The following is a 230015-nucleotide window of genomic DNA, read 5'->3' on the forward strand; positions in this document are numbered from 1 at the left end:
CGCGCCGCGCGCCCGCGTCACCGCCCGCGCCTCGATCAGCTCGGCCAAGGCGTACAGCGCCATTACCATCGCCGCCTCCGGCCACTGGCCGATCAGGAACGCGCCGCTCACCGCCACCGTCATCAGCGCATTGATGTTCAGGTGGCCGTGACGCAAGGCCGCCAGCCCCTTGCGATAGGTTTCCTCCCCCGCCAGGGCGATTGCCAGCACCGCCAGCGACATGCCCAGCAGCCGTAATGGCAGGACATCGGCCGCCAGCAGATGCAGCAGCTCGGCCAGCACGGCAAAGCCGAGCGCGGCCAGCGGGCGCAATGGCAGCCGCGTCTGCCGCGCTGACTGCTCTGCCGCTGGCGCTGCCGGCGCTTCAGGCGCTGGAGTCTCTTCAGTCCAGGGTTCGACACTGTAACCACACCGGCGAATGGCCTGCACCGCCGCTTCGCTCGCCGCCTGCGCCGCCGCACCGGGCCGCTCGAACTCGATGCTCAACAGCCGCCGTGGCAGGTCGAAGCGCAGTCCGCGCACGTCCGCCATGCCTTCCAGCGCCGCACGAATCTCCGCTTCCTCGGCCGGACAATCCATGGCCGGGATGCGGAAGCGATGCACCGCCCGCGGCGCGTTATCGTGAGAATCCGTCATCGCCATGCCGACCCATACCCAACCCGGACGCGCGCAGACACAGGTGTGAAGCCCGCCCCGGCGGCTTCGCGCTCACTTGCGCTTGCGGCCACGGTGTTCACGCCAGGAAAGCAGCGCACCGATAAAAAAGATGACGAGCGTCAGCAAACCGGCCAGCAGCACCTGCCGCGACGGGCCTCTGGATTTTTTTGCGGCCTCCGCAGCCTCTGCGGCATCCTCATCCAGGTTCAGACTGGCCGTCACCGTCTCGTTCAAGCCGCCCTGGCTGATGCGAACCTGCAGCGCCACTTGCCCGCTCAAGCCGACAGGCAGTATCAAGGAATAGTTGCCCCCGCCATTCGCCCTCGCCTGCAATGCCAGATCGTCCAGCACCACTTCGAGCCTGGCCGCATCGGCATCGAGCGAACCAGCGCCGTTGCGGGGCTGCAGATGGAGCTGCAATTCCCGCGTCCGCCGGCCGGGCTCTGCCGGCTGCAGCACGCCACTCAACTCGAAATCTCCGGCCATGGCGGAAAACCGGGGCAGCGCGTGAGCCTGAGCATCCGCCGGCACCGACGCAGCACTTTTCTCCTGCCCGCCGTGCGCATGGGCCGGAAAAACGAACAGCATGGCCGGGCCGAAGAACAAGAGCGACAAGAACGCAATCCATTGCCTGAACGGGCAAGCAAGAATCAAACGAACCCGATGAACCCAATCGAATGCGCCGGGTTCTGGATATCCGGGATGGCGGCTGATGGAATATACGGTCATGTCAGTGCGAGTCGAAGCGGAGGCAACGATGGATTATGCCTTGCAACCGGCCCCTTGATCACCCGGCAGGCTTGCCGAACGGGATGCGGCGGCAGGCGTCGATGAGTCCTCGCAATGATTGATGCGCGTCAATACCTGCGCAGGGGTTTTGAATAGAATCGAAGAATCGAAGGATTGAAGAGTTGAAAGATTGCATCATTCATTTACCGTAAAGGAGCATTACATGATTCGTGAAATTGAAGGCGACATTCTGTTCAGCCAGACAGAGCTCATCGCGCATGGCATCGCCACGCACGATCCGTTCGACTCGGGCCTGGCGCTGGCGTTGCGCGAGCGCTTTCCGTCGATGGTCAAGGACTATCGCCATGCCATGCATGCCAAGGCGCCGGAAACCGGGCAGATCTGGGCCTGGCGCGGCGTGGACGAGGGCGGCTCGACGCGCGGCATCGTCAACCTGCTGACCCAGGGCATGCAGGGCCAGGGCAAATCGGCACGGCCGCTGAAGGCGCGTCTGGAAGACGTGAATCACTGCCTGCGCGCGCTGGCCCGGCATGTGCAGGACGAAGGCGTCAAAAGCCTGGCCTTGCCGCGCCTGGCGACCGGCGTGGGCGCACTGCCCTGGAGCGATGTCAAGCCGTTGATCCAGCAGCATCTGGGTGGACTGGGTATCCCGGTGCTGGTGTACGAGGTCTATCACCAGGGTCAGCAAGCCGACGAAAAACTGGCGTAACGGGTAATCGGGACAGCCGGAACCGATCCGCCTGCCATCCCTGCCCAGTCGTGCGCTGCGACCATTGCAGCGCACGACTGGGCATTATTCTGGCCGATCGGGCAGCGACAACAGCGCGGCGACCATTTCACGGATCGCCGCGGCGGCTTCGAGCGGACGCTCGAAGGGAAACAGATGCCCGCCTTCGATCGGCCGCAAGCGCATGCGGCCGCGCATTTCGCGAATGCCGAAAACGCGCAGCTCGGTGGATTGCCTGCCGCCGATGAAACCCGCCGGCACCTTGAGCCTGGGCAGCAAGGTGTGCATGCGGTGCGGAATGGTGCAATAGATACGGTATTCGATGGCCGGATCGAACCACAACTTGAGTCCTTCGGCAGTGGCCACCGTGCCGTAGCGCACATAGTCGGCGAGGCAATCGGGATCGAAACGGTGAAACAACCTGCGCGTTCTGAAATGCGCCACCGCCTCCTCCGCCGTGGCCCAGTGCTGGCGGCGGTCGCGCGTGGCGCGCGCCGGCGTGACGCGGTCGATGAAGCCGAAGCGCTTGCTCATCTGCATGGCCTGCGCGCGATAGCGGTCGATGACGGGCGAATCAAGCAGCACCAGCGCCGAGAAAAGATCCGGGCGCGCAACCGCCGCCAGATAGCTGAGAAAACCACCCAGCGAATGGCCGACGGCGACGACGGGATGCGGCCCCCGTTCGACGAAGGCGATCAGCTCCTGCGTCAGCTCGGGCCAGCCATCAGTGACGGGATAGGCCGGATCGTGCGCCAGGCGCGGCAGATAGCGGATGTCGAAATCATCTTGCAATGCGCCGAACATCTTGGCGTAGCACGGCGCCGGAAAACCGTTGGCGTGCGAGAAGACCATGGGCAGCCGCCGGGCCTGCGCGCCGCCGATGGTCTCGGAATTTTGCCGTATACTCATGGGCTTTCGACTATATCGAATGAACCTTGCCGCGTGCAAGCGGGCACGCGCGGTCACTTCCATCTCTCTCCGCGCCTCTTTTTACGCTTCCGTTCCGAAAATGACAAACGCGCAACACGACAGCGACAGCAACAAGGCCTGGTCAGGCCGCTTTTCCGAGCCGGTCTCCGATCTGGTGAAACGCTATACCGCTTCGGTGGATTTCGACCGGCGCATGGCCGCCCAGGACATCCGCGGCTCGCTGGCGCACGCGCGCATGCTGGCGCGACAGGCCATCATCAGCGCGGCGGATCTGGCCGCGATCGAAAGCGGCATGGAACGGATTGCCGGCGAAATCGCGCGCGGCGAGTTCAACTGGAACCTGGATGACGAGGACGTGCATCTCAACATCGAGAAGCGCCTGACCGCGCTGATCGGCGATGCCGGCAAGCGCTTGCATACCGGGCGCTCGCGCAACGACCAGGTCGCCACCGACATCCGCCTGTGGCTGCGCGATGCCATCGACACCATTCTGGAACTGATCGGCGACTTCCAGCACGCCCTGCTCGATCTCGCCGAGCATCATGCCGAAACACCGCTGCCCGGCTTCACGCATCTGCAAGTCGCCCAGCCGGTCACCTTCGGCCACCACCTGCTGGCTTACTTTGAAATGACGCGGCGCGATGCCGAGCGCTTCAGTGATTGCAGGAAGCGCGTCAACCGCCTGCCGCTGGGCGCGGCGGCGCTGGCCGGCACCACCTTCCCCATCGACCGCGAGTTCGTTGCCCGCGAACTGGGCTTCGACGAGGTCTGTTTCAATTCGCTCGATGCCGTCTCGGATCGCGATTTCGCCATCGAATTCTGCGCCGCCGCCGCACTCCTGATGACCCATCTGTCGCGCCTGTCCGAAGAACTGATCCTGTGGATGAGTCCGCGCGTGGGTTTCATCGACCTGGCCGACCGCTTCTGCACCGGCTCGTCGATCATGCCGCAGAAGAAGAATCCCGACGTGCCGGAACTGGTGCGCGGCAAGACCGGGCGCGTGAACGGCAGCCTGATCGGCCTGCTCACGCTGATGAAGGGCCAGCCGCTGGCCTACAACAAGGACAACCAGGAAGACAAGGAGCCGCTGTTCGACACGGCCGACACGATCATCGACACGCTGCGCATCTATGCCGACATGCTGGGCAGCCGCGAGGAAAATGGCGAGCGCGTCTTCAACGTGCGCGTCAAGCCGGAAGCCATGGCCGCCGCCCTGCGCCAGGGCTATGCCACGGCCACCGACCTGGCCGATTATCTGGTGAAGAAGGGCCTGCCCTTCCGCGATGCCCACGAAGCCGTGGCGCGCGCGGTGCGCGAGGCAGAGCGGCAGGGCGTGGATCTGCCCGAGTTGCCGCTGGCCACCTTGCAGGAATTTTCGCCACTGATCGCCGAGGATGTGTTTGCCGTGCTGACCGTCGCAGGCTCGCTGGCGGCACGCAATCATGTCGGCGGCACTGCGCCCGCACAGGTGCGCGCCGCCATTGCGCGCGCGCGCCTCTGCCTGGCGCCTGGCCGCTAGCCTCCGGCAACCCCGCGATCCGGCGACCCTGTGGAGCGCATCGGCAAATACGAAATCCGCGCCAGGATAGGCGAAGGAACGACGGCAACGGTTTATCTCGGCTTCGATTCCTTCAACCAGCGCGAAGTGGCGATCAAGCTGCTGCGCGGCGAAATTCTCCAGGACGCCGAGCGCAGCGCCCAGTACCGCCGCATGCTGCTGAACGAAGCCTCGCTGGCCGGACGCCTGCAGCATCCGCACATCGTGCAGATTTTCGACGCCGTGGTCGATGAGGAACAAAGCTACATCGTCATGGAATACGTGCCGGGCTGCACGCTGGAACAGTACATCCATCCCTCGCGCCTGCTGCCGCTGGAGCGGCTGGTGGAAATCATCTTCAAATGCACGCGGGCGCTCGACTACGCCTACACCCATGGCGTCACGCACCGCGACATCAAGCCGGCCAACATCCTGCTGGTGCAAACCAGCGACGGCGCACCCGGCGGCGACATCCGGATTTCCGACTTCGGCGCGGCGCTGCAGGCCGATGCCGAAGGCACCCAGGTCAGCGGCGTCGGCTCGCCGGCCTACATGTCGCCGCAGCAGATCCGCGATCTGCCGCTCGATCATCGGACCGACATCTATTCGTTGGGCGTGGTGATGTACCAGTTGCTGACCGGCCAGTTGCCGTTCAAGGCAGCCAATCACTACGCGATGCTGCACCAGATCCTCAACGCCGAAGTGCTGCCGCCCTCGTCCTATCGCAGCGAAATTCCGCCCAGCCTGGATGCCATCGTCGCCCGCGCCATGCAGAAGGAAACCTCGGCGCGCTACGCCGACTGGAGTGAATTCGCCCGCGATCTGACACAGGCCTTTCGCAACCGGCAGCAGCAGGCGCGGCGTCAGGAATTTCCCGATAGCGAGAAATTCGAATCGCTGCGCGCGCTGCCGTTCTTCCACGAATTTTCCGACGTCGAAATCTGGGAAGTCCTGCGCTTCTCGACATGGCGCGAGGTCGCGCCAGACACCGTCATCATGAAGGATGGCGAAGCGGGCGATTTCTTCTGCTTCCTGCTGGCCGGCGAGCTGGACGTCGCCAAGCACGGCCACAGCCTGAATCGCCTGCAGGCCGGCGCCTGCTTCGGGGAGATGGCGATCATCGACAAGCACAGCAACAGCACCCTGCGCGGCGCGGACGTGGTGGCGAAAACCACCGCCACCCTCGTCACCATCCAGGCCAGCGCCCTGCACCACGCCACGGCGGCCTGCCGCATGCACTTCTATCAGGCCTTCCTCGAAGTCCTTGCCGACCGCCTCAACGAGGCCAACATAAAATTGACTTCGGTGTAGTGGAAGAAGGCGGGAGCGGAGAGTTGCGCGTTGAATGACCAGCGGGAGCGACGCGACTTCTCGCTCCTCGCTCCACACCTGTCAACCGCTCATCGCAAGCCAGGCATCAGGCTGCCTTGGCCGCGTCCAGTTCCTTCTGCAGCTCGCCGGACTGGTACATCTCTTTCATGATGTCGCAACCGCCGACGAATTCGCCCTTGATGTAGAGCTGCGGAATGGTCGGCCAGTTGGCATAGTCCTTGATGCCCTGGCGGATTTCCGGCGAACGCAGGACGTCGACGGCGGCGAATTCCTCGACGCCGCAGTTCTTCAAAATCTGCACGGCGGTCGCCGAAAAACCGCACTGCGGCATGTCCGGAACGCCCTTCATGAACAGCACCACGGAATGGCTGGTGACGATTTCCTGTATCTGTTTTTGCGCGTCGCTCATGGGGAGCCTCGATCCTTCAAATAGTTGAGAAACAAAGTCAGGTATTGTGCCGGGGCGAGGCTTGGGCGTCAACTGACTTGCCCGTTTCAGCGCCCGCTGCGGCACCGACCTGCTACCATGCGCGGCGCTTCCTTCGCCAGCCGCAGCGTCCGCACAGAGACCACTCACATGCCTGCCATCAACGCTACCGAACCCAGCCACGTCACCGCCAACGGCATCCGCTTCGCCTATCATCAGGCCGGCCCCCGGGATGCGCCGCTGGTGCTCTGCCTGCACGGCTTTCCCGACACGGCGCTGAGCTACGCGCAACTGCTGCCGCAACTGGCGGCAGCGGGTTATCGCGCCGTCGCGCCTTACATGCGCGGCTACGCCCCGACCGGCCTGGCGCCCGATGGCGATTATTCGACCACCGCCCTGGGCCGCGACGTGCTGGCGCTGATCGATGCGCTCGGCGCCAGGGATGCGGCGGTGATCGGCCATGACTGGGGCGCTTATGCCGCTTACTGCGCGGCCAATCTCGACGCCAGCCGCATCCGCAGGCTGGTGCTGATGAGCGTGCCGCACATCGGCGGCGCCGTGCAATCGCTGCGGCAATTGCGCCGCTCCTGGTACATCTGGTTCTTCCAGCTCTCCGGCCTGCCCGAGCGGCGCGTGGCGCGCGACGATTACGCCTTCATCGACAGGCTCTATCGCGCCTGGTCGCCGACCTGGCAGGTTGCGGAAAGCGACTTGCGCCCGGTGAAGCAGGCGCTGGCCGCGCCGGGCGGACTGGCTGCCGCCATCGGCTATTACCGCGCCATGTTCCGCGGCTCCAGCCGTGCCGGCTGGGCGCTGCTTTCCGCCAGGACGTCCCCGCCCACGCTGATGCTCTCGGGCGCCATCGACGGCGCCGTCGGTCCTGAAGTATTTGGCCGCAGCCGGGAAGCCTTCACCGGCCCCTTTGAATTTCACCTGCTGCCGGACGTGGGACATTTCCCGCAACGCGAGGCGCCGGATGAACTGGGACAGCGCATCCTGGAATTTCTCGCGCGGGACACGGACGGCCAGTAATCGATCCTAGCGCGCTTCAGCCCGGCCGGCAGCCGCCGCTAACCCGCACGATCCCCGCCAGATCGCGCTGCTGCTCGATCCGGCCATAGCCCGCGGCAAGCAGAAGTTCGCGCGCGGCGCCGACCTGGTCGAAGCCGTGTTCGAAGAGCAGCCAGCCGGCGGGATGCAGATGGGCCGGCGCTTCGGCCGCGATGCGGCGCAGAGCGTCGAGTCCATCCGCGCCGCTGGCCAACGCGCACAGCGGCTCGAAACGCAGGTCGCCCTGACGCAGATGCGGATCGGCCTCGGCGATATAGGGCGGATTGCTGACGATCAGATGGTAGCGCTCACTGCCGCACCGGGACGCCAGCGCGGCGAACCAATCGCTCTCCAGCAGTTCGACGCGGGCGCCGAGAGCCTGCGCGTTCCGGCGGGCAATGGCCAGCGCTTCACCCGACGCATCGAGGGCGGTGACGCGGGCATCCGGCCGTTCCAGCGCCAGGCTGATGCCGATGCAGCCGCTGCCGCAGCCCAGATCGAGGATGCGCGGCGCGGCGATGCCGGCAACCTTGGCGAGCGCCAGTTCGACCAGCAGTTCGGTTTCCGGACGCGGGATCAGCACGCCGGGCGCAACGAAGAAATCGCGGCCATAGAATTCGCGCCGGCCGGTCAGGTAGGCCATCGGCTCGCCGGCGGCGCGACGGGCGACGAGCGCCGCGTAGGCCGCTGCCACAGCGGCATCGAGCGGATACTCTGGATGCGCGACCAGCGCGCTGGCGCTCAGGCCGCTGAGGTGCTGCAGCAGCAAACGCGCTTCCAGCCGGCCGATACGCTGCGCCGCCGCCTGCATGGCCGCGCCCATATCCACGCCAGTTTCCACCGGCGCGCAGGCCGGTGCGTCCGCTCGCTCAGTCGCCATCGGACAACGCGGCGAGCAACTCGGCCTGGTGCTCGGCGATGAGGCCGTCGATCAGTTCATCGAGATCGCCGTTCATGATGGCGTCGATCTTGTAGAGCGTCAGATTGATGCGGTGATCCGTCACCCGGCCCTGCGGGAAGTTATAGGTGCGGATGCGCTCGGAACGGTCGCCGCTGCCGATCAGGCTCTTGCGCTCGGAGGCGATCTTCGCGGCCTGCGCGCGCTCCTGCCGGTCCTTCAGGCGGGCGGCGAGCACGGCCATGGCCTGGGCCTTGTTACGATGCTGCGAGCGGTCGTCCTGGCATTCGACGACCAGGCCCGTGGGCAGGTGGGTGATGCGCACGGCCGAGTCGGTCTTGTTGATGTGCTGTCCGCCCGCGCCCGAGGCGCGAAAGGTGTCGATGCGCAGCTCGCTCGGGTTGAGGTCGATTTCACCCAGCGCGTCGGCTTCCGGCAGCACGGCGACGGTGCACGCCGAAGTGTGGATGCGGCCCTGGGTTTCGGTGACCGGCACGCGCTGCACGCGGTGGCCGCCGGATTCGAACTTGAGTCTTGAATACGCCCCGCTGCCATTGATGCGGACGATGACTTCGCGGTAGCCGCCGAGTTCGGATTCATTCGCCGAAATGATCTCGACCTGCCAGCGATTCCGCTCGGCATAGCGCGTGTACATGCGCAGCAGATCGCCGGCAAACAGCGCCGACTCGTCGCCGCCGGTGCCGGCGCGGATTTCCAGGAAGAGATTGCGCTCATCGTTGGGATCGACGGGCAGCAAGGCCTGCTGCAATTCGTTCTCGACGCGCGCGAGCGCTTCCTCGCAGCGCAGGATTTCCTCCTCGGCAAGCGCTTTCATCTCCGCATCGGCCAGCATCTGCCCGGCGGCGCGCAGATCGTCTTCCAGCTTTCGGTATTCGACATGGAGCGCGACGACCTCGCTGACTTCGGCATGTTCGCGCGACAGCTTGCGATAGTGGTCGATGTCGCGCGTGGCGGTTTCCTCGCCGAGCAGCAGGTCGAGCTCGCCGAGACGTTCGCTGAGACTGTCGAGTTTGTGGCGGATGCTCGGTTTCATTTGGATTTGTCAGGAATGTACGGGATCGCGCCGACCGTGCGCGCCAGTGCAGGTCGCGCGGATGGCCGGACGGCGCTAGTCTCCGGAATGCAGACGGTAAATGCGTGACAGCGCTTGCGCCAGTTGCCTGCGCTCTTCGCCTTCGGCCTGGTTGAGCGCATGCGTCGGCGGATGCAGCAGCTTGTTGGTCAGGCCATGCGAGAGCGCTTCGAGCACCTTTTGCGGATCGTCGCCGCGCGCCAGCAGCTTCTGCGCGTGGTCCAGCTCATGGCGGCGGGTGCGCTCGGCCGTATCGCGCAGGGCGCGGATGGTCGGCACGGCCTCGCGGGCCTCCATCCAGTGAAGGAAATTGGCGACGCGCGAGTCGATGATGCCTTCGGCCTCCACCACCGCCGCCTGACGCGATTCGAGGCCGCCTTCGACGATCTTGCCCAGATCGTCCAGGGTATACAGGAAGACGTCGGCAAGCTCGCCGATTTCGCGCTCGATGTCGCGCGGCACGGCCAGATCGACCATCACCATCGGCCGATGGCGCCGCGCCTTCAACGCGCGTTCCGCGGTACCCAGACCGATCACCGGCAACGGGCTGGCGGTGCATGAAACGATGATGTCGTACTCGGCCAGACGCAGCGGAACCTCGTCCAGACGCATGGCGTCGGCATCGAAGCGCCTGACCAGTTGGGCCGCCCGCTCGGTGGTGCGGTTGGCAATGGTGATGCGCTTGGGCTGGCAGCCGGCAAAGTGCGCCACGCAAAGCTCGATCATCTCGCCCGCGCCGATGAACAGCACCTGCTGCCCGGCGATGTCCTCGAAGATGCGCTCCGACAAATGCACGGCCGCGGCCGCCATCGAAACGATGTTTGCGCCGATCGCCGTGGTCGAACGCACCTCCTTGGCGACGGCAAAGGAACGCTGGAACAGCTTGCCCAGCAGCGTCCCCAGCGTGCCGGCTTCTTCGGCGGTACGCGCGGCCTGCTTCATCTGGCCGAGGATCTGCGGCTCGCCGAGCACCATGGAATCCAGCCCGCTGGCCACGCGGAACATGTGACGCACGGCATCCGGCTGCGGCAGGCTGTAGAGGTAGGGTCGCAGCTTCTCGACCGGCAGGGCGTGATAGCGCGCCAGCCAGTCCGCCGTCAGGGCGACATCGCCGGCCTGGGCAGCCGAACAATACAGTTCGGTGCGATTGCAGGTCGACAGAATCGCCGCCTCGCGCAATTGCCGGTCGCGCACCAGCGCATTCAGCGCCTGCGGCAGGCTGTCCGGCTGGAACGCCACCTGTTCCCGCACGTCGAGCGGCGCGGTATGGTGATTGATGCCGAGGGCAAACAACTGCATGAAGGGAAGCGGAATGACCCGCTGGAAGCCTTGAAAAATCAAGGGAAATTATAGCATCGGCCCTCACCCGCCCGGCTCTGCCCAACGCCTCCCGGCCAGCCGGACCGGCATGACAGGCGATGGCGGATTGGCTATGCTTGCGCTTGGCCAGCCTCCACCTTTCTCCGCCTTTCCCCATTTTTCCAATCCATGCAACTCATATTGATCAGCGGCCTTTCCGGCTCCGGCAAGAGCATCGCCCTGAACGTGCTGGAGGATGCCGGCTATTTCTGCGTCGACAACCTGCCTTCGCCGCTGCTGCTGCAGCTCATCGAACAATTGCGCAGCGAAGCCTATCGTCATGTGGCCGTCGCCATGGACATGCGCAGCGGTTCGAGCATCGCCCAACTGCCGCAGCAGATCGATGAACTGCGCCAGCAGGCCGTCGATGTCCGCTTCATCTTCCTCGATGCGCGCGAGGACGTGCTGATCCAGCGCTTCTCCGAAACCCGCCGGCGTCATCCGCTCGGCGATGCCATCACGACGCTGGCCGAGGCGATTGCGCAGGAACGCAAGGGGCTGGAACATCTGGCCGAACTGGGGCATCGCATCGACACCAGCAATCTGCGGCCCAACGTATTGCGCGCCTTCATCCGCGATTTTGCGGCACTCGACCGGCGCGCCGCACACACCGAAGCCGCCCAGGCCAGCCGTGCGGCGCACTTTCCACAACTGATGCTGCTGTTCGAATCCTTCGGCTTCAAGCACGGCCTGCCACTGGATGCGGACCTGGTCTTCGACGTGCGCTGCCTGCCGAATCCGCATTACGATCCGCAGTTGCGGCCGCTCGATGGCCGCGACCAGCCCGTCATCGACTTCCTCGAAGCCCAGCCGGAAGTCATGCGCATGCTTGCCGACATCCAGCGCTTCGTCGAAAGCTGGCTGCCATGTTACGTGCGCGATTCGCGCTCCTATCTGACCGTGGCCATCGGCTGTACCGGCGGCCAGCATCGTTCGGTCTTCCTCGCCGAACGCCTTGCCCTGGAATTCAGGGATGCCGCCCAGGTACTGGTACGGCACCGCGCCATGACGCCGAAATGAAGCAGTGAACGCCACGGGATGAGGAATCGACTGCACCTGCTGAAGCCGGGCGACTGGCTGGTACTGCTGCTCGCGGCCGCCTGCTGCGCGGCCTTGCTGCCGCTATTGTGGCGTGGCGGCGCGGTGCAGAAAGCAGTCGTGCGCAGCAATGGGCAGATCGTCGCCGAACTGGGAATCGATGCGGCACGGCATTACGAAGTCAGCGGCCCGCTCGGCATCACGGTGATCGAGATTCAGCCCGGCCGCGCCCGCGTGCTGTCCGACCCCGGACCGCGCCAGTATTGCGTGCGCCAGGGCTGGCTGACGCGCGCCAACGCCATCGCCATCTGCGCGCCCAATCAGGTCAGCCTGACGCTGGTCGGACGCGAGCAGGCTTACGACAGCCTGAGTTACTGAACTTGCCGCATGAAACACGGCGGCACGGCAGTCCGGACTTTCCGAACTTCCGTGCCGCCGAGAAGAAGGTCCCCCGCCTGTGCCGCTAGGCCGGCATCCTGAACCTGCGGTTCAGAGCGGCCAGCTTCCTGTCGCTTCAGGTGCCTCCGTGAAGGAGGCTCACAACGGCGACGTTGCGGTTACCAGCCAGATGCAAAGAATATTGGTTCAAGGATTCCATGACCTTGGCGAACACCGCAGGGGATGACTGCGCGCGCGCCAGGAGCAGTTGTTACAGCAGACTTTCCTGCTGATTCAGCACGGCATCCAGACGCGCGACCATGGCGTCGATTCTACGCACAATTCCGGGGCTGTCAAAACTGACGCTGCCATTCTCCGCAAGGCCGGCGGACATCTCCGGGGAACCAACGCCAGAGTCGACCTTGGCCGCCGCGAGCGCCTTGTCCCTGCTCAGCAGTTCGTGCGCCAGGTTCAGCGCCGTCATCACCGCCAGACGCTCGCCGCCGCCCTTGGTACGGGTGGCGATGTCGTTCATTTTCGCCTCGACATGAGCGACCGCGGCCAGCAGCGAGTCGCGCTCCTCGGGCGCGCAGGCAACGCGATATTCGCGGCCCAGCAGGGAGATGTCGATGGTGGAATGGCTGCTCATGATGCGAATCACTCGGCGTCGGCGGGGATTTTTTCCATCAGGGTTTCGAGACGGCTGCGCGTCGATTCGATTTTGGCAATCAAGGTCTGGCGCTCTTCTTCCATTTTGGCCACGCGCGAACGCAGCGCGCGATTCTCCGCGCGCAGGCTCTCGCAGTAGGCGAGAAACTGCTCGAGCTTCTTTTCCAGCAGGGCAAGGCCATTACTCATGGGGTGGAAGTGTGTTGTAAAACACTTTTTCAGTCAAGCAGTAAGCGAAGGCAGTTAAGGTAATTTGGAGCTTGCCGTGGGGCAAGTTAGCCCATCGCCATTTCCTCGCGCAAGCTCTTCGCCGCCTGCCAGAACAGCAGGCTGGCGAAACCACCGAGCAGGCCCATCACCAGCATCGAATAGCGAATGGCCTCGGCGCCATAAATGGGGCCGAAGACATGATCGTTGAGCAGGCCGATCGACAGCGGCCCGAGGCCGGAACCGATCATGTTCACGACGAACAGCAGGATGGCCGCCGCCGTTGCCCGCATGTGCGGCGGCGTGACCCCCTGCACCACCGAGAACATCGGCCCGACGTACATGGCCCCCAGCGTGTAGAACGGAATGAAGCACAGCAGTGCCTGCTGCTTGTCCTGCAAGAGGACGAAGCCGACCAGGAAAGGCACGGCCGTGATCGATTGCATGGCCGGCAGGCGCATGTACCAGCGCGTATCGCGCGCGCCGAAGCGATCGGCCAGATGACCGCCGAGCCAGGCGCCAAGACAGCCGGCAATGCCGATGGTCCAGCCCAGGTGCAGGCCGATCTCGACAAAGGACATGTGATGCACGCGGCCAAGAAAGGCCGGGCCCCAGGTCAGGATCGCATAGCCGGCCAGCGATTGCACCGACGAGGCGAAAGCAACGAACACGAAAGCGCGGCGCGAGCGGAGAAAAGCCAGCACTTCGGCCAGCGTCGCCTGCGGCGCAGGTGACGTGGCCGGAACAGACGGGGGGGTTTCCGAAGGGTGTTCGCCGCATTCGCGACGTTCGGAATAGCCGCGCGGCACTTCCTTCACCGTCAGGCCAACCAGCACCGCCAGTATCAGGCCGGGCAGACCGACAATGAAAAAAGCCATGCGCCAATCATAGTTCTTCAGCAGGTAGCCGCCGGCGAGGAACGCCAGCGCGGAGCCGATATAGACGCCGGCGGCATACATCGACAGCGCCGTGGCGCGCTTTTTTGGCGGGAAATAATCCGAGATCAGGGAATGCGACGGCGGGCTGCCGCCCGCTTCTCCCACGCCCACCAGCACCCGCAGCAGTGCCAGCTCGGCAAAATTGCGCGCCAGGCCGCAGGCGGCGGTCATCCCGCTCCAGATGGTCACCGCCAGGGTGATGATCACCTTGCGCGAACCGCGATCGGCCCAGCGTGCAATGGGTATGCCGACGATGGTGTAGAAGAAGACGAAAGCGAATCCGGAAAGGAAGCCCATCGCCGTGTCGGAAACGCCGAACTCCTGCTTGATCGGCTCGATCAGCATCGCCAGGATCTGCCGATCGATGAAGTTGAAGATATAGGTGATCGACAGCAGCGAGAGAACGTACCAGGCATAGGCGCCGGGCTGCCGGGCTTGGGTTGAGGAGATGGACATCCGGCCTCCGGTTGGGGTTACTTGCTTCGGACGGGTTCAGCCCTGCGCCTTCTTCGCCCGGCGCGCCTCGCGCAACCGCAGCAATTCGGCGTAATCGGCGGCGAGGCCCTTGCTGATCAGATGGTCGATCTCGTCCTTGCCATAGCCGAGTTCGGCCAGCAGCTCGCGGGTATGCTCACCCTGCAGCGGCGGATGCTTCTTCACGCTGACCGGCGTGCCATGGAAATGCACCGGCACGCCCGTGACCTTGAGCTCGCCCAGGGTCGGATGCCGGGTGCTGACGATCATCTTGTTGTGCAGGATCTGCGGATCCTTGACGACATCCTCGACTTCGTTGATCGGCGCGGTGAGCACATCGGCGGCGATCAGTTTCTCGACGAGTTCCTCGCGCGTGAACTTGCGCGTGCCTTCGGAGATCACGCGGTCGAGTTCGTCCTCGTTCTTCAGGCGCTGGTCGATGTTGCAGAAACGCGGATCCTGATCCCAGTCGGTGCCCAGCGCGCGGCAGATGTTGCCGAAGAATTTCTCGCCCGGCGTGGTAATGACCACGTATTTGCCATCCTTGGTCGGATAGACGCCCGACGGCGCGAAGTAGAGGCTGCGATTGCCGGTACGTACGGGAACTTCGCCGGTCGCCAGATAACCGCCGATGGAGCTGGCCTGGGCGTGCATCAGGGTATCGAGCAACGACACGTCGATGCGCTGGCCTTCGCCGGTGGCATCGCGTACGCGCAGGGCCGCCAGCGCGGCATTCGCCACCAAGAGCGAAGTCATCACATCCACCGCCGGGAAGCCGGTGCGCACCGGCGCACCCTTGGGCTCACCGTTGAGGCTCAACACGCCGGTATAGCCCTGGGCGAGGAAGTCGATGCCCGGCCGGCCGGCATAGGGGCCGTCGGCGCCGAAGGAGGTCACCCAGATCCAGATGATGTCCGGTTTGTGCTTCTTGATCTGCTCGTAGTTGATGCCCAGCTTGCTCATCGCCGGTTCGCGCACATTCACCACGACGATGTCGGCAGTGGCGGCCATTTTGGCGAAGACTTCCTGCGCTTCCGGCTGCTGCAGGTCGAGCACCATGGCGCGCTTGCTGCGGTTCAGGCTCAGATACGGCCCGCGCTGGTCGCCGCGCTTCGGACCCAGGTGGCGGCTCTCGTCGCCGTAGTGCGATTCGATCTTGATGACGTCCGCCCCCATGTCGCCGAGCAGGGTGGCGCCATAGGGGCCGGCCAGCATGGTGGACAGGTCGAGGACGCGCAGGCCGGCCAACGGGCCTAGTGAGAAGTCAGGTTGGCTCATGATGAAGAGTCTTTCGTTCAGTCGTGGTTCGATTTACGTGGGTTTGCTGCGTGACACGTTCTCTAGGATTTTTCGATGCGCTCGATCCAGTAATCCGGCCGCCTGTGCTGATGGGATACGGCCACGATCCAGACTTCGCTCCCACGCAGCACATGACGCAGTGCATAGGGAAACCGGGCCATCACATAGCGTCGTACATCGTCGAGTTCGATAGGAAACAAGGTTGGATTTCGGGCGATGCGGGCCACGGCATCCCTCATGTCGCGCTTGAATCGCAAACCCAGTCCGGGCTGCTGGTGCTCGTACCAATCGCACGCATCGCTCAGTTCATGCGCAGCGAACTCGGCGAAGCGAATTCGCAGTACGCGGTTAGTCGTCGCCAAGAATATCCTCAGCGGGTAGCAATTTCATTAGGCCGTCATCGCAGGCGCAAGCGCGCCGGTGTGCTTCCTCCGCCCATGCCTGTTCGATTTCCGGGTCGGATTTGTCCAGGCTTTGCATGATCGATTCAGCAATCTCGTAGCGATCTTCTGCCTTGAGCTGCAATGCCATGTCGATGATTTCACGCTTGCCCATGATTGCTCCTTTCGTTCAACAAACAGCCACTTGGGCACTATCGTAACGATACCTTAATCCTGATGCAGTTTCGCCACGATTTCCCGCTGCATGTCGAGGTCGTCGCGCGTCTCGCCCAGCAACACGAAGGTCACAGTGTCGAAGGCGCCGGCGCACTTGGCGCGGATGGTGTCGACCAGCTTGTCGTAAGTGCTGATAACCGCCCATTCTTCCAGCATGTCGTCGGTGATCAGGGCGGGCATTTCCGCCCACTTGTTGGCAACCGACAGGCCGTGCAGCTTCATGCCCAGGCCATCCCAGCCGTGATGATCGAGAACGGTGTGGTAGGAGCGGGTGGATGCGTAGAAAGCGATCTGCTTGCGCAAGGCGTTCTTGGCTTTTTCGACTTCTTCCTCGTTCTTGCCGACGGCCATGAACGGCGCGCCGATCAGGTCGAAGGCGGCGGCATCGCGGCCGCCGCGCTGGGCGCCTTCGGCCACCGCCGGCAGGATCACCTCGCGCGTGTAGCGGAAGGTGGCGATGGGATGCAGGCGCAGACCGGCGCACAACTCGCCGGACAGACGCGCCATATAGGGATTGGCGGCGGCGGCGTAGAGCGGCACGTCGGGGAATTCGATCGGGCCGGGATTGAAGAAAGGCGGCAGCATGGTGAAGCGGTAATGCTCACCTTCGAAATAGGTCGGGCTGTCCGGGTTCTGGAAGCTCTTGAATATCGCCTGCAGGCAGAGGAAATATTCGCGCATGCGCGGCCCCGGCGGGCTGGGCCAGGCGGTGCTGTAGCGGCGCTCGTTGTGGCCCTTGACCTGGCTGCCCAGACCCAGCGTGAACCGGCCGCCGGTGTAGTTGGCCAGATCCCAGGCGAGCTGGGCGGTGACCATCGGACTGCGCGGAAAGGCCACGGCGATGTTGGTGCCCAAACGCACCCGCTGCGTATGTTCGGCGGCGATCATCAGCGGCAGGAAGGGATCGTGGCCGGACTCCGGCGTGGTCAGGCCATCGTAGCCGATGTCTTCCATCTGTCGCGCCAGTTCGGCGATGCGCGCCAGCGTCGGGCGATTCTGGCCTTGACCGGCGTATTGATCGGTATCGGGCCCCATCAGGGCGGTTTCGACGCGCAATGCCATGGAGTACCTCGGGATCAGGAGCTAGGGGCTGGACACGCCATTCCCGCGAAGGCCGGAATCCACACGTTCATGGATTCCCGCCTTCGCGGGAATGACGGGCGTTACATGACTGCAACCTTACTTCGCCTGCTGCAGCAGCTTCCACAGGCGATGCGGCGAAGCCGGCGTCTCGTGAATCTTCAAATCCAGCGGCGAAAGCGCATCGTTGATGGCGCACATCAACGCGGCCGGCGTGGTGTGGATCGCGCCCTCGCCGCAGCCCTTGGCACCCAGCGGCGCGACCGGCGAAGGGGTGCACACTTCCCCCTTTTCGGTCATCGGCACTTCGTGGATGGTGGGCATCAGGTAGTCGACGAAGGTCGACACCAGCGGCTGCGCCTCGTCGTTGTAGACGTATTCCTCGAACAGCGCAGCGCCAACGCCCTGAGCCACCCCGCCCTGGATCTGGCCTTCGACGTTGGCCGGGTTGAGGCGCGTGCCGCAGTCGTCGACGATGAAGTACTTGAGGATACTGGTGCGGCCGGTCTGGCGGTCGATCTCGATCATCGCCACATGGGCGGCATTGGCGGCCGTCAGGTAACTGCGGCAGCGCGCCTGATCGTCCGGCATGTTGCGGTTGGGCGCGGTCCACACCGAGGTCGCCTCGGGGCAGGGCTCGATGCCCGGCGGCAGCAGGTCGCTCCTGAACAGCATGGTGCCGGCGACTTCGGCCAGCGTCATGCCGGCTTCGGGCATCGCCTTGAGACGCAGGCGGCCGTCCATCAGCTCGACCTGATCGGGCGTGGTCTGCATCAGGCCGGCGACGACCTGGGAGAAGATGCCGCGCAGCTTTTCGCAGGCGCCGAGGATGGCGCCGGTGATCGCCACGCCCAGACGGCTGCCGCCCGGGCCGAAGTGCGGCGGCGCGACATCGGTCGAGGCCATGGTCACCTTGACCATGCTCATGTCGACGCCGAAGTAATCGGCGACGACCTGTGCCGCCACGGTGTATTGGCCCTGGCCCTGCAGATTGAAGCCGACGATGACGGTGATGCCGCCGAACACATCGACGGCCACGCGCGCGCCTTCCGGCACGCCTACACCCGGCACGCCGACGGCGGAATACACGTTCCAGTCGAACACGCCCGGCTCGACGGTGCTGACCACGCCGATGCCGACCAGCCTCCCGGCGGCGCGTGCAGCGGCCTGCTCCTCACGCATCTTCCGGTAGTCGGCCATGTCGAGCAGCTTGTCGAGGACGGCCTCGTAGTTGCCGCTGTCGTACTCGTTGCCGCTGGGGATGGTGTAGGGAAACTGCTCGGGGCGGATGTAGTTCCTGCGGCGCAGTTCGGCCGGATCCATGCCCAGCTTGCGGGCAGCCATGTCCATCAGCGATTCAAGCACGAAGAAGTGCGGCGGCGGGCCGTAACCGCGATAAGGATAGGTCGGCGCGCGATTGGTGGCGACGATGGTGGTGTCGTAGGACGCCGCCTGGATGCGATAGGGGCCGGTGAACGCGGCGATCGGCTTGGCCACCGAAATGGTGCCGTAGCCTTCGCAGCCCGCGCCCTGATCGTCGATCAGCTTGACGCGGAAACCGGTGACGGTGCCATCGGCCTTCACCGCCAGTTCGGCGTCGTAATAGCGATCCCAGGACTGGCTGCCGCCGGCCAGCAGGTACTCCATGCGGTCTTCGGTGTATTTGACCGGCCGACCGTTGGCCTTGCGCGACAGCAGGGCGGTGATGTCGGTGGCGCGCGGCCCGCCCTTGCCGCCGAAGCCGCCGCCTTGCGGGTGGCTGATCAGCTTGACCTTGTTGGGCAGCAGGTTGAGCACGGCCGAGCGGCCGAGGGCGAAGAAGCGCGGCGCCTGGTAGGCACCGCGGCAGGTGAGCTCGTGATTCACCACATCCCAGGTCGAGATGCAGCCGAAGGTCTCGGTCGGATTGGCGCCGCAGCGGTTCCAGCGGAAGCTGTCGCGGATGACATGATCGGCTTCGGCGAACAGAGGGTCGACCTCGCCCCAGACGAAGTTCTTGTGCTGGATGACGTTGGTGCCGTGCTGCTCGAAAATCACCGGCGCATCCGGCGCCATCGCTGCGCTGGGCGTCGGCAGCGCTGGCAGAAGTTCGTATTCGACCTCGATCAGCTCCAGCGCATCCTCGGCCAGGTAACGGCTATCGGCGGCCACGGCAGCGACGGGTTCGCCGACGAAACGCACCTTGTCCACCGCCATGCAGTAGTTGCCCCAGCCTTCCGGCGCGGTGGTGCAGGGATTCGACCAGGCCTTGACGTCGACGCCGGTGAGCACGACATGCACGCCGGGCAGCGCTTCGGCCGCAGCGGTGTTGATGGAGACGATGCGCGCATGCGGATGCGGGCTGCGCAGGATCGCCGCATGCAGCATGCCGGGCAACGTGACGTTGTCGATGAACTCGGCGGTGCCGGTGACCAGCGAGGGATCCTCGACGCGCTTGACTTCCTTGCCGACGTAGCGGACGTTGCTGGTCGGCAGTTGTTCGGGCAGGGTGGGGATGGCATGGCTCATGTCTGCTCCCCCTCAGGCGCTCTGCGCGGCGTTGCCGGCTTCACGCAGCTTGCTGGCGGCCAGCTTCACCGACTCGACGATCTGCTGATAGCCGGTGCAGCGACACAGGTTGCCGCCCAGCGCGTCCTTGATTTCCTCCTCGGAAGGGTTCGGATTCTCGCGCAGCAGTTCCAGCGTGGTCATCATGAAGCCGGGCGTACAGAAGCCGCATTGCAGGCCATGGGCCTCGATGAAGGCATTCTGGATCGGATGCAGCTCGCCGGTCCGGGCATTGCGCAGGCCTTCCACGGTAGTGATTTCGGTGCCGTCGGCCTGCACCGCGAAAGTCAGGCAGGCGCGCGCCGAAGCGCCGTTGATCAGGATGGTGCACACGCCGCAAATACCGTGTTCGCAGCCGACGTGGGTACCGCCCAGGTTGAGTTCGTGGCGCAGGAAATCGGCCAGCGTCAGACGCGGCTCGACTTCACGTTCGTAGCGCACGCCATTCACCGACAGGCTGATCTTGTGTTGGGTGGTCATCGGGTTACCTTTCTCTATCTCGCAATCTTGCGGCTCAGACAGCACGCGCGGCGGCTTCGGCCAGGCAGCGCTCGGTCAGCGCACGAACCAGCGCGCGACGGTATTCGCTCGAGGCATGAATGCAACTCATCGGCTCTTCCAGCGCCGCAGCGCCGGCCGCCGCAGCGCGGGCAAAGTTTTCCGCCGTCGGCGCCTGGCCCTGCAGCGCCGCTTCGGCCGCTTCCAGACGCACGGCCGTCGGATTGACGCCGAAGGCGGCGATTTTCGCCTCGCTGATCACGGCGCCCGATTTCTGCAGGGTCAGGCAGACGCCGGCCAGGGCCAGGTCGCCGTGGCGCCGCGCTTCCTCGCGGATCGCCCAACCGGCGCCGACGGGCAGGGTCGGCATGCGCACTTCGGTCAGGATTTCGTTGGTCTCCAGGCTGGTGGTCATGTAGGTGACGAAGAATTCCTCCGCCGGAATCAGACGCTCGCCCTCCGGACCGACGGCCTTGAATTCCATATCGAGCACCAGGGCCACGGCCGGATATTCAGAGGCCGGATCGGCATGGGCGAAGGAGCCGCCGACCGAACCGCGATTGCGGATCTGGCGGTGACCGACCAGTTGCGTGGCATCGTGGAACAACCGCTGTCTGGCCTTGATCAGTTCGGAGACGCCGGCCGCATGCTTGCTGGTCATCGCGCCGATGGCAATCACCTTGCCTTCTTCGCGAATGTAGTCGAGTGCCTTGATGCGGCCGAGATCGATGAGGGCTTCGGGGCGGGCGACGCGCAATGCCAGCATGGGCGTCAGGCTCTGGCCGCCAGCCAGGATCTTGACGTCGACACCTTCGTCTTCCAGGGTGCCGAGGAGACTCACGGCAGCCTCCAGCGTCTGCGGTGAGTGATATGCGAAAGCAGCCGATTTCATGGTGATTTCCAGTGAGGTTGGTCGATCCAGCCTGAGGCCTGGCAACATGCAGGCGATACTGGCGACATTCGGACGAGCATGGCCAGATATCAGCGCACGAGCGCCGGCCACGAACGGCCGGCGCGGGACTCGGCAGTGTAAAACCGCATCGAGACTAAGGCAAGCGCGCCCCATTCTGATCCGGCCTACAGAGTCTCATTTCGGGCCAACTTATCGCCGGCGCGACCGCAGGGGGTTTATTTTAAAGTGGGGAAAAGTTAGATTAAGCCGTTTGATATGCGGTCGTTCGAGTCCGGCCCGCCAGGGTTGGCACGGGAGCGTCCGGAGCACGCAGCCAGAGTAACCCGTTATTCCCAAGGAGTTGTATATGAGCGGTCCCCTGCATACCCAGTTGTGCGAAAAACTCGGCATCGAGTATCCCGTCGTCGCCTTCACCCACTGCAAGGACGTCGCCGTGGCGGTCATCAACGCCGGCGGTTTCGCCGTGCTCGGCGAGGCGATGCACACCCCCGATGAAATCGCTGCCGACATCAAGTGGATCCGCGACCGCATCGACGGCAAGCCTTTCGGCATCGACCTGGTATTGCCGGCTTCCGTACCCGAAGAAAAGACCGTCGAGGAACTGCTGGCGATGATCCCGCAGTCCCACCGCGATTTCGAGCAGTACATCAAGCAGAAGTACAACGTGCCCGATCCCAAGGTCGCGCCGAACCTGCACCAGTGGGGCGGCCTCGACCAGAAGCGCGCCCTGGCCCAACTGGAAGTGATTTTCGACGAGCGCGTGCCCGTCTTCGCCTCCGGCCTCGGCTCGCCCGCCTTCATCCTCAAGCGCGCCCATGAACTCGGCATGCAGGTCTGGGGCCTCGTCGGCAAGCCGCGCCAGGCCAAGAAGCAGATCGAGGCCGGCACCGACGTGATCATCGCCCAGGGCTATGACGCCGCCGGCCACACCGGCAACATCGGCACCTTCTCGATCGTCCCGCAGGTCGTCGACGCCGCGCGCGCCGCCGGCATCCCCGTGCTCGCCGCCGGTGGCGTGACCACCGGCCGTCACCTCGCTGCCGCCCTGGCGCTCGGCGCCGCGGGCGTGTGGACCGGCTCGCTGTGGCTGGCCTCGCGCGAATCCGACGTCAATCTGCCGCTCAAGGAGCGCCTGATCGAAGCCGAGACCGACGACACCATGTACTCCAACTGCATTTCCGGCTACACCATGCGCACCACGCGCTGCCCGTGGCACGACGAGTGGCTGGCGCCGGGCGCGCCCGAGCCGCTGAAGCCGCCATTGCAGATGATGCTGTCGTCGAACTACATCCAGGGTTCGCTCGACTACCAGCGCAAGGATCTGATGACCGAGGCCGCCGGCCAGGGCATCCATTACGTCAAGGAAATGAAGCCGGCGCGGCAGATCCTTTCCGACATCGTCGAGGAAGCGCTCGATGTCTTCGATCGTTTCGCCAGTGCCTGAGTCCGGCACGGCCCTGCCCTACGAGAGCGGCTTCGCTCCCGAAATGCAGGGTCGGCGCGCCGAATGCGACGGCGGCGCGCCCATCGTCGGCACCAGGTACGCCGGCCGCCAGGATTTTGCCGGCACGCTGACCGGCCATTACCGCGACTATGGCAAATACGCCTGGCGCTGGTATCTGCTGGCCGAGCTGACGAAGAAGCCGGAAGGCTATGTGCATGAGGCCGTCTGGTGCGATGCCGACAGCCTGTTCATGGCCGATTAGCGAGACTGGCGACTCAAGACACCGTCATTCCCGCGAAGGTGGGAATCCATGAGTCGGCACCTTCTGGATTCCCGCCTTCGCGGGAATGACGGATCGATTAACAAGTGATTTGCGGCCCCCCTCTTGTTATGGGCCAGGGAGTGAAAACATGCGTATCGTGGTTTGCGTCAAGGAAGTGCTCGATCCGAGCGCCGTCAACAACTATGCGCTGGCCGGCAAGCTGAAGATGGCCGCCGACGGCAAGACGCCCGACGTCGCCGCCGTGCCGCGCCTGATCAACGGCTTCGACGAGCAGGCGATGGAAGCCGCGCTGCGCCTGCGCGATGCCGGCATCGATTGCAGGATCACCGCCGTCTCGATCGGCACCGACCTCAAGGATCTGCTCAAGCATTGCGCCGCCCTCGGCGCCGATGAAATCGTCGCCATCGACCCGGAAGGCAAGGAGCTCGATGGCCAGGTCATCGCCAACATCCTCGCCACCTACGTCAACAGCAGCGGCGGCGCCGACCTGATCCTCTGCGGCCGCCAGGCTTCCGACGACGACCAGGGCGTGGTGCCGATCCTGCTCGGCGAAAAGCTGAACCTGGCGATTGCGCCGCTGGCGCGTGAGGTCGCGCTCAACGGCACGACGCTGAAAGTCACCCGCGCCACGCCGGACGGCGATGAGATCGTCGAAGGCGCCCTGCCGGCCGTCGTCACCGTCAGCAACGAACTCGGCACGCCGCGCTTTCCCAGCGCCAAGGCCAAGATGGCCGCGCGCAAGATGACGCCGACCGAAATCAGCCTGGCTTCACTGAACCTGTCTGCCGGCGAACTGCAGCCCAATGTCGTTCTGACCCGCCAGTTCGTCCCCGAAGTCCAGGGCAACTGCGAATTCCTCAGCGGCTCGCCGGCCGAGGTGGCGCAGCAGCTCTTCGACAAGCTGCGTGCCGATCGCGTGATCTGACGCCGCTGGGTCGCCGAGTTTTTCTCGCGGCCGGAAACGAAGCAACGAAAAACCGCCGCGCCGGATCATTCTGGCGCGGCGATTTTCGTTGTGCTGCCCTTTTTCTATTCCTGGACAGCCTGATCGAGCGCCTTGATGGCGCCATCCAGCGCCCGCTCGAACAACGGCGTTTCATGCTCGACCAGACGTGCCGTCGCATTCTGCAAACGATGCGCCAGGGCTTCGGGCGTGATCGAAATGGCGCAATTCGTGGCGTGATTGCTGAAGATGTACACCGTGCGCTGCGGACTCAGCCAGGTCAGGCGCTCGCGCCGCGCCGCGCCTGAAGTTCCCTCGCATCCATCACTTTCCTCGCTCCCGTCGCGCCCGCTCGCATCGGCGTCGATGAACTCGACCCAATCGCCGCGCACCATCTGTCTCACGCGGCGCAACCAGGGATTGCCCGGCAGGCTGCTGTCGAGCGCCGATGCGGGCTCGACGAGCGCAACGTCCTCGATCTGGATGCCGTTCTCGACCAGATGCGTCACCTGCAGCGTAACGCTTGCCGCATCCGTCGACGCCTCGTCGGCCACCGCCTCCGCTTCCAGCGCCGGCGCTTTTCTCAGCGCCCGCCGATCGGCATGCAGCGCCGCCGCATGCAGCGTGATCAGCGCATCGAACAACGGCTTGCGCGCATCGGCGCCGATGCCGATGCGATCCAGCCCCTGATGCAGGGCCGGCAGGAGTTTCGGCAGCAAGGCCGTGAAGCGCTGCCTGTCTTCCGTCGAGCGTTTCGGCGTGACGCTCCAGGCCAGTTCCTCGGCAACGCGTTCCGCTGCCTGGAACGACGGGCTGTCGATGCCGCCATCGGCACCATCCGCCGTACCGATATGTTCCAGCACGGCGCGCCACTGCCCGCGCAGAAACTGCTCGATCGGCAGGGGCGTTTTCTTCGTGATTACCTGCGCCAGCACGCGCTCGGCCGCCTGGCTGGCCGCCGCCTCACGGGCGAGCCGGCGCTGCTGCGCCGCCTCCCGCCGTTGCACGGCTTCGACCACGCTGTTGCTGGTCTCCTCCTCCAGCGCCTCGCATTCATTGACGAAGGCGGACAGCTCGGCAACCGCCGTGCCGAACACGGCGACATCCTGATCAAAATTGTTCTGGATGCGCCCGATGAGTTCCGACAGCTTGCCGTAGAACGGATCGCCCATATCGATCGTCCCGCCCCAGCGGATGGCGATGCCGGAAATGCTGTCGAGGAAACGCCGCGCCGGATGCCCGCGATCGGCGAAGAACTTCTGGTCGAGCAACGCCACCTTGAGCACCGGAATCTGCAAGCGGCTGACCAGTCCCTTGACGGCTTCGGGCACCTTGTCGTCATCGAAGATCAGGTCGAACAACGTCGCGACGATGTCCATGGTGATGCTATCGAGCGGTGCGGCCTGCTGCGCGGCGGCGCTGGCGCGCGCCAGACGCACGACATTGGTCAGCGGTTCCGTTCCTGTTCCCGTTCCCGCTCCGTCCTCCGGCGTTGCCATCTGCAGCGCCTGCAGCGATGCCAGGAAATCGGCGCTGACGGCGATCGTTCCCGGCGGCAGCAGGGGCGCGGCGGTTCCTGCTCCGACACCGGGACTACCGGCCGACAGCGGCATGGCAGCGCCCAGAGTGCCGGCCACATCGGCGCCCATGCCGCCGGCCAGGGCGGCCGATCCGCTCCCGACGCCGGCCACCAGCCCCGGCAGACGCGCCCGGGCAAGGCGCTGCAGGGTATCGAGAATATTGCCGGCATCCGCTGCAGCGCTGCTGCCGACCGTGGCATGGCGATAGCTGCGTTTGAATTCCGGCAGGATGCCCGCGCCGATCAGGACTTCATTGAGCGCGCGATAGAGCAACGGCAGTTCGCCGTGCAGCGCCCGCTCCAGTTGACGCAACAGCAAGGTGCGCGCCGCCGGATCCGCCAGCATGGCCTCGCAACCGGCCTGCGCCGCAGCGCAAATCGCCTGCGGCCCGAAACGGTTGCCGCAGCGCTCCATTTCCTCCTGGCCGACCAACAGGGCGACACGCCGGTCGAGCGCATACATTTCTTCGCTGCAGGATTCGCTCAGACGGGCAATGAATTCGCGGGTGACGATGCGCTCCGTCAGTTCCTGGTCGTCAACCAGGGCCAGTGGCTGCGCATCATCGCCAGCCGCGGCAGCGGCCGCTGCGGGCGGCGCGACGTGTTCCAGCGCCCAGGCCAGCCGGCCGCGAAATGCCGTGGTCAGTTTGTCCCAGAACAACTGCACCTCGTCACGCAGACGCAGATACTCGGTGCGCTTGTCGAGTTCGCGCGTATTGTCGGCAAGCTCCTGCAGTTTTTCCGCCACCTGCGGACCGAGTTCATCCAGCCACTCGCCAAGATCGCGCTCGAGCAACTCGCGACAGTCGCGCAGCAGGCGTTGGGCCAGGGATGAGGTGATTTCGGTCACGGCGGGAGCGGCTCTCTTGCAGACAAATGAAACGGGGAAAACGAGTGAGCTTGGTGATTCCGGATTCTCCACGAAAAGCGCACAGACGCATAGCCGCAGGGCGGCCGAACGAACCCGGCATGTCGAACGGGCCGGCTGCCGCTGCCGGAAATACCCGATTCGATCGCTGTTGGTGCGAGCTTTCTTTAGAATCGGACTTCCATCATCCGGAGTCTTCCACCATGACCGATTCTGCCGCCCCTGCCGCCCCCGCCGGCAACACGCAAGCCGCGCTCTACGACATCCCCCTGCAACTGCTGGACGGCAGCCCGCTGACCCTGGCAAGCTTCAAGGGACAAGTCCTGCTGATCGTCAATGTCGCCTCACGCTGTGGTCTGACGCCGCAGTACGAGGGGCTGGAAGCGCTGTACCGGCAGTACCATGGGCGCGGCCTGCAGGTGCTGGGCTTTCCCTGCAACGATTTTCTCGGCCAGGAGCCGGGCAGTGCCGAGGAAATCCAGTCCTTCTGCTCGACCAACTATGGCGTGAGCTTTCCGCTGTTCGCCAAGCTGAACGCCAACAGCGCACCGCGCCATCCGCTGTATGCCGCGCTGATTGCCGCCCAGCCGCAAGCCACGGGCGGCGGCGATCTGCGCGAACGGCTGGCGCAGAAGAATCTGCTGCCGCCGCATGAAAGCGACATCACCTGGAATTTCGAAAAATTTCTCGTCGGCCGCGACGGGCGCGTGCTGGCGCGCTTCGCGCCGGATGTCGCCCCCGGCGATGCGCAATTGATTGCCGCCATCGAAGCCGCGCTGTAGCGCGGCGGCAAGCGATCTTTCCGGTCGTGCCCGATACGGCATAAAGCGATGGGACACCAACGCCCCGTCCCGGCCGGCGACGCGCTGGCCTTTGCCCTGCTGCGCGCGGCCGAGGTCGTCCGTCAGGTCATCGCCGGCCGCAACCTCGATACCGCGCTGGCCGCCTGCTGGCAGTTGCATGCGCCCCTGCCGGCACAGCGCGGCGCCATCCAGGATCTGGCCTATGGCGCGCTGCGCCAGTATGGACGCGGCGATTTTCTGCTCGACCGGCTGTTGCGCACCCCGCTCGATGACTCGGGCGACAAGCCCCTGCTGCGCGCCCTGCTGCTGGCGGCCCTGTATCGCATCGAGGCGCGGCCGGCGGATGTGCATACCACGGTCGATCAGGCAGTCGACGCCGTGGCACAAATCGGCCGCGGTCAATTCAAGGCGCTCGCCAATGCCGTGCTGCGCAACCGGCTGCGCCAGGACGCCGCGCTGCTCGCCGCTGCCGCCGCCGATCCGGTGGCACGACATCAACATCCGCCGTGGTGGATCGACAAACTGCGTCTGGCCTATCCCGCCCACTGGCAGGAAATCCTCGCCAGCGGCAATACGCATCCGCCGATGACATTGCGCGTCAATCGCCGGCACGGCAAGGCCGCCGACTATCGCGAGGAACTGGCCGCCAACGGCATCGGCGCGACCCTGCTGGATGACGCCGCCCTGCTGCTCGCGCGGCCGGTTGCCGTGGAACGACTGCCGGGCTTCTTCGACGGCCGCGTCTCGGTGCAGGACTGGGGCGCCCAGCAGGCCGCCCGGCTGCTCGACGTACATGACGGCCAACGCGTGCTGGATGCCTGTGCTGCGCCCGGCGGCAAGACCACGCATATCCTGGAACTCGCCGATGTCGAACTGCTCGCCCTGGATGCCGAAACGTCGCGTGCCGCGCGCATCGAAGAAAATCTGCGGCGCCTGGGACTGCAGGCCCGGGTGCAGGTCGCCGATTGCCGCCAGATTGCCCGCATCGACGACGGCCAAAATGTCCGGCCGTTCGACCGCATACTTGCCGACGTTCCCTGTTCGGCCTCCGGCGTGGTGCGCCGCCACCCCGACATCAAATGGCTGCGCCGCGAAAAGGACATTGCGGGCTTCGCGCGCACGCAGCGCGAGATCCTCGATGCCTTGTGGCATGTACTCGCACCCGGTGGCAAAATGCTCTACTGCACCTGTTCGCTGTTCCCGCAGGAGAATGGCGCGCAGATCGACGCTTTTCTGCACCGCCATGCCGATGCACGGTGTTTGCCGCTGGCGCAGAAGATCGTCGATGCAGCATCCGTACCATGTCACGCCGGCAGCGCTGCCAGCCTTTGCCTGCAATTGACGCCCCAGGCAGAACACGACGGTTTCTTCTATGCCCTTTTGCAAAAACAACCTTGACCGCATGTCCCGGCGCTGGCGCACATGGGTCGTGGCGTTTTTGCTCTGTCTGCCGGGGCTCTGCAGCCCAGCCTGGGCAGGCAGCATCGAGGCCACCTCGGCGCGGCTGACGCTCAACGAAGAAGCCTACGTGCTCAGCGCGGAATTCAACGTCGATCTCGGCCCGCATCTCGAAGAAATCGTCACTCGCGGCGTGCCGCTGTATTTCCAGCTCGAACTCGAAATCACCCGCAACCGCTGGTTCTGGCCGGGTGAACACATTGCCGGACGCACGCTGACCTATCGCCTGGCCTATGTGCCGCTATCGCGCCAATACCGTCTGTCGAGCGCCAGCGGCCTGAGCCAGGACTTTGCCAAGCTGGCCGACGCGCTGCGCGTCATGGGCCGCACTGCCGCGTTGCCGGTGGCCGAGCGCAGCGCGCTCAAACCCGGTGAGCCGTATCAGGCGGCCTTGCGTCTGTCGCTCGATCGCCAGCAGTTGCCCAAACCCCTGCAGCTCGACGCCATCGCCAACAAGGACTGGACCGTCGATGCAAAAATCCTGCGCTGGCAGTTTGTCGCAGGCAGCGCCGGCGACCGGGAGAACCGCTGATGATGACGAAGCTGAACAAGCCCGCCATCATCGCCGCCATGCTGATTTCCATCGTCAGCACGATACTGCTGTTTCTGCTGACTTCGGCCAGCTCGAATACCGCGCTGTTCGCCCACAACTATCCGCTGCTGCTGGGCCTCAATGTCGTGCTGGTGGTTGCGCTGGTGGTCGCCGTGCTGATCCAGTTGCTCGGCCTGCGCCGCGAATATCGCCAGGGCGTGTTCGGCTCGCGCCTCAAGTCGCGGCTGCTGCTGATGCTCGCGCTGATGGCCGTGCTGCCCGGCGCACTGGTGTATGGCGTCTCGATGCAGTTCGTCGTCAGCAGCATCGACTCGTGGTTCGACGTGCGCGTCGACCGCGCGCTCGAAGGCGGCCTGTCGCTGGCGCGCAATGTCCTCGACAGCCAGCTCGCCGAACTGAACGAGCAAGCGCATGGCATGGCGCTGCAGCTCGCCGACATCCAGGATCCGCGCGCCGTGGGCGTGCGCCTCAACCGTTTGCGCGAACAGGCCGGCATGCAGACGGCCACGCTGTTCTCGGCAACCGGCCAGGTGCAGTCCCACAGCGCACTGGATCCCGACAGGCTGCTGCCCAGTCTGCCGAATGCCGCGCAGTTGCGCGAAGCGCGGCAAATCGACGGTCTCTCCCTGCTTGAAGGCGATGCCGGCAACGGCATGGTGCTGCGCATTCTGGTGCCGGTCACCAGCAGCGCCAATGCGCTCGAACCGCGCATTCTCCAGGTGACGCGCGAAGTCCCGCCATCGGTTGCCCAGAGCGCGAGCAGCGTGGAAGCCGCCTATCGCGACTATCAGGAACTGTCCCTCGGCCGGCAGGGACTCAGCCGCATCTACATGCTGACGCTGACCCTGACGCTGCTGCTGGCCTTGTTCGCCGCGATTGCCCTGGCCATCTTCCTGGCACGGCGCATCGCCGCGCCGCTGCTGATTCTTGCCGAAGGCACGCAGGCGGTCGCCGCCGGCGACTTCACTCCGCGTGCCGAACTGGCGACCCATGACGAACTCGGCGTGCTGACGCAATCCTTCAACCGCATGACCCGCCAGCTTTCCGAAGCCCGCCAGGAAACCGAACGCCACCGCAACAAGGTGGAAGCGGCCAGCGCCTACCTGGAAAGCGTGCTGGCCAACCTCTCCTCGGGCGTCATGGCCTTCGACCGCAACTTCGTCCTGCGCGCCAACAACCGCGGCGCCTGCACCATTCTCGGCGATGCCCTCGACGTCGATGATCTGCCCTTGGCCGCATGGTCCGGCCACACGGAACTCAAGGAAGCCATCCTGAACGGTTTTGCGGCTGCGGAAAATCACGAGCCATCGGCCCCCCGCGAGTGGCAGCAGCAGCTCGAAATCGGCAACACCGAAGCCGGCGGCATGATGGTGACCCAGGTGCTGCTGATTCGCGGCTCGACCCTGCCGGAAGCCGGCGGCGGCGGCTACGTGGTGGTCTTCGATGACATCACGCGGCTGATCGCCGCGCAGCGTTCGCTCGCCTGGGGCGAGGTGGCGCGGCGCCTGGCGCACGAAATCAAGAATCCGCTGACCCCGATCCAGCTCTCCGCCGAGCGCCTGCAACACAAGCTGGCCGACCGGCTCGACGCCGACGGGCGGCAGATGCTCCAGCGCGCGACGCAGACCATCGTCACCCAGGTCGAGGCGATGAAGACCATGGTCAACGAATTCCGCGATTACGCGCGCATGCCGCCGGCCCAGTTGCAGGCGCTCGATCTCAATGCGCTGGTCACCGACGTGCTGGAGCTCTACGGCAATGCCGGCGTGCGCATCGACACGCGGCTCGGCGCCAATCTGCCCAATGTGGCCGGCGATCCGTCGCAACTGCGCCAGGTGATCCACAACCTGCTGAAGAATGCCCAGGAAGCCGGAGAGGAAGCGCACAAGACCGCGCCGGAAACGCCACTGGCCATCCGCATCGCGACGCATGGCGATGCCGGCAGCGGCGTGACGCTGTCCGTGAGCGACAACGGCAGCGGCTTTCCGCCACAGGTGCTGGCGCATGCCTTCGAGCCTTACGTGACCACCAAGTCCAGAGGAACCGGGCTGGGCCTGGCGATCGTCAAGAAAATCGTCGACGAGCATCACGGCGAAATCCGCATCGCCAATCGCTCGCCCAGCGGTGCCGAGGTGACGATACGCCTGCCGCTGGCGGCATGACCGCAGATGTCGCGGCAAACCGGAAACACGGGAAACATGAGGAAGTGATATGGCACAGATACTGGTAGTCGATGACGAGATTGGCATCCGCGAGCTACTCTCCGAGATTCTCGCCGACGAAGGCCATGACGTACGCCTGGCGGAGAATGCGGCGGCAGCGCGCGCCGCACGCGAAGCGGCGCGGCCGGATCTGGTGCTGCTCGACATCTGGATGCCCGATACCGACGGCATCACCCTGCTCAAGGAATGGGCGGCCAGCGGACAATTGACCATGCCGGTGATCATGATGTCGGGACACGGCACCATCGACACCGCCGTCGAAGCCACGCGCATCGGCGCGCTGGACTTTCTGGAAAAGCCGATCGCCCTGCAGAAACTGCTCGCCGCCGTCAGGAAAGGACTGACCCGAACCACGCCGCAGGCGGCAGGCGGCCTCTCGCTGGCGGCCTTCACCCGCTCGGCGCCCCTGCGCGATCTGCGCAAACGGCTGGAACAGGTGATGGCCAGCAGCCACACCGTGATGCTGCGTTCGGCACCCGGCGGAATCGCCGAGCTGGCCGCGCGCACCCTGCTCTCCCCCGGCAAGCCCTGGTTCGATCTGGCCCATGACAGCGCCCCGCTGACGCTGGACATGCTCGAACGGACGCGCGGCGGCGTGCTGTTTGCCGATGAACTCGGCGGCCTCAGCCGCCTCCAGCAGAAGAACCTGATCTTTGCCGCGGAACGTCTGGCCAAGTACGACTTGCGCCTGATCGCCGCCACCGCGCTGGATGCCGCAGCGCTATCCCTGCAGGGCTGGGAAGATGTCCAGCTCAAACAGATTTTCGGCGTCTGGCTGGGCGTGCCGACGCTTGCCGAACTGCGCGATGAAGTTCCCGAAATCGCCGCGCACCTGCTGACCCAATCCATAGAAGCCGGTGAAGTGCCGGTCCGGCGCCTCTCCACGGCGGCGCTGAATGCCCTGCGCCAGCACAGTTGGCCCCAGGGTTACGAAGAGCTGAAAAGCACGGTGAAGTCCCTGGCGCTTTCCGCGCTCGAAGAAGAAATCTCCGGGGAAGACGTCGTGCGTCTGCTCGACGCCCAGGGTTACGGCAACCTCGCGCCAGCCACCGGCATCGCCGCCGAACTCATGGATCTGCCCCTGCGCGAGGCCCGCGAATCGTTCGAGCGGCTCTACTTCGAACACCATCTGCGCAACGACGGCAACAACATGACCCGGCTGGCCGAAAGAACCGGCCTGGAACGCACCCACCTCTACCGCAAACTCAAGGATCTCGGCCTGCGCAGCGGACGCCGCGACGATGAACGGCTGCCGGTGGAGGAATGAACGAATACCGCAAGCCGGCAGCCTGCGCCCCCCGCCCCCCGACCCGCAACCCGATCTCCTGCCGGATTCCGGTACAAGTGAGATAATTGTCGCTTTGTCACCTTGCTTCCGGATGTCGCCATGGCCCGCCCCAAGAACGATACTTTCCTGCGAGCGCTGCTGCGCGAACCCGTCGACTACACCCCGCTCTGGATGATGCGCCAGGCCGGGCGCTACCTGCCGGAATACTGCGAGACGCGCAAACGCGCCGGCAACTTCCTGAATCTCTGCAAGTCGCCGGGCATGGCCTGCGAAGTCACGCTGCAGCCGCTGGCGCGCTACGATCTGGATGCGGCCATCCTCTTCTCCGACATCCTCACCGTGCCCGACGCCATGGGCCTGGGACTGTACTTCATCGAGGGTGAGGGACCGAAATTCGAACGGCCGCTGCGCGAGGAATGGGAAATCCGCAACCTGATCACTCCCGACCCCTACGACCATCTGCGCTACGTGATGGACGCGGTGGCCGAAATCCGCCGCGCGCTGGACGGCTCGGTACCGCTGATCGGCTTCTCGGGCAGCCCGTTCACGCTGGCCTGCTACATGATCGAAGGCGGCGCCTCGGACGACTTCCGCCGCATCAAGACCATGCTGTTCGATCGCCCCGACCTGCTGCATCACGTGCTCGAAGTGACGACGCAGACGGTGATCAACTACCTCAACGCGCAGATCGCCAGCGGCGCGCAGGCGGTGATGGTCTTCGACACCTGGGGCGGCATCCTGCCCCATCGCGCCTATCGCGAATTCTCGCTGGCCTATCTGCAGCGCATCATTGCCGGGCTGACCAAGGAACGCGACGGGCAGCGCGTGCCCAGCATCGTGTTCACCAAGGGCGGCGCGCTGTGGGCCGAAGACATTGCCGCCATCGGCTGCGATGCCATCGGCCTGGACTGGACCGCCAGCCTGGCCGAGGTACGCCGCCGCGTGCAGGATCGCGTCGCCCTGCAGGGCAACCTCGACCCGATGACGCTGTTCGCCACGCCCGAAGCCGTGGCGCGCGAGGCCCGCAAGGTGCTGGACGACTTCCATGCCGGCGGCCCAGGCGGCGGCCACGTCTTCAATCTGGGACACGGCATTTCCCAGTTCACCCCACCTGAAAACGTCACGGTACTGGTCGATACCGTGCACGAATACAGCCGCGAATTGCGCCGCGCGAACAGCTAAGGCGCGCGGGCGCAGCGTGCAGCGCGTAATACGTGGCGCAGGCGGTGCGTAGTGCACAACACACGACGCGCCGTTGGCAAGCGGCGCGGCCTTCCATCTACCCACGACTTATGCACAGTGGCCGAGCGCTCGGGAATTGCGCCATTATTTCAGACTATGCTTCCAATAGTCGGCCATCATCCTGATAATAAAAGAAATTTTCTGATAGCCGGCTTTTCTCTATATCCTAAGTCATAAGATCAAGAATTTGCTTATGAACTTGCCCACAAAATAATCCACAGAAAATCATGAAAATTTTTCTCTTTTGTGGCAATACATTAGGCTCCATAGACAAAGTGAACTCTGGAAGTCGCCGCAAACTCCCTGATTCTTGATTCGACCATGAGCATCCTGCGTGTCGCGCTGGATATTCCGCTGCCCCGGCTGTTCGACTATCGCGTCGAGGGCGACGTCACGGCGACGGCCGACGATATCGGCCGTTGCGTGCGGGTGCCCTTCGGCCGGGGCGAGAAAACCGGCATCATCGTCGACGTCGTCGCGCATAGCGACCAGCCTGCGGAAAAGCTCAAGCCTGCCGGCGAAATTTTTCGCCAGTTGCCGCCGCTGCCGCCTGATTGGCTGGCGCTGAGCGAATTCTGCAGTCGCTACTATCAGCATCCGCTCGGCGAAGTGATGGCGCTGGCGCTGCCGCCTTATCTGCGGCGCGGGAAATTGCCGGCGCCGCGCAAGGAAAAACCACCAGCCGAAATACCGGCGCCCGTACTGCCCGAACTACTGGCCGAACAGGCGCAGGCCGTGGCGGCAATTGCAGCCAGCTTCGGCCGCTATGGCGCATTCCTGCTGCATGGCATCACCGGCAGCGGCAAGACCGAAGTCTATCTGCGCCTGATCGCCGAAACGCTGGCGCAGGGCAAGCAGGCGCTGATGCTGGTGCCGGAGATCGCCCTCACGCCGCAACTGGAAGGCCGCGTTGCGGCACGCTTTCCGCACGCGCGCATCGTCTCCGCCCACAGTGGCCTGGCCGAAGCCGCGCGCGCGCGCGGTTTCATTGCCGCGCTCGAAGGACGCGTCGACATCCTGCTCGGCACGCGCCTGGCGGTATTCGCGCCGCTGCCCCGCCTGGGCCTGATCGTCGTCGACGAGGAACACGACGCCTCCTTCAAGCAGCAGGAAGGCCTGCGCTACTCGGCGCGCGACGTGGCCGTGTGGCGCGCGCATCAGCGCCAACTGCCCATCGTGCTCGGCTCGGCCACCCCGTCACTGGAAAGCTTCCACCATGCGCGCGCCGACGGCGGCCGCTATCGCTACATCGAGCTGACCCGCCGCGCCGTAGCCGAGGCGCCGCCGGACGTGCGCTGCATCGACACCCGCCGCGAAAAATTGCAGGACGGGATGAGTGCCGCCCTGCTCGCCGCCATTGCCGAACGCCTCGAACGCGGCGAGCAAAGCCTGGTTTTCCTCAACCGGCGCGGCTATGCGCCGGTACTGGCCTGCCCAGCCTGCGGCTGGGTAAGCCGCTGCCGGCGCTGCGCGGCAAATCTGGTCGTGCATCTGGCCGACAAACGCCTGCGCTGCCATCACTGCGGCCTGGAAACCACGATACCGCGCAACTGCCCGACCTGCGGCAATCTCGACATCCACGCCTTCGGCCGGGGCACCCAGCGTCTCGAAGAACACCTCGCCACGCGCTTTTCCGCAGCCCGCATCCTGCGCGTCGACCGCGATTCGGCAAACACGCCGGCGAAATGGCGGAGCGTGCTGGAAACCATCCACGACGGCCGTGCCGACATCCTGATCGGCACCCAGATGCTGGCCAAGGGCCACGACTTTCCGCGCCTGACCCTGGTCGGCGCGGTAGGTGCCGATGCGGCGCTGTTCGCCGCCGACTTTCGCGCGCCGGAGCGCCTGTTCAGCCAACTGATGCAGGTCGGCGGGCGCAGCGGGCGCGCCAGCCTGCCCGGCGAAGTGCTGATCCAGACGGAATACCCGCAGCATCCGCTCTACCAGGCGCTGGTCGCCCACGATTACGCCAGCTTCGCGCACGGCCAACTCGAAGAACGGCGTCAGGCGGGCTTTCCGCCTTTCACTTTCCAGGCCATGCTGCGCGCCGAAGCGCACCGGCTCGATGATGCGCTGGGCTTCCTGAAGGAGGCGGCCAGCCTGGCCAATGCGCAGCTACCCGGCGGCGTCAGTCTCTACGATCCGGTACCGATGCGCATGTATCGCGTGATGGCGCTGGAACGCGCCCAGTTGCTGGTCGAATCGGCGAGCCGCCCGGCCTTGCAGGCTTTTCTGCCGAACTGGATCGCGCAGTTGCAGGCACTCAAGACCCCGCGCCAACTGCGCTGGCATCTCGACGTCGATCCGCTGGAATTCTGAGGCCCGGCCTAGCCGCCCGTGAACACGGGATACAGCAGCTTGTACACCAGCGCCAGCAGAACGATCATGATGATCCAGGTCAATGCCCCCGATTTTTTCTTCTTCGGCGGCGGCACGACCTTGTAGTTCAGAAAATCACGCGGCGTGGACTGAGGCCGCGCATGGGCAAAGGTTTCCGTCGCGCTGCGCGGATCGCCCCAGCCGTTTCCCCCACTGGCCAGGCTCTCCTGATCTCCCTTGTCGATCAGGCGATACGCCTCTTCGAGCGACACGTTCAGTTCCGCGGCAAGCGGCAGTGCGCGCACGTTCTTGTTGAATCTCACGAGGAAAAGCAACTCCTCGCCAACCTCCATCGGAAAGCCGCGCCGCGTGCCGCCGCGCGTATCCATGAAGAGTCCCTGGAAATACGTGTCGCAGCCCCTGGTCGCCCACAACCCCTGGATTTTCTTCAGCACATTCGGAAAGGCTTCCAGGGCAGCCTGTACCTGCGTTGCATCCTGTCCGGAGTTCGGTGCGCCGCTCATTTCTTGCTGCCGGCCGAAGGCGACAGGACAAAGCGGAAGTTCACCTGCACTTCATCGGCAACGACCGAGACATCGGACCACATCCCTTCGCCGATGCCGTATTGCAGGCGGCGAATCGGAATGCTGCCATCGAGCACCATGTTCGCTCCCTCCTGCTTCGCCGTGAAGGGCGCGACGATTTCCTGCGTGCGGCCCTTGATGCTCATCCTGCCAACGGCTTCGTAGCGGCCGCTGCCCAGCGCCCTGAGCTGGCTGGAAACGAAAGTGGCCGCAGGAGTCTCCTTGATGTTGAACCAGGACTTGCTTTTCACTTCCTCATTGGCCTCGGCCCCGCCGACATCGATGCTGGCCAGATCGACCTCGATCCGCGCGCGGCCGCTCTCGGGCTTTGCCGGATCGAAAGCAAGCTGCGCACCGAAGCGTGAAAAATGCCCATCCGTCGGCACGCCCATCTGCCTGGCCACGAAGCGGATGCTGCTTTTGCCGAGTTGTACCGTGCCGTACTCCAGCGCCACCGCGGGCGCCGCCACCAATGCCGACAGCGCAAACCCGCCGCACAGCACGAGCCTCCCGATGGCAAGCGACTTCATCAGCGATTCCTGGCAAGGAAAGGCAACATGCGCGCCAGCACGTCGTCCTTGTCCTTGAAATGATGCTTGAGCGAGGCGAGGATGTGCAAGGTGATCATGGTTGCCAACGTGAAGTTGCTGAGCATGTGCAAGGTGGCGAACAGCTTGCCCATGTCCTCGCTGGGCGCAACCAGATCCGGCACCTGGAACAGGCCGAAGACCACCACCGGCTTGCCGAAGAAGGAGCTCATCAGCCAACCGGTGAGCGGCGAGGTGATCAACAGCAGATACATGCCGTGCGACATGGCATGGGCAATCATCTGCTCCTTGGCCGACATGCTTGCCGGCAGCGCCGGTGGCTTGTGCCCATAGCGCCAGAGCAGGCGGATGATGACCAGCAGCAGGATGCAGATGCCCAGCGACTTGTGATACGAATACAGTTGCAGCTTGGTCGGACTCAGCGGCAGATCGTGCATGTAGGCGCCCAGCGGCACGATGCAGAAAATTGCCAGCGCCACCAGCCAATGCATGAAGATGGCAAAACCGGTGTAACGGGTCGATGGGGTTGCCGGACGGGTCATGAGTGATTCCTCCTGGAATTCTGGTAAATACTTTCTACTTTCCGGACATGCCTTGCGGATATCCGCAGCCGAAATCCGCTGACAAGTATAGCCCCGACGACATCTTTGTCGAGTCGCCTGCGGCGGGATCCCGGCGATTGCCTGGCTGGACGCGGATGCCGAAGCTGGTTCAATCGACCGGCTTCGACGCGCCGGCTTCGAGTTGCGCAACGCGCGCTTCGAGGCTGGCCAGTCTTTCCTGGCAGGCCGACAACAAGGCCGCCTGAACCTCGAATTCCTCGCGCGTCACCAGATCGAGGCGCGCAAAGGCACTGGAAATCATCGCCCGCAGATTCTTTTCAATATCCTTGGCCGGGCTATTGGCCAGCAATTCGGCAATGCGGCTGGAAACGTCATCGAACAGTTTCTGGTTGAGCATGAAAGTTCCTTTGCGTCCTGGAATCGGGTGAGTATCAGCGGAAAACCACGGTCTTGTTGCCGTGCAGCAGCACGCGGTCTTCGAGGAAATAGCGCAGGCCGCGCGCCAGCACGGCTTTTTCGATGTCCTTGCCGTAGCGCACCATGTCTTCGACCGAATCGGAATGATCGATGCGGATCACGTCCTGCTCGATGATCGGCCCCTGGTCGAGCTCGGGCGTGACGAAATGGCAGGTCGCGCCGATCAGCTTGACGCCGCGCTGGTAGGCCTGGTGGTAAGGCTTGGCGCCGACGAAGCTGGGCAGGAAGGAGTGGTGGATGTTGAGGATGCGGCCCGGATAGGCGGCGCACAGCTCGGGCGGAATGATCTGCATGTAGCGCGCCAGCACCATGCAGTCGCCGCGCGCTTCCTGGAACAGGCGGGCGACTTCGGCATAGGCCGCCGGTTTGTTGTCGAGCGTGACCGGCACGTGGTGGAAGGGAATGCCATGCCACTCGACGAAGCCGCGAAAGGTTTCGTGGTTCGAGATCACGCAGGGAATTTCGATATTCAGCTCCTTCGCCTGCCAGCGCGCGAGCAGATCGTAGAGGCAGTGTTCCTGTTTCGAGACCAGAACGACGACGCGTTTCTTCACCGCGCTGTCGGTGACCTGCCAGTCCATCTCCAGCCTGGCGGCGAGTGGCGCGAACTTGCGGCAGAATTCCTCGATGCCGCAGGACAGTGACGCGGCCCGGATTTCCATGCGCATGAAATAGCGGTTTGCGTTGCTGTCCGAATCATTGTCCGAGTGATAGCTCGACTCGAGTATCCAGCCGCCATGCTCGGCAATGAATCCGGAGACATGGGCAATGATGCCGACCTGATCGGGACAGGAAGCCGTCAGCGTATAGAAATGTTCGTTGTGCATGATCTCGCTGATCAGATCTTCCCGCCGGCCTTGTCGATCTCGGCGCCGAGTTCGGCATAGTTCATGGTCACCGGAAACTGCGGGAATTCGCGGATGACGTTTTCCGGCGGATGGAACAGGATGCCGGCATGCGCCTCGCCGAGCATGGCCGTATCGTTGTAGGAATCGCCGGCGGCGATCACCTTGAAGTTGAGTTCCTTGAAGCGCTTCACCGCTTCGCGTTTCTGGTCGGGCATGCGCAGGTGGTAATTGACCAGGGTGCCGTTGGCGTCGGCTTCCAGCTTGTGGCAGAACAGCGTCGGCATGCCGAGCTGGGCCATCAGCGGCATGGCGAATTCATAGAAGGTGTCGGAAAGGATGATGACCTGGTAGCGGCGGCGCAATTCGTCGAGAAAAGCCTTGGCGCCGGCCATCGGCCCCATGTCGGAAATCACCTTCTGGATGTCGGGCAGCCCCAGCCTGTGCTGCGCCAGCAGGTCCAGGCGGTATTTCATCAGCTTGTCGTAGTCGGGTTCGTCGCGCGTGGTGCGGCGCAGTTCCGGAATATTGGTGCGCTGGGCGAATTCGATCCAGATTTCCGGGACCAGCACGCCTTCGAGGTCGAGACAGACGAGTTGCACAAGCGGCTCCAAATTCCTGAAAAGCCTGGATTGTACCCGAGCCGGCGGTAGCGGTTCCCGGCGCGGGGGATTAGAATTCCGCCATGTCCGAGCCGCATGCAACCGTCTGCCTGACCCACAACTTTCTGATCGCCATGCCCGCCATGACCGATCCGAATTTCGCGCGCACGCTCACCTATATCTGCGAGCACAATGAACAGGGCGCGCTGGGCATCATCATCAACCGGCCGATGGATCTGGATCTGGCCACCCTCTTCGAGCGCGTCAACATTCCTTTCGACGTCACCGGCCGGCATCGCGAGATGGGGGCGATGCCGATCTATTACGGCGGCCCGGTGCAAACCGATCGCGGCTTCGTGCTGCACCGCCCGCTCGGCGAATGGCAATCGACGCTGGCCGTGCGGGAGGGTGCCACGGACATCGGCCTGACCAGCACGCGCGACATCCTCGTCGGCATCGGCGCCAACGGCCAGCCGGCCGACATCCTGGTCTCCCTGGGCTATGCCGGCTGGTCGGCCGGCCAGTTGGAATGGGAACTCGCTCAGAACGCCTGGCTGAACGTCGCCGCCGATCCGCGCATCATCTTCGAGCTACCGCCGGAAGAGCGGCTGTCGGCGGCGATGCAGTTGCTGGGCGTCGACTTCGCCAACCTGTCGGACGTCGCCGGTCATGCCTGAGCGCACCGCCGGTACGGTGCTGGCCTTCGACTTCGGCTTGCGGCGTATCGGCATCGCCCTGGGCGAAACCCTGCTTGGCCAGGCGCGGCCGCTGACGGTCATCGACGCCGAAAGCAATGCAGCCCGCTTCAAGACCATTGGCGAACTGATCCGCGACTGGCAGCCGGCGCTGCTGGTGGTCGGCCTGCCGCGTGCCGTCGATGGCGGCGAGCATGAGATGACCGCGCGCTGCCGGCGCTTTGCCGAACAGCTCGAAGATCGCTACCGGTTGCCCGTGCAACTGGTCGACGAGCGCTTTTCCTCCAGCGAGGCCGATGCCCGCCTCGCCGCCGACGGCCTCGACTGGCGCGCGCGCAAGCAACAGGTCGACGCCGTCGCCGCACAAATCATCCTGCAGGACTATTTCGATGCCGCCGACTCCCCTCTCCCTTCCTGACGCCGAACGCCTGTTCGCCATCCTCGTCGAGAAACTGCGCACCGATGCCACGCCGGACATGGCGCTGGTCGGCATCCACACCAGCGGCGTCTGGCTGGCCGAACGCCTGCATGCCGCCCTGGGACTCGCCATGCCACTGGGCAGCATCGACGTTTCCTACCATCGCGACGATTACGCCAGCCGCGGCAATCGCAATCTGCCGCGCGGCAACAAGGCTTCCTCGATACCCTTTGAAGTCGAAGGCGCGCACATCGTCATCGTCGACGACGTGCTCTACACCGGCCGCACCATCCGCGCGGCGATGAACGAGCTGTTCGACCACGGCCGGCCGGGCCGCCTCGACCTCGCCGTGCTGGTCGACCGCGGCGGTCGCGAATTGCCGATCTTCGCGCGTTACTGCGCGCATACGCTGGAACGACCGCTGCCGGCGACCCAGAAACTGGTCCTGGCGCGCCGCGGCGATGCGGCCGATGCGCCCCTCGGTCTGACGCTCCAGGAACAGGGGGAACAAGGCGATGCCTAACCATAACCATAATCCGCAACTCAACCCGCATGGCGAGCTGCAACACCTGCTGACCATCGAAGGCCTGCCGCGCGAAATCCTCAGCGCCATCCTCGACACCGCCGCGCCCTTCACCGAAGTCGCCGAACGCGAAGTGAAGAAATTGCCGCTGCTGCGCGGCAAGAGCGTGTTCAACCTGTTCTTCGAAAACTCCACGCGCACCCGCACCACCTTCGAAATCGCCGCCAAGCGCCTGTCCGCCGACGTCATCAATCTCAACATCAACACTTCGAGCGCCTCGAAGGGCGAATCCCTGCTCGACACCGTCGATAACCTGGCGGCGATGCAGGCCGACATGTTCGTCGTCCGCCATGCCTCCTCCGGCGCGCCTTTCCTGATCGCCGAGCACCTCGCCGCGACGCAGCGCGACCACATCCACGTGGTGAATGCCGGCGACGGCCGCCATGCGCATCCGACGCAGGGCCTGCTCGACATGTACACCATCCGCCACTACAAACGGGATTTCACCCGACTGACCGTGGCCATCGTCGGCGACATCCTGCATTCGCGCGTGGCCCGCTCGCAGATTCACGCGCTCATCACCCTGGGTGTGCCGGAAGTCCGCGTGATCGCGCCGAAGACCCTGCTGCCGAGCGACGTCGAGCGCCTCGGCGTGCGCGTGTTCCACGACATGAACGAAGGCCTGCGCGGCGTCGACGTGGTGATGATGCTGCGCCTGCAGAACGAGCGCATGAACGGCGCCCTGCTGCCCAGCCCGCAGGAGTACTTCAAGTCCTACGGCCTCACTGCCGAAAAGCTGGCGCTCGCCAAGCCCGACGCGATCGTCATGCATCCGGGGCCGATGAACCGCGGCGTCGAAATCGACTCGGCGGTTGCCGACGGCTCGCATTCGGTGATCCTGCCGCAGGTCACCTTCGGCATCGCCGTGCGCATGGCGGTGATGAGCATGCTGGCGGGGAGTTAAACACATGAAGATTCATATCCAGAACGGCCGCGTCATCGACCCCGCCAACCAGATCGACCGGCAGGCCGACCTGTTCATCGCCGACGGCTGCATCGCCGCCATCGACAAGGCGCCCGCCGGCTTCGAGGCCGAGGGCATCGTCGATGCGCGCGGCTGCATCGTCTGTCCCGGCCTCGTCGATCTTTCGGCGCGCCTGCGCGAGCCCGGCAACGAGTACCGCGCCACGCTGGAGTCGGAAATGGCGGCGGCGGCGGCCGGCGGCGTCACCAGCCTGGCCTGTCCGCCCGATACCGATCCGCCGCTGGACGAGCCGGGACTGGTTGAAATGCTCAAGCACCGGACGCGTCTGCCCGAATTTGCCCGCGTCTATCCGATCGGCGCGCTGACGCTGCAGCTCGCCGGCGAACGCCTCACCGAAATGGCCGAGCTGGCCGAAGCCGGCTGCCGCGCCTTTGGCCAGGCCAACGTCGCCATCGTCAATACCCAGGTGCTGCTGCGCGCCATGCAGTACACGGCGACCTTCGATTTCCCGGTCTGGCTGCAGGCGCAGGATCCATTTCTCGCCAGAGGTGGCGTGGCCCATGACGGCGAAGTGGCGACGCGGCTCGGCCTGGTCGGCATTCCCGTCTCGGCGGAGACCATCGCGCTGGCGACCATCCTCCAGCTGGCGCGCGAAACCGGCGCCCGCGTGCATCTGACGCGCATCTCCAGCGCCGCCGGTCTGGCGATGATCGTTGCCGCCCGCCGCAACGGCATTGCCGCAAGCTGCGATGTATCCGTGCATCATCTGCATCTTTGCGAGCACGACATCGGTCATTTCAACGGCCATGCCCGCCTCGATCCGCCCCTGCGCGCCCGGAGCGATCGCGAAGCGCTGCGCCGCGGTCTGGCCGATGGCAGCATCAACGCCGTGTGCTCCGATCATGCGCCGGTCGATGACGACGCCAAGCTGCGGCCCTTCGACGAAGTCGAAGCCGGCGCCACCGGCCTCGAACTGCTGCTGCCGCTGACGCTGAAATGGGCAGAGGAAATGCAATTGCCGCTGACCACCGCGCTGGCGCGCCTCACCTGCGATCCGGCGCGCATCCTCGGCATCGAAGCCGGCACGCTGGCGCCTGGCGCGGCAGCCGACATCTGCATCTTCGATCCAAACGAAGCCACCCCCATCACGCGCGAGACGCTGCGCAGCCAGGGCAAGAACACCTTGTTCCTCGGCCAGGCGCTACCCGGTCGCGTGCGCTACACCCTGATCGACGGCCAACTGGCGTATTCGACGGCGTTTGCCTGAGCCGTCTCAGGCACAGGCTGCAGCCCGGGTCAGTCCGGCTGCAGCCGGGCGGCGGCCTGCGCCACGCTCATCCCGTCAACGCGCACCCGCTTGCTCCGGCTGCTGGCGCCGCTGACCAGCTCGATGCGGCTTTTCGCCACCGCCAGGGTCGCCGCGAGAAAATCGATCAGGCACTCGTTGGCCCTGCCATCCACCGGCGGCGCGGCCAGACGGATTTTCAGCGCATCGCCGTGCAGGCCGGCCACCGCGGTTTTCCTTGCGCCGGGCTGGATGTGCAGACTGAGCAGCACGGCCTCCCCGCTCCGCTCCGCGCACAGCCAGCTCATCGCCACGGGATCATGGGCAGCAGCGCTTGCTGCATGCCCGCCAGCAACGTCAACATGACTTGCAGGATCAGGAGCAGCACCAGCGGCGAGAGGTCAAGACCGCCCAGCAAGGGAACGAAACGCCGCAAGGGCGCAAGGAAGGGCCGCGACAGGATATTGAACAGCGGCGCCAGCGGGGCGGAAGGATTGATCCAGGAAAACAGCGCGCCGATGATCACCACACCGATGATCAAGTAAATGCCCAACCGCAGCAGGGCAAGCAAGGCCAGCAGAATCACGCCGAGCAACCCCGTCGCCGCCAACGCGCCGGATGAACCCGCCACCACGCCCAGCAGCAGGCCCTGGTACATCGCCTGCGCCAGCCAGGCCAGGGCAAGGCTGGCCAGATCGAGGCCGAACGCGCTGGGGATCAGCCGCCGCGCCGGAATCACCGCCCAGTCGGTGACGGCGATGACGAACTGGCCGAGCGGATTGCGGAACGGCGCGCGCGCCCATTGCATGAGTACCCGCCCCAGCAGGGCCACCGTGAAAAAACCAAATACCCAGTCGAGTATCTGCAACAACAGTTGCGTCAGCATGGCGCTCTCTCCGCTTGCTTCAATCCCTGCCCATTTCCTCGCCCAGCGCCCGGCCGCGCGCAGCCGCTGCCCGGGCGCCACGCGCGATGGCCGCAGCAATGCCGTCGGCTTCGAACGAGTTCAGTGCCGCCTCGGTCGTCCCGCCCTTGGATGTGACGCGCTGGCGCAGCTCGGCGACACTCTCTTCGCTCTGCCCGGCCAGACGCGCCGCGCCGACGAAGGTTTCGACGGCCAGCCGGCGCGCCGCAGCCGCATCGAGACCCAGCGCCGCACCGGACTGCTGCAAAGCCTCGATGAAATAGAAGACATACGCCGGCCCACTGCCGGAGATGGCGGTGACCGCATCCATCTGCGCTTCATCCGTCAGCCACAGCGTGCTGCCGACGGCGCGCAGGATCCTGTCCGCCATCTCGCGGCCCTCACGATTGACCGCCGGATCGGCATACAGGCCGGTGATGCCGGCGCCGATCAGCGCCGGCGTGTTCGGCATGCAGCGCACCAACTGACGATAGCCGCCGAGCCAGCGCGAAATGTCGGCCAGATTCAGGCCGGCGGCGATACTGATGACCAGTTGGTTCTGCAACTGCCCGGCCAGCGGCGCCAGGGCAGCGTGCATCTGCTGGGGCTTGACGGCCAGCACCAGCACCTCGCAGTGCAGCGCGGCGGCATCGAGCGCCGGACAACAGCGCACGCCAAAGGCGGTGGTGAGTTTCTCGCGGTTGTCGGCCAGCGGCTCGACCACCTGGATGCCGGCAGCCGAATAGCCCTGCTTGCGCAATCCGCCGATCAGGGCATTGGCCATGTTGCCGCCGCCGAGGAAAGTGATTTTCATGGTGAGGGGTGAGGAGTGAGGAATGAAAAAAGCGTGGGGAAGTTTAGTCGACGCGGGTGCGCGTACCGAAAATCGCCGTGCCGACGCGGACGATGGTCGCGCCTTCGGCGATGGCCAGCTCGAAATCATGGCTCATGCCCATCGACAACGCATCCAGCGCCAGACCTTCGGCATTGAGCTGGTCGCGCAATTCGCGCAGCAGGCGGAAGCGGCCGCGCAGCAAGGACTCGTCTTCGCTCGGCTCGGGGATGGCCATCAGGCCGCGCAACCGCAGCCGGGGCAGCCGCGCCACGGCACGGGCCAGGGCGCGCACCTCGGCGGGCGCAACACCATGCTTGCTGGCTTCGCCGCTGACATTCACCTGGATGCAGACCTGCAGCGGCGGCAGTGCGGCGGGACGCTGTGCCGACAGGCGTTCGGCGATCTTCAGGCGGTCGACTCCATGCACCCAGGCGAAGTGCTCGGCAACCTCGCGCGTCTTGTTGCTCTGCAGGGGACCGATGAAATGCCATTCGATGCCGGGATCGGCCAGCGCGATGATTTTCTCCACGCCCTCCTGCACATAATTTTCGCCGAAAGATCGCTGCCCGGCCGCGCGTGCCTGGCGTACCGCCTCCGCCGGCCAGGTCTTCGAAACCGCCAGCAGATGCACGCTGCCATCATCCCTTGCAGACACGCGCAATGCGCGGCGGATGCGCTCTTCCACGGCTTGCAAGTTGTCGGAAATTGTTGTCATAATGCCGCGGTAGTATACAGTGTCACCTGGCGGCAAATCGCGCACCAACCTCGCTCACCCACGGGAAATCATCCTCATGGATATTACTGAACTGCTTGCCTTCGCCGTCAAGAACAAGGCCTCCGACCTGCACCTTTCCTCCGGTCTGCCGCCGATGATCCGCGTGCATGGCGACATCCGCCGCATCAATCTGCCGCCGATGGAGCACAAGGATGTGCACGCCATGATCTACGACATCATGAACGACAGCCAGCGCAAGCACTATGAGGAAAATCTCGAAGCCGACTTTTCCTTCGCCGTTCCCGATCTGGCGCGTTTCCGGGTAAATGCCTATATCCAGCAACGCGGCGCGGCCGCCGTGCTACGGACGATTCCATCGAAAATCCTCTCGCTCGAGGAACTCAACTGTCCGAAGATCTTCGCCGAGATCGCCAAGTTTCCGCGCGGCCTGGTGCTGGTGACCGGCCCGACCGGCTCGGGCAAATCGACCACCCTGGCAGCGATGGTGAATGACATCAACGAAAACGATTACGGCCACATCCTCACCGTCGAGGATCCGATCGAATTCGTGCACGATTCGAAGAAATCGCTGATCAACCAGCGTGAAGTCGGCGCGCACACCCTGTCCTTCTCCAACGCGCTGCGTTCGGCATTGCGCGAGGATCCGGACGTGATCCTGGTCGGCGAAATGCGCGACCTGGAAACCATCCGCCTGGCAATGTCGGCCGCCGAAACCGGTCACCTGGTATTCGGCACCCTGCATACTTCCTCGGCGGCCAAGACCGTCGACCGCATCATCGACGTCTTCCCCGGCGACGAGAAGGAAATGGTCCGCGCCATGCTTTCCGAATCGTTGCGTGCGGTGATTTCACAGACGCTGCTGAAGACCAAGGACGGCAACGGCCGGGTGGCCGCGCACGAAATCATGATCGGTACCCCGGCCATCCGCAACCTGATCCGCGAAGCCAAGGTGCCGCAGATGTATTCGGCCATCCAGACCGGTCAGGCCCTCGGCATGCAGACGCTCGACCAGAGCCTGGCCGATCTGGTACGGCGCAACGTCGTCAGCTCCAACGAAGCACGCATGCGGGCGGCGAACAAGGACTCCATCCCCCTCTGACGGCGTGCGCTCCAAGGAACGCACGAACGCCGCAAGCAATCGCCTCATTTGCCTCACCCTCACTCCCGCAAGGATAGCGCCGGATCATGGAACGTGACGAAGGTCTGAAGTTCATGTGTCAGTTGCTGAGCATGATGCTCGGCAAGAATGGTTCGGATCTCTTCATCACGGCCGGTTTCCCGCCGGCGATGAAGATCGACGGCAAGCTCACGCCGGTGACGTCGCAGTTGCTGACGCCGCAGCACACCCAGGAACTGGCGCGTTCGATCATGAACGACAAGCAGGCGGCCGAGTTCGAGGCGACCAAGGAGTGCAACTTCGCCATCAACCCGGCCGGCATCGGGCGTTTCCGCGTCAACGCCTTCATCCAGCAGGGGCGCGTCGGGCTGATCCTGCGCACCATCACCACCAATATTCCGAAATTCGACGATCTCAAGCTGCCGCCGGTGCTCAAGGACGTCGCCCTGGCCAAGCGCGGCCTGGTGCTCTTCGTCGGCGGCACCGGCTCGGGCAAGTCGACTTCGCTGGCGGCGATGATCGGCCATCGCAACGAGCACAGCCATGGCCACATCATCACCATCGAGGATCCGGTCGAATATGTGCATCCACACATCAACTGCATCGTCACCCAGCGCGAAGTCGGCGTCGATACCGACTCCTGGGAAGCCGCGCTGAAGAACACCCTGCGCCAGGCGCCGGACGTGATCCTGATCGGCGAAATCCGCGATCGCGAAGTCATGGAACATGCCATCGCCTTTGCCGAAACCGGCCATCTGGCGCTCGGCACGCTGCATGCCAACAGCGCCAACCAGGCGCTCGACCGCATCATCAACTTCTTCCCCGAAGACCGCCGTCAACAGTTGCTGATGGATCTCTCGCTGAACCTGCGCGCCATCGTCGCCCAGCGCCTGATCCCGCTCAGGGAAGGCGAAGGACGGGCAGCCGCCGTCGAGATCATGCTGAATTCACCGCTGATTTCCGACCTGATCTTCAAGGGCGAAGTGTCGGGCATCAAGGAAATCATGAAAAAGTCCCGCGAGCTGGGCATGCAGACTTTCGACGCCTCGCTCTTCGATCTCTTCGAAGAAGGCCGCATCAGCTACGAGGACGCGCTGCGCAACGCCGATTCGCTGAACGACCTGCGCCTCAACATCAAGCTGAACAGCAAGACCGCCAAGGACATGGACCTGTCCTCGGGCATCCAGCATCTCGATATCGTCTGAGCATCCGGGCGGTCGTCTAAGCACCTGCTGCAGGCGGCATCGAGCCCGATCAGCTTGCGGCGCCTATTTCTTGCCCTTGCCGGCAATTGCCTTGTTGTACGTCCGCCAGGTGTTGTGTTCCTTCTTGGCCTCGTACATCGCCTCGTCGGCATATTGCTTCAGCGCCTCGATCCCGTAGGCATCCAGCGGGAACATGGCGAAGCCCAGGCTGCCGGTCACACCGACTTCACCCGCACTGGTCTTGATCGGTTTGGCGATCGCCGTCAACAGGCGGTTCGCCATTTTCTCCATGGCCTCGGGCTCGCCGCCGGCCACATCGAGCATCAGCATGAACTCATCGCCGCCGTGGCGGCCGACGAAGTCCGAGCCGCGCAGCACCGCGCGCAACCGTTCGGAAACGATGCGCAGCACTTCGTCGCCGACGGCATGGCCGAATTGGTCATTGATCGGCTTGAAGCCATCGAGATCGAGATAACCGAGGGCAAAGCGGCGCGGCGGCGCCTGCATGCCGTACAGATCGATGCGCTCCTGCAGCATGGCATCGAAATTGCGGCGATTGGCCAGGCCGGTGAGTGGGTCGGTCTTGGCCAGGCGGACGTATTTTTCACGCTCCAGGTCGCGCTCGCGCTTGAGCGCGGCGGCAGTGAATTCATAGATGAAACCCATGCCGGAGATCGCCGCCAGATTGACGAAACTGACCAGGAAGTGGGTGATGATCAGTTGTTCGGGCGTATTGACCGTTTGTATGAAGTCAATCCCGAAATAATGCAGGATGACCATACTGATGAGGATCAGGAAGACCGCGGCAACGACATGGCCGCCCCAGCGCACCCCACCGAAGAAATAGGCCGTCAGCGGCGGCACGACGAGCAACGGGGTAACCGGCGAATGTGCGACGCCGCCGGAAACGCAGATTCCGCCGACGACCAGCAGCAACAGCACGCATACGGTCGCTACGGCAGAAAACATGTAGCTGCCGCGACGATGCAGGAGAGCCAGCAAGCCGATGAAGCAGCCTGTCGTCGGCAGCAGCAGTCCGCCAGCGATCAGTATCGAGGTTTGCGTGAAATTGATCAGCGGAACGGCCAGGAAGGCCGACAGCGACACTACCGGGAAAATCAGTATCGTCGCAATCAATATGCGGGCGCGATGGAACATGTCCGAATCGACACGCAGGCTCGGGTGAATGAAGTAATCCACCAGCGCGATCAGAAAACGCTGCTTATCGGTAGTGCTTTTCATGGGCGAAATCCCGGAAATTGGATCGGATGTGCCAACGGAGTGACCGGACGACAGCTACCGGGGAAACATTCTAGGATTTCGACCTGAGGGTCATTCGCAGAGGATAGGGGTAATCCCCAGCCAATATTTTTTCTGGCCCGCCCTGCGGAAGGCGGGTTTCCTTGCCTGCAAGCGATTGAAATGGCGGGAGAGTCTCACCGGTCCGCCATGACAGGCGATACCGGTCAGAGGCCGAGTTCCAGCCAGATTTCATCGACACGGCGCCTGACGGCTTCATCCATGACGATGGGCCGGCCCCACTCGCGCGTGGTTTCCTCCGGCCACTTGTTGGTCGCATCGATGCCCATCTTGCTGCCCAGACTGGCCACGGGCGAGGCGAAGTCGAGATAGTCGATCGGTGTGTTCTCGGCGATCAGCGTATCGCGCGCCGCATCGACGCGCGTGGTCAACGCCCAGATCACGTCTTTCCAGTCACGGATGTTCACATCCTCGTCGGTGACGATGATGAACTTGGTGTACATGAACTGGCGCAGGAAACTCCAGATGCCGAACATCACCCGCTTGGCGTGGCCGGGATACTGCTTTTTGATGCCGACCACGGCCAGCCGGTAGGAGCAGCCCTCCGGCGGCAGGTAGAAGTCGACAATTTCGGGAAACTGTTTCTGCAGCAGCGGCACGAACACTTCGTTCAAAGCCACCCCCAGCATCGCCGGCTCGTCGGGCGGCTTGCCGGTGTAGGTGCTGTGGTAAATCGGCTCGCGGCGCATGGTGATGCGCTCGATGGTGAATACGGGAAATGCTGCCTGCTCGTTGTAGTAGCCGGTATGGTCGCCATAGGGGCCTTCCAGCGCCGTCTCGTCCGGATGAATGACGCCTTCGAGGACGATCTCGCTGGAGGCCGGCACTTGCAGGTCGCTACCCAGACACTGCACCAGCTCGGTCTTCGCGCCGCGCAGCAGACCGGCAAACTGATATTCGGACAGCGTATCCGGCACCGGCGTCACCGCCCCCAGCACGGTGGCCGGATCAGCGCCGATGACCACGGCGACGGGAAAGGGCTGGCCGGGATTTTTCTCGCAGTGCTCGCGGAAATCCAGCGCGCCGCCGCGATGCGCCAGCCAGCGCATGATCACCTTGTTCGGCCCCAGCACCTGCTGGCGGTAGATGCCCAGATTTTGCCGCGTCTTGTTCGGCCCGCGCGTCACCACCAGCCCCCAGGTGATCAGCGGCGCCACGTCGCCCGGCCAGCAATGCTGGATCGGCAGGCGGGAAAGATCGACGTCGGCGCCTTCCCACACCACGTCCTGGCAGGGCGCCGAGGACAATACCTTGGGCGCCATGTTGAGCACCTGCTTCAACACCGGCAGCTTGTCCCAGGCATCCTTGAGTCCCTTCGGCGGCTCCGGCTCCTTGAGGTAGGCCAGCAGCTTGCCGACTTCGCGCAGCGCTGCGACATCCTCCTCGCCCATGCCCAGGGCGACGCGGCGCGGCGTGCCGAACAGGTTGGCGAGTACCGGGACGTTCGAGCCTCTGGGCTTCTCGAACAGCAGCGCCGGCCCGCCGGCGCGCAGCACGCGATCGCAGATCTCGGTCATCTCCAGATGCGGATCGACCTCGACGCCGATGCGCTTCAGTTCGCCCATCTTCTCCAGTTCGGCGATGAATTCGCGCAGGTCATGGTATTTCATCGGCAGATTTCCTTCATGGGAACGACGGCGCGCGCAACTGATAGTCGGCAAGCAGCCCGGCAAAGATCGCCGCGCCGAACCAGTTGTTGTGGCGGAAGGCCGCAAAACAGCCGGCGCGGTCGCGGCCGCGGATCAGCGTGTAGTGATACAGCGCGATGGCGGCGGCCAGCAACAGGCCCAGGTAAAACCATGCGCCGCGCTGATAGTGGGCGCCCACCGCGGCGAGCAGGATTAGGGTCGCGGCATAGCACAGCATCACCGCCGCCACATCGCAGCGGCCGAAGGTGATGGCCGAGGTGCGGATGCCGATCTTCAGATCGTCCTCGCGATCGACCATGGCGTATTCGGTATCGTAAGCCACCGCCCAGCAGACGTTGGCCGCCAGCAGCAGCCAGCAGATCGCCGGCAGCGCGTTCTGCACGGCGGCGTAGGCCATGGGGATGCCGAAACCGAAGGCGATGCCCAGATAGGCCTGCGGTATCGCCAGGAAACGCTTGGTGAGCGGGTAGCTGGCCGCCAGGAAGACGGCCAGCACGGCCAGTCCCCAGATGAGCGAGGACGAAAGCGGCAGAATCAACAGCCCCGCCAGAACGACCAGCGCGGCAGCCAGCAGCAGCGCTTCCTTCACCGACACCGCGCCCGTGGCCAGCGGTCTATCCTTCGTGCGCTCGACATGGCCATCGTAATTGCGATCGGCGACATCGTTCATCACGCAGCCGGCCGAGCGCATCAGCAAAGTACCGAGGGCGAAAATCCACACCAGCAGCAAAGGCGGCTGCCCATTGGCGGCAAACAGCAGCGCCCACAGCGTCGGCCAGAGCAGCAGCAGGCTGCCGATCGGTTTATCCAGGCGCATGAGTTTTTCGTAGGCATCGAGCCGTTGGCGCAACCCCATGTTCATGTCGCAAACGCCTCCGGCAAAAACACCTCGCACACCATCAGCAACTTGCCGCCGCGCGTGAACACCGAACGCCGCGCCCACAGATACGGCGCGCTGCCGGCCTCGATGCCGGCGGCCCGAATGGCCGCGCGATACAGCGGATGACGCGCATCGAGGCGGCGAAAACGCAGCGGCTGGCGGGCGATGCGTGGATCGGCGAACAAGGCCGCGCCGAGCGGGCGCTCACCCATGCGGGCAAACAATTGCCAGGGACCGCGCGCATGCTTCCGTGCCAGCAGTGAATGCGCGAACACGCGCGGCACGCCGTCGGCGATCAGCAGCACCTCCCGCCCCCAGGCCCATTCGCGGGGAGCAATCTGCAGCGCCGCGGACTCATCGGCACCCGGCCGCAATATCCGCTGACGCAGCACCTGCACCGCAAAACTGCTGCTGCGCTCGCGCAGGCGTGCCGTCAGCGAACCATCGTCACTCAGCCAGCCGCGTTGCCGGGCACTGAGGGCGGGATGACGCAAATGACGACGCCAGGTGGCGGCAGGACGCGAGGCAGACATGGCAGCGCATTTTATCCCGCCGCCTTGCTTCATACCGGATTGTCGATGTCGACATAAATGCATTCCAGCCCATGCCGCTCCTGCAGATGCGCGCCGAGCGCCTGGACGCCGTAGCGCTCCGTGGCGTGATGGCCGGCGGCGATGTAGGGAATGCCGCTTTCCTGTGCCAGATGCCAGGTCTGTTCGGAAATCTCGCCGGAGACGAAACAATCGGCGCCCGCCGCAATGGCCTGCTCGAAATAACCCTGCGCGCCACCCGAGCACCAGGCGATGCGGCGCAGCGTCCGCTGCCCATTGCCAACCAGTTGCGGCCGGCGGCCGAGCACGTGCTCCAGGGCCGTCGCCAGTTCCGCCGCGGTCCGGCTGCTTGCGGCAGGGCTGCCGAAAAAACCGAGTTCCTGTTCGCCGAAACGGCCTTCGACGCGCCAGCCCAGATGGCGGGCCAACTGGGCATTGTTGCCCCATTCCGCGTGCGCATCCAGCGGCAGGTGATAGGCGTAGAGATTGATGTCGTGCGCCAGCAAGCGAGCCATGCGCTGCTTGCGAAAACCAATAACGCGGCCATCCTCGCCGCGCCAGAACCAGCCGTGGTGCACCAGCAGGGCATCGGCCCGGGCGGCAATGGCCGCCTCGATCAGGGCCTGGCTGGCGGTGACGCCGCAAACGATGCGCCCGACCTCGGCGCATCCTTCCACTTGCAAACCGTTTGGGCAATAATCGCGGAATCTCGCGGCTTCCAGGCAGCCATCCAGATAACTGGCCAGCTCATCACGCTGCATGTCCGATCTCCAGCAGTTTTCACAATTTTCTGAGCAAGGCGTTGCCCGCGGCCGACACTCGACACGCGATACTCAACACCCACCGGGCAGAAAGATGAAAGTATGCACCGTCTCTGGCTGATTTTTGCACAGGCCGTCACGATCAGCGTCGCCGGACTGTTTGCCTTTCACACGCTGCAGCCGCTCTGGTTCGCCCAGCCGCAGGCGCCAGCGGAAAATCGCGGCAGCATGGTGCAGGAAGCGGCGCCGGGCATGGCGGAACCGGCAGAGGACGAGCACAGGACGGATGGCTATCGCCGCGCGGCGCAGCGGGCCATGCCTTCGGTGGTGCACATCTTCACCAGCCAGGAAGTGAAGACGCCGCGCAACCCTTTTCTCAACGATCCGTTTTTCCGCCACTTCTTCGGCGACCGCGCGGAAATGCAGCCGCAACGCCGGCAGGGCCTGGGCAGCGGGGTGATCGTCAATGGCGACGGCTACATCCTGACCAACAATCACGTCATCGCGGATGCCGACGACATCGAGGTGGCCACGCAGGATGGCCGCAAATACAAGGCGCGCATCGTCGGCGGCGACCCGGATTCCGATCTTGCGGTGGTACGCGTCGACCTCGAGTCCGGCACCCACCTGTCGGCCGTGGTGTTCGCGCCGCCGGAATCGCTGCGCATCGGCGACGTGGTGCTGGCCATCGGCAATCCCTTCGGCGTCGGCCAGACGGTGACGCATGGCATCGTCAGCGCCCTGGGACGCTCGCATCTGGGCATCAACACGTTCGAAAACTTCATCCAGACCGATGCCGCCATCAATCCCGGCAATTCGGGCGGCGCGCTGGTCGATGCGCGCGGCCACCTGGTCGGCATCAACACCGCGATCTATTCACAAAGCGGCGGCTCCATGGGCATCGGCTTCGCCATCCCGGTTTCGCTCGCCAAGACCATCATGGAGCAGATCATCCAGACCGGCACGGTGACGCGCGGCTGGATCGGCGTCGAAGTCCAGGAAATCACGCCGGAGCTGGCCGAGTCATTCAAACTGCCGAATACCGAAGGCGCCCTGATCGCCGGCGTGATGCGCGGCGGACCGGCCGATCTGGCGGGCATCCGCCCCGGCGATGTGCTGCTGGCCGTCGCCGGCACGCGAATCACGGATCCGCAGAGCATGCTGGAGCAGATCGCCAGCCAGACGCCGGGGCAAAAAGCCGTCATCCAGATCCGTCGCGACGGCAGGGAGGGCAGTGTCGCGGTATTGATTGCCCGGCGCCCCAAGCCTCGGCCGGAGTAATCGAGGTGATCGGATAATGCGCGATTGCCGGCCTCCGTCGCGGCAGGGCCGTCTCGTTTCCCGCTTCGCTTATTTGCCGTTGCCGGTCAGCGCCGTCGATTCAGCCGGCGGCTGCCGGGTGATCAGGCCGGCAATGATGATGCCGGCCTCGTAGAGCAGCAACAGCGGGACGGCCAGGAGGAACTGCGAGAGGATGTCCGGCGGGGTGAAGATGGCGCCGACCACGAAGGCGCCGACCACCACATAGGGACGGATTTCCTTCAGTTTGGCGACGCTGACGATGCCGACCTTGACCAGCACGACGACGATGACCGGCACCTCGAAGGTCACGCCGAAGGCGAGGAAGGTGGTCATCACGAAACTCAGATATTTGTCGATGTCGGTCATCACCGCCACGCCTTTGGGCGCGAACGCATTCACGAAAGTGAATACGGTGGGAAAGACGATGAAGAAGGCGAAAGCCATGCCGATGAAAAACAGCACCACGCTGGCAAACAGCAGCGGCGCAGTGAGCTTGCGTTCGCTGGCGTAGAGGCCCGGCGCGACGAAGGACCAGGCCTGGTAGAGCACATACGGCAGGGCGATCAGAAAGGACACCATCAGGGTAACTTTCATCGGCACGAAGAATGCGCCGGCCACGTCGGTGGCGATCATGTGGCCGTCATGCGGCAGGGCGGCAAGCATCGGCTGGGCCAGCAGGGTGTAGATGTCGCGCGCCCAGTTCACCAGACAGAGAAAAACCACCAGCACGGCAATGATCGCCCGGATCAGGCGCGTGCGCAGCTCGATCAGATGAGAGATGAAAGTTTCTTCGGAGGAAGGCGGGGAGGAAGCGCTCATGCCGATGGCCTGGGAGGAATATAGGCCGGCTCGCCGCGATACAGCTCATCCTCGACGCTGGCAAGCTGGGCCGGAGACTCAGCGACGGACTCGGTTGGCACCACGGCTTCCACTGCTTCAGCCGACTCGCCCGCAGCCTGCACGGATGTCTCCACCTCGGCGGCCAGACGCTTGCCGGCGCCGTCGATTTCCTTGCCGGCTTCTTCCACCGTCGACTTGAGGCTGGCCGCCGATTGGGTCAGCGCGGCCTCGGTTTCCAGCATCTGCTTCTTGACCGTGTTTTCCAGATCGCGCGCCTGCTCGGCCATCTGCGCCTGCAGGGCCTTCAACTCCTCGAACTGGATCTGCCGGTTGAGGTCGGTCTTGATGTCGTTCACGTAACGCTGGGCGCGGCCGAGCAGGATGCCGGCCGTCTTCGCCACTTTGGGCAGCTTTTCCGGCCCGATGACGACCAGCGCCACCACCCCAATGACGATCAGTTCGGAAAAGGCAATATCGAGCATGGAAACTCCGGCATCAAGGACGCGCTGCAGCCCGGCCGCACGTGTCCGCGTGCTTCATGCAGATCAGCTCTTGACCTTTTCCTTGACCTCGCCCTCGATGGTCTGGCCGTTGCTCACCTGCTGGGGCGGCACCGAAGTTTCATCCGTCGCCTCGCGCATGCCGTCCTTGAAACCCTTGACGGCGCCACCGAGGTCGGAACCGATGTTCTTCAGCTTCTTGGTGCCGAAGACCAGCATCACGATGACCAGCACGATCAGCCAGTGCCAGATACTCAAGCTACCCATTTCATTCTCCTGATTTGCGAATCGAATTCCGCAGCAAAATCTGCATCAACCATGTTTGGCCAACATGCCGCCCAGCGGTTCCGGACCACCGAGGATGTGAACGTGCAGATGATACACCTCCTGGCAACCGATCCGGCCGGTATTGATGATGGTGCGAAAGCCTTCCTCCAATCCCTGCTCGCGCGCCAGGCGCCCGGCCAGGGCGAGAATCTTGCCGAGTACCGCCGCATCGGCGGGTCCGGCCTCGGCCAGCGAGGCGATGTGCCGCTTGGGGATGATCATGAAATGCACCGGAGCGGCCGGACGGATGTCGTGAAAGGCGTAGACGTCCTCGTCTTCATACACCTTGCGGCAAGGCAGCTCGCCGGCAACGATCCGGCAGAAAATGCAATCACTCATGACCGTGCTCCTGCGTGCGGGATTTCTTCTCGTCGATGCCGGAAATACCCTCGCGGCGGCGCAGCTCGCAAGCCACATCATCGACGCTGACGCCGAAATGGCTGAGCAATATCATGCTGTGGAACCACAGATCGGTGACTTCGCGCACCAGGTGCAGGCGATCGCCGTCCTTGGCCGCCATGATGGCTTCGGCGGCTTCCTCGGCGACTTTCTTGCAGATGCTGTCGGTGCCCTTGGCGTACAGGCTGGCGACATAGGACGTGCCCGGCGCGGCCTTCCTGCGCTCTTCCAGGGTGGCCTGCACACGGCGCAGAATTTCCAGATCGATCATGATGGACTCCTCGCTGCGGACGGCAAAGATGGCAAAAGGCGCATCATAACCCAGGCCGTTCTGCTCTCCCTCCCCACTCGCCGTTCCCCGGCAGCCGACGCGCCGACGAACCGATCAGCCCCAGACATCCTTCAGATAACGCCCGGCGCGGGCCACGGCATCGAGATAGCTGCGTGCTTCTTCCGGCGTTTTCCGCCCTTGCTGCATGATGATGTCCAGCAGCGCCTGCTCGACATCGCCGGCCATGTGCGTGGCGTCGCCGCAAACATAGAAACTGGCGCCACGCTCGAGGCGCTGCCAGATCAATGCGGCCTCATCGCGCAGGCGCTGCTGGACGTAGATTTTCTCCGGCTGGGTGCGCGAGAAAGCCGTGATCAGGCGAATCTCGCCGGCGGCATCGAGCGCCTGCCATTCCTCGCGGTAGAGGAAGTCGCGCTCGGGATGGCGGCAACCGAAGAACAGCAGCGGCACGTCGCCGTCCGGCCAGATCCGGGCGAGCGTCTTGCCGCTGGCCTCCGCCTGCTTCGCCATGTGCTGGACGAAACCGCGGAACGGCGACACGCCGGTGCCCGGGCCGATCATCACGCAGCCGACCGGCGCATCGAGCGCGACCGGGCGGAAAGCCTGGTTGGCCTGAAGAAACACGTCGCACTCGGCGCCGATGTCGAGATGCGCGGCGAGGTAGTTCGAGGCCAGGCCCTCGCGCGGCTTGCCGTGGGTCTCGAAGCGCACGCGCGAGACGCACAGCGTGATCTGCTCGGCTTCGACGAGCGGCGACGAGGCGATCGAGTAGAAGCGCGGCTGGATCGGCGACAACAGCTTGACCCAATCCTCGGCACCGAGCTGGCGGGCCGTCTGCGGAAAGTCTTCGAGCAGATCGACGAGTTCGCGGCCGTGCGAATACTCGCGCGCCGCGGCAGCCGCATCGCCGCCGTGCGCGGCAACGATTTTCCGCCACTGCGCGAGCTCTTCATCGTCGTCGATCTGCGCGACGAACTTCTCGACGCGGGCGCGGTTCAACGGCTTGATGTCGAGACGCGCCAGCAGCGCGTCTTCGAAGCGCAGGCTATCCTGGCCGCCCGGGCCGAGGTCGACCGTCGTGTCGCCGTCCAGGTCCATCAGTTCGAGGATGCGCGCGACCAGCACCGGCGAGTTGTGCGGCAGCACGCCCAGCGCATCGCCCGGCTGCCAGTCCATGCGGCGCGGATCGGGGAAGTGGCGCAGGTCGAGTTCCAGCGACACGGTTTCCTGCCCATCGTTTGCCGCGTCGTCGGCCTGGGTGAGCAGGGTGCGCGCGACGATGCGCGCGCGGCAGGGATGCTTGCGCGAAATCTGCGCGTTGCTGTCCTGGCCGGCATAGTGCGCCTGGGCGGCGGCGAGCAGGTAGTCGCCGGCGGCGTCCTGCGTGGCGAGCGGCGGCGACTTTTCGAGGATGGTGTGCACGGCATCGAACCAGGCGCCGAGTTGGTCTTCGTCTTCCTGGTCGACTTCGTGCACGCGGCACGCGGCGCGCGCGCCGGCCTTGCCCAGCAGCGCATGCAGATTGTGGCCGGCGCGGCAGAAGTTCGGGTAGGAACTGTCGCCGCAGGCCAGCAGCGCGTAGGCGGTCTGCTTGAGCGCAGCATCGCCCGCCTGCTCCAGCCATTCGACGAAGGACTTGGCATTCTCCGGAAACTCGCCGTCGCCGGCGGTGGCGCAGACGACGAACACCAGCGGCTCGCGCGACCAGTCGATCAGGTGATGCGCGGCGAGGTCGAGCACGCGCGGCGAGAGGGGAACATCTTCGATGGTCACTTCGGCGAGCTCCTCGGCCAGGCGCAGCGCGGCGCCCTTGCAGAAGCCGTACTCGGAACCGTAGAGGATCAGCACGGGCCGCGCGCCGGGCGCCTCGTTGGCGAACTGGAACAGCTCCTCGGCCGGATTGAGGCGGCTCTTCTGCGCCCAGGCTTCCTGCACCGACTTGGCGGAGATCTGCGGATCGCGCAAGCAGACCGCGCTGAACGAACTCCTGCGCGCCGGGTTCTCCTCGGCACGCAGGCGATAGGCGGCATCGCCTGCGGCCTGGCGCAGGATCTTCTGCCTGAAGAATTGCTTGCTGACTTCCCAGGTCAGGGGAAACGCGATGTCGGGGCGGGCATAGGTCGACTTCGGCTTGACGCCGGTCATGATGGCGCCGAACTCGTTCATGAAGCTGTCGCCGGCGCGCTCGGCCAACTTGGCGGCGGCGTCGAGAAAGTAAGGGTAACGGTAGGACATCTTCGCCGACAGCGCCGAGGACTTGAAGTCCTTGCCGAAGGCGTCCATCCAGCGCTGGTGATACACGGCGGCCGCGCCGTCGTCGAAAGTATTTGCAGCAAACATCTCCAGCACGCGCCGCGCGGCTAAACGGCCGCCGATCATCGCCGTGTGGATGCCTTCGCCGGTCAGCGGATCGGTCTGGCCGGCGGCATCACCCACGGCCATGAACTGCTTCATGGTGCTGCGCTCGACGCCGCCCATGCGCAGCGAGGCGGTGCGCACCGGTTCGAGAAACTCGACGCGCGGGCCGAGCACGCGCTGGATGAACGGGTCGTTGAGGATCTTGTCCTCATAGATGCGCGCCGCATCCTCGACCTTTGCGGCACCGCCGGGAATGATGTAGGCGCCCAGATCGATGTCGTCGTTGTAGTGGCGGAACAGCGCGACGTAGCCGGGCAGCACATACTCGGGAAACAGCAGCACGCCGCCGGCCTTGAAGTTGTGCGTGCCGCCCTTGACGTACTGGCGCGCGGCGGCGGCGCTCGGCGCATCCTTGACCACGCCGAGCGCGCGCGCCAGCTTGCTGGTCGCGCCGTCGGCGGCGATCAGCATCCTGCAGCGGAGCTCGCGCTGGTCGACGCAGCGTACCCGCCACAGACCATCCGCGCCGAGCTCGGCGCCGGCGACATTCGCTTCCTCGATCAGCGCGGCGCCGGTTTCGGCGGCGCGCCGGGCGATGCGCTCGTCGCAGATCATGCGCTTGATGGCGAAGGTGCGGTTCTCCTTGGCCACCTGCGCATCGCCGCCTTCGCTGGTCATGTAGTTCTCGCCGCTGGGCGAGACGAAGCCGCCCGAGGTGGTGTCCTGGTACAGGCCGTCGGCGACGATCTGCTGCAACACGCCCATGTCTTCGAGGATGTCCAGCGCCGGCGCGCACCAGGCGTCGCCGCAGTATTTGTCGCGCGGGAAGCGGGCTTTTTCCAGCAGGGCGACCGTCAGCGGCAGGCCTTGCCGGCGCGACTCCTGCACCAGGTAATAGGCCGCCGTCGCCCCCGCCGGCCCGGCGCCGACCACGATGACGTCGAATTGTTGCGGCTCGGCTTCCATAGTCATAGTTAGCCCCAAGCAAAAGTGTACATTGTAAGCCTGTTGCCCGGGATGTGTTTCCGCAGCGCTCAGAAGCGCCTGCCAATCGTGATGGTGCCGTAGACGGGCACGTCCTTTTGGCCGCGAAACTCGCGGCTGCGGTGGTAGCGCGCAAAGGCGATGCGCCAGGCGCCGTGGTACACGGCAGCGCCGTAGCCAATGTCCGCGACGAAAGGCCGTTTGTCCACGTTGTGGCTGGCTTTGAAGGCATTGCCGTCGAGCGTGATGTCGTGCAGTACCCAGCGGGCATCGAGGGCGACGAACAAGTGCCCACTCCAGTCGCCATTCCTTGCCGCATGCAGCGGGGAGGTGTTCTCGCCGGCCGGGCGCAGCGGCGCGGTGCCGAGGTCGTCCGGCAGATGCAGTCCGAAGCGCCACTCGCCGCCGGTATTGGCATAGGTCGCGAAGTTGCCCAGGCTCGCCCCCCAATGCCGCGTGAGATCCCAGCCCCAGCCATCCGCCCCTGCCTGCCGGGTGACGCGGGTACGGCGCTCGTGGAGCAACTGCACCACGGCTTCGTTGCGCAACTGGTGATCCCAGCCGTGGAACCGATCCACGCCGATCAGGTCGTGCCAGGCGTTCTGCGTCTGCTTGGCACGCGCCGCCGGCCCGACCATGCCGAAACGGATCTGGGAAGTGCGCAGGCTGTCCCCACGCCGGGCGTTGTAGCCCAGACTCAGCAGCAATGCGCCCGCGAAAGGCCGGTCATCCGGAATCAGATCGCTGGGCCGGCGGTCGTTCGGGGTGTACATCATCTGTCCCAGGCCGATGATCATGTTCTGTTCGTCGAAACCGCCGGGCTGCAGGAATTCCAGATACCGGTTCAAGCCGCGCACGATGCGGGGCAGGCATGGATCATCACGATAGTTCACCAGGTTGGGAGACACCCAGCTCATGAGAAAGCCATTGGAATAGCCCTGGTCCTGGTCCAGGCCGCCGAACATGTCGTTGTCGATGCGCAGGTTGAGCGTGCCCTTGGCGTGCAAAAGCGTCCTCTCGCTGCATGCGGCCTGGGAGGCTTCCTGTCCGGTTGCGGCAAGAGGCAGACCGGCCAAACAGGATGTCGCAATGGCCAATGGCAATGAAACCCGGTTGCGCAAGTAAAAAAACATCTCCAGAACACTCCATCAAGCCATCTGGCTGATGGTCTTGCGAAAGCGCGCCAGCGACAGCATGAACAATGTCGCACCGATCAGCCCCAGCCACAGGAAGGGCCGCCACACCACGTCCAGTCCCGCGCCACGGAACAGGATGGCCTGGCCGATCTCGACGAAGTGGGTCGTCGGCGCGGCCAGCATGATGTTCTGCACGATGCCGGGCATGGATTCGCGCGGCGTGCTGCCGCCGGAAAGCATCTCCAGAGGCATGATGATAAGTATCATCAGCATCGCGAATTGCGGCATGTTGCGCGCCAGCGTCGCCATGAAGATCCCCATCGCCGTGGTGGCGAACAGGCACAGCGCCGTGCCGGCAAAAAACAGCAGCAGCGAACCGGCCACCGGCACCTGCAGCACGCCCTGCACGATGAAAGTCAGCGATGCCCAGGCCGCCAGCACCACCACCAGACTCATCGACCAGGTTTTGGCGAGCATGATTTGCGCCGGCGTCACCGGCATCACCAGCAGATGCTCGACCGTACCGCGCTCGCGTTCGCGGATCAGCGCCGCGCCGGAGAGGATGATCGACAGCATGGTGATGTAGTTGACCACCTCCACCAGGCTGCCGAACCAGGCCGGTTCCAGCGCCGGGTTGAAGCGCGCCCGCAGCACCAGCTCCACCGGCGGCACGGCGCCGGCGCGCTGGCGTTGCACGAATTCGTCGATCTCGCCCATCACGGTCTGCTGCACGTAGCCGCTGCCGACGAAAGCCTGACTCATGCGGGTGGCATCGACGTTGAGCTGGATGCCGGGCGAGCGCCCGGCCAGCACGTCGCGCTGAAAACCCGGCGGGATCACCAGCACGAAGGTATACAAACCGGCATCCATGCCGGGATCCATCTGCGGCCAGTCGATCATCCGCGGCGGGCTGAACTGTGGTGGATACAGGGCCGCCGCGATGCGCCGGGACAGCGGCGAACGGTCTGCGTCGACGATGGCAATGGGCGCATTGTTGAGCGTCTCCGGCATCGCCGTGGCGGCGGTATACACGCCGATGGTGAACACGTAGACGATCAGCACCAGCATCGCCGGGTCCCGCCACAGGCTCCACAATTCCTTGATGCCCAGGCGCCAGGTATTGGCCAGGAAGAGCAGGAAGGCGCCGGTTCGAGGTTGCCCCATCCCTCACCGCTCCTGTTTGCGCAGCAGGGCAATCGCCGCGCCGACGATCACTGGTGCAGCGACCAGCATGGCCCACAGCGAGGCGTGCAGATCGGAAAAACGCAGCGCCTTGTTGAACACGCCACGGCTGATGTCGATCATGTGGGTGGCCGGATACACCTCGCCCAGCCAGCGCGCGGCGCCCTGCAGCGACGAGACCGGATCGATCAAGCCGGAAAACAGCGAAGCCGGAATCATCGTGCCGATCATCGTAAAGAACATCGCCGCGATCTGGCTGCGGGTGACGCTCGATGCCAGCAGGCCCAGGCCGGTCGCGCAGATGCTGTAGAGCAGCGCGGCCAGCACCAGGGTGGGTGCGCTGCCGGTGAGCGGCACGCCGAAGACCGTCACCGCCAGCAAGGTCATCGTCGCGAAGTTCAGCATGGCCAGCGCCACATAGGGCAGTTGCTTGCCCAGCAGGAACTCGCTGCGGGTGACCGGGGTCACGTAGAGATTCACGATGGCGCCGGTTTCCTTTTCGCGCACCACCGCCAGCGCGGTGAGCATGGCCGGCAGCATCAGCAACATCAGCGGCATGATGGCCGGCACCATGGCCGGCAGGCTTTTCACGTCCGGGTTGTAGCGGAAGCGGGTTTCGATGCTGGCCAGCCCGCCGGCCGTGCCGCCCGTGCGCTGCGCCATCTGCGCGGCCAGCCAGTGCAGATGGATGCCCTGCACGTAGCCGCCGACGGTTTCGGCGCGCTGCGGCATCGCGCCGTCGATCCAGGCGCCGATCTGCACGTGCTTGCCGCGCAGCACGTCACGCATGAAACCGGACGGGATTTCCAGCGCCAGGCTCAGTTCGCCGCTCTTCATGCGCCGATCCAGCTCGGCGTAGTCGGCGATCGGCGGTCGTTCGACGAAATAGCGCGAGCCGGACAACTGCAAGGCGTAGTCGCGGCTGAGCGTGGTCTGGTCGCGGTCGAGCACGGCGTAGCGCAGGTCATTCACATCCATGCTGATGCCGAAGCCCATCACCAGCATCAGGATCACCGAACCCGCCAGCGCCAGCGTTGCCCGCACCGGATCGCGCTGCAATTCCAGCGTCTCCCGCCACAGGTAGGCGATCATGCGCCGCAGGCTGAAGCGCCGGTGCTGTCCGGCAGTGAAATCGTGCGCCGCGCGCCCGCTCTGCATTGCGGTGGGGGACTCGCCCTCCCCGGCAGCCGGCACGCTGCCGTCGGCTTCGAGCAGGTAGCCGATGAAGGCGTCCTCCAGCGACTTCGCGCCGCGCTTGGCCACCAGTCCGGCCGGCACGTCGCTGTCGAGCACCTTGCCGGCGTGCATCATCGACATGCGGTCGCAGCGCTCGGCCTCGTTCATGAAATGAGTGGAAATGAAGATCGTCACCCGGTCGCGCCGCGACAACTCCACCAAAAGCCGCCAGAAAGCGTCGCGCGCCACCGGATCGACGCCCGAAGTGGGTTCGTCGAGGATCAGCATCTCGGGCCGGTGCACCATCGCCACCGCCAGCGACAACCGCTGGCGCACCCCCAGGGGCAGGCTCTCGGGCAGCGCATCCTGCACTTCGCCCAGGCCGAAGCGTTCCATCATCTCGGCCACCCGGGCGGGAATCTGCGCCTCGGGCACGTTGAACAAACGGGCATGCAATACCAGGTTCTGGCGGACGCTCAATTCGCCATACAGCGAGAAGGCCTGCGACATGTAGCCCACGCGCCGGCGGGTGTCGATGTCCTTCGGATCGACCGCGTGGCCGAACAGCCAGGCCTGTCCCTCGCTGGCCGGCAAGAGGCCGGTGAGCATTTTCATCGTGGTGGTCTTGCCGCAGCCGTTGGAGCCGAGGAAACCGAAGATTTCGCCGCGCCGGATGCGGAAGCTGACGTGATCGACGGCGACGAAATCGCCGAAGCGCATGGTCAGATCCCGGGCCTCGATGGCGATGTCGTCCTCATCGACCTGCAGCGGCGGAATGTCGACCGCCCGGTGGCCGCGGGTCTTCTCCGGCGGCAAGAGGCCGATGAAGGCGGCTTCCAGCGAGTCGGTGCCGGTGCGCGCCAGCAATTCCTGCGGCGAGCCGGTCGCCAGCACCTGGCCGGCATCCATCGCCACCAGCCAGTCGAAGCGCTGCGCCTCGTCCATGTAGGCGGTGGCGACGAGCACGCTCATGCCCGGACGTTCGCCGCGGATGCGCGCGATCAAGTCCCAGAACTGCGCGCGCGCCAGCGGATCGACGCCGGTGGTCGGTTCATCGAGAATCAGCAGATCCGGATCGTGGATCAGCGCGCAGCACAGGCCGAGCTTCTGCTTCATGCCGCCCGACAGCTTGCCGGCCGGGCGGGCGAGGAAGGGATACAGGCCGGTGGCGCGGGTGAGATCGTCGATGCGCCGGCGGCGTTCGGCGGCGTCATGCCCGAACAGGCGGGCGAAAAACTGCAGGTTCTCCTCCACCGACAAGGTGGGATAGAGGTTCTTGCCCAGGCCCTGCGGCATGTAGGCGATGCGCGGGCAGGCCGTGTTGCGGTGGCGACGGCTCGCCATGTCGCCGCCCAGCGCTTCGACCCGGCCTTCCTGGATCCTGCGCGCGCCGGCAATCAAGGCCAGCAGGCTGGACTTGCCGACGCCATCGGGGCCGATCAGGCCGACCATGCAGCCGGCGGGAATCTCCTGGTCGATGCCGGCCAGCGCCTCGACCTTGCCATAGCGCAGCCGCACGCCGCGCAGGCGCGCCACGGGCAAGGACGGTGCGCGCTGCACGGGCTCAGTCCACCGCTGGCGTCTGCAGCGCCGGCGTCACCGCCAGCGCGGCGGGCCATGCCGCCTGCGCATCGAGCTTGAGCCAGGCCACGCCCGGCACGCCGGTCTTGACCTTCTCCAGATGACGGCGCAGCAGCTCTGGAGGAATCTGCGCGCGCACGCGGAACATCAGCTTCTGCCGTTCGCTGGCGGTTTCCACCGTCTTCGGCGTGAACTGGGCCTGGCTGGCGACGAAGGACACCCGGGCCGGAATCACGACGCCCTTCGCCGCATCGAGCACGATGCGGACTTCACTGCCCAGCGCGATGCGCCCCGCCGCCGTTTCGGGAACGAAGAACGTCATGTACACATCGGACAGATCGAGCAGGTTGAGCAGCCGCCCGCCGGCGCCGATCACTTCGCCGGGCTGCGCCACGCGCACCTGCACGCGGCCGTCGCGCGGGGCCTTGAGTTCACTGTCGGCGATCTCCACGTCGATCCGCTCGATGGTCGCCTGCACCGCCCTGGCGCGGGATTCCGCGCCGGTCTGCTGCGCCCGGGCCGCCTCGACCGCCGCCTGGGCCGCGACGACCTGCGCCCGCGCGGCAGCGAGCGCGGCTTCCGCGCTGCGCACGCGCGCCCGGTCGTCGTCCAGTTCCTGCTGCGAGGCAGCGCCTTCCTGGCTCAAGGTTGCCGAGCGCGCCAGACGCCGCTGGGCGGCATCGAGCTCGGCCTCGCGCTGGGCAACCTGTGCCTGCACGGCGACAACGTCGCTCCGGCGCAGGCTGATTTGCGCCTTGGCGGCGGCCACGGCATGGAGGGCTTCCTGATGGCCGGCCAGCGCTTCCTCGCGCTGTGCTTCGAGGGTATCGACCTGCATTCTGGCCAGCACCTGTCCGGCGGTGACGAAATCGCCCTCGCGCACGGCAATTTCGCTCACGCGGCCGGGAAGCTTGGCGGCGACGTCGATTTCCGTGGCTTCGATGCGTCCATTGCCGCTGATGAAACCCTCGCCCGGCCCCTGGCTGGCGTACTGCGACCAGCCGTACCAGGCCACCAGGGCGGCGACGGCAAGCGCCCCAATGATAAAAATGGATTTATTCGATGACGAAGTGAATGCCATTGACATGCTTTCAAGGAATGGACGTAACGACCGGGACGTGCTCGCTGCCGCCGCCCAGGGCGGTGTAGAGCGCGATATGGCTGGACAGCAGGCTGCGGCGCACCTGCACCCACTGTTGCTGCGCCTCCAGCAGGTCGCGCTGGGCGTCGAGCACTTCGAGATAGGCGGCCGCGCCGTGGTCGTAGCGCAATTGCGCCAGCCGCGCGCGCTGCATCTGGGTGTCGAGCGACTGGCGCTGAATGGCGACCTGCTGCGCCAGCCATTGACGGGCCGAGAGCGCATCGGCCACTTCGCGGAAGGCGAGCTGGATGGTGCGCTCGTAGTCGGCGACGGCCATGTCGCTGCGCACGGCGGCCAGATCCAAGTTGGCCTGGCGCAGTCCGCCGTCGAAGATGGGCAGGGAAAGCGTCGGCACGAACGTCCAGGCGCGGCTGCCGGCGGCGAACAGGCCGTCGAGCTGGGCGCTGGCGCTGCCCAGACTGCCGGTCAAGGCAATGCGGGGAAAGAACGCCGCCCGCGCCGCCTGGACATTGGCCCGGGCAGCGGCCAGCCGCCGCTCGGCGGCAAGAATGTCGGGGCGGACCGTGAGCAAATCGGCCGGCAAGCCGGCGCGCAAGGGCATGAACACGTCCTCGTCGCGCAAGCGCGTGTTGGCGGCCGACGCCAGTTCCGTGGGCGCACCCAGCAGCAGCGTCAGGGCATGCGCCTGGGCGGCGCGCGCCTGCTGCAACCGGGCCGTCAGGGCGCGGGCGTGATTGAGCAAGGTTTCCACCTGGGTCAGTTCCAGCTTCGAGGCAGCGCCCACTTCATTGCGGCGGCGGAAGATGCGCCAGGCTTCTTCGCGGGTTGCGAGACTTTCCTGCGCCAGCGCCACGCGCTCGTCGAGCTCGCGCAGACCGAGCCAGGCGTCGGCCACCACGGCGATGAGCGCGGCGCGCGCCGCGCGCTGGGCGGCTTCGGTGGCCAGATATTCCTGCAAGGCGGCTTCCTTGAGGCTGCGCACCCGCCCCCACAGATCGAGCTCCCAATTGCTCAGGCCGACGAAAACCTCGTAATCGCTGCCAACCATGGAGCGGCCGCTGGCATTGAGATCGCCCGGCAGCCGACTGCGCGCGCCCTGCGCGCCGGCGCCAATGGACGGAAACTGGCCGGCACGCTGGATGCCATGGACGGCACGCGCTTCCTCGACGCGCAACAGGGCCAGGCGCAGATCGCGATTGTTCTGCAGCGCGGTGTCGATCAAGGCCACCAGCTCGGGCGCGGCGAAGTAGTCGCGCCAATGCAGCTCGGCCGCGACCGATCCCTGGGCATTGCCGCTTTGCGCATCGCCCGGCCAGCGCTGCGCCACCGGCGGCGCGGGCAATTCACCATGTGGAACGAGCGACGTGCAGGCCGCCAGCGCCAGGGTCAGCACGCCAAGGATGAAGCCGCGCTGGCCGGAACGGGGAAGGCGGCGGTCCAGACGATCCATCATGCGAGGCAAACGGACAATGTCAGTGAGCAGCAACTCGGACCTCCATGGGTAGGCGATGATCTGCAGAAAATGGATTGCCGGAGCCTGCTGGGGAAAGCGTCGACTCTTCAAGGATAAATTGATCATCAGTGTGCTGCAAGAATCGACGCCCTGCCCAAGCGGCACCGCCCCCTCCAAGCGCAACGAGAGCGTTGTTTTTGCGAGGGATGAAGAAACATTCGCACTCACATTCACCTTCGGCGGCGCTGCCGACACCTCCCGCGACTAGTTCTTTCGAACTAGTCGCGGGAGGTGAATTAGTTCTTTTGACCGAAGCTCGACATCCTCCCCATGCGTGCGGACACTTAAACCACTGGCGGATGTTGCAGGGCGACGCGCTTCCCTAGACTGCCCAATATCGCGGAGAACCCGATTCACGGTCCGCAGCGCCGGTTTCACAACTTTGGTAAAGGGGAGCATCGTGGCATCGCAAAAGACGAAGCAATGGTCGGTCGTCGCCATGAGCACAATTGCATTCACCGTGTGCTTCATGGTCTGGATGATGTTTGCCGTCATCGGCATCCCGATCAAGAACGCATTGGAACTGAACGAAACCCAGTTCGGCCTGCTGGTGGCCATGCCGGTGTTGACCGGCTCGCTGATCCGCCTGCCGCTGGGCATGCTGACCGACAAGTTCGGCGGCCGCATCGTCTTCGTCATCCTGATGGCCTCGACCATCGTGCCGATCTACTTCATCTCGTACGGCACGGAGTTCTGGCACTTCCTGGTGACCGGCCTGTTCGTCGGCGTCGCCGGCGGCTCCTTCACCGTCGGCATCGCCTACTGCGCGCGCTGGTTCCCGAAGAACCAGCAGGGCCTGGCGATGGGCATCTTCGGCGCCGGCAACTCCGGCGCGGCGGTGACCAAGCTGGTCGCGCCGTCGCTGGTGCTGGCCTACGGCTGGCAGTACGTGCCGCAGGTCTATGCGGCGGTGATGCTCGGCACCGTGATCCTGTTCTGGCTGTTCACCTTCGACGATCCGGCGCACAAGGCCGGCGCCAAGGTCACCGTCGCCGAGCAGCTCGCCGCGCTGAAGGATCCCAGGGTCTGGAAATATTCCCAGTACTACTCCATCGTCTTCGGCGGCTATGTCGCGCTGTCGCTGTGGATGACCAAGTACTACGTCGCGGAATACGGCTTCGACATCAAGGACGCCGCCTTCCTCGCCGCCTGCTTCTCGCTGCCGGGCGGCGTGCTGCGCGCGCTGGGCGGCTATTTCTCCGACAAGTTCGGCGCGCACAAGGTGACCTGGTGGGTGCTGTGGTTCTCCTGGATCTGCCTGTTCATCCTCTCCTATCCGCAGACCGACCTGGTGGTGCAGACGGTCAGCGGCCCGCAAAACTTCCATATCGGCCTCAACGTCTGGGTATTCACCGCGCTGATGTTCGGCATGGGCATTGCCTGGGCGATCGGCAAGGCCTCGGTCTTCAAGTACATCTCCGACGACTATCCGCACAACATCGGCGTCATCTCCGGCATCGTCGGCCTGGCCGGCGGCCTGGGCGGCTTCCTGCTGCCGATCATGTTCGGCGCCCTGGTCGACTGGACCGGCGTCCGCTCCAGCTGCTTCATGCTGATGTACGGCGTGGTCTGGGTCTCGCTGATCTGGATGTACTGGACCGAGGTGCGCAACATGGACACCATGAGCGGCAAGCATCAGCTCGTCGCCTGAACGACTCAAACTTCACTGGAGAACGACATGACCTCCGCATCCCAAGCAACGCTGGGCAGCGATGCCAACGATGTAAAAACACCGCAAGTGACATCGGGTTGCGACATCATCGACTGGCGCCCCGAAGACCCGATCTTCTGGGAAAACCGCGGCCGCCGCATCGCCAACCGCAACCTGTGGATTTCCATACCCAGCCTGCTCTGCGGTTTCGCCGTCTGGCTGATGTGGGGCATCATCACGGTGCAGATGGCCAACGCCGGCTTCCCCTTTGGCCCTGAAGAGCTGTTCACCATCGCGGCGATCTCCGGTCTGTCGGGCGCCACCCTACGCATCCCGGCATCGTTCTTCATCCGCATCTGCGGCGGCCGCAATACCGTCTGGCTGACCACCGCGCTGCTGATGGTGCCGGCCGTGCTGACCGGCATCGCGCTGCAGGACAAGACCACGCCGCTGTGGTTCTTCCAGCTCTGCGCGCTGCTCTCCGGCATCGGCGGCGGCAACTTCGCCTGCTCGATGTCCAACATCAGCACCTTCTTCCCCAAGCGCCTGCAAGGCACCGCGCTGGGGTTGAACGCCGGCCTCGGCAACTTCGGCGTCACCACCATGCAGATCCTGATTCCGCTGGTGATGACCGTCGGCCTGTTCGGCGCCATCGGCGGCGAGCCGATCCCGCTGGTCAAGGACTCCGCCTCGCTGGTCGGCAAGATCGTCGCCGGCACGCCGACCTACGTGCAGAACGCCGGCTTCGTCTGGCTGCTGCTGCTGGTGCCGCTGGCCTTCTTCGGCTGGTTCGGCATGAACAACCTGCTGACCGTCTCGCCCAACATCGGCTCGACCGCCGCCGCGCTGTTCAAGGTGTTCTTCTTCTATCTGCTGGCGCTGGTGATTTCCGCCGTCGCCCTTTACCTCTACCTGCCCGCGCCGACCGGCATCGGCGTTCTCTCGGGCGGAGGCATGTGGGTGATGCTGATCGGCGTCATGTTCGGCACGCTGCTGGCGATGAAGCTCACCGCCACCGGCGAGATGAAGGCCAACCTGACCAAGCAGTTCGCCATCTTCAAGAACAAGCACACCTGGTCGATGACCGCGCTGTACGTCGTCACCTTCGGCTCCTTCATCGGCTTCTCGATGGCGCTGCCGCTGTCGATCACCGTCATCTTCGGCAACACGCACGTCATGGACGACAGCGGCCTCTGGGTGCATGCCAAGAACCCGAACGCCCCGTCGGCGCTGATGTACGCCTGGATCGGCCCCTTCGTCGGCGCGCTGATCCGCCCGATCGGCGGCTGGATTTCCGACAAGGTCGGCGGCTCCATCGTCACCCAGATCATCTCCATCGTGCTGGTGATCGCCTCGGCCGCCACCGGCTACGTGATGTTCGAGGCCTATCACTCGGCGACGCCGGAACAGTACTTCCTGCTCTTCATGGCGCTGTTCGTGGTGCTGTTCGCCGCCTCCGGCATCGGCAACGGCTCGACCTTCCGCACCGTCGGCTTCGTCTTCGACCAGGACCAGCGCGGCCCGGTGCTCGGCTGGACTTCGGCGGTCGCCGCCTACGGCTCGTTCATCGCGCCGGTCATCATCGGCGGCCAGATCAAGGCCGGCACGCCGGAATATGCGATGTACGGCTTTGCCGTTTTCTATGCCATCTGCGTGGTCATGAACTGGTGGTTCTACCTGCGCAAGGACGCCTACATCAAGAATCCCTGAACCGCCGAATACCGGCGACACATAAAACCCAACTCACAGATTTTCACCAGGAGCAATCACCATGAGTCATTTTCTCGACCGACTGAAATTCTTCGAGCGCATCCAGAGCACCTTCTCCGGCGGCCACGGCATCGTGACCGACGAGGATCGTCAATGGGAAGACGCCTACCGCAACCGCTGGCGCCACGACAAGATCGTGCGCTCGACGCACGGCGTGAACTGCACCGGCGGCTGCTCGTGGAAGATCTTCGTCAAGAATGGCCTGGTCGCCTTCGAGATGCAGCAGACCGACTACCCGCGCACCCGCGACGATCTGCCCAACCACGAACCGCGCGGCTGCCAGCGCGGCGCCTCGTTCTCCTGGTACCTCTACAGCCCGCACCGCATCAAGCATCCGCTGGTGCGCGGCCGCCTGCTCGATCTGTACCGCGCCGAACGCGCCAAGGGCAAGGATCCGGTCGAAGCCTGGGAAGCCATCCAGAACGACCCGGCCAAGCGCATCCAGTACACCGCCGTGCGCGGCCTGGGCGGCTTCGTCCGCACCAACTGGGATGAAGTCACCGAAATCTCCGCCGCCGCCAACATCTACACCATCAAGAAGTGGGGGCCGGACCGCATCTACGGCTTTTCGCCGATTCCCGCGATGTCGATGCTCTCCTATGCCGCCGGCTCGCGCTACCTGTCGCTGATCGGCGGCGCCTGCGGCTCCTTCTACGACTGGTACTGCGATCTGCCGGCCGCCAGCCCGCAGACCTGGGGCGAGCAGACCGACGTGCCGGAAGCCGCCGACTGGTACAACTCGACCTACCTGATCATCTGCGGCGCCAACCTGCCGATGACGCGCACGCCGGACGCCCACTTCGCCACCGAGGTGCGCTACAAGGGCGCCAAGGTCGTCTCGATGGCGCCGGACTACGCCGAGTTCGTGAAGTTCGCCGACCTCTGGATGCCGGTCAAGCAGGGCACCGACTCGGCCGCCTTCCTGGCCATGGGCCACGTCGCGCTGAAGGAATTCCACGTCAAGAAGCAGGATCCGTACTTCCAGGAATACGCGCGCAAATACACCGACATGCCGATGCTGGTACTGCTGCGCAAGGCCGGCGAAGGCTACGCCAGCGACCGCACGCTGCGCGCCTCCGACTTCGACGGCAACCTCGGCGAAGCCAACAATCCCGAATGGAAGACCATCGTCTATGACGAGAAGACCAAGTCCTACGTGGCACCCAACGGCTCGGTGGGCTTCCGCTGGGGCGAGGACGGCAAGTGGAACCTGCTGCCGAAGAACGCCGCCAACCAGGAAGAGATCATCGCCGAGCTGACCTGCATCGACAGCAAGGACGACGTGGTTTCCGTCGGCTTCCCGCACTTCACCGCCGGCGAGCCGGGCCTGCTGTATCGCAACGTACCGGTGCGCAAGCTCAAGCTGGCGAACGGCGAAGAGGCGCTGGTCTCCTCCGTCTTCGACCTGCAGATCGCCCAGTACGGCATCGACCGCGGCCTGGGCGGCGGCAACGTCTCCGACTCCTACGACGACGCCAAGGTCGCCTACACCCCGGCCTGGGCCGAGCAGGTCACCGGCGTCAAGCGTGCCGACCTGATCCGCACCGGCCGCGAGTTCGCCGAGAACGCCTCGAAGACCAAGGGCAAGTCGATGGTCATCATGGGCGCGGCGATCAACCACTGGTACCACAACGACATGTCGTACCGCTCGATCATGAACCTGCTGCACATGTGCGGCTGCGTCGGCCAGACCGGCGGCGGCTGGGCGCACTACGTCGGCCAGGAAAAGCTGCGTCCGCAGGCCGGCTGGGCGCCGATCGCCTTCGCCACCGACTGGCACCGTCCGCCGCGCCACATGAATTCGACGACCTTCTGGTACTTCCACACCGACCAGTGGCGCTACGAAAAAGTCTCGGCGGACGGCCTGCTCGCCGACAACGCCAAGGGCGCCTACAAAGGCTATCAACTGGCCGACTACAACGTCGTCTCGCAGCGCCTCGGCTGGCTGCCTTCGGCGCCGCACTTCAACAAGAACCCGATCGACATCGTCAATGAGGCCGAGAAGGCCGGCGCCATCGACGAGGCCGGCATCGCCAGGCACATGGTCGAGCAGCTCAAGTCGGGCAAGCTCAACTTCGCCTACGAGGACATCGACGCGCCGGAAAACCACGTGCGCAATCTCTTCGTCTGGCGCTCCAACCTGCTCGGCTGCTCGGCCAAGGGTCACGAATACTTCCTCAAGCATCTGCTCGGCGCGCAGAACGGCGTGCTGCAGGAAGGCACGGACGGACGCGCCTGCAAGGAAGTCAAATGGCACGAGAACGGCCCCACCGCCAAGCTCGACCTGATGGTGGACATCAACTTCCGCCTCAACTCCACCGGCGCCTATTCCGACATCATCCTGCCGACGGCGACCTGGTACGAGAAGCACGACCTCAACACCACCGACATGCACCCCTTCGTGCATCCGCTGTCCGAGGCCGTCAATCCGGGCTGGGAATCGAAGTCCGACTGGCAGATCTTCCAGAACATCGCCAAGACCTTCTCCAGGCTGGCCGAGAAGCATCTCGGCACGAAGAAGGACGTCGTCGCCCTGCCGATGCACCACGACTCGCCGTTCGAGCTGGCCCAGGCCACCGGCGTCAAGGACTGGAAGCGCGGCGAGTGCGAGCCGGTGCCGGGCAAGACCTTGCCGCTGCTGAAAGTGGTCGAGCGCGATTACCCGAACACGCTGAAGAAGTTCCAGGCCATCGGCCCGCTGATGAAGAAGCTCGGCAACAACGTCAAGGGCATCGACTGGAACACCGAGCAGGAGCTGGAGGAACTCAAGTCGCTCAACGGTGCCATCCGCGAGGAAGGCATCAGCAAAGGACTGCCCAGCATCGCCGCCGACATCGCGGCCTGCGACGCCGTGCTGCGCATGGCGCCGGAAACCAACGGCGAGGTCGCGCACAAGTCCTGGTCAGCGCTGTCGGTCAAGACCGGCATCGATCACCACCACCTGTATGCCGGCCGCCACGAGGACAAGATCACCTTCCGCGACATCCAGGCCCAGCCGCGCAAGATCATCACCGCGCCGACCTGGTCGGGCATCGAGTCGGAAACCGTCTCCTACACCGCCGGCTATACCAACATCCACGAGCACATCCCCTTCCGCACGCTCACCGGCCGCGCCCAGTTCTACCAGGATCACGAGTGGATGCTGGACTTCGGCGAGGGCTTCTGCGCCTTCCGTCCGGGTCTCGACATGAAGGCCATCGAAGCCGCGCCGGCAGCGGTCAAGGCCAAGCCGCACCTGGTGCTCAACTGGATCACCCCGCACTCGAAGTGGGGCATCCACTCCAGCTACCAGGACAACCTGCGCATGTTGAACCTGTTCCGCGGCGGCCCGTACTTCTGGATCGCCGAGGACGACGCCAAGAGCATCGGCCTGGAGGACAACGACTGGGTCGAGGCGGTGAACGGCAACGGCGCCACGGTCGCCCGCGTGGTCGTCTCGCAGCGCGTTCCGCGCGGCATGGCGCTGATGTACCACGCCCAGGAAAAGATCGTGAACGTCCCCGGCTCGCCGTCTACCGGCAAGCGCGGCGGCATCCTCAACTCGGTGACGCGCGTGGTGGTCAAGCCGACCAACATGGTCGGCGGCTACGCCCAGCTCGCCTATGGCTTCAACTACTACGGCACGGTGGGCACCCAGCGCGACGAGTTCGTGGTGGTGCACAAGATCGAGGACAAGGATGTCGATTGGCTGGAGCGTCCGCTGACCGCCAAGCGCGAAGGCGAGCGCAACCCGCCGGGCATCGGTCCGCGCTGAGGCCACGCCGAATCGAGATGAACTGAAAGGGAGGGGAAAGCTGTTTTCCCCTCCGACCGAATAGCCAAGATCCGCAAGGAGAATCACATGAAAGTCCGCGCACAATTCGCGCTCGTCTTCAACCTCGACAAGTGCATCGGCTGCCACACCTGTTCCGTCACCTGCAAGAACGTGTGGACCAACCGCAAGGGCGTCGAGTACGCCTGGTTCAACAACGTCGAATCCAAGCCCGGCATCGGCTACCCGAAGAACTGGGAAAACCAGGAAATCTGGAAAGGCGGCTGGGAACTGGTCGGCGGCAAGCTGCAACTGCGCTCCGGCAGCAAGCTGTCGCGTCTGGCGAACATCTTCAGCAATCCCGACATGCCGGAGATCGACGACTATTACGAGCCGTTCACCTTCGACTACGCCCGCCTGCAGAACGCGCCGCTGTCGGAAGCCGCGCCGACCGCCCGTCCCATCTCGCAGATCACCGGCGAGAAGATGGACAAGATCGAGTGGGGCCCGAATTGGGAAGACGACCTGGCCGGCGAATACGACAAGCGCGCCAAGGACGTGAACATGCAGGGTCTGCAAAAGCAGATCTATTCGCAGTTCGAAAACACCTTCCACATGTATCTGCCGCGCATGTGCAACCATTGCCTGAACCCGGCCTGCGTCGCGGCCTGCCCGAGCGGCTCGATCTACAAGCGCGAGGAAGACGGCATCGTCCTGGTCGACCAGGACAAGTGCCGCGGCTGGCGCCAGTGCATCTCGTCGTGCCCCTACAAGAAGGTGTATTACAACTGGGAATCGGGCAAGGCCGAGAAGTGCATCGGTTGCTATCCGCGCGTCGAATCCGGCATGCCCACCGTCTGCTCCGAATCCTGCGTCGGCCGCATCCGCTACAACGGCATCATGCTGTATGACGCCGACCGCATCGAGGAGCTGGCCTCCAAGGAGAACGTGCAGGATCTCTACGAAGCGCATCGCAGCATCTTCCTCGATCCCAACGATCCGGAAGTGATCCAGGCCGCGCGCCGCGACGGCGTGCCGGAGGATTGGATCGAGGCCGCGCGCCGCTCGCCGATCTGGAAAATGGCCATGGAGTGGAAGATCGCCTTCCCGATGCACCCGGAGTTCCGCACCTTGCCGATGGTCTGGTATGTGCCGCCGCTCTCGCCGGTGCAGTCGGCGATCGACCAGGGCCAGTTGCCGACCGAGCCGGACGGCGTCATCCCGCGCGCCGATGCGCTGCGCCTGCCGCTGCAGTATCTGGCCAATCTGCTCACCGCCGGCAAGGAGCAGCCGATTTTCGATGCCATCGCCAAGATGATGGCGATGCGTTCCTACCAGCGCTCCATCCACGTCGATGGTCAGCCCGACACCCGCGCGCTGACCAAGGTCGGCCTGAGCGCGCAACAGGCCCAGGACATGTACCAGCTGCTGGCGATTGCCAACTACGAAGACCGCTTCGTCATTCCCACGGGACACGCCGAACTGACCGAGGAGGACTACCACGGCTTCCAGGGGCAGAACGGGTTTACTTTCGGCAACAGCGCATCGAACGGCGTCAGCAAGATCACCCTCTTCCCGCGCCGTCGCAAGGAGTCGATGGAACCGCGCGAGCCGGCGCCGCTGGCCGACGAACGTTGAGAATCGCCAAGGAGAAAGCCATGATGTTCTATCGCATCGCTTCTGCCCTGCTCGAATACCCGGACGCCGAACTACGCGCCGCCCTGCCGGAAATCCGCGCCGCCGTGGTTGGCGCGGACGATGTCGCACCCGAGGAGCGCGGCGCGCTGAACGCATTTCTCGACCAGCTCGATGCCCAGGTGCTGCAGCAGCCGCTGGCGCTGGAAGAAGAGTACGTCCGCACCTTCGACATGGTGCCCGAGCACAGTCTGCACCTGACCCATCACCTGATCGGCGAAGACAAGAACCGCGGCCCGGCGCTGATCGACCTGGGCGAGTACTACAAGGAATATGGCCTGGACATCAGCGAGGAGGCGAAGGAAATTCCCGACTACCTGCCGCTGATACTGGAATTCATCAGCCTGCTGGAGGCCGACGAGGCGCGGCTGTTCCTTTCCGGCTGGACCAAGGTATTGCGCCAGTTGCGCGTCAATCTGGAAGAAGCCGGCAGCCGCTACGCCAGTCTGCTGCAACTGATCGAAGCGCGTAGCCTGCTGGTCGCGGCCGAAGGACTGAACGATCCGCTGCCGGAAACGAAGACCGATCCTCTGCAGGACGATGGCGATTTCGATCCCCCGGTGGATTGGAGCAGCCCGCCCGCCCTCAATCGTCCGTGTTCAGCCTGAACCTGAACCCAACTGCAAACATCACGGAGAACTCCATGGACAATTATCTGCACAACCTCGTTTTCGGCGTCTACCCCTACCTCGCCCTGACCATCTTCCTGCTCGGCAGTTGGCTGCGTTTCGACTACGCCCAATACACCTGGAAAAGCGACTCCAGCCAGTTGCTCTCGAAAGGCGGCATGCGCGTGGCCAGCAACCTCTTCCACTACGGCGTGCTGGGCCTGTTCGGCGGCCATCTGGTCGGCCTGCTCACCCCGCATGCGGTATTCACCGGCATCGGCCTGTCGGATCTGGCCCACCAATGGATCGCCATCCTCGCCGGCAGCGTTTTCGGCGGCCTCTGCGTGATCGGCGCGGCCATGCTCTTCCTGCGCCGCCTGAGCAATCCGCGCGTGCGCGTCACCTCGCGGCACAGCGACACCTGGATCATCGGCTGGCTGCTGCTCACCGTGGCGATCGGCCTGCTGACCATCCCCACCTCCATCAGCCATGCCAACCACGGCAATGCGGAAGTGATGATCAAGCTGGCCGACTGGGTGCAAAGCATCGTTTACCTGCATCCGCAGCCCGAACTGCTGCTGGAGGTCGATGGCGTCTACAAGCTGCACATCTTCCTCGGCATGTCGGTGTTCCTGTTCTTCCCCTTCACTCGCCTGGTGCATGTCTGGAGCGCGCCCATCAGCTACCTGATGCGGGCCTACCAGATCGTGCGCACCAAGCGTCCTTCCCCGCTGCACTGAACCGGCGCGCATCCCGCATCCCGCATGTGTCGGGATGCAGCCTGCCCACGGCAGACCTCGGGTCTGCCGTTTTCGTTGCTGCCTGTTGCCGGCAGCCCATGCAGCGCTGAAAATACCGGATTGGCTGCGTCGATGATTGGCGAAATCCCCCGCTTCACGTATCCTCACACACCCTCAAGGCGATAGTTTTCGGAAAGCTCATCAAGTGACGACACTCGGCATTGTTCCAGGGCCGCTGATCACTGCGTATCATTTTTCCGCCGGTTTTGCGGCTTTCGCTGCGCTGGTGTGTGCTGCGGTTGCCCTGTCCGGTATCCGCATACGCGGCATCTGGTGGCTGGCGGCGATGTGCGTGGCCTCGGTCGGCAGCCAACTGGCGAATGCCGATTTTCACGTCGCACCCAACCTGCTGGCCGCCACCGATGCACAGCGCTGGCAAAACGCCTGGTCCGCCGGACAGTTGTATACCTTGACCGGTTTTCTCGCCATCTATACGCGCCACCGCCACCGGCGCGGCTTTCTGATCATCATGGGCGTGCTGTTCGCAAGCATGATCGCCATGGCCTTCCAGATGCCCCCCGGCGGCCGCTTTGCCGGCGAGTACAAATCGGTGATCCTCGAATTTCCCTGGGGCGAGCGCCTGCAGATGCTGCATGGGGAACTCAGCAGGTCGTCGCTCATCGGACGCACCGGGTTTTTCGGCCTGTTTCTCTGGGGTCTGTACCGCGTGGCCATTCCCTACGCCAGGGAGGATCGCACCGGCAGCATCGTCATCAGCCTGGGGCTGGTCATACTCATCCTGGCGACCGCCCTCGGCGGGCTCGTCGAAACCGGAACGATCGCATTCGTCTATTTCGGCAACTACGGCTACATCTTCCTGGTGCTGCTGGTGCTGTATCTGGTGGTGCGCAAACTGCTCGCCAGCAATGCGCGCCTGAAGCGCATGACGGCAGCACTGCACAACGAGCTCGACAGCCACCTGGAAACCCGCAAGGTGGTCCATCACCTGTCCTTCAACGATCGCCTCACCGATCTGCCCAGCCGCGCCGGCCTGTTCAACCTGATCCGCAAACCCATCGAGCAGGCGCAGCGGCAGCACAGCCAGTTCGCCATGCTGCACATCGATCTCGACCGCTTCGACGTCATCAATGACACGCTCGGCCCGAACGTCGGCGACAGGCTGCTGCAGGAGGTATCCCGGCGCCTGCAGTCACGCATCCAGGGTGAGGACTTCGCGGCGCGCATGAGCGCGGACGAATTCATCGTCGTCATCAATGGACAGCCGGCAGCGGCAGCGGCGATCGGCTTTGCCGACACGCTGCATGAACTCCTGCGCGAACCTTTTGCAATCGACGAGCACACCCTGCACGTCACCGCCAGCATCGGTATCGCACTGTATCCCGACGATGCCGACAACGCCGAGGCCCTGCTCGTCGCCGCCGACCTGGCAACCCGCGAAGCCAAGCGCCAGGGACGCAATTGCACCCGCTTTTTCCGCCGCGAACTGGACGATGCGATCCGCGAGCGCCTGCACGTCGGCAATGCCCTGCGCATGGCGCTCGCCGAGCAGCAGTTCGAGCTCTACTTCCAGCCGCAGATCGATGCCCGGGATGGCCACATCACCAGCCTTGAAGCCCTGATCCGCTGGCATCACCCCGAAGGCGGCCTGATCGAGCCCGGCCGTTTCATTCCGGTTGCCGAAGAAATGCATCTGATCGGCGAAGTCGGCGCCTGGGTCATCGATGAGGCCTGCCGCATCCTGGCCGACTGGCGCGAAGCCGGAATTCACGACATCCGCGTGGCCATCAATCTTTCCGCCCAGCAACTGCACCAGACCGAACTGATCGACACCGTGCGCGGCGCGCTCGACCGCCACGGCCTGACGGGCAACGACCTGGAGCTGGAAATCACCGAATCCATGGTCATGGAAGATCCCGACCTTTGCATCGAGCAACTGCGCCAGCTCAGCGCGCTGGGCATCAAACTGGCGATGGACGATTTCGGCACCGGCTACTCCTCCCTGTCCTACCTCCGCCGTCTGCCCATCGACACCCTCAAGATCGACCGCTCCTTCGTCCACGACATCGAAACGAACGACAACGATGCCACGATCTGCGCGACCACCATCAGCATGGCCAATACCCTGGGACTGGATACGGTCGCCGAGGGCATCGAGACCGAAGCCCAGGCAAACCGGCTGCGCGACCTGAAATGCGATCGTTTCCAGGGCTATCTGTTCGCCCGCCCGATGCCGGCACCGGCGGTCAGCGGTTTCCTGCGCAATTACAGTATCGGCACCTGACATCCCCGCTTTTCATCCCCGACCTCCAAATTTCCGAAAGTTCAGCCATGAAACGTGTTGCCATCAGCGGAAGCGGCCTGTTCGTTCCCGAAGCCCGCATCAGCAACCAGGAACTGGTCGCCGCATTCAACCAGTACGTTGCGCAGGAGAACCAGCGCAACGCCGCGGCCATCGCCGCCGGCACGGCCGAGCTGCTGTCCGAATCCAGCGTCGAATTCATCGAAAAGGCCTCCGGCATCAAGAACCGCCACGTGCTGGAAAAGACCGGCATCCTCGATCCGCAGCGCCTGCGCCCGCGCTTCATGCCCCGCGCCAACGACGCAATTTCGCTGATGGCCGAGATCGCCGTCGCCGCGGCGCGCGCCGCGCTGGCCGACGCCGGCAAGACGCCCGCCGACATCGACGCGGTGATCTGCGCCGCCTCCAACATGCAGCGCGCCTACCCGGCGATGGCGATCGAGATTCAGCACGCGCTGGGCATCGGCGGCTACGGCTTCGACATGAACGTCGCCTGCTCCTCGGCGACCTTCGGCATCGAGCAAGCCGCCAATGCCATCCGCAGCGGCAGCGCGCGCGCCGTGCTGCTGGTCAATCCGGAAATCACCTCGGCCCATCACTGCTGGCACGACCGCGACTGCCACTTCATCTTCGGCGACATCTGCACGGCAGTGATCCTCGAACGCGCCGAGACGGCCCGCGCCGGCAGTTGGGAAGTGCTCGGCACCAAACTGGCGACGCAGTTCTCCAACAACATCCGCAACAATGCCGGCTTCATCAACCGCTGCGAGGACAGCGATCCGCAGGCGCGCGACAAGCTGTTCATGCAGGAAGGGCGCAAGGTGTTCAAGGAAGTCTGCCCGATGGCCGCCGCCCACATCGCCAGCCATCTGGAAAGCCTGGAGATTGCCCCGGCCGGCGGCGTACGCCGCTACTGGCTGCACCAGGCCAACCTGTCGATGAACCAACTGATCGCCCGCAAACTGCTCGACCGCGATCCGCTACCGGAAGAAGCGCCGATCATCCTCGACGAATACGCCAACACCGCCTCGGCCGGCTCCATCATCGCCTTCCATCAGCATCGCGCCGATCTGGCCGCCGGCGATGTCGGCGTCATCTGCTCGTTCGGCGCCGGCTATTCGATCGGCAGCGTCGTGCTGCAAAGAATATGAACCGCGCGGCGCGGCATGCATCGGCACATTCCGCCGCGCGCCGTCAGGGTACCGTCTACCTGAGGATATCCCCCTTCCGCTTCCGCCAGACTGTCCAAAACCCGACACAAGGCTATGGACTCTGGTAATCTATGCGGTTTGCTTCGGCGCGATTCCACAAACGAGATGCCAGCAGACGCGCGACTCCTGCAATTTCGGTTCGACGACTATTTCGAAACCACGCCGATCACTCGGGGCCAGACATTGGCCGAGGCCGGGCATGCCAGCATCGAAGGCCTCAAGACGGCGCCCGGCAAGGTGCGCATCACCGGCAATTGCCACGGCAGCCGCGGCAAGCAGTACAAACAGGACATCCAGCTGTCCAACGACGGCAAGCGCATCACTCACGTCACCGGTATCTGTTCGTGCGCCGAAGGCTTCAACTGCGCCCATGTCGTCGCGGTGCTGACGCATTGGCAGAGCCAGAAGCGGCACAGCGAGATTGTCGCCACGGCCATCGACAACGCACAGGCCGCTTCCAGTGAAACCCTGGCCTGGCTACAGGCGCTGGAACAGCCCGTCGCGCGCTCCGAGCCGGCCCGCGCCGGCAGCGGCCAGCAGATCCGCTATGTGCTCACTCCCGCCGATGGCAGTCTGGCGCTCTACAAGATTCGCCAGTTGAAAGACGGCAGCCAGGGCAAGCCGGAACCCCTGCGCCCCGACCTGCACCAATTGACCTGGGGCAACGTGCCCGCCTGGTTTCAACCCGACGACATGCCGATCCTGCGCCTGTTCCTCGCGCTCCAGGACAACGTCATGTTCGTCTATGAATCCTCGCAGCAACTGAATGGCGAAGAAGGCGCGCAATTGCTGCGCATGGCGCTGCGCACCGGCCGCCTGCACCTGGAAAGCCTCGACCAGCCGGGATTGCAGCCGGGCGAAACGCTGCCGGCGAATCTGGTCTGGCGACGCAATGCCGAGGGCCATCAGCAACTGCAGATCGCCTGCCGTGAAGAAGGCGCGGAAGGCACTGAAACACTGAAGCTGCTGCCGACCTGGCCGCCCTGGTACGTTCATCCGCAACGTCACGAAATCGGACCGGTCAGCCTCGATCTGCCCGACGAACTGGCGCGTCGCCTGCTGGCCGCGCCGCCTCTCGACGAAATCGACGCGCTGTTGACCCGGCTGCGGCTGGGCGAGTTCGCTACCCGGCACAATCTCGTGCTGCCGTTGCCGGATGCCGCCGCGCCCGAACAGCCCAGCGGCAAGCCGCGCGTGATCCTGCGCCTGCAGGCGGCGCGCTTCCTCCTGGCGCCGCTGCGTACCGAAGAAACCTTCGCCGTTGCCACGCCCTGGTTTGAATATCCGGGCCTGGCCCGCACGGCCGGCCTCGCCAACCCCCCACCGCTGCTGCGCAGCGAGCGCGGCGGCATCGCCGTGACGGTCATGCGCGATCTGGAGGCCGAAGCCGCCGCCTGGGCGCTGTTCCGTGCGCATGGCCTGGAAAGTTATCAGCAGCGTCTGCCGAAAGCCGAACGCATCGACGCCGATGCCGCCGCCCGCAACGACTGCCTGCTGCCCGTGCTGCAGGATCCCGACAGTTGGCTGCTGTTTCTCGAACAGACCCGGCCGGCGCTGGAAAAAGCCGGCATCGTCATCGAAATCGACGACGATTTCCCTTTCCAGTTGAGAGAAGCCGAAGATTGGTTCGTCGAAGTCTTCGAGGATGAATTCAATACCAACAACGACTGGTTCGATCTGGATCTCGGTGTCGTCGTCGATGGCAAGCGCGTCAGCCTGGTCGAACCGCTGGGGCGGCTGATCGCCAACCGGCCGCAACTGATGGACGAACTGCGCCAGCTCGGTGATGACGAACGTGTGCCGCTGCCGCTGGATACGCGCCACGTCCTGCCGGTGCCGGTCAAGCGCCTGCGCGCCTGGCTGGGGCCGCTGCTCGAATTTGCCGGCGACAATGAGCATGAGCGGCCGCGCCTGTCGCGCCTCAATGCCGGCACCCTGGTCGAGCTCGAAGCGCTGCCCGGGCAGTGGTACGGCGGCACGAAGCTGCGCGAACTGGGCCACAAGCTGCGCGACTTCTCCGGCATCGAGGAAGCGCTGCCCGCGCCCGGCTTCAAGGCCACGCTGCGCCCTTACCAGCAGGTCGGCCTCAACTGGCTGCAGTTCCTGCGCAGCTACGGCATTGCCGGCATCCTCGCCGACGACATGGGACTGGGCAAGACCATCCAGACCCTGGCCCATCTGCATCTGGAAAAAACCAGCGGCCGCGCCGACCTGCCGAGCATGATCGTCATGCCGACCAGCCTGATCACCAACTGGTGCAACGAAGCCGAGCAGTTCGCGCCCGATCTCAAGGTGCTGACGCTGCACGGGCCCGATCGCGCCGCCCACTTTTCCGATATTGCCGCGGCCGATCTCATCTTCACCACCTATCCGCTGCTGGTGCGCGACCAGGAAGTGCTGCTGCAACAGGAATACCACCTGCTGGTGCTCGACGAGGCGCAGTTCATCAAGAACCCGAAGGCGCATTCGCACCGCGTCGCGCGCCAGCTCAAGGCACGCCATCGCCTGTCGCTCACCGGCACGCCGCTGGAAAACCACCTCGGCGAGCTGTGGGCGCAATACAACTTCCTGATGCCCGGCCTGCTCGGCGACGTGCGCCGTTTCGCCACGGTGTTCCGCACCCCGATCGAGAAGCAGAACGACGCCGAGCGCCGCCAGCAGCTCGCCGAGCGCGTACGCCCTTTCCTGCTGCGGCGAACCAAGGAGCAGGTGCTGACCGAACTACCACCCAAGACCGAGGTGATCCGCTGGGTCGAACTGACCGGCGCGCAGCGCGACATGTACGAATCGCTGCGCTTGGCCTTCGACAAGAAGCTGCGTCAGGTGCTGTCCACCAAGGGCGTGGCGCAAAGCCAGATCATGATCCTCGACGCGTTGCTCAAGTTGCGCCAGGTCTGCTGCGATCCGCGCCTGGTCAAGCTGCCGGCGGCCGCCGCAAGACAGCAGGAGCAGCAGGAACCGCAGAAAAGACAGGTCGATGCGACCGGCAACGAAGCCCCCGATTCGGCCAAGCTGGGGCTGCTGATGGGTATGCTGCCCGAGCTGATCGACGAAGGCCGCCGCGTCCTGCTGTTCTCGCAATTCACCAGCATGCTGAGCCTGATCGAGGAAGCGGTGGCGCGCCACGGCATCGAATACGTCAAGCTCACCGGCCAGACCAAGGATCGCGAAACGCCGATCAACCGTTTCCAGAATGGCGAGGTGCCGCTGTTCCTGATCAGCCTCAAGGCCGGCGGTACCGGCCTCAACCTGACGGCGGCCGACAGCGTGATCCACTTCGATCCCTGGTGGAACCCGGCCGTCGAGGAACAGGCTTCATCGCGCGCCTGGCGCATCGGCCAGGACAAGCCGGTGTTCGCCTACAAACTGCTGACCAAGGGCACGGTGGAGGAAAAAATCCTCGCCCTGCAGGAACGCAAGCGCAACCTCGCCGACAATCTGCTCGCCGGCGCCGCGCCCAACCAGCACCTGATCACTGCCGAGGATCTCGACATCCTGTTCCAGCCGCTCGACCCGGCCGGCATCACCTGATCCATCCCGCCATGACCCTGACCGATCTGCGCTACATCGTCGCCCTGGCGCGCGAACGCCACTTCGGTCGCGCCGCCGAGAAATGCTGCGTCGCCCAGCCGACCCTGTCGGTCGCCGTCAAGAAGCTGGAAGAACAGCTCGGCGTGGTGCTGTTCGAGCGCGGAGCCGAAGTCAGTCTCACCCCCATCGGCGAACAGATCGTCGCCCAGGCGCAGCGCGTGCTGGCCGAAGCCGGACGCATCCCCGAGCTGGCCGCGCAGGGACGCGACGCCCTGAGCGGCCCCCTGCGCATCGGTGTCATCTACACCATTGCGCCCTATCTGCTGCCGACACTGGTCCCCCTGCTGCGCGAGCGGGCGCCGCAGATGCCGCTGGTGATACAGGAAGGCTTCACGGAAAAACTGGTTGCCGCCGTCAAGGCCGGCGATCTCGACGTCATCGTCATCGCCCTGCCGCTCAACGAAACCGGCCTGGTGAGCCAGCCGGTGTACGAGGAGGCCTTTCGCGTGCTGCTGCCGGCGCAGCACGCCTGGGCCGGGCAACAGACCATAGCGCCCACCGCGCTGCTTGGCGAGCCCCTGCTGCTGCTCGGTGCCGGCAACTGTTTTCGCGACCAGGTGCTGGATCTTTGCGCCCATGCCAATGCCGCCACGACCGCCGCCACTGCCGGCGCCGAGAGTCCGCAAGTGCTCGAAGGCAGCTCGCTGGAAACCATCCGCTACATGGTCGCCTCGGGCCTGGGCATCAGCGTCATGCCGGCGTCGTCTGCCGACCGGATCCCACCGGACGATGCCCTGCTGCGCGTGCGACCATTCGCCGAGCCGACGCCAACCCGCTGCGTCGGCCTGGCCTGGCGCACCAGCTTTCCGCGCCACGGGGCCATCGACCTGATGCGTCAGGCCCTGCTCGACAGCCGCCTGCCGGGCACCCGGCCCGTCGAAATACGCTGAGCGCCGAGTGCTGAGCTACGGAAGCTGCGAACGGCAAACCTGCAAGCCGAACAGCCGCGCCAGCTCGTCGCCCGGACTGGGCGCGCGCATGAAGGCCTCGCCGACCAGAAAAGCATGCACCTGGTGGCTGCGCATCAGCGCCACGTCGGCCGGCGTGAGGATGCCGGATTCGGTAACGATGATCCGATCCTGCGGAATGCGTTCGATCTGTTGCAAGGTGGTGTCGAGGCTGACCTCGAAACTGCGCAGATCGCGATTGTTGATGCCGATCAGCGGCGTCCGCAACCGCAGCGCCAGCGCGGTTTCCTCGGCATCATGCGCCTCGACCAGCACCGCCATGCCCAGGCTGTCGGCAATCGCCTCCATCTCCTGCATCTGCGCCAGCTCCAGCGCGGCGACGATCAGCAGGATCGCATCCGCGCCCATGGCGCGCGCTTCATAAACCTGGTACGGATCGACCAGAAAATCCTTGCGCAGCACCGGCAATTCGCAGGCCGCCCGCGCCTGCCGCAGATACTCGGGCGCCCCTTGGAAGAATCGGCGATCCGTCAGCACCGACAGGCAGGCCGCACCGCCGCGCGCGTAATCCGCCGCAATCGCCGCCGGATCGAAATCGGCGCGGATGACGCCCTTCGACGGGCTGGCCTTCTTGATCTCGGCAATGATGGCCGGCTGCCGGACGACGATGCGCTTGCGCAGCGCCGCGACGAAATCACGCGGCGACGCCTGGCGGGCAGCGGCCGCCTGCACCGCGGCCAGCGGCGCAATCGCCTGCGCGGCGGCGACTTCCTCGTGCTTGACCGCCAGAATCTTCTGCAGAATGTCCGGTGTGGAACTCGAACTCATTGCTTCCCCACTCACGCCGATACGGCACAGCCGCGCGTGAAGGCGACGAAGGCATCGAGCTTCTCGCGCGCCGCGCCGCTCGCCAGGACGTCGCGCGCCATCTGGATGCCCGCGTGTATCGAATCGGCAAGGTTGGCGGCATACAGCGCCGCGCCGGCGTTCATCAGGACGATGTCCTGCGTGGGGCCGGGCTTGTTGGCCAGCACGCGCAGCACGATCTCCTTGGACTCCTCGGCGTTCACCACCCGCATGCGCCGGTAGGAAGACATGGTCAGACCGAAATCCTCGGGATGAATCTCGTACTCGCGGATCTCGCCGTCCTTGAGTTCTCCGACCAGCGTCGAAGCGCCCAGCGAAATCTCGTCCATGCCGTCCTTGCCGTGCACCACCAGCACATGCTTCGCGCCGAGGCGCTGCATGACGCGCACCTGGATGCCGACCAGGTCGGGATGAAACACCCCCATCAGCGTATTCGGCGCGCCGGCCGGGTTGGTCAGCGGACCGAGAATGTTGAAAATGGTGCGCACCCCCATTTCGCGGCGCACCGCGGCGACGTTCTTCATCGCCGCATGATGGGCCGGCGCAAACATGAAGCCGATGCCGGTCGCCTCGATGCTCCGGCCGACCTGTTCCGGCGTCAACTGGATGTTGGCGCCGAGCGCTTCCAGCACGTCGGCGCTACCCGAACTCGAAGAGACGCTGCGGTTGCCATGCTTGGCGACCTTGGCGCCGGCCGCCGCGGCAACGAACATCGAGGCCGTGGAGATATTGAAGGTATGCGCGCTGTCGCCGCCGGTGCCGACGATGTCGACGAAATGGCTGTTGTCGGCGACTTCCACCTTGGTGGCCAGTTCGCGCATCACCTGGGCAGCGGCCGAAATCTCACCGATGGTTTCCTTCTTGACGCGCAGTCCGGTGAGGATGGCGGCAACCATCAAGGGCGAGACTTCGCCCCGCATGATCTGCCGCATCAGATGCAGCATTTCGTCGTGAAAGATCTCGCGATGCTCGATGGTGCGCTGCAGCGCCTGCTGTGGCGTGATCATGCGCACGCTCCTTCCGTTGCTTTCGTTGCTTCGGCGGCCGCCGCCCGGGTTTGCTCGAGGAAGTTCTGCAGCATCGCATGGCCGCAGTCGGTGAGAATCGATTCGGGATGGAACTGCACGCCCTCGACCGCCAGGACCTTGTGGCGCACGCCCATGATTTCGCCATCCTCGGTCCAGGCCGTGACTTCCAGGCACTCGGGCAGCGTCTCGCGCCTGATCGCCAGCGAGTGATAGCGCGTCACCGTCAGCGGATTGGGCAAGCCGTGGAACACGCCCGCATCACGATGATGCACCGGCGAAGTCTTGCCGTGCATCAACTGGCGGGCGTGGACGATTTCGCCGCCAAAGGCCGCGCCGATGCTCTGATGACCGAGACAGACGCCCAGCAGCGGAATCTTGCCGGCAAATTCCCTGATCGCCGCAACCGACACCCCCGCCTGCTCGGGCGAACAGGGCCCCGGCGAAATGACCAGGCGCGCCGGCCGCAACGCGGCAATCTCCGCCAGCGTGATCGCATCGTTGCGATACACCCGCACCTCCTCACCCAACTCGCCAAAATACTGGACGAGGTTGTAGGTGAAGGAATCGTAGTTGTCGATCATCAGCAGCATAAAGAGGACATCCTATTGATTTACAAGGTATATCTCAGCCTGCCGGACTTGACGGGCGCCTGGCGACCCAATTTTCGTTCGATACCCCACGCACCTGGTCTGGGACTGCCAACCCCAAGCGGGCCATTTTCGCACGTATCGGCTTGCGGATAAACGGTCAGAATGAAGCCATCGGCGCACCGTCGCCTCGTCGAGCCATGCGCCAGCATGCGCACGCGCCGGGCCCTCCAGCGCAAAGCCCGGCGCGTGGCCGGGCTTTGCAGGATGAATCAACCGACATCCGGTAAATACCCGCAGTCAGCAATGCGTACCCGGATACTCGAGTACGCCGGTACTCGGCAATTCAATTACTCGAACACCCGCTGCCGGATTCAGGCTCGCACTCAAACCCGAATTCCCGGGCTCGAACATTCAGCCTTTGACAATCAGCAGGCTTTCCAATGAGCCGCCTTTGGCCTGATGCGCCTTGACCCACTTGGGATGGGGGCCGCGTCCCGACCAGGTTTGCGCGGGATTCTGCGGATTGGCGTATTTCGGCGCGACCTTGCGGCCACCCACCACCTTGCCTCTGCCCGACAGGCCCAATTCGCCGGCCGTCAGGGAATACTCGGCAATCATGGATTTGACTTTCTGGATAACTTCCTGGCGGCCCTTGTTGAGCAAAGCCTGTTTTTTGGCGGCCAGTTCTCTGATTTGCTGTTCAATAAGACTGATTTCATCATTGCTGCTCATGGGCATTTACCTCCATTCGTATCGAGATTGGACTACATGACTTCGATTCAGCGTCAATCAACTTAGTGTCTTAGTTTTCGAGACTGCTGAATCAGTATTTCATGAGAGGTGAAACGTTGTTATTTTATCACTTTAGGTTACCTGGGCAAATGCAATAAATGAGACAGGACATCCTGTATTCACGATATGGCGCCAGACAGGATTACCGACATTCATTGAATGCCGATGTATTTCACCGCACTTGCACAGACATGACCTGCTGCAATTGCCGTCAATGACTCGACGGTTCGGGCCACGACATTTTGTTGTATCTGAACAACATTCGTCCAGACATGAATCCTCCTGTTTGCTGTTTGAATATTTTCAAGGTAAAATTCCTGCCCATTCATTTTCAATATCTTCAGGAGTCAAAACATGAAAAGCCATCCAACCAGGCTTGTTCCCGTATTGGCCTGCATGCTGTCAGGCGCCGTCCTTCCGCTCCTTCCACTGTCGGCGCAAGCGCAGGACGTCACCTTGCAGCAGGCGGTGCAGCAGGTCGTCAAAAAGAATCCTGAAGTCGTGGCACGCTGGCATGCCTTCAAGGCCGCAACCGAAGAGATCGACGTGGCAGGCGGCGCTTATCGCCCGAGGGTCGATCTGACGGGCGATCTCTCGCGCGAGAGGCTGAAAGCGCCCATCACCGGAAATATCGGCACGGATTACACCCAGCGCGACCTGTCCCTGTCGCTTGAGCAGATGCTTTTCGATGGCGGCCGCACCAGCAACCAGGTCGGCAAGCTCAGCCATGTGCAGCGTGTGCGTTATGCCGAATTGATGGAGGCATCCGAAAATCAGGCCATGGAGACGATGAAGGCCTATCTCGACGTATTGCGCTACCGCACCCTGCACAATCTGGCGGCGGAAAACTATACGCACCACCGCACGGTTTTCGAGCAAATCCAGCAACGCGCCCAGTCCGGCGTCGGACGCAAGGTCGACCAGCAGCAGGCGCAAGGCCGCCTGGCGCTTGCCGAATCGAACCTGCTGACGGAATCCAGCAACCTGCATGATGTCAGCGCGCGCTACCAGCGCATCGTCGGCAATCTGCCGCCCACCCAGATGGCTGACGTGCCCGAACTGAGCAACGGCATACCGGATGCCTCGAATGAGGCCCTGCGCAAGTCATATGCACAGAACCCGTCATTGCTGGCCGCGCAGGAAAGCATCGTGGCCGCTCAACTGGATGCCAAAACCCATGACGCCAGTTTTCTGCCCAGGGTTTCATTGCTCGCCCAGCAAGGCGTGGGCAAGAACCTGGGAGGACAGATCGGCCGCAGGGATGCGACCAGCATCGGCGTGCAACTGAATTACAACCTCTACAATGGCGGCTCGGACCAGGCTGCACAGCGCCAGGCCATTGAACAAAGCTATGCTGCCAAGGAAACGCGCGACAAGGTGTGCCGCGATGTGCGCCAGACGCTTTACGTTTCGCACAATGATGTCAAGCGTCTGAAACAGCAGCTTGGCTATCTTGAGCAGCACATGAACTCCCAGGAAAAGGCACTGTCGGCCTATTACAGCCAGTTCGACATCGGCCAGCGGACCTTGCTTGACTTGCTGGATGCGGAAAATGAAGTGTTCCAGGCCAAGCGGGCTTACCAGAACGCCCGTTTCGATTACCTGCTGGCCATGGGACGTACCCATGCCGCCATGGGCGGCCTGGTGAAGGCGCTGGATGTCACCCACCTCGACACCGAGGAACTGGCCAAGACCGAGGATTCCGCAGAATTCGATCCGAATACCGTCTGCCCGGCCGATGCGCCCGAGATGATCCTGGATGACAAGGAGGCGCTCTATGCCGCCTACATGCCGGTCACGAAGGACTCGGATGGCGACGGCATTCCGGATGACCGGGATGCCTGCCCGGACACGCCGGCTGGCACGCGTGTCGATGTGCGTGGATGCCCGCTCAAGAACGTGACCGAATTGCAAGGCGTGAATTTCGAATACTATTCGGCGAAATTGCGTCAGGAGTCGTTGCCCGTGCTGAACGAGGTTGCCGAAACGCTCAGGAAGAACATCGATCTGAAGGTTGAAATTGCCGGTCATACCGACAATCAGAACCGCAGCCAGGATCCGCAACTCAACGTGAAGCTTTCGCAGAAACGCGCCAATGCGGTCAAGGAGTATCTGGTATCGCGCGGTATCTCCGCCAGTCGCCTGACGGCCAGGGGCTATGGCGAGACCCAGCCCGTTGCCGACAACTCGACGGCGGATGGACAGTCCAGAAACCGCCGTGTCGAGCTGCGCATTCTGAACTGAAGACGCATTTCCTCCACTGCCTCCACTGCCACTAGGTGAGCCGATTGAAGCTTGCCTGGTGGCAGTGCGCATAAATAACAACCGTAAATCACCACTGACCAGGCCAACCAGGCAGCAAACAGCTGCGAGTTGCGGTTACGGATTTGCGTCGTTCCCGCAAAGACGGGAATCGGAAGGGTAGCTCCCCGCACCTTCGCAGGGATGACGACCAAGCCTTCTGACCTTCTTGACCTTCTTGGTTGCCTACGCCTGACCTGCTTGGCCTTCTTGATTGCCTGTCTGACCTGCTTGGTCGCCTGCCGCTCGGCTCAATAACAGCTATCCTCGGACGGTTATCCTCGACCATCCTCAATAGCGGCTATCTCACAGCGGCTACCTCGCAAACGATACAGCCACCGATCTCGGCGTAGCGTCCGGGGTCGGTGGCTGTATCGTTTGGCTGGCAGGCATCCCAGATTCCATGGATGCCTGCCCTTCGGCTTCAGAGCTTAATCGACCAGCAGTTTTCCGCTGTCCAGCAGGCTCTTGAGCAGGGCCGTATTGTTGCCGTCTGCAATGCCGAACTCCGAGTACAGATTCACGTTGTTGAGCGTGATCCGCTGGTCTTCGGCACCTGCCGCATAGTGGCCATTGGTGTAGTCACCGTGCGAGCTGATGCGTATCGTCGTATTGCCGCCTGATACGCTGATGTCGATGTAGTTATTGAGGTTGCCAATACCCAGTTGGTGATTCTCGCCAACCAGCAGGCTGCGCAAATCAAGCACATCGCCCTTCGCGGAAACGGCAGCCGCATTGAAGTCGGTCACGGTGTCGATGGCCGGCGTACCCGGCCTGCCGCCATCGCCCAGCTCCCAGCGGAAGATATCGGAACCCAGACCGCCGGTGAGCGTGTCGTTGCCGCTGCCACCGATCAGGATGTCATTGCCCTCGCCGCCATTGAGCTTGTCGTTGCCGTCGCCACCGCGCAACAGATCGTTGCCGCGACCGCCGTTGAGCGTATCGTCGCCATCGAATCCGTAGAGCCGCTCACCATATTTGCTGGAAGCAGTCAGGGTATCGCTGGCGGCGGAGCCTTCACGGATATTGGCGTGCGTATCCGGCGAGCTCAACAGGCTGGCGTCGATCAACTTGCCGGCGTATGAGGTATCACTGAGTCCATACGTGTCAGTCACCGTGATCTTGGTTGCGTTGAGCAGGTTCAGACTGATTGCCGTATCGTCGAAGCGCACGGATCCCAGCATTTCATTGATGACCAGATTGTCGATCGGGCCACCATTGATTGCCGTGATCACCAGATGCGAAGTCGGCAACAGACTGATCAGGCCGTACTCATCCTGGAATTCAAGCTTGAGTCCCAGGCTGGCCGCCAGTTGCTTGGAGGCGGTCAGATTGTGCTGGCCCAGGGCAAGCAGCGGCGTGTAGCTGATTTCAACTCTGGCGATGTTGTTGTTGGCATCGTAGGCGCTGAATGACTGGTGGTTGCCGAAATCAATCAGATCGAACAGGGAAACTCCGACCAGGCCGAAGAGACCATGGTGATTTCTGGCGGTCGCATCCGGCGCGACGTTGTTCATCACCCCGTCCGACGTGAACCTGACGCTGGAACTTGCCGTGTCACCATCGCGGTCGGTGAAGGTATACGCCAGCACTGTCTCCTTCCCTGCCGGTATGGGCGCACCTGCCGAATAGACATAGCCACCGTCGGCCATATTGACCTTGATGGTTTCGCCGCGCGCGGTGGTGACCGTCAACCAGTGGCTGCCCGCGTCATAGCTATAGCCCGTCACCTGTGACGAACTGCCGGATTGGCTGACGCTGTTCGTGGCATCGTTGTACAGGTAGGTATTGCCGCCGATGCCGATGGACTGAACATAGCCGCCGTCGGCGCCAAAACTGCCCGGCAAACTGCCCGCCACCGAAGAAGGCGGTGCGTCGGTGAGCAAGACGCCCTGTTTCAGCAGGGCCATGCCGATCTGCTGATCCCCGCCATAGCCGCTGACCAGATCCACCTTCTTCAGCACGATGGTCTGATCCTCCAGGCTGGCGGAATAGCCGCCGGCAAAACCGCCCGTGCTGCTGATATGAATGATGGTATCTGCGCCGACCTTCTCGAAATGCAGGTAGTTCGAGAGGTTGGCGTAATTTTCACCTTGCAGCAAGCCGCGCAGATCGAGGATGTCGCCACCCGAGGTCACGGCCGCAGCCTTGAAGTCGGTGACGGTATCGATGGCCGGATTCCCCGGTGTACCGGCATCGCCGCGTTCCCAACGGAAGATGTCGGAACCCGCGCCGCCAGTGAGCGTGTCGTTGCCCTTGCCACCGATCACGATATCGCTGCCGGCGCCGCCATCCAGCGTGTCATTGCCGTTGCCGCCACGCAGGATGTCGTTGCCCTTGCCACCCGTCAATTTATCGTTGCCGGCATGGCCATAAATCTGCACGCCGCCATTGCCACCGACCAGGGTATCGTTGCCGGAGCCGCCTTCCGTGACGTAGCTCGAGGGCTTGGAAAGGTTGAAGATGCCGGCATCGGCCAGCGTGCCCACCACGGCAGAATCGCTGAGCCCGTTGGTATCGGTCACCTTGATCCGGGTCGCGTTGAGAACGTCCAGGTTGATCAGGGAGTCCTCGAAGTGCACCGTGCTCAACAACTCATTGATCACCATGTTATCGATCGGGCCACCGTCCTGCGAAGTGATCACAATCTTTGAAGACGGCAGAATCAAGCCCAAAAAGCCGTAATCATTCTTGATTTCCAGATTGAGACCGAGTTCGGCCGCCAGCGTCTGGGAGGCGGTCAATTTGTGGAAGCCCAAACCAATCAAGGCCTGATAGGAAATCTCGACGCTCTTGATGTTGTTGTTGATGTCGAAAGCACCAAAGGCCTGGCGCGTACCCAGGTCAATGAACTTGTCGAAGAGGGTCAGACCAACCAGACCAAGGATGTTGTGACCGCTGTGCAGCCCCGCCTCCGGTGCGACATTGCCTTGCCCGTTGGGCACCGTGACGATGTGGGAAGCTTCACCCGCTGTCGGCACGGCATCCACCACATTGATGGTCAGATTACCGTAGCCGGTATTGGTACCGTCGGACGCCGCCACCGTGAATGTCAGCGGCAGCGTGTCGGCCCCGGCGCCGGAATGATCCAGCGGCTTGCTGAGAGTGAAGTCATAGTGGCCATTCGTACCCACAGTCAGCTTTGCCACCTCTGCACCATTTGCGGCCCCAGTCAGGGTATAGACGCCCGTGGCAGCGTTGAAACTGCCGCTCCAGGTGACGAGGGCACCACCGGAAGTCAGACCGCCCGGCGCGCTGGCGCTGATCGAGGCGATTGCATCGCCGTCCGGATCGCTGATGCTGATATCCCCGCTGATAGCGGTCGAACCGGAAGCCAGCGCCTTTTCCAGCACGCTATGGATGCCGCCAGTATCATCAATGACCGGCGCGCTTCCCATGATGCGCACAATGGCGCTATCGCTGCCTTCCGGCGAGGCATTGCCCGCCGGGTCGGTAACCGTGGCCTTCACGGTGATTTTTTCACCTTCGGCCGGCGCCGCGAAGCTGGTGGTCACGCTGCCCGTCGTGAGATGACCCGACGTCAGGGTGATCGTCTGCGTGCTCGTGCCATCCGTGATCGTCAACTTGTCGCCCGCCTGAGCGCCCGCCGGTAAGTCGATCCGTACCGCGACCTGACCGCCCGTCAGCTCGGCACCATTCAGGATCCCGTCGTCGTTGGCATCGCTGGTCAGCGTGACCGTCGGCGCCGTCGTCGGCGCCGTGGTGTCCACCCGCGCGCTGTCGCTGCCTTCCGGCGAGACGTTCCCCGCCGGGTCGGTCAGCGTGGCTTTCACCGTGATCTGTTCGCCTTCGGCCGGCGCCGCGAAGCTGGCCGTCACGCTGCCCGCCGCGATCTGGCCGGCCGTCAGGGTGATCGTTTGCGTGCTCGTGCCGTCCGTGATCGTCAGTTTGTCGCCCGCCTGCACGTGCGAGGTCGGCAGGTCAACGCGCACTTGCACCTGACCGCCCGCCAATTCCGCCGCGTTGAGCCAGCCGTCGTCGTTGGCATCGCTGGTCAGCGTGACCGTCGGCGCCTTCGGGTCGCCGCCCGTCGGGTCCTCCGGGTCCGTGCCCGGTGGCGTGGTGTCCAGGATCGCGCTGTCGCTGCCCGGCAGCGAGACGTTGCCCGCCGCGTCCGTGACCGTCGCCGTGATGGTCACGGTGCTGCCTTCGGCCGGCGCCGCGAAGCTGGTCGTCACGCTGCCCGTCGTGAGCTGGCCGGCCGTCAGGGTGATGGTCTGCGTGTTCGTGCCGTCCGTGACCGTCAGTTTGTCGCCCGCCTGCGCACCCGCCGGCAGGTCGATCTTCACGTCGATCGCGCCGTTCAGTTCCGCCTGGTTGATGTAGCCGTCGTCGTTGGCGTCTTCCGTGATCGTGACCTTCGGCGCCGCGCTGGCCGTGGTGTCCACCACCGCGCTGTCGCTGCCGCTGGGCGAGGTGTTCCCCGCCGGGTCGCTCACCGTCGCCGTCACCGTGATCTGTTCGCCTTCGCCCGGCGCGTCGAATTCGACCGTGATGTGGCCTTCGTTGATCATTTCCGGCGTCAGCGTGATGATTTGCGGCGTCGTGCCGTCCGTCACCGTGACCTTGTCGCCCGCCTGCGTGCCCGCCGGCAGGTCAACTTGTACCTGCACCTTGCCGCCCGTCAGCTCGGCACCATTCAGGATCCCGTCGTCGTTCGCATCGCTGGTCAGCGTGACCGTCGGGGCCGTCGACGACGGCGCCGTGGTGTCCACCCGCGCGCTGTCGCTGCCTTCCGGCGAGACGTTCCCCGCCGGGTCGGTCAGTGTGGCCTTCACCGTGATCTGTTCGCCTTCGGCCGGCGCCGCGAAGCTGGCCGTCACGCTGCCCGCCGCGATCTGGCCGGCCGTCAGGGTGATCGTTTGCGTGCTCGTGCCGTCCGTGATCGTCAGTTTGTCGCCCGCCTGCACGTGCGAGGTCGGCAGGTCAACGCGCACTTGCACCTGACCGCCCGCCAATTCCGCCGCGTTGAGCCAGCCGTCGTCGTTGGCATCGCTGGTCAGCGTGACCGTCGGCGCCTTCGGGTCGCCGCCCGTCGGGTCCTCCGGGTCCGTGCCCGGTGGCGTGGTGTCCAGGATCGCGCTGTCGCTGCCCGGCAGCGAGACGTTGCCCGCCGCGTCCGTGACCGTCGCCGTGATGGTCACGGTGCTGCCTTCGGCCGGCGCCGCGAAGCTGGTCGTCACGCTGCCCGTCGTGAGCTGGCCGGCCGTCAGGGTGATGGTCTGCGTGTTCGTGCCGTCCGTGACCGTCAGTTTGTCGCCCGCCTGCGCACCCGCCGGCAGGTCGATCTTCACGTCGATCGCGCCGTTCAGTTCCGCCTGGTTGATGTAGCCGTCGTCGTTGGCGTCTTCCGTGATCGTGACCTTCGGCGCCGCGCTGGCCGTGGTGTCCACCACCGCGCTGTCGCTGCCGCTGGGCGAGGTGTTCCCCGCCGGGTCGCTCACCGTCGCCGTCACCGTGATCTGTTCGCCTTCGCCCGGCGCGTCGAATTCGACCGTGATGTGGCCTTCGTTGATCATTTCCGGCGTCAGCGTGATGATTTGCGGCGTCGTGCCGTCCGTCACCGTGACCTTGTCGCCCGCCTGCGTGCCCGCCGGCAGGTCAACTTGTACCTGCACCTGACCGCCCGTCAGCTCGGCACCATTCAGGATCCCGTCGTCGTTCGCATCGCTGGTCAGCGTGACCGTCGGGGCCGTCGACGACGGCGCCGTGGTGTCCACCCGCGCGCTGTCGCTGCCTTCCGGCGAGACGTTCCCCGCCGGGTCGGTCAGTGTGGCCTTCACCGTGATCTGTTCGCCTTCGGCCGGCGCCGCGAAGCTGGCCGTCACGCTGCCCGCCGCGATCTGGCCGGCCGTCAGGGTGATCGTTTGCGTGCTCGTGCCGTCCGTGATCGTCAGTTTGTCGCCCGCCTGCACGTGCGAGGTCGGCAGGTCAACGCGCACTTGCACCTGACCGCCCGCCAATTCCGCCGCGTTGAGCCAGCCGTCGTCGTTGGCATCGCTGGTCAGCGTGACCGTCGGCGCCTTCGGGTCGCCGCCCGTCGGGTCCTCCGGGTCCGTGCCCGGTGGCGTGGTGTCCAGGATCGCGCTGTCGCTGCCCGGCAGCGAGACGTTGCCCGCCGCGTCCGTGACCGTCGCCGTGATGGTCACGGTGCTGCCTTCGGCCGGCGCCGCGAAGCTGGTCGTCACGCTGCCCGTCGTGAGCTGGCCGGCCGTCAGGGTGATGGTCTGCGTGTTCGTGCCGTCCGTGACCGTCAGTTTGTCGCCCGCCTGCGCACCCGCCGGCAGGTCGATCTTCACGTCGATCGCGCCGTTCAGTTCCGCCTGGTTGATGTAGCCGTCGTCGTTGGCGTCTTCCGTGATCGTGACCTTCGGCGCCGCGCTGGCCGTGGTGTCCACCACCGCGCTGTCGCTGCCGCTGGGCGAGGTGTTCCCCGCCGGGTCGCTCACCGTCGCCGTCACCGTGATCTGTTCGCCTTCGCCCGGCGCGTCGAATTCGACCGTGATGTGGCCTTCGTTGATCATTTCCGGCGTCAGCGTGATGATTTGCGGCGTCGTGCCGTCCGTCACCGTGACCTTGTCGCCCGCCTGCGTGCCCGCCGGCAGGTCAACTTGTACCTGCACCTTGCCGCCCGTCAGCTCGGCACCATTCAGGATCCCGTCGTCGTTCGCATCGCTGGTCAGCGTGACCGTCGGGGCCGTCGACGACGGCGCCGTGGTGTCCACCCGCGCGCTGTCGCTGCCTTCCGGCGAGACGTTCCCCGCCGGGTCGGTCAGTGTGGCCTTCACCGTGATCTGTTCGCCTTCGGCCGGCGCCGCGAAGCTGGCCGTCACGCTGCCCGCCGCGATCTGGCCGGCCGTCAGGGTGATCGTTTGCGTGCTCGTGCCGTCCGTGATCGTCAGTTTGTCGCCCGCCTGCACGTGCGAGGTCGGCAGGTCAACGCGCACTTGCACCTGACCGCCCGCCAATTCCGCCGCGTTGAGCCAGCCGTCGTCGTTGGCATCGCTGGTCAGCGTGACCGTCGGCGCCTTCGGGTCGCCGCCCGTCGGGTCCTCCGGGTCCGTGCCCGGCGGCGTGGTGTCTACCGTGGCGCTGTCAGTCGCCGGATCAGAAACATTCCCCGCTGGATCGGTGATCGTCGCCGTCACCGTGATCTGTTCGCCTTCGCCCGGCGCGTCGAATTCGACCGTGACCTGACCCTCGCCGATCATTTCCGGCGTCAGAATGACTTCCTGCGACGTCGTGCCATCGGTCACCGTGACCTTGTCGCCCGGCTGCGTGCCCGGCGGCAGGTCGATCTGCACCTGCACCTTGCCGCCCGCCAGTTCGTCGCCGTTCAGAAACCCGTCGTCGTTGGCATCGCTCGTCAACGTCACCGTCGGCGCGTCCGGGGCTACCGTATCAACGCGGACACTGTCTTCACCGGCAGGCGAGGTATTGCCCGACGGATCGGTGATCGTTGCCGTAATGGTGATTTCTTCACCTTCACCCGGGGCGTCGAATTCGATCGTGATGCCGCCGTCTTCGATCATTTCCGGCGTCAGGGTGATTTCCTGCGTGGTGTTGCCATCGGTCACCTCGACGATGTCACCGGCCTGGGCGTCTGCCGGCAGGTCGATGCGGACTTCGACCTTGCCATCGTTCAGTTCGTCGGCGGTGAGATAGCCGTTGTTATCGGCGTCGCTGATGATGGTGACCGTCGGCTGGCCCGGCGGCGTAGTGTCAGAAGGCGCGCCACCGAGCGGAGACATCAGATAGGCATCCCGCTCGCCGGAACCGTCGTCGTCGGTATCGGCAGAACCCGAGGAGAATCGATAACTGCCTGAACCAGCGCCAAGCTCTTCCGAGATCCGGTCGAGGCGCACGAAGCCGTGGCCTTCCGATGCGCCGCCGCCGGCCGCACCGGCCGCGGTTTCCTCGAGCAGGCCATCGATATCCTGCCCTTGACGGATCGCCTGGGCGATCCGCGCGGCAGCGGCGTCGGCAGTCAACAAACCTTCGGCCATGCCGGCAACGTCGCCGGGAGCAGCCGCAAATGCATCGGCAGGCTGCATGTTGGCGCCGACCATGTGGTCGCCCGGGCCGAATACCAATACTTCGCCATTGGCGAACTTGAGACTGGCACGCCCGCCCGCCGTTACGACCAGCTTGCTTTCAGCGTTGATGACATCGCCCTGGTGCAGGACGCGCTCGTTCCCCTGGGCATCACGAACAAAAACCGTACCCTTGATGGAAGTAGCGGTTGCGATGGTTGTTGTAGCCATTTCTTGCTCCCGAATAAAAGTGCTGCCTAATTAAAAATTTGTTTAACCCTAATATTATAGACGATTATTTCTTGGTTTTTTAGTCGTCATTTTTTCAAGCTTGAAATATATTGCCGCATACTGCCTGTCAGCATCCCGCGCCATGATGGGGCAAGCGGTCAGGTCGGGTGCAGGCCGTATCGGGATCAGAGGCAAGCCGCCAGATTTAAGGATATATTGCCAACGATGAAAGCAATGTCGTCATGTCGTGGCCGGCATTCAATACATGGAATGTGGAAAATTGGTGGTGCGCGGCAGTGTCGATATCGGCAAAATCGAAAAAGCGAACCGAACCGCAATGAATAACGCACATAGCCGATTGATGGTATAGACGCCAATGACTGAATCAAGCACAAATTCGGATACCGTGTGGAAAACTTCACACGAAACAGGAAAAAAACATGATCCGCTGCTCGAATGCCTGGTGGCATTGAGCCGCATTCATGGTATTTCGCGCACGCGGGACGCGCTGATTTCCGGCTTGCCATTGGTCGATCACACCTTGACGCCCTCCATCTTCGACCGTGCCGCGCGCCGTGCCGGGATGGCCAGCAAGGTCATGCGCCGCACGCTCGATGAGTTTCCCGAACCGCTGCTGCCGGTGATCCTGCTGCTGAACGAGCGCGATGCCTGCCTGCTGGTCGGCTGGGAGACCGACGGATCGGCCCGGGTCGTCTTTCCGGAGTCGTCCGAAAGCGCGGAAGTGCTGTCGCGTGAACGGCTGGCAAGCCGCTACACTGGCCTGGCCATTTTCTGCCGGCCGCGCTTCAGATTCGACAAACGCGCGCCGGAACAGCAGGATCTGCGCGGACGCCACTGGTTCTGGCATGCCATCATGCAAAACCTGCCGGTCTACAAGGACATCCTGCTTGCCGCCCTGCTGATCAACCTGTTCGCGGTCGCCCTGCCGATGTTCACCATGAACGTGTACGACCGCGTGGTGCCCAACCAGGCCACGGATACCTTGTGGGTACTGGCTACCGGCCTGCTGATCATCATGATGGCGGACATCGGCCTGCGGCTGATGCGCGGCTATCTGATCGACCTTGCCGGCAGCCGGGTGGATGTCGGCCTGTCCGCGCAAATCATGGAGCGCGTGCTGGGCCTGCGCATGGAAAACCGGCCGCTGTCCACCGGCGCCTTTGCCGCCAACCTGCGCTCCTTTGAAACGGTGCGCGACTTCATCACTTCGGCAACCGTGACGGCCGTGATCGATTTGCCGTTTGCGCTGCTCTTCCTGGTCGTGATTGCCTGGATCGACCTGCCATTGGTCATTCCGGGCCTGGTCGGCATGGTGCTGATCATCGGCTATGCCATGCTGGTTCAGGATCGCATGCATGAACTCTCCGAAACCACCTATCGCGCCAGCGCCCAGCGCAATGCCCATCTGGTGGAAAGCCTGGTCGGCCTGGAAACGGTCAAGGCCCAGGGCGCCGAAAACATCATGCAGCGCAAATGGGAGCAAAGCGCGACTTTTCTGGCGCGCATCTCCACACAACTGAGATTGCTGTCGGCCACCACGGTCAACAGCGCCTTTCAGATCTCCCAACTGGCGTACATGGCGGTCATCGTCCTGGGGGTTTATCGCATCGGCGATGGTGCATTGTCCATGGGCGGCCTGATTGCCAGTTCCATGCTGATTTCGCGCGCCATGGCGCCGTTCAGCCAGGTGGCCGGTCTGCTGACGCAGTACCACAGCGCATCGACCGCGCTCACTTCCCTGAACAAGATCATGGATTCCGAAATCGAGCGGCCGAGCAATGCCAGTTTCGTCTCACGTCCCGACTTCCAGGGCGATATCGAATTCCACGGCGTCAGTTTCACCTACCCCGGCGAGGAAGCGGAGGCCTTGCGCAATATTTCCTTCCGCATCAAACCCGGAGAGCACGTCGCCATCCTCGGCCGCATCGGCTCGGGCAAGACGACGCTGCAGAAACTGATCCTCGGGCTGTACAAGCCGACCGCCGGCTCGATCCGCATCGACGGAATCGACATCCGCCAGCTGGATCCGGCCGAGCTGCGCCGCAACATCGGCTACGTGCCCCAGGATGTGACGCTGTTCTTCGGCGGCCTGCGCGAAAACATCGCCATGTCCTCGCCGGAGGCGGATGACAGCGCGCTGCTCGCTGCCGCCGAAGTCGGCGGGCTGCTCGACATGGTGAACAGCCATCCGCGCGGATTCGACATGATCATCGGCGAACGCGGCGAATCGCTCTCCGGCGGCCAGCGCCAGAGCGTGGCGATTGCGCGGGCCTTCGTCAATTCCCCTCCCATCCTGCTGCTCGATGAGCCGACCGGCTCGATGGACTTTTCCACCGAGGAAAGCGTGAAGTCCCGATTGCGCGAACACGCCAAGGACAGGACCATGATCGTGATCACCCACCGTACTTCGCTGCTGGATCTGGTTGACCGGCTGATCGTCATCGATCGTGGCAAGATCGTGGCGGACGGCCCCAAGGCCAACGTCATCGAAGCACTCAAGCAGGGCCGTATCGAGAGTGCAAAATGAACAAAAACTGGAAAATGGATAGCCTGCCGACATCACTGCCCCTGCCATCCTGGATGGTCCGGCTGCGAACCCGCCTGGATCGCCTGCTGTCGCGCTGGATCCCGCATGAAACGAAGGAAGATCTCGACTGGGTCAGCGATGCCGACTGGGCGCACATCCAACAGGAACCGCTGCGCGCCCGCTTCCTGCTGCGCTGGATAGGCGGCGTCCTGCTCGTGCTGCTGATCTGGGCGGGATTCGCCAGGATCGACGAAGTGACGCGCGGTACGGGCAAGGTGACGCCATCCCTGCAACTGCAGGTCATCCAGGCGGTCGATCCGGGCGTGGTCTCGGAAATCGCCGTCAAGGATGGTCAGTCCGTCGCACAGGGACAGTTGCTGATGAAAATCGACCAGACGCGCTTCCTTTCTTCCCTGCAGGAAAACCAGTCGCAATATCTTGCCCTGCAGGCCAAGGCGGCACGGCTTCGGGCGATTGCCGAGGGACAGTCATTCGAATTGCCGCCGGACATCGAGCAGCAGGTTCCGCAGATCGTCGCCCAGGAACGCGCCCTCTACATGTCGAAGCGCTCGGAGCTGGATGCCCAGCTCAGCATCGCGCGTCAGCAGTTGGCGCAACGCAACCAGGAACTCAACGAAGTACAGGCCCGCAAGGAGCAGGCCACCTCATCCTACCAACTGGCCAACCAGGAATTGAGCGTAACCAAGCCGCTGGTCAGCAAGGGCGCGGTCTCGGAAGTCGAACTCCTGCGCCTGCAGCGGGATGTCGCCCGTTTCCGCGGCGACATGGATGAAGCCTCGGCACAACTGGTGCGGGTGCAGGCCAGCATCAACGAAGCGCGGCACAAAATCCAGGACGTCGAACTGAACTTCAAAAACACCACCAGCGTCGAGCTGGCCGAAACGATGGCCAAGATCAACAGTCTCTCGGCGGGCAGCGCCGCCCTGTCCGACCGGGTCAAGCATTCGAATGTCGTTTCTCCGGTCAAGGGCACGGTGAAACGCATGCGGATCAACACCGTCGGCGGCGTGGTCCAGCCGGGAACGGAACTGCTGGAAATCGTGCCGACGGAAGACGCCCTGCTGCTCGAAGTGCGCATCCAGCCCAAGGACGTGGCCTTCCTGCGTCCCGGCATGAAGACCATGGTGCGCTTCACTGCCTACGATTTCTCGATCTATGGCAGCCTGGAAGGCGTGGTCGATCATGTCGGCGCCGATACCGTAACCGACGACAAGGGAAATTCTTTTTACATCGTCCAGGTGCATACGCTCAAGTCGAGCCTGGGTAAAGACTTGCCGCTCCTGCCGGGGATGCAGGCCGAGGTCGACATCCTGACGGGGAAGAAGAGCATCCTTTCCTATCTGCTCAAGCCCATCCTGCGCGCCCACCAGCGTGCGATGACGGAACGCTGAGATCATGCGGACAGGCAATCCCGTCTCGACCGAATCAACCCGACATTCTTTCTAGCGGAGCGCGTCATGCCGTACGTCCAGAGAAACGCCCAGGGCAGGATCGTTGCAATTTCCACGCTGGAGACCCCGCTGGCGGCCGAGTGGCTGGCAGAGCAAACGCCCGAACTCGCTGCGTTCATGCATGAAATCGCGCCGAAAAATCCTGCCGGCGAGCAAACCGCCGCCCAGGCATTGACCGAATCCGATCTGGCGCTGATCCGCGTGGTCGAAGATCTGATCGACCTGCTGATCGATCAGAACATGCTGCGCTTCACGGACCTGCCCGTCGCGGTGCAGGAAAAACTGATGCAGCGGCGCTCCCTGCGTCAGGGCATGACGTCGCTCAAGCTCATGGGCGAAGAAAACGATGTCATCTGATCCTGGGCCGGTTTTTCCGCAGGCAGCAGACAGTGCGCGCGCCTAGGGCCTAGGCAGCCGGCCGCGTCACCGCCTGTCCGGTGATGCCATCGAAGCCGATGGCGACCAGCGTATCGAGCTCGGCATCGTTCATGACGCCTTCGGCAATGACCAGTATCCCGACCGTATGGGCCATCTGGCACAGTCCCTTGAGGAAGGACTGGTTGCCGGTGTTTTCCTGGATGTCCCGGATGTAGCTGCTATCCACCTTGAGATAGTCGAGCCCCAGTTCCGCCAGCTTGGCGATCTCGCCGAAATGCCGGCCGAAATGTTCGATGCCGATCTTGCAGCCGAGCGGCGCGAGACCATTGCAAAAACTTGCAAACGCATCGAAATTCCTGAATGCGCCATACTCCGGCACTTCGATCCAGAGCCGGGAACACTTGCCGACGTTCTTGACCAGCAGCGCCTGCATGGTGTCCCGGAAACGCCAGTCGGTAATGGAATTGGCCGACAGATTCACGGCGATTTCCATGGACTGCTCGTCGAGCTGATCGAGCGCGATCTGCAGCGCATTCATGTCGAGTTCCGAATACAGCTTCAGGCGCAGCATCATCGGCATGAAATCTCCGGCGGACAGCCACTTGCCGCCGGGCGTGGCCTGCAGTCGGGTCACCGCTTCCTCGTGCATGGCGCGGCCGCCGGAAGTCATCACCGGATAACGCTCCAGCCTGATCCGCCCGTCGCTCAAGGCTTCCGTCAGGGCGAGCTTCCAGGCTTCGCCGTTCGGCAGCTCGACCGCCTGCGCGGCGGATTGCAAGGTGTGTCCGCAGTTCGGCCCCTTGCTCTCCGCAATCGCCAGGGCCTTGTCGGAAGCCGCCAGCAGATGGCCGGGCTGGTCGCCGCGCTGATAGGGAACGACGCCGAGATGGAAGACATCGCCGATTTGCGGCCAGCGCTCGCCAAGCATGCTGCCAAGACCGTCCAGCAGACTTGCGGCCAACCGCTCGGCCTCCTGTTCGCCGCCCGCCAGCACGGCAAAATCCGCGCCATTCAACCGGGCGGCAAACTTGTTGTCGTCCTTGTCCGCCATGCCCTGCAGAACCTGGGCAATGTCGCGTATGAGCCGGTCCGCGTCCGCGTACCCCAGCAGGACATTCAGTTTTTCCAGCTCGGTGAGGCGCAGCAGTGCCAGCGCGCCGCCCGCCGGGGATTCTTCGTTCTGCAGGCTCTCCTGCAGCCAGGTCATGAAGAAAGCCCGGTTCGGCAGATTGGTCAGCGGATCATGATTGACCTGGCGCCGCAGGACGTCGAGTCGCGCGGCCTCCTGGGCAAACATGCTTTTCACCTTGTCGGTCATGCTGTTCATGGCGACCACCACGGCCTTGAGCTCCGGCGTGCCGGGCAGGGGCAGCGTGATGAAGCGCCGTTCCTGGATGGCCTGCGCCTGCTCGACGACCTTGCCCAGCGGCCGGAAAACCAGGCGCAGCAGCCAGGTGCCGAAAGCGCCCGCCGCCAGTCCCGCCAGCAGGAACCAGAGCGCAAGCTGCTTGATGCCGAGCCAGAGCGACTGGTAGGCAAAGCGGCTATGGCTGGCCACCTGCACCGTGCCGAACTGCTTCCAGCCATCCTGGACCTGGGCAACGCCGGCCTCGGCCTGCAGCGGAAACAGCTTCCTGAACCACTCGGGCGCGCCCTCGACATTGCCGGTGAAATGCCGCTCGATCAGGACGGCGCCCGTCGGATCGGTCAGCACGATCTGCTGGTAATGCCCGGTGTCGAACTGGGCCGACACCACCAGTTCCACGGTCACCGGATCCTTGCCCGGCAATTGCGACAACACCAGCGCCAGCGACGCGGCGTTGTCGACGTTCTTCATGTACAACTGCTGCTCGATGTACTTGCGGGCAGTATGAACGCTAACCACGAAACTGCCGATGAAGGCAAGCGCGGTCAGACCGATGATCGCCAGCAGAAATTGCCGATAGATGGACATGTAGTTCTCCCGAAGTCCTGAATTACTGAATTACTGAATTACTGAATTCCTCGATACATGAAAGGCATGACGGACATCATTCGAATCCATCCGCCTGCATTTTTGCAATCAAATTGCGCCACATCGACAGGCGTGCCGTCGAGCTGCCGCTGGACGTCGTCCCCGGCGCGACGCCCACCCACAGGCCATCGCTGTTGAAGCTGAAAATCGGCGTCAGATCGGGGCGCTGCGAAGCGGGACGTACATCGTCGATCAGACTGTCGAGAATGTAGGGCTCGCCCGTCACGGTGGGATAGTAGGCGAGCACCATGTGGGCGATGCTGCTGCCACCGACGCTGCCGCCCGCCGCTCCGCCCAGTCTGGCCTTGACGTAGGTCATTCTGAGCTGCTTGCTCGGCACGCCGGCGATCAGCAGCGAGAAATATTTGGCAATCGCGTAATCCTCGCAATCGCCCACGCCGCGCCCCAGGGTTTCCAGCGGCGTGGCCCAGTAATCGCTGACACGCCACGCCACGCTGTCTTCGGCGTAACTCACGTGATCATTGACGAATTCATGAACCTTCCTGACCCGCTCTTCCTGCGTGGCCGCCGGCAGCGATACGAGCAGATCGCGCCACTGCACCATCGTCTGCTTCGCCCGCGGCCCGTGGCGGCTTGCGGCCAACTGGATCTGGTGTTCAAAATCGAACCCCTGCCCCAGCACGGCACTGGCCACGGCCACCACGCAGAGCAACAGCGCAACGAGCGCGACGCGCAGACCGCCCGCCCGCGCCCACCGGTTGCCTGCATGACTTGCCGGACGCAGCGGAGCACAAGCCATTGCAGCCAACCTGCCGGCGCCACGAAAGCCGTGCGCAAGCGCCGCCCTGTCGCCGGCAGGCAACGGACACGGCCGGCCATCCACAAATCCGCAGCGCATCTTTCTGGTGTCGTTATCGCTTGATTCTGGCAATACTCGCGGGTGCAATCATGGGGGCAATCGCGGATGCAGTCGGGCAACAATAGCATTGTCACCCGGGATTTTGGAAAGTATCGTCACGCTGCCGCGCAAGTCCGGGCAACGCACGGCATATTGCAAAACCGTGCCTGCGCTGGAGCGGCGAAACCGGCCTGCCGAGAGGCTTTCAGCGTTCCTGTCCGATGGCATTGGCCCAGTTCATCGAGGCGATTTCCGCCGTGGTCAGTTGCTCGAGCGTCAGACCGAGGGCGCTCAGTTGCTCGTTCAGATGGGTGGTATCGCAGCGCTCGATGCATTCGATCAGCGTAAGCAATTGGCCGGCGTAACCGTCATGGTCGAGCAGCGCGGCACGGATGGGTGCGGCCAGTTTGAGTTCGTCGACGATGCGCGACATGGGGATTTCAAGCACGGCTTCGAGCAAGGAGATGACGCCGGTCATGAAGGTCTGCTCGGCTTCTTCGGCCGATGCGCCGGTTTCGCGGGTCAGCAATTCCATCAGGCGGCCCCGGTTGGCGGCCATGATGGCGAGCGGATCGGGAAATTTCGCGCCGTCCCGATGGGCGAACAGCAGCAACGCCAGCCAGCGCTGCAACTGGCGGCGGCCCAGCAGCAGCATGGCATGGTGCACGGAATTGATGTGGGTGGGCACCCCCATGGCAACCGAATTGACCAGGCGCAGCAGGTTGTAGGTGAGCTTGGAGTCTTCCTTGAAAACCGCTTCGATCCGGCTGTCGGAAGCATCGCCGCTCAGAAGTTGCGACAGCCGCAGCATCTGCCGCTGCGCAGGGTCGATGCTGCGTCCGGAAAGGATTTCGGGACGCGCGAAGTGGTAGCCCTGGAACAACTCGAAACCGAGTTCCTCGCACAAGCGGCACTGCTGCCGGGTTTCCACCTTTTCGGCCAGCAGCTTGAGTTTCATCGGCCTGAAATGCCTCACCAGTTTGCGCAGCGCGTCTTCCTGCATGTCCAGCAGGTCGATCTTGACGTAGCTCACATAGGGCAGGATCGGGTAATACGCCGGATTGAGCGCGGTGACATCATCGAGCGCCAGTTGATAGCCCTTTTCGAACAGCAGGCGGCAACAGGTGACGGCTTCGGCTTCGAAGCGGGTGGTTTCGAGCAGCTCCAGCACGATGCGTTCGGCCGGCAGCATGTCGATGATGTCGCAACTGAGCAGCCGCGAATCGAGATTGATGAAGCCCAGTGCATCGCCAACGACGGACTGGATGCCCAGTTCGCTGAAGGCGCGCGCAATGACCTGCACCGTCGCATGATGTTCATCGACGAAATGGGCCGCGTTGTCGCCGCAGGAACGAAACAACAGCTCATAGCCGTGGATCGCGCCTTGCCGGTCAAGGATCGGCTGGCGACCGAGAAAGAAGCGCGCGGCTTCAGGAGGTGGGTCGGCCTCATCAATCATCAACGCTCGGCTCCTGAGTTTCGTGCCCGCGGTGTAGTCGCTGCGGGCACGCGGGCAAAAAGCAGGGAGTTCTCCCGCTCAGGTGTTGATTCTATATGCAACGTCGTGACATCGACATTGCGTAGAGCGCCGGACTTGCCGGGCGTCAGCCTGGCACAGCGAACTGCAGCTCCGCCAGCCGGCTGTAAAGACCGCCTTCGCGGCTGAGGCTGTCGTGCGTGCCGCTGGCGACGATGCGGCCGCCATCCAGAACGATGATACGGTCGGCCTTGCGCACCGTGGCCAGGCGATGGGCGATGATCAGGGTGGTGCGACCTTCGACCAGGTGTTCCAGCGCCGTCTGCACGAGCTGTTCGCTTTCGGCATCCAGCGCGCTGGTGGCTTCGTCGAGCAACAGCAGCGGCGGATTCTTGAGGATGGCGCGGGCAATGGCGATGCGCTGGCGCTGGCCGCCGGACAGGCGCACGCCGCGCTCGCCGAGAAAACTGTGCCAGCCTTCGGGCAGGCGTTCGATGAACTCGTCGGCGACGGCGGCGCGCGCGGCGGCCTTGACCTCCGCATCCGTGGCATCGGCGCGGCCGTAGCGGATGTTTTCCAGGGCGCTGGCCGAGAAGATCACGCTGTCCTGCGGGACGACGCCGATGCGGCTGCGCACTTCATGCGGATCGGCCTGTTGCAGATCGACGCCATCCATCAGGATGCGTCCCTGCTGCGGATCGTAGAAACGCAGCAGCAACTGGAACAGGGTGCTCTTGCCCGCGCCCGAAGGACCGACCAAGGCCACGGTTTCACCCGGCCGGATGCTCAGATCGAAGTCGGCCAGCGCGGCCTGCGTGGGACGGGACGGGTAATGGAAGGTCAGTCCTTCGATGTGGATTTCACCGCGTGGCGGCGGCAGCGCCAGCGGCCGCTCGGGCGCGCGGATACTGGGCTGGGCGGCGAGCAGTTCCATGAGACGCTCGGTCGCGCCGCTGGCGCGCTGCACGTCGCCCCAGACTTCCGACAGGGCGCCGAGGCTGAAGGCCACCAGGACGGTGTAGAGGACGAACTGGCCGAGCTGGCCCATGCTCATGCTGCCGTCGAGCACGTCGTGCGCGCCCAGCCAGAGCACCAGCACCACGGCGCCGAAGGCCATCACGATGATGACGGCGGTCAGCGCCGCGCGCGCGCGGGTGCGGCGCAAGGCGGTGAGAAAGGATGTTTCCACGGAATCGTCGAATTGCCGGCATTCGCGCGCTTCCTGGCCGAAAGACTGGATGGTGGTGATGGCATTGAGCTTTTCGCCGGCCAGCGCGCTCGAATCGGCGATCCGGTCCTGGCTGGCGCGCGACAGGCGCCGCACGGCGCGGCCGAAGACGATGATCGGCAGCAGGATCGCCAGCAGCATGATGAGCGTATAGCCGGTCAGGCGCGGGCTGCTCACCGCCATCATGATCGTGGCGCCGACCAGCAGCAACAGGTTGCGCAGCGCCATCGAGATGCTGGTGCCGACGAGGGTCTGGATCAGCGTGGTGTCGGTGGTCAGGCGCGAAAGCACCTCGCCGGTGCGTGTGTGCTCGAAGAATTCCGGACTCATGGTGATGATGTGGCGATACACCGCGCTGCGGATGTCGGCCACGACCCGTTCGCCGAGCCATGAGACCAGATAGAAACGCAGCGCCGTGAACAGACCGAGCGCCAGGGCGACGACGAACAGCAGCAGGAACCAGCGGTCGATGTGCGCCGCGCTTTCCCGGGAAAATCCCAGATCGACGACCTGGCGCACGGCCAGCGGCAGCACCAGCGCGGCCGCCGAGGCGATGACCAGCACCAGCATCGCCAGCGCGAAGCGGCTGCGGTAGGGCGCAATGAAACGAATGAGCTGGCGCAACATGGCGAGGTTGCGCGAGGAGGGCGTGGCGGCAGTGGTCATGACGGAATGGAAAACCCGGGGCGGATGCAACTAACAACCAGCAACTACAAAACGACGACTCCCAACTCCCGGGGATGCCCGGGAACGGAGCCGGCATCATACGGCAATTGGCTGGACGCCGGCCAGGCAATCCATGCAGCACGCCGTACTTTCCGGGATAATCACGCCCTCGCCCGCCTGCTTCCCGCCCGCCACAAGCAACAAACCTCATGGTCAAGAAAGTCTATATCCGCACCTTCGGCTGCCAGATGAACGAGTACGACTCGCAGAAAATGGCCGACGTGCTGGCCGAGCATGCCGGCGCCGCGGGGACGGAGGCCACCGACGACCCGGCGGAGGCCGACATCATCCTCTTCAACACCTGTTCGGTGCGCGAGAAGGCGCAGGAAAAAGTCTTTCATGACCTGGGCCGGGTACGTCATCTGAAAAAGCACAAGCCCGAATTGGTGATCGGCGTCGGCGGCTGCGTGGCCAGCCAGGAAGGCGAAGCGATCATCCGGCGCGCGCCTTTCGTCGATGTCGTGTTCGGCCCGCAGACCCTGCATCGCCTGCCGCAGCTCATCGACACGCGGCGCGCCAGCGGACGGCCGCAGGTGGATATTTCCTTTCCCGAAATCGAGAAGTTCGACCATCTGCCGCCGGCGCGCGTCGACGGCGCGACGGCTTTCGTCTCCATCATGGAAGGCTGCTCGAAGTTCTGCAGCTTCTGCATCGTGCCGTACACCCGTGGCGATGAAGTCTCCCGGCCGCTCGATGACGTGCTGACCGAAGTCGCCGGACTGGCGCTGCAAGGGGTGAAGGAAGTGACCCTGCTCGGGCAGAACGTGAATGCCTATCGCGGCGCGGCCGAAGACGATGAGACCGTGGACCTGGCCTTTCTCATCGAGACCATCGCCGGGATTCCCGGCATCGAACGCATCCGCTACACCACGTCGCATCCGCGCGAAATGACGCAGCGCCTGATTGACGTCCATGGGCGCGTGGCCAAGCTGGCCGCGCAACTTCACCTGCCGGTGCAGTCGGGCGCGGACCGCGTGCTGGCAGCGATGAAACGCGGCTATACGGCGCTGGAATACAAGAGCATCGTCAGAAAACTGCGCGCCGCACGGCCCGACATTTCCCTGACTTCGGATTTCATCGTCGGTTTCCCGGGCGAGACCGAAGCGGATTTTCAGGCCACCTTGAAACTCATCGAGGACGTGGGTTTCGATGGCAGCTTCAGTTTCCTCTACAGCGCCCGCCCCGGTACACCGGCGGCCGATCTGGCGGACGACACGCCGCCGGCCGTGAAATCCGCCCGCCTGCAGCAGTTGCAGCAACTCATCGACGCCCAGGCCGGCGCCATCAGCCAAAGCATGGTCGGCAGCCTGCAGCGTGTACTGATCGAAGGCCGTTCGAAGAAAAGCGATCGGGAACTGGCGGCGCGCACCGACAACAACCGGGTGGTGAATTTCCCTGTGCCGGCGGATATGGATGGCAATGAATTGATCGGCCAGATGATCGAATTGCGTATCACCGAGGCCCGCTCGCACTCGCTGCGCGGCGAGAGGACGACCGGCTGACAGGCTGGCGAACTGAACTGATCAGTGCAGCCGTTCCGGGCTGCCGCAACATTGCCGATACGGTTTACCGCTGCCGCAAGGACAATGCTCCTGGCCGACGGCGGGCTGGCCCTTGCGCTCCTGAGCGGCAGCGATGGCCTCATCCGAAGACTGCTTGGCGCGCCAGAAATCATGGATCTGCTTGACCAGTTCGGGCAGCGCTTCCTCGGCGCTGGCAATCGCCGCCTGTTCCTGCGCCGCGCTCATCCACGGCTCGTTGCGCTCCAGGGCATCCTCCTTGAGCATGCCGCTCAGGAGGAACAGCGGCTGCAGCAACTCGGTGAGTTCCTCGGCATGGTCGCCCACGGCCTCATACCAATTGCAGCCAAGCTGGCTGCCGTAGAGATAGGCATCGGCCCAGGTGGCGAAATCCAGTTCTTCGGGATCGTCGGCAACGGGATAAAGAATCAGCTCCCACTCCGAATCCGAATCTGCCTCGGCGCCTGAGTCCGACGCTGCGCCGCCGGCCAGCCGTGCGGCGAGATCGTCATGAAAGCGCATCAGCAGATCGATGATTTCATTGGCTTGCGCCTCGCTCTCAAACTGCGGCTGCTCGCCAAAAACGACGGGTAGCCAGACGCTCGACGGCACCGGCTGCGGCCCGCTGATCACGGCGCACAGCAGTGCCTGCAGCTCGTCGAGCAGCATCGCCTCGCCCTCGAAGATGTCGGCATCGAGCAGTTCCTCGAGCCGATCGAGGTCGGCTTCGGAGAAGTTTTCGCGGTCGGGAGAATTCATCGCTACGCTTTCCAGGGCAGGCCATGCAGGCCAAGGCTTGCAAGTGTAACTCCAAAACTGCTGCCTGCTGCCTGCTCTCCGCCATGCCCGGCAACTTCCTGTAGCATTGCCGATACTGACCTCCCGAAAAATTCGTCCAACCTGGCTGATGAAAATCCAATTTCTCGGTGCAACCAATACCGTTACCGGCTCCAAGTATCTGGTCACCATCGGCAAGCGCCGTCTGCTCGTCGATTGCGGCCTGTTCCAGGGACTCAAGATGCTGCGGCTGCGCAACTGGGAGCCGTTGCCAATCGATCCACGCCAGATCGATGCCGTCATTCTCACCCATGCCCACATCGACCACAGCGGTTACCTGCCGCTGCTCGTGCGCCAGGGTTTTCGCGGCCCGGTGCATTGCACGCCGGCAACGGCCGATCTGTGCGGCATCCTGCTGCCCGATTCCGGCCACCTGCACGAAGAAGAAGCCGACTACGCCAACCGGCACGGCTTCTCCAAGCACACGCCGGCACTGCCGCTGTACACCGAGGCCGATGCGCGGCACTGCCTGAAACAACTGAAACCGCAAGCCTTCGACCGTGACATCGAGCTGGGCGACGGCATCAGCCTGCGCTTCTCGCCGGCTGGACACATCCTCGGCGCGGCCTGCGTGCGGCTGCATGACGGCAAACGCACGCTGGTGTTCTCGGGCGACCTCGGCCGGCTCGATTCGCCGATCATGCAGCCACCCGCCGCCATCGGCACAGCCGATTATCTGGTGGTCGAATCCACCTACGGCGATCGCCTGCATGAAGCCGGCGATCCGCTCGACAAGCTCGCCGACATCATCACTCGCACCACGGCGCGCCAAGGTGCCGTCATCGTGCCGGTCTTCGCCGTCGGCCGCGCCCAGGAGCTGATGTACTACATCCACCAGCTCAAATCGGCCGGCCGGATTCCCGACATCCCCGTCTATCTCAACAGCCCGATGGCCATCCGGGCGACGCAGATCTTCCACCACTACGCCGGCGAGCATCGTCTAGGCCACAAGCAATGCGAGGCAATGCTCAAGTCCGTGCGCATCGTGAACAGCGCCGAGGAATCGAGGCGGCTGAACACCCGCTCGGGGCCGATGATCATCCTCGCCGCCAGCGGCATGGCCACCGGCGGCCGCGTCGTGCACCACCTCAAGGCGTTTGCGCCCTGGCAGCGCAATACCATCCTCTTCGCCGGCTTTCAGGCCGCCGGCACGCGCGGCGCGACGATACTCTCCGGCGCCGAGAGCGTGAAAATCCACGGCGAATACGTGCCCATCCGCGCCGAAGTGCAAAACCTCTCCAACCTCTCGGCCCATGCCGACTACGCCGAAATCCTGCGCTGGCTCGACGGCTTTGGGCAGCCGCCGCGGCGCACCTTCATCACCCACGGCGAACCCATCGCCGCCGACACCCTGCGTCGGCGCATCGAGGAACAGAAACACTGGCGCTGCACCGTCCCGGACTACCGGGAGGAATACGAACTGACTTGATTCGACGGCGGGTCAGGCCGCCGCCGTACCAGATTCAGGCTTCGTCACACGGCCTGACCCGGATGATGCGCTGAAAGAACAGGCTGTTCGGCACCTTCAGCCGGCTCGGCTGGCCGCCGGCATCGGCCGCACTGGTTTCCTGCAGCGTGGTGTAGATCGGGTTGATGTCCAGCACCTCGCCACCCAGACCGGCCTTGTCGCCATTTTCGAGAATTTCGATGCGGTCATGCAGACGAAATGGCCGCGTGATATAGATCAGCGCCGCACAGAAAATGTTCGACAGCACGCTCCAGGCGGCAAAGAAGGCGACGGCGGCGACGGTCACGAAGCCCGTGATGGCCGACCAGAACACCATGCTCGAAACGCCGAAGCGTTCGAGTATCAGCAGTACCGCGCTGCCGAAAATCAGGAAGGTGCTGGTGCGGCGGCCGGCGATGACCAGCTCCAGCGGCAACTTGCGCACTTCACCCAGACGAAAAATCAGGCGATGCACCAGGGCGCGCAGCAGCACCGCGAGAAAAATGATGAGGACGATCTGAACGCCGAGCGTCAGCGGACCGATCCAGGAAGCATCCAGTCCGGGAAACAAATCTTTCATGGCCGAAGCACTGTCCATGGCAACTCCGTCCCTCTCATCGACGAGGGGCACATGGCGCGGCTGAAGACAACCGCGCATCGAAACCAACTATTTGATGTTTAACGATATTTTAAAGCAGATTGTTTGCTCGAGCCCATCATTCTGCCCGCCTCCCGGTGGCTTGACAAGCGAGCGCCCCCCTTGGCGAGCAATGTTCGGCACCCGCCAAGGGTGGCTTACCACTGCCCAATTTGGGCACCGCGAGACACAAATACCATGTTATAAGAATGGTCTTGCTCTATACATAGAGAGGAGATAGGCAGTGGTTGCCCGTTTTTGTTTCACATTCAGCTCTCAGGAAAGGAAATTCCAATGAAACCCGCATTCAACACCCTGCTTGGCGCCGCCGTCAGCGCCATTTTCATGGTCTCGTCCGCTCAGGCTTTCGACGAAAACGCCGCCAGGGCGCTGGCCAAGAAGAACGACTGCTTCAAGTGCCACGCCGTCGACAAAACCAAGAAGGGCCCCTCGTACAAGAAGATCGCCGCGAAATACAAGGGACGTGCCGATGCGGAAGAAAAAATCGTTCTGAACATTACCACCGGCCCGAAAGTGAAGCTTGAAGACGGTTCCGAAGAAGACCACAAGATCATCGAAACCAAGGACAAGGCCGAAATGAAGAATCTGATCGACTGGATTCTTTCGCTTTAAGTACCAAGCACCGGCAGCAGAAACCGACAACGGGGCGCAGCCACCGGCCGTCGCTCCCAACCGAACACACAGGGGATTGGGGGAGGAAATGATGAAGTCTCTGAGACATTTGCTGGCGCTGGCGGCAGCGCTCGGCCTGCTGGGAAGCGGCCTCTCGGGCGCCGCCTTCGCCGCCGACGCGGACGACGCCAAGGAAACGCCCAAGGATCTGATTCTGAAGGGCGACGCCAAATGTACCGGCTGCCACGACGAGGCCGACGACACCAAGCCGACGATGCTCGACCTGAAGCCGTCCGTACTCGCGATCGGCAAAACCAAGCACGGCACCCGTGCCGACGGCCGCACGCCGACCTGTACCGACTGCCACGGCGAAAGCGAACAGCACGTCAGCCACAAGGGCAGCGGCAAACCGCCCAAGGCCGACCGCACTTTCGGCAAGCAGAGCCAGACGCCGGTCGAAGCCCGCAACAGCGCCTGCCTGACCTGCCACCAGCGAAGCGGCAAGCACATGAACTGGCTGTCGAGCACGCACGCCAACCGCGACGTGGCCTGCACCTCCTGTCACACGGTGCACTCGGCCCACGACAAGGTGCGCGACAAGAAGACGCAGACCGAAGTCTGCTACACCTGCCACAAGGAACAACGCAACCAGATGAACCGTCCGTCGCACCACCCGGTGCCGGAAGGACAGATGGCCTGCACCTCCTGCCACGACGTGCATAACGACAATCCGAAGGCGCTCATCAAGAGCAGCACCAACGCCACCTGCTACACCTGCCACATGGAAAAGCGCGGCCCGTTCGTGCATCCCCACCAGCCGGTGTCCGAGGATTGCGGCATCTGCCACCAGCCGCACGGCACGACGGCGGCCAACCTGCTGAAGACCCGACCGCCCTTCCTGTGCCAGAGCTGCCACGACCCGGCCTCGCACCACGGCCAGCTCGTGGGTCTGCCGACCGGACCCGGCAGCAGCCAGTTCCAGACCGTGGGCAGGGGCTGCACGAACTGCCACACCAACATCCACGGCAGCAACAGCACGTCGAACTCCGCAACCGTGCAGCACTTCCGTCGCTAAACACAGGAGGCGATCATGAAAATCAAACACAGACACTTCCGCCTGACCGCCGTCGCCGCCGCGCTGACGGCGATGTCCGGCGGCGCGCTGGCCGACGACGAAGTGACCGAACTCATCGAACCCGAGAGCACGATTTCCATCGGCGTCGGCAACTGGTCGGGCGAACGCAAGCAGCCGGGCGTCTATGACGGCATGCAGGCGGGCAAAACGTATGGCCTGATCGACGCCGAGATCGTCAAGCGGGACAACGAAACCGGCACCTGGTACAGGCTCACGATCGACGACCTGGGCCTCGACAACCGCGAAATCTCGGCCGAATACCTGCGCCAGGGCAACCTCGGCATCAAGCTGGACTATGACCGCATTTCCCGCGACGATCCGAAGACCATCCTCACCAACCTCCGGGGAGCCGGCACCGCCGTCCAGACCACCAACACCGGCGGCGCCATCTACGATCCGAAACTGGGCACCGTGCGCGAGCAAACCGGCCTGTCCATCTACAAGAAGCTGCTGCCCGGCCTGGAGTTCAACCTGAACTTCAGGAACGAGGAGAAAACCGGCCAGCGCCAGTGGAGCAAGGGTTCGGCCATCGACTTCACCGTCGAGCCCATCGACGCCAACACGCGCCAACTGGAAGCCAGCCTGGGCTACGCCACCCAGGAATTCCAGATCCAGGGCGGCTACTATGGCAGTTGGTACGACAACCAGTACAAACAGGTCGTCGTCGACACCAACAACTACATGTCGGTGCCGCTGGACAACCAGGCCCACCAGCTTTTCCTGAACGGCGGCTACAACTTCACCAAGAGCACGCGCGGCACCTTCAAGCTGGAGTATTCGCGGGCCAGCCAGAACGACACCTTGCTCCGCTCTCCCGACACGATCGCCGGCGCGCCCGACAAGCTGGATGCCAAGGTGGTCACCACCCTCGCCCAGCTCGGCCTGACCTCCCGGCCGATCAAGGATCTGACGCTCAACGCCAACCTGCGTTACCACGACCTGAAGGACAAGACACCCGTCGCCACCTTCAGCACCAACAACACGTCGCCGGACTACGCGGCCTTCTCCTACCGCACCCTCACCGGCAAGCTGGAAGGCACCTACCGTCTCGACGAGAACTACAGCCTGAGCGCCGGGCTGGAAGACAAGCGCCAGGACCGGGGCTTGCCGGTGCTGGTCAACGGCGCGACGAAACAGTTCGTAGTGCCCATGCGCAAGCAGCTCGACGAGCTCACCGGCCGCCTGGAGCTGCGCCACTCGCTCTCCGACACCCTCAACGGCAGCATCGCCTATCTCAACACCCGCCGCACGGGGAAGGGGGACGTGTGGGCCAACGTCAGCGCCGGCGGCGGTCTGACGGACTACAGGAACAGCGTCAACCCGCTGCACATCGCCGACCGCAAGCGGGACAGGCTGCGCCTCGCCGGCGACTGGGCGCCGACCGACGCGCTCGCCCTCCAGTTCAGCGCCGAGGAAAGCCGGGACCGCTACGAAAACAGCGCCGCCCGCCCCTTCGGCCTGCACCAGGGCACGGCCCGGCTCTACAGCGTCGATGCGGCCTACACGGTGAGCGAGAAGCTCAAGTTCAACGCCTGGTACGCCTACGATCAGAGCAAGGCCGACCAACTGGCCTACCGGGTCGACTCATCGACCACCAAGGACTACGACCTGGAAGAAACCGGACATGCCTTCGGCCTGGGCCTGCGCGCGGAGGCCAGTTCCCGCCTGAACCTGGGCGCCGATCTGGAATGGTTCAACAGCCGGAGCAAGTACCAGCAGGCCCTGACCAACCCGCCCGGCCCCCAGACCAACTTCACCTATGGCGTGCCGGACATCCAGAACACCCACCTGCGGTTGGGCCTCTTCTCGCTCTACGCCCTGGACAAGCATGCCGACCTGCGCCTGGACCTCATCCACGAACGCTGGAAGACCGACGACTGGAGCTGGACCTTCGCCAACGGCCAGGACTTCTCCTACAACGGCACCACCTTCATCGTCGATCCGAAGTCGTCGACCAGCTTCATCGGCGCGCGCTACATCTACAGGTTCCAGTAAACGAACCGAACAAAAACACGAGCATGCGCCTCTTCACGACACGATACGCTGCGACGTTCATGACGCTGCGCCCCGGCCTTCGCGGCGCAGCGTTTTCCGGAACACGGGGCCAGCGAGCGCCTGCTGCCGGCAGCCCATCGGCGTGAAGGGCGAGCAAGCGGCGGCAGGCGCTCCGATCTTTCGAGGGAAAAGACCATGCTTCATCTGAAAAACCTGGCTGCGCGGACCTTCGCCTTCGCCGTCTGCGCCTTTCTGCTCGCCGCGCCGGCGGCTGCGGCAACCGACAAAAATCCCGTTGCCGGCGCCTCGCCAGCGCAGCTCGACGACGCCACCTGTCTGAGCTGCCATCAAAGCGGCAGCGCCAGGATCGAAATCAGCGACGGCGATGACGAACGCGCCCTCGCCCACGTCGATCCCGCGAAGCTCGACAAGAGCGTCCACGCCAAGCAGCAATGCGTGTCCTGCCACACCGACATCGTCGACGCCAAGGCAAACCACGCCAAGGCCGCCGGCGTGGCGAAGCCCGACTGCATCAGTTGTCACGAGCAGCTCTGGGACGACGCCAGGAAGACCGGCGTGGACAAGACGCGGCCGCGTCTGGGCATCGTCGTCGACAACATCGTCGCCTACCGCAATTCCTTCCACGCCCGCCCGGACGCCGACAACCCGGACCAGCCGAAGGCGCTCTGTCACCAGTGCCACGCCACGCACGAATTCGCGGTACCGCCGCAGGGCGGGCCGGCGCGCGATCAGTGGCGCCTGACCATTCCCCAGACCTGCGGCGCGCAGTGCCACGAAGACCAGCTCGAAGAATTCGAGGAATCGGCGCACGGCAAGCTGGTGATGGGCAAAGGCGATCCGCGCGGCGCCATCTGCACCGATTGCCACACCGCACACGAAGTCGTCGGTGCCTCATCCGATCCATTCAAGCTGAAGAACGTCGAGGCTTGCGGCGGTTGCCACAAGGACAAGTTGAAGAGCTACCGCGACACCTACCACGGCCAGGTGCACAAACTCGGTTTCACCTACACCGCAAAATGTTCGAACTGCCACGGCAGCCATGGCATTCTCGGCGTCAACGAACCGGACTCGAAGATTCACCCGGACAACCGCCTGAAGACCTGCCAAAGCTGCCATAACGGCAAGAAGGACGGCCTGCCGCTGGCCACCGAAGGCTTTCTCTCCTTCGGCCCGCATGCCAACAGCCACGACTTCGAAAAGTATCCGCAGATGTGGATCACCACCAAATTCATGGTCGGCCTGCTGATCGCCGTCTTCACCTTCTTCTGGCTGCACTGCCTCCTCTGGTACTACCGCGAATGGCAGGAACGCAAGGCACGAAAAACGGAAACCCGCATCCACGCCGAAGCGGCCCTCGGCCCCTATGCCGGCAAGCACTTCGTCCGCTTTGCCTGGGGCTGGCGCGTGGCCCATCTGCTCTTCGCCCTGATCACGATGACGCTGGTGCTCACCGGCACCACGGTGATGTTCGCCAACAGCTCGTGGGCACCGGTCGTGGCCGGCGCGCTCGGCGGACCGAAGGTGCTCGGCCTCATCCACCGCATCGCGGCCGCCTGCTTCGTCGGCATCTTCATGATCCACTTCATCTACGTCATGCAGAAGCTGCTGCGCGACAGGAACTTCCGCTGGTTCGGCCCGGATTCGCTGGTCCCGAACTGGAAGGACTTCACCGACTGCTGGAACATGTTCAAGTGGTTCCTCGGCAAGGGCCCGCGGCCGCAGTTCGACCGCTGGACCTACTTCGAGAAGTTCGACTACTGGGCAGTCTTCTGGGGCGTGAACATCATCGGCTGGAGCGGCCTGATGCTGGCCTTCCCGCACGTCACTGCCAAATACCTGCCGGGCTGGATATTCAACGTCGCCACGCTGGTGCATGGCGAGGAAGCCTTCCTGGCCGCCGTCTTCCTCTTCACGGTGCACTTCTTCAACAACCACTTCCGCCCCGACAAGCTGCCGCCGCCGGATGTCGTGATGTTCACCGGCACGCAATCGATCGACGAGTTCCGCCACGAACACCCGGCCCAGTATCAACGCCTGGTCGAAAGCGGCGAGATCGAAAAGTACCTGGTCGATGCGCCCTCACGGCAGATGCACATCGGCTCGGTGATCCTCGGCCTGACGCTGATCACCGCAGGTCTGGTGCTGCTGGTCTTGGTCACCACCGGGTTCTTCAAGATCTAGCGATTTGTTTTGCAAAACAAACGGAAGCGCCGTCCCCACGAAAGCGGGGACGGCGCGCATTTTGTACCAGTTCGGCACCTGCCAACAAATTGCTGGTCAGATCTCCAATATTTCGCTATTATGGACGTATTCATTATTTCTTGACTTGAATAGCGAACATGCCGCGTAAGCCACCCGTTGTCTTTCCACAGGAGCAGCGCCTGCTCTCCGAGCTGGGTGAACGGCTGCGCCTTGCCCGCAAGAGGCGCAAGCTGAGCAACGCGGTGGTGGCCCAGCGTGCGGGGATTTCGAGAACCACCGTGTACAAGGTCGAGGCGGGCGATCCCGGCGCGACGCTGGGGGCCTACGTCCGGGTGCTGGCCGTGCTGGGCCTCGAAGGTGATCTCAATCTGTTGGCAGCCGACGACCGGATCGGGCGCAAGCTGCAGGATTTGGCGCTGGAGCCGTCACCAAACGCCAAGCGTCGAAAGGCCCATCCTTCGCCAATCCAGAGTCGCGAAGGGCCTGCATGAGCAAGCAGGACAACGCCCTTGAAGTCTGGCTGGACGATGACCTCGGCCCTGCATGCCTGGTCGGCACGCTTGCCCACGACCGCGGCCAGATCCGCTTTCACTACGAACGGGACTGGCTCAAGGAACCTCGCGCCTTCACGCTGGATCCCGATCTCTCCCTGGACGAGCACCCCTTCTTTCCGAAGCCGGAACTGGGCAACTTCGGCATCTTCCTGGACTCATCACCTGACCGCTGGGGCCAAACGCTGATGAAGCGCCGCGAGGCGCTGCAGGCCAAGGACGAGAAGCGGCCACCTCGCACGCTCTATGCCTGGGACTTCCTCATCGGTGTGCAGGACCAGACCCGACAAGGTGCATTGCGCTTTCGCCGGCCGGGCACGGAAACGTTTCTCGGCGACGAAAAGATGGCGGCACCGCCGGTGACGACTTTGCATGAACTGGAAACGGTGGCCTATCAGCTCAGCAACCGGCGCATCGACGACCTCGATGCCCTGCGCAAATGGCTCGCCGTGCTCGTCGCACCGGGCGCCTCGCTGGGTGGGGCAAGGCCGAAGGCCAACTTCACGGAGGCCGACGGCTCGTTCTGGATCGCCAAGTTCCCCGCCCGCGACGATGACCGGGACGTTGGGGCCTGGGAGTATGTCGTTCACCAGTTGGCCACGAAAGCCGGCGTAGATGTACCGCCCGCGAGGCTGATCAAGCTGGGTAACGACTTCCACACTTTCTGCGTGCAAAGGTTCGATCGCGCGCATGGTGCCAGGCGCTTCCATGCCTCGGCGATGACGCTGCTGCGCAAGACGCAGAGCGAGGGCACGAGCTACCTGGAACTGGCCCAGTTCATCCGAGCCCAGGGCGATGCAGAGCATGCAGATGCAGACCTGGCACAACTATTCCGTCGCGTGGCATTCAACGTCGCGATCGGCAACCGGGACGATCACCTGCGCAACCATGGCTTCGTACTTGGCAAGACAGGGTGGCGCCTATCACCGGCATTTGATGTCAACCCGAACATCGACAAGGCGGAGCATGTCCTGAACATCGACGATGTCGACAACCGGCCGAGTCTGGAGACGGTTCTCGGTACGGCGGCGTTCTACGGGCTTGGTGACGGCCCGGCTCGACAGGTGTTGGAGGAAGTCGCGGCAGCGGTCGATGGCTGGCAGGACGCGGCACGCAGGGCTGGCATCGCAAGCGCCGACATCAACCTGACGGCAGGTGCTTTCTCGGCCCATGCGGAGTTTCGTGCCTTGGCGGAGGCGAACAACGACAGTCCGTCGTAGTCGCCAAGGCGGGTGACCTTGCCCATTGCCTTTGCATTCCGGATACGCGGATCAGTGAGCGCCATTCTCGAACTCCAGATCCCGGATTGGATGGGACGGGAGCCGTGGCCGCTCAGTATCAATCTTCAAGCAGCATCAATGCGGTACGCCGAGTACCGCATTGATGGAGCCAAAGATGTACTTGATTGGATAGGCCGTGGGCAGATTGCACTGGATGCCAGCAAAGCCTAGAAGAGAAATCCCTTAAAACTTCAAGATATTAGGGACTTCCCAAATTCACCCATGGGGTGTGGAGAATCACCTGGAGCGGGTGAAGGGAATCGAACCCTCGTATGCAGCTTGGGAAGCTGCCGTTCTGCCATTGAACTACACCCGCGACAGGGCGGCATTCTAGCAGGCAGGGCTGGGAGAACGATGGCGCGTGATAAAATTTCGCCATGATCGAATTCATCCTCAACGGCGAAATACAGCGGCGCGAGGCCGCCGTCAGCGTGGCGGCCCTGCTCGAGGAAATGGCGCTGGCCGGCAAGCGGCTGGCCGTCGAAATGGATGGCCGGATCGTGCCGAAAAGCCAGCATGACCGCACCCTGGTCGATGCCGGCAGCCAACTGGAAATCGTCGTCGCCGTCGGTGGCGGTTAGGTTTTCCGTCCCTCGTTCCCGGTTTTTCTCTCCTCCGCTCCTCCCGCTCCCCCATTGCTCGAGACTCGCATGACGCAAGACACTCTGACGATCGCCGGCCGGACTTACGGCTCGCGCCTGCTGGTCGGCACCGGCAAGTACAAGGATTTCGCCGAAACGCGGCAGGCGGTCGATGCTGCCGGCGCGCAGATCGTCACCGTCGCCATCCGCCGCACCAACATCGGCCAGGAGCCGGGCCAGCCTTCGCTGCTGGACGTCCTGCCATCGGAAAAATACACCCTGCTGCCGAACACCGCCGGCTGCTACACGGCCGAGGAAGCCGTGCGCACCCTGCGCCTGGCGCGCGAGCTGCTGGATGGCCATGACCTGGTCAAGCTGGAAGTGCTGGGCGACCAGAAGACGCTGTTCCCGCAGATGCCGGAAACCCTCAAGGCCGCCGAAATCCTCATCAAGGACGGTTTCAAGGTGATGGTCTATTGCAGCGACGACCCGATCCAGGCGAAGCTGCTGGAGGACATGGGCTGCGTCGCGGTGATGCCGCTGGCTTCCTTGATCGGCTCGGGCATGGGCATCCTGAATCCCTGGAACCTGCAGTTGATCATCGAACAGGCCAGGGTGCCGGTGATCGTCGATGCCGGCGTGGGCACGGCTTCCGATGCGGCGATTGCCATGGAACTGGGCTGCGACGGTGTGCTGATGAATACCGCCATCGCCCAGGCGCGCAACCCGGTGCTGATGGCCGGCGCCATGAAGAAGGCGGTCGAAGCGGGACGCGAAGCGTTTCTCGCCGGCCGCATGCCCAAAAAATTCTATTCCGCCGTTCCCAGCTCGCCGAGCGGCGGGCTGATCGGCACGGCAGGCAAAGCTTGAACTCGCCGCAAAACCCCGACCAGACGCACGGTCACGGCCACATCCGCAGCTATGTGCTGCGCCAGGGCCGCGTCTCCAGCGCCCAGCAGCGGCATTACGAGGAAGGCCTACCGCGCTGGGGCATTCCCTACCGGAACGAACTGCTGGATCTGGCCGCCGTCTTCGGGCGGACGGCCAGCGCAGCGCCGAAGATCCTGGAAATCGGCTGCGGTATGGGTGAAACCACCGCCGCCATTGCCGCCGCCCATCCGGAAAACGATTATCTGGGCATCGAAGTGCACACCCCGGGCGTGGGCAGCCTGCTGAAGGAAATCAGCGAGCGCGATCTGCGCAATCTGCGCATCTGCCAGCATGATGCGGTGGAAGTGTTGCGCGACATGATTCCTCCGGCCTCGCTAGCTGGCGTGCATGTGTATTTTCCCGATCCCTGGCCGAAGAAGCGCCAGCAGAAGCGCCGCCTGATTCAGGCGCCGCTGGTGCACCTGATCGCCGAGCGCCTGATGCCCGGCGGCTACCTGCATTGCGCCACCGACTGGGAGGAATACGCCCTGCAGATGGTGGACGTACTGGCTGCCGAGCCGCTGCTGGAAAACACCGGGCGACTGCCCGGCGGCTTTGCCGCACGCCCGGACTACCGGCCGCAGACCAAGTTCGAGACGCGCGGCCTGCGCCTGGGCCATGGCGTCTGGGACGTGATCTTCCGCCGCCGGGAAGAGGCAGCATGATGCGCTTTCCTCGCTTTCTGCTCGCGCTGGCAAGCTGCCTGCTGCTGGCCGCCTGCGCCACGCTCAGCGGCCCGCGCGATGTCGACGTGCCGCTCGCTCGCCTGGAAGCCGGCCTGGGCAAACGCTTTCCCATCGACCAGAACGTGCTGGAGATGTTTCGCATCCAGCTCTCCGCACCGCAGCTTGCCAGCCTGCCGGAACAGGAGCGGCTGCTGATCAGGCTGCAGGCCGCCGTTTCCACCCCGCTGACGCGCCAGCCCTGGCAGGGCCAACTGGCGCTCTCCGCCCGCCTGGCCATCGACGGCGCGCAGAACGCCATCGTTCTCAGGGAAGCGCGCATCGAAGAACTCGGCGTCGCCGGCATCGACAGGCAGCGCGGCCAGATGCTGAACCGGGTCGCCGACTTCGTTGCCGATCAATTGCTGGAAAATGCCGTGCTGCACCGCTTCGAGCCCGACGAGCTGCGCCACTTCGGCACGCAATACGCGCCGACCCGCATCCAGCCGACGACGAACAGCCTGAAGATCCGCTTCGAACCGCTGCCCTGATCCGTTGCTTCAGTCCTGGCGGGCAAGGATGTAGCGCTGGCGGTATGCGGCGAAATCATCGGCGATCTGCGCTTCGCTCAGACCATAGTGCGCAAGGCTGTACTCATGCAGCGGGCGCTGGTCGCGGCGATTCTGTTCCAGATAGACCTGCATGCGTTCCTGGATGCCGTCGGGCAGGGACAAGCCGGCGAAGTCGTAAATCGCCTGGACGACTTCCAGCGGCTTGGCGAGCGTGTCACTGAACCAGATGTCGAGAAACCTGCCCGCCCCGTGTTGATCGCGCCAGGCCATGGTCTCGCGCATGCCGCGCGCGAGGATGGCCGACCACTGCCGGCCGACGCGCGTCGCATCGACATCGCGGCCATAGATCTGCCACAGCGTTTCGTTGAAGCTGGCGATCGAAGGAATGGTCTGCAGGGGATCGCGATGGGTCTGGATCACCTGGGCATCGGGAAAGACCTTGAACAGCACGGCGATTTGGCGCAGGTGATGCGGCGTCTTGAGCACCCAGCGGCCCAGGCTGGCCGTTTCGCCGCGCTGGCGTTTCTGCCATTGCAGGAACTTCAGCATGCGCTTGAGATATTCGTAGGCGGGCGTCTGATCGTTGTTCCACAGCCATGCCGTGTAGCCCGGAATGTCGGCATAGGCGTCGAAGAAGGCGCAGAAGGAATGCTCCAGCAGCATGCCCTCCTCGTCCGGCGCTTCGGCATCGAGCGGATGGATGGCCTTGAGGCGGGGCATCGCTTCGAGCATGCCGGCCACCTCGGTCCGGGCCAGTTCGATGCGCGGATCGGGCTGGCCCGGCGGCGTGTCAGCAAGCGGCGCGGGAAAGCGGGTTTCCCACCAGTACAGCGGATACAGGCGCGCATCGCAACCAAGGATGCGCTGCAGGAGCGTGGTGCCCGTGCGCGGCAGGCCGACGATGACGATCGGCCGCTCGATCCGCTCTTCCTCGATCTGCGGGAAGTTGCGGTAATACGCTTCGATGACCAGGCGGTTCCTGAGCAACTCGATGATCCGCTCACCCAGAATCTGGCGCCCGATCTCCGACAGCTTGCCCTCGGTATCGAGCGCGCTCAGCAAGGCCTGCAGGGGCGGACGAAAATCCGCCGCGCCGAAGTCACGCAAATCGCCGCTGCGCCGCATCGCCTCGGCCAGCAGGGTGTCAATCTCGAACTTCATGGCCTTTCCTCCCTGGTCCGCGGCCGGGCGTTCCGTGCCGACGAATGGCGCGTGAAACGAGGCAACGGGTCAACGGCCGGCAGCAACGGCAAGGATCCTGGCCGTACGATGTTCACGCGCTTCGCTGACCGTCAGGCCGACCAGGCTTTCCGGCGCCAGGGGCACATCCCAGAGCTGTTGGAACAGATCGACCTCGTCGCCGGTATCCAGGTGGGCCCGGTAGATTTTTTCCTGCCAGGCAGGCGCATTGGGAAGGGTGACCAGTTCGACTGTTTCGATGACCATTGCAGACTCCAGCTTGATTCGGGGTGACTCGACTTGACCGCTTGATCGCATGACCGCATGAACACGCTTCACGCACCGGCCTTATCCTGCCCCCTTCCGCGTTTGGCAAGCGAGTGAAGATCAGGGGGTTAAGGCCCGCTTATTTCGCTTTACCTATCCATCAGGCATTTCTGCGGCCTCGCTGGCTGCGGCTGCGGCATAATGCCGGCTGCCTCAGCACCCACAAGCAAGCCATCGGAAGCCCATGCGCACCTTACTCGTCGTTCTCCACGATCTGGCGGCCACCGCCCTGGCCTGGATGCTGGCTTACTGGCTGCGCTTCAATTTCGCGATCCCGGCCGAGTTCATGGACAGCATGCTGATCACGCTGGCGGCGGTGATTCCCCTGCAAACCCTCATCGCCTGGCGTCTGGGACTGTATCGCGGCATCTGGCGCTTCGCCAGCCTGCCCGATCTCAAGCGCATCGTTCTGGCCGGCGTGACGGGCGCGATCCTCCTGCCGTTGCTGCTTTACATGCTGCAGATCATGGTCGGCGTGCCGCGCTCGGTGCTGGTGCTCTATCCCCTGTTGCTGATCCTGTTCGTCGGCAGCAGCCGTTTTCTTTACCGTTCCTGGAAGGACGGCCATCTGCTCAAGCTGCGCGCGGTGATCGGCGAGCCGGTGCTGGTCCTCGGCGCCGGCGAGGCCGCCCTGCTGCTGCTGCGCGAACTGGATGCCGGCCGGCAATGGCATGTCGTCGGCCTGCTCGATGACGATGCGAAGAAACGGGGACGCCTGCTGCATGGCGTGCCGGTACTCGGCGCGCTCGACGAGCTGGCGACTCAGGCACAGGCCCATGGCATCGATCACGTCATCCTGGCGATTCCCTCGGCCTCGCACGCCCTGCGCCGGCGCATCAGCGAAATGGCCGGCGCGGCCGGCATCACCGTGCTGACCGTGCCGGCCTTCGACGACCTGCTGTCGGGACGCGTGACGATCTCGCAGATCCGCAAGTTCGAACTCGAAGACCTGCTCGGGCGCGATCCGGTGCAGCTCGACGAAGCCGGCCTGCATCGCATGCTGACCGACAAGGTGGTGCTGGTGACCGGCGCCGGCGGCTCCATCGGCGCCGAGCTGTGCCGCCAGGTTGCGCGCTTCGTGCCGCGCCGGCTGGTGCTCTTCGAGATGTCGGAATTCGCCCTCTACACCCTCGAACAGCAGTTCCTGCTCGAGCAGCCGCAACTCGACATCGTCTGCGCCATCGGCGACGTACGCGACGGCCGGCGGCTGGCCGAAGTCTTCGCCGCGCAGCGTCCCGCCGTGGTCTTCCACGCCGCCGCCTACAAGCATGTGCCACTGATGGAAAACGCCAACGCCTGGCAGGCGGTGCGCAACAACGTGCTCGGCACCTTCCAGGTCGCCCGCGCGGCGCTCGATCATGGCGTCGAGCGCTTCGTGCTGATTTCCACCGACAAGGCGGTGAATCCGACCAATGTCATGGGAGCGAGCAAGCGGCTGGCCGAACTGCTCTGCCAGGCCCTCGGCCGCGCGGCGCGGCACGGCGCGGTGGATGGACGGACGACGCGCTTCGTCATGGTGCGCTTCGGCAATGTGCTGGGTAGCAGCGGCAGCGTGATTCCGCGCTTCCGCGAGCAGATCGCGCGCGGCGGCCCGGTCACCGTCACCCATCCCGACATCATCCGCTATTTCATGCTGATCCCCGAAGCGGCGCAACTGGTGCTGCAGGCCGGGCTGATGGGCGGAGAGCCCGGCCGGGGCAACGAAATTTTCGTGCTCGACATGGGCGAGCCGGTGCGCATCGTCGATCTGGCACGCGACATGATCCGGCTGTCCGGCTTCAATGAGGGCGACATCCGCATCGAATTCACCGGCCTGCGCCCCGGCGAAAAGCTCTACGAGGAACTGCTGGCCGACGGCGAGCAGACCCTGCCGACGCCGCATCCCAAACTGCGCGTGGCGCGCGCCGGCAAGGCGAACGAAACCGACGACGACGCCTGGCTGGCCGAATTGCAGCGCTGGCTGGCACAGGAAAATGTCGACGAGGCCGAAGTCAAGGCCGCCTTGCAACGCTGGGTTGCCGAATACAAACCCGCGCGGAGCTGACATTCATGGCACGCTACGCCATCGGCGACATCCAGGGCTGCTATCGCGAGTTCCGCCAACTGCTCGACGTCATTCGTTTCGATCCGGCCGCGGATCGCCTCTGGCTGGTCGGCGATCTGGTCAACCGTGGCCCGCAATCGCTGGAAGTCCTGCGCTTCGTGCGCGAGCTCGGCACAGCCGCGGTGACGGTGCTCGGTAATCATGACCTGCATCTGCTGATGCTGGCCGCGGGCTGTTCGCGGCAGCGTCCCGACGACACGCTGGCACCCATCCTCGCCGCGCCGGAGCGTGACGAGCTGCTGCACTGGCTGCGCCAGCAGCCGATGCTGCACGTCGAAAACGAGCATGTCATGGTGCATGCCGGACTGCTGCCGCAATGGACGGTGGCGCAGGCCGCGCGGCTCGCCGGCGAAGTCGAAACGGCGCTGCGCGCCCCGGATCATCGCGAATTTCTCGCCCATCTGTGGGGCAGCGAACCCGCCGCCTGGGACGATCATCTGACCGGCTGGCCGCGCTTGCGGGTGATCGTCAATGCCATGACGCGCATGCGTTTCTGCACAGCCGACGGCGTCATGGAATTTCACAGCAAGGGTGAAACGGCCAACGCGCCGGCCGGCCATCTGCCCTGGTTCGAGGCGCCGGGTCGGCGCAGCGCCGATCACGTTCTGGTGACCGGCCACTGGTCCGCGCTCGGCCTGAAACTCACCGGGAACCTGCTGGCGCTCGATACCGGCTGCGTATGGGGCCGGGAACTCAGCGCCGTCCGCCTCGAGGATCGCGCGCTGTTCCAGGTTCCGTATTGCCGGCGCTGACCTCGCCCTCAGTGGGCGACGCGCGTCACGCCGCCGCCGGAGAGCACGCGCACGCGGTCGCCGACATTGAACTGTTCGTCGGCTTCCTGGGTGATGGCGCCCAGAGTGCCGTTATCGTAGCGCACGGTGATTTCCAGGCCCTGCTTCTTGGTCACGCCTTCCTCGATCATGTGACCGGCCACGGCACCGCCCACGGCGCCGATGACGGCACCCGCCGCCGAACGGCGGTCGCCCTTGGAGACGCTGCTGCCGGCCAGTCCGCCGATCACGGCGCCCGTCGCAGTGCCGGCGCCCGATTGCGTCCCTGAAATGGTGACCAGACGCACGCTTTCGACGACGCCCATGCGCACCGTCATTTCACGCTGCGCCTGGGCCGGAGTGTAGCTGCCGCCGGACTGGCTGGTGGCGCAGCCGGCCAGCAGACTTGCGCCCAGCAGCAGCGACAGGATCAGGACGGAAGTCGATTCTTGCAGTTTTTGCAGCATGTCAGTCTCCTTGCCAAAGTTCTTCGCCAAATGCCTCCCGGTAGCGGACGGCGATGTCGTCGCGCGCCAGCTTGTGGTTCTGGCCGCCGCGATGGGCAATCTTGATCGCGCCCATCAGTGAAGCCAGCCGGCCGGTCCTTTCCCAGTTCCAGCCATGGTAAATACCATACAGCAATCCGGCCCGGTAAGCATCGCCGCAGCCAGTGGGATCGACGAGCCGATCCACCTTCACGCCGGGAATCCGGATGCAACGCCCTGCGCTGTAAATATCCGAACCCTCGCCGCCGCGTGTGACGATCAGCGCCTGCAGGGAGGCGGCCAGTTCATCCAGCGTCCTGCCGGTACGACTGGAGAGCAGCTCGGCTTCATAGTCGTTGACCGTGCAGTAGTCGGCAAGTTTCAGGAAGCCGAGCAATTCCTCGCCATCGAACATCGGCAGACCCTGGCCGGGATCGAAGATGAAGGGGATGCCCGCCGCGTGAAACTCCCGCGCATGCTGCAGCATGCCGTCGCGGCCATCGGGCGCGACGATGCCCAGGCTCACCTCACGCGCGTCCGCCACATGGTTCCGGTGCGAAAAATTCATTGCGCCGGGATGGAAGGCGGTGATCTGGTTGTCGTCGAGATCGGTGGTGATGAAGGCCTGCGCCGTGAAGCTGTCGCGGATTTCGCGCACATGCGTGGCGTCGAGACCGAGGTATTGCAGGCGCTGCCGATAGGGCAGGCTGTCTTCGCCGACCGTGGCCATGATCAGCGGCCGGCCGCCGAGCAGATTCAGCGAGTAGGCGATGTTGCCGGCGCAGCCGCCATATTCTCGGCGCATGTCGGGAACGAGAAAGGCCACGTTGAGCATGTGGATCTTCTCGGGCAGGATGTGATTCTTGAAGCGATCGGAGAACACCATGATCGTGTCGTAGGCAAGCGAACCGCAAATCAATGTTTTCATGTGTGGTCTGGAAAATGGCGGAGGATGGCATCTTCGCCATCCGGTTCAGGGATAGGGTTCAGGGGTAGAACAGATACAGACGATAGCCGGCGGCGTTGCCGCGAAGACCGTTTTCCGGCAGCAGACTCAGGTGGATGGCCAGCTCGTCGCGGGGCGCGAAGCCGACCGGACGCGGCGCATGATCGTTCGCCGGCGGCAGGTATTCATCCGGCGCGATGACCTTGCGCAGCAGCGGCTGGTCGTAGGCATCGGTCAACGTCAGTTCGAGATGCGGCAGTTGTTGCGCAAAGAGCGCCCGGTTCTTCAGGGTGGCGGTCAGCACCAGGCCATCCTTGCGTTGCGTATCGGGATGCAGGTCGGAAGCCTCGATACTGAGCTGCTCGGGCTGGCGCGGCAGCGACAGATCGCAACCCAGCACATCGCAGGCGGCCTGCAGCGCCGGCTTGAGTTCGGGCGCGAGCACCAGGGCTTCGCTGCGAAAATGGATCAGCAACTGACATGACAGCAGCAACATGGCCAGCAGGCTGGCGAGCAGCCACGGCCAAGGACTTGCCGCGAGCGCATCGCCCCCCTCTCCGTCGTCCAGCAACGACACGCGAGGCGGTTCCGCTGGCGCGGTGACGTCGGGTTCAGGTTCAGGTTCGGCTTCGGGCTTGGATTCGGATTCAGGTTGCGGCCCCGCTTCCACCACCGGCGTCACGATCCCGCTTGCCACGGCAGCGTCCGGCTGCTCGGCATCCAGCGCTTCTTCCGCAACGGCAGGCGGCGGCGTGGTTGCCGCAGTTGCCACGGATGCAGTGGGTTCGGGTTCGGCCTCGGCCTCGGATTCAACTTCGGTTGCGGCAATCTCAGGCGCGGCGGCGGGGATCAGGTCGTCATCGGATGCGGCCATCGGCTCGCTGTCTGCCGTCATCTGTACCGCCGGCTCAACCGGCTCGACATCGGTCAGCGCCGCCAGGGCGTCGAATACCTGCCGGCATTTGCCGCAGCGCACCTGACCCTGCCGCATCTTGAGTTGCTCGGGGGTGACGCGAAAGGCCGTGGTGCAGGCCGGGCAGCGGGTCTGCATCATGGCTGGCCGGCCTCCGCTGCGGCGGGGCGCTCGCCTTCCAAACGCACCCAGCCGTCGAGCACGGCCCCCGCGCGCAAGGCAATGAACGGCGCATAGGCGGCGATGACCTGCTCGCTCTGGCTTTCCAGCACGCCCGACAGCACCAGCCGCCCGCCCGGCGCCACGCGCGCTGCCAGCAGCGGTGCGAGCACGCAGAGCGGATTGGTCAGAATGTTGGCAACCACGCAGTCGAAAGTTTCCTCGAGTGGTTCGCGCGAATGCCGCAAGGCAAGCTCGACCCGGTTGGCGGCGGCGTTGTCGCGGGCGGCGGCCAGCGCGTTCTCGTCGATGTCCACCCCCAGCACCGGCGCGGCGCCGAGCCGTGCCGCCGCAATCGCCAGGATGCCGGAGCCGCAGCCGTAATCGAGCACGCTTTCGCCGCCCCGCAGCGCGCCGCACAGCCATTCCAGGCACAGCCGGGTGGTTGGATGCGAGCCGGTGCCAAAGGCCATGCCGGGATCGAGCAGCAGATTCACTGCCGCCGGATCCGGCGGCTCATGCCAGGAAGGCACGATCCACAGACGCTCGTTGATGCGGATCGGATCGAATTGCGCCTGGGTCAGTTGCACCCAGTTTTCTTCGGCAACGTCCTCGATCTCGATGTCATCGGGCATGTCGATGCCGCTGGCCCGACAGGCGGCGGCAAGTTGCGCGGTCAGCGTGTCGAGAGGAATTGCGCCATCGAACAAGGCGATGACGCGGCTGTGCCGCCAGAGCGGCGTGGTCGGGCAGCCGGGTTCGCCGAACTGCGGCGTCTCATCGGGCGTGCCGGCCTGCGCGTCCTCGACGCTGACGGAAAGCGCGCCCCGCTCCATCAGCGCATCCGACAGGGCATCGGCATGCCGCGCGTCGGTGGGCAGGGCGACCGAGAGCCACACGGGCGGCGTCCTATTTGCCCTTCGTCGCCTCTTCCCTGGCGGCGAGCTTGGCTTCGAGGTAATGGATGCTGGTACCGCCCTTGGCGAAGTTGGCATCCTGCATCAGTTCCTGATGCAGCGGGATGTTGGTCTTGATGCCTTCGACCGCCATTTCCGACAGCGCGATGTGCATGCGCCGGAGCGCCTGTTCGCGCGTATCGGCGTAGGAGATCACCTTGCCGATCATCGAATCGTAATGCGGCGGGATGGTGTAGCCCTGGTACATGTGCGTATCGACGCGGATGCCCGGGCCGCCGGGCGGGTGATAGCTGGTGATCTTGCCCGGCGAGGGCGTGAATTTGAACGGATCCTCGGCATTGATGCGGCATTCGATGGCGTGGCCGTGCAGTTCGATGTCGCGCTGGCGCAGCCAGAGTTTTTCACCGGCGGCGATGCGGATCTGCGCCTGGACGATGTCGATGCCGGTGACCATTTCAGTGACCGGATGCTCGACCTGGACGCGGGTGTTCATTTCGATGAAGTAGAACTCGCCGTTTTCATAGAGAAACTCGAACGTGCCCGCGCCGCGATAGTTGATGCGCTTGCAGGCCTCGGCGCAGCGCTCGCCGACGCGGGTGATGGCGCGGCGGTTGATGTCGGCGGCCGGCGCTTCCTCGATGACCTTCTGATGGCGGCGCTGCATGGAGCAGTCGCGCTCGCCGAGATGGACGGCATTCCTGTAGCTGTCGGCCAGCACCTGGATCTCGATGTGGCGCGGGTTTTCCAGGAATTTTTCCATGTAGACGGTCGGATTGCCGAAGGCCGCGCCGGCTTCGGTGCGCGTCATCGCCACGGCGTTGAGCAGGGCGGCTTCAGTATGCACCACGCGCATGCCGCGCCCGCCGCCGCCGCCGGCCGCCTTGATGATCACCGGATAGCCGATGGAGCGGGCAATCCTGATGATTTCCTTCGGATCTTCGGGCAATGCGCCCTCCGAGCCGGGCACGCAGGGCACGCCGGCGGCCTTCATGGCATCCTTGGCGCTGACCTTGTCGCCCATCATGCTGATGGTTTCCGGACGCGGGCCGATGAAGACGAAGCCGGATTTCTCGACGCGCTCGGCAAAGCCGGCGTTTTCCGAGAGAAAGCCGTAGCCGGGATGAATGGCCTCGGCGTCGGTGACTTCGGCCGCCGAGATGATCGCCGGAATGTTCAGGTAGCTCTCGCTGGAGGGCGCCGGCCCGATGCACACCGATTCATCCGCCAGCTTGACGTATTTCGCCTCGGTATCGGCCAGCGAATGCACGACCACGGTCTTGATGCCCATCTCGCGGCAGGCGCGCTGGATACGCAGGGCAATCTCGCCACGGTTGGCAATGAGGATTTTTTCGAACATGAAATTCCTTTGGCAGACCCGATTCGGAATTCGGAATTCAGGATTCGTCGGCTTCAGTCGATGACGAACATCGCCTGGCCGAACTCCACCGGCTGGCCATTTTCGATGAGGACGGCCTTGACGACACCGGCGACGTCGGCCTCGATCTCATTCATCAGCTTCATCGCCTCGATGATGCACAGCGTGTCGCCGACCTTGACGCTCTGGCCGACTTCAACGAAAGGCGCGGCATCCGGCGAGCTGGCGCGGTAGAAGGTACCGACCATCGGCGACTTGACCACCTCGCCATCCAGTTCGAGATCATCCGTCGCCGGCTTTGCCGCGGGCGCCATCTCGGCGGTCGGCGCGTACATCGGCGCCGGAGCCGCGGCCGGAGCGCCGACCATGTAGGTGGCCGCTTGCGGCTGAGCGCTGTGTTTGACGATACGTACTTTTTCCTCGCCTTCGGTGACTTCCAGTTCGGAAATACCCGACTCCTGAACGAGGTCGATCAGTTTCTTGAGTTTTCTCAAATCCATGTTTGCTCCCGGTTGGCAGGGTGCTGAAGTGTGTGTAGGTATGTAGATGAAAGGTGTGGGAGAACCCGCCGCCGGCCCGACCGGGTCGTCTTCAATCCTGCGCCTGCGCCAGGCGCGACAAAGCTGCCGTCAGGGCGAGCGCATAGCCCTCGTGCCCCAGACCGCTGATGACGCCGACGGCGAGATCGGAAAAATACGACTGCTGGCGAAAAGACTCGCGGGCATGCACGTTCGACAAGTGCACCTCGATGAAAGGAATCGCCACCGCCGCCAGGGCATCGCGCAACGCGACGCTGGTGTGGGTATACGCGGCCGGATTGATGATGATGAAACGGATGCCTTCGCTCGCGGCGGCCTGCACGCGGTTGACCAGTTCGCCTTCGCTGTTGCTCTGGAAACTCTCCAGCTGCACCCCGGCCGCGCGGGCCTGGGCTTCCATCGCGCGATGGATATCGGCCAGCGTCGTGCACCCGTAGATGGCCGGTTCACGCGTGCCGAGCAGGTTCAGATTCGGCCCGTGCAGCACGAGCACGCACGGCCGGATATCCGACGATTCGGTCTGTTTGGAGCGAGTTTGCTTGGACATACCCGCCAGTTTGCCGCAAATCGGCACATTTTGTCCAGCAAAGAGTAAGCCGGAAAGTGCCGCTTTCTTCTGCAAAAATCAAATCAATTCGGCCAGTGCGGCATCGAGCGCAGCCTCCCGCCAGAGGCCCAGACGCGCACGCACCATTTGGCCATCACGGTCGAGGATGACGGTAAAAGGCAAACCACCCGTCGTATTGCCGAAGACGGCAAAAATCGGCGTCAATGCCTGGCTGCCGATCAGCAGTGGGTAATCGACGGGCGTTTGCGCCGCAAAGGCCCTGACACGTTCCGGCGTATCGAGCGCGATACCGACAAATTGCACATTTTTAGCCGCATATTTGGCTTGCAATCGCGAAAATCCCGGCATTTCGGTGCGACACGGCGGACACCAGGTCGCCCAGAGGTTAACCACCAGCAGTTTTCCCTTCCACTGCGAAAATGGCTGCTCGATACCTGCAAGATCATGGATTTTCTCTGCAAAAAGCCGCTCTGCAGCCTGCGCCGCATCGGCAACCCGCGCATCCTGTCCTGCCAGTCGGCGTTCCAGCGGCTCCTTGAGCAGCCAGACCGCAACAGCAGCCAGCAACAGCATGATTGCGGCCAGCGAGCGTTTGTGATGCGGAGGAACAATCACCTAGCCACCTCTCAATCCACCTCGGCCGCCAGCAGCGCCGTCAGCGCCTCGATGCCGGCGCGCCGTTCGCTCTGGCCGGTATGCGGACTGCGCCGCCGCACGCGCTCCTGCCCGTGCGGATAGACCGAGAGCAGGAAACCCGTCGTTTCGCCCGCCTTGCCAACCTCGCCCGTCACGAGCAGGCGCAGCTCGGGCGCCTCCGGGCCGCGACCGGGATCGACGTGCTCGAAATCCAGGTGCTGATCGAGCAGGAAGATTTCGACCTCCTTGCCGCTGTCGGCATAGAGATCGATCTCGGCCCGGCTGTAGCGCCCCGCCGTGCCGATCAGCACCGGGCCGGTCAGGTAGGGATGGAACGGCCGCAGCCGCTGCATCAGCGCCAGCGCCTCCCGGCGCATGACGGCAAGCCGCTCGCGCTGCTCGTCCTCTTGGTAAAGCGCCTGATAGGCCAGCAGCGCCGTCTCGACTTCCTGATTGGTCGGCAGGGCTTCGCTGTTGGGCGCCCCCAGTTGGCGCGCCGCCTTGCGCTTGGCCAGACTGAAATCGTCGATGCCGTCCGCCGCCATCAGGCGCGCGGCCAGACTGGCGATGTCGCGGCGCATGGCATCCGCCCTATGCGTTTGATGAGCCGCCCGGGAACGTCGAGTGCTGCGCATGATCTTCCATTACCGAAAGCTGCCCGCAGGGGCGACGTATAATCCGCCCCATTCTACACAGCCGCGCAGCCACGCCACGCAAGCCGGCGGACGGCACTGCAAATCTGTCGCGAATGCTTGCGATCTTGCGCCCATCATCACGCGAACGCCACCGATCCTGACCTCAACCTCGTTTGGCTGACATCATGCACATCCACATCCTCGGCATCTGCGGCACGTTCATGGGCGGCGTGGCACTTCTCGCGCGCGCGGCCGGGCATCGCGTCACCGGCTGCGATGCCGGCGTCTATCCGCCGATGAGCAGCCAACTGGAAGAACAGGGCATCGCCCTGACCGAAGGCTATGCCGCCAGCCAGACCTCCCTGCAGCCGGATCTTTACGTGGTCGGCAATGCGATTTCGCGCGGCAATCCGCTGCTGGAGGAAATCCTCGCCCGTGGCCTGCCCTATGTCTCCGGACCACAATGGCTGGCAGAAAACATCCTGCAAGGTAAGTGGGTACTCGCCGTTGCCGGCACCCATGGCAAGACGACCACCAGCTCGATGCTGGCCTGGATACTGGAATATGCCGGCCTCAAACCCGGCTTCCTGATCGGTGGCGTGGCGCAGGATTTCGGCATTTCGGCGCGACTGGGCGAAACGGACTTTTTCGTCATCGAAGCCGACGAATACGACACCGCTTTCTGCGACAAGCGTTCGAAATTCGTGCATTACCGGCCGCGAACGCTGATCCTCAACAATCTAGAATTCGATCACGCAGACATCTTCACCGATCTTGCTGCTATCGAGACGCAATTTCATCATTTAGTACGCACATTGCCAAATAATGGCCTGATTCTTGTGAATGCCGCCGAAGACAGCCTCAAACGCGTGCTGGCCCGCGGCTGCTGGACGCCCCGGGAAAGCTTCAACGATCCCGCAGGCACTGGCTGGACGGTCAATCCGGCGACGGCTGATGGCCGCTTCGACATCAGCCTGGATGCTCAGATTCTCGGCTCGACACGCCTGGCCCTGCCCGGCAGGCACAACCAGTTGAATGCCGTGGCCGCGCTGGCCGCCGCCCGCCATGTCGGTGTTACCCCGGAAGTCGCCCTGCGGGCGCTGGCGGAGTTTCAGGGCGTCAAGCGCCGCCTTGAAGTGCGCGGCACGGTGCGCAACGTCACGGTTTATGACGATTTCGCCCACCATCCGACGGCCATCGCCCTGACCATGGACGGCCTGCGCGCCCGTCAGGATGCAGCGCAGCCGGCCCGCATCCTGGCCGTGCTGGAACCACGCTCCAACACCATGAAGCTGGGCAGCATGAAGGCCCAACTGCCCGGCAGCCTGGCCGGCGCCGACGAGGTGTATTGCTACGCCAGCGGTCTGGACTGGGACGTCGCCGCCGCGCTGGCCCCGCTCGGCAGCAAGGCCAGCGTATTCACCGATCTCGACACCCTGGTGCAGGCGGTTGCCGCCAGCGCCCGCCCCGGCGACCGGATACTGGTGATGAGCAACGGCGGCTTCGGTGGCGTGCATGGCAAGCTGCTCCAGGCACTCGCCGGCTAATCGCTGCGCCCACTTCATAATCATTGACCTGCAGCGATCATGCCGAGATTTACGCCTGAAAAGCAGAAACCTGCGGCTATCTTGCGGCAACTCACTGTCGTCCCGCTGGTGCTGTCCTGTTTGCTGCTTTACGGCTGCGATATTCCCCCTGCCAGCAGCGGTTTTCACGCCCGCCCCATCGACACCGACAACATCGGCCGCGACTTCAGCCTCGTCGATCACCACGGCCAGCCGCGCCGGCTTGCCGATTATCGCGGCAAGATCGTCGTCCTCTTCTTCGGCTACACCCAGTGCCCCGACGTCTGCCCGACCACGCTGGCGACCATGGCCGAAGTCATGCAGCAGCTCGGCGCGGATGCCGGCAAGGTGCAGGTGCTGTTCATCACCCTCGACCCGGCGCGCGATACGCGCGAACTGCTCGCCGTCTATGTGCCGCAGTTCCACCCGGATTTCGTCGGCCTCTCCGGCGATACCGCGACCACGGCCGCCACGGCGCGCGAATTCCACGTCTATTACCGGCAGCGGCCCGGCAGCGGCGACTCACCGAACCACTACAGCATCGACCACACCGCCAACAGCTATGTCTACGATCCGCAGGGCCGCCTGCGCCTGCTGGTGAAATACGGCGAGACGGCGGAACACATCGCCGCCGACATTCGCCTGCTGCTGGCCGGAAAATAACAACGGGAACGCCCGATCAGCGTTCCCGTTTTGTTTTGCGCACGATGGCGCGATGAAACTTCAGGCCGGCGCCAGCATCCCGCGCATTTTCTGCAGCGCGCGGACTTCGATCTGGCGGATGCGCTCGGCCGATACGCCGTATTCCGCCGCCAGTTCGTGCAGCGTCGGCGCCTCGCCTTCGTCGGCCAACCAGCGCCGCGCCACGATGTCGCGGCTGCGCTCGTCCAGTCCCTGTAGCGCTGCGCCCAGACCTTCGTTCTGCAGACGGTCGTACTCCTTGCGTTCCAGCATCCGCGACGGCTCGCTGTGGTCGGCAGCCGCCAGATAGGCGATCGGCGCGTAATGCTCGTCGTCATCCTCGGCCAGCGGCTCCAGCGAAATATCCTGGCCGGACAGGCGCGTTTCCATCTCGACGACTTCCTCCGGCTTCACGCCCAACTGCCGGGCCACCGAATTCACCTCGTCCGGACTCAGCGCGCTGAACCCCGGCTTCATGCTGCGCAGATTGAAGAACAGCTTGCGCTGCGCCTTGGTCGTCGCCACCTTCACCAGGCGCCAGTTCTTCAGCACGTATTCATGGATTTCCGCCTTGATCCAGTGAATGGCGAACGACACCAGACGCACCCCGCGCTCCGGATCGAAGCGCTTGACCGCCTTCATCAGGCCGATATTGCCTTCCTGAATCAAATCCGCATGCGGCAGGCCATAGCCCAGATAACCCCGGGCAATCGCCACCACCAGCCGCAGATGCGACAACACCAGGCCGCGCGCAGCCTCCAGATCGCCTTCCTGGCGGAAACGCCGCGCCAAATCCCGTTCCTCCGTCTCCGACAACATCGGCATGCGATTCGCCGCCTGGATATAGGCATCGATATTGCCAACCGGCGTCGGCATTGCAAACTGCTGAATCGTAAGGGCGTTGCTCATGCAATGTACCTCCTGACCCATAATGTTAGCACTCTCTACTGGAGAGTGCTAACGAGAAAAAGTTCAGAAGAATTTCAACGTGTCGTTTGCCAATATAGTCCGAGACGATGCGATGGCCGGTTTCATGAAGTTTCGAGTGTGCGACAGTCAGTGCGCCCCTCCAACTTCGGAGGTGTACTGTTTGGGCTTGCTGGGCATGGTCTCCGGCACCCGCTACTCGGCTATAACGGACTTTCCACGATGATGTGTGCGATGGGTGTTTTACACAAAATCCCAGACACACTTCGGACTAGGTGATCCAGTGATCACGCGATCTTTCTTTTCACGATCGCCGATACTGATTTACGCCGTACCAGCGCCGGTTTCTGCAGCTCAGAGAACACTTCGGGTAGCATCACCGTTGCCAGAGTGCGCTGGCTGAACTGGTAGCGGCCGTCGACGACGAAACCCAGGTGATCCCATGGTACTGCTGTATTCAACAGCTCTGCCGCGCGCGCAATGTCCATGTCAGGATATTTCGGGAACAGCGCAAGCACCGAGCCGTCGTAGGCCGTACACTCATGTACGAAGAACGGCTGCGGCCGCCGGGTTTTCCCGTTGACGTAGATCCGCGGCGATTCTGACTCGTGGTAAGCACGGCCCCACTTCCACCAGTTGCCTTCGTCGAAAGACTTGATCCGGCGCGCGAGTAGCCGCGTCTTGTGCTTGACCAAGGCCTTGTGCTGAACGTTGTAGAACATCCGCCGGGTCTCGCCGGTGTCACGGGTCTTCGAACAAACGAAATCGAGGTTGCCTTTGGGATGGATGAAAGCAGGATCGGCGCCCGAAACGGCGCCTACCTTCACATCAAAGAGCGCCGACAGCGGTACCGTCATCCCCCCCTCAAGGAAGGCGAGCTGACCGTGCATCTCGGTGAAGGTCCGCTTCTGCCACGAGGTATCGCCGAGCACCTGCCACTGAGTGGCCCGGGAGAAGTTCCCGAGTTCGTACCGGAAGATGGCGCAATTCGGGACCGCACCCCGGAAAATCTTCTGGTCCCCCGTCTCGATCCAATGGGTAATCGTGCCGTGTTCGAACAACCAAGTGTTCAACCGCCGTGCGGCGGTCAGCTTGATGAAGTCGCGCGGCACGATGAAGATCAATTCGCCGGCGGGCTTCAGGTGTTGGACTGCCTTCTCGATAAAGAAAAGATAGAGATTCGAGCGGCCGTCGAAGCGGCTGGTATCGAGCAATGCCTTGGTCTCGCGCTCGATGTCTTGGTAGCGGACGTACGGTGGGTTCCCTATTACCGACGAGAACTTCTCGGTTACCGGGTAGGCGAAAAAATTCTGGATCAGTGCGCCAGCTGGAGCGACCCTCGCGTCAAATTCGATCGCGACGCAATTCCGGAGATGCGCGACAAAGGCCCCGTCGCCAGCCGACGGCTCAAGCACTCGACCGCTGCGTTGCCGCAGAGAAAGCATCAGCCGGACAATCCGCTCCGGTGTGAAGACCTGACCACGGTTGGTTACGTTCAAGACCTTGCTCATTGGCCAAGGCCCCCTCGTAGTCGTTCGCCGATCGACGCGTCGAACTGATCCAACACTCGCGCGCGCAGCACGAGTGCCTCGCGGAACACCCCCATCAGGAACTCGGCTGATTCCTGCCAGGTGCGATTGACGCGCTGCATGTTCCGCCCCCAATGCGCCTGATATGGAAGGTTGCTGCCATTCGGGTCGAGCGAAGCCATCTGGCGCAGAGACGTCCAGAACACGTGCCCGATGTCGTTCTTGTTGATCACCAGGAAATAGTAGTCAGCGTTCATGTTGGCGCCGAAGTAATGCGCCATTGCTTCGCAGTAAGGCTCCCATGAGTTGATTCCCCACTTCCGCCCGTTGCCGTTCGGATACGGGACGTTCTTCGGATCCACGCCTGTCATGGCGAAGAACAGGCCTTCCTTACTGGAGAGATTGTCAGAGCCGCCGAAGCTGCTGATCTTCACGTTAACCGGGAGCCACATACCGCCTTGGCCGGTTACCAGAAAGTCGTACCAATAGCGCGGCGGTGAGGGAGAAAACGTGAGCCCGTTCTCGGCAAAGTATTGATCGGCCATAAACTGCAGAGCCAGTGTCTGCGTAATGTGCTGCTCGCTCCGCTGCGAGTCTTCACGGCCATCGTTGCCGCCCAGTGCAAGTTGGACAATGCCAGAGCGTAGCGCAATGGAAAGATGGTTGGTGATGCGATTGAGCACGTCTTCCGGTGTGACCATGATTTTCCATCCTAAAACAACCGGCATATTTTACCTAACAAGGCACTGAATCGCCCCGGCTTCCGTGGATACACCCGAGGACAGCTTTACTGCTCTGAGCAGTCAAAATCTTCAGTGAATTGATACGTCAGCAATGGCCGATTTCCGCTCTTCGGCCACAGTGGAACTTCCGGGCTCGACCAGCGAATGACTGGTCGCCTGGCTGTGGTTGAGACGCTGTGTCACGATGTTCTCCTTGACGATTGTCCGCACCGGTTCGGACTTGCCGAAGCCGGATCGGCAGCGCAGCGCCAGTATGCGCCTCGATCCGAAGCGCTAAAATGTCGTCCGGCCCCGCATCCGGCCGCTTCATTCCCGCCGTCCCGCCATCATGACCGCACGCCTGCGCGAAATTCCCTATAACTACACTTCGTTTTCCGATCGCGAGATCGTCATCCGCCTGCTCGGCGAGGAGGCCTGGCAACTACTGGACGAACTGCGCGCCGAGCGCGTCACCGGCCGTTCGGCGCGCATGCTGTATGAAGTGCTGGGCGATATCTGGGTGGTCAAGCGCAATCCCTACCTGGAAGACGACCTGCTCGCCAACCGCGAGCGGCGCGAGGCGCTGATCGCCGCGCTGCGCCATCGCCTGAACGAAGTGGAGCAGCGCCGCCAGGGCAATCCGCGCGTCGGCCTGCTGCTGGAACGCGCGCAACAGGCCGTTGCCGACTTTGCCCGCCATTTCGCCGAGACCGCCGGCTTGCGCCAGCGGGCGCTGCGCGTGCTGGCAAAACATACCCGCGCCGACAACATCGCCTTCGACGGTCTGGCGCGCGTCGCCCACGTGACCGACGCCACCGATTGGCGCGTGGCCTTTCCTTTCGTCGTGCTGTACCCCGATACGGAAGAAGAAATCGGCCCGCTGGTGCGCGGCTGCATCGAGCTGGGGCTGACCATCATCCCGCGCGGCGGCGGCACCGGCTACACCGGCGGGGCGGTGCCGCTGACGCCGCATTCGGTGGTCATCAATACCGAAAAGCTGATCGACTACGGCGCGGTCAGCGAACAAGTACTGCCCGGCACGGCGCGGCCCTATGCCACCTTGCACACCCTGGCCGGCGTGGTGACGCGGCGCGCCATGGAAGCCGCCGAAGGCGCCGGACTGGTGTTCGCCTGCGACCCGACCTCGGCCGATGCCTCGACCATCGGCGGCAACGTCGCCATGAATGCCGGCGGCAAGAAAGCCGTGCTCTGGGGCACTGCGCTCGACAACCTGGCCTCCTGGAAAATGGTCACGCCGCAAGGCGAGTGGCTGCGGGTCGAACGCCTGGAGCACAACTTCGGCAAGATCCACGAGCAAACGCTGGTGCGTTTCCGCCTGCGCTACTGCGCGCCGGACGACTTTGCCTGCGCGCAGCCGCTGCGCGAGGAAATCCTCGAAATTCCCGGCGCGAGCTTCCGCAAGCAGGGACTGGGCAAGGACGTCACCGACAAGTTTCTTGCCGGTCTGCCGGGCGTGCAGAAGGAAGGCTGCGACGGCATCATCACCTCGGCGACCTGGATCCTCCACCGCCTGCCGGCGCACACGCGCACGGTCTGTCTGGAATTCTTCGGCCGGGTGGCGGATGCCGTGCCGTCAATTGTCGAAATCACCGATTACTTCAAGCCGGGCGGCGCCGGGCTGGCCGCTGGCGTGCAACTGGCGGGGCTGGAACATCTGGATGAACGCTACGTGCGCGCCGTCGGCTATGCCACCAAGGCCAAGCGCCAGGGGCGGCCGAAGATGGTGCTGATCGGCGATCTGGTCGGCGACGACGAGGCCGCCGTGATGGCTGCCGCTTCTGCCGTGGTGCGCATGGCCAATGCCCGCAGCGGCGAGGGTTTCATCGCCGTCAGCGCCGAGACGCGCAAGCAGTTCTGGCTCGACCGCGCCCGCACGGCGGCGATCTCGCGCCATACCAACGCCTTCAAGATCAACGAGGACGTGGTCATTCCGCTGCCGCGCATGGGCGATTACTGCGATGGCATCGAGCGCATCAACATCGAGCTGTCGATCGCCAACAAGCTGGCGCTGTGCGCCGCGCTGCACGGCTTCCTGCGCGGCGAATTGCCGCTGCATGCGGGCGATGCCGGCCAGTCGGGACGCAACCTGATCGCCGACCGGCGCGAGCTGGCGCTGGCGGTGGTCAACGAGGTGCGCGCCCACTGGCAGGGTCTGCTCGACGGCATCGACAGGCATTTCCCCAGCCTGCAGGATCACAGCACGCGGGTGTCCTGGAAGCTGGAGCTGAAGCCACGCCTGGACGAAATCTTCAGCGGCGAAGCCTACGCCCCGACGCGGGAGCGGATCCGCGCCATCCACCAGGAGGTGCTGCGCAGCCGCCTGTTCGTCGCCCTGCACATGCACGCCGGCGACGGCAACGTGCATACCAACATTCCGGTGAACTCCGACGACTACTCCATGCTGCAGACCGCCTACCGCACGGTGGAGCGCATCATGGCGCTTGCGCGCGAGCTGGGCGGGGTGATTTCCGGCGAGCACGGCATCGGCATCACCAAGCTGGAATTCCTCGACGAAACGCAGATCGCGCCCTTCCGCGCCTACAAGGAAAAAGTCGATCCGCAGGGCCGCTTCAACCAGGGCAAGCTGATGGCCGGTGGCGATCTGCGCAACGCCTACACGCCGTCGTTCAGCCTGCTCGGCACCGAATCGCTGATCATGGAGCAGTCCGAAGTCGGCACCATCGCCGGGATGATCAAGGACTGCCTGCGCTGCGGCAAGTGCAAGCCGGTCTGCTCGACCCACGTGCCGCCGGCCAACCTGCTCTACAGCCCGCGCAACAAGATCCTCGCCACTTCGCTGCTGATCGAAGCTTTCCTGTACGAGGAGCAGACGCGGCGCGGCATCTCGCTGCATCACTTCGCCGAGTTCAACGACGTTGCCGACCATTGCACGATCTGCCACCGCTGCCTGAAGCCCTGCCCGGTGGATATCGACTTCGGCGACGTCTCCATCGCCATGCGCAACTTCCTCCGCGAGCAGGGCAAGACGCGCTTCAATCCCGGCAAGGCGCTGGCGATGTCCTTCCTCAACGCCACCGAACCGACGGTGATCAAGACCCTGCGCGCCGGCATGGTGAATGTCGGCTATCCGGCGCAGCGCATGGTGCACAAAATCGCCAGGGCCGCGGGCCTCATCCAGGGCGTGGTCGAGCGGCCGCCGGCCAGCGTCGGCCAGCCCTCGGTGAAAGCCCAGGTGATCCACTTCTTCAACAAGCCGATGCCCGCCGGCATGCCCTCGCGTACCGCCCGCGCCATGCTCGGGCTGGAAGATGCCCGCATGGTGCCGGTGATCCGCGATCCTCGAAAGGCGGAAGCGGACGCCGAGGCGGTGTTCTATTTCCCCGGCTGCGGCTCGGAGCGACTGTTCTCGCAGATCGGCCTGGCCACCCAGGCGATGCTCTTCAACCTCGGCGTGCAGACCGTGCTGCCGCCCGGTTACCTGTGCTGCGGCTATCCGCAGATCGCCAGCGGCCAGGCCGACAAGGGCCGCGAAATCACCACCGACAATCGCGTGCTGTTCCACCGCGTGTCCACCACCCTCAACTATCTCGACATCAAGACGGTGATCGTCTCCTGCGGCACCTGCATGGATCAGTTGCAGCAATACCAGTTCGACAAGATCTTCCCCGGCTGCCGGCTGCTCGACATCCACGAGTACCTGCTGGAAAAAGGCGTGCATCTGAACGGCGGCAGCGCCACCCGCTACATGTACCATGACCCCTGTCACACGCCGACCAAGACGCACAACGTGACGCAGGTGGTGAATACCCTGATGGGCAAGACGGTGCCGCTGAACGACCGCTGCTGCGGCGAATCCGGCACCTTTGCCGTGGCGCGGCCGGACGTGGCCACCCAGGTGCGCTTCCGCAAGCAGCGCGAAATGGAGCAGGGCGCGGCGGCCTTGCGCGAGGACGGTTTTGGCGGTGAAGTGAAGATCCTCACTTCCTGCCCTTCCTGCCTGCAGGGCCTGGCGCGCTACAACGACGATGCCGATACCCAGGCCGAATTCATGGTGGTCGAAATGGCGCGCGAATTGCTCGGCGAGCGGTGGATGCTAGAGTACGTGGATCAGGCCAATCGGGGCGGGATCGAGCGCATCTTGCTGTAAGTACCGAGGACTAGGTACCGAGTACTGAATACTGCAATGGCAGCTCATTCTGGTCAGGAGACGAGATGAGTAGAAGCGAAAACTGCGAACTGTGCAGCCGGCCGGGCGGCGAGCCGCTCTGGCAGGACGAGCATTGCCGCGTGGTGCGGGTCGGCGGCCAGGAAGGCGCGGACTACCCTGGCTTCTGCCGCGTCATCTGGCGCAGCCATGTGCGCGAAATGACGGATCTGCCGGCCGCCGAACGCGCCCACCTGATGCGCGTGGTATTCGCCGTCGAAACCGCGCTGCGCGAACTTTACCGGCCGCACAAGATCAACCTCGCCAGCCTGGGCAATCTCACGCCTCACGTGCATTGGCACGTCATCCCGCGCTGGCAGGACGACCGCAACTTTCCCGCGCCGATCTGGGCCGCGCAACCCAAGGCCGCGCAAGACGGGCAAGCTGCCGTCACACGGCCACAGGTCGGCACCGAAACGCTGCGCACGCACCTGCTTGCCGCACTGGCAAACGCATGACCGGGAGGCATCGCCCATGAGCAGCATCGCCGGCAACGCACTGGCCAATCTCGCACTCCCCTCGCCCGACGGCGGACCGGCGCCGCAATTCACCAGCCTGGCCGACTGCAAGCGCTGGCTTGCCGATCTGGCCATCACCAATACCGCCCTGGCTCGCGACCAGTTGCTGCAGCAGCTCGAACGGCTGAACCGCCATCCGCTGCCCGCCGCGGAACGCCTGGCCATCCTCGAATTCCTCCGCAGTCCGCTGCACTTCATCCACGACGAATGGCTGCGCCCCTGCCTCCTGCAACGCCCGGAACTACCGCTCGCCGCGGCCACGGAAGCCGGCTTTGCCGCCATGCACATGCTCTGGCAGGCGCTGGCAAGCGGCTATCTGCTGGTGCTGCAAAACGCCGGCGCAGCAGCCACGGCAAGCCAATCCAGCGCCGATGAACGCACGCAGGCCGCGCTGGCGGCAACCCGCGCCCTGGCAACGATGCGCAGCATCCATCTCGACCACTGCCATCTCGGCCTGCTCCCCGACCCCGATTTCTGGCAGCGGCTGCATCGCATCCACCACGCAGCCGAGTGTCTCGACGTGAGCCAGCTCGCCGTCGCCGACAAACCCGCCGGCATGGCCGCGCTGACCGCCGCCGGCGCCTATGTCGAAACGCTGCTGCTGGCCGCGGCGCAACCGCACGAACTGCAGCCGAAACAACTCGACAACGTCGCCTACTGGGCGCGGCGCTGGGCCGCCAAGGTGCCGCTGCTGCTGCAACCGCCGGAAGATCCGCGCACGCCGCCGCTGTGCATCGACCTGTCCGGCAGCACCGCCGGTGCATATGCGCAGCCCCCCGCCTCGCCACCCGCCAGCCTGCGCTGGCTGGATCTGCGCGCTTTGCGCAAAACCATCAAGCAACGCCTCGTCAAGCTCGGCGAAGGCGTCTCGCCGCAGGAACTCAAGCTCGGCAAGGGCTGCGTGCAGCCGGACTGCGAACTTCTGTTGCGCCGGGTCTATCGCGACTGGTGCAAGGGTGGCCGCCCGGCAATCGACACCACCAGCCGCCCCTGCGAACTGCTCACCCGCATCGAGAGCATCCATTTCCAGCTCAGCGGCAAGCCGTTCAACCCGGTCCGCCAGTCGATCTACCTCGACAAACGCGCTCACGAAGAACTCGCCACCTTCGGCCACGTCGCTACCCGCGCTGCCGGCGCCACTGGCGCTGTCGACAATGCCGCCATCGTGCCACCCGAACACGCCAGCGAACACTGGCAAGCGGCGGCCGGCAGCCTCGTCGATCTCCAACTGCAACGCCCGCTCGCCCAGCCCGGCAGCGCACTAACCGCCGGCCGCCTGATCGGCGTGCGCCAGCAGCATGCGCCCGGCTGGCAGCTTGCCCGCATCGGCTGGATCGCCAGCGACCTCGGCACGGCCAGCCTGCGCGCCAGCATTCGCCTGCTGCCGGGCACGCCGCAAGCCGTCAGCCTCATCCGCGCCGTCGAGGGCACGAGCAAAACCGAACACTGCCGCGGCTTTCACCTGCCCGCCGTGCCCGGCCTGGAGCAGGCCGCCACCCTCCTGACCCCCACTGGCTGGTTCCGTCCCGGCCAGCCCATCGAAATTCAGGGCGAGCGCAGCCAGAAAGTGCGCCTGAGCAAACTGCTCGAACGCGGCGCAGATTTCGAACGCTGCGCCTATGAGCCGATTGCGTAGGCACGGCGTCGCCATCGACTGACGTAGCCGGGCGGTCAGATCGTGCTAAAGTTAAGCATAACAAACTGTGCTTAACTGGATTTTTGGATGAAAGAAGTTTCTGATCAACAGGTTGCGGAACATCTTAAGCGCCTGAACCCTTGGTGGCAACGCGCCGAGATGGACCAGGCGACTTTGGCTTTGCGCCCGCGCGCCTATCTAGACCCGGTACGGCAACTGCTGCTGGAGTCGAATCTGCGCCGCGCCGTGGTACTGCTGGGCCCACGCCGGGTCGGCAAGACCATTCTGATCCGCCACCTGATTGCCGACCTGTTGGGGCGGGATGTGCTGCCACAGCACATCGCCTACGTGGAAATGGATCACCCGCTGCTGCACGGACAGTCGCTGGAAACACTGATCCGCCAGATCGAGGATGCCGCGTCCGGCGGCGATGGCGTACGCTATCTGTTCTTCGACGAAATCCAGTCGCACAAGGATTGGGAAAAGCACCTCAAGCCGCTGGTCGATCATCGCCCCGACCTGCGCATCCTGGTATCCGGCTCGGCGGCAGCCGCGCTCAAGCGACAGAGCAGCGAATCAGGCGCGGGACGCTTCACCGACTTCCTGTTGCCGCCGCTGACGTTTTCCGAATACCTGCATTTGCGCCCGGAACCGCCCGCCATCCACGAGGAAAAACCCGGCGTCTATCTGCTGGAAGACATCGCGCGCCTGAACGCGCAGTTCGCCGAGTACGTCAGTTATGGCGGTTACCCCGAGCTGGCGTTGTCGCCGGTGGTGCGCAACAACCCGGAGCGTTTCGTCAAATCCGACATCGTGGACAAGGTGTTGCTGCGCGACTTGCCGCAGTTGTACGGAATCAAGGATATCCAGGAGCTAAACTCGCTGTTCACTCTGCTGGCGTTCAATACCGCCGAGGAAGTGTCATTCGAGCAGCTTTCGCAACGCAGCGGCGTCGGCAAGCAGACCATCCAGAAATACATCGAATATCTGGAGGCAGCCTTCCTCATCAAGCGCGTGTTCCGCGTGGACCAAGACGGCAAACGCTATCAGCGCGAGCGCAATTTCAAGGTGTATCTGACCAATTCGGCGATGTACACCGGGCTGTTCGGCGAGAAATCTCCTGACGAACCCGAGTTCGGCCTCCTGGTCGAAACGGCCCTGTTCGCACAGCGCTTCCACGAGGATGCGCGACTCAACTACGCGCGCTGGGGCACCGACGACTGCGAAGTAGACTTGGTCGAATCATCTCAGTCGCTCAAACCAGTGTCTGCACTGGAAATTAAGTGGAGCGACAAGTACGCGGACAAGCCGGAAGCGCTCAAGGGACTGATGAAATTCATGCGCGGCAATCGCCTGCCTCTGGTCTGGGTCACCACACGCAGCCTAGTACGGCAGCAGTCTATCGACGGCCATGAAATCCGCCAGTGGCCCGCCGCCGCACTGGCATTCCATTACGGCGTGCGCGCCGTGCAAGGCCGTCTGGCCGGCTTCGAAGCACAGATCAAGGAAACCGTCGCCTGACGACGCCCGGCCTTTGCCAAGAACGCCGAGTTTGAAAGCAGCCCCCACTGCGCTATGATTACCGGCTCTGCAATACGCAGGTTCCATCGCGTTCCCATGGCCGGACTCGACAAAAACACGCCGCATCCCACCGAACTCAAGCTACACCGGCAGTCGCGGTTGCTGGAGGTGAGCTTCGATGACGGCAGCCATTTCTCGCTGCCGTTCGAGTTGATGCGCGTCTACAGCCCTTCGGCGGCGGTGCGCGGGCACATGCCGCATGAGGCGATATTGCAAAGCGGCAAGCGCAATGTCGAGATTCTCGACCTGCAGCCCGTCGGCAACTATGCGGTGAAGCCGACGTTTTCCGACGGCCACGATTCGGGCATCTATTCCTGGGACATCCTGCACAAGCTCGGTGCCCAGCAGGAAGCGCTGTGGCAGGACTATCTCGCCCGCCTGGAGGCAGCCGGCGCCAGTCGCGACATCGACACGACGCCTCAAAGACATGGCGCCTCGCACGGCGGCCACTGCGGACACAAAAAATGAGCAAACCACAGATACCTCAGGCACAACAAACACACTTCGGCTTCAAACAGGTTGCCGAAAACGAGAAGGCCGCCCACGTCGCCGAGGTTTTTTCCTCGGTGGCCAAGAAATACGACGTGATGAACGATCTGATGTCGCTGGGCCTGCACCGTCTGTGGAAGCGGTTCACCATCCAGCTTTCCGGCGTGCGCACGGGCGAGAAAGTGCTCGACGTCGCCGGCGGCACGGCGGATCTGGCGCGGGCTTTCGCCAGGCGCGTCGGCGCCACGGGACAGGTCTGGCTGACCGACATCAACAACGCCATGCTCACCGTCGGCCGCGATCGCCTGCTCGACGACGGCATGATCATGCCGACCGCCCAGTGCGATGCCGAGAAGCTGCCTTTTCCCGACGATTATTTCGATTGCGTCACCGTCGCCTTCGGCCTGCGCAACATGACGCACAAGGACCAGGCGCTGGCCGAAATGCGCCGCGTGCTGAAGCCCGGCGGACGCCTGCTGGTGCTGGAGTTTTCCCGCGTCTGGGAACCGCTGACCGCCGCTTACGATCTGTATTCCTTCAAGATCCTGCCCTGGCTGGGCCAGAAGGTCGCCAACGATGCCGACAGCTATCGCTACCTGGCCGAGTCCATCCGCATGCATCCCGATCAGGAGACCCTGCAGCAGATGATGGAACAGACAGGACTGAAGCGGGTCGAATTCTTCAACCTGTCTGCCGGCGTGGTCGCCCTGCATCGCGGCTACAAGCTGTAAGCCGGCAAGCAACGGCATACCTCGCGCGTATTCTTGCGCCACGCCCTGCGCGGCGGATAGTCGGGCAGGGCGGGCTGCCAGAGTCGAAGCATTACCGCCGTTTCTTTCACGGTTGAATTTCCGTAATTTTCATTCCTTTTCCATTTTGCATTTTGTCTTCGGAGGTTTTCATGCGACGTTTTCCCATTCTTGCGCTGATCCTGACCCTGGGTCTGAGCCTGTCCATACCGGATGCCGAGGCACGCCGTCTTGGCGGCGGCGCTTCCTTCGGCATGAAGCGCAACAGCAGCATGATGCAGCGCAATGCCACACCCGCACCGGCGCAGCCGGCCAGACAAGCCGCCCAGCAGCCCGCGCCGGCCAAACCCGCCGGCGCAGCGGCCCCGGCGGCTTCCGGCATGCAGCGCTGGCTCGGGCCCATGGCCGGTCTGGCCGCCGGCCTGGGTCTGGCGGCATTGTTCTCTCATCTCGGGATCGGCGCGGAAATGGGTTCGCTCATCCTCATGCTGCTGGCGGCAGGCGCCGTCATCCTGATCGTACGCCGCCTGAGCAACCGCAGCACGGCGCGTCTGCAACCCCAACCCGCCGCTGCTCATGCCGGCAATTACGGCGCCGCGCCGCGACATTTCGAGCCGCTGACCGCGCCGGCGGGCAGCACCGGCAACGCAGGCAACACAGACAACGCTACCGCCGGCAATGCCAGCGACTTCGACGGCGAGGCTTTCCTGCGCCAGGCCAAGCTCAACTTCATCCGCCTGCAGGCAGCCAATGACGCCGGCAACCTGGAAGACATCCGCGCAGTGACCACGCCGGAAGTCTTCGCCGAAATCCGCCTGCAGCATCAGGAACGCGGCAGCGCGGCGCAGCAGACCGACGTGATGCAGCTCGATGCCGTCTTGCTCGACGTCAGCGAAGAAGCCGGCCGGCAGATCGCCAGCGTGCAGTTTTCCGGTCTGATCCGCGAATCCCATGGCTCGGCCGACGCCGCGCCGACCAGCTTCGACGAGGTCTGGCATCTGGCGCGTCCGCTCGACGGCAGCGGCGGCTGGCTGATTGCCGGCATCGAGCAGCCGCATTGATGCTCGATGCGCTGAAGCGCTGAAGCAAGCCCCACTGAAGCCAGCCCGCATGCGCGATCACGCAGCTCACGCGGCCCTTTCGGCGCTCAACCACCTGCTCGCCGGCGCGGCCTGGGCGCGCGCGCGGCTGGCGCCGTTTGCCGGACGCACACTGCGTCTTGCCGCGCCCCCTTTGCTGCTGACGCTGAGCATCGACGCCGAAGGCTATTTCGCCACCAGCGGCGCGGAGCGCTTCGATGTCACCATCGACCTGCCGCCGATCACGCCCTGGCGGGCGCTGGAAGGTCCGCAGGCTGCGCTGCGCGATGCGCAGATTGCCGGTGCGGCGGATCTCGCCGACGCCCTCGGCTTCGTTCTGCGCAACCTGCGCTGGGATCACGAGGAAGACCTGAGCCGGCTGGTGGGCGACGTCGCCGCCCGGCGGCTCGGTCGCGGCTTCGGCCAGTGGTTTGGCTGGCAGCGCCAGGCAAGCCGCAATCTGGCGGAGAACCTGGTGGAGTACTACCGCGAGGAACAGCCCGTACTGGCCAGTCCGGCCGCCATTCAGGCGTTTGCGCTCGAAGTCGGTCAGTTGGCTGCCGGCCTCGACGCGCTGGAGCAGCGCATCAAGCGCCTGGGCTAGGCGCCAGCGCCGGCCGCAAGGTGCGCATGTCGGCTCCGCTGGGATGCTGAAACACGCGCAGGCCGAATTCGGGCAGGATCGCCAGCAGGTGATCGAAGATATCCGACTGTATGCCTTCATACGGCACCCATGCCGTGGTGTCGGTAAAGCAGTACAGTTCCAGCGGCAAACCATCGGCGGTGGGTGAGAGCAGGCGCACCATCAGGATCATGTCCTGGTGTATGCCCGGATGCCTGCGCACATAGCGCTCGACATAGTGCCGGAACGTGCCGATGTTGGTGAGGCGCCGCTGATTCACCTGCTCCTGTCGCTCCTTTCCGAGCCTTGCATTCCAGTTCGCCAGCTCCTCTTCCTTGCTCTCCAGATAGTCGGACAGCAAGCTGAAGCGCTTCAGCCGCTGGCGCTCTTCCTCGCTGAGAAAACGCACGCTCTGCTGGTCCAGGTACAGGCTGCGTTTGATGCGCCGGCCGCCGGACTCCTGCATGCCGCGCCAGTTGCGGAAGGAATCGCTGATCAGGCGCTTGGTCGGAATGGTGGTGATGGTCTTGTCCCAGTTCTGCACCTTGACCGTGTGCAGGGCGATGTCGATCACGCTGCCATCGGCATTCAACTGGGGCATTTCGATCCAGTCGCCGACCCGCACCATGTCGTTTGAACCGAGCTGCACGCTGGCCACCAGCGAAAGCAGGGTGTCCTGAAAAATCAGCATTAGCACGGCGGCCATGGCGCCGAGGCCGGAAAGCAGGATGAGCGGCGAACGATCGATCAGGTTCGCCACGACCAGGATGGCGGCAATGATGAAGATCGCGATCTTGAGCACCTGGATATAACCCTTGATCGGCCGCAGATGCGCATCCGGCCGGCGCTGATAGACCTCGTTGACCAGCGTCAGCATGCCGGAAACGGCCAGGGCCAGGGTCAGCACGATGAAGGCGCTGCAGACGTTCTGCACCACCGTCACCAGCATTTCCGGCAGTTCGGGCACCGCCTGGATACCCAGCATCAGCACCACGGTGGGAATGATGTTGGCCAGCCGGGCAATCACGTGCAGCGGCGTCAGCTCGTTCCTGTCGATGCCGAACAGCCGGAACAGATGGCGCAGGCTGCGCAGCAGGATATGCTTGGTCAGCCAGTTCGCCAGCCAGGCCAGCAAGCCCAGGCCCAGCAGAAACAGCAGCGCATGCGCCCCGGGCGAGTTTCCCAGCCAGTGATCGAGTCGCTCGAAGAAAATGCTCATGAAACTTCCTTGTTCAGCAGAATGCGGCAACAACGTGCGGACAAACCCGCATTATCCCGCCTGCAGCGTCGACTGCCGCGCATGGCAGTCGATCCTTGCCGGAATCACCGGATCTACCAGATCTTCCACCAGGGCGTGGTCTTGGTGCGACGGAAATCCATTTCCGATTTACCCAACTGGAAGTAGGGCGTCAGCAGATTTTCCATGGTGTACAGCCCGGTCCGGCGCTGCGGCAGATTGTTGAGGGCAAACAGGATGCCGTTGCCGAAAGCCTCGCGCGAAATCGACTCGTGCTTCAGGCGCACGGTCTGGTTGGGCAGACCGAAGAGAATTTCGTGTGTGCCGATGATGCCACCGGCACGCACCGATTTGATCGATTCGTCCTCGATCGCCAGATGCCGGGCGATGGTGCGGGCCGTGCCGGAAACCTCCGGCTTGTCCTTGAAATGCTCCTCGATGATTTCGATATCCGTCTCGGGTGCGATGTTTTTCAGCACCTTGGCGGCGATCATCAGGAAATTGATGCCCAGCGTGATGTTCGGCGAATGGACCACCTTGGTTCTTTTCGCCAGCTTGGCGATCCAGCCGATCATCTCCTTGGGATACTGCGAAACCGCCGTCACGATGGTGACGCCGCGCCGTGCGGCTTCGTTGCCGTAATAGGTGATGCCGTCGATCGAGGAAAAATCGACGATGACATCCACCGGATGCGCATCCAGCAACTCCTTTGCCGAATGATTTTCCATGGACATGATGACCGCATCCGAACTGCTCTCGATGTCCAGGAATTCGGCTACCGAACGCTGCTCCATGGCCTGGGAACGCCGCAGCACCCAGCTCAGATTGACGGCGTCCGATTCGAGCAATACCCCGGCAACCGCCCGGCCGGTCTTGCCGAAACCTATGAGTCCGACATTCATCTGATTTACCTCCATCTTGATGTTGATTCGGCTGACGCCGGCAGCGCGCCGTACGGCACGCATTGCACACGCGCACCGCACATTGCGAACGACCCGGCCGATCGAGGCGTTGAAAAAAACGGGCGGACGGGTTGCCCGCGCCCGCCCCAACTCACCTCACCTCACTGAGTAAGCAAGCTACCGTCGTCTGCTACTGCCGCGCCGACAGCACGGTGCCATCCCTGTTGACCGCCACCACCCGGACCGAGCGCTGACGCGCGAGCAGGGTATCGACGACATTCCGCGACAACCAGCGGAACGGGAGCAACCCGGAATGCGGCGCCGGCATGACGATTTCCTGGCAGTCGAGCTCTTCCGCCGCATCGAGTATGGTAAATGCCACGGCGCCCTTCCTGACATAGGCCGCCACATCGATATCCAGTCCGAACAGCAAGCGCAGCGCAATGTCGAACGGCCGGGGACGGGAATGGCGCGTTTTTTCGAGCAACTCGTGCCAGACGACGCCGGGATCGCCACCCGGCCCGGACTCTTCGACATGCAGCAGGCACACTGCAACCTGCACCCCTTCGGCACGGCGCCGTATCGCATAGGCCACGGCCTGTCTGGCGTCTTCCCCGTTCTTCACGGGTATCAACAACTTCTGCAGCATCGACGTCGCTGCCGCCGTCTTCAATCGCGCGCCGTCTGCAGGCGCGTAGCCGGAGTTGGACATGTGAATCGGGTGTTTCATTGCCGGTTATGGTAACGAATGCCGCCGACCCTGAAAATTCGCGAATCCACGTACGGGATCAGACCCGGCAAACAGACATCGGTACCCGCCAATAACAGGGATTCGGCAGCCACATCAGTGATTCCCTTACGTGTCTTCGGCATGTCATGGCGAGCGTGATGCGCGAAAATGGCCGGATGAAGCAAACTTCCGGATTGCCGCAACGCCTGCTGCAGACGCTGATCTACATCGCCTGGAGTCTGGCGTTTGTCCTGCTCTACGTCCTGCTGGACTGGGCCAGCTATATCTCGCCCCTGCGCCACCTCAACGTCACGCTGTGGAATCCGGCGCCGGCACTGGGATTGCTGTACCTCATGCGGCGTGGCCGCCACGCCCTGCTGGCACTGTTCGTCGCCATCGTCAGCAGCGAGCTGTCGGTGCGCGGCTCGCCAGGCAGCCTGCCCGTCACGCTCTGGCTCAGTCTGGTACTTACGCTGAGCTACGGTGGCATCGCCGCGCTGCTCAAGCGCCATTTTCCGGACAGTGGATTGTTTTCCGATCGGCGCGGCCTGCTGGTCTGGTTGACGATCATCGTGACCGGCTCGTTGATCAGCAGCCTGCTGTTCATCTCCCAGTTGCTGCTGGCCGGCCTGCTGACGGTGGATGAATGCGCGAACGCCATCATGCATTTCTGGATCGGCGACAGCGTGGGCATTTTCGTCACCCTGCCGGTGTTGTGGTGGCTGCAGGACGAACCGCGCCGCCTGCTGTTCCGCAAGACACTCCTGCGCGGCGAAACCTTCGCCTATGCCAGCTTCACCCTGCTGATGTTGTGGATCGCCTTCGTCCCCGGCGCCCAGGCCAACTACCGCTATTTCTACGTACTGTTCCTGCCACTGGTCTGGGCCGCATCGCGCCAGGGACTTTCCGGCGCCATCTTTTGTATCGCCCTGCTGCAGATCGGCCTGTTGCTCGGCGGCCTGTTGCAGCAGGCCACGGACATCACGCTGTTCGAGCTGCAAATGCGCACCTTCCTGCTCGCCCTGGTGGGCTTTCTGATCGGCGCCAGCGTGGACGAACAGCGCCGCGCCGCCACCGAGCTGCGCCATTCCCTGCGGCTTGCCGCCGCCGGTGAAATGGCCGGCGCCCTGGCGCACGAACTCAACCAGCCGCTGACCGCGCTGTCCGCCTACGGATCCGCCTGCCAGCAACTGCTGCAGCGCGGCGGCAGCGAACAACAGTTGCATGAAGTCATCCACCGGATGATCGGTGAAGCCGAACGCGCCGCGCTGGTCATGCGCCGCCTGCGCGATTTCTTCCGCACCGGCGCGACCAAGCTCGAACAATTCGCCCTCGGCGAACTGATCGCCTCGGTCGTCACACCCTTCCGCGAGAAAGCCGCGCTGACCGGCATGACGTTCGAGATCGGCGAAATCCCCGCCGTGACCATCCATGGCGACCCGTTGCAACTCGGCGTGGTCCTGCGCAATCTGCTCGCCAACGCCTGCGAGGCCGTCGCCGCATCCCCACACGCGCCCGGCCGGGTCAGCCTGAGCGCCCGCATCGAAAGCGGTAACCGGGTCGTCATCGAAGTCGCCGACAGCGGCCCGGGTATTTCCAGCGCCATCGTCGACCAGCTCTTCGAACCCTTCGCCTCCACCAAATCCAGCGGCCTCGGTCTCGGCCTGGCAATCAGCCGCACCATTGCCGAAGCCCACGGCGGCAGCCTGACGGCGGTGCTTGGCAGCCAGGGCTGCTTCCGTCTGGTGCTGCCGATCGAATGAGGCATGCCGCGGATGAAAACAAAGGCTATCCTTTCCAGGCCGCCGAGGTGATCACCATCAATCCATGGAAGGCAGCGCCGTAAACAACAAAAGCCGGCTTACTTAGCCGGCTTTTGTCTTACTCGGATCGGATGGATCAGAAAGGCCGGCCATCCAATCCGGCATTCAACGAGGCTTTTATTGTGGTAATCTCACAACCTGTTGAATTTACTAAAAACTGGCGGAGAGGGTGGGATTCGAACCCACGGTAGGCTTGCACCTACGCCTGATTTCGAGTCAGGTACATTCGACCACTCTGCCACCTCTCCGGGCCGGCGATTCTAGCATCAATCAAGGGCTTGCCTACTGCATGGGCGACAAAATGTCGAACCGGGCAGGTCATGAAGCATCGTCGCGCAGGTAGCGGCCGAGCGAGAGGGCGGCGCCGAACCAGCCGAGGGCGGAGGCCAGTGCCAGCAGCAGCAAGGTATCCTGGATCGACAGCGGATGCAGGATGAAGGTGGCGTCGTAAAGGCCGGCGAGTTGGGCAATCGGTTCGCGCAGTAGTTGGGTGATGGCAAAGACGATCAGCCAGGCGACGAGGCCGCCCGCCAGTCCCTGCAGAAAGCCGAAGTAGTAGAACGGCCGGCGGATGAAGGCGTCGGTGGCGCCGAGCAGGCGGCAGACTTCGATCTCGGCGCGGCGGGCGAGTATCTGCAGGCGCAGGGTGGTGAAGGTGATGGCGATCAGTCCGGCGCCCAGCAGCGCGGCCAGCAGGGTGACGCCCAGCCGGCCCAGGCGCAGCATGGCATCGAGACGGCGCACCCAGGCGGAGTCGAGCTGGACGTGTTCGACCTGGGGCCACCCGCTCAACTCCGCGCGCAGGGCTTCCATGGCCTCCGGGCTGTCGTCCTGCGGGCTGACGATGAAGGCGTCGGGATAGGGATTCTTCGGCAGGCTGGCGATGATGTCGCGCAGCCCCGGGTCGGCCTGCATGCGCTCGAGGGTCGCTTCACGCGCGACGAAGTGCACGCTCTTCACGGCGGCATGTTTTTGCAGACGACCGGCAATGGCATCGGCCGCGCCGCGCTCGGCGTCCAGCCGCATGAACAGGGAAATCTGCGGTGTGGTGCTGGCCGTCGTTCCACTATTGCTGAACGTACTGCGGACGAACTTCAGGGTATTGTCGAGCAGCATCTGACCGCCGGCCGGCAAGGCCAGGGCGATGCCGATGGCCAGCAGCGAGAGCAGCGTATTGACCGGCGTCGCGGCCAGACGCTGCCAGGCCCAGTGCAGGGCTTTCAGATGCTGGGCGAGCCAGACGCTCATGTCAGCAGCCTGCCATGATCGAGCGTCAACTGGCGCGAGTTGTACGGCATGAACAGCTCGTGGTCGTAGGTGGCGATCAGCGTGGTGACGCCGACGCGGTGGAATTCGCCGAAGATTTCCGCGACATCGCGCGCGGTCTGCGGATCGAGATGGGCCGTCGGCTCGTCGGCCAGCAGAATGCTCGGACGATTGACGACGGCGCGGGCGATCGACAGGCGTTGCTGCTCGCCACCCGAGAGGCTGACCGGCAGCGCCTTTTCGCGCGCCAGCAGGCCGACTTTGTCGAGCGCTGCGCGTGCGCGGCTGGCGGCTTCGCGCGGCGGAAAGCCGGCAATGGCCAGCGGCAGCATGACGTTTTCGAAGGCGTTGCGATCCGCCAGCAGTTTCTGGTCCTGGAACACCAGCCCCAGATTGCGGCGCAGATAGGGAATCGCCTTGCGCTTCAGCGTGCCGACATTCTGTCCATTCACCAGCACGTTGCCGCCGGTCGGCCGCTCCATCGCGGCGATCAGCTTGAGCAGGGTCGTCTTGCCCGCCCCCGAGTGACCGCTGATCAGCACCAGCTCGCCGGCAGCCACATCGAAGCTGACGTCGCTGAGCGCGAAATGCTCAGGCGGGTAGCGGCGGCTGACATGCTCGAAGCGGATCATGTGCTGGCATTCCTCCCTGTGGCCCGGACCCCAGACCTAGTCCGTCCCGAACAAGGCGCTGGCAAATTCGCGGGCGACGAAGGGCTGCAGATCCTCGATGCCCTCGCCCACGCCGATGTAGCGCAGCGCCAGCGGCTTGCCGGCCGGCTGCTGGCGGGCGATGGCGGCGATCACGCCGCCCTTGGCCGTGCCGTCGAGCTTGGTGACGATCAGGCCGGTCACGCCGAGCGCCTTGTCGAAAGCCTGGAGCTGGGCCAGCGCGTTCTGGCCGATGTTGGCGTCGAGCACCAGCAGCACCTCGTGCGGCGCGGTGGCGTCGACCTTCTGGATCACCCGCTTGATCTTGGCGATCTCTTCCATCAGGTGCAGTTGCGTCGGCAGGCGGCCGGCGGTATCGGCCAGCACCACGTCGATGCCGCGTGCCTTGGCGGCGTTGATGGCATCGAATACCACGGCGGCCGGATCGCCGGATTCCTGGGAGATCACCGCCACATTGTTGCGCTCGCCCCAGGCGGCCAGTTGCTCGCGCGCCGCGGCGCGGAAGGTGTCGCCGGCGGCGAGCAGCACCGACTTGCCCTGCGCCTGGAAATGCCGCGCCAGCTTGCCGATCGAAGTGGTCTTGCCGGCGCCATTGATGCCGGCCAGCATGATGACGAAGGGTTTGTGGGCAGCCAGATCGAGCGGCGCCTCGAGCGGCTTCAGCAACCCTTCGAGAATGTCGGTCAGCGCCGTCTGCAACTGCGCGGGCGATTCCAGCCCGTCCTGTCTGACACGTTTTTTCAGTTCGTCGAGCAGATACTGCGTGCCATCGACGCCGACGTCCGCCATCAGCAGCGTGGTTTCAAGCTCCTCCAGCAGTTCGTCGTCGATCCTCGTCCGGCCAAACAGGCCGCCGAGCTGGCTGCGCGTGCGCGCCAGACCGTTTTTCAGGCGCTCCTTCCATCCCGGCCTTGTTTCTGTTGCTCCTGTCACCACTGCGGCAGCGTCAATCTGCGGTGCCTGCCCGGCCTCGGCCTGCGCATCGGGCCGCGTATCGCCGTTCTCGGATTTCTTCTTCAGGAAACTAAACATGTCGTCAGGCTTCAAAGGATGTCCGGATGTCCGTACGGATCATCCACAACTGGCGCGGCATCGCCGATGACCTTATGATGCCGCTGCTGTTCTGTTGTCCGACGCTGCGATTGCACGAATCGCTGAACATCAAACGCGAATTTTAACATTGCCCATGATACCAACCCACTTGCACCGTTACGCCTTGCCGCTGCTGATGACGACACTGCTGGGCACCGCGCTGGCGCCGGCGGCCCTGGCCAATCCCTTCGAGAAGACGCTGGACAACGGCATGCGCGTGATCGTCAAGGAAGATCGTCGCGCGCCCACCGTCGTGCACATGGTCTGGTATCGCACCGGCGCCATGGATGAGCAGGATGGTTCTTCCGGCCTGGCCCACATGCTCGAACACATGATGTTCAAGGGCACGCAAAAAGTCGGCCCCGGCGAATTCTCCAAGCGGGTGGCGGCGGTCGGCGGCCGCGACAATGCCTTCACCAGCCGCGATTACACGGCCTATTTCCAGCAGGTGCCCAAGCGCGCGCTGCCCGAGATGATGGCGCTGGAAGCCGATCGCATGGCCAACCTGAAGCTCGATCCCAAGGAGTTCGCGCCCGAACTCAAGGTGGTGATGGAGGAACGGCGCATGCGCACCGAAGACAATCCGCAGGCGCTGGTCTACGAACGCCTGAATGCCACGGCCTTCCAGGTGCATCCCTATCGCCGCCCGGTGATCGGCTGGATGGACGATCTCAGCCACATGACCTGGCAGGATGCCGAAAACTGGTACAAGCGCTGGTACACGCCGGGCAACGCAACCCTGGTGGTGGTCGGCGACGTCGATCACCGGGCGCTGTTCAAACTGGCCGAGCAGCATTACGGCCGCCTCAAGTCGCGCGCCCTGCCCGAGCGGCGGACGCTGGCCGAGCCGCAGCAACTGGGCATCAAGCGCATCAACGTCAAGGCGCCGGCCAAACTGCCTTATCTCATGATGGCCTGGAAGACGCCCAAGCTCGTCGATGTGAACCGGGATCGCGATCCCTACGCGCTGGAAATGCTGGCCGCCGTGCTCGACGGCCATGAAGCCTCGCGCCTGTCAAAAAACCTGGTGCGCGGCAGCCGGGTCGCCCAGTCCGCCGGCGCCGGCTACGACGCCACCCTGCGCGGCGAGTCCATGTTCATGCTAGACGGCCAGCCGGCCGAAGGACGCAGTGTCGCCGAACTCGAAGCCGCGCTGCGCGCCGAAATCCGCGCGATCCAGGAACAGGGCGTCACCGAGGAAGAACTGGCGCGCGTCAAGAACCAGGCCATCGCCGGACAGATCTACAAGCGCGATTCGATGATGGGCCAGGCCATGGAAATCGGCATGCTGGAAGTCATCGGCATGCGCTGGCAGGACATCGACCGCATGATCGAACGACTGCGCACGGTTTCCACCGCCGAAGTGCAGACCGTGGCACGCAAGTATTTCGTCGACGACACGCTGACCGTCGCCACGCTGGACCCCCAGCCGATCAGCGAGGAAGCGGCCGCCAGGGCGGAACGCACTGCGGCATCCGCACACCTGCATTGACGCGCCTGGCCACGGAACAGGAACACACGGAATCCCATCATGAAAAAAATCTTTCTCGAATTTCTGTCGGCATTTGCCATCCTGCTGGTGATGCCGGTTTCCGCGCATGCCGGCATACAGATCGAACACTGGGCCGCGCCTTCCGGCGCGCGGGTGTATTTCGTCGCCAGCCCCGCGCTGCCGATCCTCGACGTGCGCATCGACTTTGGCGCCGGCAGCGCCTTCGATCCGCCCGGCAAGGCGGGACTGGCCGCGCTGACCAGCGGCCTGCTCGACAGCGGCGCAACGCTGGACGGACGGGAATACGACGAAGAACGAATCGCCGAGAAACTCGCCGATCTTGCCGCCAGCCTCGGCGGCAGCGCGGACATCGACCGTGCCGGCCTCAGCCTGCGCACCCTGGCAACCCTGCCGGAACGCACGGCGGCGCTGGCCCTGATGCGTGCCATGCTGACGGCGCCGAGCTTCCCGGCGGCCGCGCTGGAGCGCGAAAAAACCCGGGCCGCCGCCGCCATCGAGGAAGCCGAAACACGGCCGGCGGCGATTGCCGCCCGACGCTTCCAGCAGGCGCTCTATCCGGATCATCCCTATGGCGCCGTGCCTACCGTCGCCAGCATCGCGTCCATCACGCGCGAGGATGTCGTCGGTTACTGGCGCGCCCATTTCGGCGCGCCGCATGCCGTGATTTCCATCATCGGCGCCGTGACGCGCGCCGAGGCCGAAACCATCGCCGCGCAGTTGAGCGACGCCCTGCCCGCCGCGACGGCGGCCGCCGAACTGCCGGCCGTCGCCCTGCCGGCCGCGGCCACCGTGAAGGTGCCGCATCCGGCCATGCAAAGCCACATCCACATCGGCCTGCCGGCGATCAAGCGCGGGGATGCCGATTTCTTCCCGCTGCAAGTCGGTAATTACATCCTCGGTGGCGGCGGCTTCGTCTCGCGGCTGATGCAGGAAGTGCGCGAGAAGCGCGGCTACGCCTACAGCGTGTATAGCTATTTCGAACCGCGCAAGCTCGAAGGTCCGTTCGGCATCGGCCTGCAGACCAAGCGCGAGCAGGCTGGCGAAGCCATCAAACTGGTCAACGCCACGCTCGACGCCTTCCTCAAGGACGGCCCGACGGAAAAGGAAATGCAGGCCGCCAAGCAGAATCTCATCGACGGCCTGGCGCTGAAACTCGACAGCAATGCCAAGATCCTCGGCCATCTGGCGACGATCGGCTTCTATGACCTGCCGCTGGATTACCTCGACGATTACCCGCGCAGGATCGCCGCCGTGACCGCCGCCCAGGTGCGCGCGGCCTTCGCCCGCCACGTGCAACCGGAACATCTGGTGACGGTGATCGTGGCGGCGGATTGAGCAGTCAGACTCAGGAATCGGGCGTCAGGGCCGGATCATGGCGCGAATCCGCATCACGGGGGGCGAGTGGCGCAGCCGTCTGGTCAAGGTCAGCGACCAGGCGCAGGCCCAGGCATTGCGGCCCACGCCGGACCGCGTGCGCATCACCCTGTTCAACTGGCTGGGCCATGATCTTGCCGGCCTGCGCTGCCTCGATCTGTTTGCCGGCAGCGGCATCCTCGGTTTCGAGGCGGCCTCGCGCGGCGCCGCCCAGGTCACTTTCGTCGAGCAGGCGCCCGTCTGCTTTCGCATGCTGCAGCAGAATGCCGCCGCGCTGGCGCCCGGCCAGGCCGCCGGCCGGCTGGAGCTGATCCGCGCAGATGCGCTAAAATTCCTCTCCTCCGTGAGCCAACCGTACGATCTGCTGTTTCTCGATCCGCCCTATCGTCAGGGCTGGCTCGAGCAAGTCGCTCCCCTGCTGGCGCGGGCAGCAAAACCCGATGCGCGGCTGTACGTCGAAGCCGAGCATGCAGTGGATGCCCTGGGGCCGTGGCGCAGCGTCAAGCGCGCGCAGGCCGGACAGGTGTTTTATCAATTACTGGAGCAGCCATGCCCAACCGAATCGCCGTCTATCCCGGCACCTTCGATCCCCTGACCAAGGGGCACGAGGATCTCGTGCGCCGCGCTGCCCGCCTGTTCGACCGGGTCATCGTCGGCGTGGCCCAAAGCCGGGCCAAGCGGCCGTTCTTCACGCTCGACGAGCGCGTCGACATGGCGCGCGAGGTACTGGCCGAACACGACAACGTCGAGGTCTATGGCTTCGACTGCCTGCTGATGGAATTCCTTCAGCAACACGATGCGCACATCATCCTGCGCGGCCTGCGCGCCGTCTCCGACTTCGAGTATGAATTCCAGATGGCGGGGATGAACCGCATCCTCTATCCGGATGTCGAAACGGTATTCCTCACCCCTGCCGAGAAATACATGTTCATCTCCGCCACCATGGTGCGCGAGATCGCCCTGCTCGGCGGCGAGGTCGCGAAATTCGTGCCGCCCCTGATCGTCGACCGAATCGCGCAAAAACTCTTATTGACCCAGCAAGACCCGAAGAAAGACTGAAAAAGGATACCGCCATGTCCCTGATGATCACCGACGAATGCATCAATTGCGATGTGTGCGAACCGGAATGCCCGAACAACGCGATTTCGCAAGGCGAGGAAATCTACGAAATCGACCCGAACAAATGCACCGAATGCGTCGGCCACTTCGATACCCCGCAATGCCGCGAAGTCTGTCCGGTCGACTGCATTCCCAACGACCCCAAGCACGTCGAAAACCAGGAACAGCTGATGGATAAATTCCTCAAGCTGACGGCCGACAAGTGAGTGCCCGCGCCAGCGCCCCTGAGTCCTGCACTCAGCGCCGCTGGCAATGTCCACAATAGAAGGTCGCGCGCTGCGCCTGCCGCAGCGTGTGGATCGGCCGGCCGCAGACGCGGCAGGGTTCGCCGCTCCGGCCATAGACGAAATACTGTTGCTGGAAATAGCCTGAACCGCCATCCGAGTGGATGAAGTCGCGCAGGCTGCTGCCGCCCGCCGCAATGGCGGCCTCCAGCGTGGCGCGGATCTCCGGCACCAGCCGGGCGTAGCGCCGGGGACCGATGCCTGCGGCCGGCGTGCGCGGATCGATGCCGGCGCGAAACAGGCTTTCCGACGCATAGATGTTGCCGATGCCGACCACCCGATGACTGTCCATCAGCAGCGGCTTGATCGCCGTGCGGCAACCGCGCGTCGCGGCATACAGCCACGCCGGGGTGAATTCCGCCGATAACGGCTCGATACCCAGCCCGGCCAGCAATGGATGGCTATCGACCGTGCCCGCCTCGTCCGCCGGCAGCCACAGCACGGCGCCAAAGCGGCGCGGATCGCGCAGACGCAAGGTGAATCCGTCGAACAGCAGATCGAAATGATCGTGCTTCTGCGCAGGTGCTACGTCTGCCCCTGCCACCTGCGGCAGCACCCGCAGGCTGCCCGACATGCCCAGATGCAGCAGCAGATGGCCCGTGCCGAAATCCAGCAGCAGATATTTGCCGCGGCGCCGTATGTCGAGCAGCCTGCGGCCGACGAGATGCGCCGCCAAGCCGGCCGGCAGCGGATAGCGCAGGCGCGGAACGCGCGCGACGACGGCGCAGACGCGGCGGCCGATCAGCGGCGCGGCAATGCCTCTGCGGGTGACTTCGACTTCGGGCAATTCAGGCATGGCAAAGCCGCTCCGGCAGCGCGCTTCATGGCGCCGGCGCGGGTACCGGCGGTACTGTGGCTGCGGCTGCCTGCGCAGCCAACGCCAGTTTCAAGGGTATCTCCCGGCCTTCCGCCTCGATTTTTTCCGCCGCGCCCAGCGTCGCGCGATCTGCCGGCGCGCCGGCAGCCAGCAGCGCGGCCAGCGCCTTTTCACCGCGCGTCCGGGCCAGGGCCAGCAGACGCTCGTCGGCAACCGCTTCGCGCGCGCGCAACTGCTCGAACAGAATGTCGTAGAAATCGCCGCCCTTGAGCCGGCTGATTTCATCCTCGCCGAGCACGCGTTGCTCGCGCATCAGGCCACCCAGCCGGGAAAGCATCCGGCTGCCTGCGCTTTCTTCCAGCGCGCCGGGATTGGCCTTGCGGAAGCCTTCCTTGAGCGCGGCCAGTTCGCCGCTGCCGAAGCGTTCGGCATAAAGTTTCTCCAGCGCATCCTGGATTTTTGGATTGCCGGTGGTCAACGGGCCGGGGTCGGGATCAGAACCCGAATCGCCCGCGTCCTTCGCCGCCTGCTGGCCGGCCAGGCGCATGATGGCTCGGCGCAACTGACGATCCTGCAGGGCCACGCGATCGGTTTCGGCATATGTGCCATGCAGGGTCAGAGTCAGCGTCGGGCGCTTGCCGAGCGCGTCGGCAAGCTGCGCCAGCTTCTCGCGTTCGGGCGGCGTCAGGCTCTGCGCACCCGGCTCGAAGGCGATGCTCTCGAATTTCTCGCCGTCGCCGCCGAGCAGCGAACCCAGCATGCGGAAGGGCGCCGTGGCAATCTTGGTGAAGACATTCAGGATCGCCTTCCAGATGATGCCGCCATAGCTGAACTGCGGATCATCGAGGCTGCCGGACACCGGCAGGCCGAGGTCGATGCGGCCGTCGCCGTCCTGCAGGATGGCGATGGCCAGATCCAGCGGCAGGCTCTTCGCCGTCGGGCTGTCGACGCGTTCACCCAGCGTCAGCTTGTCCATGACCACCTGGTTGTCGCCCAGCAACTGGCGCTGCTTGATCTTGTATTCGAGATCGAGCGAAAGCTTGCCGGATTCGATCCTGCGCCCGGCAAAAGTGGCCGAATAGGGCGTCAGGCTGCTCATCTCGACGTTGCGGAAGATCACCTTGATGTCGGTATTCTCGGTCGGCTGCGCCAGGTCGATCTGGCCGACGGCGCGCGCCAGGCCGTATTCGTCGACCTGGCCGTCGAGCTCGATGCGGCCGGGCGCGCCGGCACGCGTCGTCAATCCGTTGATGCTGCCCTGCAGACGATGAATGCGCGTGCCAAACGGCAATGCCAGCGAATGATCGGCAAAGTCGAGCGCGCCGTTGCGGATGCGCAGGCGCGTCAGGTTCACCGGGAAAGGCTTGCCGGCGGCGGCCGGCGGCGGTGCCGCCCCGCTCCCGGCCTCGGGCGCCGACGCTGGCGGCGATGACTTGAGGATCTGGCTGACGTTGATACGCTTGTCTTTCGCGATGATCAGCTTGGTGTCCAGACCGTCGAGCAGCAGCGTGCCGATGTCGAGGCGTTCGCCGCTGACTTTCAGATCGCGCGTGCTCAACTGCTTCCAGGCGAGGAAGCGCGCGCCACCCTCGCTTTCCATCAGGCGCAGATCGTGCAGCGCGAAACCGCCCTTGAAGCTCGGGCCGCGCGCGCCGGCCGCGTTGCTCACTTCGCCATCCACATCCAGCCTGCCGCTGGCCAGCCGCAGCTTGACGACATCGTTCAGCCAGGGTTGCGCCGGTTGCAGCGCAAGGCCGCCGAGCTTGAACTTCAGCACGGCCGCGGCCGTCGCCGGCACCACTTCGCCGCTGGCTTCCAGTTGCCCGCCTTCGCGCACGCGCAGGCGGGCATTCAACGGCAGCGCCCGATCGAGGTCGGAAGAAACGCCGCTGACATTCACGCTGATGTCCTGCAGCGCCAGATCGGCCACCGGCTTGACGCCGAGATCGCGGAACTGCGCCTCGACGCCGGCCAGCGCCACCTCGGCGATGTCGAACTGCCAGGGCGCGGCAACTTCCCCGGTCGCCGTCCCGGCTTCAGGCGGCGCGGCAGCCGGAGCGGATGATGCGGACGATGCGGATGATTTACCCGCTGCTCCACCGCTGCCCGCCGTCTGCAATGCGGCGATGGCCGCCAGCAGATCCAGCCGCCCGCGCGCATCGCGCTGCAGCTTGACCTGCCCGCCCTGCAAGGCCACGCGGGCAAGGCTGGCGCGGCGGCCGGCCAGATCGACCTGCGCCTCGCTCAACGTCAGGTTGTCGATGCGCAGCGGCGCGGCGGCCGGCAGATGCACTTCGCCCCCATCGAGAGTCAACGCATCCAGGGTCACCCGGCGGCTGGCCAGATCGAAACGGCCGTTCTGCGCGGCGATGTGCTGCGCAACGATCTCCGGCCCCCGCGCCATGGGCTTGAGGCGCAGACCGGACAATTGCGCGGCGAGGTGTTCGAGTTGCAGATCGACCTGGCCGGCCGCATAAGCGGCGCGGTAATCGGTGGCAACGGCGAGCACGCCCGCTGGCGGCGTGGGCAGCAGATCCTGCAGATAGGGCGCCAGACGGGACAGATCGAGTTCCTCGATCGCCAGCCTGCCCTGGGCATCGATGCGCGCATCCGGCTGCAGCGTGAGCGCGCCCTGCCAGAGCACGCGGGCGCCCAGCGCCGTGCGCGCTTCCACCTTGTAATGGCCTGGCGCCTGGTCGTCGGGCAGGGTGGACAGTTCGCCGAGCTCGAAATCCAGCGGCTCGGCGCGGGTGGAAAAACCGCTTTGCGCGTCGCTGAAATCGAGGCGGCCGGCCGCCAGCACGAAACGCTTGACATCGATGCGCGGCAAGTCGCCGTCGGGCGTTTCTTCCGGGTTTTTCAGGGCATCGAGAAAAGGCGACCAGTTGAGCTTGCCGTCCGCCTGCAGCGCCACGGTCGCTTCCGGCCCATCCAGCCGGATGCCGTCGAAAACCAGCGCCCGCCGCGTGATGCTGGCGGCGGACAGATCGACTTCCAGGCCGCGGAAAGCCAGCAGCGGCTGCCCCTGCGGATCGTCGAGCCGCAGATTGGCCAGACGCAGGCGCAGCTCGAAGGGATTGAACTCGGGCAAATCCAGACTCAGCCGGTGCCCGGTTTTTTCGGCAACGAAACGCACCGCCTGGCTCTGCAGTATGTGCGGCAAGGCCTGCCAGGCAAACAGCAGCCAGACAACGACCAGCACAACGACAGACCACAATACGGTCTTCAGCCTGGGTAGACGGAACGCCATGGCAGCCTCGCAGAAATGCCAAAGCGTCGATTTTACCTTGCGTATGCAGCCAGTCCCATGGATGCCCGCGCCGACGGTCGAAGGCCGGTCGGGCAATCGGCCTCAGTCGCGTTCAAAATCGTCGCGCAACTGGCGTTTCAGCACCTTGCCGACGACGTTGCGCGGCAGGATATCGTCATGGAACACGACATGGCCGGGGATCTTGTAGGCGGCCAGGTGCGCGGCGACGTGGTTGCGGACGTCTTCGGCAGTCAGCGACATGCCCGGCCGCAGATGGACGGCCACGGCCAGCGCCTCGCCGTAGCCGTCGTCGGAGACGCCGAAGGCGGCGGCTTCGGCAATCGCCGGGTGCTGCAGCAGGACGGATTCGATTTCGGCGCTGGCGATTTTCTCGCCACCGCGATTGACGATGTCCTTGATGCGATCGACGATGTAGAGGAAACCATCCTCATCGAAATAGCCGATGTCGCCACTGTGAAGCCAGCCATCCTGCAGCACTTCGCGGGTGGCCTCGGGCCTGTTCCAGTAGCCTTGCATCAGCGTGATGCCGCGTATCCAGACTTCGCCGCGCGCGCCCTGCGGCAGGGTCCGGCCGTTTTCATCGACGATGCGCACGTCGAAAATCGGCGAAGTCGGCCCATTGCTGCGCGGCTTCCAGGCAAAGGCTTCGCCGGTGGCGGCGTTCGACGGCCCATTGGTTTCGGTCAGGCCGTAGCCGATGCCGGCCATGGCCTGCGGCTTCTTCCGGGCCACCAGATCCAGCAGCGGATCCGGCGCCATGCCGCCGCCAAAGCCGACCCAGGCCAGACTGCGGGTATCGCTCCGGTCGAAGCGCGGATCGCCGAATAGCTGCAGCATCATTGCCGGAGAAGCGGAAAGCTGGGTGATGCGCTCGCCTGCGATGATCTCCAGCACCGCGCCGACATCCCATTTGTACATGATGACGATGCGCCGGCCGGTGCGCAGGGCGGAAAGAAACTGGGCGTGCAGCCCACTGGAGTGAAACAGCGGCACGGCCATCAGGGTGGTCATCTCGAAACCCGCCGCCATCATCGCGCCGAATCGTTCGGGCGAAGTCATGACGAACAGCGCGCCGAAATATTCCATATTGACGATGCCCTGGCACATGGCCCTGTGGGTCGAAACCACGCCCTTGGCCAGGCTGGCTGTGCCCGAGGTGTACATGATCATCGCCAGATCGTCGGAGGCGATGTCGATGGCCGGCAAGCTGGCGCCGGTCGGCGCGGCGTCCAGCACGGTTCGGTAATCGGCGACGCCGGCGGGCAGATTCTCGCCGGCATCGACGACGATGGCCGGCAGCCGCAACGCCGCCAGATCGGCGGCGACATGCGCCAGCCGCTGGGCATCGCAGAACAGCAGCCTGGGCGCGCTGTCCGTGAGTCCATGCAGCAACTCCTCGCGCTGGCCCCAACTGTTGAGCGGCACGGCGACGGCGCCGCAGAGTATGACCGCCGCGAATGCCGCCATCCACTCGGGGCGGTTGCGCATGGCGATGGCCACGCGCTCGCCCTGCCGGATGCCGTATTGCCGACGCAGCACCACCACCAGCGCATCGACCTGGTGATAGAAGTCGGCGTAGCTCAAGCGCTGATCCTGCCAGACGAGGAATTCCTTGTCGGCAAAACCGCGCCCCTGCTCGATCAGAACGGCAAGATTGGCGGGTGCATTCCTGTAGATGCGGCAGTTCCGTCCATCGTGCGTGATTTCGGCCAGTTCATAGGGCGCATCGAGCGCCGTCAGCTGGGCGGCCACGGCCTGCAGTTGTTGTTTCAGCGCTTCCGTCATGGTGTTCTCCGGATGAAAAAAGAGGAGTGCAAGCACTCCTCTCGAATGGCTTTCTCCAAGATCAGCGCCGCATCACAGGCCCATGATGCCAGCCACGCGATCCCGATGGAAGGTGACATCGCCGAGGGCGGCGACGCAGACGCGGCCGCGCTTCAGGTACAGGCCCACGTCCAGCTCGTCGGTCACGCCGATGCCGCCGTGCATTTGCACCGCCTCGCTGCTCACCAGCTCCAGCACTTCGCCCATCTTGGCCTTGGCCGCGCTGGCGTAGAACGGCAGGAAGGCCGGATTCTCATCGACGATGGCCAGGGCCGCCAGCACGCTGCTGCGCGCCAGTTGCATCTGCACGAACATCTTCGCCGCGCGGTGCTGCAGCGCCTGGAAGGAGCCGATCAGCACGTCGAACTGCACCCGCTGCTTGAGGTAGTCGATGGTGGTGTCGAACAGCCATTGGGCGATGCCCAGCATTTCGGCGCACAGCGCAACCCGGCCGCGGTCGAGGATCTGGTCGAGCAGCGCCAGGCCTTCGTCCTGGCTGCCGAGCACCGCGTCTGCATCGATCTGAACATTGTCCAGCACGATGCGCGCGGCGTTGCGCGTGTCGATCATCGTCAGGGGATGGCGGCTGATGCCCTGGGCTTGCGCATCGACCAGGAACAGGGTCTGGCCCTTGCCGGTGTCGGCCGAGACGATGAGTTGGTCGGCGCAGCCGCCGTCCATGACGAATTGCTTGCTGCCGTTGAGGATGTAGCCTTTTTCGTTCTTCGTCGCAGTGGTCTGGCAGACCTTGGGGTCGTGGCGCGGGCCTTCGTCGATGGCCAGGGCGAAGCGCACTTCGCCAGCGATCAGTTTGGGCAGCCAGTGGTTGCGCTGGGCTTCATTGCCACCCAGTTGCAGGGCGCTGCCGCCGAGGACGACGGTGGCGAGGAAGGGCGAGCCGGCCAGCGTCTTGCCGGCCGGTTCGAGCACCGCGCCGACACCCTGGAAGCCGAAGCCCAGGCCGCCCTGGTCTTCGCTGGCGAGGATGCCGGTCCAGCCCATCTCGGCCATTTGTTGCCAGAGTTTCGGCACGTAGCCCAGCGCGTCCCGGCCCTCGCGCATTTCGCGCAGGGTTTTGGTGCTGAAGTGGTTCTGGAAGTAGTCCTGCGCGGTTTCCTGCAGCAGGCGTTGTTCTTCGTTGAAGAGGAGTCCCATGGTGTTTTCTCTCGCTACTTGCTTGAGGCTAGGCTAGGTAAGGTCGATCACCCTTGATTCGTCATCCCCGCGCAGGCGGGAATCCATGATGTTGCACACTGCTGGATCCCCGCCTGCGCGGGAATGACGTAACGGGAGGCATCAGGAGGGCAGGCCAAGGATGCGCTTGGCGATGACGTTGAGCTGGATTTCCGAGGTGCCGCCGGCGATGCAGAAGGTCCATGAGAGTAGCCATTGCTTGGCGACCATGAGTTCGTCCTCGCTGAATTCCTGTCCGGCTTCACCCGTGTCCCAGCCCAGCGCGCGATGGCCCATCAGCGCCAGCAGGGCTTCGTATTTGTGGCGCCCTTCTTCGGCCGAGGCGTATTTGAAGATCGAGGTGATGGTGCCCACGTCGCCGCCGGCCTTGGCTTCTTCGCCGACCCGCTGCATGGTGAACAGGAAGGCCTTTTCATCGACGAGAATGCCGGCGATGCGTTCGCGCAGCGCCGCCTTTTGCTGCGGGTCAGCGATCTGCGGCAGGTATTCCTGGGCCAGCGAGGTGAAGTCGCGGCCCTTGACGCCGGATTCGCTGAGTTTGGCCATGGCGCCACGCTCATACTGGAGCAGCTTCTTGGTGATCGGCCAGCCGCCGTTGATTTCGCCGATGACGTTCCTGACCGGGACGCGGACGTTGTCGAAGAAGACCTGGCAGAAGTTGGATTTGCCGCTGAGCAGTTCGATCGGCTTGATGCCGATCCCCGGCGTGCGCATGTCGAGCACGATCAGGGTGATGCCTTCCTGCTTGTCCTTGCCCGGCGTGTTGTCGGTGCGGATGAGGCAGTACATCCAGTCGGATTTCTGCGCGTAGGAGGTCCAGATCTTCGAGCCGTTGAGGATGAAGTCGTCGCCCTCGCGTTCGGCTTTCATCTTGAGACTGGCGAGATCGGAACCCGCATTCGGCTCGGAGAAGCCCTGACACCAGCTGGCTTCGCCGGAACACATTTTGGGCAGGTGCTGGCGCTTTTGTTCTTCGGTGCCGAATTCGAGGATGATCGGGCCGATCATCCAGATGCCCAGGTTCACCATCGGCAGCCGGCATTTGAGGCGCGAGAGTTCTCGCTCCAATACGCGCGCTTCGTCCTTGCTCAAGCCGCCGCCACCGTATTCCACCGGCCAGGTCGGCGCGAACCAGCGTTTGTCGCGCATCCGTTCGTACCATAGCCGCTGCGGCTCCGAATCGAAGTGGATCTGGCTGCCCACCCAGACGATCCCGCCTTCCGGCGTCGGCGTGCGCATCTCCGCCGGACAGTTGGCTTCCAGCCAACTTCTCGCTTCCTGACGGAAGGTTTCAAGGTGGTCTTTGTCACTCATGGCTTCAATGCCCCTTTGCCCTTTGATACCCGAAATGCCTCAATCAATGCCGCCCGAAGGCGGCCCAAAAACAATCGGCCATTCTCGCCGAGGAGACCGGCGACGCATCGTCCGAAAAGACTAACGCCGGCCCATGTGGTGTGCGGGCATGCCGATGTCCGATGTACAATCCGGCGCCATTACACAATCACGCAATACACATCATGTCGGCAGGAGCGCGCATGTCGTTCGGCGAATTCATCAAGAAACTCACCACCAATGTGCTCAGCCTGTTCGTCGTCGGCGAGCGCCTGGATCTGGAAACCCAGCGCGGCATCACCACCAGGCACACCGCCGGCGAGGAAAAGCGCTTCGACTTCGCCAAGAAGCTGATTACCCGCTCGAACGTCTGGCTGCTCAGGCTCAGCGGCGGCCGCCTGGGCAACAGCTTTCTCGGTCGTCCGGTATTGCTGATGACCACCATCGGCCGCAAGTCCGGCAGGCCGCGCACCCAGCCCTTGTTTTACGTCGAGGATGGCAGCCGCATCCTGCTGGTCGCTTCCAACGGCGGCAGCCCGGAAGATCCGCTCTGGGCGCGCAACGTCAGGGTGAATCCGCAAGTCCGCATCAGCCGCAGGGGCGTGGAACGGATCATGCACGCCCACATCGCCGATGCGGATGAAAAGGCCATTCTCTGGCCGAAGATGACGACGGCGTTTCCCTACTGGCAGGAAATTTCGGATCGCAGCCAGCGCGATTTCCCGGTGGTCGTCCTGCAGCCTGCCGAGCCGGCCGGCGCGCTGCGATAGCGCCAGCGACCCTCGGCATCCAGCGTGCACGTCATCTCGCCGCGCCGCTGCAGATGAATCAGATGCGCCAGACATTCACCCATGGCCATCATTTCAGCCATGGGATCCTGCAGCGAGCGGTGGGAAAACAGGCGCTGGGCGGCGGCAAAGGGCGTCAGGGCTTCGGCTGCACACAGTTGCAGCAGGGTATCGAACTGGCGCGCATGGTGCTCCCGCAGTTGCTTCACCCGCGCCCGCAGGCCGCGATAGGGCAGGTCGTGCGCCGGCAGCACCAGCGTGTCGTCCGGCAGCGCGCTCAGACGGTCGAGGGAGTCGAACCAGCCGCTCAGCAGATCGGCGTCGGGCTCCGTCGGCAGGACGCTGACATTCGAAGTGATGCGCGGCAGCAACTGATCGCCGGCGATCAGCGCGCCTTCCTCGGCGCAATGCAGCAGCATGTGCTCGACGACGTGGCCTTCGCCCAGATGCAATTGCCAGCATCGTTCGCCCAGCATCAGATGTTCGCCGTGGCGCAGGCGGTGGAAGGCGGCTGGCGGTGGCGTCACCAGTTGACCGGCGGCGCACAGCATGGCGTGGATGGCCGGCAGGCGATCTTCCGGTAGCCCCGATCGATGAAAGAACTGGCGATGAACCCTGGGCAATTCGTCGCCCTGCTGAGTATGCTGGGCCAGCACGCGCAGGGTGTAGTACTCGCCGTGGCTGATGAGGAACGGCACGTCCAACCGCTCGGTGAGCCAGCCGGCCTGGCCGGCGTGATCGAAATGATGATGCGTGCACAGCACGCCGGTAATGCGCGTTTCCGCCAGCGGACCGGCCAGCAGTTGTTCCCACAGCCCGCGCGTGCGCATATCACCGATGCCGGTATCGACGAGCAGCCAGCCTTCCACATCACGCAACAGATAGAGGTTGATGTGATCCAGCGCCAGCGGCAGCGGCATGCGCAGCCACTTGATGCCGGGCGCGACGTCGATCAACTCGCCGTCGGGACGCGGCCCCTCGGCGAAGGGAAAGCTCAGTTCGTCCATGCGCTCAGAGATCCTCGAGCACCATGGCGGCGACGTTGAAGCCCGAATCCACCGCCTGATGCGTGCCGGCGCCGCGGCCGCCGGCATCGCAGCCGACGAGATAGAGACCCGCCAGCGGCGTGCGCGCGTCCGGCTTATGCTTGCCGATCTGGCCGACGATCTGGGCCAGGCCGACGGCCTCGCCGCCGGCGCCGGGCACGGCCGAATCGCGGGTCATGCTGGAGATCATGCGCGGGCCGTAGGGCTCGCGGCGGATGAGGTGCTGTTTGAGCGTCGGGTAGAGTTCCTCGATCACGCGCTCGGCACGCTCGATGGCCTCGTCGGCCATCGGCGATTTCGGATCGGCGGAAACGAAGACCTGGAAGTTGGCGATCTGGTGGCCGGGCACCGGCGACATGTCCGGGTCGAAGGCGGTTTCGACATCGATGACGATGGGCGGCACTTCGGGCCATTCGCCGCGCAGCATGGCCGCCCAGGCCGGATCGTCGAGGTGGCCTTCGTCGCTGAAGATGGTGATGAAGGCGCCTTCGAACAACGGCGTGTCGAGCACGTAACGGCAACCGGCGATCGACAGACTGGGCACCAGCCGGCGGACGCGTTCGACATAATCGGCGGGGAAGTGCGCGGGGCCGGCGAGCTGCAGCACCGTCGGCTGGATGCCGGCGTTGGAGATGATGGCGTGAGCGCGCAGTTCCTCGCCGTTCTTGGTGAGCACGCCGACGGCGCGGCCGTTCTCGACGAGGATTTCGCTGACGGTTTCGCGCGGCCGATACACGCCACCGTGTTCCGCGACATATTCGGCGCACATTTCGGCAAGACGGCCGTAGCCGCCCTTCTGGTAACGGCCCGCGCCGCCCAGCACCAGTTGACGGAGAGTAAACACGGCCTCGGATGCGGCAAGCTGGTCGGTCGTGACGGTGAACAGGGCGTTCATCGTCAGGCCCAGGTGATCGACCATGGCGCGCGGCAGACCGAAGGGGCGCAACCAGTCGGAAAAGCGGGTGTCGTCGAGATCGGCGATTTCCTCGTCGCTCAGCGCCATGGCCGTCGCATAGACGCTGGCCATGGCCATGATGTCCTCGTCGCCGACGCCCAGCGTCTGCTTCAGGCGCTCCATCGATTCGGGATTGAATTCGCTCGGCTTGAGGCCGGTGAGCATGGTGCGCCAGCCGTCGGACTTCGACTTGTAGTAGATGCGCGCCATGTCGCCTTGCGGGAAGATGAATTCGGCGCGCTCGCCGAAACCCAGCAGCGCCGCCAGTTCGTGGAAACGCGAGTTCTCGGCCGGGATGCCGACGGCGCCGAAGGCTTCGATCTTGTAGCCGCGTCGATCGAGCCATTGCACCTTGCCGGCGGCGCGCGGCATCCTGTCGAGCAGCGCCACGCGCTTGCCGGCATGCGCCAGCAGCGCCGCCACGCTGGCGCCGCCGTAGCCGGCACCGATAACGATTGCATCGAACTGCTGCATGTCCGGCCTCCTCGATAAACAATGATCGGTAGTTTAGACGCCCGGCGCGAACGGCGTGAGGCCGAGGCGCGCCAGCGCTTCGAGGCTATAGGGCGAGTAGGTCGCGTTCTGCGCGTCGCGGACGAACAGCGGATCGGCGAAATTCGCCGGGTCGTAGCCCTGACGCTGCAAATCCTGTTTGCGCAGCTTGAACGTGGTGGTCATGTCGGCCGCCGTCGCCACCCGCACGAACAGTGGGGCGGCATAGGACGGCAGGCGGCTGGCCGTCAACGCGTAGAAAGCCTGCGCGTCGAACGCCTTGCCCGGCTGCATCACCACCGCCGCCATGCCGGCGCGGCCTTCGTGTCGCGGCACTTTCACGCCGTAGATGTTGATGCTTTCCAGCCCTGGAAAATCCGCCAGCGTCTCGGCGACTTCGGTAGTCGCCACGTTTTCGCTTTTCCAGCGGAAGGTATCGCCGATGCGGTCGATGAACCAGAAATAGCCGTCTTCGTCGAAGCGGAACAGATCACCCGAACGCCACCAGGCATCGCCCTGCTGGAAGACGTTGCGCAGGATTTTCTGTTCGGTGGCGGTGGCCGAGGTATAGCCTTCGAAACGGCCGCCGGCGATTTCCGGATGGTCGACGATGAAACCGATGGCCTCGCCGACCTCGTCGGCTTCGCAGGGAATCAAGCGGCCGTCCGCGTCGCGCGGATGCTCGTCGCGCGCCAGGTCGTAGCGCACCAAGCGCAGGTTGGTCTTCTCCCAGTACGGTACGCGGCCGCAGGAACCGACGCGGTTGTCGACGTTGAGCAGGTTGCAGTTCGACTCCGTCGCCCCCCAACCCTCGAAGACGTGTTCGATGCCGAAGCGCTCGACGAAGCGCGTCCATACCTCCGCCGTCAGCCCGGCGCCGACGAGGATGCGCAGGCTGTGATCCCTGTCGTCGTCCTGCGGCGGCTGGTTCAGCAGATAGCGGCAGATTTCGCCGATGTACTGGCAGACGGTGATCCTGTAGCGGCGCACGTCCTGCCAGAACGCATGCACGCTGAACTTGCGGCGGATGACGATGCTGCTGGCGCCGCGCAGGGCGGTGGAACCCAGCGACATCGCCGCTGCGCCGTGATACAGCGGCAGGAAGCAGTAGAAAACGTCTTCCGGCCCGGTTTCCATCGAAGCCACCTGCACGTCGCCGACGTTGAGCCAGCGCATGTGGCTGGTGCGCGCCGCCTTGGGCAGGCCGGTGGTGCCCGAAGTGCAGATCAACAGCGCCGTGCTTTCGCCCACCCAGTGGTCGCGCAGATGGCGATTGGGATTGCTGCGCGGCTTGCCGGCCGCCCATGCGCTCAAGTCGCTCAGGTCGACTGGGCAACGCTCGCGCAAGGTCGCCGCCGCCGGATTTTCCGCATCGCGCCAGAGACATAGCGGCAACCCGACCATCACCTTCGAGGCGCGCAGTTCCTCGTTCTCCAGGCTGGCCAGCACTTCCTCGCCGACGATGACGGCCTTGGCCTGGGTGGCCTCCAGCGCATTGGCCAACAGGCCGCCGCCGAGCTGGGTATTGATGAAACCGCAGACCAGGCCCGCCTTGTTGAGGCCGAACCAGACGATGAAGAAGTCGGGACGGTTCTCCATCAGCAGCGCCACGCAGTCGCCCGGCGCCAGGCCCAGGCGCAGGACGGCATGCGCCACCTGGTTGGCGCGCGCGTTGACTTCGGCGTAACTCAGCGTCTGCTCGCCGTAGTGGAGAAAAGGACGCTCGGGATAATCACGCGCCTGTTCCTCCAGCCGGTCGGCAATGGTGTAAGGCTGGTCGGGCTTGACGGTATTGCTGGCGATCGCCCGCTTATCGAGCTTGCGCTGGGTTGCTTCGCGGGGAATTGCCATGTGCCCGGCCTCGCAAGTAGAACGATCTGGTCGTCATTCCCGCGCAGGCGGGAATGACGAATCCATTTCAGCGCGAACGCGGCATGCGCAGGCCGAACTGGGCGATCAGGTCGCGTTGCAGCTCATTGACGCCGCCGCCGAAGGTATTGATGGTCGCGGCGCGGTATTCCTCTTCCAGCAGCGCCTTGAACTCCGCCGCCTCGCTGCCGAGGCGGTAGAGGCCGCCCATGCCGAGAATTTCGAGCAGGCGGCGGAAGACGAAGATCATCGTCTCCGAGCCATACACCTTGGAGGCCGAGGCCAGGCCGACGTCTATGCGGCCGGCGGTGATGTCGCAGGAAATGCGGTAGTTGAGCAGGCGCATCGCCTCGATCTGGCTGTAAGCCTCGGCCAGCGCGCGGCGCACCCAGGGCTCGTCGACGGCGCGCCGTCCTTGCTCGTCGGCCGTCTTGGCCCAGGCCAGCACCTGCTGGAAGGCCGCCGTGGCCTTGACGCCGAAGGCGCCGAGACCGACGCGCTCGTGATTGAGCTGCGAGGTGATCAGCTTCCAGCCGCCGTGCAATTGCCCGACCAACATGCTCGCCGGCACCTTGACGTTGTCGTAATAAGTGGCGTTGGTGCGGTGGCCGACGGTGTGGATCGGCGTGAGCGAATAGCCGGGGGCCTTGGTGTCGACGATCAGGATGGAGATGCCCTTGTGGCGCTTCTCTTCCGGATTGGTGCGGCAGGCCAGCCAGATGTAGTCGGCCGATTCGGCGTCCGAAGTGAACAGCTTGCTGCCGTTCACGACGAAGTGATCGCCTTCCTGCACCGCGCTGGTGGACAGCGTCGCCAGGTCGGTGCCGGCGTTGGCTTCGGTGTAGCCGATGGCGAAGTGCAGCTCGCCGGCGGCGATGCCGGGCAGGAATTTCTTCTTGTGCTCTTCCGATCCGTGCGCCATCAGCGCCGGGCCGACGGTGTTCACGGTGACGAAGGGCAGCGTCGCGCCAGCGATGAAGACTTCCTCGAAGAAGATCAACTGCTCGATCGGCGTGTAACCGCGGCCGCCGTATTCCTTGGGCCAGCCGACGGCCAGCCAGCCGTCCTTGCCCATCTGGCGGCACAGGTTCTTGTAGGCCGCATGGCGCTCGTCGCCGTCTTCGCGGCGCAGCGCGATCCGGACTTCCTCGCTCATGATGGAATTGAAATAGGCGCGGATTTCCTTGCGCAGCGCCTTCTGTTCCGGGGTCAGATCTACGTACATGAATTTCTCTCCAGGCAGATGGCAGGCTCAGATTTCGACGCCCGCGGTTTCCGGCTTGGCCAGCCAGTCCCCCAAGGCTTGCAGGTCGGCGGTCGCGCCGCCCAGCGAGATTTCCAGCGCGCGGCTCCAGTAGAGGAAGCGGTGGATCGGGTAGCTGACGTCGGAGCCCATGCCGCCATGCATGTGCGAGCAGGCATGGGCCACGCGGTGACCACACTCGGCGGCCCAGTACTTGGCCACGCGCGCCGCGCCTTCGGCTTCGAGGCCGTTGTCCAGGCGCCAGCAAAGCTGCCAGAGCGTCGAGCGCAGCGCTTCGATGTCGATGTAGCAATCGGCCGAGCGCGCGCCGATCACCTGGAAACTGCCGATTGGACGGTCGAACTGGACGCGCTGGCTGGTGTATTCGACGGTGCGGCGCAGGTCTTCGGCAGCCACGCCGAGTTGCAGCGCGGCCAGGCAGGCCAGCGCGCGCTGTTCGCACCAGGGCAGCGCCGCGGCGGGCAGCGCCTGGTCGTTGCCGACGGCGACACTTCTGAGGACAAGGTCGGCGGCCGGTTCGGCATGGGTCAGCGTGCCGGCGATCTTCTCGATGCCGGCGGCCTGCAAGTCGACGACGAACAGACGCACGCCATCGGCGGTGGCGGCGGGCAGCAGCGCCAGTTGCGCGCTCACCGCCAGCGGCACGGCGACGGCGCGGCCGTCGAGCTGCCAGCCGTTGCCGGCGGCCTTGGCCTGCAAGGCGATGCCGCGCGAGGCGGACAGGCCGTCGAGCGACAGCGTGGCCAGCGCGCTGCCGGCAATCAGTTTTTCCAGCCAGGCGGACTTGAGCGCGGCCGGCGCGAACTTCGCCAGCGCGGCGGCGGCAAGCTGCTGACGCCACAGCGGCGCCGGCGCGACGTAGCGGCCCTGCTGTTCGAGGGCGAGCATCAGCTCGATCATGCCGAGGCCGCTACCGCCGTCGTCTTCCGGCACGATCAGGCCGAGCAGGCCGGTTTCGGCCAATTGCCGCCACAGACCTTCGTCATGGTCCTTGCCGCTGTCCCAGAAGCCGCGCACCTGGTCGTCGCTGCAGTAATCGGCGAACACGCTGGTCGCCATATCGGCGATGGCGCGCTGTTCTTCGCTGAGGTCGAAATTCATGTTGAATGATCCTTGTAAGGATTGTGGTTCAGGTTCCCACCGAATTCGTCATTCCCGCCTGCGCGGGAATGACGACCAAAGGAAGTTCCTCTGGAGCGCGCATTGCTGAGCATTCTTTCCAATCGGGCTACATCCTGCCGAGGATCGCGCCGCCCGTCGGCACGCCGACGCCGGAAGTGACCAGGGCATGGTTGACGTTCTTCTTCGGCTGATTGACCGAGGTGCCGCGCACCAGGCGCACCGCCTCGACGATGCCGTTGACGCCATGAATGTAGGCTTCCGACAACTGGCCGCCGTGGGTGTTGGTCGGCAGACGGCCGTCCGGACGCAGGTTGCCGTCGAGCACGAACTTGGCGGCTTCGCCGAATTCGCAGAAGCCCCACGATTCGAGCTGCATCAGCACGATCGAGGAGAAGGCGTCGTAGATCACCGCCGCGTCGATGTCCTTGGCGGACAGGCCGCACTGCGCGTAGGCGTGCCTGGCGGCGATGTCCATCTCGGGAATGCGGCCGATCTCGGCGCGGTAGAACGAGGTCATTTCTTCCTGATCGCGCGGCGAGCACTGGGCCACGCCATTGATCAGCACGCCGGGCTGCTTGAGATCGCGCGCGCGTTCGGGCGTGGTGACGATGACCGCCGAACCGCCGTCGCTTTCCTGGCAGCAATCGAACAAACGCAGCGGATCGCAGATGCGCCGCGCGTTGTCGTAGTCGGCGCGGGTGAACGGCTGGTTGTAGAAGAAGGCCGCCGGGTTCTTGACGGCGTATTCGCGCGTCGTGTGCGCAATCTCGAACAGCGCGTCCTCGGTGCAGCCGGTCAGGTGCATGTAGCGCTGGGTGTACATCGCCACCCAGGAGGTCGGCGTGAGCAGGCCGTAGGGCATGTACCAGCCGTAGTGGATCGCGCTGCCGGTGATCAGCGAGCCGGACACGCCGGCCGAGTAGCGATGGCCGGAGCGACCGTTGAGCGCGCGGTAGCAGACGACGACTTCGGCCATGCCGGTAGCCACGGCCATCGCCGCCTGCAGCAGCGTGCCGGTCGCCGCGCCGCCGCCGTAGGGCACGCGGGCGAAGAAGTTGAGGTCGTTGCAGCCGACGGCGCGGGCGACGTCGACTTCCTCGTTCTGGTCCATGGTGAAGGTCACCATGCCATCGACGTCGGAAGCCTTGAGGCCGGCATCATTCAGCGCGGCCTTGACGGCCTCGGCGGCCAGGGAGAGTTCCGAGCGGCCGGAGTTCTTGGAGAACTCGGTCGAGCCGATGCCGGCGATCGCGGCCTTGTTCGCAATATTGGCAACCATGTTCAAGCCTCCTTGGGCAGGGCGACGCGCACCGTGCCATTCATGTGCGTACCCCAGACATTGTTGACGCCCTCGACGGCGACGCTGACGACGCCGGTGGCGTCATCCTTGGCTTTCACCTCGCCGCTGATGGTCATCACGAAGCCGGGCAGATTGGGCGCGCCGAGCTTGATGTCGATGCCCTTCAGCGTGCAGTCCGGGCCGGCCCAGTCGGTGACGAAGCGGCCCATGAAGCCGTTGCTGGTGATGATGTTCATGAAGACGTCGGACAGGCCGGTGGCCTGGGCGACCTTCTTGTCGTGGTGCACCGGCGTGAAGTCGCGCGAGGCGAGCGCCGAGCCGATGATGAGGCCGGAGGTGATGTCGATCTTGAGCTCGGGCAGCTTGTCGCCGACCTTGACCTGGCCGTATTTCAGGGTGTTCAGATTCATGATGTGTACTCCGTTCTCCGTAATCAGGCCAGATAGAACTGCGGCAGCCAGGTCTTCTCGTCGACCTTCTCGACCTTGCCCTTGACCTTCATGCCGATCTTGATGGCTGCCGGTTCGCAGCCGACCAGGTTGGCGACCAGGTTGGTGCCCTCGCCGAGCTTGATGACGGCGCAGATCAGCGGATAGGGATAGCCCGGGAACTTCGGGTAGTGCATCTGGGTGAAGCTGATGATTTCGCCTTCGAGCTTCGATTCGATCGAGTCCCATTCGGTCGACTGGCACTCGCCGCACATCGGCCGCGGCGGATGGCGCAGCGTCTGGCAGCTCTTGCAGCGCTGGATGAGCACCTTGCCATTGTCCACGGCCTCCCACCACCAAGCGTTGTCGTGGCCGCGCGGCGAAGCCAGACGCGTCGGCGTGGCGGGCGCGCCGTCGGCTTCGGATGCGGCAGCCGGTGCCTGGTCGGCATTGGGAATGAACTTCAGGCAGCGGAAGACCTGGCGGCCGACTTCTTCCTTGTTCTGGTCGGTGAAGGTGGTCAGCGTCTCGATGAAATAGCCGATGCCGCGCTGCGTGGCCTTCTGCTCGGAAATGCTGGAGATGATGGTATGCGCATAGACCTGATCGCCCAGCCGCAGATCGCGGAAATATTCGCTGTTGGTATTGGTGCCGAGCACGCCGGTGAAGCCGTGGGCATCGAAGACGTTGTGCAGCTCGCGCTGCAGATCCTGCGCCGGCTTCTGGCACATCGGGTAGCCCTCCATGCTCCAGATCTGCAGCATGTGGGCCGGCGCGACGATGCCGCCCTTGCTCGACTTGGCAGCGTAGTCGGCGTCGGTATACACAGGATTCTCGTCGCCCAGCACTTCCGCCCAGTGACGGATCATGGCCGCATTGACGTCGTCCTTGCCGCGCTTGGGCGCGCCGAGTTCCCGGCCGACGTAGGCCCGGATCTTTTCTTCAAACGCTTTGGTTTCTTCAGGAGTCATGGTCGTTTCCCGGTTGGTCGAACAGTGAGAATCTGGCCGCAGGACAGCCGCGCCATGCAGCGCGCCGGCAGGCAAAACAGCGTTTGAATCTACGCGAAACACCCGGCCCAATCCTCGTCTGAATGGACGATGGAAGGCCGGTTCCATAAATCCGGCAACGGCAAACCCCTCACCGCAACCGGCCGGCAGGCCGAGGCTTGCCGCGCGACGGGTCGAACTTCATCAGGCGGAACGACAAGCGGCTTGCGCCCAGGTTTTGCAGCCGATAGGATGCTCCGGTTCGATGGGCCACTCGACACGAGCGTCGGCTGCCGCTTTTCCCGGCAGGACATTGCGACAAGGAGCGCATCAATGGACATTGCCTTGAAACGTGCCTATGAAACGCCCGCCAGCACGGATGGCCGGCGCATCCTGGTGGATCGCCTGTGGCCGCGCGGCCTGACCAAGGCGCAAGCGCAGATCGATCTGTGGCTCAAGGAAGTCGCGCCGTCGAATGCGCTGCGCCAGTGGTTTGCCCACGATCCGAAGAAATGGACGGAGTTCAGGAAACGCTACCGCAGCGAGCTGCAGCACAATCCGGCGCTGGCCGAGCTGCAGGCGCTCGCGCGGCAGGGCGGCGCCAGGCTCACCCTGGTGTATGCCGCCAGGGATGAAGTCCACAACCAGGCGCGGGTGCTGCAGGAGTTGCTCGAGGAGTCCCTGAAGCATTCACATTCACCTTCACATTCCGCCTGAATGATTGCAGAACGACCGCAGGATGCCATGACCTCACTTGCCGCGCTGCTGGCAGAAATCCGCGCCTGCCAGGCGTGTGCCGAACACTTGCCGCATGGGCCGCGTCCGGTGTTCCAGTTTCATCCGGCGGCAAAAATCCTGATCGCCGCGCAGGCGCCGGGCCGCAAGGTGCATGAAACGGGTCTGCCCTTCAACGATGCCAGCGGCGATCGCCTGCGCGACTGGCTGGGTGTGTCGCGCGAGACGTTCTACGATGCGCGGCAGTTCGCGTTATTGCCCATGGGTTTCTGCTTTCCCGGCACGGGCGCATCCGGCGATCTGCCGCCCCGGCCCGAATGCGCGGCACTGTGGCGCGAGCAACTCCTGGCCCGGCTGCGCCAGCGCCAACTGACCCTGGTCATCGGCCAGTATGCGCTGGCCTGGCATCTGCCGCAGCAGCGCGGCAGACCGCTCACCGAAAGCGTCAGGGCATGGCGCGATCGCTGGCCGGCGTTGATGGTCTTGCCGCACCCCAGTCCGCGCAACAACCTCTGGCTCAGGCGCAATCCGTGGTTTGAAGCGGAGTTGCTGCCGCCCCTGCGGCAGCGGGTACGGCAGATATTGCAGCAGGCATGAAAAACCCGTCACGAAATTCGTGGAACATTTCTTTTGCCCGATGATCAATATCCTCCACGGGCCATCCGCTGCGATGCCTCGCTGCCATGAAATGCCGTGAATCATCGGCCCGCAGCGCACGGCATGGCCCACGATATTTCAACCCGATGAATCGAACCAACCGAGGAACAGCATGGAATCGACCCGACTCACCAAATACTTCAGACGCAGCATGGTCGTCGGCGCCGTCACTGTCGCGACGCTGACGGGTGTCTATGTCGTGCACGGAAAATCGCCGATCGGCGAAGCCTGGTGCGCACCCAGCGCAACGAAAACCGCGCCGGCGGCAATGGCAGCGACGGCGGCTGCGGCCGCGGTCGATCGCCGCCTGGTGGCCTTGCCCGACTTCACGGAGATCGTGGCCAGACAGGGCCCGGCGGTCGTCAATATCAGCGTCAACGGCTCGCGCAAGGCTGGCGCGTTCGGCATGCCGCAGCTCGATCCGAACGATCCCTTCTACGAATTCTTCCGCCGCTTCCAGGGGCCGCAATCGCGCGAGCGGGTGCCCATCCAGGGCCAGGGTTCCGGTTTCATCATCAGCGGCGATGGCTATGTCCTGACCAATGCCCATGTGGTCGACGATGCCGACGAAGTGACCGTCAAGCTCACCGACAAGCGCGAATTCAAGGCCAAGGTGGTGGGCGTGGATCGCCCGACCGACGTGGCCGTGCTGAAGGTCGAGGCGCAGGGCCTGCCGACGGTGAAGATCGGCAGTTCCGAGAACAGCCGCGTGGGCGAGTGGGTAGTGGCCATCGGCGCGCCTTTCGGCTTCGAGAACAGCGTTACTGCCGGCATCGTCTCGGCCAAGTCGCGCAGTCTGCCGGACGAGGGCTATGTGCCATATCTGCAGACCGACGTGGCGATCAACCCCGGCAATTCGGGCGGCCCGCTGTTCAACATGAATGGCGAGGTGATCGGCATCAATTCGCAGATCTACAGCCGCAGCGGCGGCTATCAGGGCCTGTCCTTCGCCATTCCGATCGACGTGGCCATGAAGGTGCAGCGCCAGTTGATCGATCACGGCAAGGTCAGCCGCGGCCGCATCGGCGTAACCATCCAGGATGTGAATCAGGATCTGGCGGATACCTTCGGTCTGGACAAGCCGGTCGGCGCGCTGGTGAGTTCGGTGGAAAAGAACAGCCCGGCGCAGAAGGCCGGACTCGATGCCGGGGATATCATCCTCAAATTCAACGGCAAGAGCATCACCCGCTCCAGCGAGTTGCCGCCGCTGGTTTCGGAGCAGGCGCCGGGCAGCACGGCGACCATGACGATCTGGCGCAAGGGCAAGTCGCGCGATATTTCACTGCGCCTGGCCGAGGTGCCGAATCAGCAGGCGCGCGGCAAGGACGATGAGGCCGGCGGCGGCAAGCTGGGGCTGGCCGTGCGGCCGCTGACGGCCGAGGAACGCCGCGCCGCCGACGCCGAAGGCGGCCTGCTGGTCGAGAACGTGGTCGCCGGCCCGGCGGCGCGGGCGGGCATTCGTCCTGGCGACATCATACTTTCGGTGAATGGCGAGCAGGTCGCCAGCATCGAGCAGTTGCGCAAGGCGCTGTCCGGCAACGAGAAGCAACTGGCCCTGCAGATCCAGCGTGGCGACGGCAGGATGTTCGTGGCGGTGCGCATCAAATAGGCAGGCCGCACGGTGCCGGCAACGCCTGTCGGCACTGACGGCGCAGACCCTGCAGGCTCGGGCGCTGGTGGTGTAGTCTGGCTTTGGTTATATTTGGTTATACTTTCCGGAGTTTCCCCACTCGCCTCGAGCCCACCTGCATGAGCCATTCCCTGCGTGTCGTCACACTGGAGGAGGTCACGCCAGACAGCGTGCTGGGTGAAGACGTGCGACGCGCGGACGGCATGCTGGTGCTCGCGGCCGGCGTGGTTCTGGCCGAGAGCCACCTCGGGCGCTTGCGCGACCTGGGCATTCCCGAAGTCGTCATCGTCGGGCCTGCTGCCGACGCTGCCGATGCAACGGCGCCGGATGGTGCTGCATCGGCTACATCGGCTGAAGCACACGAAGCGCTCGAACAGGCCGAGCGTGCCAGGGTGAACCGTCTGTTCCGCAAGTCCGAGGATGACCGGGTGACGCGGGATCTTTTCCAGGCAGTGCTCGAATACAGACTGGGCAAACTCAAGTGACACCGATCAGCCTGCAGGCCGTCATCAATGATCTGGGCAATCTGCCGGCCGCGCCGGCGGTGGTGATGCAGCTCATGGAGTATCTGGAGCGCGATGAGGTCGAAGGCAAGGAGGTGGCGCGGCTGATCGCCCAGGATCCGGTCCTTGCCGCCAAATGCCTGAGCCTGGCCAACTCATCCGTGTACGCGGTGCAACGCCGCGTCTCCACGATCCAGGATGCGCTGGTGGTGGTCGGCCAGCAGGCGGTGGCCGCCATGGTCTCGTCGATGGCGGTGACCGAGCGTTTCCAGCGCCTGCGGATCGAAGGCTACGATCCGCGCAATTTCTGGCTGCACAGCGTCTGCACGGCATTCAGCGCGCGCGCGCTGGCGCGGTATACCCGCATCAATCCGGAAACCGCTTTCGTCACCGGGCTGATTCATGACATTGGCCAGTTGGCGCTGGCGGCGCGGTTTCCCGAGCATTTTTCCGCCGTGCTCGAATACAAGCGCGACAAGGACTGCCGCACGATCGACGCCGAGAAGCGCGTCCTTGGCTTCACCCATAGCCAGGTGGGCGAAGCGGTTGCCGAGGAACTGAAGTTTACCCCCGAGGTGGCCCGGGCAGTGGCGGGGCACCATGAGCCCGAAGCGCATCCGGCCAGCACGCTGACCAGCCTGATCCATGTGGCCGACGTACTCGGCCATACCCTGGAATTCGCGCAGGATGAAAACGATCTGGCGCCGCGCATGGCCGAATTCGCCCTCGATCGACTCGGCCTGGGCTGGGCGGATCTCAAGCAGGTGATGGCCGAAGTCGATGCGCAGCGACAGGATGCCGATCTGTTCCTCCACTGAGGACGGCGCCGCCGGCCACTCTCGGCAGGCTGGATAAATCCCAGATATTTCAACGGCTTGCCAGCCGTCTAGCCTGTCCGTGCTAGTCCTCTTGGACGATGAGAGCGGCAGGCTTTCTCGCAAGAATGGACCGCTTGTACGTGGCATGACTCAAGCGGTCCATGAGATCCGCGACGAGTCCATGACAAGCGCAATCCCGATGGCTATCTGAAAAGGACGAGGCTCGGCCAATGAATACACCACTGAACAAACAGATGAGCGCCGCCGAAGCGGTGGCGCGCATCGAGAGCGGCATGACGATCGGCATCGGCGGCTGGGGCCCGCGCCGCAAGCCGATGGCGCTGGTGCGCGAACTGCTGCGCTCGGAGGTCAAGGATCTGACCATCGTCGCCTACGGCGGCCCGGAAGTCGGCATGCTCTGCGCGGCCGGCAAGGTGAAGAAGCTGATCTTCGGTTTCGTCACCATGGATGCCATTCCGCTCGAACCCTACTACCGCAAGGCGCGCGAAGCCGGTCAACTGGAGCTGATGGAACTCGACGAAGGTATGTTCGAGTGGGGCCTGCGCGCGGCCGGCATGCGCCTGCCCTTCCTGCCGACGCGCTGCGGCCAGGGCACCGACGTGATGAAGCACAACCCGGAAATCAAGACCATCCAGTCGCCTTATGCCGATGGCGAAGTGATGCTGGCGATGCCGGCGCTGAAGCTGGACGTGGCCCTGCTCCACGTCGATCGCGCCGACCGTCTGGGCAACGTGCTGAACACCGCCCACGATCCACTGTTCGACGATCTTTTCGCGCGCGCCGCCGATGCCTGCTACGTGTGCACCGAAGTGCTCGAAGACAAGTTCGAGCTGACGGCGGACGAAGCGCGCTACAACTACTTCGAACGCTATCTGGTCACCGGCGTGGTGCACTCTCCGGGCGGCGGCCATCCGACCTACTGCGGCAAGAGCTACGGCTGGGACATGGAGCACCTGAAGAAGTACAACGCCAGCGCTGCCGAGGAAAGCGGCTGGCAGCAGTACTACGACGAATTCATTGCCGCCGGCGAGGATGCCTACATTGCAAAGAATGGCGGCATGGAGCGCATCGCCAAGCTGCGCCAGCCCATTTTCTGAGGTGACCGAGATGACACAAGCGAATGATTGCACCCTGGCCGAACTGATGATCGTCGCCTGCGCCGAAGCCTGGCGCGGCGACGGCGAGGTGCTGGCTTCCGGCATCACCACCATCCCGCGCCTGGGCGCGAGCCTGGCCAGGCTGACCTTCTCGCCGGCACTGCTGATGACCGATTCCGAATGCCTGCTGGTCTCCGAGCCGATTCCGCTCGGCCCGCGCGGCGATTACGTCGCCAAATACGAAGGCTACATGGGCTTCGATCGCGTCTTCGAATGCGTCTGGGGCGGCAAGCGCCACGCCATGATCGGCCCGACCCAGATCGACCGCTACGGCCAGTCCAACCTGTCCGCCGTCGGCCCCGACTACAGCAAGCCCAAGCTCGCCATGCTGGGCGTGCGCGGCCTGCCGGGCAACAACATCTGCCATGCCAACTCCTATTTCGTGCCCAACCACAGCAACCGCGTCTTCGTGACCAACGACGAAGTGGACATGGTGTCCGGCCCCGGCTACAACCCCAAGCGCCTGCTGCCCGGCATGAAGAGCTTCGTCGATCTGCGCCTGATCGTCACCGATCTCTGCGTGATGGATTTCCAGGGGCCGAACCATGCCATTCGCGTCAAGTCGCTGCATCCCGGCGTGAGTTTCGAGCAGGTGCAGGCCGCCACCGGCTTCCCGCTGCTGCAAGCCGACGACATGGACACGACGCCGCTGCCCGCGGCCGAGCAACTGGAGATCATCCGCCGCCTCGATCCGCACGATCAGCGTGCCGTCGTGATCAAGAACAATCCGCCGGCCGTGCGCGCGGCCGCCTGAGGAGGAAACATGAGCGCCAAGACGCAAGAGCCGGTATTGCCCGGCTGGTTTTCCGAGGGGAAGGAGCCGCACCTGATCGGTTCGCGCTGCGAAGCCTGCGGCACTTATTACTTTCCCAAGCTGACGACCTTCTGCCGCAATCCGGACTGCAGCTCGGAACAGTTCAGCGAAGTGCCGCTGTCGCGCACCGGCAAGCTCTGGTCCTACACCAACGCCGCCTACAAGCCGCCCGAGCCCTACGTCGCGCCCGAGCCGTTCGAGCCGTTCGGCATCGCCGCCGTGGAACTCGACAAGGAGCGCATGGTGGTGCTTGGTCAACTGGTGAAGGGCGTCGACCTCGCCACACTGAAAGTCGGCATGCCGATGGAGTTGGTCGTGGATGTACTGTCCGAGGATGAAACCACCGCCAAGACAACCTGGAAATGGCAGCCGGCTGGAGGTCAGAAATGAGCAAGGAAATCGCCATCATCGGCGCCGGCATGCACCCCTGGGGCAAGTTCGGCAGGAATTTCGTCGAATACGGCGTCGCCGCCGCGCGCGCAGCACTCGCCGACGCCGGGATCCACTGGCGCGACGTGCAGTTCGTCTCGGGCGCGGCGACCATGCGTTGCGGCTACCCGGGCTATGTCGCCGGCGCCACCTTCTGCCAGGCATTGGGCTGGCAGGGCGCGGAAGTGAATACTTCCTATGCCGCCTGCGCTTCCGGCTCGCAGGCGCTGGCCGCCGCGCGCGCCAAGATCCTCGCTGGCGAATGCGAAGTCGCCTTGGTGATCGGCGCCGACACCACGCCCAAGGGCTTTCTCGCGCCGCAGAAGGGCGAGCGTCCGGACGATCCGGACTGGGTGCGCTTTCGCCTGGGCATCACCAATCCGACCTATTTCGCGCTCTACGCGCGCCGCCGCATGGCGCTGTATGGCGACACGCAGGCCGACTTCGCGCTGGTCAAGGTGAAGAACTCGGAGCACGGTTTCGAGAATCCGAACGCGCGCTACCGCAAGAAATTCACCGCCGAGGACGTTGCCGCTTCCGCCGCGCTGGCCGACCCGCTGCGCCTGATGGACGTCTGCGCGGTTTCCGACGGCGGCGCCGCGCTGATCGTCTGCAGCCTGGAATACGCGAAGAAAATCGGCAAAGCCGATGCCCCGCGCATCGCCGCGATCTCCACGGTGACGCCGACCTTCGCTTCCGCATTGGTGGAAATGCCCGATCTGGCCAACGACTCGGCCGCTGCCGCAGAAGCCTACCGCTTCCGCGCCGCCTTGCCGCAGAAGGCCTACGAGGAAGCCGGTCTCGGCCCGCAGGACATCAGCGTCGCCGAGGTGTACGACCTGTCCACCGCGCTGGAACTCGACTGGTACGAAGACCTGCAGTTCTGCGCGCGCGGCGATGCCGCGAGGCTGGTGCGCGACGGCGTGACCCGCATCGGCGGCCGTCTGCCGGTGAACACCTCCGGCGGCCTGGCCTGCTTCGGCGAAGCCGTGCCGGCGCAGGCGATCGCCCAGGTCTGCGAGCTGACCTGGCAGTTGCGCGGCCAGGCCGGCGCGCGCCAGGTGGCGGGCGCCAAGGTGGGCATCACCGCCAACCAGGGCCTGTTCGGTCATGGGTCGTCGGTGATCGTCAAACGATAAGGAAACGCAAAGCGTATTTATGGCACGTCATTCCCGCGCAAGCGGGAATCCAGTACTTGACCCGAAAACATGGATTCCCGCTTGCGCGGAAATAACGAGTTAGTGCTCAAGACTTTACTCCCCTCTCCCCCGGCCCCTTTCCCGTGAGCGGGAGAGGGAAGTGCAAATTAAGGAACACGCTCGATGAGCAATATTCTCCATACCCCGCTGTGCGACCTGCTTGGCTGCAAATATCCGGTGGTGCAGACCGCCATGGGCTGGGTCGCCGACGCCAACATGGTGGCCGGCACCTGCAACGCCGGCGGCTTCGGCTTTCTCGCCGGCGCGGTGATGACGCCGGCCGAGGTGGAAGCCGCCATCGTCAAGACCAAGTCGCTCACCGACAAGAACTTCGGCCTGAATTTCCACATGTTCCAGCCCGGCGCGATGGAGATCATCGACATCGCCATCAAGCATCGCGACAAAGTGCGCGCCGTCAGCTACGGCCGCGGCCCGGACAAGAAGATGATCCAGCGCTTCAAGGACGCCGGCATCCTCTGCATGCCGACCGTCGGCGCGGTCAAGCACGCGGTGAAGGCGATCGAGCTGGGCGCCGACATCGTCACCGTGCAGGGCGGCGAAGGCGGCGGCCACACCGGCAGCGTGCCCTCCTCGATCCTGCTGCCGCAGGTGCTCGACGCGGTAAAGGTGCCGGTGGTCGCGGCCGGCGGCTACTACGACGGGCGCGGTCTCGCCTCGGCGCTGGCCTGCGGCGCGGCGGGCATCGCCATGGGCACGCGCTTTTTGATGACCAGGGAATCGCCGGTGCCGCAGCAGACGCTCAAGCACTATGTGGCGGTGAAGGACCCGGCAGCGATCCGCACCACCACGGCGGTGGATGGCCTGCCGCAGCGCTTCCTCGACAACCCCACCCTGCACACCCTGGAAGCCGCCAGCCCCATGAAGCGCGTGCTGATCAGCGCGCAGAACGCCTGGCACTGGCGCAGCCGCACCGGCATGACCGTCAAGCAAATGGCCGAATTCGCCTTCAAGGCGCTGAAGGACGGCAGCAGCATTTCCGAAACCATCATGTCGGCCAACGCGCCGGTGGTGATCCAGCGCGCCATGGTCGAGGGCGTGCCCGACGAGGGACTGATGCCCAGCGGCCAGGTGGCGGCGATGATCAAGGAACTGGAAAGCTGCGAGGAGGTCATCGGCGGCATCGTCACCCTGGCCACTGCACGCCTCGAATCGTTCTGCAAGAAATAAGGAAAAGACTTTCAGACCAAGTATCAACCTGTCCTGTCATTTGTCATTCCCGCGAAAGCGGGAATCCAGTAGCGCGTTCATGGATTCCCGTTTTCGCGGGAATGACGGTACAAAAATTTAACGAGATCGCCAATTCCCAGGCATGACATCGAGGAACCTCACATGAGCCAACTGAGCACCCCGTTCCACACCCAGATCGCTGACGGCATCGCCGAGCTGATCATCAACCGTCCGCCGGTCAATGCCCTGGACAGCAGGAGCCAACTGGAACTGGCGCAGGAAATCGACCGCCTCGGCACGCTGGATGAAGTGCGCGTCATCGTCCTGCGCTCCGAAGGCCGCGGCTTCTGCGCCGGCGTCGACATCAAGGAGCTGGATGCCAATCCCGACCTGATCGTCGTCGTCAATCACGCCAACTACGAAACCTTCCGCGCCGTGCATCGCAACCCCCGCCCGGTGATCGTCGCCGTGCATGGTTTCGTGCTCGGCGGCGGCATCGGCATTGCCGGCGCGGCCGACATCATCGTCGCTTCCGAATGCGCCACCTTCGGCGTGCCCGAGGTCGATCGCGGCGCGATGGGCGGCGCCGCCCACCTGCAGCGCATGTTCCCGGTGCAGAAGGTGCGCCACATGTATTTCACCGGCGAAGCCATCACCGCAACCGAAGCCTACCGCCTCGGCGCGGTCGAGAAGCTGGTGAAGAGCAAGGACGAGCTGCGCGAGGCCGCCCTGGTGATCGCGCGCAAGATCGCCGCCAAGAGCCCGGCGATGATCGCCATTGCCAAGGAGTCGCTCAACGGCGTCGAGGACGGTAATCTGGAAGACAAGTACCGCTGGGAGCAGGGCTTCACGCTACAAGCCTACCTGCATCCGGAATCCGCCGAGACGCGTCGCGCCTTCGTGGAAAAGCGCGACGCGAAGTTCTGAAGGTAATGCAGACTGGCTAACCCCTTGTCGTCATCCCCGCGGAAGCGGGGATCCAGGAACGTGTGGATTCCCGCCTGCGCGGGAATGACCGAGGCGTTTCAATCACCGGAGACGGAGATCAATTAATGGAACTGGAATACACCGAACGGCACCACGCCTTCCGCGCCGAAGTGCGTGAATGGCTGGCCGCCCATGTCCCGGCCGAGCCGCTGGAGAGTTTCGACACCGAAGAGGGTTTCAAGGCCCACCGCGAATGGGAAGCCACGCTCAACACCGGCCGCTGGAGCATGGTCACCTGGCCGGTCGAGCTGGGCGGGCGCGGCTGCGACCTGATCGAATGGCTGATCTTCGAAGAGGAATACTGGCGTGCCGGCGCGCCGCTGCGCGTGAACCAGAACGGCATCTTCCTGCTCGGCCCCACCCTCATGGAATACGGCACGCCCGAGCAGAAAAAGCGCTTCCTGCCGAAGATGGCCAATGGCGAGGAAGTCTGGGCGCAGGGCTGGTCGGAGCCCAATGCCGGCTCCGACATGGCCGCCGTGCGCACCAAGGCCATCCTCGATGCCGACGGCAAGACCTACACCATCAACGGCCAGAAGATCTGGTCCACCCGCGCGGTCTGGGCCGACTGGTGCTTCGGCCTGTTCCGCACCGATCCGGAAACCAGCAACCACCACGGCCTGACCTTCATCCTGGTGCCGCTCGACACGCCGGGCATCACCGTGCGGCCGATCAAGCAGTTGAACGGCCTGCCGGGCTTCGCCGAAGTCTTCTTCGACGACGTGAAAGTGCCCGCCGAGAATCGTCTCGGTGAAACCGGCGCAGGCTGGAAAGTGGCGATGGCCACCGCCGGCTTCGAGCGCGGCCTGATGCTGCGCTCGCCGGCCCGCTTCCAGAAGACCGCTCAGGAACTGGTTCAGCTGTATCAGGCCAACCAGGCGCAGGCCGACCGCGATCCGACCATCCGCGACGCCGTGCTGAAAGCCTGGATGGGCGCCGAGGCCTACACGCTGGCGACCTACCGCACCGCCTGCGAGCTGATGAAAGGCAAGAAGATCGGCGTGGAGTCCAGCACCAACAAGATCTTCTGGTCGGAACTCGATCAGGCCATGCACGAAACCGCGCTGGACATCCTCGCCGCGCGCGCCGAGCTGCTGCCGCATGCGCCGGATGCCGCCGGCGTCGGCAACTGGCTGGACGGCTTCCTGTTCGCCCAGGCCGGCCCGATCTATGCCGGCACCAACGAAATCCAGCGCAACATCATCGCCGAGCGCATGCTCGGCATGCCGCGCGTCTAAGGGAGGCGCCTCATGGACTTTACGTTTACCGAAGACCAGAAACTGTTTGCCGACAACATCCGCAGCGTTTTCCTCAAGGAAGTCTCGCCCGAGCTGCTGCGCGAGCTGTGGGACAGCGAAACCGGCCGCTCGGCGGCGCTGTGGAACCTGCTCGCCGAGCAGGGCCTGACCGCCTTTTCGATAGCCGAAGCCGCCGGCGGCCTGGGGCTCACCGATGTCGACTGGGTGCCGATCGCCCAGGAAGTCGGCTACTTCGCCCTGCCCGAGCCGTTGCTCGACACCGCCTGGTTGGGAGTGGGCATCCTCGCGGCCCTGCCCGACGGCGCCGCCGCCCTGCGCGACGAATGGCTGGGGCGCATCGCCGAAGGCAGCGCGCGCATCGCCATCGGCGGCCCGCTCAATCCCCTGGTGGCCGATGCCCACGTGGCCGATCTCCTGCTGCTGCACCACAACGGCGAAGTGCATGCCGTACCCCGGGCTGCGGTGAAGCTCACCGCCAACCCCGGCATCGAACAGTCGCGCCGCCTGTTCCGCGTCGAATGGACGCCCTCGGCGCAGACGCGCATCGCCGATGCCGCGCAAGGCCAGCTCATCTGGCAGCAGACGGTGAATCGCGGCGTGCTCGCCGTGGCCGCGCAACTCATCGGCCTGGCCGGGCGCATGCTGGATATCTCGGTCGACTACAGCGTGGACCGCAAACAATTCGGCAAGCCCATCGGCTCCTTCCAGGCGCTCAAGCATTACATGGCCGACGTGGCGGTGAAAATCGAGTTTGCCCGCCCGGTGCTGCACCGCGCCGCCTATGCGCTGGCGCAGGAGCAGCAGCGCGCGGCGGTGCATGCCTCGCACGCCTTCCTCGCCGCCCTGGACGCCGCGCTCCACGCCGCCAAGAAAGGCATCCAGGTGCATGGCGCGATGGGCTACACCTGGGAAGTCGATCTGCAGATCTTCATGAAACGCGCCTGGGTGCTGGCCGCCGCCTGGGGCGACAAGGCCTTCCACAAGAGCCGCATCGCCGACTTCGTGCTGAGCGAAAAGGCGCCGCTCGGTCCCGGCCATACGTTCATCGAATAGCGCGATGAACTGATCACCAAGTCCGTCATTCCCGCGCAGGCGGGAATCCATGGGTCAAAGCAACGACTGGATCCCCGCCTGCGCGGGGATGACGCGATCGGAGACCTGGTTAACAGTTTGCTCAAAATTTTCATAAGGAGACATCATGGCAGCAGCCTATATCGTAGATGCCCTGCGCTCGCCCACCGGCAAGCGCAAGGGTTCCCTCGCCAGCGTGCATGGCGCCGACCTCGGCGCGCACGTCATCAAGGCCATCGTCGAGCGCAACGCGATTCCCGCCGAGGACTACGATGACGTGATCTTCGGCTGCGTGGACACCATCGGCTCCCTGGCCGGCGACATCGCCCGCACCTCCTGGCTGGCCGCCGGCATGCCGCTGTCGGTGCCGGGCACGACCATCGACCGCCAGTGCGGCTCCTCGCAGCAGGCCGTGCATTTCGCCGCCCAGGCGGTGATGAGCGGCACCCAGGACGTGGTGCTGGCCGGCGGCGTGCAGACCATGACGGCGATTCCGATTTCCTCGGCCATGCTGGCCGGCCAGCAGTACGGCTTCACCACCCCGTTCGCCGAAAGCAAGGGCTGGCAGGCGCGCTTCGGCGACGCCCCGGTGAACCAGTTCTATGCCGCCCAGCGCATCGCCGATCACTGGAAGATCACGCGCGAGGACATGGAGCGCTTCGCCCTGGAAAGCCACCGCCGCGCCCTGGCCGCCATTGCCGCCGGCCGCTTCGACCGCGAAATCGTGCCGTTCGGCGATTTCAGGATGGACGAGACGGCCCGCGAATCCACGCTGGAAAAGATGGCGACGCTGGCCCCGGTCGATCCGGCCTATCCGGGCATCACCGCCGCCGTGTCCAGTTCGACCTGCGATGCATCTTCCGCCGTGCTGGTGGTTTCCGAAGCCGCGCTGAAGCGCTACGACCTCACGCCGCGCGCGCGCATCCATCACATCAGCGTGCTCGCCGACGATCCGATCTGGCACCTCACCGCGCCGATTCCCGCCACCAAGCGCGCCATGCAGAAGGCCGGCATGAAGCTGGAGGACATCGACGTGGTGGAAATCAACGAAGCCTTCGCCTCGGTGGTCATGGCCTGGCTGAAGGAAACCGGCTACGACCACGCCAAGACCAACGTCAATGGCGGCGCCATCGCCCTGGGCCACCCGCTCGGCGCGTCCGGCACCAGGCTGATGACCACGCTGCTGCACGAGCTAGAGCGCACCAAGGGCCGCTACGGCCTGCAGACGATGTGCGAAGGCGGCGGCCAGGCCAACGTCACCATCATCGAACGTCTGGGCTGATTTCCCCACGATGAGCCGCCATAAGCTGCGTCAGGAAGACCTCGAGCATTACCGCAAGCACAACCTCGGTCAGTCGCTGATCGAGGTGGCGCGCCATTTTCAGCGCCATGCGATGGAAGGCTTCATCGCCGAAGGCCATGCGGACTTGCAGACTTCGCATCAGGCCGTGCTCACTCACCTGAGCCTGTCCGGCTCGCGCCTCACCGATCTGGCCAAGCGCGCCGCGATGACCAAGCAGGCCATGGGCCAACTGGTCGACGAGGTGGAAGCGCTGGGCTATGTCGAGCGCGTGCCCGATCCGACCGACCGGCGCGCCAAGTTGGTGCGTTTCACCGACAAGGGCTGCGAGCTGATGAAGGCCGGCACCAAGGTCGGCACCTCTATCCACCAGCACTACACCCGCATCATCGGCGAAAGAAAAATGGAGCGCCTGCGCGCCCTGCTCGGCGAACTCTACGAGCGGATCCGCGCGGAAGAAAGCGGCCGGGCCACAAGGAAATAGGGAAATAGCCGCCACGCCCCGGCCGCTCGTATCGGGATCATTTTGATCCTGTTGTATCCTGTAAAAATAGAACTACAGGATTTTGCAGGCATTTTTTGGGTTATCCTTGCCCAAGGCATGCTTTGTCTTGTAACACTCCCGGCTGACCTGGTATCGGGAGCGCCAACCACCCAATTTCAGAATTTCCCTTGAATCGGAGGAGCCCGATGCCCGAGTTTTATCGACAAAACCCATCCCTTCTGGCCGGCTTTCTCATCCTCGCCTGCTGCGCCAGCCTGGCCCATGCGCAGGCGGTCGTTCCGCCGGATGCCGGCAGCCTGCAGCGCCAGATCGAAGCCGCCAGTCAGCCGCCAGCCGTACCTGCTACCGCGCCACAGATCGCCACCCCCATGCCCGAAGCGCAAAAGGGCGCCCAGGTCAGCGTCCAGGGCTTCAGCATCACCGGCAACAGCCTCATCGCCAGCGATGAACTGCTCGCCCTGCTGCAGGATCGCATCGGCCAGACCCTCACCCTGGCCGAACTCGAACACGCCGCCCAGCGCATTGCCGAACACTACCGCCAGCGCGGCTGGTTCGTCCGCGCCTACCTGCCGGCGCAGGACATCACCGACGGCCACATCCGCATCCACATCGTCGAAGGCCGCTTCGACGGCGTGCGCCTGCAAACCCCGGTCAGCACACTGCGCGCCAACGCCGACTTCGTCCAGCGCATCGTCGGCAACGACCTGATCAGCGGCGAACCGCTTGCCGCCGCCCGTCTCGAACGCGGCCTGCTGCTGGCCAACGACCTGCCCGGCATCCGCGCCACCGGCATCCTCGAAGCCGGCGAACAACCCGGCACCACGGCACTGGCCCTGAGCGTCGCCGACACCCCCTTCGTCACCGGCGACCTCGGCCTCAACAACCACGGCATCAAGGCCACCGGCCGCGCCCAGCTCAGCGGCGGCCTGGCGCTCAACAACCTCGGCGGCAACGGCGACCGCCTCAGCCTGCGCGGCCTGCTCGCCCGCGACATCGCCAGCGCCGCCCTCAACTACAGCCTGCCGCTGGGCAGCAACGGCTGGCGGCTGGGCCTCAACGCCAGCCATCTCGACTACAAACTCGGCAAGCAATACAAACCCCTGAATGCCGACGGCAAAGCCAACAGCTATGGCGCCACCCTCTCCTGGGCCGTGCTGCGCAGCAGCCGGAAAAACCTCACCCTCTCCGGCCGCATCGAACGACGCGACTACCAGGACGACATGCTCAACGCCCCGCTGCGCCGCCAGCGCATCGACGCCTTCAGTCTCGGCCTCGAGGGCGACCTCATCGACCGTTTCGGCGGCGGCGCCTACAACAGCGGCAGCCTGCAACTCACCCATGGCCGCCTCGACCTGCGCGGTCTGGCCGGCGACATTGCCCTCGACCAGGCCGGCCCGCGCGCCCAGGGCGGCTACAGCAAACTCACCCTGCGCCTGGCCCGCAACCAGACGCTGGACCAACACTGGAGTCTGCAGATCAACCTCGCCGGCCAATACGCCGACCGCAACCTCGCCTCCTCGGAAAAATTCAGCCTCGGCGGCCCTTACGGCATCCGCGCCTACCCCGTCAACGAAGCCATGGGCGACCACGGCCTGCTCGCCACCCTCGAACTGCGCCGCCTGATTGCCCAGGGCCTGACCGCCAGCGCCTTCATCGACAGTGGCCGCATCCAGCTACACCACCGCACCTGGCCCGGCTGGCAGGGCGGTGGCAGCACCCCCAACCACTACAGCCTCACCGGCGCCGGCTTCGGCCTCACCTGGAGTGCGCCCGGCAACTGGTACCTGAGTGCCGCCATCGCCAAACCGCTGGGCAGCAACCCCGGCCGCGACCTCAACGACGCCAACAACGACGGCAGCCACCACCGTTCCACCCGGGGCTGGCTGACCCTGCACAAATTCTTCTGAGGGAGCACGTCATGAACCACGTCTACCGCCTGGTCTGGAACGCCGACACCCAGCGTTACGTCCCCGCCCCCGAAACCGCCCGCAGCCACGGCAAATCCGGCCAATCCAGCAAACCTGGTCGCCTGCGTCGCCAGGGCACGGCCCTGCTGCTGGCCGGCGTCTTCGGCCTGCCGGCCCACGCCCAGCTTGCCGCCGACGCATTGCCCACGGGCGGCGAAATCATCGCCGGCCAGGCCAGCCTGGCGCAAAGCGGCAACCAGCTCACCATCACCCAGGGCACCGACAAGGCCATCCTCCACTGGCAGGGCTTCGACATCGGCAGCAATGCTGCGGTGAATTTCGACCAACCCTCGGCCGGTGCCGTTGCCCTCAACCGTGTGCTGGCCTCGGACGCCAGCCGCATCGAAGGCCGCCTGACGGCCAACGGCCAGGTCTGGCTGATCAACCCCAACGGCGTGATCTTCGGCCAGGGCAGCCGGGTCGATGTCGGTGGCCTGGTGGCCTCCACCCTGGACACCACCGATGAAGACTTCCTCAGTGGCCAGGCCCGCTTCAGCCGCAACGGCGCAAACGGCGCCATCGAAAATCACGGCAACCTCACCGCCCAGGACGGTGGCCTGATCGCGCTCCTGGCGCCACAAGTCAGCAACGACGGCATCATCACCGCAAGACTGGGCAACGTCGTCATGGCGGCGGGCGAGCGGATCACCCTGGAAGCCGGCGCCAACGGCTTCCTGCAAGTCGCCATCGACCCGGCCACGATACAGACCCTGATCGACAACCGGCAACTCATCGTCGCCGACGGTGGTCAGGTGCTGATGACCGGCAAGGCCGCCGATGCGCTGTCATCCAGCATCGTCGCCAACAGCGGCACGGTGCAGGCCAGAACCCTGCAGGAAAGGGACGGGCGCATTCTGTTGTTGGCGGATATGGAACACGGCGAAGTCCGCCACGACGGGCTGCTCGACGCCTCTGCGCCGGATGGCGGCGATGGCGGCTTCGTCGAGACCAGCGCGGCGAAAGTCAGCCTCAGTGAGACGGCGCGGGTGACGACCAAAGCCGAGGCGGGCCAGACCGGCACCTGGCTCATCGACCCCAACGACTACACCATCGCCGCCAGCGGCGGCGACATCACCGGCGCGCTGCTATCGACGAACCTGGGTAGTAACAACATCGAAATCCAGAGCAGCGCCGGCGGCTCGGCGGGCAACGGCGACATCAATGTCAACGACGCCGTGAGCTGGAGCGCCAACACCCTGACCCTCACCGCCGCCCGCGACATCAACATCAACGCGGTGATGACGGCCAGCGGCGACTCGCAACTGGTCATGAACACCGGCACCGCCAATGGCAGCGATGCCGCCGTGGCCGACGGCCGGGTGCGGGTCGGTCTGTCACCGGGCGAGGCCAACGGCTTCGCCGGCCGGGTGGATTTCCCGGATCGGTCGGGGTCCGGCTTCCTGACCATCAACGGCAGCGGCTATTACGTTCTGGGAGTCAATGACCTGGGTGTGGCGGGGGATGCCACCACCACCACGCTCCAGGGCATCAAGAACAACCTGGTCGGCAAGTATGCCCTGGGCGCAAACATCGACGCCAGCTCGACTGTTGATTGGCACGGTGGCGCGGGTTTCATGCCCATCGGCGACAACTCGTATTCATTCACCGGCCATCTCAACGGCCTGGGCCATGTGATCGACGGGCTTTACATCAATCGCCCGAGCGGAGCCAACAATGTCGGCCTGATCAGCACCACGCGCGGTTATGGTCACGACCCTGAAATCAGCAACCTCGGTCTGACCAACGTCGATATCACTGGTCCATCCATAGTCGGCGGGCTAGTTGGCCAGGTCATAGAAAATCTTGACGTTCATAACGTACATGTCAGTGGCGATGTCCGGGGCACTTCTTCCTATATTGGCGGCCTGATTGGCTTTATTAGTTTCTATGCTCCGGTGCATATCAGCCACGCTTTTTCCAGTGCCAATGTCTTCGGTAAGTATAATGTGGGTGGCCTGATCGGCTATGCGTCAACCTGCTGTTACAGCAACATTCCTCTGCTTGTCGAAAATTCGGGAACAGCCGGTACAGTAAATGTTGCCGAATATGGCAGTGGCGGCGGATTCATCGGTGGACTTGCTGTGTATGGCACCGGAAACATAGCTCGTTTCCAGAATATCTTCGTCCTTACGCCTGTTCTGGCCCTAGGCTCCGGTGATTACTATCGGGGCAGCTTCGCCGGACAAATCCAGGCCAGAGACACCAGTACACTGGAATTCGCGAATGTTTATGCCGCTGGAGAAGTGCAGACAACAAGCAGTTCTATGAAAGGCTTGTTCGGGCGCGCCGACCGTTACGAAAGTGGTGTAATCACCCTGAACGGCGTTTTCTGGGATACCCAAACATCGGGCACCAACAACATCGCCGGCTACAACGGCGCCGGCGTGACGGGGGCTTATGGTCTGACCACCGCCGAAATGCGCACCCTGGCCAATTTCAACAGCGCCACGGCTGCCAACGGCAACGTCGATCCGGCATGGGACATCTCGGGCAATGCCGGGGACGATACCATCTGGCGCATTTATGATGGCGCTTCCTACCCGATACTGCGCGCCTGGCAGACCACGCCGCTGGTCACAGCCAACGACGCCGGCAAGGTGTACGACGGTGATCTCTGGTCCGGCGGCGCCGGCTACTCCGGCGCCCCTGTAACCGGCACGCCCGTCTGGGACGGCGACAGCCAAGGTGTCAAAATCGCTGGACAGTACGACATCCAGATCACCGGCGGCCTGACCCTGGACCGTTCCAGCCAGCTGGATTATCAGTTCTGGAATGATGATCCCATCGTCTTTCAAGGCGGCACGCTCACCATCACGCCCAAGGTACTGGACACGAACCTGACCGCGCAAGACAAGGTCTATGACGGAACAAATGCTGCAACGCTGTATGGTTCTGCCAGTCTTTCCGGGGTGATTGGCGCTGATGACGTGGAGCTACAGGGTACAGTAGATGAAACCCTGTTTGAAGATGCCGATGCAGGAGAAGACAAGACCGTGGTCGTTGGCGGCTTGTCTTTGATCGGTGTCGATGCCGGTAACTATACCTTGGGACGGCCGGATGCCTTGATTCTGAAAGCTACCATCATCCCCAAAACACTGACCGTTACCGACACCACCGCCAGCGGCAAGACCTACGACGGCACCACCACCGCCAACATCACCGCCGGCACACTCTCCGGCTTCGTCGACAGCGAGACGGTGACGATCGCCAGCGCCATCGGCACTTTCGACAGTGCCGATGCGGGCGACCGCAGCGCCACCGCCAGCTACATCCTGGCCGACGGCACCAACGGCGGCAAGGCTTCCAACTACACCCTGGCGGATACCACCGGCCATACCGCCACCATCGACAAGGCCCTGCTGGCGGTTACAGCAGATGACCAGAGCCGTAGCTACGGCGCGGCCAACCCGGCTTTCAGCCAAACCATCACCGGCTTCGTCAATGATGAAGACGCCACCAGCGCGGGCATCACCGGCAGCGCCACGGGCAGCAGTGCGGCCACGAACACCACGGGCGTGGGTGACTACACCATCATTGGCAGCACGGGTGATCTGGCGGCAGCCAACTACAGTTTTGCGGCAGCCGATGGCACGCTCACCATCGATCCGGCGCAACTGACCGTCACCGCAGACGACCAGAGCCGCAGTTACGGCGCGGCCAACCCAGTCTTCAGTCAGACCATCACCGGTTTCGTGAATGGCGAAAATGCCAGCAGCGCCGGCATCACCGGCAGCGCAACGGGCAGCAGTGCGGCCACGGTATCCACGGGCGTGGGCGACTACACCATCATCGGCAGCATCGGCGATCTGGCGGCAGCCAACTACAGTTTTGCGGCAGCCAATGGCACGCTGACCATCACGCAGCGCCCGATCACCATCACTGCCGACAACCAGAGCCGTGCCTATGGGGACGCCAATCCGGCCACCGGCAGCGTCACCGTGACCAGCGGCAGTCTTGCCAATAGCGATGCACTGGACACTGCCACACTGACAGCCGACACTGCCACGGCCACCGCCAATGCCGGCACCACCCACGCGCTGACGCCCGACGCACAGACCTTCATAACGGGCCTGGCGAGCAATTACGACATTACTTACGCCGACGGCACGCTCACCATCGACAAAGCCCCGGCCACCGTCACCGCCAACAGCAGCACGGTGAGCCATACCGGCCAGGAACAGAGCGTGACCGGCTTCAGCGTGGAGGGTCTGGTCAATGACGAGGATGAATCGGTACTCAGTATTGCGACCAGCGGCGGGGTGGGTACCGATGTCGGCGAATATCTTCATAGCGCCAGCGGCAGCGCGGCCAATTACGATTTGGCTTTCGTCGATGGCCTCCTGACGATCGAGGCCCAGACGACGGATGTGCCCAGCGCGGGGAGCGTGAGCACCCAGCCGACGCAACAGGAGATGGGCCAGGGCACGGCGGACAGCTATTCGCCCTCCGCCGCGGCCGGCAACCGGCCCTTTGTTTCCGGGCAGGGATCGGGCCTGGGCGCGGATCTGTTTGCCAAGGGATTTCTGTCGCTTCGGCCCGATTTCATTCGCCTGGAACGGAGAAAGTAGGCAGCCGATTCGGTACATCGCGCGGCCGGCAAAAGTGCCGGTGGCGTGATGGCCGCCTGAGGAATTGAATTGCTCGGGGTGGCGAGGTGGCGCTGCCTGCACAAGCCCATGGATCGTTTCGTCACGTTGTTCCTCGCAATGACGATGCGGGGAAGGCGGAGAGGCACCATGGCTTCCGCGTCATTGCGCGCAGCGCAGCGACGCGGCAATCCAGCGTTAGCCAACACAGTCAATCACTTCTGGCAACTGGACGACGCGCGTCGTTTGTACTAACATGGCGACGATTGATCCAACAAAAGAGGTGCCGCCATGGCTGCCACTGCGTCTGCGTCTTCCGCCCGCTCCGCCCGCCTTGGGCTGCGTGCCACCCCTGAACAGGAGGTGGTGCTGCGCCGCGCCGCCGAGGTAGCGCACAAGTCGCTGACCGATTTCATCCTCGACAGCGCCTGCCTGGCCGCCGAGCAGACGCTGCTCGATCAACGTCTGTTCGTGGTCTCGGGCAGCCAGTATCAGGCGCTGATGGATTTGCTGGAGCGCCCCGAGCAAGCCAACGCAGGCTTGGCCGATCTGTTCAGTCGCAAGGCGCCCTGGGACAACCAGTGAATCTTTCGCGGCCAGCGCCCCTGGAGGTCCGGCACCGGCTCGACGGTTTCGACTGTGGCAAGCCTGCCCTGAACGACTGGTTATCGCGGCACGCCCGCCAGGCCCAGGGCAGCGGTTCGGCCAAGACCTTTGTCGTGGCGGACGATGACGATGGCCGGATTGCGGGTTACTTTAGTCTGACCGTCGGCCAGGTCGATACCCTGGATGCGCCTGAGCGCATCCGCAAAGGGATTGGGCAGTACCCCGTACCCGTGGTGATCCTGGCACGGCTGGCAGTGTCGCAGCAGGATCAAGGACGTGGCATTGGCTTTGGTCTGCTGCAGGATGCGATCCGGCGCACGCTGCTGATTGCCGAGCAGGCGGGCATTCGCGCCATGCTCACTCACCCCATCGACGAAAAAGCCGCGCAGTTTTACACGCGCTTCGGTTTCATTGCCTCGCCATTGCGCGAGCAGCAACTGCTGTTGCTGCTCAAGGATGCGCGACGCTGGGTGAATCCTGCCGCCTGAAATTGCACTTGGGCCTTGCACCATGAAAAAACGCCCCGGCCGGTAAAGGCGCGGGGCGTTTTTGATTCCAGTCTTACCGACGAATCAAGATGACGTATTGCAACCACCTTGATGTGAAACGGCAGGCGATTCAGTAGCCGCTGGCCTTCATGTTGTCGTTCGAATAGAACTGGACCTGGGCGTATTCGGCCCCAGGCTGGTCGATGACCAGGTGCTTGTCCTTGCCCTGCATCAGGTCATAGGCCGTGTAGGTGCCGGAAGACAGGTCATGATAGAAAGCCGCGCCCTGGGCGAAGACCTTGGCACCGGGAGCGTAGAAGTTATTCACCCAGTTGAAACGCCACAGCTTGCCCTGGGCATCATAGATGTCGGACATCGCATACAGCCAGGTATCTTCGTCGGCATACAGCACGCGGGTCGGGTAGAGATGGCGATAGCCTTCCTTCAGCCTGCCCTCGATGACCCAGGTGCGATGCAGTTCCCAGCGCACGAAGTCGGGATTCTCATGGCCGGGCTTGAGCAGGTTGGCGTACTTGTTCTCGCCCGCCGCCTTGCCCTCGAGCCTGAAGTTGTTGTACGGAATGTACATTTCCTTCTTGCCGATCAGCTTCCAGTCGTAGCGCTCGGCCGAACCGTTGTAGAGGCGCACTTCATCGACCACCACGGTGTTCGAGCTGGAGGGAATCGGGCTGTCGAAGCCGAAGCCCGGCGCCTGACGCACGCGGCGCACCGCCGGGATGTATTGCCAGGCCAGGCGCGCTTCCTTGTCCATGGTGAAGTTGTCCATGGTCTTCACCACTTCGCCCTTGTTGCGTTCGGGCATCATGGTCATGAAGCGCACATAGACGGCAGTGCCCTCGGCCTTCTGGCCGCGCAGCTTGGGATCGTTGCGGCGGGCATACTGCCACATCAACTGCTGGCCCCAGGTGATGTTGCCGTTGGCGTAGACCACGGCAGTGTCGATGTCACGCGATTCGACGTTGATTATGGTCGGATGCATGCCGTTCCAGACGACCTCGATGCCCGACTTGGGAATCGGGAAGGGCGAAGCGCCCATGTAATAGTTTTGCAGCGACTTGCCATCGGCCGAAATGGTGGTCTCGGCGCCGTTCCTGGCGATGGTCTTGCACACCGAATCCTCGAAGCGGAAATCGCGATGCGAGGGATAGACGTGCATCTTGTAGGTGTTCGGGTACTTCTTGAACATGGCCTTCTGGCCTTCGGAGAGCTTGTCGCCGTATTGCGCCACGTTTTGCGCCGTGATGGTGAACAGCGGCTTTTCATTGGCGTAGGGATCGACCGGATGCTTGCCGATTTCGGTCGTCATGCCCGGGCCGGCACCCAGCCACTTGCCGGTGAATTCGGCCACGCCGCTGGGCGTGCCGGCCTTCTCTGCGCCCATGCAGGAGAGTTCCTTGCCGAGTTTGGCAAGTTCTTCGGGGGTCGCCTTGGCGTGGGCCATGCCGACTGCACCCAGCATCGCGACGACGGGAAAAGCCACTTTCAGATACTTCGATACCATTGCTTGTCATCCTTCCAAATAAGACCAGACACTACAGCGCGTACTCGTCCAGTCGGGCCAGCGCGGGAGTTCGGCTGGCCCGAGCGGACGAAATCCGGGATTATACGGCGGATGACAGTCTGGCAGGCCCGATGGGCCTTGTCCTTGATGCAAGGCAAGGCCCGTCAGGGGATATGCGGATTGTGGGTTATACGGGTTGCGCGCCGGATTACGCGCGATTCATGCGCATGGCGAGCGTTTCACTTGTTGCGGGTTTCCGTCATGTTCTGCAGGGCGTCCTGGATGCCCGCGCCTTCCAGCACCAGACCGTAGCCGGTGCCTTCCTGGATCAGCCGCTTCATGCGGTTGGTCAGCACGATGCGGGTATAGCGGCGCGCGATGTCCGGCATTTTCAGCAGATTTTCGGCATGCGACATGGCGCGCGCCAGCAACTGGTCGCGCGGCACCACCTCATTGACCACGCCGAGATCCAGCGCCTCCTGCGCCGAGAGCGTCTGGCCGGTCAGCAGAAAATAGCGGCCGCGGTTCAGACCGAGCAATTCCAGCCAGATGACGTGCACGCCATCGCCAGGCACCACGCCGCCGGGCACATGCGGCAGATCGCGGAAGCTGGCATTTTCCGAGCAGAGCGTGATGTCCGAAAGCACGCCGATTTCCGCATGCACATGCGCCGCGCCGTTGATCGCGCCGATCACCGGGATGTCGATGTCGAGCAGATTCTGCAGCACGCGCTTGCCTTCCCAATACACCTGATCCCAGTGCTCGACCTTGTCGTAGGGCAGATCCCACTGCTCGGTGGCGATGAACTCGTCGCCGGTGCCGGTGATGATCAGCACCTTGTTGTCGCGGTCGGCGCTGATGTCGAAGAAGGCATGCACCCAGTCGTTGTGGTGGCTGCTGGCATACACCACCGGCCCGCCATCGCTGTGCAGGCGGATGGTCAGGATGCCGCTGTCGGTGCGCTCGAAGGCGATGGTCTTGTATTTGTCGAAATAGGCGGGACGCTGGGCCATGCTGAGTGCTCCTCTGGCAGGAAGAAAGAACGCCCCGGGCGGGAAGGCACGGGGCGTGGTCAAGGTACGGCGATCGGGCCGAGGCTCAGTAGCCGCTGGCCTTCATGTTGTCGTTCGAATAGAAGTCGAGCTTGGCATACTCGGCGCCCGGCTGGTCGATGACCAGATGCTTGTCCTTGCCCTGCAGCAGGTCGAAGGCCGTGTAGGTGCCGGAAGACAGGTCATGGTAGAAGGCGTTGCCCTGGGCGAACACTTTCGGGCCGGGAGCGTAGAAGTTGTTGATCCAGTTGTAGCGCCACAGCTTGCCCTGGCCGTCATAGATGTCGGACATCACGAACAGCCAGGTATCCTCGTCGGCATACAGCACGCGAGTCGGATAGAGGTGGCGGTAGCCTTCCTTCAGCTTGCCTTCCAGCACATGCACGCGGTGCAGCTCCCAGCGCACGAAGTCGGGATTCTCATGGCCGGGCTTGAGCAGGTTGGCGTACTTGTTCTCGCCCGCCGCCTTGCCTTCGAGCTTGAAGTTGTTGTACGGGATGTACATTTCCTTCTTGCCCACCAGCTTCCAGTTGTAACGCTCGGCCGAACCGTTGTACATGCGCACTTCATCGACGGTCACGGTGTTGGAGGTCGAAGGAATCGGGCTGTCGAAGCCGAAGCCCGGCGCCTGGCGCACGCGGCGCACCGCCGGGATGTACTGCCAGGCCAGGCGGGCGCCTTCTTCCATGGTGAAGTTGTCCAGGGTCTTCACCACTTCGCCCTTGTTGCGTTCGGGCATCACGGTGATCAGGCGCACATAGGCGCCGATGCCCTCGGCCTTCTGGCCGCGCAGCGCCGGATCGTTGCGGCGGCAGTACTGCCACATCTGCTGCTGGCCCCAGGTGATGTTGCCGTTCGGATAGACCACGGCGGCATCCTCGTCGCGGAACTCGACGTTGACGATGGTCGGGAACACGCCGTTCCACACCGCCTCAAGCCCGGATTTCGGGAAGGGGAAGGGAATCACGCCCATGCCGTAATGGGTGAGCGTCTTGCCGCTGGCGGCAAGTTCGGTTTCCGCGCCATTCCTTGCCACGGTCGCGCACACCGAGTCCTCGTAGCGAAAATCGCGATGCGAGGGGTAGACGTGCATCCTGTAGGTGTTCGGGTACTTCTTGAACATTGCCTGCTGGCCGGGCGAGAGCTTGTCGGCGTATTGCGCCAGATTCTGCGCGGTGATGGTGAACAGCGGCTTCTCGTTGGCATACGGGTCGACCGGGTGCTTGCCGATCTCGGTGGTCATGCCGGGGCCCGGGCCGAGCCACTTGCCGGTGAATTCGGCCACGCCGCTGGGCGAGCCGGCCTTTTCGGCGCCCATGCAGGTCAGATCATTGCCCAGCCGGGCGAGCTCCTCCGGCGTTGCCTTGGCATGGACGGTGCCGGCGGCTCCCAGCATGGCGGCTACGGAAAATACAACCTTCAGGTGCTTGAATTCCATGGTTACCTCCCCCAATGACATTGTGATTGTGGAACGACGACTGGAATCAAATCTCCCGGCAAATGTTTGCGTACGCCAGAGAAAATTATAGGCACAAGTCAGGCAACATGACGATTATTTCATGCGGATGGCAAGTGGAAGCCCATGGGCGCCACTCTTCCGCGATACGCCGCTGCACGCTGCTCAGTCGAGGTCGCCGTAGATTTCGGTGAAGGCCTCATAGGCTTCATCGACCATGTCGGAAACGATCTTGCGCGCGGGTTTCATCGAGTCGATGAAGCCCACGCCCTGGCCGGCCGCCTCGGTCATGAAATCCTTGATGTCCCAATCGAAGGCCGACTGCTTCATCTTGGCGAACAGCAGCAACTGGTAGGGCGCGGGGGCGGGCTTGGGCGCATCCGGCTTGCTCCACTCCTCGTGCCACCTGGATTTCAGCGTGCGCATGGTGAAGCCGGAGACGCAGGCGGAATGCGAGGTGTCGTCGGAGGTAGCTTCGATCAGGCGCTCCTTCATGCGCATGTCGACGTCGGATTCGCGGCTGGCCAGCCACAGCGTGCCGGTCCACACGCCGGCCGCGCCCAGCGCGATGGCGCCGGCCAGATGACGGCCGGTGGTCACGCCGCCGGCGGCGATCACCGGCACGTCACCGGCGATGGCGCGCACCTGCGGCACGATGGAGAAAGTGCCGACGTTGCCGGTGTGGCCGGCCGCATCCATGCCCTGCGCGACGATCACATCGACGCCGGCTTCGAGTTCCTTCTTCGCCTGGCGCTGCTTGCCGACCAGGCCCCACACCTGCATGCCGCGCGCATGGGCGGCGGGGATGAAGAAATCCGGATTGCCCAGGCCCGAGGCCAGCACCGGCACCTTCAGTTCGAGCGCGACTTCGAGCTGCTTGTGGGAAGTTTCCTTTTCCATCCAGCCGAGGTCGTAGAGTTCCGGACGTTTTTTCGGCTCGGGAATGTTGTGGCGGCGGGCGATGTCGTTGGCGTAGTCCTGCTGCTCCCTGGGAATCTTCGCCAGCATCTCGTCGATGGATTGCTTGGCCGGTACCGAAGCGGGGAACACCAGGTCGATGCCGAAGGGCTTGTCGCCGATGCGCTCCTTCAGCCAGCGCACGTTGGCCTCGATTTCCTCGGGAGTGCTCTGGGTCTGCCCGAGCACGGCGAAGGCGCCGGAGTTGATGACGGCCGCGGCGACATCCTTGCAATGCGTGAAGGCGACGATCGGGTACTCGATGCCGAGCATGTCGCAAAGCTTGGTGCGCAACGGGTCTTTCTTTGCCATGAAGATCTCCTGAAGTGGCGGCGGGAAAACGGAAAAAGGATGAAAGAGGATAGTCCGCACGCCTGATAATTGTCAAGTTGCTTGACAATATTCCGGCCCGGCTGCAATATGGCCAGGCTGCGAATCGACAAATCGACACACGCTTTCGCAGCCGCCCGTCCATCGCCAGCCAAGGAATGCTCATGACAGCACTGCGCGGACTGAAGGTCATCGACCTCTCGCGGCATGCGCCCGGCCCTTACTGCACCATGCTGCTCGCCGACCTCGGCGCGGACGTGGTGGTGGTCGAACAGCCGCCGGGGCAGGGCCGCAGCGTGGGTGCCGAGATGGGCATCGGCCGTAAGGAGCGGCTCTACAATCCGGTCGGCCGCAACAAGCGTTCGGTGGCGCTCGATCTGAAGGACGCCGCGGCGCATGCCGCCTGCCTCAAGCTGATCGAGGATGCCGACATCGTCGTCGAGGGCTTCCGCCCCGGCGTCGCCAAGCGCCTCGGCCTCGACTACGAGACGCTGCGTGAAATCAATCCGCGCCTGATCTACTGCTCGATCAGCGGCTACGGCCAAAACGGCCCCTACCGCGATTACGTCGGCCACGACCTCAACTACATCAGCATCGGCGGCGTGCTCGGCATGGTCGGCCAGAAGGACGGCCCGCCGACGATTCCGGTCAACATCATCGGCGACTATGCCGGCGGCGGCCTGTTCGCCGCCTTCGCCATCCTCGCCGCCGTGGTGGCGCGCAACAGCAGCGGCGAGGGCCAGTACATCGACATGGCGATGAGCGACGGCGTGCTGTCGCTGGCCAATCTGGCGGTCTGCGACTACCTGTCCTCCGGCACGCCGCCGCGGCCGGGCGAGTATTTCCTCAATGGCGCGCTGCCCTGCTACAGCGTGTATGAATGCGCCGACGGCAAGTGGCTGGCTATCGGCTGCATGGAGCCGTGGTTCTGGGCCAGACTGTGCAAGCAACTGGACATGGAACAGTACGCCAGGGAGCAGTTCAACGCCCGACTGTTTCCCGAGATGTTTGCCATACTGCGCCGCAAGCTGAAGGAAAAGCCGCGCGATGCCTGGTTCGCGCAGTTCGCCCCGGATGACATTTGCGCCACACCGGTGCTGGGCATCGAGGAAGTGCTGGACGATCCGCACAACCGGGCGCGCGGCATGGCCGTCGAGCTGGAGGACGCGGAGTTCGGCAAGATCCGCCAGGTCGGCATCGCGCCGAAGTTTTCCGCCACGCCGGGCAGCGTGCGCAGCCTGCCACCCGATCCGGGCCAGCACACGCGCGAGATACTCGGCGCCGCCGGCATCGCTGCAGACGTCATCGAGCAACTATTGGCGGCACAATAAACCAGCATCAACACATAGCCATCACATACACGACAAGGGCTGGGGGAGGAACATGAGCGGAGAAACTTTCGATACCGACATCGTCATCGTCGGCTCGGGCGCGGGCGGCATGACCGCCGCGCTGGCGGCGCACGAGGCCGGCCTCAGGGCGCTGATCGTCGAGAAGACGCAATACTACGGCGGCTCCACGGCACGCTCCGGCGGCGGCATCTGGATTCCCAACAACTACCTGATGCAGCGCGCCGGCGTGGCGGATTCATTCGAGGAGGCGCGCACCTATCTGCAGGCGACGGTCGGCGAGCGTAGCCCGCAGGCTTCGCGCGACGCCTACCTCACCCATGCCGTGGACATGATTGCCTGGCTGGGAAAGGAGACCGACGTGCAGTGCAGCTACATGCTGGGTTATGCCGACTACTACCCGGAAAAACCCGGCGGCAAGGCCGAGGGACGCGCGGTCGAGCCGCAGCTCTTCGATGGCAAGCTGCTCGGCGAGGATCTCGCCTTCCTGCGCCCGCCGGTGATTCCCACGCCCGCCGGCCTGTCCTTCACCGCCGGCGAGTACAAGCAACTCGGCCTGGTGAAGCGCACCTGGCAGGGCAAGGCGACGGCGCTGCGCATCGGCCTGCGCCTGATCGCGGCACACCTGAGCGGCAAAAAGATGCTGATGATGGGCCAGGCGCTGATCGGCCGCCTGCGCCTGTCGCTCAAGAAGCGCGGCATTCCGCTCTGGCTCGACACGCCGTTGCAGGATCTGGTCATCGAGAATGGCCGCGTCGTCGGCATCGAGGTGCTGAAGGACGGCCAGCCGCTGACCATCCGCGCCACGAAAGGCGTCGTGCTCGCCGCCGGCTGCTTCGCGCGCAACCTCGAAATGCGCCTGAAATACCAGAAGCAGCCCATCACCACCGAGTGGACCGTTGCCAGCGACGGCAATACCGGTGATGGCATCCAGGCCGGCATGCGCATCGGCGCGGCCATCGATCTGATGGATGAAGCCTGGTGGGGGCCGTCCTCCCTGCCGCCGAATTCGCCGCCCTTCTTCCATGTCGCCGAGCGCGGCTTTCCCGGCCTCATCATGGTCAACCAGAAAGGCCAGCGCTTCACCAACGAATCGGCCAGCTATGTCGAGGTGGTGCAGGCCATGTACCGCCTGCACACGCCGGACAATCCCCACGTGCCCTGCTGGTTCATCTTCGATCAGCGCTATCGCGACAACTACGTCTTCGCCAGCCTCTTCCCCGGTCAGAAGATTCCGCAGGAGATGCTCGACAGCGGCTATATCCGCAAGGCCGACACCCTGGCCGAGCTGGCGCGCCAGCTCAATATCGAGCCGGCCGCGCTCACGGCCACGGTCAGCAAATTCAACAACAGCGCCCGCCAGGGCGAGGATGTGGAATTCGGGCGCGGCCAGAGCGCCTATGACCGCTATTTCGGTGACCCCAGCGTCACTCCCAATGCCAATCTGGCACCCATCGAGCAGGCACCCTACTATGCGGTGCAGGTCGTCGCCGGCGACCTGGGCACCAAGGGCGGCCTGGTGACCGACGAGTTTGCCCGCGTCAAGACGACCGACGGCCGGATCATCAAGGGGCTCTACTGCGTCGGCAACAATTCGGCCTCGGTGATGGGCGCGACCTATCCCGGTCCCGGCTGCACCATCGGCCCGGCGATGGCCTTCGGCTACATCGCCGCGCGCCATGCGGCGGGCATCGAGCGGAGCGCGGTATGACGACCCTCGCGGCACTGCATGGCGTGCGCGTCCTCGAACTCGGCGAAGGCGTCTCGGCGGCCTTCTGCGCCAAGCTGTTCGCCGACTACGGCGCCGAGGTGCTGAAGGTCGAAAAGCCCGGCTGCGGCGACGTCACGCGTCACTGGGGGCCGTATCCCGGCGACCTGCCGCACCTGGAGAAGAGCGGCACCTACTTCTGCCTCAACACCAGCAAGCAGGGCATCACCCTCGACCTCGGCACCACGCGCGGCCAGGAGATCGTCAAGGCGTTGCTCGCGGACGTCGACGTGCTGATCGAGAACAACGCGCCGGCGCGGATGAAGGCCTGGGGGCTCGATTACGCCACGCTCGCCGCCATCAAGCCCGAACTCATCATGATTTCGCTCACGCCCTTTGGCCAGAGCGGGCCGTACGCAGACTGGAAGGGCTACGATCTCAACGCCTTCCACCTGACCGGCGCCGGCAGCCGCTACTGCGGCCGCATGGGCGAGGCGCCGCTGGAGCAGGGCACGCATGCCGCCGACTATTTCGGCGCCTACGTCGCCGCGACCTGGGGCATGGCGGCGGTGTTCGGCGTCGAGCAGAGCGGCGGCGAACACATCGACGTCTCCTGCGCCGAGGCCGTCGCCGCGCTGTTCGTCGGCGGCCAGAACATCGGCGCCTGTGCGCAGAACGGCTACGTCGGCAAGCGCACGGGCGTCGGCATGCCGCTGGCCGCGCCGGCCACCATCCTGCCCTGCAAGGACGGCTACGTCTGGATGCTGGCGCTGGAGAAGGGCCAGTGGCGCGGCCTGGTGCGCGCCATGGGCGATCCCGAGTGGGCGCGGCTCGATCTGTTCGACGACATGTTCGAGCGCGCGCAGAATGCCGACCTGATCTATTCGATGATGGACGAATGGCTGCGCGCGCACACCAAGCAGGAGATCATGGATCTGTGCCAGCAGCACGGCTGTCCGTCGACCGCCGTGTATGACATCCGCGATGCCGGCGATCATCCGCATCTGCGCGAACGCGGCTACCTCGTCGAACTCGAACATCCGGTGATCGGCCGCGCCGTCACGCTCGGCGCGCCGGTGCGCTTGCCCGATGCGCCGGGCGGGCCGCGCGAGGCGGCGCCGCTGCTCGGCCAGCACAACGCCGACGTGTTCCGCGAGCGGCTCGGCCTGGGCGCGGCGGAAATCGCCGCGCTGGAACGCGCCGGCACGATCTGAGCGACGGAGGAATCACGACATGACCCGCAAACTCCCGCTCGCCGGCATCCGCGTCGCCAACTTCGGCTGGGGCTGGCTCGGCCCGGTCGCCGGGCAGACGCTCGCCCGTCTCGGCGCCGAGGTCTACAAGATCGAATCGCACGCACGCGTCGACATCAACCGCACGATCCCGCCCTTCGCTACCGGCCACGACAAGGATCCCGACTGCAGCCTGCAGAATCACGCGGCCTGGGCCGGTAACGGCAGCGTCACCTTCAACCTCAAGCTCGCCGAAGGCCAGCGCCTGGCGCGCGAGCTGGCGGCGCGCTGCGACCTGGTGCTGGAAAACTTCGGCCCCGGCGTGATGAAGAAGCTGCACCTCGGCTACGGCCATCTCAAGGAACTGCGTCCGGACATCCTGCTGATCTCGATGCCCGCCGCCGGCCTGAGCGGATCGCTCTCCCACGTGCGCACCTACGGCATGAGCCTGTCCAGCATCACCGGGCTGGACAGCGTCACCGGCTACCGCGACGGCCCGCCCATCCCGATGGAAAACGCCTTCGCCGATCCGCTCGGCGGCGTCATCGGCGCCTTCGCCGCGGTGCTCGCCCTCAACTACCGCAAGCGCAACGGCCGCGGCATGCACGTCGACATGTCGCAGCAGGAAGGCGTGATGCAGTTGATGGGGCCGGCCTTCATGGACTTCGGCTTCAACGGCCGCATCGCCGCGCCGATCGGCAACCGCCATCCACAACATGCCGCGGCGCCGCATGGCGTGTTTCCCTGCGCCGGCGACGACCGCTGGATCAGCATCGCCGTGCATGAGGATGCCGAGTGGCAGGCGCTCGCCGGCGTGCTGGCGGCGGACGGATGCGCCTGGGCAGCGGACGCACGCTATGCCGATCGCGTCGGTCGCATCGAACACGTCGATGCGCTGCACGCCGCGCTCGGCGAGTGGACGGCACGCCACGACGACTACACGCTCGCCGCACGCCTGCAGGCGGCGGGCGTGGCCGCGGCACCCGTGCTCAACATCGCCGACCTGCTGAGTGACCCGCACTGGCGCGCGCGCCAGACCTTCGTCGAAGTCGACCACCCGCTCGGCTTCAGGGAGACGGTCTACGGCCACTACGTGAAGACGGCCCATGCCGCACCGCCGCTGGGCACCGGCCCGGCGATGGGCCAGGACAACGAACGCGTCTGCCGCGAAATCCTCGGCCTGTCCACCGCCGAGTACGCGCGGCTGGTCGAGCAGCAGGTGATCTTCTGATGCAATCAATGATGGGTCGAGACGACGCTCCGTCATTCCCGCGCAAGCGGGAATCCATGGTTCAGCGCCCACCATGGGTCCCCGCCTTCGCGGGGACGACTCGTTAGCGATCAAGCAGGAATACAACCCGGAGGAATTTGTTTCATGAGTGCATTGTGTAACGAAGTCTGCATCGTCGGCATCGGCCAGACGCCCTTCGTGCGCGGCTCGGCAGACCCGAGCCAGCCGCTGCGCGTCGAGCTGCAGGCGGCCGAGGCGGCGATCCGCGATGCCGGCCTGAAGAACCGCGACATCGACGGCATCCTGCCGTTCTTCGGTCTGAGCATCGCCGAGGAGTTCGCGGTCAATCTCGGCATCCGCGATCTTTCGTACCAGGCCACCTCGCACGTCGGCGGCGCCGGGCCGGGAGCCTCCATCGCCAACGCGGCGAACGCCGTCACGTCGGGGCTGGCCAACTACTGTTTGATCACCGGCGGCTGGTATGGCTTCTCGGGCCGGCGCGTGCGCCAGATCGTGGTGCAGGATCCGAAATCAATGTCGGGCGGCGTCAATGCACGCGACTATTATTTCCCGCACGGCCTCACCGCGCCGGTGCAATGGTTCTCGATGATTGCCCGCCTGCACATGATGGAATTCGGCACGAAACAGGAGCATCTCGGCGCCGTCGCCGTCGCGCAAAGGAAGCACGCGGCGCTCAATCCGAACGCCTTGCTGCGCGACAAGCCGCTCACCATGGAAGCCTATCTGGCCGCGCCGGTGATCTCCGATCCCTACCGCCTTTACGACTGCTCGCTGGAAGCCGATGGCGGCTGCGCTTTCGTGGTTACGACCAAGGAGCGCGCGCGCGACCTGCCCGGCAAGCCGGTGCATCTGCTCGGCATCGCCCAGGGCCAGCCCTATCCGGCGGACGACATCGTCACGCGCAAGGACGTGTTCCATCTCGGCGCCACCGATGCCGCGAAGCGCGCCTTCGGCATGGCCGGCCTGACGCCCAGGGACGTCGACTTCGCCGAAATCTACGACCCCTTCACCTTCCAGGTGATTCAGCAGCTCGAGGAAATGGGCTTCTGCCAGCGCGGCGAGGGCGGCGATTTCGTCAGCAATGGCCGGATCGAACCCGGCGGCGAACTGCCGGTGAACACCCACGGCGGCCTGCTGTCGGAAGCGCACATTCTCGGCATGAACCACTACGTCGAAGCGGTGAAGCAATTGCGCGGTGAATGTGGCGCGCGCCAGGTCAAGGACGCGAAGGTCGGCATCGTCACCGGCTTCGGCGATTTCGGCGACGGCTGCATGGCCATCCTCGGCGCGGAATGAAGAATCAGGAGAAAACGATGACTACCAACGACCAACCCATGCCCGTTCTGGAAGGCATGACGAAGGAATTCTACGAGTTCTGCCGCAACGGCGAGCTGCGCTTCCAGAAGTGCGGCGGCTGCGGCCAGTGGCGCCACGTGCCGCGCCTGATGTGTTCTGAATGCGGCTCCTGGGAATGGAAATGGGAACGCTCGTCGGGACGCGGCAAGCTGTTCACCTGGACGGTGGTCGAGCGCCCCATGCACCCGGCTTTCGCCAACCAGGCACCCTACGCGCCGGCGATGATCGAGCTGGAGGAGGGCGTGCGCATGGTGAGCTGGGTGATCGACTGCCCGCCTCATGAACTCCAGCGCGGCCTGCCGGTGCAGGTGACCTTCGAGCAGATCAGCGACGAAGTCACGCTGCCGAAGTTCAAACGCGCCTGAGGCCCGAAGCAGAAACAGGCACGTCCAATCCGAGACACCGTCATTCCCGCGCAGGCGGGAATCCATGGTTCTACGCCACGACTGGATTCCCGCCTGCGCGGGAATGACAGAATCTGAAACTGTTTGACGTCTACCCAATCATTCTTCAGGAGTACAGCAATGCCCGGCATGGAACATTTCCTCTACGAAAAGCGCGGCGCGATCGCCATCATGACCTTCAACCGTCCGGAAGCGCGCAACTGCTTCACGCCGGAGATGGTCGACGCGCTCTACGCCTGCTTCGCCGATTTCAACCAGGATCCGGCATTGCGCGTGGCGGTCTTCCGCAGCACCGGCGACAAGGCCTGGAGTGCCGGCGGCGACCTGGAAACGCTGATCCCGGCGATCAACTCCGGCCGCTTCAAGATCAACGCCGACCCGACCAAGCGCGTCTATAGCGACATCTTCAAGCCCATCATCACCGCGGTGAACGGCTTCGCCACCCTCGAATTGATCCTCGGCGCCGACATGTGCGTGGCCTCGAAGAACGCCAGCTTCGCGCTCGGCGAAGTGAAGTGGGGCATGATCCCGGCCGGCGGCTCGCACATCCGCCTGCCGCGCGCCGTGCCGTGGAACATGGCGATGGAACTGGTGCTCACCGGCCGCCCGATTTCGGCGCAGCGCGCCTATGAAGTCGGCCTGGTGAACCGCCTCGTCGACACGCCCGCAGAGGCTTTCGAGGAAGCCATGAAGCTCGCCGAGGTCGTCGCCGAAAACGCGCCGCTGGCGGTGCAGACGGCGAAGGAGGTCATGGTGCGCGCCGCCGACATGGAGCCCGGCTTCGTGCTCGAAAACGCGCTGTTCCAGAAAGTCAGCCGGTCCGAGGACGCGCAGGAAGGCCCGCGCGCCTACAAGGAACGCAGGAAGCCGGTATTCACCGGTCGTTGACTAAGCTGTGGAGCGGCAAGATGAGTGAAAGCAGGGAAGTACGCGGCTTCAATCCGGATTACGCCGGTCGCCGCGCCGAATGCGACGGCGGCGGCGCGATCGCCGGCACGCGCCTGGCCGGCCGCCAGGATTACGCCGGCACGCTGACCGGCGACTACATCGACCACGCCAGCGGCAATGCCCCGCCGTGGCGCTGGTACCTGATGCGGGATCTGACCCTCAAGCCGCAGAACTGCGAGGACGAGGCGATCTGGTGCCTGGCGGGCAATCTCCATCTCATCGACTGAAGCGCTGCAGCGCAGCGTGCAACCTGCGCCATGCTGCATGAGCATGATTGCGCGGCGGCGTGCCCCGGTTCCTTGACCGGTCACGAAAACCTGATCAATAATCGCCGCTCGCATTTCTGCATATACCAGATGGAATGGAACATGATTTCAGCAATCCAGCACAGCCATCCCGGCCGCAAGGCGGGAACGAAGCCACTGACCGTGGTTGCCCTGATGGCCGCATTGCTTGCGACACTGACCATGATGACGCCGGCGCCGGCACACGCCCAAAACGCCCGCAAGGCGATTTCCAGGGAAGCGCCGGCCTTCCCCAGCGATGCGCTCGATGACGGCGTCGACAGCGGCAGCGTCAAGGCGCGTCTGAGCGTCGCGGCCGACGGCTCGGTGACCAATGTCGACATCCTCGAAGCCAATCCCAAGGGCTATTTCGAGAAAGCGGTGAAGCGCGCCCTGGTGCGCTGGAAGTACGAGCCCGGCGCGGCCGAAACCATAGACGCGCTGGTGACTTTCAAGGACCGCTGAGACACACGCCATACGCGGTACACGCGCACCCGCTGGCCGGCGAGAAATTCACACGCCACATCGCTCACCAGACAAATTCCAGGAAATTCCGATGCTCAATTCCATCAAGATAGGCCCGCGCCTGTTTTCCGCCTTCATGGTCGTGGTGGTCTTCCTGCTCGTCCTCGCCGGCTTCGGCTACAAGGCGATGCACGGCCTGTCCCATGAGTTCGACGTTTCGGTGAATGAGAACAACCGCAAGCTCTCGCTGGCGCAGGACATGCGCGAAAACCTCAACGTGGTCATGCGTTCGGTGCGCAACGTCCTGCTTTACCAGGACGCGCCCAAATTCGTGCAGGCGCAGCAGAAGCGTATCGCCAAGGCGCGCGAGGACTACCTGGCCAGCTACGAGGAAATGGGCAGGCTGCTGCGTAGCGCCGACGAACGCCGCATTTACGCCGAGATCGAAACCCATCGCCAGCCGACACAGCAGGCAAACGACAATGCGATGTCACTGGCCACGCCGGAGTCGTTTGGCGAAGCGGCAAGAGTCCTCAAGGAAACCGTGCAACCGCTGCAGAACGAATGGCATGACTCGATCCAGGCGATGATCGATTTTCAGGAAAAGCAGAATGTCGCCATGGTGGCCGAGGCGCGCACCACCTTCCAGCGCACCATGCTGGTTTTCGTCGCCGCCACCGTGCTGGCGGTACTGCTGGCGATTGCCATGGCGCTGTGGATCACGCGCAGCATCACCCGTCCCCTGGAATATGCGGGCAAAGTGGCTTCGGCCGTCGCCGCGGGCGATCTGGGTTCCAGCGTGCAGGTCGCCGCCAGCGACGAAACCGGCAACCTGCTGCGCACCTTGCAGCAGATGAAGGACGGCCTGTCAGGCATGGCATCCTCGGTGCGCAAGGTGGCCGACGCCCTCGGCGCATCCTCCGGCAGTCTGGTGATTGCGGCAGGCAACGTGACGGAATACTCGACGCGCCAGTCGTCGATGGCAAGCGAGGCCGCCACTTCGCTGGAGCAGGTTTCGGCAAGCATCGAATCCGTCGCGCGCAGCGCCCAGGACATCCGCAAGCTGGCCGGCGCCAGCCGCTCGATGACGCGCGAGAGCAGCGAGAACATGCACAAGCTGTCGGAAGAAATCGCCCTCCTCGACCAGACGGTCGGCGCCATTGCGGCCACCTTCCAGGAATTCGTCGATGCCAGCCGGGCGATCAGCGGCATGACCCAGCAGGTGCGCGAAATCGCCGATCAGACCAACCTGCTGGCGCTGAATGCGGCGATCGAAGCCGCGCGCGCCGGCGAGCAGGGCCGTGGTTTCGCCGTGGTCGCCGACGAGGTGCGCAAACTGGCCGAGAAATCCAGCCATTCGGTGAATGAAATCGATGCGGTCAATCGCACCCTCACCGAACATTCCGAAGAAGTGATGGAGGCCATACGCAAGGGCCTGCAGTCGCTCGAAAGCAGCAAGCAGCATACGCAGCATGCCGTCGACCTGCTGAATCAGGCCGACGCGGTCACCGCCCAGGCGGCCGATGGTGTCGACGGCATCGCCGCCTCGGTCGGCGAACAACATCTGGCGACGACCGAAATTTCCCGCAGTGTCGAAAAAATGGCGCAACTGGCCGATCAGAACCTGGATGCCGTGACCCGCGCCAACACCGCCGCCGGCCAGTTGCAGGAACTCTCCGGCGAACTGTCGAATTCGGTGGCGCGCTTCAAGCTCTGACTTCACGCAACGGCTGCGCATGAAATTCTTCTGGGATAACTACTTGCTACCGACATAACTACAATGACATAATCCGTTCTTCATGAAATCCACCTTCAAGAAGAACGCTGCATGCAGGACGCATCCCAGGAAGTCGAAACCTTTTCCCCGCAGAATGGCATAGCCGTACCAGCACCACCCGCCGATTCCCGCCTTCACCCTCCCTCTTTTTCTCCGGCCGCAGCGCCTCCATCGACTTGCGCGAGGTCGCGGCTTGCCCTGGCCGCGCTCCTGTTCCTCATGGCCGGCCCGGCCCTGGCCCAATCATTGCCTTCGCCTGCCGACGAGCTCTTGCGTCAACAGGAACGCGAGCGCGTCCTGCGCGAACGGCAGGAACGCGCGCCGGATGTGCGCCTGCCGCAACCCGAAGCGGCTCAGGGCATGGAGCACCTGCCCGACGGCGAAGCAAATTGCATCGTCATCGAGCGCATCCACCTGAGCGGCGATGCGGCCGAGCAATTCCAATGGGCGCTAGCCGATGCGCACCGGCTGGCGGATGGCACACCGGATCCGGCGGTCAACCGCTGCCTGGGCTCCCGGGGCGTGAATCTGCTGATGCGGCGCATCCAGAATGTGCTGATTGCCAAGGGATACACGCTGGCGCAAGTGCTGGCCGGGCCGCAAGCGCATCTGTCGGTGGGCACGCTCGAACTCAGCCTGTTCCCGGGCCGGATTCGCCGCATCGAATTCGCGCCGGAAAGCAGCGGCCCGCGCGCGACGCAGTGGAACGCCTTTCCCGTGCAACCGGGCGATCTCCTGAACCTGCGCGACATCGAGCAGGCCCTCGAAAACTTCAAGAGAGTGCCCAGCGTGGAAGCCAGTATCGAACTCCGCGCGGCGGAAGGCATTGGCGCCGCGCCTGGGCAGAGCGACGTCATCATCCACTGGAAACAGGATTTCCCCTTGCGTCTCAGCCTGTCCGCCGACGATGCCGGCACCCAAGCCACGGGCAAGTACCAGGGCAGCGTGACGCTTGCCTATGACCACTGGTGGACGCTCAACGACCTGTTCTACCTCAGCCTCGATCACGATCTGGGTAAAAGCGGCGCGGGCACGGGGCCTTACGGCACCCGCGGCTACACGGCGCACTACGCCGTGCCGATGGGCTACTGGCTGCTGGGCCTGACCACGAGCCGCCACCGCTACCACCAGTCGGTTGCCGGCGCCAGCCAAACCTATCTCTACAGCGGCACCAGCCGGAACGGCGAAATCAGGCTCTCGCGCGTGGTTCACCGCAACACCACCGGCAAAACCACGGCCGCCCTGCGCGGCTGGACACGCGCCTCCAGCAATCACATCGACGACACCGAAGTGCTGGTGCAGCGCCGCCGCATGGCGGGCTGGGCCATGACGCTCTCCCATCGGGCCTTCATCGGCGACGCCACGCTGGATACGAACCTCGACTACCGCCGCGGCACCGGCGCAGGGGAATCCCGGGCGGCGCCCGAGGAAATCTTCGGCGAAGGCACGGCGCGTCCCCAAATCATCACCGCCGATACGCAACTCAGCCTCCCTTTCAGGCAGGCCGGCCAGGCATGGATCTACACCGGCACCTGGCGCGGACAGTGGCACAAAACGCCCCTGGTCCCACAAGACCGCTTCGCCATCGGCGGGCGCTACAGCGTGCGCGGCTTCGATGGCGAAAGCCAGCTTCTGGCCGAACGCGGCTGGCTGCTGCGCAACGACCTCGCCGTCGTCCTGGGCCAAAGCGGCCAGGCCTTCTATGTCGGCATCGACCATGGCCAGGTCGCCGGCCCCAGCAGCGATCTCCTGCTGGGCAAACACTTGAGCGGCGCCGTACTGGGTTTGCGTGGCACGGTCAAAAATTTTTCCTACGACCTGTTCATCGGCAAACCGATCAGCAAGCCCGCCGGCTTCCGGACCGCCAGCAGCGTGGCCGGCTTCAACATCAACGCCTGGTTCTAGGAGATGAGGATGAATGCACATGCGCCTTCCATCGCCATCGTCGCGCCGGGCCTGATCGAACAGCGCTGGAACGAGGCGGAAGTCCTGGGCAGCGCCGTGTGGCTGTGGATGCACTCGGCATCGCACCGCGACTTCCCGCTGCATACCCTGCCGACGCTGTTGCTGCCCGCGATCAAACACCGCCAGTTCATTCTGGCCAGTCAGGCGGACAAGCCCGTGTTCTACCTCTCATGGGCCAATTTCGACCTGCAGGCCGAACGACGCTACCTGAGCAACAACCCGCTGTCGATGCCCGAAGCCGACTGGAATTGCGGCGACCGCCAGTGGCTGCTCGATTGGGTCGCGCCGTTCGGCCACACGCAAGCCATGAGCCGGATGCTCAAGCGGCGGCTTTTCGCCAATCGCTGCCTGCGCACGCTCTACCACCGGGGCAACGAGCGTGGTTTCAGGATCAAGCATTTTCGAGGCTCGGCGGTTCTGCCCGCGCAAGCGCGCGAGTGGTTCGAGTCTCACCCGGTTGCATACCCCGACCAATCTTCCCCTGACTGAGAGCAGACCATGAACGCACATTGCTATCGGATCATTTTCAACAAGAGGCGCGGTCTGCTGATGGCGGTGGCCGAAACGGCGCCCAGCCGGGGCAAGGCCCGGAGCGTGACGACGACGGTGGCGACTTCGGGCAAACATCCACGCCGGCTGTCGGCCAGGCTCAAGCCGCTCGCACGCCTGGTCTGGCGCGCCCTGGGCTGGGCGAGCTGTCTGGGTGGCCTGCTGGTGTCGGCGGCCCATGCGCAAATCGTCGCGGATCCCGGCGCGCCGGGCAACCAGCGTCCGACCGTGCTCAACGCCTTCAATGGCGTGTCCCTGGTCAACATCCAGACCCCCAGCGCCGCCGGCGTCTCGCGCAACGCCTACCAGCAATTCGACGTGCAGACGCAAGGCGCGATCCTCAACAACAGCCATGCCAACGTGCAAACCCAACTGGGCGGCTGGGTGCAAGGCAACCCCTGGCTGGCCACCGGCAGCGCCCGGGTGATCCTGAACGAAGTCCATTCCAGCGACCCCAGCCTGCTCCAGGGCTACCTCGAAGTCGCCGGCCCGCGCGCCCAGGTCGTCATCGCCAACCCGGCCGGCGTGAGCTGCGATGGCTGCGGCTTCATCAATGCCCACCGCGCCACGCTCACCACCGGCGAGCCGATCCTCGACGGCGGCCGCCTGGCGGGCTATCGCGTCCAGGAAGGCACGGTATCGATCACCGGCCTGGGCCTGGATGCCGGCAGCGCCGATTACACCGAGATCCTGGCGCGCGCCGTGCAAATCCATGCGGGCCTCTGGGCCCATCAGCTCGCGATCGTGGCGGGCGCCAACCAGATCGACGTGGATCCGGCCAGCGGCGATGCGCAGGTGACGGGTTCGAGTTCAATCGCCGGCATTGGGCCCGCGCCCACCTTTGCGATCGACACGGCCCTGCTCGGCGGCATGTATGCCGGCAAGATCAGCCTGATCGCCAGCGAAGCCGGCGTCGGCGTGCGCCATGCCGGCAAAATGTACGCGAGCGTGGGCGATGTCGTCATCACGGCGAACGGCCGACTGGAAAACGCCGGCCACATCGCCAGCGGCGGCGATACGCGGATCCGGATCGACGCGCAGGACGACGTGCAGAACACGGGCATCATCTACGCCCAGGGCAACCTCTCGCTCGACACGCGCGGCGACATCGACAACACCAGCGGCGGCGCCATCATCGGCAATGCGGCGGCCAGCATCGAAGCCGGCGCCCTGGACAACCGGGGTGGACAAATCCAGGCGGCCGGCCCGCTGGACATCACCCTGAGCGGCGTCCTGGACAACACCCGAAGCCTGGTGCGCTCGGGGCAGGCGCTGCGTATCAGCGCCACCGGCATCATCAATACCCACACCCAGAGCGAGGATGAGAGCGACGACCAAGGCCTGGAAGGCGAAACGATCGTCTTGAACGCGGCCCGCATCGACAACGCCGGCGGCGCCATTCGCGCCAATCGCGACGCGACGCTGACCAGCGATGGCCTCATCGACAACGCCGCTGGCCTCATCAGCGCGGGCAACGACCTGACGCTGCGCGACCCATTTGCCGAAACGGCGCCGGCCCACCCAACCCTCGCAATCGCCAACACCGGCGGCACGCTCATCGCCGGCCGGCAACTGCGCATCGACGGCGCCGGGTTGAGCGGCGATGGCAACGTACTCAGCCAGGGCGACCTGAACCTCACGCTGCGGCACGGTCTCGCGAACACGGGGCAGATCATCGCCAACGGCAACGCCAGCGTGGAAACGGCCGCCGCGCTGAGCAACCAGGGCCTGCTGGCCGCCGCCGGCAGCCTCACGGCCCGGGCGGCCACGCTCGACAACCAGGCCGGCGGCACGATCAGCGCCGCCCGGATCGATCTCCAGGCCGGCGACGGCCATACCCTGACCAATCGCGGCCTCATCAACGGCGGGGAAACCCTGCTCCGCAGCCAGACCCTGGACAACCTCGGCACCGGCAGAATCTATGGCGACCACGTGGCAATCGGCGCAAGCACCCTCAACAACCGGGCCGAGGACGACATTGCCCCGGTGATTGCCGCGCGCGAGCGCCTGGACATCGGCGCGCTGGCCATCGACAACAGCGGCCATGCGCTCCTCTTCAGCGGCGGCGACATCGCCATCGGCGGCAGCCTGGATGACGGCCATCGCGCGACGAGCCAGGCGGAAATCCTCAACAACGCCAGCGCCCGCATCGAAGCCATGGGCGCGCTGGAGATCGCGGCGCGCACCCTCGACAACACCAACCAGGACTTCAGCACCGCCATCGAAACCCTCGCCGCGCAAAGCATCACCGAATACCAGGGCGCGGGCTCGCCCAACCGCTACGCGCCGGACGCGCCCGACGTCTATATCTACAATGACGAATCCGACCACCTCCACACCCCCGAAGGCAACCATGAAAGCTGGTCGGCCTATCGCTACACCCGCACCACCACCGAAACGCGGGTGCAGACCTCCGACCCGGCCAGCATCACCGCGGGCGGCGACCTGCGCATCACGGCGGACACCGTCAACAACGACAAGAGCCACATCATCGCCGGCGGCACCCTCAGCGGCACGATCGGCACGCTCAACAACACCGAAGTCGCCGGCGAGCGCGTCATCACGGATGCGGGCACGGTCACCAGCTACTGGCGCAATCATGAAAAGGGCCGCGACAACACCGGCAGCAGCATGGCGGGCTATCTCCCCGCGCCGACGATCCAGGCCATCTCCCTGACGCCGACGGTCTATCTGCAAAACACCGCGCCGGCCAGCAGCGGCACGACGCTGGCCGCGCTGACGACCACCCGCCTCGGCCAGGCCCCGGCAGCCGTCAGCAGCGCGGCAGGCACCACTCCCATCGTGCAAATTCTGCTGCCCGGCAGCAGCGATGCCAGCGACCCGGCCGACGTGGTGCGCAGCGGCGGCATCGACACCCGCGTACCGGACAGCCGCCTGTTCGGCCTCACGCCCGACCCGGCCGCCCCTTACCTCATCGAAACCGATCCGGCCTTTGCCGACTACCGCACCTGGCTCAGCTCGGACTACCTGCTCGCCGCCCTCGCCCTCGACCCGGCCACCACGCAAAAGCGCCTGGGCGATGGCTACTACGAACAGAAACTCATCCGCGAACAGGTCGCCCAGCTCACCGGCCGGCGCTTCCTGGCGGGCCATGCCGACGATGAGGCGCAATACGCCGCCCTGATGGACAACGGCCTGACCTTCGCCCAAGCCTACGATCTGATCCCAGGCGTAGCCCTCTCCGCCGCCCAGATGGCCGCGCTCACCAGCGACATCGTCTGGCTGGTGGCCCAGGACGTCACCCTGGCCGATGGCAGCACCACCCAGGCGCTGGTGCCCCAGGTGTACGTCCGCCTCCAGGAAGGCGACCTGCAAGCGGGCGGCGCCTTGATCGCCGGGCAGGACGTCCGGCTCGATCTAAGCGGCGATCTGTTCAACGGCGGCACGATTGCCGGACGCCAGCTCGTCGCCATCGACGCGGAGAATCTCCATAACCTGCAGGGCCGCATCCTGGGCAATACGGTTCAGGTGGCCGCCCGCGCCGACCTCGACAATATCGGCGGCCTGATCGCCGCCAATGAAGCGCTGCTCGCCAGCGCCGGGCGGGATTTGACTGTCGAATCGACCACCCGCAGCCAGCACAACGCCCAGGGCAGCCAGACCAACGTCGAACGCATCGCCGGGCTGTACGTCACGGCTGCCGAGGGTGTGCTGCTGGCCAGCGCCAGGCGCGACATGAACCTGATCGCGGCCGCGATCCAGAACCAGGGCGCGGGACGGACACAGCTCATCGCGCAGCGCAATCTCACACTCGGCACGGTGACGCAAGGCCAGAGTCAGAGCATCGTCTGGGATGCCGGCAACCGGCGCGACGAGTCCAGGGCTGCGGAGGTCGGCACGCGGATCGCCACCCAGGGCGACTTGAGGCTTGCGGCCGGGCAAGACCTCGCTGCCCGGGCCGCCGAGGTGGGCAGCCAGGCCGGGGCGCTGGCCGTGGCCGCCGGGCAGGATCTGACGATCGCGGCGGGTATGGCGAATGTCCAGGTCGACGAAGCCCACCAGCACACGGGCCGCAGCAGCGCCTTCTCCAGCAAGACCCTCACGACCCGCGACACGCTCGATCAGACCACGGCAATCTTGTCTGCCGTCTCCGGCGAGACGCTCAGTCTGACCGCAGGCAACGATGTGGCCGTGCGCGGCAGCAACCTGGTTTCGGATGCCGGCACCACGCTCGCGGCCGGGCGCGACCTGACCATCGAGGCTGCCACCGAAACCACGGCGGAAAGCCACTTCAGGGACGAGAAGAAGTCCGGCCTCTTCAGTACCGGCGGCCTGGGCATCACCATCGGCACACAGCAGCAGAGCATCGACCAGCAGGGCCTCGGCCAAACGGCGGCGGCCTCGACCGTGGGCAGCGTGCAAGGCGATGTGACCCTACTCGCCGGAGCGCATTACCGGCAGACGGGCTCGGACGTGCTGGCTCCGCAAGGCGACGTGAGCATCGCGGCACAGGCGGTGGAGATCGAGGCAGCCCGCGAGACGAGCCAGAGCCGGGTCGAACAACAGTTCAAGCAGTCCGGC

Annotated in this window: 195 protein-coding genes, 2 tRNA genes and 1 other RNA gene (2 of these 198 cut by a window edge); 102 read left to right on the forward strand and 96 right to left on the reverse strand. The window is 64.3% G+C overall.

All coding sequences use genetic code 11. The features are described 5' to 3' along the window. Together SDENCHOL_RS00760 and SDENCHOL_RS00765 are read right to left on the reverse strand one after the other, a co-directional pair. On the reverse strand, window positions 1–636 hold the beginning of the coding sequence (locus tag SDENCHOL_RS00760) for a heavy metal translocating P-type ATPase (RefSeq protein WP_067171285.1). It extends 1572 nt beyond the left edge of the window; 636 of the gene's 2208 nt are visible here — the first part of the coding sequence; it begins with the start codon at window positions 634–636; its stop codon lies beyond the left edge, outside the window. Between the two features lie 72 nt (window positions 637–708). Continuing rightward, a complete protein-coding gene (locus SDENCHOL_RS00765) occupies window positions 709–1272 on the reverse strand; it encodes a hypothetical protein (protein WP_154715703.1) in 564 nt (187 codons plus the stop codon). Between the two features lie 337 nt (window positions 1273–1609). Here SDENCHOL_RS00765 and SDENCHOL_RS00770 point away from each other — a divergent pair, with 337 nt between their 5' ends. Continuing rightward, entirely contained in the window at window positions 1610–2116 is a 507-nt protein-coding gene (locus SDENCHOL_RS00770) for a macro domain-containing protein (RefSeq protein WP_067171279.1), read from the forward strand. Window positions 2117–2200: 84 nt separating this feature from the next. Here the strand turns inward: SDENCHOL_RS00770 and SDENCHOL_RS00775 are convergent, their stop codons facing one another. Next, window positions 2201–3043, reverse strand: a complete 843-nt coding sequence (locus SDENCHOL_RS00775; RefSeq protein WP_067171277.1) for an alpha/beta fold hydrolase — start codon at window positions 3041–3043, stop codon at window positions 2201–2203. 100 nt (window positions 3044–3143) lie between these two features. Between SDENCHOL_RS00775 and argH the strand changes: the two genes are divergently transcribed. Both argH and SDENCHOL_RS00785 read left to right on the forward strand, forming a co-directional pair. After that, entirely contained in the window at window positions 3144–4583 is a 1440-nt protein-coding gene (gene argH, locus SDENCHOL_RS00780) for an argininosuccinate lyase (protein ID WP_067171274.1), read from the forward strand. A 30-nt stretch (window positions 4584–4613) separates the two neighbouring features. Beyond that, the gene (locus SDENCHOL_RS00785; protein ID WP_067171271.1) at window positions 4614–5912 is read left to right on the forward strand and encodes a serine/threonine-protein kinase; all 1299 of its coding nucleotides are present in this window, start codon (window positions 4614–4616) and stop codon (window positions 5910–5912) included. 106 nt (window positions 5913–6018) lie between these two features. Here SDENCHOL_RS00785 and grxD read toward each other — a convergent pair whose 3' ends face one another. Continuing rightward, window positions 6019–6342: a Grx4 family monothiol glutaredoxin gene (gene grxD / locus SDENCHOL_RS00790; RefSeq protein ID WP_154715704.1), complete on the reverse strand. Its 324-nt coding sequence runs from the start codon at window positions 6340–6342 to the stop codon at window positions 6019–6021. Between the two features lie 168 nt (window positions 6343–6510). On the opposite strand from grxD, the gene SDENCHOL_RS00795 reads away from it, so the two are divergent. Continuing rightward, window positions 6511–7392: an alpha/beta fold hydrolase gene (locus SDENCHOL_RS00795; RefSeq protein WP_160329889.1), complete on the forward strand. Its 882-nt coding sequence runs from the start codon at window positions 6511–6513 to the stop codon at window positions 7390–7392. A 16-nt stretch (window positions 7393–7408) separates the two neighbouring features. On the opposite strand, the gene prmC is transcribed toward SDENCHOL_RS00795, so the two are convergent. The 3 genes from prmC to hemA all read right to left on the reverse strand — a co-directional run bounded on the left by prmC (window position 7409) and on the right by hemA (window position 10700). Continuing rightward, window positions 7409–8290 (reverse strand): peptide chain release factor N(5)-glutamine methyltransferase, encoded by an 882-nt coding sequence (prmC, locus tag SDENCHOL_RS00800; RefSeq protein WP_067171265.1) that lies wholly within the window; start codon window positions 8288–8290, stop codon window positions 7409–7411. Beyond that, on the reverse strand, window positions 8280–9362 hold the full coding sequence (gene prfA, locus SDENCHOL_RS00805; protein ID WP_067171261.1) for a peptide chain release factor 1: 1083 nt from the start codon (window positions 9360–9362) through the stop codon (window positions 8280–8282). The genes prmC and prfA overlap by 11 nt, the downstream gene beginning before the upstream one ends. 75 nt (window positions 9363–9437) lie before the next feature. Beyond that, complete coding sequence (gene hemA / locus SDENCHOL_RS00810; protein ID WP_067171358.1) at window positions 9438–10700, reverse strand: glutamyl-tRNA reductase; 1263 nt, start codon at window positions 10698–10700, stop codon at window positions 9438–9440. Between the two features lie 189 nt (window positions 10701–10889). Here hemA and rapZ point away from each other — a divergent pair, with 189 nt between their 5' ends. Further along, on the forward strand, window positions 10890–11780 hold the full coding sequence (gene rapZ / locus SDENCHOL_RS00815; RefSeq protein ID WP_067171258.1) for an RNase adapter RapZ: 891 nt from the start codon (window positions 10890–10892) through the stop codon (window positions 11778–11780). Between the two features lie 18 nt (window positions 11781–11798). Continuing rightward, window positions 11799–12176 carry a NusG domain II-containing protein gene (locus tag SDENCHOL_RS00820; RefSeq protein WP_067171256.1) on the forward strand — a complete coding sequence of 126 codons (378 nt, stop codon included), beginning with the start codon at window positions 11799–11801 and terminating at the stop codon, window positions 12174–12176. Window positions 12177–12242: 66 nt separating this feature from the next. Here the strand turns inward: SDENCHOL_RS00820 and ssrS are convergent. The 11 genes from ssrS to SDENCHOL_RS00875 all read right to left on the reverse strand — a co-directional run bounded on the left by ssrS (window position 12243) and on the right by SDENCHOL_RS00875 (window position 21397). Then, window positions 12243–12422, reverse strand: a non-coding RNA gene (gene ssrS / locus SDENCHOL_RS00825) — 6S RNA. A 25-nt stretch (window positions 12423–12447) separates the two neighbouring features. Then, on the reverse strand, window positions 12448–12825 hold the full coding sequence (locus SDENCHOL_RS00830) for a cell division protein ZapA (RefSeq protein ID WP_067171355.1): 378 nt from the start codon (window positions 12823–12825) through the stop codon (window positions 12448–12450). Between the two features lie 8 nt (window positions 12826–12833). Then, the gene (locus SDENCHOL_RS00835; protein WP_067171253.1) at window positions 12834–13034 is read right to left on the reverse strand and encodes a hypothetical protein; all 201 of its coding nucleotides are present in this window, start codon (window positions 13032–13034) and stop codon (window positions 12834–12836) included. An 86-nt stretch (window positions 13035–13120) separates the two neighbouring features. Then, window positions 13121–14446, reverse strand: a complete 1326-nt coding sequence (locus SDENCHOL_RS00840; RefSeq protein WP_067171249.1) for a spinster family MFS transporter — start codon at window positions 14444–14446, stop codon at window positions 13121–13123. 36 nt (window positions 14447–14482) lie between these two features. Beyond that, window positions 14483–15742 (reverse strand): CaiB/BaiF CoA transferase family protein, encoded by a 1260-nt coding sequence (locus SDENCHOL_RS00845; RefSeq protein ID WP_083522909.1) that lies wholly within the window; start codon window positions 15740–15742, stop codon window positions 14483–14485. 62 nt (window positions 15743–15804) lie between these two features. Continuing rightward, complete coding sequence (locus tag SDENCHOL_RS00850) at window positions 15805–16125, reverse strand: type II toxin-antitoxin system RelE/ParE family toxin (RefSeq protein WP_067171242.1); 321 nt, start codon at window positions 16123–16125, stop codon at window positions 15805–15807. Further along, the gene (locus tag SDENCHOL_RS00855) at window positions 16112–16318 is read right to left on the reverse strand and encodes an addiction module protein (protein WP_067171240.1); all 207 of its coding nucleotides are present in this window, start codon (window positions 16316–16318) and stop codon (window positions 16112–16114) included. Before SDENCHOL_RS00855 ends, SDENCHOL_RS00850 begins: the two co-directional genes overlap by 14 nt. Window positions 16319–16371: 53 nt before the next feature. Next, window positions 16372–17442, reverse strand: coding sequence for a TIGR03617 family F420-dependent LLM class oxidoreductase (locus SDENCHOL_RS00860; protein WP_067171237.1), 1071 nt, complete (start codon window positions 17440–17442; stop codon window positions 16372–16374). 117 nt (window positions 17443–17559) lie between these two features. Next, window positions 17560–19968 carry a xanthine dehydrogenase family protein molybdopterin-binding subunit gene (locus SDENCHOL_RS00865; RefSeq protein ID WP_067171234.1) on the reverse strand — a complete coding sequence of 803 codons (2409 nt, stop codon included), beginning with the start codon at window positions 19966–19968 and terminating at the stop codon, window positions 17560–17562. 12 nt (window positions 19969–19980) lie between these two features. Further along, the gene (locus tag SDENCHOL_RS00870) at window positions 19981–20487 is read right to left on the reverse strand and encodes a (2Fe-2S)-binding protein (RefSeq protein ID WP_067171231.1); all 507 of its coding nucleotides are present in this window, start codon (window positions 20485–20487) and stop codon (window positions 19981–19983) included. A gap of 34 nt (window positions 20488–20521) precedes the next feature. Next, window positions 20522–21397 carry an FAD binding domain-containing protein gene (locus tag SDENCHOL_RS00875; protein ID WP_067171229.1) on the reverse strand — a complete coding sequence of 292 codons (876 nt, stop codon included), beginning with the start codon at window positions 21395–21397 and terminating at the stop codon, window positions 20522–20524. A gap of 367 nt (window positions 21398–21764) precedes the next feature. On the opposite strand from SDENCHOL_RS00875, the gene SDENCHOL_RS00880 reads away from it, so the two are divergent. From SDENCHOL_RS00880 to SDENCHOL_RS00890, 3 genes are all read left to right on the forward strand, one after another. After that, complete coding sequence (locus SDENCHOL_RS00880; protein WP_067171226.1) at window positions 21765–22862, forward strand: nitronate monooxygenase; 1098 nt, start codon at window positions 21765–21767, stop codon at window positions 22860–22862. Next, a complete protein-coding gene (locus SDENCHOL_RS00885; protein ID WP_067171223.1) occupies window positions 22834–23124 on the forward strand; it encodes a hypothetical protein in 291 nt (96 codons plus the stop codon). The genes SDENCHOL_RS00880 and SDENCHOL_RS00885 overlap by 29 nt, the downstream gene beginning before the upstream one ends. A 148-nt stretch (window positions 23125–23272) precedes the next feature. Next, on the forward strand, window positions 23273–24070 hold the full coding sequence (locus SDENCHOL_RS00890) for an electron transfer flavoprotein subunit beta/FixA family protein (RefSeq protein WP_067171219.1): 798 nt from the start codon (window positions 23273–23275) through the stop codon (window positions 24068–24070). A 104-nt stretch (window positions 24071–24174) separates the two neighbouring features. On the opposite strand, the gene SDENCHOL_RS00895 is transcribed toward SDENCHOL_RS00890, so the two are convergent. Further along, a complete protein-coding gene (locus tag SDENCHOL_RS00895; RefSeq protein ID WP_067171216.1) occupies window positions 24175–26517 on the reverse strand; it encodes a DUF1631 family protein in 2343 nt (780 codons plus the stop codon). A 221-nt stretch (window positions 26518–26738) separates the two neighbouring features. On the opposite strand from SDENCHOL_RS00895, the gene SDENCHOL_RS00900 reads away from it, so the two are divergent. The 7 genes from SDENCHOL_RS00900 to SDENCHOL_RS00930 all read left to right on the forward strand — a co-directional run bounded on the left by SDENCHOL_RS00900 (window position 26739) and on the right by SDENCHOL_RS00930 (window position 36420). After that, the gene (locus SDENCHOL_RS00900; protein ID WP_067171214.1) at window positions 26739–27317 is read left to right on the forward strand and encodes a glutathione peroxidase; all 579 of its coding nucleotides are present in this window, start codon (window positions 26739–26741) and stop codon (window positions 27315–27317) included. Between the two features lie 48 nt (window positions 27318–27365). Next, window positions 27366–28736 (forward strand): 16S rRNA (cytosine(967)-C(5))-methyltransferase RsmB, encoded by a 1371-nt coding sequence (gene rsmB / locus SDENCHOL_RS00905; RefSeq protein WP_154715705.1) that lies wholly within the window; start codon window positions 27366–27368, stop codon window positions 28734–28736. 4 nt (window positions 28737–28740) lie between these two features. Next, entirely contained in the window at window positions 28741–29328 is a 588-nt protein-coding gene (locus SDENCHOL_RS00910) for a DUF4390 domain-containing protein (protein WP_083522915.1), read from the forward strand. Continuing rightward, a complete protein-coding gene (locus tag SDENCHOL_RS00915) occupies window positions 29328–31511 on the forward strand; it encodes a sensor histidine kinase (RefSeq protein ID WP_330219153.1) in 2184 nt (727 codons plus the stop codon). Before SDENCHOL_RS00910 ends, SDENCHOL_RS00915 begins: the two co-directional genes overlap by 1 nt. A 49-nt stretch (window positions 31512–31560) precedes the next feature. Then, on the forward strand, window positions 31561–32838 hold the full coding sequence (locus SDENCHOL_RS00920; protein ID WP_154715706.1) for a sigma-54-dependent transcriptional regulator: 1278 nt from the start codon (window positions 31561–31563) through the stop codon (window positions 32836–32838). Window positions 32839–32958: 120 nt separating this feature from the next. Continuing rightward, window positions 32959–34041 (forward strand): uroporphyrinogen decarboxylase, encoded by a 1083-nt coding sequence (gene hemE, locus SDENCHOL_RS00925; protein WP_067171205.1) that lies wholly within the window; start codon window positions 32959–32961, stop codon window positions 34039–34041. A gap of 381 nt (window positions 34042–34422) precedes the next feature. Then, window positions 34423–36420 carry a primosomal protein N' gene (locus SDENCHOL_RS00930; RefSeq protein WP_067171203.1) on the forward strand — a complete coding sequence of 666 codons (1998 nt, stop codon included), beginning with the start codon at window positions 34423–34425 and terminating at the stop codon, window positions 36418–36420. 8 nt (window positions 36421–36428) lie between these two features. On the opposite strand, the gene SDENCHOL_RS00935 is transcribed toward SDENCHOL_RS00930, so the two are convergent. The 6 genes from SDENCHOL_RS00935 to thrH all read right to left on the reverse strand — a co-directional run bounded on the left by SDENCHOL_RS00935 (window position 36429) and on the right by thrH (window position 40039). Beyond that, window positions 36429–36944 (reverse strand): hypothetical protein, encoded by a 516-nt coding sequence (locus SDENCHOL_RS00935; RefSeq protein ID WP_067171200.1) that lies wholly within the window; start codon window positions 36942–36944, stop codon window positions 36429–36431. Beyond that, on the reverse strand, window positions 36941–37534 hold the full coding sequence (locus SDENCHOL_RS00940) for a YceI family protein (protein ID WP_067171197.1): 594 nt from the start codon (window positions 37532–37534) through the stop codon (window positions 36941–36943). The genes SDENCHOL_RS00935 and SDENCHOL_RS00940 overlap by 4 nt, the downstream gene beginning before the upstream one ends. After that, entirely contained in the window at window positions 37534–38094 is a 561-nt protein-coding gene (locus SDENCHOL_RS00945) for a cytochrome b (RefSeq protein WP_067171194.1), read from the reverse strand. Before SDENCHOL_RS00945 ends, SDENCHOL_RS00940 begins: the two co-directional genes overlap by 1 nt. A 169-nt stretch (window positions 38095–38263) precedes the next feature. Continuing rightward, complete coding sequence (locus tag SDENCHOL_RS00950; protein ID WP_154715707.1) at window positions 38264–38512, reverse strand: accessory factor UbiK family protein; 249 nt, start codon at window positions 38510–38512, stop codon at window positions 38264–38266. Window positions 38513–38546: 34 nt separating this feature from the next. Next, window positions 38547–39419 carry a formyltetrahydrofolate deformylase gene (gene purU / locus SDENCHOL_RS00955; protein WP_154715708.1) on the reverse strand — a complete coding sequence of 291 codons (873 nt, stop codon included), beginning with the start codon at window positions 39417–39419 and terminating at the stop codon, window positions 38547–38549. Window positions 39420–39430: 11 nt separating this feature from the next. Then, window positions 39431–40039, reverse strand: coding sequence for a bifunctional phosphoserine phosphatase/homoserine phosphotransferase ThrH (gene thrH, locus SDENCHOL_RS00960; RefSeq protein WP_154715709.1), 609 nt, complete (start codon window positions 40037–40039; stop codon window positions 39431–39433). 83 nt (window positions 40040–40122) lie between these two features. Between thrH and SDENCHOL_RS00965 the strand changes: the two genes are divergently transcribed. The 5 genes from SDENCHOL_RS00965 to SDENCHOL_RS00985 are packed head-to-tail and all read left to right on the forward strand — an operon-like array spanning window position 40123 to window position 43927. Beyond that, window positions 40123–40716 (forward strand): YqgE/AlgH family protein, encoded by a 594-nt coding sequence (locus tag SDENCHOL_RS00965; protein ID WP_154715710.1) that lies wholly within the window; start codon window positions 40123–40125, stop codon window positions 40714–40716. Beyond that, the gene (ruvX, locus tag SDENCHOL_RS00970; protein ID WP_154715711.1) at window positions 40709–41152 is read left to right on the forward strand and encodes a Holliday junction resolvase RuvX; all 444 of its coding nucleotides are present in this window, start codon (window positions 40709–40711) and stop codon (window positions 41150–41152) included. Before SDENCHOL_RS00965 ends, ruvX begins: the two co-directional genes overlap by 8 nt. Continuing rightward, a complete protein-coding gene (gene pyrR / locus SDENCHOL_RS00975; protein WP_154715712.1) occupies window positions 41124–41675 on the forward strand; it encodes a bifunctional pyr operon transcriptional regulator/uracil phosphoribosyltransferase PyrR in 552 nt (183 codons plus the stop codon). The genes ruvX and pyrR overlap by 29 nt, the downstream gene beginning before the upstream one ends. After that, window positions 41668–42639 carry an aspartate carbamoyltransferase catalytic subunit gene (locus tag SDENCHOL_RS00980; RefSeq protein ID WP_154715713.1) on the forward strand — a complete coding sequence of 324 codons (972 nt, stop codon included), beginning with the start codon at window positions 41668–41670 and terminating at the stop codon, window positions 42637–42639. Before pyrR ends, SDENCHOL_RS00980 begins: the two co-directional genes overlap by 8 nt. A 4-nt stretch (window positions 42640–42643) precedes the next feature. Next, a complete protein-coding gene (locus SDENCHOL_RS00985) occupies window positions 42644–43927 on the forward strand; it encodes a dihydroorotase (protein ID WP_154715714.1) in 1284 nt (427 codons plus the stop codon). 29 nt (window positions 43928–43956) lie between these two features. On the opposite strand, the gene SDENCHOL_RS00990 is transcribed toward SDENCHOL_RS00985, so the two are convergent. From SDENCHOL_RS00990 to SDENCHOL_RS01005, 4 genes are read right to left on the reverse strand one after another with little or no spacing between them, the layout of a single operon-like run. Next, a complete protein-coding gene (locus SDENCHOL_RS00990) occupies window positions 43957–44253 on the reverse strand; it encodes a DUF167 domain-containing protein (protein ID WP_154717314.1) in 297 nt (98 codons plus the stop codon). After that, a complete protein-coding gene (locus SDENCHOL_RS00995; protein ID WP_154715715.1) occupies window positions 44250–44831 on the reverse strand; it encodes a YggT family protein in 582 nt (193 codons plus the stop codon). Before SDENCHOL_RS00995 ends, SDENCHOL_RS00990 begins: the two co-directional genes overlap by 4 nt. A gap of 19 nt (window positions 44832–44850) precedes the next feature. Next, the gene (gene proC, locus SDENCHOL_RS01000; protein WP_154715716.1) at window positions 44851–45663 is read right to left on the reverse strand and encodes a pyrroline-5-carboxylate reductase; all 813 of its coding nucleotides are present in this window, start codon (window positions 45661–45663) and stop codon (window positions 44851–44853) included. Window positions 45664–45706: 43 nt separating this feature from the next. Next, on the reverse strand, window positions 45707–46399 hold the full coding sequence (locus SDENCHOL_RS01005; RefSeq protein ID WP_154715717.1) for a YggS family pyridoxal phosphate-dependent enzyme: 693 nt from the start codon (window positions 46397–46399) through the stop codon (window positions 45707–45709). Between the two features lie 76 nt (window positions 46400–46475). On the opposite strand from SDENCHOL_RS01005, the gene SDENCHOL_RS01010 reads away from it, so the two are divergent. Beyond that, entirely contained in the window at window positions 46476–47519 is a 1044-nt protein-coding gene (locus SDENCHOL_RS01010) for a type IV pilus twitching motility protein PilT (protein ID WP_154715718.1), read from the forward strand. A gap of 86 nt (window positions 47520–47605) precedes the next feature. Continuing rightward, window positions 47606–48742: a PilT/PilU family type 4a pilus ATPase gene (locus SDENCHOL_RS01015; protein ID WP_154715719.1), complete on the forward strand. Its 1137-nt coding sequence runs from the start codon at window positions 47606–47608 to the stop codon at window positions 48740–48742. Window positions 48743–48805: 63 nt separating this feature from the next. Here SDENCHOL_RS01015 and SDENCHOL_RS01020 read toward each other — a convergent pair whose 3' ends face one another. The 5 genes from SDENCHOL_RS01020 to SDENCHOL_RS01040 form a co-directional block, all read right to left on the reverse strand. Then, complete coding sequence (locus SDENCHOL_RS01020; RefSeq protein ID WP_154715720.1) at window positions 48806–49984, reverse strand: GGDEF domain-containing protein; 1179 nt, start codon at window positions 49982–49984, stop codon at window positions 48806–48808. A gap of 224 nt (window positions 49985–50208) precedes the next feature. Further along, window positions 50209–51672 carry a 4-hydroxy-3-polyprenylbenzoate decarboxylase gene (gene ubiD, locus SDENCHOL_RS01025; RefSeq protein ID WP_154715721.1) on the reverse strand — a complete coding sequence of 488 codons (1464 nt, stop codon included), beginning with the start codon at window positions 51670–51672 and terminating at the stop codon, window positions 50209–50211. Between the two features lie 13 nt (window positions 51673–51685). After that, a complete protein-coding gene (gene ubiA, locus SDENCHOL_RS01030; protein WP_154717315.1) occupies window positions 51686–52567 on the reverse strand; it encodes a 4-hydroxybenzoate octaprenyltransferase in 882 nt (293 codons plus the stop codon). Between the two features lie 2 nt (window positions 52568–52569). Beyond that, a complete protein-coding gene (locus tag SDENCHOL_RS01035) occupies window positions 52570–53124 on the reverse strand; it encodes a chorismate--pyruvate lyase family protein (RefSeq protein ID WP_154715722.1) in 555 nt (184 codons plus the stop codon). A 29-nt stretch (window positions 53125–53153) separates the two neighbouring features. After that, window positions 53154–53903 (reverse strand): Nif3-like dinuclear metal center hexameric protein, encoded by a 750-nt coding sequence (locus SDENCHOL_RS01040; protein ID WP_154715723.1) that lies wholly within the window; start codon window positions 53901–53903, stop codon window positions 53154–53156. Between the two features lie 102 nt (window positions 53904–54005). Between SDENCHOL_RS01040 and SDENCHOL_RS01045 the strand changes: the two genes are divergently transcribed. Then, on the forward strand, window positions 54006–55184 hold the full coding sequence (locus SDENCHOL_RS01045) for a Do family serine endopeptidase (RefSeq protein WP_154715724.1): 1179 nt from the start codon (window positions 54006–54008) through the stop codon (window positions 55182–55184). A gap of 69 nt (window positions 55185–55253) precedes the next feature. On the opposite strand, the gene tatC is transcribed toward SDENCHOL_RS01045, so the two are convergent. The 11 genes from tatC to SDENCHOL_RS01100 all read right to left on the reverse strand — a co-directional run bounded on the left by tatC (window position 55254) and on the right by SDENCHOL_RS01100 (window position 68535). Further along, complete coding sequence (gene tatC / locus SDENCHOL_RS01050) at window positions 55254–56024, reverse strand: twin-arginine translocase subunit TatC (protein WP_154715725.1); 771 nt, start codon at window positions 56022–56024, stop codon at window positions 55254–55256. Then, complete coding sequence (gene tatB / locus SDENCHOL_RS01055; protein WP_154715726.1) at window positions 56021–56527, reverse strand: Sec-independent protein translocase protein TatB; 507 nt, start codon at window positions 56525–56527, stop codon at window positions 56021–56023. The genes tatC and tatB overlap by 4 nt, the downstream gene beginning before the upstream one ends. A 63-nt stretch (window positions 56528–56590) precedes the next feature. After that, on the reverse strand, window positions 56591–56812 hold the full coding sequence (tatA, locus tag SDENCHOL_RS01060; RefSeq protein ID WP_154715727.1) for a Sec-independent protein translocase subunit TatA: 222 nt from the start codon (window positions 56810–56812) through the stop codon (window positions 56591–56593). Between the two features lie 45 nt (window positions 56813–56857). After that, window positions 56858–57211 (reverse strand): histidine triad nucleotide-binding protein, encoded by a 354-nt coding sequence (locus SDENCHOL_RS01065; RefSeq protein WP_154715728.1) that lies wholly within the window; start codon window positions 57209–57211, stop codon window positions 56858–56860. After that, window positions 57204–57542, reverse strand: a complete 339-nt coding sequence (locus tag SDENCHOL_RS01070; RefSeq protein ID WP_154715729.1) for a phosphoribosyl-ATP diphosphatase — start codon at window positions 57540–57542, stop codon at window positions 57204–57206. Before SDENCHOL_RS01070 ends, SDENCHOL_RS01065 begins: the two co-directional genes overlap by 8 nt. 114 nt (window positions 57543–57656) lie before the next feature. After that, the gene (locus SDENCHOL_RS01075; protein WP_154715730.1) at window positions 57657–60893 is read right to left on the reverse strand and encodes a flavodoxin domain-containing protein; all 3237 of its coding nucleotides are present in this window, start codon (window positions 60891–60893) and stop codon (window positions 57657–57659) included. A gap of 62 nt (window positions 60894–60955) precedes the next feature. Then, window positions 60956–62038: a lipid A deacylase LpxR family protein gene (locus SDENCHOL_RS01080; protein WP_154715731.1), complete on the reverse strand. Its 1083-nt coding sequence runs from the start codon at window positions 62036–62038 to the stop codon at window positions 60956–60958. 15 nt (window positions 62039–62053) lie between these two features. Continuing rightward, the gene (locus tag SDENCHOL_RS01085) at window positions 62054–63205 is read right to left on the reverse strand and encodes an ABC transporter permease (protein ID WP_154715732.1); all 1152 of its coding nucleotides are present in this window, start codon (window positions 63203–63205) and stop codon (window positions 62054–62056) included. Between the two features lie 3 nt (window positions 63206–63208). Then, on the reverse strand, window positions 63209–65959 hold the full coding sequence (gene rbbA, locus SDENCHOL_RS01090) for a ribosome-associated ATPase/putative transporter RbbA (RefSeq protein ID WP_154715733.1): 2751 nt from the start codon (window positions 65957–65959) through the stop codon (window positions 63209–63211). A gap of 4 nt (window positions 65960–65963) precedes the next feature. Further along, complete coding sequence (locus SDENCHOL_RS01095; protein ID WP_154717316.1) at window positions 65964–67061, reverse strand: HlyD family secretion protein; 1098 nt, start codon at window positions 67059–67061, stop codon at window positions 65964–65966. Between the two features lie 10 nt (window positions 67062–67071). Next, window positions 67072–68535 (reverse strand): efflux transporter outer membrane subunit, encoded by a 1464-nt coding sequence (locus SDENCHOL_RS01100; protein ID WP_231912885.1) that lies wholly within the window; start codon window positions 68533–68535, stop codon window positions 67072–67074. A 499-nt stretch (window positions 68536–69034) separates the two neighbouring features. Here SDENCHOL_RS01100 and SDENCHOL_RS01105 point away from each other — a divergent pair, with 499 nt between their 5' ends. The 10 genes from SDENCHOL_RS01105 (at window position 69035) to SDENCHOL_RS01150 (ending at window position 86822) form a co-directional block, all read left to right on the forward strand. Beyond that, a complete protein-coding gene (locus tag SDENCHOL_RS01105; RefSeq protein WP_154715734.1) occupies window positions 69035–70246 on the forward strand; it encodes an MFS transporter in 1212 nt (403 codons plus the stop codon). Window positions 70247–70273: 27 nt separating this feature from the next. Next, window positions 70274–71956 carry an MFS transporter gene (locus SDENCHOL_RS01110; protein WP_154715735.1) on the forward strand — a complete coding sequence of 561 codons (1683 nt, stop codon included), beginning with the start codon at window positions 70274–70276 and terminating at the stop codon, window positions 71954–71956. Window positions 71957–72017: 61 nt separating this feature from the next. Beyond that, window positions 72018–75770: a nitrate reductase subunit alpha gene (locus SDENCHOL_RS01115; RefSeq protein WP_154715736.1), complete on the forward strand. Its 3753-nt coding sequence runs from the start codon at window positions 72018–72020 to the stop codon at window positions 75768–75770. Window positions 75771–75857: 87 nt separating this feature from the next. Continuing rightward, window positions 75858–77405, forward strand: a complete 1548-nt coding sequence (gene narH / locus SDENCHOL_RS01120) for a nitrate reductase subunit beta (RefSeq protein ID WP_154715737.1) — start codon at window positions 75858–75860, stop codon at window positions 77403–77405. Between the two features lie 20 nt (window positions 77406–77425). Beyond that, window positions 77426–78070 (forward strand): nitrate reductase molybdenum cofactor assembly chaperone, encoded by a 645-nt coding sequence (narJ, locus tag SDENCHOL_RS01125; RefSeq protein ID WP_154715738.1) that lies wholly within the window; start codon window positions 77426–77428, stop codon window positions 78068–78070. 35 nt (window positions 78071–78105) lie between these two features. Next, on the forward strand, window positions 78106–78810 hold the full coding sequence (narI, locus tag SDENCHOL_RS01130; RefSeq protein ID WP_154715739.1) for a respiratory nitrate reductase subunit gamma: 705 nt from the start codon (window positions 78106–78108) through the stop codon (window positions 78808–78810). A gap of 205 nt (window positions 78811–79015) precedes the next feature. After that, the gene (locus SDENCHOL_RS01135) at window positions 79016–81112 is read left to right on the forward strand and encodes a putative bifunctional diguanylate cyclase/phosphodiesterase (protein WP_154715740.1); all 2097 of its coding nucleotides are present in this window, start codon (window positions 79016–79018) and stop codon (window positions 81110–81112) included. 47 nt (window positions 81113–81159) lie between these two features. Continuing rightward, the gene (locus SDENCHOL_RS01140) at window positions 81160–82281 is read left to right on the forward strand and encodes a beta-ketoacyl-ACP synthase III (protein WP_154715741.1); all 1122 of its coding nucleotides are present in this window, start codon (window positions 81160–81162) and stop codon (window positions 82279–82281) included. A gap of 165 nt (window positions 82282–82446) precedes the next feature. Next, window positions 82447–85872, forward strand: coding sequence for a DEAD/DEAH box helicase (locus SDENCHOL_RS01145; RefSeq protein ID WP_172954957.1), 3426 nt, complete (start codon window positions 82447–82449; stop codon window positions 85870–85872). Between the two features lie 11 nt (window positions 85873–85883). Further along, window positions 85884–86822 carry a hydrogen peroxide-inducible genes activator gene (locus SDENCHOL_RS01150; RefSeq protein WP_154715743.1) on the forward strand — a complete coding sequence of 313 codons (939 nt, stop codon included), beginning with the start codon at window positions 85884–85886 and terminating at the stop codon, window positions 86820–86822. Between the two features lie 15 nt (window positions 86823–86837). On the opposite strand, the gene trpC is transcribed toward SDENCHOL_RS01150, so the two are convergent. From trpC to SDENCHOL_RS14105, 5 genes are all read right to left on the reverse strand, one after another. Next, window positions 86838–87668, reverse strand: a complete 831-nt coding sequence (gene trpC / locus SDENCHOL_RS01155; RefSeq protein ID WP_154715744.1) for an indole-3-glycerol phosphate synthase TrpC — start codon at window positions 87666–87668, stop codon at window positions 86838–86840. Window positions 87669–87679: 11 nt separating this feature from the next. After that, window positions 87680–88714, reverse strand: a complete 1035-nt coding sequence (gene trpD, locus SDENCHOL_RS01160; protein ID WP_154715745.1) for an anthranilate phosphoribosyltransferase — start codon at window positions 88712–88714, stop codon at window positions 87680–87682. Continuing rightward, entirely contained in the window at window positions 88711–89325 is a 615-nt protein-coding gene (locus SDENCHOL_RS01165) for an aminodeoxychorismate/anthranilate synthase component II (RefSeq protein WP_154715746.1), read from the reverse strand. Before SDENCHOL_RS01165 ends, trpD begins: the two co-directional genes overlap by 4 nt. A gap of 411 nt (window positions 89326–89736) precedes the next feature. Then, complete coding sequence (locus SDENCHOL_RS01170) at window positions 89737–90057, reverse strand: H-NS family nucleoid-associated regulatory protein (protein WP_172954958.1); 321 nt, start codon at window positions 90055–90057, stop codon at window positions 89737–89739. Between the two features lie 212 nt (window positions 90058–90269). Then, entirely contained in the window at window positions 90270–90446 is a 177-nt protein-coding gene (locus SDENCHOL_RS14105; protein ID WP_172954959.1) for a hypothetical protein, read from the reverse strand. A gap of 25 nt (window positions 90447–90471) precedes the next feature. On the opposite strand from SDENCHOL_RS14105, the gene SDENCHOL_RS01175 reads away from it, so the two are divergent. Beyond that, on the forward strand, window positions 90472–92361 hold the full coding sequence (locus tag SDENCHOL_RS01175) for a TolC family outer membrane protein (protein ID WP_172954960.1): 1890 nt from the start codon (window positions 90472–90474) through the stop codon (window positions 92359–92361). A 488-nt stretch (window positions 92362–92849) separates the two neighbouring features. On the opposite strand, the gene SDENCHOL_RS01180 is transcribed toward SDENCHOL_RS01175, so the two are convergent. Then, a complete protein-coding gene (locus SDENCHOL_RS01180; RefSeq protein WP_154715748.1) occupies window positions 92850–100703 on the reverse strand; it encodes a retention module-containing protein in 7854 nt (2617 codons plus the stop codon). A 376-nt stretch (window positions 100704–101079) separates the two neighbouring features. Here SDENCHOL_RS01180 and SDENCHOL_RS01185 point away from each other — a divergent pair, with 376 nt between their 5' ends. The 3 genes from SDENCHOL_RS01185 to SDENCHOL_RS01195 all read left to right on the forward strand — a co-directional run bounded on the left by SDENCHOL_RS01185 (window position 101080) and on the right by SDENCHOL_RS01195 (window position 105080). Beyond that, window positions 101080–103251 carry a type I secretion system permease/ATPase gene (locus SDENCHOL_RS01185; RefSeq protein ID WP_154715749.1) on the forward strand — a complete coding sequence of 724 codons (2172 nt, stop codon included), beginning with the start codon at window positions 101080–101082 and terminating at the stop codon, window positions 103249–103251. Then, the gene (locus SDENCHOL_RS01190) at window positions 103248–104663 is read left to right on the forward strand and encodes an HlyD family type I secretion periplasmic adaptor subunit (RefSeq protein WP_197706801.1); all 1416 of its coding nucleotides are present in this window, start codon (window positions 103248–103250) and stop codon (window positions 104661–104663) included. Before SDENCHOL_RS01185 ends, SDENCHOL_RS01190 begins: the two co-directional genes overlap by 4 nt. A gap of 66 nt (window positions 104664–104729) precedes the next feature. After that, window positions 104730–105080, forward strand: a complete 351-nt coding sequence (locus SDENCHOL_RS01195) for a hypothetical protein (RefSeq protein ID WP_067169080.1) — start codon at window positions 104730–104732, stop codon at window positions 105078–105080. Window positions 105081–105129: 49 nt separating this feature from the next. On the opposite strand, the gene SDENCHOL_RS01200 is transcribed toward SDENCHOL_RS01195, so the two are convergent. The 4 genes from SDENCHOL_RS01200 to SDENCHOL_RS01215 form a co-directional block, all read right to left on the reverse strand. Continuing rightward, window positions 105130–107055 (reverse strand): EAL domain-containing protein, encoded by a 1926-nt coding sequence (locus SDENCHOL_RS01200; RefSeq protein WP_067169083.1) that lies wholly within the window; start codon window positions 107053–107055, stop codon window positions 105130–105132. A gap of 76 nt (window positions 107056–107131) precedes the next feature. After that, window positions 107132–107875, reverse strand: a complete 744-nt coding sequence (locus tag SDENCHOL_RS01205; protein WP_067169086.1) for a transglutaminase-like cysteine peptidase — start codon at window positions 107873–107875, stop codon at window positions 107132–107134. A 304-nt stretch (window positions 107876–108179) separates the two neighbouring features. Further along, complete coding sequence (locus SDENCHOL_RS01210) at window positions 108180–109433, reverse strand: EAL and HDOD domain-containing protein (protein ID WP_083522801.1); 1254 nt, start codon at window positions 109431–109433, stop codon at window positions 108180–108182. Window positions 109434–109578: 145 nt separating this feature from the next. Continuing rightward, complete coding sequence (locus SDENCHOL_RS01215) at window positions 109579–111345, reverse strand: ABC transporter transmembrane domain-containing protein (protein ID WP_067169089.1); 1767 nt, start codon at window positions 111343–111345, stop codon at window positions 109579–109581. Between the two features lie 209 nt (window positions 111346–111554). Here SDENCHOL_RS01215 and miaB point away from each other — a divergent pair, with 209 nt between their 5' ends. Continuing rightward, window positions 111555–112907, forward strand: a complete 1353-nt coding sequence (miaB, locus tag SDENCHOL_RS01220; RefSeq protein ID WP_067169092.1) for a tRNA (N6-isopentenyl adenosine(37)-C2)-methylthiotransferase MiaB — start codon at window positions 111555–111557, stop codon at window positions 112905–112907. 21 nt (window positions 112908–112928) lie between these two features. Here the strand turns inward: miaB and SDENCHOL_RS01225 are convergent, their stop codons facing one another. Next, window positions 112929–113684: a UPF0149 family protein gene (locus tag SDENCHOL_RS01225; RefSeq protein ID WP_067169095.1), complete on the reverse strand. Its 756-nt coding sequence runs from the start codon at window positions 113682–113684 to the stop codon at window positions 112929–112931. A 148-nt stretch (window positions 113685–113832) separates the two neighbouring features. On the opposite strand from SDENCHOL_RS01225, the gene SDENCHOL_RS01230 reads away from it, so the two are divergent. Continuing rightward, complete coding sequence (locus tag SDENCHOL_RS01230; protein WP_067169098.1) at window positions 113833–115191, forward strand: MBL fold metallo-hydrolase RNA specificity domain-containing protein; 1359 nt, start codon at window positions 113833–113835, stop codon at window positions 115189–115191. 34 nt (window positions 115192–115225) lie between these two features. Here SDENCHOL_RS01230 and SDENCHOL_RS01235 read toward each other — a convergent pair whose 3' ends face one another. Further along, on the reverse strand, window positions 115226–115807 hold the full coding sequence (locus SDENCHOL_RS01235; protein WP_197706802.1) for a mechanosensitive ion channel family protein: 582 nt from the start codon (window positions 115805–115807) through the stop codon (window positions 115226–115228). Window positions 115808–116140: 333 nt separating this feature from the next. Here SDENCHOL_RS01235 and SDENCHOL_RS01240 point away from each other — a divergent pair, with 333 nt between their 5' ends. The 7 genes from SDENCHOL_RS01240 (at window position 116141) to SDENCHOL_RS01270 (ending at window position 123834) form a co-directional block, all read left to right on the forward strand. Then, window positions 116141–116479 carry a c-type cytochrome gene (locus SDENCHOL_RS01240; RefSeq protein WP_067169101.1) on the forward strand — a complete coding sequence of 113 codons (339 nt, stop codon included), beginning with the start codon at window positions 116141–116143 and terminating at the stop codon, window positions 116477–116479. Window positions 116480–116570: 91 nt separating this feature from the next. Further along, window positions 116571–117554: a DmsE family decaheme c-type cytochrome gene (locus SDENCHOL_RS01245; RefSeq protein WP_067170615.1), complete on the forward strand. Its 984-nt coding sequence runs from the start codon at window positions 116571–116573 to the stop codon at window positions 117552–117554. A gap of 15 nt (window positions 117555–117569) precedes the next feature. Then, the gene (locus SDENCHOL_RS01250) at window positions 117570–119609 is read left to right on the forward strand and encodes an MtrB/PioB family decaheme-associated outer membrane protein (RefSeq protein WP_067169104.1); all 2040 of its coding nucleotides are present in this window, start codon (window positions 117570–117572) and stop codon (window positions 119607–119609) included. A gap of 195 nt (window positions 119610–119804) precedes the next feature. Beyond that, window positions 119805–121811: a cytochrome b/b6 domain-containing protein gene (locus tag SDENCHOL_RS01255; RefSeq protein WP_067169107.1), complete on the forward strand. Its 2007-nt coding sequence runs from the start codon at window positions 119805–119807 to the stop codon at window positions 121809–121811. A 158-nt stretch (window positions 121812–121969) separates the two neighbouring features. Continuing rightward, entirely contained in the window at window positions 121970–122323 is a 354-nt protein-coding gene (locus SDENCHOL_RS01260) for a helix-turn-helix domain-containing protein (RefSeq protein ID WP_067169109.1), read from the forward strand. After that, window positions 122320–123603: a type II toxin-antitoxin system HipA family toxin gene (locus tag SDENCHOL_RS01265; RefSeq protein WP_067169111.1), complete on the forward strand. Its 1284-nt coding sequence runs from the start codon at window positions 122320–122322 to the stop codon at window positions 123601–123603. Before SDENCHOL_RS01260 ends, SDENCHOL_RS01265 begins: the two co-directional genes overlap by 4 nt. 54 nt (window positions 123604–123657) lie before the next feature. Next, window positions 123658–123834 carry a hypothetical protein gene (locus tag SDENCHOL_RS01270; RefSeq protein ID WP_154715750.1) on the forward strand — a complete coding sequence of 59 codons (177 nt, stop codon included), beginning with the start codon at window positions 123658–123660 and terminating at the stop codon, window positions 123832–123834. 71 nt (window positions 123835–123905) lie between these two features. On the opposite strand, the gene SDENCHOL_RS01275 is transcribed toward SDENCHOL_RS01270, so the two are convergent. Further along, window positions 123906–123979, reverse strand: a tRNA-Gly gene (locus SDENCHOL_RS01275). A 61-nt stretch (window positions 123980–124040) separates the two neighbouring features. Between SDENCHOL_RS01275 and thiS the strand changes: the two genes are divergently transcribed. From thiS to SDENCHOL_RS01295, 4 genes are all read left to right on the forward strand, one after another. Then, window positions 124041–124244, forward strand: coding sequence for a sulfur carrier protein ThiS (thiS, locus tag SDENCHOL_RS01280; protein WP_067169114.1), 204 nt, complete (start codon window positions 124041–124043; stop codon window positions 124242–124244). A gap of 69 nt (window positions 124245–124313) precedes the next feature. Then, the gene (locus SDENCHOL_RS01285; protein WP_067169116.1) at window positions 124314–125114 is read left to right on the forward strand and encodes a thiazole synthase; all 801 of its coding nucleotides are present in this window, start codon (window positions 124314–124316) and stop codon (window positions 125112–125114) included. Further along, the gene (gene trmB, locus SDENCHOL_RS01290) at window positions 125111–125839 is read left to right on the forward strand and encodes a tRNA (guanosine(46)-N7)-methyltransferase TrmB (protein ID WP_197706804.1); all 729 of its coding nucleotides are present in this window, start codon (window positions 125111–125113) and stop codon (window positions 125837–125839) included. The genes SDENCHOL_RS01285 and trmB overlap by 4 nt, the downstream gene beginning before the upstream one ends. Next, on the forward strand, window positions 125836–126387 hold the full coding sequence (locus tag SDENCHOL_RS01295; RefSeq protein WP_067169121.1) for a DUF1439 domain-containing protein: 552 nt from the start codon (window positions 125836–125838) through the stop codon (window positions 126385–126387). Before trmB ends, SDENCHOL_RS01295 begins: the two co-directional genes overlap by 4 nt. A gap of 9 nt (window positions 126388–126396) precedes the next feature. Here SDENCHOL_RS01295 and SDENCHOL_RS01300 read toward each other — a convergent pair whose 3' ends face one another. Continuing rightward, window positions 126397–127569, reverse strand: a complete 1173-nt coding sequence (locus tag SDENCHOL_RS01300; RefSeq protein ID WP_067169123.1) for a sulfotransferase family protein — start codon at window positions 127567–127569, stop codon at window positions 126397–126399. 69 nt (window positions 127570–127638) lie between these two features. After that, window positions 127639–127854, reverse strand: coding sequence for a hypothetical protein (locus SDENCHOL_RS01305; RefSeq protein ID WP_067169126.1), 216 nt, complete (start codon window positions 127852–127854; stop codon window positions 127639–127641). 244 nt (window positions 127855–128098) lie between these two features. On the opposite strand from SDENCHOL_RS01305, the gene SDENCHOL_RS01310 reads away from it, so the two are divergent. Together SDENCHOL_RS01310 and SDENCHOL_RS01315 are read left to right on the forward strand one after the other, a co-directional pair. Then, entirely contained in the window at window positions 128099–129958 is a 1860-nt protein-coding gene (locus SDENCHOL_RS01310; RefSeq protein WP_067169128.1) for a polysaccharide biosynthesis protein, read from the forward strand. A 5-nt stretch (window positions 129959–129963) separates the two neighbouring features. Then, window positions 129964–130770 carry a symmetrical bis(5'-nucleosyl)-tetraphosphatase gene (locus tag SDENCHOL_RS01315; RefSeq protein ID WP_067169131.1) on the forward strand — a complete coding sequence of 269 codons (807 nt, stop codon included), beginning with the start codon at window positions 129964–129966 and terminating at the stop codon, window positions 130768–130770. 8 nt (window positions 130771–130778) lie between these two features. Here the strand turns inward: SDENCHOL_RS01315 and SDENCHOL_RS01320 are convergent, their stop codons facing one another. The 9 genes from SDENCHOL_RS01320 to SDENCHOL_RS01360 all read right to left on the reverse strand — a co-directional run bounded on the left by SDENCHOL_RS01320 (window position 130779) and on the right by SDENCHOL_RS01360 (window position 137907). Beyond that, entirely contained in the window at window positions 130779–131255 is a 477-nt protein-coding gene (locus tag SDENCHOL_RS01320; protein WP_067169134.1) for a glycine zipper 2TM domain-containing protein, read from the reverse strand. 1 nt (window position 131256) lies between these two features. Next, window positions 131257–132201 carry a carbohydrate kinase family protein gene (locus SDENCHOL_RS01325; protein ID WP_067169137.1) on the reverse strand — a complete coding sequence of 315 codons (945 nt, stop codon included), beginning with the start codon at window positions 132199–132201 and terminating at the stop codon, window positions 131257–131259. A gap of 58 nt (window positions 132202–132259) precedes the next feature. After that, the gene (locus SDENCHOL_RS01330) at window positions 132260–133273 is read right to left on the reverse strand and encodes a zinc-ribbon and DUF3426 domain-containing protein (protein WP_067169140.1); all 1014 of its coding nucleotides are present in this window, start codon (window positions 133271–133273) and stop codon (window positions 132260–132262) included. Next, window positions 133270–134190: a 50S ribosomal protein L11 methyltransferase gene (gene prmA / locus SDENCHOL_RS01335; protein ID WP_067169143.1), complete on the reverse strand. Its 921-nt coding sequence runs from the start codon at window positions 134188–134190 to the stop codon at window positions 133270–133272. Before prmA ends, SDENCHOL_RS01330 begins: the two co-directional genes overlap by 4 nt. Window positions 134191–134200: 10 nt before the next feature. Beyond that, window positions 134201–135565, reverse strand: coding sequence for an acetyl-CoA carboxylase biotin carboxylase subunit (gene accC, locus SDENCHOL_RS01340; protein ID WP_067169146.1), 1365 nt, complete (start codon window positions 135563–135565; stop codon window positions 134201–134203). Between the two features lie 53 nt (window positions 135566–135618). Continuing rightward, a complete protein-coding gene (gene accB, locus SDENCHOL_RS01345) occupies window positions 135619–136083 on the reverse strand; it encodes an acetyl-CoA carboxylase biotin carboxyl carrier protein (RefSeq protein WP_067169149.1) in 465 nt (154 codons plus the stop codon). A 91-nt stretch (window positions 136084–136174) separates the two neighbouring features. Further along, window positions 136175–136669 (reverse strand): type II 3-dehydroquinate dehydratase, encoded by a 495-nt coding sequence (gene aroQ, locus SDENCHOL_RS01350; RefSeq protein ID WP_067169152.1) that lies wholly within the window; start codon window positions 136667–136669, stop codon window positions 136175–136177. Window positions 136670–136747: 78 nt separating this feature from the next. Continuing rightward, window positions 136748–137263, reverse strand: a complete 516-nt coding sequence (locus tag SDENCHOL_RS01355; RefSeq protein ID WP_067169155.1) for a TlpA disulfide reductase family protein — start codon at window positions 137261–137263, stop codon at window positions 136748–136750. A 53-nt stretch (window positions 137264–137316) separates the two neighbouring features. After that, window positions 137317–137907 (reverse strand): nucleotidyltransferase, encoded by a 591-nt coding sequence (locus SDENCHOL_RS01360; RefSeq protein ID WP_197706806.1) that lies wholly within the window; start codon window positions 137905–137907, stop codon window positions 137317–137319. Window positions 137908–138146: 239 nt separating this feature from the next. Here SDENCHOL_RS01360 and mpl point away from each other — a divergent pair, with 239 nt between their 5' ends. Together mpl and SDENCHOL_RS01370 are read left to right on the forward strand one after the other, a co-directional pair. Next, window positions 138147–139508 carry a UDP-N-acetylmuramate:L-alanyl-gamma-D-glutamyl-meso-diaminopimelate ligase gene (gene mpl / locus SDENCHOL_RS01365; protein WP_067170618.1) on the forward strand — a complete coding sequence of 454 codons (1362 nt, stop codon included), beginning with the start codon at window positions 138147–138149 and terminating at the stop codon, window positions 139506–139508. Window positions 139509–139589: 81 nt separating this feature from the next. After that, on the forward strand, window positions 139590–140189 hold the full coding sequence (locus SDENCHOL_RS01370; RefSeq protein WP_067169160.1) for an SCO family protein: 600 nt from the start codon (window positions 139590–139592) through the stop codon (window positions 140187–140189). Window positions 140190–140249: 60 nt separating this feature from the next. On the opposite strand, the gene rpoH is transcribed toward SDENCHOL_RS01370, so the two are convergent. From rpoH to SDENCHOL_RS01385, 3 genes are all read right to left on the reverse strand, one after another. Then, entirely contained in the window at window positions 140250–141116 is an 867-nt protein-coding gene (gene rpoH / locus SDENCHOL_RS01375; protein WP_154715751.1) for an RNA polymerase sigma factor RpoH, read from the reverse strand. Window positions 141117–141421: 305 nt separating this feature from the next. Next, window positions 141422–142645, reverse strand: coding sequence for a class I SAM-dependent methyltransferase (locus SDENCHOL_RS01380; RefSeq protein ID WP_067169165.1), 1224 nt, complete (start codon window positions 142643–142645; stop codon window positions 141422–141424). Then, the gene (locus tag SDENCHOL_RS01385) at window positions 142642–143364 is read right to left on the reverse strand and encodes a hypothetical protein (RefSeq protein ID WP_067169167.1); all 723 of its coding nucleotides are present in this window, start codon (window positions 143362–143364) and stop codon (window positions 142642–142644) included. The genes SDENCHOL_RS01380 and SDENCHOL_RS01385 overlap by 4 nt, the downstream gene beginning before the upstream one ends. Window positions 143365–143734: 370 nt before the next feature. Here SDENCHOL_RS01385 and SDENCHOL_RS01390 point away from each other — a divergent pair, with 370 nt between their 5' ends. From SDENCHOL_RS01390 to SDENCHOL_RS01425, 8 genes are all read left to right on the forward strand, one after another. After that, window positions 143735–147514, forward strand: coding sequence for a DUF3683 domain-containing protein (locus SDENCHOL_RS01390; protein WP_154715752.1), 3780 nt, complete (start codon window positions 143735–143737; stop codon window positions 147512–147514). 65 nt (window positions 147515–147579) lie between these two features. Beyond that, entirely contained in the window at window positions 147580–148029 is a 450-nt protein-coding gene (locus tag SDENCHOL_RS01395) for an HIT family protein (protein WP_067169173.1), read from the forward strand. Window positions 148030–148045: 16 nt separating this feature from the next. Next, on the forward strand, window positions 148046–149725 hold the full coding sequence (locus tag SDENCHOL_RS01400; RefSeq protein ID WP_154715753.1) for a hypothetical protein: 1680 nt from the start codon (window positions 148046–148048) through the stop codon (window positions 149723–149725). Between the two features lie 87 nt (window positions 149726–149812). Next, on the forward strand, window positions 149813–151246 hold the full coding sequence (locus SDENCHOL_RS01405; RefSeq protein WP_083522802.1) for an ATP-binding protein: 1434 nt from the start codon (window positions 149813–149815) through the stop codon (window positions 151244–151246). 96 nt (window positions 151247–151342) lie between these two features. Further along, window positions 151343–151774 carry a gamma-butyrobetaine hydroxylase-like domain-containing protein gene (locus SDENCHOL_RS01410; protein ID WP_067169181.1) on the forward strand — a complete coding sequence of 144 codons (432 nt, stop codon included), beginning with the start codon at window positions 151343–151345 and terminating at the stop codon, window positions 151772–151774. Further along, the gene (gene ubiE / locus SDENCHOL_RS01415) at window positions 151771–152526 is read left to right on the forward strand and encodes a bifunctional demethylmenaquinone methyltransferase/2-methoxy-6-polyprenyl-1,4-benzoquinol methylase UbiE (RefSeq protein WP_067169184.1); all 756 of its coding nucleotides are present in this window, start codon (window positions 151771–151773) and stop codon (window positions 152524–152526) included. The genes SDENCHOL_RS01410 and ubiE overlap by 4 nt, the downstream gene beginning before the upstream one ends. A 170-nt stretch (window positions 152527–152696) precedes the next feature. Beyond that, window positions 152697–153605, forward strand: coding sequence for a Tim44 domain-containing protein (locus SDENCHOL_RS01420; protein WP_067169187.1), 909 nt, complete (start codon window positions 152697–152699; stop codon window positions 153603–153605). Between the two features lie 49 nt (window positions 153606–153654). Next, complete coding sequence (locus tag SDENCHOL_RS01425) at window positions 153655–154227, forward strand: ubiquinone biosynthesis accessory factor UbiJ (protein WP_067169190.1); 573 nt, start codon at window positions 153655–153657, stop codon at window positions 154225–154227. Here SDENCHOL_RS01425 and SDENCHOL_RS01430 read toward each other — a convergent pair. The 3 genes from SDENCHOL_RS01430 to SDENCHOL_RS01440 form a co-directional block, all read right to left on the reverse strand. Then, on the reverse strand, window positions 154211–155464 hold the full coding sequence (locus tag SDENCHOL_RS01430) for a mechanosensitive ion channel family protein (protein ID WP_083522803.1): 1254 nt from the start codon (window positions 155462–155464) through the stop codon (window positions 154211–154213). The genes SDENCHOL_RS01425 and SDENCHOL_RS01430 overlap by 17 nt on opposite strands. A 113-nt stretch (window positions 155465–155577) precedes the next feature. Further along, window positions 155578–156384, reverse strand: coding sequence for a 4-hydroxy-tetrahydrodipicolinate reductase (locus tag SDENCHOL_RS01435; protein ID WP_067170623.1), 807 nt, complete (start codon window positions 156382–156384; stop codon window positions 155578–155580). A gap of 190 nt (window positions 156385–156574) precedes the next feature. Next, a complete protein-coding gene (locus SDENCHOL_RS01440; protein WP_172954962.1) occupies window positions 156575–157096 on the reverse strand; it encodes a universal stress protein in 522 nt (173 codons plus the stop codon). 194 nt (window positions 157097–157290) lie between these two features. Between SDENCHOL_RS01440 and SDENCHOL_RS01445 the strand changes: the two genes are divergently transcribed. Then, entirely contained in the window at window positions 157291–158877 is a 1587-nt protein-coding gene (locus SDENCHOL_RS01445; RefSeq protein ID WP_160329875.1) for a sensor histidine kinase, read from the forward strand. Between the two features lie 218 nt (window positions 158878–159095). On the opposite strand, the gene SDENCHOL_RS01450 is transcribed toward SDENCHOL_RS01445, so the two are convergent. From SDENCHOL_RS01450 to ftsY, 4 genes are all read right to left on the reverse strand, one after another. Beyond that, a tRNA-Ser gene (locus SDENCHOL_RS01450) sits at window positions 159096–159185 on the reverse strand. A gap of 70 nt (window positions 159186–159255) precedes the next feature. Beyond that, entirely contained in the window at window positions 159256–160185 is a 930-nt protein-coding gene (gene ftsX / locus SDENCHOL_RS01455; RefSeq protein ID WP_067169199.1) for a permease-like cell division protein FtsX, read from the reverse strand. Next, window positions 160182–160835: a cell division ATP-binding protein FtsE gene (locus tag SDENCHOL_RS01460; protein WP_067169202.1), complete on the reverse strand. Its 654-nt coding sequence runs from the start codon at window positions 160833–160835 to the stop codon at window positions 160182–160184. Before SDENCHOL_RS01460 ends, ftsX begins: the two co-directional genes overlap by 4 nt. Window positions 160836–160871: 36 nt before the next feature. Beyond that, window positions 160872–161906: a signal recognition particle-docking protein FtsY gene (ftsY, locus tag SDENCHOL_RS01465; RefSeq protein WP_067169205.1), complete on the reverse strand. Its 1035-nt coding sequence runs from the start codon at window positions 161904–161906 to the stop codon at window positions 160872–160874. 154 nt (window positions 161907–162060) lie between these two features. Here ftsY and SDENCHOL_RS01470 point away from each other — a divergent pair, with 154 nt between their 5' ends. The 5 genes from SDENCHOL_RS01470 to SDENCHOL_RS01490 are packed head-to-tail and all read left to right on the forward strand — an operon-like array spanning window position 162061 to window position 166178. Next, window positions 162061–163458 carry a M16 family metallopeptidase gene (locus SDENCHOL_RS01470; RefSeq protein ID WP_067170626.1) on the forward strand — a complete coding sequence of 466 codons (1398 nt, stop codon included), beginning with the start codon at window positions 162061–162063 and terminating at the stop codon, window positions 163456–163458. 39 nt (window positions 163459–163497) lie between these two features. After that, window positions 163498–164814: a M16 family metallopeptidase gene (locus tag SDENCHOL_RS01475; protein WP_067169208.1), complete on the forward strand. Its 1317-nt coding sequence runs from the start codon at window positions 163498–163500 to the stop codon at window positions 164812–164814. A gap of 37 nt (window positions 164815–164851) precedes the next feature. After that, on the forward strand, window positions 164852–165448 hold the full coding sequence (gene rsmD, locus SDENCHOL_RS01480; RefSeq protein ID WP_067169211.1) for a 16S rRNA (guanine(966)-N(2))-methyltransferase RsmD: 597 nt from the start codon (window positions 164852–164854) through the stop codon (window positions 165446–165448). Then, window positions 165403–165912, forward strand: coding sequence for a pantetheine-phosphate adenylyltransferase (coaD, locus tag SDENCHOL_RS01485; protein WP_154715754.1), 510 nt, complete (start codon window positions 165403–165405; stop codon window positions 165910–165912). The genes rsmD and coaD overlap by 46 nt, the downstream gene beginning before the upstream one ends. A gap of 14 nt (window positions 165913–165926) precedes the next feature. Then, window positions 165927–166178 (forward strand): YfhL family 4Fe-4S dicluster ferredoxin, encoded by a 252-nt coding sequence (locus SDENCHOL_RS01490; protein WP_067169217.1) that lies wholly within the window; start codon window positions 165927–165929, stop codon window positions 166176–166178. A 31-nt stretch (window positions 166179–166209) separates the two neighbouring features. On the opposite strand, the gene mutM is transcribed toward SDENCHOL_RS01490, so the two are convergent. The 5 genes from mutM to SDENCHOL_RS01515 all read right to left on the reverse strand — a co-directional run bounded on the left by mutM (window position 166210) and on the right by SDENCHOL_RS01515 (window position 174676). Next, entirely contained in the window at window positions 166210–167052 is an 843-nt protein-coding gene (gene mutM / locus SDENCHOL_RS01495; RefSeq protein ID WP_154715755.1) for a bifunctional DNA-formamidopyrimidine glycosylase/DNA-(apurinic or apyrimidinic site) lyase, read from the reverse strand. 25 nt (window positions 167053–167077) lie between these two features. After that, window positions 167078–170323, reverse strand: a complete 3246-nt coding sequence (locus tag SDENCHOL_RS01500; protein WP_083522805.1) for a DUF748 domain-containing protein — start codon at window positions 170321–170323, stop codon at window positions 167078–167080. Between the two features lie 102 nt (window positions 170324–170425). Beyond that, on the reverse strand, window positions 170426–172129 hold the full coding sequence (locus SDENCHOL_RS01505; protein ID WP_067169226.1) for a class I adenylate-forming enzyme family protein: 1704 nt from the start codon (window positions 172127–172129) through the stop codon (window positions 170426–170428). 72 nt (window positions 172130–172201) lie between these two features. After that, window positions 172202–173323 (reverse strand): acyl-CoA dehydrogenase family protein, encoded by a 1122-nt coding sequence (locus SDENCHOL_RS01510; protein ID WP_154715756.1) that lies wholly within the window; start codon window positions 173321–173323, stop codon window positions 172202–172204. A gap of 141 nt (window positions 173324–173464) precedes the next feature. Then, window positions 173465–174676: an acyl-CoA dehydrogenase family protein gene (locus tag SDENCHOL_RS01515; RefSeq protein ID WP_154715757.1), complete on the reverse strand. Its 1212-nt coding sequence runs from the start codon at window positions 174674–174676 to the stop codon at window positions 173465–173467. Window positions 174677–174897: 221 nt separating this feature from the next. Between SDENCHOL_RS01515 and SDENCHOL_RS01520 the strand changes: the two genes are divergently transcribed. Further along, complete coding sequence (locus SDENCHOL_RS01520; RefSeq protein WP_067169232.1) at window positions 174898–175464, forward strand: nitroreductase family deazaflavin-dependent oxidoreductase; 567 nt, start codon at window positions 174898–174900, stop codon at window positions 175462–175464. Here the strand turns inward: SDENCHOL_RS01520 and SDENCHOL_RS01525 are convergent. The 8 genes from SDENCHOL_RS01525 to SDENCHOL_RS01560 all read right to left on the reverse strand — a co-directional run bounded on the left by SDENCHOL_RS01525 (window position 175377) and on the right by SDENCHOL_RS01560 (window position 184929). Next, complete coding sequence (locus SDENCHOL_RS01525; protein WP_067169235.1) at window positions 175377–176489, reverse strand: MBL fold metallo-hydrolase; 1113 nt, start codon at window positions 176487–176489, stop codon at window positions 175377–175379. The two genes, SDENCHOL_RS01520 and SDENCHOL_RS01525, sit on opposite strands and share 88 nt — an antisense overlap. A 4-nt stretch (window positions 176490–176493) precedes the next feature. Further along, window positions 176494–177957 (reverse strand): phytoene desaturase family protein, encoded by a 1464-nt coding sequence (locus SDENCHOL_RS01530; RefSeq protein ID WP_067169238.1) that lies wholly within the window; start codon window positions 177955–177957, stop codon window positions 176494–176496. A 33-nt stretch (window positions 177958–177990) separates the two neighbouring features. After that, window positions 177991–179826, reverse strand: a complete 1836-nt coding sequence (locus tag SDENCHOL_RS01535; RefSeq protein ID WP_067169241.1) for a long-chain-acyl-CoA synthetase — start codon at window positions 179824–179826, stop codon at window positions 177991–177993. A 67-nt stretch (window positions 179827–179893) separates the two neighbouring features. Beyond that, window positions 179894–181069 (reverse strand): acyl-CoA dehydrogenase family protein, encoded by a 1176-nt coding sequence (locus SDENCHOL_RS01540; protein ID WP_154715758.1) that lies wholly within the window; start codon window positions 181067–181069, stop codon window positions 179894–179896. Window positions 181070–181096: 27 nt separating this feature from the next. Further along, window positions 181097–182209, reverse strand: coding sequence for an acyl-CoA dehydrogenase family protein (locus tag SDENCHOL_RS01545; RefSeq protein WP_067169247.1), 1113 nt, complete (start codon window positions 182207–182209; stop codon window positions 181097–181099). Between the two features lie 127 nt (window positions 182210–182336). Further along, the gene (locus SDENCHOL_RS01550; RefSeq protein WP_067169249.1) at window positions 182337–183509 is read right to left on the reverse strand and encodes a lipid-transfer protein; all 1173 of its coding nucleotides are present in this window, start codon (window positions 183507–183509) and stop codon (window positions 182337–182339) included. Between the two features lie 2 nt (window positions 183510–183511). After that, on the reverse strand, window positions 183512–183940 hold the full coding sequence (locus tag SDENCHOL_RS01555) for a MaoC/PaaZ C-terminal domain-containing protein (RefSeq protein ID WP_067169252.1): 429 nt from the start codon (window positions 183938–183940) through the stop codon (window positions 183512–183514). A 23-nt stretch (window positions 183941–183963) separates the two neighbouring features. Further along, complete coding sequence (locus SDENCHOL_RS01560; protein WP_067169255.1) at window positions 183964–184929, reverse strand: bifunctional MaoC family dehydratase N-terminal/OB-fold nucleic acid binding domain-containing protein; 966 nt, start codon at window positions 184927–184929, stop codon at window positions 183964–183966. Window positions 184930–185280: 351 nt separating this feature from the next. Here SDENCHOL_RS01560 and SDENCHOL_RS01565 point away from each other — a divergent pair, with 351 nt between their 5' ends. The 19 genes from SDENCHOL_RS01565 (at window position 185281) to SDENCHOL_RS01655 (ending at window position 206867) form a co-directional block, all read left to right on the forward strand. Next, window positions 185281–185664, forward strand: a complete 384-nt coding sequence (locus SDENCHOL_RS01565; RefSeq protein WP_067169258.1) for a DUF488 domain-containing protein — start codon at window positions 185281–185283, stop codon at window positions 185662–185664. Window positions 185665–185691: 27 nt separating this feature from the next. After that, entirely contained in the window at window positions 185692–186279 is a 588-nt protein-coding gene (locus tag SDENCHOL_RS01570; protein ID WP_067170628.1) for a uracil-DNA glycosylase family protein, read from the forward strand. 172 nt (window positions 186280–186451) lie between these two features. Beyond that, window positions 186452–187948 carry a DegQ family serine endoprotease gene (locus SDENCHOL_RS01575; RefSeq protein WP_067169261.1) on the forward strand — a complete coding sequence of 499 codons (1497 nt, stop codon included), beginning with the start codon at window positions 186452–186454 and terminating at the stop codon, window positions 187946–187948. 140 nt (window positions 187949–188088) lie between these two features. Then, window positions 188089–188454 carry a hypothetical protein gene (locus tag SDENCHOL_RS01580; protein ID WP_067169264.1) on the forward strand — a complete coding sequence of 122 codons (366 nt, stop codon included), beginning with the start codon at window positions 188089–188091 and terminating at the stop codon, window positions 188452–188454. Beyond that, the gene (locus SDENCHOL_RS01585) at window positions 188451–189290 is read left to right on the forward strand and encodes an HDOD domain-containing protein (protein ID WP_067169267.1); all 840 of its coding nucleotides are present in this window, start codon (window positions 188451–188453) and stop codon (window positions 189288–189290) included. The genes SDENCHOL_RS01580 and SDENCHOL_RS01585 overlap by 4 nt, the downstream gene beginning before the upstream one ends. Before the next feature lie 230 nt (window positions 189291–189520). Continuing rightward, the gene (locus SDENCHOL_RS01590; RefSeq protein WP_197706807.1) at window positions 189521–190408 is read left to right on the forward strand and encodes a CoA transferase subunit A; all 888 of its coding nucleotides are present in this window, start codon (window positions 189521–189523) and stop codon (window positions 190406–190408) included. Window positions 190409–190418: 10 nt separating this feature from the next. Continuing rightward, window positions 190419–191222 (forward strand): CoA-transferase subunit beta, encoded by an 804-nt coding sequence (locus SDENCHOL_RS01595; RefSeq protein WP_067170633.1) that lies wholly within the window; start codon window positions 190419–190421, stop codon window positions 191220–191222. Between the two features lie 9 nt (window positions 191223–191231). Then, the gene (locus tag SDENCHOL_RS01600; RefSeq protein ID WP_067169271.1) at window positions 191232–191672 is read left to right on the forward strand and encodes a Zn-ribbon domain-containing OB-fold protein; all 441 of its coding nucleotides are present in this window, start codon (window positions 191232–191234) and stop codon (window positions 191670–191672) included. After that, entirely contained in the window at window positions 191669–192850 is a 1182-nt protein-coding gene (locus SDENCHOL_RS01605; protein ID WP_067169275.1) for a lipid-transfer protein, read from the forward strand. Before SDENCHOL_RS01600 ends, SDENCHOL_RS01605 begins: the two co-directional genes overlap by 4 nt. Before the next feature lie 183 nt (window positions 192851–193033). Then, window positions 193034–194098 (forward strand): NAD(P)H-dependent flavin oxidoreductase, encoded by a 1065-nt coding sequence (locus SDENCHOL_RS01610; RefSeq protein ID WP_067169278.1) that lies wholly within the window; start codon window positions 193034–193036, stop codon window positions 194096–194098. A gap of 162 nt (window positions 194099–194260) precedes the next feature. Continuing rightward, window positions 194261–195025, forward strand: a complete 765-nt coding sequence (locus SDENCHOL_RS01615; protein WP_197706808.1) for an enoyl-CoA hydratase family protein — start codon at window positions 194261–194263, stop codon at window positions 195023–195025. A gap of 125 nt (window positions 195026–195150) precedes the next feature. Beyond that, window positions 195151–196323 (forward strand): acyl-CoA dehydrogenase, encoded by a 1173-nt coding sequence (locus SDENCHOL_RS01620; RefSeq protein ID WP_067169281.1) that lies wholly within the window; start codon window positions 195151–195153, stop codon window positions 196321–196323. A gap of 12 nt (window positions 196324–196335) precedes the next feature. Then, window positions 196336–197397 (forward strand): acyl-CoA dehydrogenase family protein, encoded by a 1062-nt coding sequence (locus tag SDENCHOL_RS01625; RefSeq protein WP_067169284.1) that lies wholly within the window; start codon window positions 196336–196338, stop codon window positions 197395–197397. 145 nt (window positions 197398–197542) lie between these two features. Beyond that, window positions 197543–198697 (forward strand): acetyl-CoA C-acetyltransferase, encoded by a 1155-nt coding sequence (locus SDENCHOL_RS01630; RefSeq protein ID WP_067169288.1) that lies wholly within the window; start codon window positions 197543–197545, stop codon window positions 198695–198697. A 10-nt stretch (window positions 198698–198707) separates the two neighbouring features. Further along, window positions 198708–199199 carry a MarR family winged helix-turn-helix transcriptional regulator gene (locus SDENCHOL_RS01635; RefSeq protein WP_067169291.1) on the forward strand — a complete coding sequence of 164 codons (492 nt, stop codon included), beginning with the start codon at window positions 198708–198710 and terminating at the stop codon, window positions 199197–199199. 206 nt (window positions 199200–199405) lie between these two features. Continuing rightward, window positions 199406–201127, forward strand: coding sequence for a ShlB/FhaC/HecB family hemolysin secretion/activation protein (locus SDENCHOL_RS01640; protein ID WP_067169294.1), 1722 nt, complete (start codon window positions 199406–199408; stop codon window positions 201125–201127). 11 nt (window positions 201128–201138) lie between these two features. Then, the gene (locus SDENCHOL_RS01645; protein WP_154717319.1) at window positions 201139–205755 is read left to right on the forward strand and encodes an MBG domain-containing protein; all 4617 of its coding nucleotides are present in this window, start codon (window positions 201139–201141) and stop codon (window positions 205753–205755) included. Between the two features lie 309 nt (window positions 205756–206064). Further along, complete coding sequence (locus SDENCHOL_RS01650) at window positions 206065–206358, forward strand: DUF1778 domain-containing protein (protein WP_067169300.1); 294 nt, start codon at window positions 206065–206067, stop codon at window positions 206356–206358. Further along, window positions 206355–206867, forward strand: a complete 513-nt coding sequence (locus SDENCHOL_RS01655) for a GNAT family N-acetyltransferase (RefSeq protein ID WP_067169304.1) — start codon at window positions 206355–206357, stop codon at window positions 206865–206867. The genes SDENCHOL_RS01650 and SDENCHOL_RS01655 overlap by 4 nt, the downstream gene beginning before the upstream one ends. Window positions 206868–206997: 130 nt before the next feature. Here SDENCHOL_RS01655 and SDENCHOL_RS01660 read toward each other — a convergent pair whose 3' ends face one another. The 4 genes from SDENCHOL_RS01660 to SDENCHOL_RS01675 all read right to left on the reverse strand — a co-directional run bounded on the left by SDENCHOL_RS01660 (window position 206998) and on the right by SDENCHOL_RS01675 (window position 212166). Then, complete coding sequence (locus SDENCHOL_RS01660) at window positions 206998–208389, reverse strand: DUF1329 domain-containing protein (RefSeq protein WP_067169307.1); 1392 nt, start codon at window positions 208387–208389, stop codon at window positions 206998–207000. Between the two features lie 239 nt (window positions 208390–208628). Further along, on the reverse strand, window positions 208629–209402 hold the full coding sequence (locus SDENCHOL_RS01665) for an enoyl-CoA hydratase/isomerase family protein (protein WP_067169312.1): 774 nt from the start codon (window positions 209400–209402) through the stop codon (window positions 208629–208631). 85 nt (window positions 209403–209487) lie between these two features. Then, window positions 209488–210879 (reverse strand): DUF1329 domain-containing protein, encoded by a 1392-nt coding sequence (locus SDENCHOL_RS01670; RefSeq protein ID WP_154715759.1) that lies wholly within the window; start codon window positions 210877–210879, stop codon window positions 209488–209490. Between the two features lie 183 nt (window positions 210880–211062). Next, the gene (locus tag SDENCHOL_RS01675; RefSeq protein WP_067169318.1) at window positions 211063–212166 is read right to left on the reverse strand and encodes an NAD(P)H-dependent flavin oxidoreductase; all 1104 of its coding nucleotides are present in this window, start codon (window positions 212164–212166) and stop codon (window positions 211063–211065) included. A 182-nt stretch (window positions 212167–212348) separates the two neighbouring features. Here SDENCHOL_RS01675 and SDENCHOL_RS01680 point away from each other — a divergent pair, with 182 nt between their 5' ends. The 13 genes from SDENCHOL_RS01680 to SDENCHOL_RS01740 all read left to right on the forward strand — a co-directional run. Beyond that, window positions 212349–213515: a CaiB/BaiF CoA transferase family protein gene (locus tag SDENCHOL_RS01680; protein WP_067169321.1), complete on the forward strand. Its 1167-nt coding sequence runs from the start codon at window positions 212349–212351 to the stop codon at window positions 213513–213515. A 52-nt stretch (window positions 213516–213567) separates the two neighbouring features. After that, window positions 213568–215244, forward strand: a complete 1677-nt coding sequence (locus SDENCHOL_RS01685) for an FAD-dependent oxidoreductase (RefSeq protein ID WP_067169324.1) — start codon at window positions 213568–213570, stop codon at window positions 215242–215244. Further along, a complete protein-coding gene (locus tag SDENCHOL_RS01690) occupies window positions 215241–216455 on the forward strand; it encodes a CaiB/BaiF CoA transferase family protein (RefSeq protein WP_154715760.1) in 1215 nt (404 codons plus the stop codon). The genes SDENCHOL_RS01685 and SDENCHOL_RS01690 overlap by 4 nt, the downstream gene beginning before the upstream one ends. Window positions 216456–216474: 19 nt before the next feature. Continuing rightward, window positions 216475–217704, forward strand: coding sequence for a CaiB/BaiF CoA transferase family protein (locus SDENCHOL_RS01695; RefSeq protein ID WP_067169330.1), 1230 nt, complete (start codon window positions 216475–216477; stop codon window positions 217702–217704). Between the two features lie 144 nt (window positions 217705–217848). Continuing rightward, on the forward strand, window positions 217849–219021 hold the full coding sequence (locus tag SDENCHOL_RS01700) for a thiolase C-terminal domain-containing protein (RefSeq protein WP_067169333.1): 1173 nt from the start codon (window positions 217849–217851) through the stop codon (window positions 219019–219021). A 17-nt stretch (window positions 219022–219038) separates the two neighbouring features. Beyond that, window positions 219039–219446 carry a Zn-ribbon domain-containing OB-fold protein gene (locus SDENCHOL_RS01705; RefSeq protein WP_067169335.1) on the forward strand — a complete coding sequence of 136 codons (408 nt, stop codon included), beginning with the start codon at window positions 219039–219041 and terminating at the stop codon, window positions 219444–219446. 159 nt (window positions 219447–219605) lie between these two features. After that, window positions 219606–220373 carry an enoyl-CoA hydratase/isomerase family protein gene (locus SDENCHOL_RS01710; protein WP_067169338.1) on the forward strand — a complete coding sequence of 256 codons (768 nt, stop codon included), beginning with the start codon at window positions 219606–219608 and terminating at the stop codon, window positions 220371–220373. A 20-nt stretch (window positions 220374–220393) separates the two neighbouring features. After that, window positions 220394–220660, forward strand: a complete 267-nt coding sequence (locus tag SDENCHOL_RS01715) for a hypothetical protein (RefSeq protein WP_067169343.1) — start codon at window positions 220394–220396, stop codon at window positions 220658–220660. A gap of 141 nt (window positions 220661–220801) precedes the next feature. Then, a complete protein-coding gene (locus SDENCHOL_RS01720) occupies window positions 220802–221182 on the forward strand; it encodes a TonB family protein (protein WP_160329876.1) in 381 nt (126 codons plus the stop codon). A gap of 91 nt (window positions 221183–221273) precedes the next feature. Continuing rightward, the gene (locus SDENCHOL_RS01725) at window positions 221274–222899 is read left to right on the forward strand and encodes a methyl-accepting chemotaxis protein (RefSeq protein WP_067169349.1); all 1626 of its coding nucleotides are present in this window, start codon (window positions 221274–221276) and stop codon (window positions 222897–222899) included. Between the two features lie 279 nt (window positions 222900–223178). Beyond that, window positions 223179–224864, forward strand: coding sequence for a ShlB/FhaC/HecB family hemolysin secretion/activation protein (locus SDENCHOL_RS01730; protein WP_067169353.1), 1686 nt, complete (start codon window positions 223179–223181; stop codon window positions 224862–224864). Between the two features lie 9 nt (window positions 224865–224873). Further along, window positions 224874–225413 (forward strand): toxin-activating lysine-acyltransferase, encoded by a 540-nt coding sequence (locus SDENCHOL_RS01735; RefSeq protein WP_197706809.1) that lies wholly within the window; start codon window positions 224874–224876, stop codon window positions 225411–225413. 9 nt (window positions 225414–225422) lie between these two features. Then, window positions 225423–230015: the 5' portion of a hemagglutinin repeat-containing protein gene (locus tag SDENCHOL_RS01740; protein WP_154715762.1), read on the forward strand. Its footprint extends 2226 nt past the window's final position; 4593 of the gene's 6819 nt are visible here — the first part of the coding sequence; it begins with the start codon at window positions 225423–225425; its stop codon lies beyond the right edge, outside the window.

Origin of the sequence: Sterolibacterium denitrificans, from assembly GCF_900174485.1 — a bacterium.
GTDB classification, from domain to species: domain Bacteria; phylum Pseudomonadota; class Gammaproteobacteria; order Burkholderiales; family Rhodocyclaceae; genus Sterolibacterium; species Sterolibacterium denitrificans.

What these genes read in the sequence shown, in the direction of transcription:
- SDENCHOL_RS01395 (WP_067169173.1), top strand. Translation starts at nt 147,580, where the DNA reads ATGAGTAGAAGCGAAAACTGCGAACTGTGCAGCCGGCCGGGCGGCGAG.
- SDENCHOL_RS01010 (WP_154715718.1), top strand. Translation starts at nt 46,476, where the DNA reads ATGGATATTACTGAACTGCTTGCCTTCGCCGTCAAGAACAAGGCCTCC.
- purU (WP_154715708.1), bottom strand. Translation starts at nt 39,419, where the DNA reads ATGCACAACGAACATTTCTATACGCTGACGGCTTCCTGTCCCGATCAG.
- SDENCHOL_RS01150 (WP_154715743.1), top strand. Translation starts at nt 85,884, where the DNA reads ATGACCCTGACCGATCTGCGCTACATCGTCGCCCTGGCGCGCGAACGC.
- SDENCHOL_RS00770 (WP_067171279.1), top strand. Translation starts at nt 1,610, where the DNA reads ATGATTCGTGAAATTGAAGGCGACATTCTGTTCAGCCAGACAGAGCTC.
- SDENCHOL_RS01605 (WP_067169275.1), top strand. Translation starts at nt 191,669, where the DNA reads ATGAGCAAGGAAATCGCCATCATCGGCGCCGGCATGCACCCCTGGGGC.
- SDENCHOL_RS01635 (WP_067169291.1), top strand. Translation starts at nt 198,708, where the DNA reads ATGAGCCGCCATAAGCTGCGTCAGGAAGACCTCGAGCATTACCGCAAG.
- SDENCHOL_RS01555 (WP_067169252.1), bottom strand. Translation starts at nt 183,940, where the DNA reads ATGAATCTGAACACCCTGAAATACGGCCAGGTCAAGGTCGGCGACAAG.
- ruvX (WP_154715711.1), top strand. Translation starts at nt 40,709, where the DNA reads ATGCCTGAGCGCACCGCCGGTACGGTGCTGGCCTTCGACTTCGGCTTG.
- SDENCHOL_RS01355 (WP_067169155.1), bottom strand. Translation starts at nt 137,263, where the DNA reads ATGCTGTTGCTGGCTGCTGTTGCGGTCTGGCTGCTCAAGGAGCCGCTG.
- SDENCHOL_RS01330 (WP_067169140.1), bottom strand. Translation starts at nt 133,273, where the DNA reads ATGATGCAGACCCGCTGCCCGGCCTGCACCACGGCCTTTCGCGTCACC.
- SDENCHOL_RS01630 (WP_067169288.1), top strand. Translation starts at nt 197,543, where the DNA reads ATGGCAGCAGCCTATATCGTAGATGCCCTGCGCTCGCCCACCGGCAAG.
- SDENCHOL_RS01250 (WP_067169104.1), top strand. Translation starts at nt 117,570, where the DNA reads ATGAAAATCAAACACAGACACTTCCGCCTGACCGCCGTCGCCGCCGCG.
- SDENCHOL_RS00880 (WP_067171226.1), top strand. Translation starts at nt 21,765, where the DNA reads ATGAGCGGTCCCCTGCATACCCAGTTGTGCGAAAAACTCGGCATCGAG.
- SDENCHOL_RS01380 (WP_067169165.1), bottom strand. Translation starts at nt 142,645, where the DNA reads ATGAGCAAGGTCTTGAACGTAACCAACCGTGGTCAGGTCTTCACACCG.
- prfA (WP_067171261.1), bottom strand. Translation starts at nt 9,362, where the DNA reads ATGAAACCGAGCATCCGCCACAAACTCGACAGTCTCAGCGAACGTCTC.
- SDENCHOL_RS01195 (WP_067169080.1), top strand. Translation starts at nt 104,730, where the DNA reads ATGCCGTACGTCCAGAGAAACGCCCAGGGCAGGATCGTTGCAATTTCC.
- SDENCHOL_RS00980 (WP_154715713.1), top strand. Translation starts at nt 41,668, where the DNA reads ATGCCTAACCATAACCATAATCCGCAACTCAACCCGCATGGCGAGCTG.
- SDENCHOL_RS01595 (WP_067170633.1), top strand. Translation starts at nt 190,419, where the DNA reads ATGACACAAGCGAATGATTGCACCCTGGCCGAACTGATGATCGTCGCC.
- SDENCHOL_RS00990 (WP_154717314.1), bottom strand. Translation starts at nt 44,253, where the DNA reads ATGAGCTGGCTGTGCGCGGAGCGGAGCGGGGAGGCCGTGCTGCTCAGT.
- SDENCHOL_RS01440 (WP_172954962.1), bottom strand. Translation starts at nt 157,096, where the DNA reads ATGTCCAACTCCGGCTACGCGCCTGCAGACGGCGCGCGATTGAAGACG.
- grxD (WP_154715704.1), bottom strand. Translation starts at nt 6,342, where the DNA reads ATGAGCGACGCGCAAAAACAGATACAGGAAATCGTCACCAGCCATTCC.
- SDENCHOL_RS01070 (WP_154715729.1), bottom strand. Translation starts at nt 57,542, where the DNA reads ATGATCGATCTGGAAATTCTGCGCCGTGTGCAGGCCACCCTGGAAGAG.
- SDENCHOL_RS01580 (WP_067169264.1), top strand. Translation starts at nt 188,089, where the DNA reads ATGAGCCATTCCCTGCGTGTCGTCACACTGGAGGAGGTCACGCCAGAC.
- SDENCHOL_RS01175 (WP_172954960.1), top strand. Translation starts at nt 90,472, where the DNA reads ATGAAAAGCCATCCAACCAGGCTTGTTCCCGTATTGGCCTGCATGCTG.
- rpoH (WP_154715751.1), bottom strand. Translation starts at nt 141,116, where the DNA reads ATGAGCAACGCCCTTACGATTCAGCAGTTTGCAATGCCGACGCCGGTT.
- SDENCHOL_RS01015 (WP_154715719.1), top strand. Translation starts at nt 47,606, where the DNA reads ATGGAACGTGACGAAGGTCTGAAGTTCATGTGTCAGTTGCTGAGCATG.
- SDENCHOL_RS01320 (WP_067169134.1), bottom strand. Translation starts at nt 131,255, where the DNA reads ATGCTGCAAAAACTGCAAGAATCGACTTCCGTCCTGATCCTGTCGCTG.
- SDENCHOL_RS01640 (WP_067169294.1), top strand. Translation starts at nt 199,406, where the DNA reads ATGCCCGAGTTTTATCGACAAAACCCATCCCTTCTGGCCGGCTTTCTC.
- prmC (WP_067171265.1), bottom strand. Translation starts at nt 8,290, where the DNA reads ATGGCGACTGAGCGAGCGGACGCACCGGCCTGCGCGCCGGTGGAAACT.
- SDENCHOL_RS00935 (WP_067171200.1), bottom strand. Translation starts at nt 36,944, where the DNA reads ATGAGCGGCGCACCGAACTCCGGACAGGATGCAACGCAGGTACAGGCT.
- SDENCHOL_RS00995 (WP_154715715.1), bottom strand. Translation starts at nt 44,831, where the DNA reads ATGCTGACGCAACTGTTGTTGCAGATACTCGACTGGGTATTTGGTTTT.
- SDENCHOL_RS00940 (WP_067171197.1), bottom strand. Translation starts at nt 37,534, where the DNA reads ATGAAGTCGCTTGCCATCGGGAGGCTCGTGCTGTGCGGCGGGTTTGCG.
- SDENCHOL_RS01210 (WP_083522801.1), bottom strand. Translation starts at nt 109,433, where the DNA reads ATGATTGATGAGGCCGACCCACCTCCTGAAGCCGCGCGCTTCTTTCTC.
- narH (WP_154715737.1), top strand. Translation starts at nt 75,858, where the DNA reads ATGAAAGTCCGCGCACAATTCGCGCTCGTCTTCAACCTCGACAAGTGC.
- SDENCHOL_RS01575 (WP_067169261.1), top strand. Translation starts at nt 186,452, where the DNA reads ATGGAATCGACCCGACTCACCAAATACTTCAGACGCAGCATGGTCGTC.
- mutM (WP_154715755.1), bottom strand. Translation starts at nt 167,052, where the DNA reads ATGCCTGAATTGCCCGAAGTCGAAGTCACCCGCAGAGGCATTGCCGCG.
- SDENCHOL_RS01360 (WP_197706806.1), bottom strand. Translation starts at nt 137,907, where the DNA reads ATGCGCCGCGACATCGCCAGTCTGGCCGCGCGCCTGATGGCGGCGGAC.
- SDENCHOL_RS01045 (WP_154715724.1), top strand. Translation starts at nt 54,006, where the DNA reads ATGCACCGTCTCTGGCTGATTTTTGCACAGGCCGTCACGATCAGCGTC.
- SDENCHOL_RS01735 (WP_197706809.1), top strand. Translation starts at nt 224,874, where the DNA reads ATGAATGCACATGCGCCTTCCATCGCCATCGTCGCGCCGGGCCTGATC.
- SDENCHOL_RS01540 (WP_154715758.1), bottom strand. Translation starts at nt 181,069, where the DNA reads ATGTACGTAGATCTGACCCCGGAACAGAAGGCGCTGCGCAAGGAAATC.
- SDENCHOL_RS01100 (WP_231912885.1), bottom strand. Translation starts at nt 68,535, where the DNA reads ATGATGGATCGTCTGGACCGCCGCCTTCCCCGTTCCGGCCAGCGCGGC.
- SDENCHOL_RS01525 (WP_067169235.1), bottom strand. Translation starts at nt 176,489, where the DNA reads ATGGACGAACTGAGCTTTCCCTTCGCCGAGGGGCCGCGTCCCGACGGC.
- SDENCHOL_RS01505 (WP_067169226.1), bottom strand. Translation starts at nt 172,129, where the DNA reads ATGACGGAAGCGCTGAAACAACAACTGCAGGCCGTGGCCGCCCAGCTG.
- SDENCHOL_RS00950 (WP_154715707.1), bottom strand. Translation starts at nt 38,512, where the DNA reads ATGCTCAACCAGAAACTGTTCGATGACGTTTCCAGCCGCATTGCCGAA.
- SDENCHOL_RS01665 (WP_067169312.1), bottom strand. Translation starts at nt 209,402, where the DNA reads ATGGCCCAGCGTCCCGCCTATTTCGACAAATACAAGACCATCGCCTTC.
- SDENCHOL_RS01105 (WP_154715734.1), top strand. Translation starts at nt 69,035, where the DNA reads ATGAGCACAATTGCATTCACCGTGTGCTTCATGGTCTGGATGATGTTT.
- SDENCHOL_RS01475 (WP_067169208.1), top strand. Translation starts at nt 163,498, where the DNA reads ATGAAAAAAATCTTTCTCGAATTTCTGTCGGCATTTGCCATCCTGCTG.
- SDENCHOL_RS01660 (WP_067169307.1), bottom strand. Translation starts at nt 208,389, where the DNA reads ATGGTATCGAAGTATCTGAAAGTGGCTTTTCCCGTCGTCGCGATGCTG.
- SDENCHOL_RS01325 (WP_067169137.1), bottom strand. Translation starts at nt 132,201, where the DNA reads ATGAAAACATTGATTTGCGGTTCGCTTGCCTACGACACGATCATGGTG.
- SDENCHOL_RS01385 (WP_067169167.1), bottom strand. Translation starts at nt 143,364, where the DNA reads ATGGTCACACCGGAAGACGTGCTCAATCGCATCACCAACCATCTTTCC.
- coaD (WP_154715754.1), top strand. Translation starts at nt 165,403, where the DNA reads ATGCCCAACCGAATCGCCGTCTATCCCGGCACCTTCGATCCCCTGACC.
- argH (WP_067171274.1), top strand. Translation starts at nt 3,144, where the DNA reads ATGACAAACGCGCAACACGACAGCGACAGCAACAAGGCCTGGTCAGGC.
- SDENCHOL_RS01725 (WP_067169349.1), top strand. Translation starts at nt 221,274, where the DNA reads ATGCTCAATTCCATCAAGATAGGCCCGCGCCTGTTTTCCGCCTTCATG.
- SDENCHOL_RS01200 (WP_067169083.1), bottom strand. Translation starts at nt 107,055, where the DNA reads ATGTCCATCTATCGGCAATTTCTGCTGGCGATCATCGGTCTGACCGCG.
- SDENCHOL_RS01590 (WP_197706807.1), top strand. Translation starts at nt 189,521, where the DNA reads ATGAATACACCACTGAACAAACAGATGAGCGCCGCCGAAGCGGTGGCG.
- SDENCHOL_RS01300 (WP_067169123.1), bottom strand. Translation starts at nt 127,569, where the DNA reads ATGAAGTTCGAGATTGACACCCTGCTGGCCGAGGCGATGCGGCGCAGC.
- SDENCHOL_RS01165 (WP_154715746.1), bottom strand. Translation starts at nt 89,325, where the DNA reads ATGCTGCTGATGATCGACAACTACGATTCCTTCACCTACAACCTCGTC.
- SDENCHOL_RS01420 (WP_067169187.1), top strand. Translation starts at nt 152,697, where the DNA reads ATGCGACGTTTTCCCATTCTTGCGCTGATCCTGACCCTGGGTCTGAGC.
- SDENCHOL_RS01705 (WP_067169335.1), top strand. Translation starts at nt 219,039, where the DNA reads ATGACTACCAACGACCAACCCATGCCCGTTCTGGAAGGCATGACGAAG.
- SDENCHOL_RS01550 (WP_067169249.1), bottom strand. Translation starts at nt 183,509, where the DNA reads ATGGTTGCCAATATTGCGAACAAGGCCGCGATCGCCGGCATCGGCTCG.
- rsmD (WP_067169211.1), top strand. Translation starts at nt 164,852, where the DNA reads ATGGCGCGAATCCGCATCACGGGGGGCGAGTGGCGCAGCCGTCTGGTC.
- miaB (WP_067169092.1), top strand. Translation starts at nt 111,555, where the DNA reads ATGGTCAAGAAAGTCTATATCCGCACCTTCGGCTGCCAGATGAACGAG.
- SDENCHOL_RS01020 (WP_154715720.1), bottom strand. Translation starts at nt 49,984, where the DNA reads ATGAAAAGCACTACCGATAAGCAGCGTTTTCTGATCGCGCTGGTGGAT.
- SDENCHOL_RS01425 (WP_067169190.1), top strand. Translation starts at nt 153,655, where the DNA reads ATGCGCGATCACGCAGCTCACGCGGCCCTTTCGGCGCTCAACCACCTG.
- SDENCHOL_RS00855 (WP_067171240.1), bottom strand. Translation starts at nt 16,318, where the DNA reads ATGGGCAAGCGTGAAATCATCGACATGGCATTGCAGCTCAAGGCAGAA.
- SDENCHOL_RS01140 (WP_154715741.1), top strand. Translation starts at nt 81,160, where the DNA reads ATGAAACGTGTTGCCATCAGCGGAAGCGGCCTGTTCGTTCCCGAAGCC.
- SDENCHOL_RS01145 (WP_172954957.1), top strand. Translation starts at nt 82,447, where the DNA reads ATGCCAGCAGACGCGCGACTCCTGCAATTTCGGTTCGACGACTATTTC.
- trpD (WP_154715745.1), bottom strand. Translation starts at nt 88,714, where the DNA reads ATGATCACGCCACAGCAGGCGCTGCAGCGCACCATCGAGCATCGCGAG.
- SDENCHOL_RS01095 (WP_154717316.1), bottom strand. Translation starts at nt 67,061, where the DNA reads ATGGCATTCACTTCGTCATCGAATAAATCCATTTTTATCATTGGGGCG.
- SDENCHOL_RS01460 (WP_067169202.1), bottom strand. Translation starts at nt 160,835, where the DNA reads ATGATCCGCTTCGAGCATGTCAGCCGCCGCTACCCGCCTGAGCATTTC.
- SDENCHOL_RS00795 (WP_160329889.1), top strand. Translation starts at nt 6,511, where the DNA reads ATGCCTGCCATCAACGCTACCGAACCCAGCCACGTCACCGCCAACGGC.
- SDENCHOL_RS01410 (WP_067169181.1), top strand. Translation starts at nt 151,343, where the DNA reads ATGGCCGGACTCGACAAAAACACGCCGCATCCCACCGAACTCAAGCTA.
- SDENCHOL_RS14105 (WP_172954959.1), bottom strand. Translation starts at nt 90,446, where the DNA reads ATGAATGGGCAGGAATTTTACCTTGAAAATATTCAAACAGCAAACAGG.
- rapZ (WP_067171258.1), top strand. Translation starts at nt 10,890, where the DNA reads ATGCAACTCATATTGATCAGCGGCCTTTCCGGCTCCGGCAAGAGCATC.
- SDENCHOL_RS01730 (WP_067169353.1), top strand. Translation starts at nt 223,179, where the DNA reads ATGGCCGGCCCGGCCCTGGCCCAATCATTGCCTTCGCCTGCCGACGAG.
- tatA (WP_154715727.1), bottom strand. Translation starts at nt 56,812, where the DNA reads ATGGGTAGCTTGAGTATCTGGCACTGGCTGATCGTGCTGGTCATCGTG.
- SDENCHOL_RS01615 (WP_197706808.1), top strand. Translation starts at nt 194,261, where the DNA reads ATGAGCCAACTGAGCACCCCGTTCCACACCCAGATCGCTGACGGCATC.
- SDENCHOL_RS01690 (WP_154715760.1), top strand. Translation starts at nt 215,241, where the DNA reads ATGACGACCCTCGCGGCACTGCATGGCGTGCGCGTCCTCGAACTCGGC.
- SDENCHOL_RS01700 (WP_067169333.1), top strand. Translation starts at nt 217,849, where the DNA reads ATGAGTGCATTGTGTAACGAAGTCTGCATCGTCGGCATCGGCCAGACG.
- SDENCHOL_RS01650 (WP_067169300.1), top strand. Translation starts at nt 206,065, where the DNA reads ATGGCTGCCACTGCGTCTGCGTCTTCCGCCCGCTCCGCCCGCCTTGGG.
- SDENCHOL_RS01490 (WP_067169217.1), top strand. Translation starts at nt 165,927, where the DNA reads ATGTCCCTGATGATCACCGACGAATGCATCAATTGCGATGTGTGCGAA.
- SDENCHOL_RS01295 (WP_067169121.1), top strand. Translation starts at nt 125,836, where the DNA reads ATGATGCGCTTTCCTCGCTTTCTGCTCGCGCTGGCAAGCTGCCTGCTG.
- SDENCHOL_RS01620 (WP_067169281.1), top strand. Translation starts at nt 195,151, where the DNA reads ATGGAACTGGAATACACCGAACGGCACCACGCCTTCCGCGCCGAAGTG.
- SDENCHOL_RS01110 (WP_154715735.1), top strand. Translation starts at nt 70,274, where the DNA reads ATGACCTCCGCATCCCAAGCAACGCTGGGCAGCGATGCCAACGATGTA.
- ubiE (WP_067169184.1), top strand. Translation starts at nt 151,771, where the DNA reads ATGAGCAAACCACAGATACCTCAGGCACAACAAACACACTTCGGCTTC.
- SDENCHOL_RS01390 (WP_154715752.1), top strand. Translation starts at nt 143,735, where the DNA reads ATGACCGCACGCCTGCGCGAAATTCCCTATAACTACACTTCGTTTTCC.
- SDENCHOL_RS01405 (WP_083522802.1), top strand. Translation starts at nt 149,813, where the DNA reads ATGAAAGAAGTTTCTGATCAACAGGTTGCGGAACATCTTAAGCGCCTG.
- ubiD (WP_154715721.1), bottom strand. Translation starts at nt 51,672, where the DNA reads ATGAAATACCATGACCTGCGCGAATTCATCGCCGAACTGGAGAAGATG.
- SDENCHOL_RS01695 (WP_067169330.1), top strand. Translation starts at nt 216,475, where the DNA reads ATGACCCGCAAACTCCCGCTCGCCGGCATCCGCGTCGCCAACTTCGGC.
- SDENCHOL_RS01225 (WP_067169095.1), bottom strand. Translation starts at nt 113,684, where the DNA reads ATGAATTCTCCCGACCGCGAAAACTTCTCCGAAGCCGACCTCGATCGG.
- SDENCHOL_RS00830 (WP_067171355.1), bottom strand. Translation starts at nt 12,825, where the DNA reads ATGAGCAGCCATTCCACCATCGACATCTCCCTGCTGGGCCGCGAATAT.
- SDENCHOL_RS01560 (WP_067169255.1), bottom strand. Translation starts at nt 184,929, where the DNA reads ATGACTCCTGAAGAAACCAAAGCGTTTGAAGAAAAGATCCGGGCCTAC.
- SDENCHOL_RS01180 (WP_154715748.1), bottom strand. Translation starts at nt 100,703, where the DNA reads ATGGCTACAACAACCATCGCAACCGCTACTTCCATCAAGGGTACGGTT.
- SDENCHOL_RS01545 (WP_067169247.1), bottom strand. Translation starts at nt 182,209, where the DNA reads ATGAATTTCGACCTCAGCGAAGAACAGCGCGCCATCGCCGATATGGCG.
- SDENCHOL_RS01610 (WP_067169278.1), top strand. Translation starts at nt 193,034, where the DNA reads ATGAGCAATATTCTCCATACCCCGCTGTGCGACCTGCTTGGCTGCAAA.
- aroQ (WP_067169152.1), bottom strand. Translation starts at nt 136,669, where the DNA reads ATGTCCAAGCAAACTCGCTCCAAACAGACCGAATCGTCGGATATCCGG.
- rsmB (WP_154715705.1), top strand. Translation starts at nt 27,366, where the DNA reads ATGGGACACCAACGCCCCGTCCCGGCCGGCGACGCGCTGGCCTTTGCC.
- narI (WP_154715739.1), top strand. Translation starts at nt 78,106, where the DNA reads ATGGACAATTATCTGCACAACCTCGTTTTCGGCGTCTACCCCTACCTC.
- SDENCHOL_RS00875 (WP_067171229.1), bottom strand. Translation starts at nt 21,397, where the DNA reads ATGAAATCGGCTGCTTTCGCATATCACTCACCGCAGACGCTGGAGGCT.
- SDENCHOL_RS00820 (WP_067171256.1), top strand. Translation starts at nt 11,799, where the DNA reads ATGAGGAATCGACTGCACCTGCTGAAGCCGGGCGACTGGCTGGTACTG.
- mpl (WP_067170618.1), top strand. Translation starts at nt 138,147, where the DNA reads ATGCACATCCACATCCTCGGCATCTGCGGCACGTTCATGGGCGGCGTG.
- SDENCHOL_RS00920 (WP_154715706.1), top strand. Translation starts at nt 31,561, where the DNA reads ATGGCACAGATACTGGTAGTCGATGACGAGATTGGCATCCGCGAGCTA.
- SDENCHOL_RS01235 (WP_197706802.1), bottom strand. Translation starts at nt 115,807, where the DNA reads ATGGACAGTGCTTCGGCCATGAAAGATTTGTTTCCCGGACTGGATGCT.
- SDENCHOL_RS00910 (WP_083522915.1), top strand. Translation starts at nt 28,741, where the DNA reads ATGTCCCGGCGCTGGCGCACATGGGTCGTGGCGTTTTTGCTCTGTCTG.
- SDENCHOL_RS00840 (WP_067171249.1), bottom strand. Translation starts at nt 14,446, where the DNA reads ATGTCCATCTCCTCAACCCAAGCCCGGCAGCCCGGCGCCTATGCCTGG.
- SDENCHOL_RS01470 (WP_067170626.1), top strand. Translation starts at nt 162,061, where the DNA reads ATGATACCAACCCACTTGCACCGTTACGCCTTGCCGCTGCTGATGACG.
- SDENCHOL_RS01445 (WP_160329875.1), top strand. Translation starts at nt 157,291, where the DNA reads ATGAAGCAAACTTCCGGATTGCCGCAACGCCTGCTGCAGACGCTGATC.
- pyrR (WP_154715712.1), top strand. Translation starts at nt 41,124, where the DNA reads ATGCCGCCGACTCCCCTCTCCCTTCCTGACGCCGAACGCCTGTTCGCC.
- SDENCHOL_RS01115 (WP_154715736.1), top strand. Translation starts at nt 72,018, where the DNA reads ATGAGTCATTTTCTCGACCGACTGAAATTCTTCGAGCGCATCCAGAGC.
- hemE (WP_067171205.1), top strand. Translation starts at nt 32,959, where the DNA reads ATGGCCCGCCCCAAGAACGATACTTTCCTGCGAGCGCTGCTGCGCGAA.
- trpC (WP_154715744.1), bottom strand. Translation starts at nt 87,668, where the DNA reads ATGAGTTCGAGTTCCACACCGGACATTCTGCAGAAGATTCTGGCGGTC.
- SDENCHOL_RS00965 (WP_154715710.1), top strand. Translation starts at nt 40,123, where the DNA reads ATGTCCGAGCCGCATGCAACCGTCTGCCTGACCCACAACTTTCTGATC.
- SDENCHOL_RS01430 (WP_083522803.1), bottom strand. Translation starts at nt 155,464, where the DNA reads ATGAGCATTTTCTTCGAGCGACTCGATCACTGGCTGGGAAACTCGCCC.
- SDENCHOL_RS00930 (WP_067171203.1), top strand. Translation starts at nt 34,423, where the DNA reads ATGAGCATCCTGCGTGTCGCGCTGGATATTCCGCTGCCCCGGCTGTTC.
- narJ (WP_154715738.1), top strand. Translation starts at nt 77,426, where the DNA reads ATGATGTTCTATCGCATCGCTTCTGCCCTGCTCGAATACCCGGACGCC.
- SDENCHOL_RS01075 (WP_154715730.1), bottom strand. Translation starts at nt 60,893, where the DNA reads ATGACTATGGAAGCCGAGCCGCAACAATTCGACGTCATCGTGGTCGGC.
- accB (WP_067169149.1), bottom strand. Translation starts at nt 136,083, where the DNA reads ATGGATTTGAGAAAACTCAAGAAACTGATCGACCTCGTTCAGGAGTCG.
- SDENCHOL_RS00900 (WP_067171214.1), top strand. Translation starts at nt 26,739, where the DNA reads ATGACCGATTCTGCCGCCCCTGCCGCCCCCGCCGGCAACACGCAAGCC.
- proC (WP_154715716.1), bottom strand. Translation starts at nt 45,663, where the DNA reads ATGAAAATCACTTTCCTCGGCGGCGGCAACATGGCCAATGCCCTGATC.
- SDENCHOL_RS00870 (WP_067171231.1), bottom strand. Translation starts at nt 20,487, where the DNA reads ATGACCACCCAACACAAGATCAGCCTGTCGGTGAATGGCGTGCGCTAC.
- SDENCHOL_RS01675 (WP_067169318.1), bottom strand. Translation starts at nt 212,166, where the DNA reads ATGGCAAAGAAAGACCCGTTGCGCACCAAGCTTTGCGACATGCTCGGC.
- SDENCHOL_RS00775 (WP_067171277.1), bottom strand. Translation starts at nt 3,043, where the DNA reads ATGAGTATACGGCAAAATTCCGAGACCATCGGCGGCGCGCAGGCCCGG.
- SDENCHOL_RS00860 (WP_067171237.1), bottom strand. Translation starts at nt 17,442, where the DNA reads ATGGCATTGCGCGTCGAAACCGCCCTGATGGGGCCCGATACCGATCAA.
- SDENCHOL_RS01005 (WP_154715717.1), bottom strand. Translation starts at nt 46,399, where the DNA reads ATGACAACAATTTCCGACAACTTGCAAGCCGTGGAAGAGCGCATCCGC.
- SDENCHOL_RS01240 (WP_067169101.1), top strand. Translation starts at nt 116,141, where the DNA reads ATGAAACCCGCATTCAACACCCTGCTTGGCGCCGCCGTCAGCGCCATT.
- SDENCHOL_RS01625 (WP_067169284.1), top strand. Translation starts at nt 196,336, where the DNA reads ATGGACTTTACGTTTACCGAAGACCAGAAACTGTTTGCCGACAACATC.
- SDENCHOL_RS00890 (WP_067171219.1), top strand. Translation starts at nt 23,273, where the DNA reads ATGCGTATCGTGGTTTGCGTCAAGGAAGTGCTCGATCCGAGCGCCGTC.
- SDENCHOL_RS01185 (WP_154715749.1), top strand. Translation starts at nt 101,080, where the DNA reads ATGACTGAATCAAGCACAAATTCGGATACCGTGTGGAAAACTTCACAC.
- ubiA (WP_154717315.1), bottom strand. Translation starts at nt 52,567, where the DNA reads ATGGGGTTGCGCCAACGGCTCGATGCCTACGAAAAACTCATGCGCCTG.
- tatC (WP_154715725.1), bottom strand. Translation starts at nt 56,024, where the DNA reads ATGAGCGCTTCCTCCCCGCCTTCCTCCGAAGAAACTTTCATCTCTCAT.
- tatB (WP_154715726.1), bottom strand. Translation starts at nt 56,527, where the DNA reads ATGCTCGATATTGCCTTTTCCGAACTGATCGTCATTGGGGTGGTGGCG.
- SDENCHOL_RS01255 (WP_067169107.1), top strand. Translation starts at nt 119,805, where the DNA reads ATGCTTCATCTGAAAAACCTGGCTGCGCGGACCTTCGCCTTCGCCGTC.
- SDENCHOL_RS00865 (WP_067171234.1), bottom strand. Translation starts at nt 19,968, where the DNA reads ATGAGCCATGCCATCCCCACCCTGCCCGAACAACTGCCGACCAGCAAC.
- SDENCHOL_RS01515 (WP_154715757.1), bottom strand. Translation starts at nt 174,676, where the DNA reads ATGAGTGACAAAGACCACCTTGAAACCTTCCGTCAGGAAGCGAGAAGT.
- SDENCHOL_RS01400 (WP_154715753.1), top strand. Translation starts at nt 148,046, where the DNA reads ATGAGCAGCATCGCCGGCAACGCACTGGCCAATCTCGCACTCCCCTCG.
- accC (WP_067169146.1), bottom strand. Translation starts at nt 135,565, where the DNA reads ATGTTCGAAAAAATCCTCATTGCCAACCGTGGCGAGATTGCCCTGCGT.
- SDENCHOL_RS01260 (WP_067169109.1), top strand. Translation starts at nt 121,970, where the DNA reads ATGCCGCGTAAGCCACCCGTTGTCTTTCCACAGGAGCAGCGCCTGCTC.
- SDENCHOL_RS01435 (WP_067170623.1), bottom strand. Translation starts at nt 156,384, where the DNA reads ATGAATGTCGGACTCATAGGTTTCGGCAAGACCGGCCGGGCGGTTGCC.
- SDENCHOL_RS01245 (WP_067170615.1), top strand. Translation starts at nt 116,571, where the DNA reads ATGAAGTCTCTGAGACATTTGCTGGCGCTGGCGGCAGCGCTCGGCCTG.
- SDENCHOL_RS01535 (WP_067169241.1), bottom strand. Translation starts at nt 179,826, where the DNA reads ATGGCAATTCCCCGCGAAGCAACCCAGCGCAAGCTCGATAAGCGGGCG.
- thiS (WP_067169114.1), top strand. Translation starts at nt 124,041, where the DNA reads ATGATCGAATTCATCCTCAACGGCGAAATACAGCGGCGCGAGGCCGCC.
- SDENCHOL_RS01530 (WP_067169238.1), bottom strand. Translation starts at nt 177,957, where the DNA reads ATGCAGCAGTTCGATGCAATCGTTATCGGTGCCGGCTACGGCGGCGCC.
- SDENCHOL_RS01710 (WP_067169338.1), top strand. Translation starts at nt 219,606, where the DNA reads ATGCCCGGCATGGAACATTTCCTCTACGAAAAGCGCGGCGCGATCGCC.
- SDENCHOL_RS01285 (WP_067169116.1), top strand. Translation starts at nt 124,314, where the DNA reads ATGACGCAAGACACTCTGACGATCGCCGGCCGGACTTACGGCTCGCGC.
- SDENCHOL_RS01685 (WP_067169324.1), top strand. Translation starts at nt 213,568, where the DNA reads ATGAGCGGAGAAACTTTCGATACCGACATCGTCATCGTCGGCTCGGGC.
- SDENCHOL_RS00835 (WP_067171253.1), bottom strand. Translation starts at nt 13,034, where the DNA reads ATGAGTAATGGCCTTGCCCTGCTGGAAAAGAAGCTCGAGCAGTTTCTC.
- SDENCHOL_RS01500 (WP_083522805.1), bottom strand. Translation starts at nt 170,323, where the DNA reads ATGGCGTTCCGTCTACCCAGGCTGAAGACCGTATTGTGGTCTGTCGTT.
- SDENCHOL_RS01265 (WP_067169111.1), top strand. Translation starts at nt 122,320, where the DNA reads ATGAGCAAGCAGGACAACGCCCTTGAAGTCTGGCTGGACGATGACCTC.
- hemA (WP_067171358.1), bottom strand. Translation starts at nt 10,700, where the DNA reads ATGCAGTTGTTTGCCCTCGGCATCAATCACCATACCGCGCCGCTCGAC.
- SDENCHOL_RS01040 (WP_154715723.1), bottom strand. Translation starts at nt 53,903, where the DNA reads ATGCAGCGTGATGAGCTGGCCAGTTATCTGGATGGCTGCCTGGAAGCC.
- SDENCHOL_RS01205 (WP_067169086.1), bottom strand. Translation starts at nt 107,875, where the DNA reads ATGGCTTGTGCTCCGCTGCGTCCGGCAAGTCATGCAGGCAACCGGTGG.
- SDENCHOL_RS01065 (WP_154715728.1), bottom strand. Translation starts at nt 57,211, where the DNA reads ATGAGTGATTGCATTTTCTGCCGGATCGTTGCCGGCGAGCTGCCTTGC.
- SDENCHOL_RS01215 (WP_067169089.1), bottom strand. Translation starts at nt 111,345, where the DNA reads ATGACCACTGCCGCCACGCCCTCCTCGCGCAACCTCGCCATGTTGCGC.
- SDENCHOL_RS00885 (WP_067171223.1), top strand. Translation starts at nt 22,834, where the DNA reads ATGTCTTCGATCGTTTCGCCAGTGCCTGAGTCCGGCACGGCCCTGCCC.
- SDENCHOL_RS01520 (WP_067169232.1), top strand. Translation starts at nt 174,898, where the DNA reads ATGTCGTTCGGCGAATTCATCAAGAAACTCACCACCAATGTGCTCAGC.
- SDENCHOL_RS01170 (WP_172954958.1), bottom strand. Translation starts at nt 90,057, where the DNA reads ATGAGCAGCAATGATGAAATCAGTCTTATTGAACAGCAAATCAGAGAA.
- SDENCHOL_RS01190 (WP_197706801.1), top strand. Translation starts at nt 103,248, where the DNA reads ATGAACAAAAACTGGAAAATGGATAGCCTGCCGACATCACTGCCCCTG.
- SDENCHOL_RS01085 (WP_154715732.1), bottom strand. Translation starts at nt 63,205, where the DNA reads ATGGGGCAACCTCGAACCGGCGCCTTCCTGCTCTTCCTGGCCAATACC.
- SDENCHOL_RS00945 (WP_067171194.1), bottom strand. Translation starts at nt 38,094, where the DNA reads ATGACCCGTCCGGCAACCCCATCGACCCGTTACACCGGTTTTGCCATC.
- ftsY (WP_067169205.1), bottom strand. Translation starts at nt 161,906, where the DNA reads ATGTTTAGTTTCCTGAAGAAGAAATCCGAGAACGGCGATACGCGGCCC.
- SDENCHOL_RS01080 (WP_154715731.1), bottom strand. Translation starts at nt 62,038, where the DNA reads ATGTTTTTTTACTTGCGCAACCGGGTTTCATTGCCATTGGCCATTGCG.
- SDENCHOL_RS01645 (WP_154717319.1), top strand. Translation starts at nt 201,139, where the DNA reads ATGAACCACGTCTACCGCCTGGTCTGGAACGCCGACACCCAGCGTTAC.
- SDENCHOL_RS01305 (WP_067169126.1), bottom strand. Translation starts at nt 127,854, where the DNA reads ATGGTCATCGAAACAGTCGAACTGGTCACCCTTCCCAATGCGCCTGCC.
- SDENCHOL_RS01680 (WP_067169321.1), top strand. Translation starts at nt 212,349, where the DNA reads ATGACAGCACTGCGCGGACTGAAGGTCATCGACCTCTCGCGGCATGCG.
- SDENCHOL_RS00915 (WP_330219153.1), top strand. Translation starts at nt 29,328, where the DNA reads ATGATGACGAAGCTGAACAAGCCCGCCATCATCGCCGCCATGCTGATT.
- SDENCHOL_RS01720 (WP_160329876.1), top strand. Translation starts at nt 220,802, where the DNA reads ATGATTTCAGCAATCCAGCACAGCCATCCCGGCCGCAAGGCGGGAACG.
- SDENCHOL_RS01600 (WP_067169271.1), top strand. Translation starts at nt 191,232, where the DNA reads ATGAGCGCCAAGACGCAAGAGCCGGTATTGCCCGGCTGGTTTTCCGAG.
- SDENCHOL_RS00985 (WP_154715714.1), top strand. Translation starts at nt 42,644, where the DNA reads ATGAAGATTCATATCCAGAACGGCCGCGTCATCGACCCCGCCAACCAG.
- SDENCHOL_RS01035 (WP_154715722.1), bottom strand. Translation starts at nt 53,124, where the DNA reads ATGTCTGCCTCGCGTCCTGCCGCCACCTGGCGTCGTCATTTGCGTCAT.
- SDENCHOL_RS00845 (WP_083522909.1), bottom strand. Translation starts at nt 15,742, where the DNA reads ATGAGCCAACCTGACTTCTCACTAGGCCCGTTGGCCGGCCTGCGCGTC.
- SDENCHOL_RS01565 (WP_067169258.1), top strand. Translation starts at nt 185,281, where the DNA reads ATGGACATTGCCTTGAAACGTGCCTATGAAACGCCCGCCAGCACGGAT.
- ftsX (WP_067169199.1), bottom strand. Translation starts at nt 160,185, where the DNA reads ATGAGCGTCTGGCTCGCCCAGCATCTGAAAGCCCTGCACTGGGCCTGG.
- SDENCHOL_RS01715 (WP_067169343.1), top strand. Translation starts at nt 220,394, where the DNA reads ATGAGTGAAAGCAGGGAAGTACGCGGCTTCAATCCGGATTACGCCGGT.
- SDENCHOL_RS01310 (WP_067169128.1), top strand. Translation starts at nt 128,099, where the DNA reads ATGCGCACCTTACTCGTCGTTCTCCACGATCTGGCGGCCACCGCCCTG.
- SDENCHOL_RS01230 (WP_067169098.1), top strand. Translation starts at nt 113,833, where the DNA reads ATGAAAATCCAATTTCTCGGTGCAACCAATACCGTTACCGGCTCCAAG.
- SDENCHOL_RS01315 (WP_067169131.1), top strand. Translation starts at nt 129,964, where the DNA reads ATGGCACGCTACGCCATCGGCGACATCCAGGGCTGCTATCGCGAGTTC.
- SDENCHOL_RS01670 (WP_154715759.1), bottom strand. Translation starts at nt 210,879, where the DNA reads ATGGAATTCAAGCACCTGAAGGTTGTATTTTCCGTAGCCGCCATGCTG.
- SDENCHOL_RS01570 (WP_067170628.1), top strand. Translation starts at nt 185,692, where the DNA reads ATGACCTCACTTGCCGCGCTGCTGGCAGAAATCCGCGCCTGCCAGGCG.
- SDENCHOL_RS01510 (WP_154715756.1), bottom strand. Translation starts at nt 173,323, where the DNA reads ATGGGACTCCTCTTCAACGAAGAACAACGCCTGCTGCAGGAAACCGCG.